Here is a 226872-nt window from a genome sequence, read left to right as displayed (position 1 = left end):
GACGTGCTGGCGCTGTCCACCACCGAGGTGGACATCTCGAAGATCGAGCCGGGGCAGGCGATCGTCGCCAGCTTCCGCAAGCAGCCGCTGTTCGTGCGCAACCTGACGCCCAAGGAAATCGGCGAGGCCGATGCGGTCGCGGTCGGCTCGCTGCGCGATCCGCAGACGCTGGAGCAGCGCACCAAGGCGGGCAAGAAGAACTGGCTGATCACGCTGGGCGTGTGCACCCACCTGGGGTGCGTGCCGCTGGGCGCGCGCGAGGGTGAGAATCGCGGGCCGTTCGGCGGCTATTTCTGCCCGTGCCACGGCTCGGCCTATGACACCGCCGGTCGGATCCGGCAGGGGCCGGCGCCAAAGAATCTTGCCGTGCCCGACTATAATTTCACGTCCGACACCGTCGTGACGGTAGGCTGAGGGAGGATTTAGGACATGAGCTTTCCCTGGGCCAAGCATTACGAACCGAAGCAGCCGCTGATGCGCTGGCTGGACGAGAAGCTGCCGATGCCGCGGCTCGTCTACAATGCGATCGGTGCGGGCTATCCGGTGCCGCGCAACCTCAACTATTTCTGGAACTTCGGCGTCCTGGCGGGTGCCGCGCTGGTGATCCAGATCGTCACCGGTATCGTGCTGGCGATGCATTACGCCGCCAATGCGGGTGTCGCGTTCGGCTCGATCGAAAGCATCATGCGCGACGTCAATGCCGGCTGGTTCCTGCGCTATGCGCACGCCAACGGCGCGTCGATGTTCCTGGCGGTGGTGTACATCCACATCGGTCGCGGCCTGTATTACGGGTCGTACAAGGCCCCGCGCGAGATGGTGTGGCTGCTGGGCGTCGTGATCTTCCTGCTGATGATGGCGACCGCGTTCATGGGCTATGTGCTCCCCTGGGGGCAGATGAGCTTCTGGGGTGCGCAGGTCATCACCGGTTTCTTCTCGGCGATCCCGCTGGTGGGCGAGACGATCCGCGTGTGGCTGCTGGGCGGCTTCGCGCCGGACAACGCCGCGCTCAACCGCTTCTTCTCGCTCCACTATCTGCTGCCGTTCGTGATCGCGGGCGTCATCATCCTGCACATCTGGGCGCTGCATATTCCGGGTTCGAACAACCCGACCGGCGTCGATGTGAAGGGCGAGCAGGACACCGTGCCGTTCCACCCCTATTACACCGCCAAGGACGGCGTGGGCGTGGGCGTGTTCTTCCTGGTGTTCGCGCTGCTGATTTTCTTCTCGCCGAACCTGCTGGGTCACCCGGACAATTACATCGAGGCGAACCCGCTCTCGACCCCGGCGCACATCGTGCCCGAATGGTATTTTCTGCCGTTCTACGCGATCCTCAAGAGCTTCACCGCGGACTTCATCCTGCCGGCGAAGCTGTGGGGCGTGGTGGCGATGTTCGGGTCGATCCTGCTGCTGTTCTTCCTGCCGTGGCTGGACAGCTCGCCGGTGCGCTCGGCCAATTACCGCCCGACCTATCGCTGGTTCCTGCTGGTGCTGCTCATCGACGTGCTGGTGCTCGGCTATGTCGGCGGTGCGGAGGCGACGGCGCGCAACGTGATGATCGGGCAGGTCGCGGCGGCCTATTACTTCGCGCACTTCCTCATCATCCTGCCGCTGGTGTCGGCCGCGGAGAAGCCGCGCCCGCTGCCGAACTCGATCACCGAGGCGGTGCTGGCGAAGCATGGCGGCACGTCGCCCGCGCAGACGGCGATGGCCGGCTGACCGAAACGAGACGATTAGGGGACAGATAAGACAATGGCTCGTCTCATTTCACTGGTGATCGGCGCGGGGTTCGTCTTCGTGCTCGCGCTGGCGCTGTTCTTCACGGCGAAGGACGCGATCCAGAATCCGGCACCGGAATCGGCGGAACACGAATTCCACCTCCATCCCGAGGACATTCACCTGTCCTCGGCGGGCTTCTTCGGGAAGTTCGACCGGCAGCAGCTGCAGCGCGGCTTCCAGGTGTACAAGGAAGTGTGCGCCGCCTGCCACTCGCTGAAATATGTGTCGTTCCGCGACCTCGAGCATATCGGCTATTCCGAGGCCGAGGTGAAGGCGATCGCGAACCAGTGGGTGATCGAACAGCCGACGGTGAACCCGGAAACGGGCGAGGCCGCGACGCGTAAGAACCTGCCGTCCGACCGCTTCCCGCTGCCGTTCGCCAATGACATTGCGGCGCGCGCGGCGAACAACAACGCCATTCCACCCGACCTGTCGCTGATGACGAAGGCGCGGCATGACGGGTCGAACTATGTCCACGCGCTCATCACCGGCTATCGCAACCAGCCGGCCGAGCTGATCGAGAAGTTCCCGGGCGCCAAGACCCCGCCGGGGCTGCACTACAACCCGTATTTCGCGAACCTCAACATCGCGATGCCGCCGCCGCTGACGTCGGACGGGCAGGTGACCTATAGCGACGGGACCAAGGCGACCAAGGACCAGATGGCGCGCGACGTGTCGGCGTTCCTGACCTGGACGGCGGAGCCGAACCTTGAGGCGCGCCACGCGGCCGGGTTCGCGGCGGTGATCTTCCTGCTGATCTTCGTCTATCTGGCGTGGGGCGCGTATCAGAACGTCTGGCGCGACATCAAACATTGATCGGACCGGCCGCCGCCCCGCCGGCGGCGGCACCCGATCGCCTTACGACCCCGGCCATCGTGCCGGGGTTTTTGTTTGCGGGCATCCGAGGAGCACGACATGGCCGGGCCGGAACGTAATGCCGACCTGCGGGCGCTGATCCGCACCATCCCCGACTTTCCGAAGCCGGGCATCGCGTTTCGTGACATCACCACGCTGCTGCTGTCGCCGGCCGGGCTGGCGGCGTGCGTTGAGCGGATGGCCGAGGCGGTCGACGGCCCGCTGGATCTGGTCGCGGGGATCGAGGCGCGCGGGTTCCTGTTCGCCGCCGCGCTCGCCATCCCGCTACGTGCCGGGGTGCTGCTGATCCGCAAGGACGGCAAGCTGCCCGGCGCGACCATCGCGGAGGATTACGCGCTGGAATACGGGCAGGACCGGATCGCGATCCACGCCGACGCGCTGGTACCCGGCGCGCGCGTCCTGCTGGTCGACGACCTGATCGCCACGGGGGGCACCGCGCGCGCGGCGCTGCGGCTGCTGCGCAAGGCGGGCGGCGTTGTCACGCAGGCGCAGTTCGTGGTCGACCTGCCCGATCTGGGCGGCGCCGACCGGCTGCGCGACGAGGGCATCGCGGTCCACGCGCTGGTCGACTTCCCCGGCGACTGAGGGCACGCCGGAACCCGGCGCGCGCGTCGGCGGTTCCCTTCCGGAGTCCGCATCGGCCGGCAGCGTGATCGCCCGCCCGTGCCTGACGGGAGAGTGACGATGTTCCTGACGCGATGGGCCTGTGCGGCGCTGCTGGGGTGCGGAATGCTCGCAACGGCCGGATGCACCGACGGCTACGGCTACAGCGGCGTATCGGTCGGCTATGGTAACGGCGGCTATTACGGCGATCCCTATTACGCTGATGGCGGATGGGGCGGGGGTTTCGCGCCGAGCTATTACGGGTGGTACGGCGACTATTATTATCCGGGTACGGGCGGGTTCGTGTACGACCGCTATCGCCGCCCGGTGCGGTGGAATGCCGACCAGCAACGCTATTGGCAGGGGCGTCGCGGCGCGTGGGGCAATCGCCAGGTACGCAGCAACTGGCAGGATTTCCGTCGCGATGTGCGGCGGGAGCGCCAGGACTATCGCGAGGACGTGCGGTCGGGGCGCGAGGCGTATCGCGCCGGGACGATCGACCGTGGGCAGTTCCGCGACATGCGCCGCGACGCGCGGCGCGAATATCGCCAGGACGTGCGCCGCGACTATCGCGACCTGCGGCGTGACAATCGGGCGCAGGGCTATCGCACGCCGCGACCCGACCGGGCGTTCCGGCCGCGTCGCGACCGCTGACGATCAGCGGGGCCGGGTCTGGATCAGGCCGTTCGAGATCATCGACATCACTGCGACATCGTCCTGGTTGAACACGGTGACGCGGCTCTTGAAGATGCCCATTTCCGGGCGGGACTGCGAAACGCGCTTCTCCAGCACTTCGCTTTCAACCCGCAGCACGTCGCCCGGATAGACGGGGACCAGCCAACGCAATTCGTCCATTCCGGGCGATCCCAGTCCGGCTTGGCGGTGCTCCTTCAGATTCGCGACCAGCATCGCCATGGTCATGGCGCAGGTATGCCAACCGCTGGCCGACAGCCGCCCGAAATGGGTCGCCGCTGCGGCCTCGTCGGAAAGGTGGAAAGGCTGCGGATCATAGCGGCGGGCGAATTCGATCACCTCCTCACGGGTGACCTCGTAGCGGCCGAACCGCGCGACCTTGCCGATCTCCAGATCCTCGAAATATTGCATCCTCTCTCCCTTCCTTATCGTCTTCAGCGGCGCAGCACGCCCCGGAACGGCCGGTCGTCACCATCAAGCCGCTGACCGGGCGGCAGGCCCAACAGGTCTCGGACCAGCGGAGCGATATCGACATTGTCGAACGTCGCGATCCGCCGGCCGGTCGCAAAGGCGGGGCCGTTGGCGATGAACAGCGCGCGCATGTCGGCCGCGTCATTGTCGTAACCGTGCGCGCCCCCGGTGAACGGCCTGGTGGGGGCGGTCTTGCTGATCGTCCAGGCGCCGGCGGGGCCGTCCTCCGCCAGGCAGAGGAACGGCGGAATGCGCGGATTGGTGCCGTAGCGGAAGCGCGCCGGTATCTCCTGTCGCCGCCAGCATTGCATGTGCGGATGGGGGGTGAGGAGCGCGCGCGCCACCGCATCCTCGCGGCCCGGCATCGGGACGAAGGTGGCGAAGGGGCCGGTGTCGATGATGCGCGCGTCGGCTGGCGGGACGATCGTGTCGAGCGCGATCGTGCGGGTCGAGGAGGTCGGCGCCATGCCATGGTCGGCGACGATGACGAGGTTGGCGGGCTGACCCAGCGTGGCGAGACCGGCGACCAGCTCGCCGATCCAGCCGTCGACCTGCGCGACCGCAGCGGTCATTTCGGGTGCAGCGGGGCCGAAGGTGTGGCCGGCGGTGTCGACTGTGTCGAAATAGAGCGTGACGAAGGCGGGGCGAGTGGCGGCGGGGCGGCGGAGCCAGTCGATGACGGCGTCGACGCGCTGGTGGCCGCTGATCTGCTGGTTGAATTCCTGCCAGTCGTGCGGACGGGTGCCGTTGGCGACCGGATGCGGCCATTGCGGGTCGCGGACCCCGCCCCAGGCGACGTTGCTGCCCGGCCAGAACATGGTGGCGGTGCGGATCCCGGCCTTTTCCGCGGTCACCCAAAGCGGTTCGCCGCCGTTCCACCAGAAGGGATCGTCGTTCGCCATCGTGAAGGTTTCGCCGGGGCGGGCGGCGTCCTCGATGGTGTTCGCGACGACGCCGTGATGATCGGGGACCAGCCCGGTGACGAGCGTCCAGTGATTGGGCGCGGTCTTGCTGGGGAAGGAGGGGCGCATCGCGGCGGTGACGCCGCCGGCGGCGAGGCGCGAGAGGTTCGGCGTGACCCCGCGGTCGAGATAATCGGGGCGAAATCCGTCGATCGAGACGAGGATCGTGACGGGAGGGCGCTGTTCGATGGGCGCCGACGCGGCCATTGCGGGCGGTGCGGGCGTGGTGGCGGGCGGCAAGGCGCGCAGTGTGTAAGGGTAGGCGCATCCCGACAACAGGGCGAGCGCGGCGGCGAGCGATGCGAACGGAGCCTTCATGACGCGGCAATACGCCGCGGACGGGGGCGGCGAAAGAGCGCAGATGAAGGGTAAAGGGGGCGGTGCGGAGCGGTTGGCGGGGGGCAACGGGCCAGCTGCGCGCTGTTTTGCGATCAGATCGCGGGGCACCCGTGCGTTACGGTCTGCCGAGCCGGGTTCTCAGCCCCCGAAGCGTTCGCGGCCCGGTGGATGCCGGAACACGTCCGGCATGACGGTGAGCAGGTTGCAAGGCGGCCGAACGACCGGCCGCCCCGGGCATCACACGTTGAAGCGGAACAGCATCACGTCGCCGTCGTGGACGACATATTCCTTGCCCTCCTGACGCAGCTTGCCCGCTTCGCGCGCGCCGGCTTCGCCGTTGCAGGCGACGTAATCGTCGAAGGCGATGGTTTCGGCGCGGATGAAGCCGCGCTCGAAATCGGAGTGGATCGCGCCGGCGGCCTGCGGCGCCTTCGACCCGGCCTCGACCGTCCAGGCGCGCGCTTCCTTCGGCCCGACGGTGAAGAAGGTGAGCAGGTGGAGCAGTTCATACCCCGCACGGATGACGCGGGCGAGGCCGGTTTCCACCAGCCCCAGTTCGGCGAGGAATTCGCCGCGATCCTCATGCGGCATCGTCGCGATCTCCGCCTCGATCGCGGCGGAGACGACGACCGCCTGCGCGCCCTCCGCCTTGGCCTTGTCGAACACCTTCTGCGACAGCGCGTTGCCGTCGGCGGCGTCTTCCTCGTTCACGTTGCACACGTAGAGGACCGGCTTGGCGGTGAGCAGCTGCGCCTGATCGAGCACGCGGCGTTCCTCGACGTCGTTCGCCTCGGTCAGGCGCGCGGGCTTGCCGTCGCGCAGCAGGTCGAGCGCGCGGCCGAGCACGACGGCGGCGAGCTTCGCCTCCTTGTCGCCCTGCTGCCCCTTCTTGGCGAGGTTGGGGACGCGCTTCTCCAGGCTTTCGAGGTCGGACAGCATCAGCTCGGTCTCGACCGTCTCCGCGTCCGCAATGGGATCGACGCGGTTGTCGACATGCTGGATGTCGTCATTCTCGAAACAGCGCAGGACGTGGACGATCGCGTCCACCTCACGGATGTTGCCCAGGAACTGGTTGCCCAGTCCTTCGCCCTTGCTGGCGCCGCGCACCAGCCCGGCGATATCGACGAAGCCGAGCTGGGTTTCGATGATCTTGGCCGACCCCGCGATCGCCGCCAGCTTCGCCAGGCGCGGATCGGGGACGCCGACGTTGCCGACGTTCGGTTCGATCGTGCAGAACGGATAATTGGCCGCCTGCGCCGCGGCCGTTTCGGTCAGCGCGTTGAAGAGGGTGGACTTGCCGACGTTGGGCAGGCCCACGATGCCGCAGCGGAAACCCATGATGATGCCTGTGCGAAAGAAGGAAACAGCGCGCCAGATAGGCGAGCGGGGCGCGGAACGCTAGGCGCGATCGAGGAAGACCACGCCGGGCACCGCCAGCACCTGCCCGGTCGCCGCCAGCCGGCCGTCGGGAAGGATGCGGAACACCGCCACGGTGCCGCTGCGTTCGTTGGCCACCAGGCAGCGCGCCTGATCTTCCAGCAGCAGAAAGAAGCGCGGCCAGTGCCCGCCGCTGGCGATATGCTGGATCAGGCGCGGGGTGCCGTCCGCGGCGAGATCGAACACCGCGACACTGTCATGCCCGCGGTTGGAGGCGTAAAGCCGCCGCCCGCGCGCGTCGATCGCAAGATGCGCGGCGAAGGAGGCGCCGGAAAAGCCCGCCGGCAGCAGCGATTGCGTGCTGCGCGTCGCGAACGTGCCGTCGGTATGCGCGTCCAGCGTCACCAGCGTGTTGCCCAGTTCGGTGACGACATAGGCGATCGGCAGGCGCGGGTGATGCGCCAGATGCCGCGGCCCGGCGCCGGCGGGGGCGCGCCACGCGACGCGCGGTTGGCCGGGCACCGCGCCGGCGATGTCATAGGCGAATATCGCATCCGCCCCCAGGTCGACGGCGTGGAGCCGGCGAGCGTCGCGGGTGAAGCCGACCCAGTGCGCGTGCGGTCCGGCCTGACGATCCGTGTTCGGGCCGGTGCCGTGCTGCTGGCGGACGGTGGGCGCGCCGGGGCGGCCGTCGCGCCCGAGCGGCCAGACCGATACCGTGCCCGACGAATAATTGGCGACCGCCAGCGCGCGCGCATCCGGGCTGACCGCGACATGGCAGGGATCGTCGCCGCCGCTCGCCACGTCGGCCAGCACGCGCGCGCGCCGGTCGGTGACGATCAGCCGGCCCTTCGCCTGTTCCTTCGCCAGATAACGATGCGCGCCGTGCGTAACCCCGAAGGAGATGCCGGTCAGCGGCGCGGCCGGCCCGACGCGCCAGCCGGCGCCCGCGGGGGCGAGCGTGTAGAGGCCCGCGCCCCCTTCGTTGGCATAGGTGCCGGCGATCAGTGCGGGAAGCGCCGCACTGCGCGCGCGGGCGGGGAGGGCGGGCAGCAACGTGGTGGCGGCCAGGCCGCCGAGCAGATCGCGTCGTGTCGTCATCACGCGGTGATGGACGGTGCCCGCGCGCCGCGCAACCGTGCCGCGCGCGCATCCCGCGCATAAGCGAGCGCGACGGTGGCGGCGACCCCGACCAGCGTCAGCGCGTAATAGGCCGGATAGCCGCCACCCACGCGCAGCCACAACGTGCCGAGCGCATAGGTGAGCACCACCCCGCCCGCGAAGCAATCGAGGCTGTGGCGCCCGATCGCCGCCAGCGCGCGCCACGGCTGGCGCGCGAGCCATGGGCGCAGCGCGGTCAGCACGGCGGCGTAGAACAGCAGCATCAGCACCGCGTGCGCGACGCGCAGGGGGTGGAGACCCAGCGGCGCCTCCAGCCACCACGGCCGCGCAAGCCATTGCGCTTCCTGAAGCTGGCGGACGGCCCCGGCGGCGATCACGAGCGCGACGATCGCGATCAGCGCGGGGCGGTGCCCGTCCAGCCAGCCGAACAGCGCGCGATGCGCCGATCGCGCGCCGAGCGCCATGGGGACGAAGAACAGCATCTGCCACGCGGCAAGCGACACGGCCGTGCCCAGGTCGGCGGCTGGGTCGACCGCGATGGCGCGCCACGTGATCGCCTGCGCCGCGATCCAAAGCGCCACCGACAGCGGGATCACCGCGCGCGGGGCGCGGGCATGAAGTGCCATCGCCACGGGCGCGAGCAGCATCAGCGAGATATAGAGTTGTAGGATGTCGAGCAGCCGCGGCGCGGATTGCAGCAGCGCGAAGCGCGCGGTCGCGGTGATGGGGGCGGTTCGGAAGGCGTCGAGCCGCCAGAACGCCAATTCCCCCGCCGTCATCGCCAGGCCGATCGGCAGCACGATCGCCAGCAGCACCATGTCGTACAGCCACAAGGTGCCCGCGCGGCGGACGATCGCGCGCGCGGGATGCGGGCGGCGCAGATAGACCAGCCCGACCATATAGCCCGACATGACGACGAACAGTTCGGCCGCGGTGGAGAAGCCGTAGCGGGTCGGCGTGGGAATCATCCACCCGCGATAGCCGGCGAATTCGACGACCTGCGTCAGGTGGTTGAGGAAGATCGTGACGATGGCGATGCCGCGCACGATGTCGATGCGCGGTTCGCGCTCCATGGCGGGCGCTCCCGTGGCGGTGGATTGGTTCGTGGGCGTAACGCCGGTGCCGGGCGTGGGGTCCCGGGGGGCATGAACCCGTCACTCCGACGTGTTCGAAACCTCTGCGAATATCCCCCCGTCATGCCGGACCCGTTCCGGCATCCATGTTTCCCCACACGCATGACTCGTTGCGTATGCGGCACACCGGACCCCGGCGTTCGCCGGACCCTTGAAGAAGTCGGTACTACCGCCGCTCCCCTCCGTCACCCCGGACTTGTTCCGGGTCCATTGTGCCGCGAAAGCAACGGCTTGTGCGTTCGGGGAGACATGGATGCCGGAACAGGTCCGGCATGACGGTGTGGGTTTCGCTAAGGTTCCGCCTTCGCCGGGGTGACGGGTGGCATGTCACCCTACAGAGCGGCGTCGAAGGGGCCGGCATGACGGAAGGGCGGCGTGGCCGCTCGCTACCGATCCGTCCGCACTGCCCCCGCGCGGCGTACCGCCGCCAGCGTGGGCAGGCCGTTGACCGCCATCAGCAGGTCCGCCTCCGCCAGCAGGCAGCGCAGGACGTGCGCGGCGCCGTCCGCGCCGCCCAGCGCCAGCCCATAGCTGTACGGGCGGCCGACCCCGACCATATCGGCACCGAGCGCGATCGCCTTCACCACGTCGCTGCCCGATCGGATGCCGCTGTCGAACAATACCGGCACGCGCCCGCGCACCGCCTCTGCCACCGCGGGCAGCATGTCGATCGCGGCGATCCCGCCGTTCGCCTGCCGCCCGCCGTGGTTGGACACGTAGATGCCGTCCGCCCCGCAATCGATCGCGCGCGAGGCATCGTCGGGGTGGCAGATGCCCTTCAGCACGATCGGCAGGCGCGTCAGCGATTTCAGCCACCCCATGTCGTCCCAGGTCAGCACCTTGCCGAAGGTCGCGCCCCACGTGCCGACCGCGGCGCGCAGATCGTCCTGCGGCGGCTTGGCGAGCAGTTTCAGGAACGCCGGATCGGTGAAGTAATTGGTGAGGACGTGGCCGCGCAGCTGCGGAAAGTTCGATACGTTGAGGTCGCGCGGGCGCCAGCCGGTGACCCAGGTGTCGAGCGTGACGACGATCGCGTCGTAACCCGCCGCCTCCGCCCGCGACACCAGGCTGGCGGCGACGTCCGGGTCGCGCGGGGTGTAGAGCTGGAACAGCGCGGGGGTGTCCCCGCACGCGCGCTTCACCTCCTCCAGCGGATCGTTGGCGAGCGTGGAGGCGCACAGCGGCACGCCGGTGGCCGCCGACGCCCGCGCCGCGGCGATATCGCCATGCCCGTCCTGCGTGACGATCCCGGTGACGCCGATCGGCGCCATGAACAGCGGGGAGGGCAGGGAGCGCCCGAACAAGGTCGCCGACAGGTCGCGCGTGGTGCAGTCGACCATCATCCGCGGCACCATCCCCCAATGGCGGAACGCGGCGGCGTTCTGGTCCTGCGTCCATTCGTCGCCGCAGCCGCCCTGGACGTAGTTGAGCACCGACGGTGGCATCGCGGCCTCGGCACGCGCTCGCAGCGTCGCGAAATCGACCGGCAGCGTCGGCTGGATGCCCGACAGGCCTGCGGAATAGATGGCGGTCTGCAGATCGCCGTAATGCGGCATGGTTCCTCTCCTCTGGCGCGGGAGAGTGGCGGGTCGCGGGGCGAAAGGGAAGTGGGGGGAGGCGTCACCCCAGCGAAAGCTGGGGTCTTTCGGGGCGGTGTCGCGAACGTCACCGGGAGATCCCGGCCTTCGCCGGGATGACGGGGAGGGGCGCGCGCCGGAGAGCCAGGCGGCGATGACGGACGCGAGGCTTGGGATGACGGGGATACGAAAAAGGGCCGGGGGATGTGTCCCCCCGGCCCCTTTCCCGGTCCGTTATCGTGGGGCTTACGCGCCCGCGACCTCGGCGACGTCGACCTTGATGCCCGCGCCCATGGTGGAGCTGACGGCGATCTTCTTGACGTACTTGCCCTTGGCGCCCGACGGCTTGGCCTTCACCACCGCGTCGACCAGCGCGTCGAAGTTGCGGCGCAGGTCTTCCTGCGCGAACGACGCCTTGCCGATGCCCGAGTGGATGATGCCGGTCTTTTCGACGCGATATTCCACCTGGCCGCCCTTGGCCGCCTTCACCGCCTCGGCGACGTTCATCGTCACGGTGCCCAGCTTCGGGTTCGGCATCAGACCCTTGGGACCCAGTACCTTGCCCAGCCGGCCGACGACGCCCATCATGTCCGGGGTCGCGATGCAGCGGTCGAATTCGATGGTGCCGCCCTGGACGGTTTCCATCAGATCCTCGGCCCCGACGACGTCCGCACCCGCGGCGCGTGCCTCGTCGGCCTTCGCGCCCTTGGCGAACACGCCGACGCGCACGGTCTTGCCGGTGCCGGCCGGCAGCGTGACGACGCCGCGGACCATCTGGTCGGCGTGACGCGGATCGACGCCCAGGTTCATCGCGATCTCGATCGTCTCGTCGAACTTCGACGTCGCGCCCGACTTCGCCAGCGCGATCGCCTCGTCCACGCCGTGCAGCTTCTCACGGTCGACGGTGATGGCCTTCTGCTTCTTGGTCAGCTTCGCCACGGTCTCAGCCCTCCACCACTTCGAGGCCCATCGCGCGGGCCGAACCTTCGATGATGCGGGTCGCCGCCTCGATATCGTTAGCGTTGAGATCCTTCATCTTGGTCTCGGCGATCTCGGCCAGCTGCGACCGCTTGATCTTGCCCGCGGATACCTTGCCCGGCTCCTTCGAGCCCGACTTCAGGTTCGCGGCCTTCTTGATGAGGAAGGTCGCCGGCGGCGTCTTGGTGACGAACGAGAAGCTGCGGTCGGCATAGACGGTGATGACGGTGGGAAGGGGCGCGCCCTTTTCCATGTCGCCGGTCTGCGCGTTGAACGCCTTGCAGAATTCCATGATGTTCACGCCGCGCTGACCCAGCGCCGGGCCGATCGGCGGCGACGGGTTGGCAGCGCCGGCGGGCACCTGCAGCTTGATGTAACCTGTGATCTTCTTTGCCATGTCACTCTCTATTCCGGGCGCCTGCGGACAGGACGCCCCGTTTCAAGTCGAGCGGTCCGAGCGGGCGCGTCACCGCACCCTCCCGCAGAGCTTTCCTCGGCCATGTGCGTTGGAAGCGCGGGCGCCTACAGCAGCCGCCCGCAAAATGCAAGCCGGTCGGCTATTCCTCGGTGCGCAGCAGCACCGCCTCGCCGATCAGCAGGAACAGCAGGAACGGCGCCCAGGCCGCCAGGAACGGCGGATAGGCGCCCAGATTGCCCATCGCCAGCGCGAACCGGTCGGCGACGAAATAGGCGAAGCCCAGCGCCATGCCGATCACCGCGCGGATGAACAGCGCCCCCGACCGCGCGATGCCGAACGCGGCGACCGCGCCCAGCAGCGGCATCAGCATCGACGACAACGGCCCGGATAATTTGTGCCACAGCACGCCTTCCAGGGACTTGGTGGGGCGCCCGGCCTCCGCCAAATCGGCGATCGCGGCGCGCAGGCCGGCGAAGGACAGCGCGTCGCCGTCGACGTTCGACAGCGTGAACTGATCGGGCGTGACGCCGCGCCCGACGATCGTCTGCCCCAGCTGCGTCACCGCGCCCGACGCGACGTCGAAGCGCTTCGCCGGCCAGATCCGCCAGCCGTCGCCGTCGCGCACGCCATGCGGCGCGGCGATCATCCCGCGCAGGCCGCCGCCGGGGTTGCGCTCGTAGACGGTCACGCCGCCCAGCCGCGCGTCGTTGCCGCGCCCGGCGATCCGATCCGCCTGGATCAGATCGTCGCCCGAGCGCACCCAGACGTTCGACCGGTCGCCGCGATCGACCGGCATCGGGCCGTAGTTGACGTCCTGCCACGTCGACAGCTCCGCGGTGGCGCGGCTGACGATGCGGTCGTTAAACGCGAAGGTGAGCAGCGCGACGCCCAGGCTGGCGACCAGCAGCGGCGCCAGCACCTGATGCGCGGACAGCCCGCCGGCCTTCAGCGCCACCACCTCGCTGTTGGCGTTCATGGTGATGAGCGTCAGGATCGTGCCGAGCAGCACCGAAAAGGGCAGGAAGGTCGACACGATCTGCGGCACGCGCAGCGAGACGTAGCGCCAGATTTCCGCATCGCCGTTGCCCGGCGCGGCCAGCACGCGGCCGCTTTCGCTGAGCAGGTCGAGCGTCTGGAGGATCAGCACCAGCCCGAACAGGATGCCGAAGGTGCGGGTCAGGAACAGCCTGCCCATGTAGAGCGCGATGGTGCGCGACGGGAAGAAGGACGACAGCATCAGCCGCGCGCCTCCCGCCGCAGCCGTCCGGGCAAATAGCGCACGATCGTGCTCCAGATCTTGCCGAAGAAGCGTTCCAGCGCGCCGATCGGCTGGCCGCCGGGGACGTTGGCGATCATATGGTACATCCACAGGATGATCGCGCCGAACAGCGCGAACGGCACCCACAGGGCGATCAGCGGATCGACCGTGCCGCGTTCGCCCAGCGAGGCGCCATATTGGTTCACCTTGTGATAGGTGACGACCATCACGATCGCCAGGAAGACGCCGAGCGCCGAACTGGAGCGTTTCGGCGGCACCCCCAGCGCGACGGCGAGCAGCGGCAGCAGGAACATCATCGCCACCTCCACGATGCGGAAGTGGAATTCGGCGCGGCTGGCGTCGCGCAATTCCTCGCTGGCGGAGGGGGAATGTCCCAGCTGGGCCAGCTGCGGCAGCGTATATTCCAGATTCTCGCCCCCGCGCGTGCGGAAGCTTTCGAACTTGGGCAGGTTGATCGGCAGATCGTGGACGGTGAAGCTGAGCACGCGCGGGGTGCGGAAATCCGGGCGGTTGTGGATCAGCGTGCCGTTGGTCAGGCGGAAGACGATGACGTTGGGATCGTCGGTCGCCAGGAACTGCCCGCTTTCGGCCGTGACGCCGACCCAGTCGTTCTGCGGCGTATCGGCATGGACGAAGATGCCCGACAGCTTGCGCCCGCTGTCCTGGCTGCGTTCGATGCGCAGCGTCATGCGATCGCCCAAATGCGTGAACTCGCCCACCTTGATCGACGCACCGAGCGCGCCGGTGCGCAGCTCGAAGCGCAGCTTTTCGTAATTGTAGCGCGCCAGCGGCTGGACATAGCCGACGATCGCGATGTTCAGCGCGGCCAGCACCATCGCATACATGTACGGCACGCGCAGCAGCCGCGGGTAGCTCATCCCCACGCCGCGCATCACGTCCAGCTCGCTGGAGGTGGCCAGCCGGCGGAAGGCGAGCAGGATGCCGAGCAGCAACCCGATCGGGATGCCCAGCCCGAGATATTCGGGCAGCAGGTTGGCGAGCATCCGCCACACGACCGCCACCGGCCCGCCCTGCGTGATGACGAAATCGAACAGCCGCCCGATGCGGTCGAGGATCAGCAGCATCGAGGCGATCAGCAGTGTCGCGAACAGCGGCAGCGCGATCAGCCGGGCCATGTAACGGTCGAGCGAGGTCATGATCGGATGCGGTCGCTCCACGGGCCAGCAACAGGGGTCGCCCGGCTATAGGCAAGCGCGCGGCGCGCGTCAGCAGCGTAATTCGCGATTATTCCGCGGCGATCGGCTCGATCGTCCCGCTGCCCGCGGTGGCGCCGCGTACCGCGCGATCCAGCGCGGCGAGCGTGAACGGCTTGCGCAGCACCGGGCGCCCGCCCAGGTCGATCCCGCCGCCCGCTTCCCCGGCGAACCCCGTGACGAACAGCACCGGCACGCCGGCATAGGCGGCCGGCAGGACGGCGACCATTTCCGGCCCGGTCAGCGACGGCATCAGCACGTCGGACACGATCAGGTCGACGTGCCGCATCGTGGCCAGCATGTCGCCGGCGTGCGCGGCATCGTTGCACTCGACCGGGTGATGCCCCAGTTCGCGCAGCGCCCCCATGGTCGCCGACAGGACGCGCGGATCGTCCTCCACCACCAGGATGGCCAGTTCCGATGGAGCGGGCACGTCGACCATGTCCGGCGCGGCGGGGACGGGGGCGAGCGCGGGCGGCGCGATCGACGGGGCGCTGACGCCCGCGGCGTCGCGCGGCAGCAGCAACGACACGGTCGTGCCCCGACCGGGGCTGGATTCGATCGACACCTCGCCGCCGACCGCCTGGGTGAAGGCGAAGATCTGGCTGAGGCCCAGCCCGGTGCCCTTGCCGACCGCCTTGGTGGTGAAGAACGGTTCGAACACCCGCTCGATCACCTCGGGCGGGATGCCGCAGCCGGTGTCCGCCACCGAGATCGCCAGATAGTCGCCCGGCTGGCGGGGGCCGTGCGCGGCCGCGAAGCTGGCGCAGCGCGCCGCGATCGACAGGGTGCCGCGCCCCTCCATCGCGTCGCGCGCATTCACCGCCAAGTTGACGATGACATTCTCCAGCTGGACGCGATCCGCACGGGTGCACCAGCCCTGGCTGTCGTCGTGGAAGGTCACGGTGATGCCGTCGCCCAGCGTGCGGCTGAGCAGGTCCGACAGGCCCGAGAACAGCGCACCGGCGCAGATCGGCTCCGGATTGATCGCGGTTTCGCGCGCGAAGGCGAGCAGCCGGCTGGTCAGCGCGGCGGCGCGGTGCGCGCCTTCGTGCGCGCTGTCCAGATGCCGTGCGGCCTGCGCCGGATCGCGAAGCAGGTGGCGCTGCGCCAGTTCCAGTCCGCCGAGAACGACCGCCAGCATATTGTTGAAATCGTGCGCGATGCCGCCGGTCAGCTGGCCGACCGCCTCCATCTTCTGCACCTGGCGCAGGCGTGCCTCCTGCGCGCGCAGCTCGGCCGTGGCCTGTTCGACGGCGGCGGCGAGTTCGTCGGCCCGCTCGCGTTCCTCGTCCGCCTCGGCGCGGGCGATCGCGCGATCGGCGAGCGCGCGGACCATGATCCAGCCCATCGCGATCGCGCCCAGCACCAGCAGGACGCCGAACACCGCCAGCACCTTGGCGATGGTGGTGGACCGCCGGACCGAGGCGAGCGCCTGCGACGTGCGCGCCTCCAGCAGCATGCGTTCGTCGGCGATCAGCCCGGTCAGCGCGGCGTTGATCGCCTCCAGCGATTCGGTCTGGCGCAATTGCCAGTAGCGCGACAGCGCCTGGTCGTTGCGCCGGTAGTTCGTTTCCAGCGCGGTCGCGGCCAGTTCGCCGCCGCGCTGCTGGAAGGCGGCGCGCAGGTCGGCGAGGTGCACGCGCTGGGTCGGATTGTCGCCGGCGAGCTTTTCCAGCCGGTTGATCGTCTCGCCCGCGCGGCGCCAGTCCTCGAAATACAGCCGCCCCAGCTGCTGGTCGCCGGACACGACATAGCGGCCCAGCGATGCCTCCGACCGGCCGATCGTCCCCTGCAGCGTGCGCGCCAGAATCATCACGTCATAGCTGTGCCGCTGCGCCGCGAGCGCGCGGTCGCGTTGCCGGTTCGCCTCGCCCAGGGTGATGACGAGCGCGGCAAGGACCACCGCGCCTGCCAAGGCCATCACCGACAGGGTGATGGTCCGCCAGGCCGATACCAGCCCCCCACGGGCCACGGCACTATCGACGTCGTTCACCGGCGCAGCGTATCGTGTTGCCCTGTTGCGGGGAAGAGCCGATCAGCCGATCGCGCCGACGGCTTTACCCGCCGCGGCGAACATGCCGATCACGCGATCGAGCTGTTCGGTGGTGTGTTCGGCGCACAGCGAACAGCGCAGCAGGAACATGCCCGCGGGCGTGGCGGGCGGGCGCGCGACGTTGACGTACAGCCCGGCCTCCAACAGCGCCTGCCACATCAGCACTGCCTGTTCCTGATCGTTGAGGATCACCGCGACGATCGCCGAATCCGGCGCGGTCGTGCCCAGCCGGAAGCCGAGTGCGGTAAGACCGCCGTGCAGCTGGCGGGCGTTGTCCCACAGCCGGCGGCGCTTGTCCGCGGCGGTCATCAGCTTGCGGATCGATGTGGCGGCGGTCGCCACCACCGACGGCGGCAGCGACGCGGTGAAGATGTACGGGCGGCACGAAAAGCGCATCGCCTCGAACTTCGGATGGTTGGAGATGCAGAAGCCGCCGACCGTGCCGACCGACTTGGAGAAGGTGCCGATGACGAAATCGACGTCGGTGCCCAGCTGCAGCCCCTGTTCCTCGTACACGCCGCGGCCATGCTCGCCGAAGAAGCCCATCGAATGCGCTTCGTCCACCAGCACCATCGCGCCGTGCTTCTTCGCGACCGCGACCATCTCCTTCAGCGGGGCGATGTCGCCCAGCATCGAATAGACGCCCTCCAGCACTACCAGCTTGCCCGGTTCGGCGGGCAGGCGGCCGAGTCGCTTGTCGAGATCCTCGACCGAATTGTGGCGGAAGCGCACGACCTCCGCATCGCCCATCTTGCAGCCGTCGTAGATCGAGGCGTGGCTGTCGGCGTCGAGGATGACATATTCGCCGCGCGCCGCCATCGTCGAGATGGTGCCCAGGTTCGCCTGATATCCGGTCGAGAAGACCATCGCGTGATCGGCGCCGTAGAATTCCTTCAGCGCCTCCTCCGCCTCGACATGGTCGCGGAAGGTGCCGTTGAGCATCCGGCTGCCGTTGGTGCCGCTGCCGAACTGGTCGAGCGCGGCCTTGCCCGCGGCGATCACGTCCGCGTCGAAGGTCATGCCCATGTAATTGTAGGTGCCGAGCAGGATCGTCTCGCGCCCCTTGATGACCGCGGTGGTCGGGCCGAGCACGCGCTCCATGACGATGCCGAACGGATCGCGCACGCCCGACGCCATCAGCGCGGCACGTTCCGCGATCAGCGGATCGAACTTGGAGAACAGGTCGCGCTCCGGCGCCACCACGGGCGCTTCGGCGGGGAGCGTGTCGGCGGCAAGGCCCGCTTCGGTCATCCTCTTCAGCCCTTCAGCTTGGCGACCGCATCGGCCAGCTGGCCGACCGTCTCGATCTCTGCCTGCATGTTCATCGTGATGATGATGTCGAATTCGTCCTCGATCGCGGCGACGAAGTCCATGACGGTCAGCGAATCCCATTCCAGGTCGCCCTGGAAGCTGGTCGCCTCGGTCACGGTGATGCCCTTCTTGTTGAAGGGTTCGATCTGCGCCTTGAGCGTGTCGATGATGGCGGTGCGGTCGGTCATGGAGCCTCCGTGGCCGGCAAATGCGGCGGTTCTCGGGCGGCGCTATAGCAAGCCGTGGGCGCGATACCACAATGCCGTGTCGGCCATGCCCTGCGCGGTGGGGATCTGCGCGGTCCATAGGGCGGGGGGCGGGCGGCGCGCGGGGGCGGCGGTCCAGTCGGGATGGAGCATGTAGGCGACGCGATCGGCGGTCAGCCGCGCAGCCCCGCGACGCACCAGCCGGTCGGCGCGCGCGGCGGCGCGCAGCAGCGCGGCGGGCAGCGGCAGCGCGCGCGCCCTGGCGCCGACGCCGGCGGCGATCGCGTGCGCGAAATCGGCATAGGACATCGCGCCGGACGGATCCTCCGGCTCGTAGATCGCATGGTCCCCCGGTGCGGCGGCCAGCGCCAGCAGCAGCCGCGCGAGATCGTCGACGTGCAGGATCGACAGCCGCCCGGCGGCGGGCGGGGTGGGGACGAGCCCGCGCTTGGCCGCGCGGAACAGGTCGCGCTGGTCCATGTCGCCGGGGCCGTAGACGCCGGGCGGGCGCACGATCGTCCAGTCGAGGTCGCTGGCGGTCACGACGTCCTCTGCCCCCGCCTTCGACCAGCCGTAGTTCGACAGCCCCGGTTCGCGCGCGGCGAGCGAGGAGACGTGGACGAAGCGCGCCACCGCCCAGACCCGCGCGGCCTCCACCAGCGCGCGCGTGCCGTCGATATTGGCGGCGGCGAAGGCGGCGCGCGAGGGGGCGTTGACCGCGCCGGCGATGTGGATCACCGCATCGGCGGTCGAGACAAGGGCCGACAGCGCGTCGCGATCCGCCAGCGTGCCGACGATCCACGTCACCCCGTCGCGCGGGGGCTGTTCGCGGCGGGCGAGCGCACGCACCGTATGTCCCGCCGACAGCGCCTGGTCGATCGTCCGCGCACCGACGAAGCCGGTGCCGCCGGTGATCGCCAGGATCACAGCAACGCCATGTGGTTGCGATGGACCAGCGCGCTGCGCGGCGCATAGCCCAGGATCGCGGCATGATCGTCGCTGCGGCGCCCGAGCAGTCGCATGGCATCGTCCGAATCATATTCCGACAACCCGCGCGCCAGGATTCCGTCCGGCCCCTCGATCGTGACCAGATCGCCGCGCACGAAACGCCCGTCGATCCGCGTCGCGCCCGCCGCCAGCAGGCTGCGCCCGTCGACCAGCGCGCGCGCCGCGCCGGCATCGACATGGATCGCGCCCTTCGCGGTCAGCCCGCCGGCCAGCCACGCCTTGCGCGCGGGGGCGGACTGCGCCGCGACGAACAAGGTGTGGCGCGCCGCGGTGGACAGCGGCCGGTCGATCCGCCCCGAAGCGATCGCCAGCCCCGCGCCCGCGGCATTGGCGATCCGCGCGGCGGCGATCTTCGACACCATCCCGCCCGATCCCATGCCGGAGGCGGAGCCGCGATCGGCCATCCCCTCGATCGCACCGTCGATCCGCTCGACGCGCGGGATGTGCACCGCGCCGGGCAGCGCCGGATTGCGATCGTACAGCCCGTCGATGTCGGACAGCAGCACCACGCCCGCCGCGCCCGCCGCCTGCGCGATGCGCGCGGCGAGGCGATCGTTGTCGCCGAAGCGGATCTCCTCGGTCGCGACCGAATCGTTTTCGTTGATGACCGGGACGACGCCTAGTTGCAGCAGCCGGTTCAGCGTGGCGGCGGCGTTGAGGTAGCGGCGCCGCTCCTCCAGGTCGCCCAGCGTCACCAGCATCTGCGCGGCGGTCAGCCCGACGGCGCCCAGCACCTCTGCCCAGACGCCGGCGAGCGCGATCTGCCCGGCGGCGGCGGCGGCCTGCGCATCCTCCAGGCTGGCGCGCCCACCCTTGGGCAGGCCCAGCCGCCGCGCGCCCAGCGCGATCGCCCCCGACGAGACGACCGCCACCTGCTGCCCGGCGGCGACGCGCGCGGCGATATCGGCGGCGATCCCCTCCAGCCATGCCCGCCGCACCCCGCCATCGGGATCGACGAGCAGCGCGGAGCCGATCTTGACGATCAGGCGCGGACAGGCGGCAGGCGGGAACAGCAACATGGCGGCGCCTGCCTAGCGTGGGTGCGCGCGGCGTGCCACGATGAACTTCTGGCCAAGGCGCTGGCGTATTGCCGCGCGCGCAGCCTGTCGGGGGGATACGGGAATGCGGTGGGGGGCAACGGCGGCGATCGGGATGGTCGCCACGATCGCGATGCGGGCGGTGTCGGCGCAAGCGGTTTCGGCGGAAACGGTGCGCGGTACCGCGCAGATCGCCGGCGTCGACAGCGCGGTCGAATTGCAGACCGGGGAGGGCATTGGCGACGTGCGGTACCGGCCGCTGGCCGGGGGAGCGGCGTGGACCAGTGTCCCGCTCGATACGCTGGCGCCGGTCATCGCGATCCTGGCGGACCAGCGGCTGGCCTTCCTGCACGAGGCGATCACCCGCTGGGCCGGGGACGATCTGTCGCTGCTGCGCGATGCGATGATCGCGCGGACGCGTGCCGCGTGGGAGGCGGGCCGCGCCGGGGCGCGGGCGGGGCAGCCGTCGCAGGGCGCGGTCCGGACCCGCACGCGCGCGCTGCTGCAATATGCCACCGCGCTGCGCGATGCCGGACGGTGGCCGGAGGCGATCGCGCTGTTGCGGCAGGAGCGCGACGCCAACCCGTTGAAGGGCGAATGGGACCGTTCCGAATGGTCGAGCGTCTCTCTGGCGATCGCGGGGGCGCAGGCCGAGCAGGGGCGTCTCGACGATGCCGTGGCCACGCTCGACGACGCGGCGGCGCGGCTGGACGCGTCCCCCTATGCGATCAACGCCGATCTCCAGGCCGCGTCGATGCTGGCGATGGCGGGTCGCTATGAGGCGGCATCACGGCATTTCGATCGTGCGGAGCACGCCTTCGCGCCGCTGGCGAAGCGGGCGCAGGTCGTGCCGGGCGCGATGGTGCAGTTCGACACGGTGCGCGCCTGCGTGCTGCACGGACTGGGCAGGACCGCGGAGGCGGCGGCGTTGCTCGCGCGGATCGACCAAGCCGCTGCGCCGGAAAGCCGCCGCTACGCGCCGCCGCCCAATCGCGTCCTGCTTGAACGGGCGGCGATCTGCATGAAGGACGCGACGGCGCTGGCGCACGTGTGGCGGCGCGATCTGGAACGACTGCCGGTCGGATCGGTGATGCTGGTCACCGTTCAGCCGGGTTTCCGGCAACCCTATTACGATGCCGCGACGCTGGAACGCGCGCGGGCGATTCTCGGCGCGCCGCCACCGCTGCGCATCCTGCCGGACCGCTACGCGCCGGCGCTGAACAGCTGGCGGTAAGGGGGCGTCACACCGGCGACCATTGCACCTCGTCTTCCTCGCCATCGTCCTCCACTGGACGCCCGGCTGCGGGAATCGCCTCCAGCAGGCGGTCGAGCACCCAGTCGACGCCGACGCCGCTGACGCCCGACAGCGGGATGACCGGGCCGCCGCTGGCTTCCTCCAACTCCGCCGAGAGCGCGGCGATCAACTCGTCGTCGAGCGTGTCAATCTTGTTGAGCGCGACGACCACCGGCTTTTCGTCCAGTCCGCCGCCATAGGCCGCCAGTTCGTCGCGGACGATGCGATAGCTTTCCGCCACATCCTTGTCGTTGGCGTCGATCAGGTGGAGCAGCACGCGGCACCGCTCGATATGCCCCAGAAAGCGGTCGCCGATCCCCGCGCCGTCGGCCGCACCCTCGATCAGGCCGGGGATGTCGGCGACGACGAACTCGCGCTGGTGGTGGCGCACCACGCCCAGCTGCGGGCGGGTGGTGGTGAAGGCATAGGCGCCGACCTTCGCCTGCGCATTGGTGACCGCGTTGATGAAGGTCGACTTGCCGGCATTGGGCAGCCCGACCAGCCCGGCATCGGCCAGCAGCTTGAGCCGCAGCCACACCCATGCCTCGTCCGAGGGCCAGCCGGTGCCGTGCTGGCGCGGCGCGCGGTTGGTCGACGTCTTGTAGCTGGCATTGCCGCGCCCGCCATCGCCGCCGCGCAGGAACACGATGCGTTCGCCGACGCGCGTCAGATCGGCGAGCAGGGTGCGCTCCTCGTCATCGGCCAGAACCTGCGTGCCGACCGGCACCTTGATGACCATATCGTCGCCGCCCGCGCCGGTGCGGTTGCTGCCCGACCCGCCCTGTCCGCGCGGGGCGCGGAAATGCTGGGTGTAGCGAAAGTCGATCAGCGTGTTCAGCCCGGCGACCGCCTCGAAGATGATGTCGCCGCCCTTGCCGCCGTTGCCGCCGTCCGGCCCGCCATATTCGATATACTTTTCGCGCCGGAAACTGACCGCGCCGGGGCCGCCCGCGCCGGAGCGGACGAAAATCTTTGCCTGATCGAGGAAATGCATGGCGGGCGCCTTACCGCTTCGGCGCGGTTAAAGCGATATCGGAGTGTGGGGGGCGGCGCGGGGTGCAGGGGGGTGGCGACGGGTGGTGCCGTGGCTGGTTTTGGTGGTTAGCTGCCGTTCGGCTTCGACCAACGGCGGAAGAAGGCCTGCCGCGCGGACACTCGCTCTCGATGCTCCGCCGCTGCCCGCTCTTGAAAGTCGGAACGGCTGTAACCGGCCGCCCAGCGGTAGAGGGACACGAGCATGATGGTGAACATCCCCGCGACACCGAGCGCAAGAACGCTAAGAACGACCGGACCGTCGTGCGAAAAGCCCAAACTCTCAAGAGCGCCGATGGCCGCTAGGCTCAAGAAGACTGGTACACCCCACACAAGGCGCTGCGCGAAGGCGAACACCGAATTGTATCTTCGGCTCGCCCAATCCCGATCCATCCATTTGATCAGCGCACGAAACATAATGAGCCGCTCCGTCAGGGCTGTCTTTGGGCGCAAGCGGCCATCGCGCGACCGGCGTCAGGTGGCCGGCGTGGTTCCGTCGATATGGTCCGCCAGCAGCATCTGTCGCGCGATCGCGCGGGCGCGGTCGCGGGGGAGGTCGAGCGCGCGGGCCATCGGGGCGCCCAGCAGCGCGTCGCCCAGCGCCATCAGCACCAGATGCAGCGTTTCGTCGCGGATCGGCACGTTGGGGCGATCCTCGTCCTTCGACAGATCCTCGACCAGGTCGTGGATCGCGGTCAGGATCGGGTCGAGCGCGTCCTGGTTGCCGTTCAGGATCATCCACCCGGCCAGCGCGCCCGCGCCGTTGCAGCCGAACGCGTCGAAGACCAGGTCGACCAGCTCCGCCGGGTCGCGCGCGGCGCGCGAGCGGTGGACGGCGTCGCGGATCGTGCCGACGATGCTGGTCGCCATCCGCTCGATCAGCGCCTTTTGCAGGCCGTCGGCCGAGCCGAAATGATGGAGCAGATTGGCGTGGGTGCGCCCGATCCGCGCCGCCACCGCCTTCAGCGTCACCGCCTGCGGCCCCGATTCGACCAGCAGGGAACGCGCCGCATCCAGCGCCGCGTCGCGCGACGCTTCGGGCGTCAGGCGACGGCGGGGGGTTGAAAGCGCGGTGGCGGTCACGTAACTTACACTCTTGTCAGTTATTGTTCGTTGTCCTTACCCTTACTGGAGGTTTCCGTGGCGAAAGCAACCACGCCCGCCGACCTGACGATCACTCCGCGCGACCGGCGCTTCGCCCGCGACGGGCAGGTGCGGCGCTGGTGGCTGAACGACGATCCCTATGCGACCGCCTTCTACAACGCGCTGTCGGTGACGTTCCCGAAGGGCGAGGGCTTCTTCGTCGACAGCGTGCGCCGGTTCCGCGACGGCACGCCGCCCAAGCTGGAGCGCGAGATCAACGCCTTCATCAAGCAGGAAGTGCTGCACACGCGCGAGCATGTAGCGTTCAACCGCCATGTCGCCGACCAGGGTTATGACACCACGCTGCTCGACCGCGACGTCGATGCCGCGCTGGCGCTGACAAAGGGCAGGCCGCCGATCGGCAGCCTGGCGGCAACCTGCGCGCTGGAGCATTTCACCGCGATGCTGGCGCATGCGCTGATCGCCGACCCGCGCCATCTGGACGGCGCCGACCCGCAGGCGCGCGCGCTGTGGCTGTGGCACGCGGCCGAGGAGATCGAGCACAAGGGTGTCGCGTATGACACCTGGCTGCACGCCACGCGCGACTGGCCGCGCCTTCGGCGCTGGTGGGTCAAGTCGCTGGTGATGTGGCTGACCAGCTGGCAGTTCCTGAAGGGCCGCGCGCGCGGCATGGCCGAGCTGTTGCGGCAGGACGGGCTGACCGGACCGAAGGTGTGGGCGCGAATGGCGTGGTATGCGTTCGGCCGCCCCGGCATGGCGCGCACGATGGCGGGGGTGTGGCTTGCCTATTTCCTGCCTGGCTTCCACCCGTGGAAGCATGACGACCGCGCGCTGATCGGGCTGGCGGAAAGCGACTATGAAGCGGCGGTGATGCCGCAGGCGGCGTAAGCCGGCGCATCCCCCGCGCCGGGTGGGGTGCGGGGGATGCGGGCGGGATCAGGCGGCGATCGGCATGTTCGACGGGTCGTCGGCCGCTTCGCCATCGCCGCGCAGGTCGATCGCGAAGTCGATGCACTCCACCTCGCCACCGCGCGAGAGCGTGGGGAGGCGCGAGCGCGTGCCGGTGGGTGCGAACCCCAGCTTGCGCATGACCCGGCCGGAGGCGGGATTGTCGACGAAGTGCCGCGCGACCACGCGCCGCAGCCCCAGCGCGTGGCGGGCGATATCGAGCACCGCGCGGCCCGCCTCGGTCGCATAGCCGCGGCCCCAGGCGTCGGGCGTCAGCCAATAGCCGAGTTCCCAGTCGCCATGCGCCTCCAGATGGAGGCCGATGCCGCCGATCAGCCGATGATCGCCGAACCGCTCGCAAATCTGGAAGCGCGCCTCATGCGCGCCGCGCGGCAATGCCAGGAACGCCTGCGCATCCGCCACGCCATAGGGCCAGGGCGCGCGCGACAGGTTGCGCACCACCGCCTCGTGGCCGATCGCGCGCGCCAGTGCGGGCGCATCCTCCGGCCAGCCGGGGCGTAACGTCAGTCGGGGCGTCAACGCGAACATGCTCCGTCTCCTCGATCGGGCCGCTGCCACGCGCGGATGACGCGGGCGCGACACAGGGCAGGGGAGGGAGCAAGAAAAAAGGGAGCCGGGACGACCCGTCTCCCTTGTCTGGCGGGGTTCCGTTCCCGGAACCGGCGGGTCGCCCTGGTGGGCAACCCGCATGGTCGCCCGATGTTATTCGGCCGCGGCCTGAATCATGTCCACCGAGCAGAACTTGCGACCAAGCTTGCCGTCGTGGAACACGACGCGACCGTCGACGAGCGCGAACAGGGTATGGTCCTTGCCCATGCCCACGTTGCGGCCCGGATAGAATTTGGTCCCGCGCTGACGCACGAGGATGTTGCCCGCGATCGCTTCCTGACCGCCGAACTTCTTCACGCCAAGACGACGGCCGGCCGAATCACGACCGTTGCGCGACGAACCGCCTGCTTTCTTATGTGCCATTGCGAATACTCCTGCGCTGCTGTGGGCTTAGCCGACCGAGACGATCTTGAGGATCGTGTGGTTCTGGCGGTGGCCGTTGCGGCGGCGATAGTTGTGGCGGCGACGCTTCTTGAAAACGATCACCTTCTCGCCCTTGGCCTGGGCGATGATCTCGGCGGCGACGGTCAGGCCGGCGACGTCCTTCAGCTCCGAGCCTTCGCCCGCAAGCAGCACGTCACCCAGCGTCACCGACGCGCCGGCTTCGCCCTCGATCTTCTCGACGACGATCTTGTCTCCGGCGGCGACGCGATACTGCTTGCCGCCCGTGCGCACGACTGCGAACATGGCTCTTGTCACTTCCCAAATATCATGACCCGCAAAGGGCGCACCTTCACGGGAGAAGCGCGGCTGCTAAGGGATGGGGCGATTCGTGTCAACCGCTATCCCGCCGCCCCGCCGATGCCGGCAGGCCGGTCAGTGGCGGTGCAGCGGCTTAAGCCCGTAGCCGCCGTCGGCACGCCGGTCGAACAGCCCGGCGATCGCGGGATGGTCCACCGGCTCGTCGCTGTCGTCGTGCACCAGGTTCTGCTGGCTAACATAGGCGACGTAGGTCGATTCCATATTCTCGGCGAGCAGATGGTAGAACGGCTGGTCCTTGCGCGGGCGCAGCCCCTCCGGGATCGACTGATACCATTCCTCGCTGTTGGCGAAGACGGGATCGACGTCGAAAACCACGCCGCGGAAGTCGAGCATCCGGTGACGGACGACGTCGCCGATCGAGAAACGGGCATGCGCCACCGCGGGCGCCTCGGGCAGGGCGATGGCAGGGGGCGACAGGTGCGTGCGGATCATGACCCCTATCTAATGCGGAAATCGCATCGCACAACGTCGAGCCGCTTGCGTCCGCCGCCCGACCGCGCTAGGGGCGCCCCTCGATCGCCGCCGGCTGCCGTTTTCACGGCTCCGGCGTCCCTCCGCGGAGAGGTGCCAGAGTGGTCGATTGGGACGGTCTCGAAAACCGTTGTGCCCTCACGGGTACCGTGGGTTCGAATCCCACCCTCTCCGCCACCTGTTCCCATTTTTCAACGCCGTACCGCCCATCGCCCGATGACGGCGCACGCACGCGCGTACGTCGGCGATCGATGCCCGCGCGTGTGACAGGCACGAAAAAAGGGCGGGAGCGGACCAATCGCTCCCGCCCGTTCCTCCCAAAGGATGCGATTACTTCGCCGGCTTGGCCGGAATCTTCGTGAATTCGGCATCCAGGCTGGTCAGCACCTTGCCGTTGATCTGATCCGGCGAATATTGCTGGATGTCCTTGAGCGTCATGCCGCGCGCCATGTCGATCTCGTGGCACACGTCATGAAGATGGTCTTGCGGTTAGAAATCACGACGTCTCGCCCGATCGGTCATTAAAAGTACGGAATCGTGCAATTTGCGGCGGGTGGTGACAAGCGATGCCGCGGGCGCTCGCGGGCAGGGCGCCTGCGCTATCGAAGCGGAAGATTGAATTGCGCGGGGTTCCGGGTCAGATCGGCCCATGCAGAGCAGCGACCCGGCCCTCATCACGCGCCCGACGCGCCGCCTGACCGACAAGGGCGCGGCGACGCGCGAGCGCATTCTGGCGGCGACGGTGGACCGGATCGTCGAATCCGGCTTTGCGGCGATGACGATCGAGAGCGTCATGGCGAGGGCAGGGCTGTCGCGCGGATCGGTGCTGCACCAGTTCCCGACCCGGCTCGACCTTGCGATCGCCACCGCCGAGCGGACGATGCGGGCCGTGATGGATGCGGCGCGGACGCGCGCGCACGCCGTCGACGATCCGTTCGAGCGGCTGGCCGGTTACGCGGACATCGTCTGGGATACGCATTCGACCCCGGAAGGGCTGGCGCTGACCGACATCCTCCACGCGGCACGCTGGGACGGGGAATTGCTCGCCGCGATCCAGCCGGTCGCCGCGCAGGTGGAGGCGGAGATCGCCGGCGAACTTCGCTTGCTGGCGGCCGCGGGCGGACTGGTGGAGCCGGAGGCGATGGTCGCGCGCGGATGGCTGCTCGTCGCCAGTGCGCGCGGCCTCATTATCGAGCATCGGCTGGGCAGCAACCGCCACGTCGTCAACGCCGCGATCGAGGAAATGAAGCTGAGCCATCGCCGCTATTGCGAGACGCATGTCCGAGAATAGTCACGATTGATTGGTCGTTGTTGACTATAAAATGCGTTGATGCTCTACCGGGCGTGAGCCGGAGCGCGATGGCGACCCGAGGAGGTGACCCGGCACCTTCCGCCCGGCCGAAAACCGAGCCGGCGGGAGAGACATGATGCGCTTCGGCGGCAGGGTGGCGATCGTGACCGGCGGGGCATCGGGGATCGGGGCGGCGTTCGCGCGGCGGGTGCATGCCGAGGGCGCGGCGGTGATGATCGCCGATCTGGACGTCGAGCGCGGACAGGCGCTGGCCGCCGAACTGGGGGAGCGCGCCGCCTTCCGCAGCGTGGACGTCGCCGATGCGGCGGCGCTGGAAACGCTGGCGGCGGACACAGCGGCGGCCTTCGGTGGGATCGACATCCTCTACAACAACGCCGGGATCGGCTGCTACGGGCTGACCCCCGATCTGGCGATCGACCAGTGGCGGCGGGTGGTGGCGGTCAATCTGGATGCGGTCTTCTACGGCTGCCGCGCGGTCATCCCGTACCTTAAGGCGCGCGGCGGCGGCGCGATCGTCAACACCGCCTCCGCCAGCGGGCTGCACGCCGACTATGGCTTCACCGCCTACAATGCCGCCAAGGCGGGCGTCATCAACTACACGCGCAGCCTGGCGATCGACCATGCGCGCGACGGCATCCGCGCCAACGCCGTCTGCCCCGGCCCGGTCGACACGCCGATCCTGACCAGCGGAGTCGATGCGATCCCCGGCCTGCGCGCCCAATGGGAGCAGGTCGTCCCGGCCGGTCGGTTCGCGCAGCCCGAGGAGATTGCGGCGGTGGCCGCCTTCCTGGCCAGCGACGACGCCAGCGCGGTCACCGGCGCGGCGATCCCGGTCGACGGCGGGCTGACCGCCCATACCGGCCAGCCCGATCTGCGCGCCCGCATGGAAGCGGCGGCATCCCAGAACGTGTGAAGAGAGCGATCATGACCACCCCGTCCGACGCCGGCGACACCCCCCGTTTCCAGATCTATCGCGCGGCCGATGCGTCCGATTACCGCGAGACGTCGTGCATGGAGGTGACGGGGCTGACCGACGTCATCACCGACGGCATCACCCGCGCGGAGGCGGCCGGCGCGTCGGAGGGCAATGTCGTCAAGCTGCTGTTCGCGATGCCGGGGATGAGCCTGACTTACGCCTGGTTCAAGAGCGGTTTCCCGCTGCCGCTGCACAGCCACAATGCCGATTGCCTTTATTACATCGTCGCCGGAACGCTGCGGCTGGGGACGGAGGAACTGGGCGCGGGCGACGGCTTCTTCGTCGGGCGCGACGTGCCGTACAATTACAAGCCCGGACCGGACGGGGTGGAGGTGCTGGAATTCCGCACCGCCGACACGTTCGACATCCGCTTCCTGGGGAAGACGACCGCCTTCTGGGACAAGACCGTCTCCGCACTGGAGGCGGAGCGTCCGAAATGGGCCGCGCAGCGCCCGCCGCACGAACTGGCCACGGCGCGATGAGCGCGCCGATGCGCGCGCCGGTGCGGCGCGTCCCGTCGCTTCCGGTCGCCGACGTGCCCGATGCCGTACCGGGCGCGGGGCAGGTCGTGGCGCAGGTGCTGGAGGGGTAAGGGCGCCGCAGTGGCAGGACAGTCCGCCGACGGCCGCGTCGTCGTCAATCGGGGGTGATCCCGCCGACAGGCATCGCCGGGCGGTGCGGAACGCCGTAAGAGGCGGGGATGAGCACCGACCGACGTATTTCGCGCATCGTGATTCTGGGCGGGGGAACCGCGGGCTGGATGACCGCGGCGGCCTTGTCGCGCAGCTTCGGGCGCTCGGTGGCGATCACCCTGCTGGAGTCGGACGAAATCGGAACCGTCGGCGTCGGCGAGGCGACGATCCCGACGATCCACTGGTTCAACGACCTGATCGGCCTGGACGAGGCCGAATTCCTGCGCGAGACCAAGGCGACGTTCAAGCTGGGGATCGAATTCGTCGACTGGACCCGGCCCGGCCACCGCTATTTCCACCCGTTCGGCCAATATGGCGCGCCCCTGCCGGGGGTGGCGTTCCACCATCGCTGGCTGAAGGCGCGCGCACAGGGCAGCGACGTGCCGCTGTCGGGGCTGTCGCTGGCGGCACGGCTGGCGGCGGAGGGGCGCTTCGCCAAGCCGGTGGGCGATGCGCGGTCGATCCTGTCGACGCTGGGCTATGCCTATCATTTCGACGCCGGGCTGTACGCCCGCTACCTGCGGCGGCTGGCGGAGGCCGCGGGCGTGGTGCGGGTGGAGGGGCGGCTGCGCGACGTGGTGCGCGATGGCGACGACGGGCAGGTGACCGCGTTGCTCACCGAACGCGGCGAGACGCTGGCCGGCGAATTGTTCGTCGATTGCTCCGGCTTCCGTGCATTGCTGATCGACGGTGCGATGGGGGAGGGGCTGGAGGACTGGTCGCACTGGCTGCCGTGCGATCGTGCGGTGGCGGTACCATGCGCGCGGGTCGCCGCGACGACGCCCTATACCCGATCGACCGCGCGGGCGGCGGGGTGGCAATGGCGCATCCCGCTGCAACACCGCACCGGCAACGGCTACGTCTATGCCAGCGCGCATCTGAGCGAGGACGAGGCGACCGCGACATTGCTCGCGAACCTCGACGGCGAGGCGCTGGCGGAGCCGCGCACGCTGCGCTTCACCGCCGGGACACGGCGACGGCCATGGCGTGGGAACGTGGTCGCGATCGGGCTGTCGTCGGGGTTCTTGGAGCCGCTGGAATCCACCAGCATCCATTTGATCCAGAGCGGGATCGCCAAGCTGCTGACGCTGTTTCCCGACCGCGACATGGACCCCGCGCTCGCGGATCGGTTCAACCAGCTGTTCGGTCGCGACATGGACGGGATCAAGGATTTCCTGATCCTGCATTATCACGCCACCAGCGGACGCGACGAGCCGTTGTGGCGGCATTGCCGCACCATGGCGCTGCCCGACACGCTGTCCGCGCGCGTCGCGCAATATCGCCGATCGGGGCGGCTGATCCTGGACAGTGACGAGCTGTTCCGCGAGGCCAGCTGGCTGGCGGTGCTCGACGGTCAGGGGGTGATCGCCAGCGGCTACAATCCGCTCACCGACGCGATCGACGCCGATACCAATCGCGCGCAGGTGGAACAGATCGCGCAGGTGATCGCGCGCGCCGCGCCGACGCTGCCGATGCACGACGACGCGCTGGCGCAGCTGATCGGCGCGCCGTGACCGCGCCCGATGTCGTGGCCCGGCGGATCGGCGCGGAGGGGCAGCCGATCGCGATCGTCGACGGTTTCCATCCCGATCCGGCGGCGCTGCGCATGGCCGCGCTGTCCGCGCGGTTCGAGCCGGGGCGTCACCATTATCCCGGCATCCGCGCGATGCTGCCGCCCGATTATTTCGTGGCGGTGCGCCCGGCGCTGACCGCGGTGCTGGCGGGCGTGTTCGGGCAGCGCGGCGGCGTGTCGCTGCTCGACGCCAGCTTCTCGATCGTGACGACGCCGCCGGAGCGGTTGAGCGTCATGCAGCGGCTGCCGCATGTCGATGCCACTGATCCGCGCCGCATCGCGCTGGTCCATTATCTGGGGGAGGGGGATGGGACGGCGTTCTTCCGCCACCGCGCGACCGGATATGAAACGATCGATACGGCGCGTGCGGCGGGGTATCTGGCGGCGCTGAACGACGAATTGCGCCGCGATGGTGATCCGCCCGCGGCCTATATTGCGGATACGACGCCGCTGTTCGAGCGGACCGCGATGGTCGCGGCGCGGCCGAACCGCGCGGTCGTCTATCGCAGCGCATTGCTCCACAGCGGTGCGATCGCGCCCGGTGCGGCGCTGAGCGACGATCCGGCGCGCGGGCGGCTGACGGTGACGGCGTTCCTGATGCTGGAATGACGCCGTCCCCGCCGGATCGCGGCGCGCCTATTTCCTGGGCGGCTGCACCGCGAGGTAGACGGTGCTCCACAATTGCGCGGCATTCGATTCGTCGACGTCCTGCTTGCCCGCGCCGAAGGCGACCACCTTGTACCGCCCGCCCTGATAGGCCCAGGACCATAGTTCGGAGCTTTGCGTGGCGCGCGTCGCCTGGATCGCGCGCCACAAGGTGGCCTGCGCGCGCGTCAGGATCGCGCGGGTCGCGGCGGGCAGGTCGCGGCGGGCCAGCTGGCGTTCCAGCCCGGCCGCGAACAGCGCCTGCTGCCACGACCAGACGACCGCACCGTGATAGGCGGCCGGGGTGAAGCGGCCCTGCGCGGTCGCATCCGCCTGCGCCGCATTGGCGACGAGCATCCCGATATCGGTCATCAGCCCGGCCGGGAACGGGCGCATCGCCGCGGTGACATAGGTTTCCAGCTCGGCCGGGGAGGGGTTGGAGAACAGCAGCGCGAACCCTTCGTCGGAATTGACGATCGGCACCGCCTTGCCGCCGTCGTCGAGCGACAGCGCATGGAAGGTGAGCGGCGCGTTGCCGAGCGACTCCAGCGCGGGCTGGGCGGGAATGCCCAGCCCGCGCGCATAGTCGCGCACCCGCGCGCTTGCCTGAGCGGCCGGAATGTCGACGCGGAACAGCGCCGGCGCGTGCCGGTGCCAGACCGCGGCCATCGCCCCGGCCTTGCCCAGCGCGGCACGGTCCTGCGGCGTCAGATAGGCGTCGAGCAGCCCGGCACGCAGCATCCGCGCCGCGGCGTCGAGCGCGGCGGGAACGAACACGGCGTTGACGTCATAGGCGTAGCGCCCCCGGCCCAGCCCTTCCTCGCTGTCGCGCCACTGGCCGGTCAGGCGACCTTTCCGGATCGCGACCAGCCGCTCCACCGCCGGTGCCTGCGCGAAGGGGTTGGCGGTGGCGATCACGAAGCGCAGGTTGCGCACCAGCGCCTTGCCCGCCGGCTCGACCGTGCCGGGTACGCCCTCGCTGGTCATCGCCTGCGCCAGGAAGCGGCGTGCCGCACCGCGGTCGGCGTGATCGAGCAGATAGGTCGCGGCGACCGGCGCGAGCATGTAGTCGTCGTCGACCATCGCATAGTCGAGCACCGCGGCGTCGCCGCTGCCGCCATGCGCGCGGCGGTCGACCACCGCGAATTCGCCGATCCCTTCCTCATGCGCGACGTCGCCGCGCGCATCGAGCCGGGCGAGCACCGACCCCAGCCCGGCCTCCACCGCGGCGGGTTGCAGCACGGGCATCAGCATGCGCACCGACATCAATGTGTCGCGCCCGAAATAGGTCTGGAACCGCCACGACCCGGCCAGGAACTTCTCGCGATAGCTGAGGAAGCGCAGCGCATCGCGCGCCGCCGGATCGTTGGCCGCACGCGCGGTCAGCAGCTCGCCCGCGGTCAGCCCGGTCAGCGGCTTTTCGCCGGTGGCGGCGGTGATGCGCAGGCGGATGCGCCCGTCCGCGCCGGCCATGATCGTGGTGCCGTCGATACGGCCGCCCAGTACCTCCAGCCTCAGGTAATAGCCCGGCGCGCCGTCCAGCCGGCGGCGATAGGCGGTCACCGTGTTGCCGCCGACCGCCGGGGTCGCCTCCACCTCGTTCGGCAGGCGGCCGATCGACTGATAGTCGCGCAGGAAGCGGATCGACGACAGCACCGTCTTGTGCAGTTGCAGCCGCGGCGCGTCGATGCTGGCTACGGTCACCACACCGTGCAGCTGGCGGCCGGCCGCGCCGTCCGGCTCGGCCACGGTCAGCGGGCGGGGGGACTGTTCCAGCCGCCACGTCGCCGGGCGGTCGAGCCGCGCGAACCACTGGCCCGTGCCGCTGTTGCCGGCCGGGAAGGCGACCAGGATGCGCGGGTCGACGCCGTTGCGCAGCAGCAGGTGCGCGGCGACCGGCCCCTCGCGCACAAAGGCGTTGATGTTCTGCCCCTCGGTCAGCTGATAGGCCAGGTCGGGTGCGGGTGCCTCACACTGTGCCGTCGCCATCCCTGCCGCCGTCACCAGTGCTGCGCCCAGCATCATGCGCGCCACGTGCTTCATCGCTCTCTCCCGTCGACAAACGGGGGCGCCGCGACCGTTGCCGGTCACGACGCCCCCCGATTTTCTTCTACCCGCCCGGATCAGAAGCGGAAGGTCAGCGACCCGCCATAGGTCGGGCCGACGATGCCGCGGGCGTAGAAATAGCCGTTGGTGATCGCCTGCGTCTGGCCCTGGCGCGGATTGCCCTCGGTCAGGCCGACGACGTTGAAGATATTCTCCGCGTTGATGCTCAGCTGCAGCTGCGGCGTGAGGTTCAGGTTCACGCCGGCGCTGGTGACGCCGTAGCTGGGCAGCGCCACGCCGTTGCCGGCATCGGCGAAGATCTGGCCGATGAACTTGTACCGGCCATAGATCTCACCCAGCCCGTTGGGGAGCGAGAAGGAGGGCGTGACGGTCCACAGCTGGGCGGGCGTCCGCTCGGGCCGGTTGCCTTCGAAACCGGCCTGGGTGGCGCCGTCGATCTGCAGATTGACCAGCTTGGGATCCTGGAACACGCCCTGGAAATCGACCGAGAAGAACTTCACCGGCCGCACCATCACGTCGATCTCGATACCCTTGGTACGCAGGTCGGCGTTGATGTTCTGCTGCTGCGACGGGTTCGTCGGGTTCGCGAAATTGTAGTTCTGGTCGTCGAAATTGGTGCGGAACACCGTCACCGATCCGCTGAAGATGCGCGCATATTGATAGCGCACGCCCGCTTCGTACAGCTTGATCGTGGTGATCGGGTCGACGTTGTTGGTCTGGAACCCGTCGGCATAGCGGCCGTAAATCGACAGGTTCGGGGTGATCAGATAGTTCGCACCCACCGTCCAGGCGATCTTGTCCTGCTTGCGACGGCGCACGTCATACTGGCCCGCGAAGGTCGAGCCGACCGTGGTCAGCACGCCGCCCTGGCCGACCGGCACCAGCTGTTCGAACCCGCCGTTCGCCGCGACGATGCGACGCGACGCATCGGCGGCGGCGGCGTTGCGGCCGTCCAGCGCGACCGCGCTGTCCTGTTCCCAGCGGATGCCGCCGTCGATGCGCAGGTGGTCACCCAGCGCGATTTCGTCGTTGGCGTACAGCGACACCGCTTCGTCGTTGCGCTCGCGGATGCCGTTGCCCCAGTCGCCGTAGGAGACGAGGCCGCTGTCGGTCAGCGATCCGATGACGCCGTTCGCGCCGTTCAGCGCGACGATGTCGTAGACGTCGGAATTGTTGCGCACATCGTTGACGACGCTGGCGGTCGCCGACTGGTTCTGACGACGCTTGACGTTGTAGTACATGCCGCCGACGGTCAGCGAGTTCTTGATCGAACCCGCTTCGAACGCCCAGGTGGCGCCGGCGTTGATGCCCAGATCGCGCCCGTCGATGCGATCGTGGTTCAGCGTCGTGCGCTGGAGGAAGCCGTTGCCGTTCAGCGCGTTGAGCGCCGCGGTCTGGTTCGATCCGATCACCTCCCCGGTGCGGATGTTGCGGATGCCGAAGCGGGTCGCCGTCGGGAACGCCGCCTGCCCGCGGGTCAGCAGGTCGTTGATCGGCGACGTGGCGCCCGGCGTCAGATAGTTGACCGCGCTGGCAAGGCCGGCGTTGCCGGTGCCCGAACCCGGGAACAGGCCGTTGAAGTCATAGGTATAGTCGATGTAGCGCGCGCGGGCGAACAGGTTCAGCGCGTCCGACACCGGCACGTCGACGTCGAGCCGCGCCTGATTGTAGAGCGAGCGGATGCCGTCGCGATAGCGGAACGGGCGATAGCCGCTGGCATCGACATAGGTCGAGACCGGCACGCGGATCGAGCTGAACGCATCGCCGCCGATGTTATCGCGCTGGATGTCGAAGCCGGGGATGCTGGCCGGCTCGCCGTTTTCGAAGCGGTACGGCGACGAGGCATAATAAGCGGTTTCGATATCGCCGCGGCGGCCCGACAGGCGGATCGATCCGCCGCCCGGCAGGCGATATTCCAGCGCGCCCTTGATGCGATAGCCGGCATAGTCGAACGGGTTGCGGCGCACGCCCGGGCTGCTCTGCACATAGCCGCCGAAGTTGAACGCCAGATTCTCGGCCAGCGGCGCGGAATAATAGAAGTCCGCGCGCTTCAGGCCGTAGTTCATGCCCGTCAGGCGCACCGCGCCTTCGAATTCGTTGAAGTTCGGACGCTTGGAGATGAAGTTGATCGTCGCGCCCGCGCCGTTGACGGTCAGCACGCCCGACGAGCCGCCCTTCACCGCTTCCAGCCGGTCGATCGTCAGATCCTGCTGGAAGAAGAAGTCCGCGCCGCCGCCGCCGTACAGGATCGGCATGCCGTCCTCTTCCAGCTGCACGAACCGCTGCCCGCCGCCCTGGAGGCCGCGCACCGAATAGTTGTTCGACGCTTCACCCGCGGTCGCCTCGACGAAGATGCCGGGCACCAGCTCCAGCATATCCGCGGTCGAGCGCGGCGCGCGGCGATCGATATCCTCGCGCGTGGCGTAGGTGATGTCGGCCGAGGAGGTGATGAGCGGACGGTCGCGGGTCGTCTGACCGGTGACCACGATGTCCTGGAGGTCGTCGGCCTGCGCCGCGGGTGCGGTCTGCCCGGCCTGAGCGTCGCTGGCGGCGGTCTGCGCCATCGCCATCGTGGGGGTCAGCGCCGCCCCGGCCAACAAGAACGCGCGCACACTGAAACCGGTTACAATCGACATAGGCCTCCCCCTCTCTGATTCTCGACACGCCCCATTGGGCCGAACGGCCGCGTTAGACGAAGGTCGAAGTCGACGGCAACAGCGCGATGCATCGGGCGTACGGATAAAGGCGGGGTGTGGCCGCGCCGCTACAGACCAGTCGGCGTCAATCACGCTATTGCGAATCCGTATCAACAGCATTAAGCGCGCCCCGTCATCAACAGGGGGACGCACCATGAAGCCCATCATTCTCGCCGGTACGGCGTTCGTCGCGCTGATCGCAGCGCCTGCCGGCGCGGCGGTACCGGAGGGCGACGGCGTGCGCGCCGCCGACGCCGCGGCGGCCGAGCCGCAGCAGGACATTCTGGTCGAGGGACGGGTGGATCGCACGTCGGCCGGCACCAAGACCGACACGCCGCTGATCGAGGTGCCGCAGCCGCTGACCGTCATCCCCGCCGACGTCTATCTGGCGCAGGGGGCGATCAACATCGCCGACACGGTCCGCTATGCCGCCGGCGTGAACGCCGATGCCTATGGCCGGGACACACGCGTCGATACCTTCACCGTCCGCGGGGTCAACGCGCTGCAGTTCCGCGACGGGATGCGCGACATCTTCAGCTTCTATGCCAGCATCGCGTCGGACCCCTATAATTTCTCGCGCGTAGAGGTGGTGCGTGGCCCGGCCTCCGTGCTGTTCGGGCAGGGGTCGATCGGCGGGATCGTCAACCTGGTGTCGAAGACGCCGCTGTTCACCAACAGCGCCGACGTCGACCTCGTCTATGGCAGCTACGACCGCAAGGAAGTGCTGGCCGACCTGAACGGCAAGCTGAGCGACACGCTGGCCGCCCGGATCGTCGCGCGGGTGCGCGATGCCGACACCTATGTCGACCACGTCCCCGACGATCGCGTGATGATCGCGCCGTCGGTCACCTGGCGGCCGGGTGCGCGCACCGAAGTGACGCTGCTGGGCCTCTATCAGGACGACCGGACCGGATCGACGTCCAACTTCCTGCCGGTCGTCGGCACGCTGCGCCTCAATCGCGACAACCCGCCGCTGCCGCGTTACCTGTTCGTCGGCAAGCCGGGGTACGACCGTTACGACGGGCGGCTGCTGCAAGGGTCGGGGATGCTCACGCACCGCTTCACCGACGATCTGAAGATCAGCCTGAAGGCGCGCTACATCGACAGCGACGTCGACTATTTCACGCACTATACGAACAGCTACGGCAACCCGACCGACCCGTACGTGCCGGGCAGCAACGGGCGGCTGATCCCGCTGATCGCCGGCTCCTCGGTCGCGCGGCTCAACGTCTTTTCGACCGACAACAATGTCCAGTGGCGCTTCAACACCGGTGCGGCGGTGGAGCATGTGCTGCTGGCCGGCGTGGATTACAGCTGGAACCAGGTCCGCAAGAGCGACAATTACGATTTCTCGCAGGTCATCGACCTGTACGACATCGATTATGCGTCGATCGTCGAGCCGCCGCTGGTCGCGCCGTTCAACCGCGACACGCAGAAGCAGCTCGGGGTGTACGTGCAGGACCAGATCCGGCTGTGGGACCGCGTGTCGGTGGTGCTGGGCGCACGGCGCGACCGCGTACGGGGCACCAGCCTGGACCCCAATAGCGGTACGACGACGCGCACCAGCGACAGCGCCACCACCTATCGCGCCGGCATCATCGGCGAGGTGGGGGCGGGCGTGTCGCCGTTCTTCAGCTATACCGAAAGCTTCCAGCCGGTCGCCGGCCGCACCACGGCGGGCGACCCGTTCCGCCCGCAGACCGGCCACCAGTTCGAGGGCGGGGTGAAGTGGCAGCCCGATCGCGCGACGCTGGTCACGGTCACGGGGTTCAGCATCAAGGAGCGCAACCGCCCGGTGCCCGATCCCGCCAACCCGCTGGGGCAGATCCAGGCGGGCGAGCTGACCACCAAGGGGTTCGAGCTGGAGGCGACGCGCACGCTGCCGGGCGACTACGAATTGTCGCTCGCCTACGGGTTCAACGACGTGACCGGGGATACCGGGGAGATCGGCTATCTGTCGCGCCACACCGCATCGGCCTGGGCGACGAAGACGATCCCGGGCGACTGGGCGACGCTGCGGCTGGGGGCGGGGGTCCGCTATCTGGGGCAGCAGGTGTCGGGCAATCCCGCATGGACGCTCGTCACCCCGGCGCGCACCATGGTCGATGCGCTGGTCGAGATGGAGCGCGACAGCTGGCGGCTGCGGCTCAACGCCACCAACCTGCTCGACAATCGCGGCTATGCCACGTGCCTTGCCCGCGGCGACTGTTTCGTGTCGGCGCCGCGCAACGTGATGCTGTCGCTGGGCTATCGCCTGTAACCGGCCGGCCTGCGCTGGACCTTCGCGCGCCGATCGCGTTGTAGCGGTCGGCGAGTGGAGACGTGCGGACGGACATGCGGTGGCGACGGCGTAACCTGGCTTCGATGAGCGCGGACGTGGGCGACGGGCTGGCTCCCGGCGTGGAGGCGATCGCCACCGCGCCGGCCGGGGGCAGCGCGCACGGCTATCGCGTCACGGCGCTGGTCGTCGCGTCGGCGCTGTTCATGCAGCAGCTCGACGGGACGGTGCTGACGGTCGCGCTGCCGACGATGGCGCACGATCTGGGCCGCCCGGCGACCAGCCTCAGCCTGGCGCTGACCAGCTACCTGCTGGCGTTGGCGTTGTTCATCCCGGCGAGCGGGACGCTGGCCGATCGGTTCGGGTCGCGCAGCATCTTCTGCGCGGCGATCGGCATCTTCCTGATCGGCTCGGTCGCGTGCGCGCAGGCGACGTCGCTGCCGATGCTGATCGTCGCGCGCTTCGTGCAGGGGATCGGCGGGGCGATGATGGTGCCGGTCGGGCGCCTCGTCCTGCTGCGCAGCGTCGCGCGGGAGGATATGGTCAGGGCGCTGTCGTGGCTGGTGGTGCCGGCGCTCGCCGGGCCGATCCTCGGCCCCCCGCTGGGCGGGTTCATCGTCACCTGGCTCGACTGGCGCTGGATCTTCTATCTCAACCTGCCGATCGGCATCCTGGGAATGGTGGGGGCGTGGCTGCTGGTGCCGGAGGTTCGCGGCGATGCCCGCGCGCGGTTCGACCTGTCGGGCTTCTTCCTGTCGGGCGCGGCGCTGGGGTGCCTTTTGTTCGGGCTGGAACTGGCGAGCCGGCCGGGCACGGGGCGCGTGGCGATCGCGCTGCTCGCAGTGGGGGCGGTGTTCGCCGTCCTCTATATCCGCCACGCCCGGCGGGTCAGCGACCCGATTCTGGACCCGTCGCTGATGCGCATCCCGACGTTCCGCCTGTCGGTGATCGCCGGTTCGCTGACGCGCATCACGCAGGGCGCGCAGCCGTTCCTGCTGCCGCTGATGTTCCAGATCGGCTTCGGCCTGTCCGCCGCGCGGACCGGGACGATCACGATGGCGGGCGCGGTCGGCGCGCTGGCGATGAAGACGCTGGCACCGCGCGTGCTGCGCCGCTGGGGCTTTCGCCGCAGCCTGATCGTCTCGGGCGTCGCCAGCAGCGTTGGCTATGCCGTGTGCGCGTTCTTCCGCCCCGACTGGCCGAGCGCGGCGATCATCGTGGTGCTGGGCGTCGCGGGGTTCTTCACCTCGTTCCAGTTCACCGGCTACAATGCGATCGCCTATGCCGATATCGACAAGGAACGGATGAGCGCGGCGACCAGCTTCTACGCCACGTTCCAGCAGCTGACACTGTCGCTGGGCATCTGCATCGCGGCGACGGTGCTGGAACTGGGCACGTTGGCAGAGGGGCAGGGCGGGCCGGGGTTGCGCACCTTCTCGCTGGCGTTCCTGACGGTCGCGGCGATTTCGCTGTCGGCGGTGGTGTGGAACCGGCGCTTCGATGCGGCGGCGGGCGCCGAGATGAGCGGGCATCGCCCCTGACGCGCAGGCGCCCCGGTTGCGCGCCGTGCCGATTTCTGGTTCGGCAGGCGTGCCCCACGAAGGAGGAATGTGCGTGAGCGACGTGTTCGAAGCCCCCGCCGCGACCCGCGCCGCCGTCAGCGACGGTCGCCGTTTCCCGGTGCGCCGCGTGTTCTGCATCGGGCGCAACTATGCCGCGCACGCGCGCGAAATGGGCAGCGACCCCGATCGCGACCCGCCGTTCTTCTTCACCAAATGGGCCGAGGCGGTCGTCCCGTCCGGCACGACGATCGCCTATCCCCCGGAAACCGCGGACTTCCATTACGAGGCCGAACTGGTCGTCGCGATCGGCAAGGGCGGCCGCGATATCGCGCCGGACGACGCGGCGGCGCATATCTTCGGCTATGCCGCCGGCCTGGACATGACACGCCGCGATCTTCAGCAGGCCGCGAAGGACAAGGGGCGGCCGTGGGACACCGCCAAGAATGTCGAGCAATCCGCGCCGCTGGGCGTCATCCATCCCGCGAGCGCGGTGATGACCGCCGGCGCGATCGCGCTGACCGTCAACGGGGCGGTCCGGCAGCAGGGCGATATCGCGGACCTGATCTGGCCGATCGGTGACATCATCGCCTATGTCTCGCGCTTCTACCGGCTGGAGCCGGGCGACCTGATCTATACCGGCACGCCGTCGGGCGTCGGCCCGGTGGTGGAGGGGGATGAGATCGTCGTCACGATCGCCGGCCTGTCGCCGTGCACCGTGCGGATCGGCGCGCCGGCGCGGGACTGATCGCGATGCGGCTGCATGGCTATTTCCGCTCGACCGCCTCCTACCGCGTGCGCATCGCGCTCAACCTGAAGGGGCTGGCATACGAACAGGCGTTCGTTCAGCTGCGCGAGGGGGAGCAGCGCGCGCCGGCGTTCCTGGCGCGCAATCCGCAGGGGCTGGTGCCGGCGCTGGAGCTGGACGACGGCGCGGTCCTGACCCAGTCGCTGGCGATCTGCGAGTATCTGGACGACGTGCATCCCGAGCCGCCGCTGCTGCCCCGCGATGCCGCGCAGCGCGCGCGGGTGCGCGCCGTCGCGCAGGTGATCGCATGCGACACCCATCCGGTGCAGAACCTGAAGGTGCTCGACCGGCTGCGCGCGCTTTGCCTGGCCGAGGAACAGGTGACGGCATGGGCGCGCACGACGATCGGGGAGGGGCTGGACGCCTGCGACCGGCTGATCGCGGGCGCCGGCGGCCGCTATTGCTTCGGGGATGAGGTGACGCTGGCGGACATCTGCCTGGTGCCGCAATTGTTCAACGCGCGCCGGTTCGGCGTCGACCTGCGCTGGCCCCGGCTGGTGCAGGTCGAGGCGGCGTGCCTGGCGCTGCCCGCCTTCGCGCAGGCGGTGCCGGAACGACAGCCCGATGCGCCATAGGGGCAGGCGATGACCGGAACCCCACGCGATGGGATGCGCCGGATCGAGGGCGGCACGTTCCGCATGGGATCGGCGCGCTTCTATCCCGAGGAAGCGCCGGTGCGCCGGGTGCGCGTCGCCTCCTTCCGGATCGACGAGACGCCGGTGACCAACGCGCAGTTCGCCGCCTTCGTCGCGGCGACCGGTTATCGCACGCGCGCGGAGATCGCCCCCGATCCCGCCGACTATCCCGGCCTCGATCCCGCATCGGCCGTCGCGGGTTCGCTGGTGTTCCGGAAGGCGGCCGGGCCGGTCGATCTGGGAGACCCTGCGCAATGGTGGCAGTGGCGCCCCGGCGCCGACTGGCGGCATCCGCTGGGACCGGACAGCAGCACGGACGGGCTGGAGGATCACCCCGTCGTGCATGTCGCATATGAGGATGCGGACGCCTATGCGCGCTGGGCGGGCAAGTCGCTGCCGACCGAGGCGGAATGGGAATATGCCGCGCGCGGCGGCACGGACAGCGAATTCGCGTGGGGCGACCAGTTGGCGCCCGGCGGGGCGATGATGGCCAATTACTGGCAGGGGCTGTTCCCGTTCGCCAACACGCTGCTCGACGGGTTCGAGCGGACGTCGCCGGTGCGGCATTTTCCGGCCAACGGCTATGGCCTGTACGACATGATCGGCAATGTCTGGGAATGGACGGCGGACTGGTATGCGCAGCCCGGCGCCGGCGACCGCAAGCCGGCCGGTAAGAAGCCGCCCGGCGCCTGTTGCGCGATCCCCGATCCGCGCGGCGGGCGTGAGCGCGACAGTTACGATCCGTCGTCCCCGCAGGTGCGCATCCCGCGCAAGGTGCTGAAGGGCGGGTCGCATCTGTGCGCGGAAAACTATTGTCAGCGCTATCGCCCGGCGGCGCGCCACGCGCAGCCGGTGGACAGCGCCACCACGCATATCGGCTTTCGCTGCGTCGTGCGCGACTAGGGTCAGGTCAGGACGGCGGCGCCACCGCGCGCAGCCGGTCGATGAACCGGTCCGTACCGGCACGGCGGCGTCCGGGGTTGGCCATCGCCACCAATCGCGTGTGCACCGTCCATCCCTCCACCGCGCGGCGCACGGTGGTGGCGCAGGGCGGGTCGAACCATCCCAGGTCGACCGCGGCGATGCCCAGCCGGGCGCTTTGCCGCAGCACCGCCTTGCCGTCGCCTTCCGGCAGGGAGCGGGGCTGGGCGCCGGCATCGACGATCGCCTTCCCGACGCTCTCGGCGATCGCGACGCCATGCGACCGGTCGATCATCGCGATCGCACGCCCGCGCAGCGCCGCGGCCGGGATCGCCTCCGCTCCGTGGGCCAGCTCGTCGCCATGCGGCAGTTGCAGGGTCAGGGCGCGTTCGGCGACCACCCAACTGGGCGCCGCGTCCGCGCGCGTGGGCGTGTCGTCGGGCGGGACTAGTTGCAGCGTGATCGCGATGTCGATGTCGCCGCGATCGAGGTCGTCGCGCAGCTGCTCGGCGCTGCGGCGCATGACGCGCAGCGGCACGTCCGGCTGCCCAGCGACGAAATCGTCGATGATGCGGTTCCGCTCCGCAATCTCGGCGGTGTAATGCGCCGTGCCGACGCGCAGCTGGTTGTTGCGGATGTCGCGCGCGGCATTGTTCGCCCATTCGGTTTCCCTGACCAGCCGGCGCGACCGGTCAAGAAACAGCCGGCCCTCGATCGTCAGCGATACCTTGCGACTGGTACGGTCGAGCAGGCGGAAGCCCAGCCGCCGCTCGAATTCCTTGATCTGCGCCGACAGCGCGGGCTGGCTGATGTGCAGCATCGCGGCGGCGCGGCTGAACGAGCCGGTTTCGGCGATCGCGATGAAGGCGCGGTGCGGCCTGGCGTCTAAATCCATGCTGCGATCCATAAGAATATCCGATCGTCGTTCAAGGAATTCGATATTGGACACGCCCGGTCCGATCACCGATCCTCCGCCGCCACGGGAGAGGTGGCGCGATGATCGCACTGGATTTCACGGGCCGGCGCGTGCTGGTGGTCGGCGGGTCGAGCGGGATCGGCAACGGTATCGCGCAGGGCTTTCGCGCCGCCGGTGCCGAGGTTCACGTATGGGGAACGCGCGCCGCCGCATCGGATTACGACGGGGAGGACGGCTGCGACCTGACCGGGCTGAACTATTCCTGCGTCGACGTCGGCGATCGCGATGCCGTCGATGCCTGGGCCGCGCCGTTCGACACGCTGGACGTGCTGGTCCAGTCGCAGGGCACGGTCGTCTATAAGCGCGGCGAATTCGAACGTGACGGCTGGGACCGGGTGATGGCGGTCAACCTCGACAGCCTGATGGCGATCGCGGGCAGGTTCCGCGCGATGCTGTCCGCCGGGGGCGGGGGCGCGATGATCGTGGTCAGCTCGATCTCCGGCTTTCAGGCGAATATCGGCAACCCGGCCTATAGCGCGTCGAAGGCCGGCGCGATCAGCCTGACGAAGGTGCTGGGCAAGGCGTGGGCGCGCGAGGGCATCCGCGTCAACGGCATCGCGCCCGGACTGGTCGCGACCAAGCTGACCGCGGTCACCACCGGCGATCCGCAGCGAAAGGCCGCGGCGCTGGCCGCCATTCCCGACGGACGGGAGGGGACACCGCAGGACATGGCGAACGCCGCGCTGTTCCTCGCCTCGCCGCTGGCCGGCTATGTCACCGGCCACACCCTGGTGGTCGACGGGGGGCTGAGCCTGACGTGAGCGGGACGCTGAGCCATGATCGCGAGGCGTGGGCCGAGGTGATCGACCTTGCCGCGCTGGCGCGCTGGATGGACGGACGTGCGCTGGGCGCCGGCGTGCCGATCGAGCGGGTCGAGACGCTGGGCGGGGGGACGCAGAACATCCTGCTACGCTTCGCACGCGCGGGCCGCGACTATGTCCTGCGCCGCCCGCCGCGCCGCCCGCGCGCGGAAAGCGACGCCGTGATGCGGCGCGAGATGACGGTGCTGTCCGCGCTGGCGGGCACCGACGTGCCGCATCCCGGCTTCATCGCGGGGGAGCCGGATCCGGCTGTGCTGGGCACGGCCTTCTACCTGATGGAGCCGGTCGAGGGGTTCAACGCGACGGTCGTGCTGCCGCCGCTGCATGCCGGCAGCGCGGCGATCCGCCGCGGCATGGGGGAGGCGATCGTCGACGGCGCGGTGGCGCTGTCGCGGATCGACCCCGCAGCGGCGGGGCTTGACGGACTGGGCAAGCTGGCCGGATGGATCGAGCGGCAGGCATCGCGCTGGCGTGCGCAGCTGGACAGCTACACGCAGTTCGACGGCTGGCCGGGGCTGGCCGCGCTGCCGCAGGTGGAACCGATCTGCCGCTGGCTCGACGCGCACCGGCCGGCGGCGATGCGGCCAGGGCTGATCCACGGCGACTATCACCTGGCCAATGTGATGTACCGCCCCGACGGGCCGCAACTGGCGGCGATCGTCGACTGGGAACTGGCGAGCCGCGGCGACCCTTTGCTCGACCTGGGGTGGCTGACCGCGACCTGGCATGACCCGGATGAGGACACGCACCGCGTGGCGGTGACGCCGTGGGACGGCTTTCCCACGCTGGGCGAGGTGGTCGACCGCTACCTTTCCGCCACGGGGCGCAGCGCGCAGGACGCGCGCTGGTATGCCGTGCTGGCCCCGTTCAAGCTGGGCGCGATCCTGGAGGGCAGCCATGCCCGCGCGATCGCCGGGCTGACGCCGCAGGCGATCGGCGACCAGCTCCACGCCCATGCCGTCGCGCTGTTCGAGCGTGCGCTGCGCCGCATCGACCGGCCGATCGTCTGACACCGACCGTCTGACAGGAACCGACCATGATCTTCGACTATACCGACAAGACCCGCGAACTCATTGCCCGGCTGGAAGCCTTCATGGCCGAGCATGTCTATCCCGTCGAGCGCGAGCGCCACGCCTTCGTCATCGACCAGAACAACCTGTGGCGGGAATGGCCGGGGCTGGAGCCGTTGAAGGCACGCGCGAAGGCGGAGGGGCTGTGGAACCTGTTCCTGCCGCACGAATATGGCCATTGGTCGCCGGGGCTGACGAACCTGGAATATGCCCCGCTGGCGGAGATCATGGGCCGCGTGCCGTGGTCGAGCGAGGTGTTCAACTGTTCCGCTCCCGATACCGGCAACATGGAGGTGCTGGCCCGGTACGGTAGCCCTGATCAGCAGCAGGCCTGGCTGAAGCCGTTGCTGGCCGGCGAGATCCGCTCCGCCTATGTGATGACCGAGCCGCAGGTCGCCTCGTCCGATGCCACCAACCTCGAAATGTCGATCACGCCGGATGGCGACGATTACGTCATCAACGGGCGTAAATGGTGGATTTCCAATTATATGCACCCGCAATGCGCGGTGATGCTGGTAATGGGGAAGACCGATTTCGACGCCCCCCGCCACCTGCAGCATTCGACCATCATCGTGCCGAAGGGCACGCCCGGCGTGACGGTGGTGCGCCACCAGCGCGTGTTCGGCAGTCTGAATTCGCCGGGTGGCGAGTGCGAATTGCGCTTCGACGACGTGCGCGTCCCGCGCGAGAACCTGATCCTGGGCGAGGGGCGGGGGTTCGAGATCGCGCAGGGGCGGCTGGGGCCGGGGCGCATCCACCATTGCATGCGCTCGATCGGGCAGGCGCAGCGCGCGCTGGAGATCATGGCGCGCCGCGTCGAGAATCGCGTCGCCTTCGGGCGCAAGCTGTCGGACCAATCCTCGATCCGCCAGGATGTCGCGCGCAGTTTCTGCGAGGTGGAGATGGCGCGGCTGCTGACGCTGAAGGCGGCCGACCGGATGGACCGGTTCGGCAACAAGGACGCCAAGGACCTGATCGCCGCGATCAAGGTGATCGCGCCGCAGATGGCGCAGACGGTCGCCGACCGCGCGATCCAGAGCCACGGCGGCATGGGCGTCAGCGACGATACGCCGGTTGCGGAGTTCTTCACGCTCAACCGCTTCCTGCGGCTGGCCGATGGGCCGGACGAGGTGCACATGAGCCAGCTCGGCAAGCAGAAGATCACCGAATATAACGCCATGAACGCCTGTTGAGCGCGGCGCTGCTGCGGTCGTCGCACCACCCCCGGGCCTTTCCGGCGTGTTCCGGCGTTGGGCCGACGGAGGTGCCGATGACCGAGGAAGACGAACGCTGGATGCGCCGCGCGATCGCGATCGCCAAATCGAAGGGATCCGACCCGTCGACGTCGCCGCTGGGATCGGTGATCGTACTGGGTGGGCGCGAGATATCGGGCGAGCGTAACCAGACCGAGGAACTGCCCGACGCCACTGCCCATGCCGAGATGATGGCGATCCGCCGCGCGTGCGAGGGGATCGGCGAGTTGGAGCTGCGGGGCGCGACGCTGTATTCGACGCTCCAGCCGTGCGGGATGTGCACGATGGCGTCGATCTGGTCGAAGGTCGGGCGCGTCGTCTACGGCGCGGGGCGCGACGATGTGCACGAAATGTACTTCGAGGCGCGGCACGTCGACACGCTGTCGTTCATCGCCGATGCGTATCGCAACGATATCGTGATCGAGGGCGGGTGCCTGCGCGAGGAGTGCGCGCGCCTCTATTATCCGCCCGACGCCGACCTGCCGTTCGAAGAGCAGGCGAATATGTAGCGCAACCCGTCACCCCGGAGGTAATCCGGGGTGACGGGACTTGCGCCGCCGGTCAGCGCAGCTTCAGCGCGCGCAGCACCCTGGCCCAGCTGACATATTTGAAGTTCTGCGTGGCGGGCGCATTGTCGCCGTCCTGCGCCACGAACAGCCCGGCGGGATAGTCGGGGCCGAAATCGCCGAGCGCCAGTTCGATACCGTCGGTGTCGCTGGTCCCGTCGATCGCGCCGCCGCCGATGCGGAAGCGCCCTGCGTAGGTGACGCCGGGCAGGCGATACAGGGTATAGGCGTTGTCGCCCTGGCTCGACACGACCAGATAGCCGCCGGTGCGGCCGCGCGGGGCGAGCGCCAGCCCCTCCGCGTCGGCGACCAGCGTGCGCCCGTCGACCTGCGCGATCGCGGTCGCGGTGGTCGGCGCGGCCGGATCGGCTGCGAAGCGCCACAGCCCGACGTCTTCCTCCGCGACGTAGAGCAGGCCGGTGCGGTCATCGACCACGCAGCCCTCGGCCTGCGTCCCCAGCTTCATCGAGCGGACGGTGGTGACCTTCGGCGCCGGCGCGGCCAGGTCGATCGCGACCTGGTCGATCCGCCCGTCCTTCATCACCACGAAGCCGAACAGCGCGCCGTCCTTCGCGCGGCGCCACAGGCACATGCCATAGGCTTCACCCGCGCCGGAGGGATAGCGGCCCATCGGCACCAGCCGCGCGGCGGCGGTGTCGAGCGTGAACAGCGCAACATGCCCCTGCGTCACGTCGGCACGGTCGCTGGCCGCGACGATCACGCGCCCGCCCAGGTCGCGCAGGTCGACGTTGTTGAGCCGCGCGGCTGCGGTGAACGACACGCGCTTGCCGGCCAGGTCGTAGACGTGGATGCCGGCTTTTTTGTCGGTGCCGATCACCAGGCTTTTCGCGGGGTCACGCGGGTTGCGCCAGATCGCGGGATCGTCCGCCGCATCCGCCGCGGTGTCGACCGGATCGGTTTCCGCGCTGGCGGCGACGGTCGGCGCGACGTCCACCGTCGGCGTGGCGGCGGGGGGAACCGTCGCGCACGCCGCCAGCGCGACGGTCGCGCAGGCGAGGGGAGCGAACCTCACAGCTTCACCCGCACGCCGCCGAAGATCGTGTAGCCGAACTTCTCATATTCGTAGACGCGCTGCCGCTCGCCGAAATAGCGCACGCCCGCGGTGTTGGTCAGGTTCTTGCCCTCGACGAACAGGTTCAGCGCCTTGGTCAGTTGGAAGCTGCCGGCCGCGTCGAGCTGCCCGCGGCCTTCCCAATACAGGTCGAGCCGGGCGTCGTCGGCGTTGATCTCGTCCAGATAATCGCTGCGCTTGGTATAGGCGACGCGCAGGTTCACCGGGCCGCGTTCGTAGAACAGCGAGGCGTTCCACATATGCTTCGACTGGCCGGGCAGGCGGAAGCGGGTGCGCCCGCCGAACGGCGCGTCGAAACGCGCGTCGCCATCGGTATAGGTGTAATTGGCGAAGACGCCGAACCCGCCCAGCATGCCGGGCAGGAACGCCAGCTGCTGCTGCCAGTTCACCTCGACACCGTACAGCTTGCCGGTGCGCGCATTCACCGGGCGGCTGAGGAACGCGCCGGCGACCCCGTTATAGGTGCCGGTGCTGTTCACGTTGTAGCGATAGTCGGTCAGATCCTTGTAGAAGCCGTTGACCGCGATGATGCCGAGCGGGTGGATGTAATATTCCAGCCCGGCATCGACATTGTTCGACAGCGTCGGGCGCAGATCGGGGTTACCGAATTCGACGCGGATCGTGCTGCCCTCGGTCGTTTCCAGCACGCGCGGCGCGATCTGCGGGAAATTGGGGCGGTTGATCGCGCGGGTCAGCGCCGCGCGTCCGATCAGATTGGGCGTGAACGCCTGACGCAGCGTCAGGTTGGGGAAGAAGTCGGTGTAGTTGTTGTCGCCGCGCGCGGTGGTGATCGCGCCGTTGCGCGCCACGCTGGGCGCCTCGCTGCGGAAATCGGTGACCTCGACGCGCAGGCCGGCGATCAGCGTGGTGTCGCCGAACTGGAACTTGCCCATGCCGAACATGCCCAGGATCTTCTCGGTCGCGCGATAGTCCGCGGTGACCGATTGCGGCAGGCGACGCTGCGCGGCGGCCTTGGTCGCGTCGAAATAGGCATCCGCCAGCCCGGTGTTGAACCGCTTGCCCAGATCATAGTCGAAGTTGCGCGAATCCTCGTCGGACAGCAGCCCGGCGAGCGTCTGCGTCGGCGCGGCGGAGGCGCGCTGATCGCGCAGCCGCTCTTCATCGGCGGTGATGTTGCGCGCGCGGTATTTGCCGCCCGCCGACAGCGTGGCGGTGCCGCTGCCCAGCGGCTGCGGAATGTCCATACGGATCTGCGCGGTGAATTCGTCGTTCTTCGTCGTGTTCGACCGATAGGCATTCTCGCGGAAGCCGAACGTGCCGGTCTGCAGATGCTCCTTGCTGGTGAACAGCGAGTAGCTGGGCAGATCGCTGTCGCGGCCGAAGTCGTACGATAGCGTCGGGCGCAGCGTGGAGCGGAACAGCAGTTCGTCGCGGCGCGGGTAGGTCTGCGACGTTTCGCTGTACGCCGCGTCGGCGCGCACCTGGCCTTCGCCCAGCTGCTGTTCGATGCCGCCGGTGATGGTCTTGATCTCGTTCACCTGAACGCGGTGGCGCACCTGCTTTTCGATGCGGGTGTTCGCCCAGGTCGCGGCGGTATCGGTCGAACCGGCGACCGGCGCGGCGTTGCCGGCGTTCCAGGTGATGCCGATGCGGTCGCGGAACTCGTTATCCTCGAACCGGGCATAGGTGCCCCGCACCCAGGTGCGCGTCGCATCGGTCGGGCGCCATTCGAACGCCGCGGTGCCGGCGATCCGTTCCCGCTTGGTGTCGTAATCCTTGAACAGCGTTTCGGTGACGCGCGGGCCGGCACCCAGGATCGACCAGCTGTTCTCGACATTGTCGGGGCGGCGATGGGTGCGCGAATAGCTGCCCGACAGCAGCAGGCCGAACTGCCGGTCCGCGCCGAACCGGTCGCTGATCGCGCCCGATGCGCGATAGTCGCTGCCCTTGCCGAACTGGTTGTAGCTGGCGCCGGCCATGCCGGTCAGCGCGAAGCCCTTGCGATCGAAGGGCGAGCGCGTGCTGATGTTGACCGCGCCCGCGATCGAATCGGCATCCTGGCTGGGGACCAGCGACTTGGTGACTTCCAGGTTGGCGACGATATCCGAGGGCAGCGTGTCGAGATCGACCGCGCGCGTCGTGGGATCGACCGACGGGATCTGGATGCCGTCGACCGAGATCGCCGACCATTCGGACGGCGCACCGCGCACGTTGATGTAGCGGCCCTCGCCCTGGTCGCGTTCGATCCCGACGCCGGGCGCGCGCTGCAGCGCCTCGGCGATGTTGGGATCGGGGAAGCGGCCGATCGCATCGGCGGAGATGATCGTGACGGTATTGTCGGCCTGCCGCTGCTGGTTGAGCGCGCGGGCGGTATTGTCGAGCAGCGAGGCGCCGACGACGACGATGTCGCCCGCATTGTTGCTGGCGCCGGGCATCGTCACCTCGACGTCGCGCGCACGCTCGGCGGGCGTGACGGTGATCGAGAAGGGCGGGCGGCCGAGATAGTCGACCAGCAGCGTCACCGCGCTGCTGGCATCGGGGGTGGCGATGGTGAAGCTGCCCTGCAGGTCGGTGGTCGCCTGCGCGCCCGTGCCCTCCACGATGATGCGCGCACCTGGCAGCGCGACGCCCGTCACGTCATAGACATGGCCCGACACGCTGGGGCCGGCGACCGCCTCGACCGTGGCCGAAGGGGCCGCATCGGTGCTCGCGTGCGCGGGCAGCGCGGCGACGGCAAGGGCGATGAGCGAGACACCCGCGATCGCGCGGGCGCCGTGACGGGCGTGGTGCATGTTGTTCCCCCAAAGAACGCGATCGGGGCGCCCGATGGCGCTGCCCGTTGCGCGCCGCATGGCGCCTTTTCATGACGCGACGGGGGAAGTTTGGTGACGGTTGCGTTACAATCCCGGCTGTGGCTTTCCGGCGACACGAGGGTGCCGCTGCGCGGTTTCGGGCATCGTGAACAGGTACAGCGCCAGCCCCGCGCCCGCGATCGCCGCCAGCACCAGAAAGGCCAGGTCGTACCCGCCCGCGACGATCAGCCTGCCGGCCAGCGACGCACTGATCGCGCCGCCCAGTCCCTGCACCGTCGCCACCGCGCCCTGCGCGACGTTGAACCGCCCGCTGCCGCGCGTCAGCGATGCGATCACCACCGGAAAGAGCGCGCCGAAGATGCCGGCGCCGACCCCGTCGAGCAATTGCACCGCCAGCAGCCACGGCGCCGCATCGGACACGGTATAGAGCAGCCCGCGCGCGGCGAGGATTGCGAAGCCGGCGAGGAAGATCGGCTTGTGCCCCCAGCGATCGGCATGGCGCCCGACGACGATCGCGACCGGGACCATCACCAATTGCGCGCCGACGATGCATGCCGACATCAGCGACGTGGCGGTGCCCGCGCCGACGCGATGCGCCAGCAGCTGGCCGACCGAGGGCAGCATCGCGGCATTGGCGAGGTGGAAGGTGAAGGCCGCGGCGGCGAACACCGCCAGCCCGCGCGTGTGGCGCAGCACATGCCACATCGACTGCGGCGGGGCGTCGCACGGCGCGGCGTCATCGTCGTCGTCGGCGCACAGGCCGCGCGCGACGTCATGGTCGATCCGGTCGCCGGGAATGGCGAGCGTCGCGCCGATCGACGCGACGGCGAGCAGCGCCATCAGCCAGAACACCACCTGCGGCCCGAACTTCCATGCCAGCAGCCCGGCGAGCGCAGCCGATACCGCGTTGCCGCCGTGATTGAACGCCTCGTTCCGGCCGACCCGTGCGGTGAAGGCACGCGCGCCGACCAGCCCCAGCGTGATGCCGGTGATCGCCGGCGCGAAGGCGGCGCCGGCGACCGCGGCCAGCGCCTGCGTGGCAGCGACCGCGGTGAAGCCGGTGACGAACGGCAGCGCCAGCGACGCGGCGGTGACGAGGATCGCGGCGACCACCAGCAACGCCCGCTTGGCCCGCAGCCGGTCGACCAGCGCCCCCGCCGGCGCGGTGGCGAGTAGCCCGGCCAGCCCGGCGATGGTCATCACCATGCCGGTCGTCGCCTCGTCCCAAACGTGCGTCGGTCCGCGCACCGACGTCAGGTAGATCGCCAGATACGGCCCCAGCCCGTCGCGCACGTCCGCCAGAAAGAAATTGACCCAGTCGAGCGCGCGGTCGCCGGGGGTTCGGGCAGGCGGGGTCAAGGCAGGTCTCCGAACGATGCGCCGGCCGCGTTAACGTCGGTTAGCGGCAAAGGTGTCCCGACGACCGGTTACGCGCGCCACGTGCGCACCCCACGCACGAATCGTGCGATTTTGCGGGTTCGCGTCGCGCCGCAACTGGGTTAACGCGGGCCATCATGTCGAACGCACCGCGCACGTTGTACGAGAAGGTCTGGGACGCCCATGTGGTGGAGCGTCGCGACGACGGTTCCTGCCTGATCTATATCGACCGTCACCTGGTCCACGAAGTCACCAGCCCGCAGGCGTTCGAGGGGCTGCGGAGTGCCGGCCGTCGCGTACGGCGCCCCGACCTGACGCTGGCGGTGCCGGACCACAACCTGCCGACGACCGCGCGCGTCGATGCCGATGGGCGCGAGCTGCCGATCGCCGACCGCGAAAGCGCCGAGCAGCTGGGCGCGCTGCGCGCCAATGTCGCGGAATTCGGCGTCCCCTATATCGACGCGCTGTCGGCGAAGCAGGGGATCGTCCATGTCGTGGGGCCGGAACAGGGCTTCACCCTGCCGGGCACGACGATGGTGTGCGGCGACAGCCATACCTCGGCGCACGGCGCGCTCGGCGCGCTGGCGTTCGGGATCGGCACCAGCGAGGTGGAGCATGTGCTCGCCACGCAGACGCTGATCCTGTCCCCGTCGAAGACGATGGAGGTGCGCGTCGACGGCACGCTGGGCTTCGGTGTCAGCGCGAAGGACGTGGTGCTGGCGATCATCGGGAAGATCGGCGCGGCGGGCGGCACCGGCCATGTCATCGAGTTTACTGGCGAGGTGATCCGCAACCTGTCGATCGAGGGGCGGCTGACGATCGCCAACATGTCGATCGAGGGCGGCGCGCGCGCCGGCATGATCGCCCCGGACGAGACGACCTTCGCCTATCTGAAGGGGCGGCCGATGGCGCCGACCGGCGCGGACTGGGACCGTGCGGTCGCATGGTGGCGCACGCTGCCCAGCGACGCGGGCGCGCGCTATGACAAGACGGTCGTGCTGAACGCCGCGGATATCGCGCCGGTGCTGACCTGGGGCACCAGCCCCGAGGACGTCGTGCCGATCACCGGCGTCGTGCCCGCGCCGGACAGCTTCGCCGATCCGTCGAAGCAGGAGGCGGCGCGCAAGTCGCTGGATTACATGGGGCTGGCGCCCGGAATGCGGATGCAGGACGTGCCGGTCCAGCACGTCTTCATCGGCAGCTGCACCAACAGCCGGATCGAGGATCTGCGCGCCGCTGCCAGCGTGGCCGACGGGCGCCGCGTCGCCGACGGTGTGCGCGCGATGGTGGTGCCGGGATCGGGGCTGGTGAAGCGGCAGGCGGAGGCCGAGGGGCTGGACCGCATCTTCACCGCCGCGGGCTTCGAATGGCGCGAGCCGGGCTGTTCGATGTGCCTGGCGATGAATCCGGACAAGGTGCCCGCGGGCGAGCGGTGCGCATCGACCAGCAACCGCAATTTCGTCGGCCGGCAGGGGCCGGGCGCGCGCACCCACCTGCTGTCGCCGGCGATGGCGGCGGCGGCCGCGGTGACCGGGCGGCTGGCCGACGTGCGCGAGCTGATGGATCGTTGAGCGACACGACAGAACAGAGGGAGACGTCGCGATGAAGAAGGTGCTGGTATTCCTGATCGCCGGTTCGGTGCTGAGCGGCGTGGCGGCCTATGCCGCGATCGCCAAGCCGACCTTCCCGGCCACGCGCCCGACGCGCTGACGCCGATGCAGCCGGTCAGCGAGGTTTCGGGCACGGCCTATCCGTGGGGTGCGAAGAACGTCGATACCGACGTCATCATCCCCGCGCACTGGCTGAAGACGATCAAGCGTTCGGGGCTGGGCCGCGGCGCGTTCGAGACGGTGCGCGCGCAGCCGGGCAACATCTTCGACGACCCCGCCTATGCGGGTGCGCCGATCCTGATCGCGGGCGACAATTTCGGCTGCGGGTCGAGCCGCGAGCATGCCGCCTGGGCGTTGGCCGACATGGGCATTCGCGCGGTGATCGCGCCCAGCTTCTCCGACATCTTTTCCGGCAATGCGTTCAAGAACGGCATCGTACCCGTCGTGCTGCCGCAGGAAGCGGTCGACCGGTTGCTGGAGGTGGCGAAGGACCAGCCCGTCACCGTCGACCTGGAGACGATGACCGTAACCACCCCGTTTCAGGACCGCTTCGCCTTCGAACTCGATCCGTTTCGCCGCCGCTGCCTGATGGAAGGGCTGGACGAAGTCGGCCTGACGCTGGCAAAGGATACCGTGATTTCGAAATTCGAGGAGCTGCTCGATCACGAGCGGCCCTGGATCAAGGGAGAGAGCGGATATGCGGGCGTTGCTGTCAAGGGCACCGGGCGGACCTGAAACTCTGGAGATCGGCGACCTGCCCGATCCCGTCGCGGGGGCGGGCGAGGTGCTGGTGTCGGTCAGGGCGTGCGCGATCAACTATCCCGACGTGCTGGTGATCGAGGACAAATATCAGTTCAAGCCGCCGCGCCCGTTTGCGCCGGGCGGCGAGTTTTCCGGCGTGGTCGAGGCCGTGGGCGAGGGCGTGACCGCGTTCAAGCCCGGCGACCGCGTGATGGGCAACACCGGCATGGGCGGGCTGGTCGAACGGCTGGTCGCCAAGGCGGACAACATCTACCCGATCCCCGACGAACGATCGTTCGAGGAGGGCGCGTCGATGCTGCTGACCTATGGCACGACGATCCACGCGCTGGTCGATCGCGGGCATATCAAGGCCGGCGACAACCTGCTGGTGCTGGGCGCGGCGGGCGGCGTCGGGCTGGCCGCGGTCGAGCTGGGCAAGGCGTTCGGCGCGCGGGTGGTCGGCGCGGTATCGAGCGAGGAAAAGGCGCAGGCGGTGCGCGACGCGGGCGCCGACGACGTCATCATCTATGGCCGCGCGCCATTTTCGAAGGACGAATCGAAGGCGCTGGCCGAACAGTTCAAGGAAAAGGGCGGTCGCGAGGGCTTCCAGCTGGTCTACGACGCGGTCGGCGGCGATTATGCCGAACCGGCGCTGCGCTCGATCGGGTGGGAGGGTCGCTATCTGGTGATCGGCTTCCCCGCCGGTATCCCGAAGCTGCCGCTGAACCTGACGCTGTTGAAGAGCTGCGACGTGTGCGGCGTCTTCTGGGGCGCGTTCGCCGCGCGCGAGCCGGAGCGCAACCGCGGCAACATCCGCCAGCTGTTCGACCTGTGGCAGCAGGGCAAGATCGCCCCGCGCGTGACCGAGGTGTTTCCGTTCGAACGCGGCGGCGAGGCGATCGCCAAGATGGCCGCGCGCGGCGCGATCGGCAAACTGGTGGTGCGCGTCGCGGAGTGACGGCCGGTCGGTGGGCGGCGTGGGGCGTTGCGTGTTGCGCCGCGCCGCCCTAAGTCGCGGCGAACAGCACGACGGGAGCCGACATGACCACCTTCGACGATCGCGAGCGGGCCTTTGAAGCGAAGTTCGCGCGCGACGAGGAAACCGCGTTCCGCATCACCGCGCGCCGCAACCGGCTGGCCGCGCAATGGGCCGCCGACCTGCTGAAGCTGACCCCGGCCGAGGCGGACGCCTATGCCAAGGCGGTGGTGCAGGCCGATTTCGAGGAAGCCGGCGACGAGGATGTCGTGCGCAAGCTGTTCGGCGACCTGACCGCCGCTGGCCTCGACGTCGACGAGGCGACCGTCCGCCGCGTGCTGGACGAGAAGCTCGTCGAGGCGCGCCGCCAGCTGATGCAGCCGGAGTAACGCCGATGCCGATGGCAGGCGAGGAGATCGCGGCGCTCATCAAGGCGGGCATTCCCGATGCCGAGGTCGAGATGACCGATCTGGCCGGCGACAACGATCATTGGGCCGCGCGGGTGACCGCGGCGTCCTTTGCCGGGATGCCGCGCGTGAAGCAGCATCAGGCGGTCTATGCCGCGCTGGGCGGCCGGATGGGCGGCGTGCTCCATGCCTTGCAGTTGACCACCGCCGTTCCGAAGTAAGCGGCGGGTTCCGACAGAAAGTGACGATGACGATGACCGACGACGCCCAGGCCCGCATCGACGCGGTGGTGAAGAACAACGCGGTGGTGCTGTTCATGAAGGGGACGCCGCTGTTCCCGCAATGCGGCTTTTCCAGCCGCGCGGTCGCGATCCTGGAGCGGCTGGGCGTCGATTTCGAAAGCGTCGACGTGCTACAGGACCAGGCGGTGCGGCAGGGGATCAAGGCCTATTCGGACTGGCCCACCATCCCGCAACTGTATGTCGGCGGCGAATTCGTCGGCGGATCGGACATCATGATGGAGATGTACGAGGCCGGCGAGCTGGCCGAATTGTTCCAGAATGCGGGCGCCGCCGCGGCCAAGTAGGCGCGCGCCGTTCCTGATCCATGAAGGCCCATGCCCGCCGGTCGGGTGTGGGCCTTTTTCGTTGCGTCGGCTGTGCGGGGCGGGGGAGGCACCGGGTACGGGCGGGGGTCGCGAGATCGACGTAGCGACGCCCCGCCCGGCTGAAGCGTGTCCACGCTCGGTGCGTGTCATACCCTGCATCGCGCGTGCCAACTTCCCGGATCGGCGGTTTCGCGCGGTTGCGCTGGTTAACGCCCGTCAACGGCGTGTTGAAATTGTAAAAAGAACCGACAGGGGCTTTGCGGGACTATTGACTACGGCTGTAATCAATAAGATTACATACGTAGTCGATGGGAGGGCGAGTCGTGGCCGAACGTATCAGCGAAGCCGAACATGCGGTGATGGAGGTCCTGTGGGACGATAGTCCGCTGACCGCGCAGGATGTGGCCGAACGGGTCGATCCGTCGCGCGGGTGGAGCGCGGCGACCGTCAAGACCCTGCTCGGCCGGCTGCTGGCCAAGGAAGCGGTGGCGCATGACGTCGACGGGCGGCGGTACCTGTATCGGCCGGCGGTGGCGCGCGAGGATTATGTCGCTGGCGAATCGCGCCGGCTGATCGACCGGCTGTTCGGCGGCAAGCTGACCCCGCTGGTCGCGCATCTGGCGGAACGCGACGCGATTTCGGACCAGGACATTGCCGAGATCGAGGCGCTGCTGAAGGCGTTGAAACAATGATCGGCTGGGCGATCGAGGCGCTGCTGGCATCGGCATTGCTGATGGTGGTGGTGCTGGCGGCGCGCGGGCCGGTGCGCGCATTTTTCGGGCCGCACGTCGCTTATGCGCTGTGGGCGATCCCGGTGCTGCGGCTGCTGCTGCCGCCGTTGCCGGCGGGCTGGCGCGGCGGGATGTTGCCGCAATTGCCCGCGCCGTGGCGGGGCGGGGCGCTGCCCGATCTGCCGGCGGGTGAGACGCTGACGGTTCTTATCGGCGCGCCGGCCGGGGCGCTGCCCGCGGCGGCGCCGGTGGCGGGCGGGATCGGCTGGGCCGAGGGTGCGCTGCTGCTGTGGGGCGCGGGCGCGGCGGCGCTGCTGGCGTGGCAGGTGCTGCATTATGCGCGCTTCCGCCATCGCGTGCTGCACCATGGTATGGCGGTCGACCGCGTGCGGTCGGTCACGGTGGTGCGCAGCGCGGCGGCGACGGGACCGCTGGCGTTCGGGGTGTTCGACCGGGTGGTCGCCTTCCCCCGCGATTTCGCGGCGCGCTTCGACGTGGAGGAACAGGCGCTCGCGCTGGAACATGAGCTGGGTCATCACGCGCGCGGCGACCTGATCGCCAATTGGGTCGCGCTGGCGGTGCTGGCGGTCCATTGGTTCAACCCGGTCGCCTGGATCGCCTTCCGCGCTTTCCGCGCCGATCAGGAAATGGCCACCGACGCCCATGTCCTGGCCAGATGCGGCGAAGCGGCGCGCCATGCCTATGGCTGCGCGATCGTCAAGGCGGCGCACGGGCGCGCCGTATCGCCGGCCTGCCACCTCAACACCGTCAAGGATCTGAAGGGGAGATTGCGTATGCTGGGGCGGGAGAACGTGTCGCGCGGTCGCGTGGCGATGGGGGCGGGGGCTGCCGGTGCGCTGGCGCTGGGCACACTGGCGATGACCGCATCGGGAACGCAGGCGGCCGAGCGGATGCGGATCAAGGTGGAAACCGCCACCGGCGTCGAGATCGCCGGGCTGCAGCCGGTCGCCGCGCTCCACGCGGCGGTGGCGCCGATCGCCCCGGTCGTGCCGGACCTGCCCTCGGGCGAGGCGGCGCCGGTGGTACCGGACGTGCCCGCCGTGCCGCCCGTCCCGGCCACGCCGACCGCGCCGACGCCGCCGGAGACTGGCCAGCACGACAGCAATCGCGTCGTCGTGGTCGAGAACGGCAAGCGGACCGTCTATTACGGTGCGGAGGCCGACGCCTGGCGTGCCGCCCACCCGCTGCCCGCGCCGCCGATGCCGCCCGTCCCCCCGTCGCCCGCGACGAAACCGGTGATGGTCATCCGTACCGGCGACGTGCCGCAGGTCGTCGAGCGTAACTGCGCACCGGGGGAGGGTGGAACGGACTCGCGGATGATCCTCATGGTGCCGCGCGATGGCGACAAGCGCGTGATGACCGTCTGCACCAACCGTATCGACGAAATGGCGCGCCGCGTGTCCGCGCGGGCCACCGCCGACGCCGAACGGATCGCGGGCGATAGCAAGCATATCGAACGCGACGCGAAGCGCACCGCGATCGCCAGCCTGTACCAGGCGCGCGCCGGGCTGTACGCCAATCGCGCGCTGAGCGCCGAGCAGCGCCGGCTGGCGGTGTCGGGCATCGACGAGGCGATCGCAGAGTTGAGGGCCGAGGTCGCCGCGCGCGACTGAGGTCTTCCGCCGGCCGTGCCTGACCCTCGTACGGCCGGCGATAGTTGCCCGCCCCCCACGCCCTTGCGCGCGGGGGGCGGGTTCGCCATGTCGGACGCGATGGCAAAGGATTCCCCCGCCGGCGTGCCGATGACGCTGGAGCCGCTGGTGACGCGGGTGCTGGCGCCCAATGCGTCGCCCTATACCTATACCGGCACGCAGACGCATATCGTCGGGATCGACGACGTCGCGATCATCGACCCCGGCCCCGCCGACGCGGCGCACCATGAGGCATTGATGACGGTGATCGCGGCGCGGCCGGTGGTGGCGATCGTCATCACCCACCATCACCGCGATCATTCCCCCGGCGCGCGCGCGCTGAAGGAGGCGACCGGCGCGCCGATCGTCGGCGCCGCGCCCTTCGCGCTCAGCGACGACGGCCCGCGCGCCGACGACGCGTTCGATCCCGATTACGCGCCCGACCGGGTGATGGCGGAAGGGGACAGCGTATCGGGGACGGGATGGACGCTGACCGCGATCGCGACGCCCGGGCATACGAAAAACCACCTTGCCTTCGCGCTGCCCGAAACGCGCGCGCTGTTTTCGGGCGATCATGTGATGGGCTGGTCGACCAGCGTGGTGTCGCCCCCCGACGGCGACATGACCGATTATATGGCCAGCCTGGAAAAGCTGATCGGGCGCGACGATCGTGTCTATTATCCCGGCCACGGGCCGGAGATCGACCGGCCCGAGCGGCTGGTGCGCGGGATGCTGGGGCATCGCAAGCAGCGCGAGGGGCAGATCCTGCGCCTGCTGGGCGAGGCGCCACGCGCGATCCCGGCGATGGTCGAGCGGATGTACGCGGGGCTGGACCCGCGGCTGTTCGGCGCGGCGGAGCGATCGGTGCTGGCGCATCTGATCGACCTGGAACGCCGCGGGCTGGTCGCCGCGGATGGCGAGGCGTGGCGCGCGGTGGCGGCGTGAGCACGCACCTGACCGGGCTGGGGCGGCTGCTGATCGGCGCCGCGGTGGCGGTGGCGATCGTGCTGGGATCGCTGGCGGCGTATCGGCGCTTCACCCGCGACTATACCGTTACGACCGACGACAATGGCGTCGCGGTGGCGCGGGTCGTCGCGGGGCGGCTGTACGGCAGCAGCGAATTGCGGGTCAGCCGCCTGTCGGGAACGGTACAGGCGACCGGTTCGACCAGCCGGCTGTGGGGCTGGCTGCCGTCGAGCCGGGTGGTGAAGGCGCCGTTCGAGGTCGATTATTTCGTCGACCTGCGAACGCTCGATCCGTCCGATTTTCGCTATGATGCCAAGGCGAAGACGCTGCTGGTGGAGGTGCCCGACATCACCGTCGGCCACCCGAACGTGGACGAGGCGAATGTGACGATCGACCAGACCAGCGGCTTGTTCGTGTCGCGCGCCGCGATGACCGAATTGCAGCGGCGTGCCTCCCTGTCCGCGGCGCGCAGCGTCGAGGCATCGGCTCAGTCGCCCGAGAACATGCGCAAGGCGCGCGAGAACGGCCGTGCCGCGCTGGCGCAGCTGTTCGGCGGCACGTTGCGCGCGGCGGGACTGCCGGTGACGGTGACGGTTCGTTTCGCCGGGGAGCCGCGCGGGGCCGACGATACGCGCTGGGACCTGACGCGATCGCTGGAGGAGGTGCTGGGCAACGCCGGCTGATCCCCCGATTGAGGGGCGCGCATGACGCGTGTATAAGGCTGCCAGCGGCGACGGCTGGGGGGCTTGTCCGATGGCGACCGATATATCCGATGTGCGTGGTGCGGGGCCGGCAATGCGGCGGCCGGCACGCGATCATCGTTTCTTCCTGACGATCGCGATCGTGGTCGCGGTGGTGAATATCGCCGCCTTTTCGATACAGGCGGCGTTGGGGCGGTCGACGTTCGCCGCGCCATGGCATGTCCACCTGCACGCGATCGTCTTCTTCGGCTGGGTGATGCTGTACCTGTGCCAGAACATCCTGGTCGCCGCGGGGGCATTGCGCGGGCACCGGACGCTAGGCTGGGTGGCGGTCGGCTGGATGGTGGGGATGGCGGTGGTCGGCCCGATGACTGTCGCGATGCTGGTCCGCGCGGGGCGGGTGCCGTTCTTCTTTACGCCGGCCTATTTCGTGGCGATGGACGTGCTGGCGCTGGTCGCGTTCCTGGCGCTGGCCGGGGCGGCGGTACGGATGCGGCGGCGCACCGAATGGCACCGCCGGCTGATGGCGAGCGCGATGTCGGCGATCATGGGGCCGGCGTTCGGGCGGCTGTTGCCGCTGCCGTTGCTGATCCCCTATGCCGGGCTGGCGGTGTTTCCCACGCTGCTGGCGATCCCGGTCGCGGGCGCGCTGTACGACCGGCGGACGCGCGGCGCGGTGCATCCGGCATGGTGGTGGGGGATGGGCGCGATCACGCTGACGCACGTCCTGATCGAGCTGAGCGGACGCGGGGTGCCGGGGGTGGCGGCGGCCATGGCGATCGCCGCCGGAACGCCGGGCGCGGCGGTCGATCCGCTGGCCTATCCGCCGTTCCCGCCGCTGCCGTGACGCACATTGCCTTGATCGCGTCACCAAAGGTGTCCATCTGACGCGCATGGAACAGCCGACCAGCCTCAAGGGCCTCGACCTGCGTGCCGAGATCGACCGCCTCCGCAAGGAGCGCAACGCGGTGATCCTGGCGCATTATTATCAGAAGCCCGAGATCCAGGATCTGGCCGATTTCGTCGGCGACAGCCTGGACCTCAGTCGCAAGGCGCAGGCGACGGACGCGGACGTCATCGCCTTTTGCGGGGTGCGGTTCATGGCGGAGACGGCCAAGATCCTGTCGCCGCAGAAAATCGTCGTGCTGCCCGACATGGACGCCGGCTGTTCGCTGGAGGACAGCTGCCCGCCCGAACAATTCGCCGCATTCCGCGCGCAGCATCCCGATGCGATCGCGCTGACGTACATCAACTGCTCCGCGGCGGTGAAGGCGCTGTCGGACGTGATCGTCACGTCGTCCTCGGCGGAGAAGATCCTGAGCCAGATCCCGGCGGACAAGCCGATCATCTTCGGCCCCGACCGCAATCTGGGCGGCTATCTGGCGCGCAAGACCGGGCGCGACCTGATCCTGTGGCCGGGCGTGTGCATCGTGCACGAGGCGTTCAGCGAAACCGAACTGCTCAAGCTGCGCGCCCAGCACCCCGACGCGCCGATCGCGGCGCACCCGGAATGTCCGGCGGTGATCCTGGACCATGCCGATTATGTCGGATCGACACGCGGCATCCTGGAATATGCCTATGCGATGACCGGCGATACGTTGATCGTCGCGACCGAGCCGCACATCATCCACCAGATGGAAAAGGCGCTGCCGAACAAGACGTTCATCGGCGCGCCGGGCGCGGACGGCAATTGCAACTGCAACATCTGCCCGTACATGGCGCTGAACACGCTGGAGAAGCTCTACGTCGCGCTGCGCGACCTGACGCCGCGAATCGAGATCGAGGAAGACCTGCGGCTGCGTGCGAAGAACAGCCTCGACGCGATGCTGGCGATGGCCGGGGGCACGGTGGGGCAGGGCGATCTCGGTCCCGCGAAGGTAACGGGCGACTGACCCGCAAACGGGTCATTTTATGATATGACCCGAATGTGGTTGAATTGCTAGCGCGGTCAGGTAGATTGGCCGGGTGGAATCACGCACCTATGCCGTCGTCATGGGCGATCTGGTCGCCAGCGAAGCCGCGACGTCGCGGCGTGCGCTGCATCGCGTGTTCAACGCCGCCATCGACGACGTGAACGCGGCACAGCGCGCGACGCTCGTCTCCCCGCTGACGATCACGTTGGGTGACGAGTTCCAGGGACTGGCCGAAACGCTGGCCGACGCGATCCGCATCGCCCGTCGCGTCCGCTTCGCGTTGATGGCGCAGGACGTGGCGTGCCGCGTGCTGGTGGGTGAAGTGGCCATCGACACCCCGGTCAACCCCGACCGCGCGTGGAACATGATGGGCGACGGGCTGGCTCGGGCGCGGTCGATGCTGGATCGCAAGCGCGATACCAGCCTGTACCTGTTCGCGCTGAACCGCCGGCCCAAGGACGAGCTGAACCTGCTGGCGATGGGTGCGGGGCTGACCGCAATCGAGCGGCGCTGGACCGCGCGACAGCGCGAGGACATCCTGGCCACGCTGGACGGCAGCAGCGTGGAGGAGATCGCGGCGCGGCGCGGGGTATCGACGCACAGCGTCTACAAGGTGCGCACCGCCGGGCAGAACGATGCGTACCAGTTGCTGTGGGAAGCGGTCGGCAACACTCTGTCGTCGATCGATTTCGGATGGGATGACCGGCCATGACCGGGGCGGTGATCCATGCGCTCGCCTATAGCGGGGTGGCGCTGCTGCTGCTGACGATGACCGGCAACTGGGCGTGCCGCCTGATGGTCAACCTGATCGGACTGCGTGATGCGATGGCGGGGGTGGCGCAATCGACCGCCGCGGCGGGGCGCTATATCGGAGCGCTGGAGCGGTTGGTAATCGCGATCGGGCTGGTCGTGCACAGCTGGGAAGCAGTGGCGGCGGTGATTGCGCTGAAGACAATCGCGCGCTTCAAGGAACTGGATAAGCAGCTGCCCGCGGAATATTTCCTGGTCGGGTCGCTGTTCAGCCTGTTGTGGGCGATCGCGGTGACCACCGCCTGGCTTGCCTATGACCGCCACGTCGGCGCGAATATCGCCGGTGCGATCGTCCCGCTGGTCGGCAAGCCGGGCGGTTGAGCGCGCGTCACCGCGCCAGCCGGTCCTGCGCTGTGTCGGGATCGTAGGGGAACAGGATCTCGGGATCGGGCAGGTCAATCTCGCCCGCCACCTCCGCCGGGGCCAGCGTGTGGAGCAGGTGGCGGATGATCGCGGCGCGGGCCGGTTTCTTGTGGTCGGCATGCACGCAGGTCCACGGCGCGATCGGATTGTGCGTGCGGTCCAGCATCGTGTCGCGCGCCGCCGAATATTCGCGCCACTTCTTCTGCGCGACCGCATCGAGATCGGACAGTTTCAGCGCCTTGAGCGGATCGGTGCGGCGCTTGTCGAGGCGCTTCTTCTGCTCCTTTCGGCCGATATCAAGCCACAGCTTGACCAGCCGGATGCCGCTTTCCACCAGCATCCGTTCGAAATCGGGCGCGTCGCGCAGGAATTGCGCCTGTTCCTCCGGCGTGGAGAAGCCGTTGACCACCTCCACCCCGGCGCGATTGTACCAGCTGCGGTTGAAGATCACGAGCTCGCCCGCCGAGGGCAGATGCGCGGCGTACCGCTGGAAGAACCATTGCGTCCGCTCGCGGTCATTGGGCTTGGGCAGCGCGACGACGCGCGTGTTGCGCACCGACAGGTGGCGGGTGACGGCGCGGATCGTTCCGTCCTTGCCCGCCGCGTCGCGCCCTTCCAGCACCACCACCGCGCGGCTGCCGTCAGCGGCCATCGCCTGCTGCATCCGCACCAGCCCCAGCTGGAGCGCGTCGTCATCTTCGGGGTGCTGCGCCAATCGGGTGCCTTTCGATCAACTTGTGAGTGGTCGTTGCCGAAGCTACGCATAAGGACATGAAACGTTTCCTTGCCGCAACCATGTTGCCGCTCGCCCCCCTGATGACCATCGCCGCCGCCCCCGCCGCGGACCCTTATGCCTGGCTGGAGGATATCGAGGGCGCGCGGGCGCTGGGGCAGGTGAAGGCGTGGAATGCCGAGACCGAGGCGGTGCTGACCCGGGACCCGCGCTACGCCGGCGACGTCCAGCGTGCGCGCGCGATCCTGGACGACGAGGCGCAGATCGCGATGCCCGACGAGGTGCTGGGCGACCGCGTCGTCAACCTGTGGCGCGATGCGAAGAACCCGCGCGGGCTGTGGCGGATCGCCGACCTGCCCGGCTATCTGGCGGGCAAGCCGCAGTGGCGGACGGTGATCGACGTCGATGCGCTGGGCCGCAAGGAAGGGCAGAGCTGGGTGTGGCATGGCGCCAGCTGCCTGGCGCCGGACTATGCGCGTTGCCTTGTGCGGCTCAGCCCCGGCGGGACCGATGCGCAGGTGATCCGCGAATTCGACCTGGCAAGCGGGCGGTTCGTCGACGGCGGGTTCACGCTGCCGGAGGCGAAGAGCCGCGCGACCTGGATGGATCGCGACACGTTGCTGGTCGCGACCGACTGGGGTGCGGGATCGCTGACCACGTCGGGCTATCCGCGGATCGTGAAGACGTGGCGGCGCGGCACGCCGCTGGCGCAGGCGACGACGGTGTTCGAGGCGCCGGCGAGCATCGTGGAGGCCGATGTCTGGGGCTATGCCGACGGCGCGCGGCGCTGGTCGCTGGTCGACGTCGGCCGCACGTTCTTCGAGCATGAATATCGTCTGCTGCTGCCGGGCGGCGGGCTGGCGAAGTTGCCGGCGCCGGCGGGAAGCGACCTGCAGGATGTGATCGACGGTCGGGCGATCGTGAAGCTGAACCGCGCATCGGGACGTATCCCGGCGGGGGCGCTGGTCGGTTATTCGCTGGTCGACCTGGCGCAGGGACGCACGCCCGCGCCCGAACTGGTGCTGGCGCCGAACGCGCGGCAGGCGATCGAGGAGGTCGCCGCCAGCGACGGCGTGCTGTGGGTGAAGCTGCTGGACGACGTGCAGGGGCGGCTGGTGGCGCTGACACGCGGGGACGACGGGCGCTGGGCACAGGCGCCGGTGGCGCTGCCCGCGAACAGCACGGTGCATCTGGCGGCGACCGCGGGGCGGCAGGACATGGCGTTCGCGACGGTGGAGGGGATGCTGACCCCGCCGACGCTGTACGCGGTGGAACGCGGCGCCGCGCCGCGCGCGGTGCAGGCGTTGCCGGCACGGTTCGATGCGGCGCAGTTCGACGTCGTGCAGCGGTTCGCGACGTCGCGCGACGGGACGCGCGTGCCCTATTTCCTGGTGACGAAGAAGGGCGCGGCGCGGCCGGCCCCGGCGCTGATCCACGCTTATGGCGGGTTCAAGAACGCGCAGACGCCGACCTATCTGACCGACCAGCCGTATCGCGCGGGGCCGCTGGCGCTGTTCTGGGTCGAGCAGGGCGGCGCCTATGTCCTCGCCAATCTGCGCGGCGGGGGCGAATATGGCCCGCGCTGGCACCAGGCGGGGCTGCGCGAGAAGCGGCAGAACGTGTTCGACGACCTGCATGCCGTGGCCGAGGATCTGGTGAAGACGGGGGTGTCGGCGAAGGGGAAGATCGGCATTTCCGGGCGGTCGAACGGCGGCTTGCTGGTAGGTGTGGCGATGCAGCAGCGCCCCGATCTGTACGGCGCGGTGATCGCCGGATCGCCGCTGGAGGACATGAAGAAATACACGCATCTGTCCGCCGGCGCGTCGTGGATCGACGAATATGGCGATCCGGACAAGCCCGCGGACTGGGCGTTCATCCGCAGATATTCCCCCTATCAGAACGTGAAGGCGGGGGTGCGGTATCCGCCGGTGCTGTTCTACCTGTCGACCAAGGACGACCGGGTGCATCCGGGGCACGCGCGCAAGCTGGCGGCGCTGCTGAAGGCGAACGGAAACCGCGTCTATTTCCACGAATATCTGGAGGGCGGGCACTCGGTCGGCGCCGATCATGCCGAGGATGCGCGGCGTGCGGCGCTGCTGGATGCGTTCCTGCGCCGCGAACTGATGGGCAAATAAGGGGGCGTCAGCCCCCGTTGACCAGCCCCGACCACGGTAGATCGGGACCGATCGGCACGATGCCGTGCGGGTTCAGATCGCGGTGGCTGGCGTAATAATGCGTCTTGATATGGTCGAGATGCACGGTGGCGGCGACGTCGGGGATCGCCAGCATCGCTTCCAGATGGCGTTCGAGCGCGGGATAGTCCTGAATCCGGCGCCGATTGCACTTGAAATGCCCGTGATAGACCGCGTCGAAGCGCACCAACGTGGTGAAAAGCCGGATATCCGCCTCGGTCATCACGCCGCCGACGAGCCAATCCGTGTCGGTGAGGCGCGAGTCGAGCGCGTCCAGACGCGCGAATAGCGGCGTTGCGGCGGCCTTATAGGCGTCCTGCGTCGTCGCGAAGCCGGCCTTGTAGACGCCGTTGTTGACCTCATCGTAGACGGGCGCGTTGATCGCGTCGATGTCGGCGCGCAGCGCGGCGGGATAGAAGTCTCCCGGCGCCGCGCCGAGATGGTCGAAGGCGGTGTTCATCATGCGGATGATCTCCGCCGATTCGTTGCTGACGATCGTGTCGGTTGCCCGGTCCCACAGGACGGGCACGGTGACCTTGCCGGTATAGCCGGGGCGCGCGCGGGCGTAGAGTTGCCACAGGAAATCGGCGCCGTGCAGCGGATCGCCGGTGCCGCCGCGTGTCGTGGCGAAGGTCCAGCCATCGTCGAGCATCACGGGATCGACCACCGACACGTCGATCAGCGGCTCCAGCCGCTTCAGGGCGCGAACCACCAGGGCGCGATGCGCCCAGGGGCAGGCATAGCTGACATAGAGGTGATAGCGCCCCGCCGCCGCGGGGCGCCCGGCCTGACCGTCCGGCCCCGGCCCGCCATCCGCGGTGATCCAATCGCGGAACCCGGCATCCTGCCGCTGGAAGCTGCCGTCCTTGCTGTCGGCGGTTACCTTGCCGGCGTGCCAGACGCCGTCGATCATCTTGCCCATCATGCGCTCCCGTCGATGAGGGGCATACGATCGAGCGGCCCCGAGGTATCCCGCGGTATCGGTGCCCCTGCGAACGTCTTCCCCGTCATGCCGGACCCGTTCCGGCATCCACCGTTCGGCGCACCCATCGGGCGCTGATGCTGCGGAACGGTGGACCCCGGAACAAGTCCGGGGTGACGGCCGTCGCGTGGCTCGCGCCGCATGTTGCCGCGGTGCCGTAACGACGGGCAGGGGGCGCGACGTTGCGCCCCTTGCAAGGATCAGTCGACCAGTTCGACCGCCAGCGCGGTGGCTTCGCCGCCGCCGATGCACAGCGAGGCGACGCCGCGCTTCTTGCCGTGATGCTTGAGCGCGGCGATCAGCGTGGTGACGATGCGTGCGCCCGACGCGCCGATCGGGTGGCCCAGCGCGGTGGCGCCGCCATGGACGTTGATCCTGTCGTGCGGGATGCCCAGGTCGCGCATCGCGAACATCGCGACGCAGGCGAACGCCTCGTTGATCTCGAACAGGTCGACGTCGTCGATCGACCAGCCGGCCTTTTTCAGCAGCGACTGGATCGCGCCGACGGGGGCGGTCGTGAAGGCGGCGGGTTCCTGCGCATGGGCGGCGTGCGCGATGATCCGCGCGACCGGCTTCTGCCCCTTCGCCGCGGCGACGCTTTCGCGTGCGAGCACCAGCGCGGCGGCGCCGTCGGAGATCGACGAGCTGGTCGCGGCGGTGATCGTCCCGTCCTTGGCGAAGGCGGGCTTCAGCGTCGGGATCTTGTCGGGCAGGCCCTTGCCGGGCTGTTCGTCGGTATCCACCGTCACCTCGCCCTTGCGGGTCGCGACCGTGACGGGGACGATTTCGTCCGCGAACGCGCCCGTCGCGATCGCGTCCTTGGCGCGGCGCAGCGATTCGAGCGCGTAATCGTCCTGCGCCTGGCGGGTCAGCTGATATTCGTTGGCGGTGTCCTGCGCGAAGGTGCCCATCGCGCGCCCGGCCTCATAGGCATCCTCCAGCCCGTCGAGGAACATATGGTCATAGGCGGTGTCATGGCCGATGCGCGCGCCCGAGCGGTGCTTCTTGAGGATGTACGGCGCGTTGGTCATGCTTTCCATGCCGCCCGCGACGATCACGTCGGCCGAACCGGCGGCGATCGCCTCCGCGCCCATGATGACGGTCTGCATCCCCGATCCGCACACCTTGTTGACGGTGGTCGCCTGCACCGACTTGGGCAGGCCGGCCTTGATCGCGGCCTGACGCGCGGGCGCCTGGCCAAGACCGGCAGGCAGCACGCAGCCCATGTAGATGCGCTCGACATCGGCGCCGTCGATCCCGGCGCGCTCGACCGCGGCCTTCACCGCCGTGGCGCCCAGATCGGTCGCGGCCACATCGGCCAGCGCGCCCTGCATCCCGCCCATCGGGGTGCGCGCATAGGACAGGATGACGACGGGATCGGTGGCCATGATGCTTCCTCTCTCTGAATGTTGCGCTGCACATAAGACGTCGCGCGCTGCATGACAAATCCCCGCGCGCCGCCGCTTGATCGGCGTCATAGGCCGCGCCGGCGGGGTCGCGTAGCGGTGATGGGTGGAAAGTCTGCTGCTGACGCTCAAATGGTATGCCGCGATCAGCGGCACGATCGCGGCCTTCATGGTCTCGCTCGATTCGGGGCGGCGCGTGACGGGGTGGGGGATGGCGCTGTTCGTCACCTCCTCGATCGCGTGGATCAGCGGGGCGGTGCTGTCGGGCGATCATCCGCTGGGGGCGCAAAATGCCGTGCTGCTGGGGGTCAACAGCTTCGGCGTGTATCGCTATCTTATCCGGCGACGTGACTGATGCGATCATCTGGGCCGTGGGGCTGGGGCTGTTGGGGGCGATCGCCGGGAGCTTCCTGGCGACGATCGCGGTGCGCTGGCCGGCGGAGCGCAGCGTGGCGCGCGGGCGGTCCGCGTGCGACGGGTGCGGGCGGGCGCTGACCGCGCGCGATCTGGTCCCATTGCTGAGCTGGGTGGCGACGCGCGGGCGCTGCGGCGCGTGCGGCGCGCGGATCGACTCGCGCCACCCGCTGATCGAGGCGGGATGCGCGCTGGCGGGGATTGCGGCGGGCTATGCCGCGCCGGGCGTCGCTGGCGCGGCGGGGGCGCTGTTCGGCTGGCTGCTGCTGACGCTGGCGGTGATGGACGCGCATGATTTCTGGCTGCCCGATGAACTGACCGGCGCGCTTGCGATCGGCGGGGTGGCCAGCGCGTGGTGGGTCGCGCCCGACTGGCCCGAACGGCTGATCGGCGGCGTGGGGAGCTTCGCGCTGCTGTGGCTGGTCGCGGCGGGATACCGGCGCTGGCGCGGACGCGAGGGGATGGGCGGGGGCGACCCCAAGTTGTTCGGCGCGATCGGCCTGTGGCTGGGCTGGCGGTTGCTGCCGGCGGTGCTGGTGATCGCGGGCCTGGTCGGGCTGGGGTGGATCGCGTTCCAGTATCTGCGCGGGCGGGCGATGGCGGCGGACGATGCGTTGCCGCTGGGCACGTTGATGGCGGTGGCGGCTTACCCGGCGTGGATCGTCATGATAGGATCGGCGGGATGACGATGTGGTGGGCCGTGATGGTGCTGGCGGGGATGCAGGCGAACGCGCCGGCGTCCGCCCCGGCGGTGTCGATCGACGGCCTGCCGCTGGGCGTGCTGCCGGCGCAGGACCTGCCGGCGAAGGGATGTGCCGCCTATCTGTTTTCCACCGGGCAGACGCGCGCGCTGGCGACGATGGCGACTGCCGAGCCGGGATCGCTGCGGCTGATGCTGGACGGGCGCGTCACCGACCTGCCGCGCACGGGCGCGGAGGGCAATGCGACGCTGGGGCTGGCGCCGACCACCACCTATGCCGCGGGCGGGGTGACCGCGACGCTGACGCTGACGATCGAGCAGCGCGCGACGTTGACCGCCGGCGCGGCGGTGCCGATTGCGACGCTGCGGCTGGACCGCGCCGGGCAGGATTCGATCGCGATGCCGCTGGCGGGGCTGCTGGGGTGTCGCACATAGATTCACAGATTCGAGGACAAGGGGAGGAGCGGGGCATGAGGGACATTCTGGAGACGCAGCGCGCGGCGTTCATGGCGGCGCTGCCCGAGCCATTGTCGGTGCGCAAGGATCGGCTGCGCCGTGCGGCGACGATGATCGCGGACCATGCCGCGCGCTTTTGCGACGCGCTGAGCGAGGATTTCGGGCATCGCAGCCGCGAACAGTCGATGGTCACCGATATCGGCGGGTCGATCGCGCCGATCCGCCACGCGCTGAAGCACCTCGATCGCTGGGCGAAGACCGAACGGCGCAAGGTGGAATTTCCGCTGGGCCTGCTGGGCGCGAAGGCGCGGGTCGAATATCAGCCCAAGGGCGTGGTGGGCGTGATCGCGCCGTGGAATTTCCCGGTCAATCTGGTGATGTCGCCGCTGGCGGGCATCTTCGCCGCGGGCAATCGCGCGATGGTGAAGACCAGCGAGTTCACGCCGGTGACCAGCGCGCTGTTCGAGGAGATCGCGCCGAAATATTTCGCCGCCGACGAACTGGCGTTCGTGTCGGGCGGGCCGGACGTGGGCAAGGCGTTCGCCGAACTGCCGTTCGACCACCTGATCTTCACCGGTGCGACGGGGATTGCCAAGCACATCCTGCACGCCGCCGCCGACCATCTGGTGCCGGTGACGCTGGAATTGGGCGGCAAATCCCCGGTGATCGTCGGGCAGAGTGCCGATATCGCGCGCACGACCACGCGCGTGGCGACCGGTAAGATGCTGAACGCGGGTCAGATCTGCCTCGCGCCCGATTACATGCTGGTGCCCGAGGCGCAGGAAGGCGCGGTGGTCGAGGGGCTGAAGCAGGCGGCGACCGCTATGTACCCGACATTGTTGTCGAACCCGGACTATACCTCGGTCATCAACGACCGGCATCACCAGCGGCTGACCGACTGGATCGAGGATGCGCGCGCGAAGGGCGCGACGATCGACGTCGTGAACCCCGCGAACGAGGATTTCGGCGCGTCGAACAGCCGCAAGATGCCGCTGACGATCGTCACCGACGTGACCGACGACATGACGCTGATGCAGGAGGAGATTTTCGGCCCGGTGCTGCCGATCCGGCGCTATTCGGGCGGGGTCGACAGCGCGATCGCGCAGGTCAACGCGCGCGACCGGCCGCTTGCCGTCTATTATTTCGGCGAGGACAAGGACGAGGAGCGCCGCGTGCTGGACCGCACCATTTCCGGCGGCGCGACGGTCAACGACGTGATCTTCCACGTGTCGATGGAAGACCTGCCGTTCGGCGGGATCGGGCCGTCGGGGATGGGCAGCTATCACGGGCTGGACGGGTTCCGTACCTTCAGCCACGCCAAGTCGGTCTATCGCCAGCCGAAGATCGACGTGATGAAGCTGGCCGGGCTAAAGCCGCCCTATGGCAAGGCGACCCAGGCGTCGATCGCCAAGCAGATGAAGTTCTGACGACGGAGCGGATCGCGGCGGTGCTGGCGGACGACGCCTGGCGCCGCCGCGCGATGATCGCGGTGCGCGATGCCGGGCCGCCGGGCGCGTGGATCGGCGCTGGATTGGTGCGCGATGCGGTGTGGGACCGGCTGCATGGCCGCGCGCCCGCCCCGCCCGCGGGCGATGTCGACGTGCTGTGGTATGCACCGGGCGAGGGCGCGGGGCGCGATGCCACCGCCGAGGCGGCGCTGAGCGCGGCGTGTCCGGGCGTCGACTGGTCGGTGAAGAACCAGGCGCGGATGCACCAGCGCAACGGCGACGCGCCGTACCGCGACGTCGCCGACGCGATGCGCCACTGGCCGGAAACCGCGACCGCGGTGGCGGTACGGCTGACTGCGGCGGGGATGGTGGAGGTCGCCGCGCCTTATGGGCTGGACGATCTGTTCGCCGGGGTGGTGCGGCCGACGGCGAGGTTCGCGGCGGACAGGCGCGCGATCTTCGACGCGCGGGTGGCGGGGAAGGGGTGGCTGGCGCGCTACCCGCTGCTGCGGATCGTCGCGGCATGAAAAAAGGCCCGGCGGTTCGCCCGCCGGACCCCTGGCATCGCCCGCGTCAGTGCGCGGAGGCGATTTCCTCCTTGAGTCTCAGTTTCTGCTTCTTCAGTTCCGCGATCGCCACCGTATCGGGCATGGGGCGCTGCGACTCGGCGACGATCCGCTGGTCGAGCGACGCATGCTTGGCCTCAAGGGCCGTGATGTGCGCGGTCTGCATGGCAGTTACCTCCTTCATGGTTGAACCAAGGGTCGATCAGTGAACCACGAACGCGCCGGATTGTCGCGTGTCATTTCCTTGCCCGCGACGGCCCGCGCCGATGCTGCGACGAGCCACCGTCCCTTGCGCGGCGCGTAAAAGGGATGGCAGCGGCCACGGCCGTTGCGCTAAGGGCGGGGCCGCTGCCCGTGCCCTGTACGGGCAGGGCGCTGGGGGGTGGCTGACGTGGACGTGATCGAGGGCGGGACGGACATTCTGGCGCGGCTGAACCTGCTGCGGCTGGAGCATCGCGACCTCGATTCGGCGATCGTCGCGCTGGGCGCGTCGGGCGCGCCCGACCAGTTGCAGCTGATGCGGCTGAAGAAGCGCAAGCTGAAGCTGCGCGACGAAATCCAGCAGATCGAGGACCAGCTGATCCCCGATATCATCGCGTGATCGTCACGCCGTGGCACGCATTCGCGGTTAACACCCGCGCGCGGCTCTGGCAGCGGCGCGCGACGCGTGGCACAGCGGCCGCATGGCCGACCTGCTGACCGATCCCCGCCTTCATATCCGCCTGATCGACGCCTTCTACGTCGAGGCGATGGTGCTGGCCGACGAGGCGCGCAGTTATTTCGACGAGGGCGGCCGCGCGGAGCGCGAGGCGCTGTCGCCGATGGACCGGGTGGCGTTCAGCTGCGAATCGCTGAAGGTGACGACGCGGCTGATGCACGTCATCGCCTGGCTGCTGACGCAGCGCGCGGTGATCGCGGGCGAACTCACACCTGCGCAGGCGCAGGACAGCGCGCGACGGCTGGGAACGGCGCCGGTCAGCGAGGAGGCGATCGTATCGACCCTGCCCGAACAGGCGCGCGCGATGGTGGCGGGCAGCATCGACCTGCACCGTCGCGTCGAGCGACTGGACGCCGCGCAGGTGGCGGACGAACCGATGGAAAGCCCGGCGCGCTCGATGCTGGACCGGCTGGCGACGTCGTTCTGAGCGCGGGCCGTCCGCCCGCGCGGCGGACGGCGGCGCAGTGCGGCCGGCACGCCGATCAGGACCAGCCTTGGCGAGTCTCTTCGTCATCCCGGACTTGTTCCGGCATCCACCGCGCGGCGCCCTCGCGAGGTGTTCATTTTGCGGCACGGTGGACTCCGGAACAGGTCCGGGGTGACGGAGGGGAGCGTCTTCACGCGGGGGCGCGGAGGCGTTTCGTGATACGCCGCGTCACCCTGTGCTTCCACTTTCGGTCGATGAAGGCCGCTGTGCGCGGCGGGTGATATCCTTATGCGCTTCCGCGGGTCAGGCGCCGATGCGGGTGCGGGCAGCGCGGTATTGCGCTTCCATGCGGTCGACGCGCGCGGCGACGGGTTCGATCGCCTCCACCGCGCCGATGCCCTGGCCCGATCCCCAGATGTCGCGCCACGCCTTCGCCTTCGTGCCGCCGTTGTCGCCGGTGCCGAAGTCCATCGTCTTGTAATCGCCCTTGGGCAGGTTGTCCGGATCCAGCCCGGCCGCGACGATCGAGCTGCGCAGGTAATTGCCGTGCACCCCGGTGAAGAGGTCGGAATAGACGATATCGGCGGCGCGCCCGTCGACGATCCCCTGCTTGTAGCGGGCATCGGCATTGGCTTCCTCGGTCGCGATGAAGGCGCTGCCGATATAGGCGAAATCGGCGCCCATCGCCTGCGCCGCCAGCACCGCGTCGCCGGTCGCGATCGAGCCGGACAGCGCCAGCGGGCCGTCGAACCACTGGCGGATTTCCTGGATCAGCGCGAACGGCGACTGGCGCCCGGCATGGCCGCCCGCACCCGCGGCGACCGCGATCAGCCCGTCGGCGCCCTTTTCGATCGCCTTGCGCGCGAAACGATCGTCGATGATGTCGTGCAGGACGATCCCGCCCCATTCGTGCGCCGCGCGGTTCACCTCCTCGCGCGCGCCCAGCGAGGTGATGGTGATCGGCACCTGCCATTTGGCGCAGGTGGCCAGATCCTGTTCCAGCCGGTCGTTCGACTTGTGCACGATCTGGTTCACCGCGAAGGGTGCGGCCGGTCGATCGGGGTTGGCGCGATTGTGTGCGGCCAGTTCCTCCGTGATGCGGTGCAGCCATTCGTCGAGCAGCGTCTGCGGCCGCGCGTTGAGCGCGGGGAACGACCCGACGATCCCCGCCTTGCATTGCGCGATCACCAGTTCCGGGCCGGAGATGATGAACAGCGGCGAGCCGATGACCGGCAGGCGCAGGCGGGACAGGATCGGAGGAATCGACATAACGCGGGTTATGTGGAAGGCGCCGCCGCCTTGCAAGAGGGCTGGCTGTAGCGGCCGTACCCGTTATTCGATCCGTTCCAGCCCCGCTGCCGCCTTGCGGCCGTTCTCGACGTAATGCGCCGCCGACATCTTGAGCGCGGCGACCGCGGCGTCGTCCAGTTCGCGCACCGCGCGCGCCGGGCTGCCGACGATCAGGCTGCGTGGGGGAAAGGTCTTGCCCTCGGTCACCAGCGCGCCGGCGCCGACGATGCAATCGTCGGAGATCACCGCGCGGTTGAGGACGATCGCGCCCATGCCGATCAGCACGCGGTCGCCGATCGTGCAGCCGTGCAGGATCGCGTGGTGCCCGATCGTACAGTCTTCCCCGACCGTCAGCGGCGCGCCCGGATCGGAATGGAGCATCGCGCCCTCTTGCACGTTGCTGCGCGCGCCGATCGGGATCGGCGTGTTGTCGCCGCGGATCACCGCGCCGAACCACACGCTCACCCCCTCCGCCAGCCGCACGTCGCCGATCACGTCGGCGCTGGGGGCGACCCAGGCATCGGGGTGGCGGGTGGGGCGACGATCCTTGAAGGCGTAAAGCGGCATGGCGTGTTCCTCCCCTGAAACTTTCCGGTCGCGTCCCTGACGTCCCGGCGCGGGACGGACATACCGTCAACAAACCGATACCCGAAATGGTTATCGGCGCGTTAACACCTCGCCATGACGCGACGCCTTGTCCTCACCAACGAAGCCGCCCGCCACCCGTTTCGCCGGTCGCTGCCGCCGATGCCGGTATCGACGGACGAAGCCGCCGCGATCGCACGGGCGAAGCGCGGGGAGGACGACTGGAAGCTGTTCTTCCTGAGCTTCGCGGCGTTCTTCATCTGCTTCTACACGATGATCGCCTAGCGCCGCGATCAGTCGCAGGCGCGGTGTAGCCGCTGCGCGATCAGCGCCGACACGCCGCACATCGCCACCACCAGCAGCAGCATTTCCCCCGGCGTCACCCCCGCCGCGGTGACCGCCGCGACCGCGACCGACCCGAACGTCATCGCCCCGGCGTTGACGACGTTGTTCGCCGCGACTGTGCGCGCGGTCTGGTCCTTGGTCACGGTGGTGGTCAGGAAGGCGTAGAGCGGCACGACGAACATGCCGCCGAACACCGCCACCCCCAGCAGCGCGGCGAGCACCAGCCAGGCATGGGGCTGGGCCATGAACTGCGCCATGTCGTACAACTGGCCGTCGGTGGCGGGTGTCCACAGCCCGACGGTCCAGCGGAATCCCAGCACCGCCGCGCCCATCGCGATCACCGATCCGGGGGCGAAGCGCGCGGAAATCTGCCCCTTCAGCATCAGGTTGATGACGACCGATCCGATCGCGACGCCGATCGAGAATACCGCCAGCACCAGGCTGGCGACGCTGGCGTCGGCGGTCAGCACGTTCTTCACCAGCGGCGGGAAGATGATGATGAGGACCGACCCGATCGTCCAGAAGAAGCTGATCGCGCAGATCGCCAGGAACAGCCGCGGGATGTGCATCGTGCCCGCCACCAGCCGCCACGACGCACGCACCGGGTTCCAGTCCAGTTCCAGCTTCGGCCCCAGCCGCGGGGCGGGGGGGACGGCGCGCGCGGTCAACCAACCGGCCACCGCCACCGCGAAGGTGAGCGCGGCGACCAGCGTGGTCGAATGATAGATGAAGCCCGCGACGATCGTGCCCAGCAGGATCGACAGATACGTTCCCGCCTCCACCAGGCCGGTGCCGCCCAGCACGTCGTCCTCCTCCAGATGCTGGGGCAGGATCGCGTATTTGATCGGGCCGAAGAAGGTCGAATGCACCCCCAGGCCGACGACGGCGACCAGCATCAGTACCAGCGGCGCGGTGACCGCGCCGGTGCGCGCCAGCATCAGCCCGCCCGCGCCGACCGCCATGATCGCGATCTCCGCGGTCTTCACGATGCGGATGATGCGCGCCTTGTCCATGCTGTCCGCCAGCTGCCCCGCCAGCGCGGAGAGCAGGAAGAACGGCACGATGAACAGCGCCGCGGCGAGCGCGTTGAAGAAGCTTTCCTGCGTTTCGTCGGCGAAGATCTCGTAGGTGGCGAACAGCACCATCGAGGTCTTGAACAGATTGTCGTTGAAGGCGCCGAGGAACTGCGTGGAGAACAGCGGCAGGAACCGGCGCCGCTTGAGAAGCCCGAGGGCATTGATCATGACGTGGGACGTCGCCCCCGATTGTTTGCAGGCGAGCGGGGCATAGCCGGTGCCGCCCGATCATCCAAACCCGTTTTTCACCGGTCGGCCCGCCGCTTGCCGCTTGCGCCGCCCGCGCGGGCGGTCCACTTGACCGCTATCATGTTGTCGCTGCCCAATCTGCTGACGCTGTCGCGCATCGTCGCCGTGCCGCTGCTGGTCGCTTTCCTGTGGTGGCCCAGCTGGCAGGCGGGGTTCGGCATCGCCTTCGCGCTCTACTGCCTGATGGGCATCACCGATTATTTCGACGGATATCTGGCGCGCGCGCAGGGGGCTGTATCGAAGCTGGGCGTGTTCCTGGATCCGATCGCGGACAAGATCATGGTCGCGGCGGTGATCCTGATGCTGGTGGGCACGCGCCATAACGACGTCGCGGCGATCACCGGCATCCACATCATCGCCGCGCTGGTCATCCTGCTGCGCGAGATCGCGGTCAGCGGGCTGCGCGAGTTCCTGGCCGGGTTGCAGGTATCGCTGCCGGTGTCGAAACTGGCCAAGTGGAAGACCACGCTGCAGATGGTCGCGCTGGGCGGGCTGATCCTGTCGGGTGCGCTGCCGGGCGAGGCGTGGATCAGGATCGCGAGCCTGGCCAGCCTGTGGGGGGCGGCGGCGCTGACGGTGGTGACGGGCTGGGATTACCTGCGCGTCGGCCTGAAGCATATGGACTGATCGCCGTGAAGATAGTGTATTTCGCCTGGGTGCGCGAGCGGGTAGGCCTCGCCGAGGAAGAGGTGACGCCGCCCGCCGGGGTGGCCGATGTCGCCGCGCTGGTCGAATGGCTGGCGACGCGCAGCGACGGGCATCGCGCCGCCTTCGCCGATCCGGCGCGGCTGCGCGCGGCGGTCGACCAGGCGTTCGTGCCGCTCGACGCGCCGATCGCCGGCGCGCGCGAGGTGGCGATCTTCCCCCCGGTGACCGGCGGATGATCCGCATCATCGTTTCCGCCGACCCGATCGACGTCGCCGCCGAGCTGGCGCGGCTGGAGGTGCCGGAGGCGGGCGCGGTGGCGACCTTCACCGGGCGGGTGCGCGGCGACGACGGGGTCGAGACGCTGGAGCTGGAACATTATCCCGGCGCCACCGAGCGCGCGCTGGAGCAACTGGCGCAGGATGCCTGCGCGCGCTGGCCGCTGGCGGCGGCGACGATCGTCCACCGCGTCGGCGCGATGACGCCGGGCGAGCGGATCGTGTTCGTCGGCACCGCCAGCGCCCACCGTGCCGCCGCGCTGGAGGCGTGCGCCTTCCTGATCGACCGGCTGAAGACCGACGCGCCGTTCTGGAAGCGCGAGACGGTCGCGGGCGCCGCCCGCTGGGTGGAGGCGCGCGCGGGCGATACGGCCGCCGCGACGCGCTGGGCATCGTAACGCGGGTGTAATCACCTGGCGTAAAGGTGATTTTTACCAAGCGGCTTTACGCCATCGGAAACGACAGTCCCTGTTTCCAGGTGGTGCGCGCGATGAAGAACTGGTCCTTTTCGACGAAGCTGGTGGCGGCGTTCGGCGCCTGTATCGCGCTCATGCTGATGTTGAGCGGCGTGGCGCTGCTGAAACTGGGGGTGATGAACGCCTCTGTCGCGAAGTTCGCCGACAATCGCCTGCCCAAGGCGGTGGAACTGGGCGAGCTCAAGGGCGCGTTTACCGGCTATCGCCTGAGCCTGTATCGCCATATCGCCAGCGGCCCGGCGGATGGACAGCGCGACCGCGCGGTGGCCGAGGCGCGCGCGGCGGTGGACAAGAGCGTCGCGACGCTGGCCCCGATGCTGAGCGCGCCGGAAGCCAAGGCGGCGCTGCGCCGAATCGGCGAACGGCTGCCCACGGTATATCGCAACGACGAGCGCGCCGTGGCGCTGTCCAGTGCCGGCCAAGACGATGCCGCGACCGCGACGTTGCTCCAGTCGCGTGCGCAGACCAAGGCGATCGACACCGATCTTCGCGCGTTGCGCACGATCTTCGACGCGCAGGAGGACAAGGCGAAGGCCGAAGCCGCCGCCGACTATTCGTCCGCACGCTGGATGATCGCGCTGGCGGTGCTGGCCGCACTGGGCCTGGTGGCGGCGACGCTGACGGTGATGGTGCGGCTGGTGTCGCGGCCGCTGGGGGCGTTGGCGGTTACGATCGACCGGATGGCCGCCGGGCAGCTGGACGTGACGCTGAGCCGCGAGGAACGTAGCGACGAGATCGGCGGGCTGACCCGGTCGGTCGGGGCGCTGCGCGACCAGCTGTTCGCCGCGGAAGCCGCCAAGGACGCGCAGGCGACGCTGATCGTCAACAGCATCGGGTCCGGGCTGGAATCGCTGGCGCAAGGTGACCTGACTGCGCGCGTCGATGCCGAGCTGACCGGGCCGTTCGCCAAGCTGAAGGCGGATTTCAACCGCGCGATGGACGCGGTGGGGCAGACGATGGTGTCGGTCGTCGCCAGCGCGGACAACATCGCCAATGGCGCGGGCGACATCCGCCAGGCGTCCGACGACCTGTCGCAGCGTACCGAGCAGCAGGCCGCCAGCCTGGAGGAGACCGCCGCGGCGATGCACGAGATCACCGAGACGGTGCGCGAAACCGCGCAGGGCGCCGCGCGCGCCAACGGCGTGGTCAGCGCCACGCGCGAGGATGCCGAGGCATCGGGATCGGTGGTGAAGCGCGCAGTCGATGCGATGCACGGGATCGAGGCGTCGTCGGCGGAGATCAGCGAGATCATCGCGGTGATCGACGGCATCGCGTTCCAGACCAACCTGCTGGCGCTGAACGCCGGCGTCGAGGCGGCACGCGCGGGCGACGCGGGCAAGGGCTTCGCCGTCGTCGCATCGGAAGTGCGCGCGCTGGCGCAGCGGTCGGCGGATGCGGCCAAGGACGTCAAGTCACGCATTACCGCATCGGGCGAACAGGTGGAACTGGGCGCGGCGCTGGTGGCGCAGACGGGTGAGGCGCTGACCCGGATCATCGGGCGCATCGCGGAGATCAGCGCGCTGATGTCCGACATCGCGGCATCGGCGGAACAGCAGTCGACCGGGCTTCAGCAGGTGAATACCGCGGTGGCCGAGATGGACGGCGTGACGCAGCAGAACGCCGCGATGGTCGAGGAAGCGACCGCCGCCGCGCGCAGCCTGGCGGAGGAGGCGGACACGCTGAAGCGCGAGATCCGCCGCTTCCGGCTGGCGCCGGGGCAGGCGGAAGGCGGATCGCCGGTCCACCGGCTGCAGGCGCGGGTCGCGGGCGCGGGCTGGTAAGGCGGGGCTATCCCCCGGCGTAATGGCGGTCGATCGCGGCGATCGCCAGCCGCGTCGCGCGATGCACATCCGGCAGCGGCAGGTCGCGCGTTTCTGCCAGCGCGCGCCAGCATCGGCCGGCATCGTCGAACCCCAGGATACCGCATATCCCCGCCAGCCGGTGCGCGGTTTCCGCCAGTGCGGCGCGATCGTCGCTTGCGCGCAGCATCGCCACCGCGGCGACCAGCCGTTCGCGCAGGCCCAGCGACAGCTGCGCCACCTCCGCCACGCCGAACACCCCCTCCAGCCGGGCGAGGCTGCACGCGGGCGGGCGCCAGCGCGCCGCGACGGCGGCCAGATCGTCGCGCGTCGCCGCGTCGTCCCAGCCGCGCCGGATCCACGTCCAAGTATCGATGGCGCCGTCTGGCGGCAGCACCACGATGGCCGGCGCGGCCTGCGCCGCGTTGCCTTGCCGGCGCGCCAGCCACGCGTCCGCCGCGTCGGGGGGAAGCACGACCAGCAACAGCGCGTGTGCATCTGCCGATGATGTCGGCGTCGTGTCTACGGGAATGTGCGTAACGCGCCAGCCATCGCGCGCCAGTAGCTCCGTCAGGGCGGCGGCCGTTTCGCGGTCGGCGATGATGCCAATGTCACCAATGTGCGATTTATCCAATTCGGACATGTCACCATCACTTGACGACGGAACGGAAACGCGGAAGTGGTATTAACAGATTTCGATGTAAAACAATAAGTTCTTGGCTGTGGCATGGGTGCGGCTTGAACGGGGACAGGTTATTGATCGCCGACGATCATCCGCTGACGCGGGAAGGATTGTCGCTGGCCGCGCGGGCGGCCTTGCCGGGGGCACAGGCCATCGGTGTCGGTACGGTCGGCGAAGCGGTGGCGGCGCTGCAATCCCGCCGGACCATCCGGTTGATCCTGCTGGATTATGCCCTACCCGATTCGGAGGGTTTTCGTGGCCTGATGCGCGTGCTCCACGTCGCCGACGGGGTGCCGGTGGTGATCGTCACCGCATCGGATCGCCCCGGGCTGGCCGAAGGGGCGATGGCGCTGGGCGCGGCGGGTTTCCTGCCCAAGACGCTGCCGCTGGACGAGATTTCGACGGTCCTGCGCGAGGTGCTGGCCGGGCAGCGACATTTCCCTGCTTCGGCCGCCCCCGCAGCGCCGCTCGCCGCCGCACGGCAGCGCATTTCCGGCCTGTCGCGCGCGCAATATGCGGTGCTGCTGGCGCTGGCGGACGGACGATCGAACAAGCAGATCGCCTATGACCTGTCGGTGACGGAGGCGACCGTGAAGGCGCATCTGACCGCGGTGTTCCGCAAGCTGAAGGTGACGAACCGCACGCAGGCGCTGTTGGCGATCCGCCCGCTGCTGGAAGACCCGGCGTCGGGGCAGGGGGGGTGAAACACGCCCGCGCCGCGGTGCGCCGGCCCAGCGCCCGCGCCTTCATCGTGGTGGCGGTGGCGATCCCGCTGGTGTTCGGGGTGCTGACGCTGGGCTTGTGGCACGAATTCCAGCGATCGGAATCGCTTCGCCGCGCGGCGGCGGAATCGTTCGATCGCCGGATCGCGGCGGTCGCGCTGCTGTCGGAACTGAAGGATGCCGAAACCGCGCAGCGCGGTTTCATCCTGACCGGCGACGCGACGTTCCTCGAACCGTATGAGCCGTCGCGGCGCGAGATCATCACCTACCTGCACCGGATGGATGTGCCGGAGCAGCGCGGCGCGGACCCTTGGCTGCATACGATACACATTCTGGTCGAAAGGAAGTTCGAGGAACTGGACCGCACGATCGCGCTGGTTCGCGCCGGCCGCGAGGATCAGGCGCGCGCGATCATCCGGGAGGGCGCGGGGAAACGCGTGATGGACCGGTTGCGCAACGTCGTCGCCGAAATGGTGCGCGACGACCGCGCCGCCGCCGACGCCGCATTGCGACGCTTTCTGGGCCAGCGTCAGTGGCTTGCGCGGACCATCCTGGGCAGCGTCGCGGCGTTGACGCTGCTGGCGCTGGCGGTGCTGGCGCTGATCTGGCGCGCGCGCGTGCAGCGGCACGCCGCGCTGCTCCGCGCGGTCGACGCGGCCGAGCGCAACGCCACCATCTTCGATGCGACGATCGACGCGCTGCTGATCCTGAACCCCAGCGGCACCGTGGAGATGATGAACCCGGCCGCGACGCGGATGCTGGGATACGAACCGGGCGAGCTGGAACGACGCGATATCGCCACGGTGATCGACATCGCGCCCGGAAGCGGCAGCTTCCACAAGCGGCTGGGCCTGATCGACGGCACGTTGCGCCGCCCGTTCCTGACCGACCGGACCGCGCGCCACCGCGACGGCCGCGGCATCGCCGTCGACGTCGCGCTGGGCGTGATGGACCTGCCGCGCGGCCAGCACGTGATCGTGTCGTTGCGCGACGTGTCGGAGCGCAAGCGGCTGGAGCAGGTGAAGGACGACCTGATCTCCACCGTCAGCCACGAATTGCGCACGCCGCTGACCTCCGTGATCGGATCGCTGGGGCTGTTGCGTGCGGGGACGACGGGCGTGCTGCCGCCACAGGCCCAGCGACTGGTCGACATCGCGGAGAACAATTCGCGCCGGCTGATCCGCCTCATCAACGACATGCTGGACATCGACCGGATCGAAACCGAGCGGTTGCGGCTGACGAGCGAGCGCATCGACCTTCGCGAGGTGATGCAGCGCGCGTGCATCGGTAGCGAGGGGCTGGCGCGCGCGCGTCAGATCCGGCTGAGCTGCGCCGACGTGCCGACACCGGTGCCGGTGATCGGCGATGCCGACCGGCTGTTGCAGGTGGTGACGAACCTGTTGTCGAACGCCACGCGCGTGTCGCCGGAAGGCGCCGCGGTCGACATCGCGGTCGCGCTGACGACGGACGGCGCCGGCGCCGCGCGCGCGATCCTGACGGTCGAGGATCGCGGGCCGGGGATCGCACCGGCATTCCGCGAGCGCATCTTCGGCCGGTTCGAACGTGCCGATGCGCGCGATACCGCGACCGGCGCGGGTCTGGGACTGGCGATCTCGCGAGAGATCGTGCGGCGGCACGGCGGCGAGATCCGGTTCGAGGATCGCGACGGGGGCGGCACGCGGTTCGTGGTCGAATTGCCGGCCGCGCCGGCGGATGACGTCCCGGCCGATCAGGACGCGCCGCGCATCCTGCTGTGCGAGGCGGACGATGCGGCCGCGGCGGCACTGGCGCAGGTGATCGCGGCGGAGGATTGCGCGCACGACCGCGCCGCCACGCTGGGCGATGCGCTCGCGGCGATCCGCCGGCGCCGCTACGACGCGGCGCTGGTTTCGCTGGCGCTGCCGGGCGGGGGGGGCATCGAACTGGTGCGGCAGGCGCGCGCCGACGCGACGCTGGCCGCACCGTCCGCGATCCTGGTCGCACCGTCCGCGATCCTGGTCGCGCCCGAGGCACGCGGGGACGAGCCGCTGCCGGCGTCGCTCGACGTCGTCGACTGGATCGATCGGCCGGGCGCGAACCGGCGGCTGACCGTGGCGCTGCGAACCGCGATCGCGCGGGCGGCGCGGCCGGTCCCGGTGATCCTGTGCCTGGACGACGATGCGGACATGCTGCAGGTCATGGCGGACACGCTGGAACCGGAGGTGCGCATCTGCCGCGCCGCCACGATCGAGCAGGCGCGTGCGATCCTGGCGAGCGATCCGCCCGACGTGGCGGTGCTGGATCTGCACCTGCAGGGGGCATCGGGGCTGGACCTGCTGCCCTATCTGGTCGATGCGCGCGGCATCGCGATCCCCGTGATCGTCCATTCGGCCCAGGACATCACCGACGATGCGGCCGCGCTGGTCGATGCGGTACTGGTCAAGTCGGGGGAATCGCTGACCGATCTGAAAGCGACGATCCGGCGCCTGGTGCGGGCGCGCGCGGCGGCGCGGGGTGGCGGCATGGAGCGAGGAGCGGGGGAGCAGGTGGGATGACGCCGACCAGGATATTGTACGTCGACGACGATCCCGACATCCGCCACATCGTCGAACTGTCGCTGTCGCTCGACCCGTCGTTGCAGATCCGCGCCGCGGCATCGGGGGAGGAGGCGCTGGCCGCGATCGACGACGGCTGCCCGCCGCCGCAGGTTGTGCTGGTCGACATGATGATGCCGGGGATGGACGGGCTGGCGCTACTGGCGCAGCTGCGCGAACGGCCCGCGACCGCGGCGGTGCCGGTGGTGTTCATGACCGCGCGCGGGCGCCAGGCCGACCCCGCGGTCTAGGCGGCTCGCATCGCCGCACGTAGTTCATGACCGCGCGCGGGCGCCAGGCCGACCTGGACCGCTATCACGCGGCGGGGGCGGCGGGGGTGATCGTCAAGCCGTTCGACCCGCTGACGCTGGCCGACCGCATCCGCGAGGTGACGGGGGCTAGCGGATCCTGACGCGATAGCGCAGCTGGAACGACGTGTTGGTGGCGAACGTGCCCGACAGCGTCAGCCGGATCGCGCGCACCCGCGCGTCGTAGCCGTTCGCATCGGGCGCCGGCTGATAGGCCCAGCTGGCCCCGTCGGAGAATTCGACCCCGTCGCCGGCGGGCGCGGCGGCGGAATAGGACAGCGACAGGCCGCTCGACGCCAGTCCGGTCCCCAGCAGGCTGCCGTCGGCGAACTCGACCGGTCCCTTGCCCGCACCCGCCAAGTCGCGGACGTAGAGGATGACGTTCGCGGGCAGCGGTTCGACCAGCACGACGCTGCGCACGGGCCGCGCCAGATTGGCGAGCGGATTGTTGACGAGCGTGCGATAGTCGGTGACCGAGCCGGGCAGCGCGCGCGGCACGGTGTTGCCCAGCGGATCGGACACGGTCGTCACGCTTTTCGTCAGGACCAGCGGATCGGCGGCGGCGGGCGCGGTGGCCAGCACCGCCGCCAGCGCGGCAGGAAGCGTCCGGGCGCCGATCATCGCCCGATCCCCAGCATCCGCCCGGCGCCCGCCAGCGTATCGGGATCGAATTTCATCCGCAGCGTCACGAACGCCCCCTTTCGCGTGTAGCGATCCTGCGTGAAATCGCGGTCGCGATAGCCGGCGATGTTGTAGCCGGCGGTGATCCATACGTCGCGCGCCGGCGACAGGCCCAGCGTCGGCCCCGCGCTGAACGCGACGGTCCGGCTGGTCCAGCCGTGCTGCACCGACGCCTGCACCCCGATGTCGACGCGCCGCCCCAGGTCGCGGCGCACGTCGATGCCGATCGCATCGGTCAGCCCGGTGCAATCGTCCGCGTCGAAGCGGCCGCGCACCCATTTCAGCCCGTGGTACAGCGTCGCGTCCCAGCCGTGACCCTCACCCTCCGGCCCGGAACGATAGTGCAGCGCCAGATTGTTGATCGCGCGCAGCGTCGCCTGATCGCCGCCGGCGAAGGCGGGCACGCCCAGCACGTTGCGATCGGTGAAGCCCCGGTCGGCGCGTTCGTGGCGCAATTGCAGCCGTTCCAGCACGGACCAGTCGCTGTCGAGCGGACGCCACGCCAGCGCGACGTCGGCACTGAGCGACAGGGCGAGCGCGCCGTCGCGATCGCGCACCGCATAGCCGCGCAGCGCGGACGCCAGCGTGCGCCCTTCGCCCAGCGCGCGCAGGACGTTGGTGGTCAGGCCATAGCGGGTGTTACTGTCGCTGGTGCGATATTCGGCGCGCCCGTTCCACGACCAGCGATCCGCGCGATAGGCCGCGCCCAGCGTCACCGCCGCATAATCGTCGTTCGCGCCGTCCTGCGCCAGCGAGCCGCCCGCCGCGATCGGGTGGAAGGCGTTGATCGCCGCCCCGACCGGCAACTGCCCGCGCAGCGTGCTGCTGGCGTCGAGCGTCGCGTCGACGGTCCAGCGGGGGCCGATCGGCAGCGACTGGTTCAGGCCGTATTGCGCATAGGTGCGCTGGCCGTTTTCCCCGCCGACCGGCCGCATCGCCGCCTGGCGGTTCAGCGTGCTGGTCCATTTCGCCCCCGCCCAGGGCGCGACGTCGAAGCCGACCTGCGCGGTCTGCGCGGTGAAGCCGCGACCTTCCGCGATCTCATAGCCGCCGATCAGCCGGATGCCCGGGCGCACGCGCCAGCCCGCCGTCAGTTGATGGCGGATCGGGAAATCCACACTCGCCTTTGCGCCGTCCGGTGCGACCTGCGTCTGCGCCTCCAGCGTGATGCGGTCGCCGGCCAGCGCCTGCGTCCCGCCCAGCGTGAGCAGGCGCGAGGCGCGATCCTGCCCCCCCGCCAGTCCGCGATCCTGCGCCACCTGCGCGCCCGCGAACAGCGTGCCGTGCGCACGCCGCCATTCGAGGCGCGCATCGCCCGCGACGCGCGACGCGCCGTCCAGCAATTGTTGCTGGTGCCAGGCGGTGCCGGTCAGCGACAGCCGGTCGGTGAGCGCCAGCCGTCCGTCCAGCCCGATCTTGCGCGTGCCGCGTTCGACCGCATTCTGCTGGCCCAGCCCGAACCCGGCGTCCTGCTGGCGCGCATAGGCCGTGAGGTCGAGCGCGGGGCCGTGATGCTCCACCTCCGCCAGCCAGGCGGCGCCGCCGCGCAGCCCCTGCGCGCCGCCGGTCGCGGCCTCCGCGCGGACCTGCGTATCGGCCGACAGGCGCGCGCGGGCGTCGACCGCCAGCAGCGCCGCATCGCCGACCGTCCGGTCGCGCAGCGCGGTGGCGCCCAGTTCGACCGCGCCCCGTGCGACCCGCACCGCTGCGCGCGCGCCGCCCACCGATTTGCGGCCGCTGCCCCAGGTTTCGTAATCGACCACGATGAAGATCGGATTGCGCGCCGCATCGCGGCCCAGCACCGGCTGGCGGAAGCGGATCGTCCCGGCGAGCGGATCGATGTCATAGTCGATATGCCGCGTCATCGGCGTGGACGAGACGATCAGTTCGGGACGCAGCCGGTCGCGCACCTCGATCCGCAGCCGGTCGGTGTTGGGCACGATGTCGCGCGCCGACAGGCGATACGGGCCGGACAGGCCGTTGCCCTGGATTTCGTCGCGGCCGTACAGTTCGTCGGTATGCGCGGCGAAGGCGGTGACGGTGACGCGGTCGCCTTCATAGGCGATCTTCGCGCCGGTCAGCGTGCGGCTGTAGCGGCCCAGCTGCGTGTCGCGCAGCCCGGTTTCGTAATCGCCCAGCAGCGCCACGACCTCGCGCCGTTCCAGCCGCAGGTACAGCTTGCCCGCGGTCGCGGCGTGATAGCCCTGGCGCGTGGCATCGCCGTAGACGGTGTAATAGCGATCCGGGTCGATGGTGCCGAGCAGCCCGCGCGTGCGATCGCGCGTCCGCTTGCTGTCATAGGCGATGGTGGCGAGCCACGACCCCTTGATCCGCCCCTTGGCATAGAGCGCCAGCTGGCCGTCCAGGATCGTCCCGGCGCGATCGGCGGGCAGCGCGGAGCCGCGCCGCGACAGGATGTCATGCCCGATCGTGCCCGCGCCGAACCCAACGACCGTCCAGCCCGCCGTGCCGGGCGCCAGCCATGCGCGAACCGGTTCGTCATGCGTGGTCTGCGCATCCGCCAGCGTGACGGTGGCGCGCACCGCGCCCGCCTGCGTCGTGGGTTGCAGTTCGATGAAGGCGATGCCGTCGTCGCCGACGACGCGGGCGATCGGGGCGGCGGCGGCGGGCGATGCCGGCGTCGCGGCGGTCGCGCGGCGGCGCTGGTCGAGCGCGACGTCGAGCGCGGGGGCGTAGGGCGCCTCCACCCGCACGGGGACGCTGGTGCCCGCACGTACCGGACGGCCGGCACGGTCGGTCAGCCGCACCGCCACCAGCGGGCGGGTGATGCCGTCCGCGACGAGGCGGCTGGCCTGCGGCAGCGCGACGGCATGGGCCGGCGTGCCCGACGAATGGACGATGCGCGTGATGACGGTGACGACCGCGCCGTCGGGGGCGAGCACCCGCGCCTCGATCCGGTTGTCGCCGTCGACCAGCGCGATGCCGCTCCAGCGCGAGATGGCGACGCCGGTAGCGCGCGCTTCCGTCCCGTCGAACGCGAGCGGATCGCTCTGCACGCCGTTCACGATCAGCGCGACGCGCTGTTCGGGCAGATGCTTGACGACGACGCGCACCGCGGGCGCGCGGGGATTGTGATCGGCCAGCGGGAACAGCATCGCGACGCCCGGCGCCTGGCCGTCGAACCAGTCGCGATTGCCCGCGGCGATCGCATCGGGCGCGACGGCGATCGGCAGCGCGGCGGCGGCATCCGGGGTGCGGCCGGTCGGCGCCAACTGGAAATCGACGCGCTTCAGCAGCCCGCCGTCGCTGTCCACGAAGCGCGACAGCGCATCGCCCGCCGCGCGGGTATCGGCGTCGCACGCGACCGCGCGATGCGTCCCCGGAATGCTGTGGCGGTCGAGCTGGACGACGTGGCGGCCGGGGCGGATCCCCTCCAGATGGTACAGGCCGTCGCGGTCGGTGACGACGAAGGTGCCGTCCTCCAGCAGGATGCGGACGCCCGCCACGCCCGTGCGGCGGCGCGCGGGATTGCCGCACGCGCCCTCGGTCACGCGGCCGATCACGGTGAAGCCGTCGCTGAACAGCAGCGGGCGCAGCCGGACGGAGGCGGCCGCCTCGTTACCCGTCGCGCCGGCGCTGCCCGATGCCAGCACGCGGTTGACCGCTTCGCCCGGCGGCGCACCGGGGGTGACGGTGACGACGTAGCGCAGGTCGATGGTGGCGCGGGCGCGCAGCAGCGGGATTGCGAACGACAGCGTGCGCCCGTCGGCGGCGACGCGCGGTTCGTCCGCCCCGCGCGTCGAGCCGGGCTGATAGCGCAGGCCGGGGGGCAGGAGATCGGTGACGCGCACGTCGCGCGCGTCGGTCACGGTGCGATTGGCCAGCGTGACGCGATATCGCACGATGTCGCCGGGCGATGCCTCGCGCACCGACGCGGTCTTGGTGAGCAGCAGCGCGGTCGGGCCGGCGCGGTCGACCGGCACGTCGGCGTAGAAGGGATCCGGCTTCGACAGCGTGAAATCGGCACCGAAGGAGGCATCGTTGAGGATGAACGGCCGCCCCGCGGGGTCGCGCAGTTGCGCCAGGTCGTCGCGGGACCGGGTGGACGGCGCGGTATAGCCGGCGGGCGGCTCGACGCGCAGATGGTAGCGCCCCGGCGCCACCAGCGGGAAGCGATAGCGGCCGGGGGGCAGGATGTAGGTACGGCCCGAGGCGTCGCGCACCGTGCCGCCGCTGGTGACGGTCGCGGGGTAACGACTGATACCGTCGTCGCCGAAGACGGTAGCGGGGCGATCGGCGTCGTCCAGCAGCGTCACCGTCGAGCCTTCGACCGGCGTACCCGTAGCCGAATCGAATATCACGCCCGCCGGGTCGATCAGCAGTTCGGCGACCGAGCCGAAGCTGTACTGATCTTCGGTGAAGGACAGGCGCATCCGCCCGCCGCGTTCGAGGGACACGTCGCACGCCACGGCCGCGGGATCGCCGCCGCCCAGCGATATCCCGCCGGCGAACACGCCGGTATCGGGACCGGTTTCGAGCAGCGTCGCCGGGCCGTCATAGCCATCGGTGGTGATGTGGATCGTCGCGCTTTCGCGCACCGCGGGGTCGCGGTTGCCGCCGGCGTTGTCGAGCACCACGATCACCGGCGTGCGCCCGTCGAGCGTCGCGACCGGGGCGGCGCGCGACAACGTATCGGCGTCGATCGGCGCGGGTGTGTAGCGCAGCGCAGGCGCCGTGTCGCAGCGTTCGCCCGACAAGGCGTAGCCGGGCGGCAGCAGCCGGAAGCCGAGCGTCGTCGGGCGCTTCGTCCGGTCGACGTCGAGCGCGACCGCATTCGAGCGCACCTGCACGCGCGCGTCGGGCGCGCCGAGTGACAGCGTGGCGATGTTGGTGACGCGCGCGACATCGTCCGCGCGGGCGGGGGCGACGACCAGCATCGCGGATGCGGCGGCAAGCGCCAGCGGAAGGTGGCGGGCGATGGGCATGACGGGTCGATCCCCGGCGCGCGGGCGAACCCGCGCGCCGGAGGGGCGTTGCTCCCGGGTGTAGTGGGTGGGACTAGTCGATCTTCACCTTGAACGAGACCGCGGTGGTCCCGCCGCCGGACACGCGATCGAGCCGCGCGGTGAGCGTCTTCGTTCCGGCATTGTAGTTGGCGGTGGCACCGTCGGTTTCACCGCTGTCGTCGGCGTCGTCATCCTCGGCCGAGCCGCTGGCGACGCAGGCGACGCCCAGCACGCCCGGCGCGCCGATCGAGATCGAACCGGGGACGTAGGTGGTGTGCGTCGGCACGATATCGGTCAGCGTGACCGCATCGGCCGGGGTGGTCAGCGTGGCATTGGCGATGCGCAGGCAATATTCCAGCGTCGCGCCGGGTATCGCCTTCGGATTGAGCGTGTTCACCCCGTCTTCCAGGACGCGCACCGACTTCATCACGCTGAGCGCGACATTGGTGGTCGCGACCTGATAGCCGGCATAGGCGCGGCCCTGGCCGTTGCGCGCGATATCGCCCAGGTACAGCAGTCCGTCGCTGTCATCGTCGGCGAAGACGATGTCGACCGTATTGTCGGCATTGGCGAGGTTGAGGTCGGTAGGCATCAGCGCGGTGCCCTTCACCCCCGTCGAACCGCCGGCGGCGGCGATGACGTGGAGGGAATCGAACGCCAGCTGCGCCCCCGCCTGGTTGGGGACGTTGCCGACGATGAAGACCGTCACGCTGGCATCGGGGGCCAGTTCGTCGATCCAGGTCGCGGTATCGACGCCCGGATCGTAGATGCCGTTGTTGTTCGAATCGACGAACGCGCGCAGGTTCGTCAGGTCGAAATTGTCGGTCCCCGGCAGGATCCCGACCGAGATGTTCTGCTGATCGGGATCGAGCAGGAAATCCTGTACCCCGTTGGTCAGGTTGGTGACGCGGAACGTGGTGACCGCGTCCTGCTGTCCCAGGTTGACCTGCGTGAAGCCGGTCTGCGTGGTGACGACGGTGAAGTTCACTTTCCGGTCGACCACGAACGTCGCGGTGGTCGACGTCGCGGTCTGCGGCGTGCCGTTGACGGTGTAGGTCGCCGATGCGGTGTTGCTGATCGACGTGCCGGCGGTGGTTTCGGACGCGGCGCTTTGTGCCTGCGCGCCCGTGGCGAGCGCGAGCGTACCGGTGCCCGCCAGCATGACGGCGAGCGCCCTTTTTACGAACATGACGTAAGTATCCTTCCTGTTGCGATACGTGACGAAGTCGAGGGGATCAGTGGAGGACGGCCTGGAACGCGAACTCGCCCCCACCGCCGGCCGTCAACGGGCGGTCGAGGCGCCACCGTACGTGGGTGACATCATCGGGAAGGGCGGCGCGTGTGCCGCCGCCGGGCAGCGCGACGCGCAGCTGGTCGAGCGCGGCATAGCGACGCCCGTCGAGCGACACCGCCGGGGCGGCCGATCCGGGTGCGGGCGCGTGATAGGTCAGCCCGCGCGGAAGCGGATTGTCGAGCGTGACGCCCGCCAGCGGCTGCGTGCCGGTGTTGCGATACGCCAGCACGACGGTGATGCGGTCGCCCGGCACCACGCGGCGGGCCGGCGCCAGCGCGACACGGGTGGTGCCGTCGGCGGCGCGCGCCCTGGTTTCGACCATTACGCGCGAACTGATCTGGAGCGGGCCGGGCGCCGCGGCGACGGCAGCGGGCAGCGCGATCGCGGCAAGCGCGACCGCAGCGAGCGGAACGGGGGAACGGGACATGACGCAACTCCTCACTGGATGATGACCTGAAACTGGATGGTGCGGGTGGCGGCGGCGGGCACGTCGCCCAGCGCGACGCGGATCGCCGCGCCGTCGAACCCGCCGGCATCGTCGTCGTCCGCGTCGGAGATCGCGCGGGCATCGACGCTGAGGCTGCCGGCGACGTAGCGCGTGCCGGTGGGCACCGCGTCCTCCACCAGCGCGGCGACCGCCGGCGCGGTGAAGCGGGCGACCAGGCGATAGGTGACGACCGCGCCGGACACCGCGCGGGTCGACCCGTCGGGCGCGCGCACCGACTGCGATTTTTCCAGCATCGCGGCGTCGCTGCCGGCGGCGGCATCGAAGGTCAGCAGCGTCACCGCCTCCGCGCGCGCCCCGCCGCTGCCGACGATCAGATCGGCGCCGTTCGGCCCGGCCCCCGGCGTCACCGTGCCGGGCGTGCCGCTGGCGCTTTGTGCGATGGCGGCAAGCCGCACCGGCAACGGATCGCCCGCCGCGACCGGGCCGAGCAGGACGTGCACCCGCCGCCGCTCACCCGCGCGCAGCCGCACGACCGGGGTGGCGAGCGGGGCGCCGTCCGCGCCGCCGACGGAGATGCCGCGATAGGTGGCGCGCGCGCCATCGACCTCGACCGACAGGGCGAAATCGTCGTCGGCATTGCCGGTGTTGGTGACGTCGAAGGCGACCGCGGTCGCGCTGTCGGCGACGACCGGTTGCGTCGCCAGCGCGGCGGTGACGGCGACGTCGACCAGCTGCGCCAGCGTCAGCGACACGCGGTTGCTGTCGATGGCGGGCGCCGTGCTGCCGTCCGGCGCGGCGACGTTCAGCCGCGCGACATTGGTGATGACGGTGCCCGCGGGCGTGGCGGTTTGCGCACGCACCGCGGGCGACACGACAAGCGCGCCGGAGAGCGCCAGGGTAAGGGGGGAATAGAACCGCAAGGCATTCGTCCGGACGACGGGATTGTCGTGCACGAGCGAGAAAGCCGCGGCGCGGTTAACGCGATCTAGCCATCGGTCTTACGCCGCGGTACGATTAGACCAACGTGCAACCCACGGAAAACAAACAAAAAGTTGTTCCGTAAGCGAAATACTCAGGTTAACCGCAAATCAGTCTTTTTCCGTCGGCAGGCTGATGTAGCTGGCCTGCGCGCCGGCGATGGTGATCGACTGATTCGCCGCTCGATAGTCGCCGGGGCGCGCGAAGAAGATGTTCGGCACGAACGTCTGCGGGTTGCGGTCGTAGAGCGGGAACCAGCTGGACTGGACCTGCACCATGATGCGGTGACCGGGCAGGAAGACGTGGTTCGCGGTGGGCAATGCGAAGGTATAGGGCAACGCGCGGCCCGGCGTGATCGCGCGCGCCTGTGCCAGCGATTCGCGATAGCGGCCGCGGAAGATGTCCATCGCCACCGCCAGCTGATAGCCGCCCATGGCGGGCGTTTCGGGCACTTCGTCGGGATAGACGTCGATCAGCTTGACCACCCAGTCGCTGTCGGTGCCGGTGGTCGCGGCGGTGAGGTGGACGACCGGCTCCCCCGCGATCGCCAGCGGCTTCGTCAGGACCGGGCCGGTGAAGGTGAGGACGTCGGGGCGCCCCGACACCGCGCGCTGGTCGCCGGTCAGCCACGTCGGCCACGGATTGTTGTCGCCATAGCCGAGCGCGGGGACGGGGCGCGGCTGGTAGGTGACCGGCACCGCGGGATCGGAGACGTAATCGGCCACGTCTTTCCCGGGCGCGGCATCGAAGCCCAGCGTCATGCCGGGGCGCAGGTACAGCCGCGTGCGTCCTTCGCCGGACGGCCAGCTGCCCAGCCGCTGCCAGCGGTTGGTGCCGCTTTGAAAGGCGGTGACGGGCGCCACGTCCATCGCCGCATCCTTCAGATAATGCGCCAGGAACGGGGCCAGCACGTCGCGGCGCCATTGCTTCGCGGTGTCCGCGTCCCAGTCGATCGCGCCCAGCCGGTTGCCGTTGCCGATCCCCTGCCCGTGGAACCACGGGCCGATCGACAGGAACAGCTTGCCGCGCATCGCCGGTTTCGCGCGCAGTGCGCGATAGACGGCCATCGCGCCGTAGATATCCTCCTGATCCCACAGGCTGTGAACCAGCATGGTCGGCACGTCCGACCCGCGCCGCGCGAGCACCCGGTCCATCGCCTGATCCTGCCAATAGGCGTCATAGGCCGGGTGGTCGGCGACCTTCCGCCAGATGCCGACCTGATCCAGCCCGTGCGCCTGTGCCAGCGCGCCGGCCGATCCGGCGCGCATCTGCACGTCGTAATCGTCATAGGTGGAGGATTGCCATTTCGCGCTGCCGTCCCGCGATGCCTCCTGGTTGAAGAAATAGGGCAGGCTGTTGAGGCGGAAGGCACCGTTGTGGAACCAGTCGTCGCCGCGCCAGCCGTCGACCATCGGGTTCATCGGCACCGCGACCTTCAGCGCGGGATGCGCGCCGACCAGCCCCATCAGCGTCGTGAACCCGTCGTAGCTGATGCCGATCATTCCGACGCGCCCGTTCGACTGCGGCAGGTTCTTCACCAGCCAGTCGATCGTGTCCCAGGTGTCGGTGGCGTGATCGACCGCCGTGGAATTGGCATCCGTCCCGGCGAGCGCCCGGTTCATCATATATGTGCCGCCCGAGCCGTATTTGCCCCGCACGTCCTGCACCACGCGGATATAGCCGCCCGCCGCGATCACGTCGGCGGCATTGTCATAGCCCTGCAGCACGCTGGCCATCCGCCCGCTGTCGGCGTGGCGGGTTAGCCCCTCCGCATCATAGGGCGTGCGGGTGAGGAGGATGCCGGCGTCCTTCGCGCCGTTGGGGATGAGGATGACGGTATGGAGCGTCACGCCGTCGCGCATCGGAATCTCGACGGTGCGGCGCGTGAAGTCGGCGTCCGGGGCGGGCACCGGGCGCAGCTGGGCCGGGCGTTCGTCCTCCGCCTGATGTGCGGGGGCGGCCGTCGCGGGGACGAGGCAGGTCGCGCACAGCGCGGTGAGCAGGAAGCGGCTGATGGTCATGTGGTCCCCCCGGACGCACCATCCTGTCGGTGCGGCGGGCCGATCATGGCGCGCCGCGCGGCGATGCCGCAAGGGGGATCAGGCGTCCGTCAGGCGACGGCGCAGCGCGCGTTCCAGCCGCTCGACGCTTTGCGCGCCGGGAATGGCGTAGCGACCGTCGAGGACCAGCGTCGGCACCGACAGCACGCCTTCGCCGCGCCAATAGTTTTCGGCCGCGCGCACGTCCCCGGCGAAGCGCCCCTCCGCCAGCACCGCGTGCGCTTCGTCAGTGTCGAGGCCCGCATCGGCGGCGGCACCGACCAGCACATCGGGGTCGGAGACATTCTGCCCCTTCGCGAAATAGCGCGCGAGCAGCGCCTTTTTGAGCGGCAGCTGGGCGCCGATCGTCCCCGCCCAGTGGAGCAGGCGGTGCGCGTCGAACGTATCGTACAGCCGGTCCGACCGGCCGCGCATGTCGACGCCCAGTTCGGCGGCGGCGGCGCGGATGCGGTCGCCGGCGGCGCGCGCCTGATCGGGGCCGGCGCCGTATTTGCGCGCGAGATTGTCGGCGATCTTCTCCCCCTCCGGCGGCAGGCCGGGGTTGAGCTCCAGCGGGTGGAAGGCGAGCGTTACCTCGGCCGCGCCGTCCAGCCGCGCGACCGCCTGTTCCACCGCCGCCAGCCCGATCGCACACCACGGGCAGACGATGTCGGAGACGATATCGAGCCGGATTGCCGGCGCGGTCACGCCGCCCGCGCGACCGGGGCGGACGGCGCGGTGCGTGCGTGGGTGTCGATCGCGTCGACGATCGGTGCGATCAGCGGCGGGGGCAGGGTGTGGCCCATGCCGTCGATCTCCATCAGCCGCGCGCCGGGGATTGCCTGCGCCGTCTGGCGGCCGCCGGTGCAGGGGACCAATGGATCGTCGGTGCCGTGGATCACCAGCGTCGGCGTGGTGATGGTGCGCAGGCGGGCGGTGCGGTCGCCGTCGGCGACGATCGCCGCCATCTGGCGCACGAAGCCGCCGGCACAGCGGTTGCGCAGCGTTTCGCTGCGGATCCGTTCCGCCATCAGCCCTTCCTCTATCGGGAAGCGCCCGCCGACCGCGCGGCCGGCCAGCGTGCCGTGCGCGACGATCGCCTCCAGATCGTCGCCGCGCGGGTGACGCAGCAGCAGCGCGGTGGTGCGCATCGTCGGGCGCGAGCAGGTGGGGTGGCCGGTGGTCGACATGATCGAGGTGAGCGTATCGACGCGGTCGCGCCAGCCGGCGGCGACCAACTGCGCGATCATCCCGCCCATCGACGCGCCGACGACATGTGCCCGCGGGATCGACAGCGCGTCCATCAGCCCGACCGTGTCGGCGGCCATGTCCGTCAGAGTGTAGGGGACGGCCGGCACACGCCCGAACTGGCGCTGCACCGCAGTCCACATGACGTTGGGGACGCCCGCCTCGTCCAGCTTGGTCGACAGGCCGACGTCGCGATTGTCGAAGCGGATGACGCGGTAGCCGCGTTCGGCCAGCGCCTCCACCATCGACAGCGGCCACCGCACGAGCTGCGCGCCCAGACCCATGATGAGCAACATAGCCGGCCCGTCCTTCGGCCCGGTTTCCTCATACTCGATCTCAATCCCGTTTGCGTGAACCCGCGCCATCGCCTCCTCCGTCCGGTCAGCCGCGCATTATCTGGCCGATGTCATCTTAATGCAACATTGCGGGGGCGGTTCCGCTGCGTGGCTACTCGTGATAGCGGTTCGCTCCCCATGGCCGATCGCCTGCATCTCGACCGTTTCCTGCCGTACCTGCTGTCGGTCACGTCGAACCGCGTCAGCGACCGGATAGCGCGTGCCTATGACGCGCTGTTCGGGCTGACGATCCCGGAATGGCGGCTGATCGCGCTGATCGCCGAACATGCGCCGATCACCCAGGCGCAGTTGGGCGAGCGCAGCCGGATGGACAAGGTGACGGTCAGCCGCGCCGCGATCGCGCTGACCGCGCGCGGGCTGCTGGAGCGCAGCCCCAATCATGCCGACCGGCGATCGCACCATCTTATGCTGAGCGAGGCGGGGCAGGCGCTGTACGCGCAGATCGCGCCCAAGGCGATCGAGTTGGAGCGCCGCATCTTCGGCCGGTTCGATGCCGCCGAGCTGGAACAGTTCACGCAGATGCTGCGGCGGATCGACGCCGCCGCGCAGGAGGAAGACTGAGTGTCCGTAACGACGACGACGACCACGGGGGAGGCGCCGCTGATCGCCGGGGTGGAACTGGGCGGGACCAAGTGTATCGCGATCCTGTCCAGCGGGCCGGATCGCATTTTGGAGGAGGTCCGCGTTCCGACCACCCACCCTGACGAGACGCTGCCCGCGCTGGAAGCGGCGCTGGACGCATGGCGCGGGTTCGCCGCGATCGGCATCGCCAGTTTCGGCCCGGTGTCGATCGATCCCGAATCGGGCGATTACGGCAAGATTACCTCCACGCCGAAGCCGGGCTGGGCGCATACCGACGTCGCCCGCCGCCTGGGCGCGCGCTACGGCGTGCCGGTGGGGTTCCACAGCGACGTCGTCGGTGCGGCGATGGCGGAGGCGCGCTGGGGCGCGGGCCACGGGCTGGGCGAGCTGGCCTATGTCACGGTCGGTACGGGCGTCGGCGCGGGGATGATCGCGCACGGCCGCCCGGTGGACGGGCTGACCCATTCCGAATTCGGGCATATCCGCCCGCCGCGCCTGCCCGGTGACGACTGGCCGGGCGCCTGCCCCTATCACGGCGCTTGTGTCGAGGGGCTGGCGGCCGGTCCGGCGATCGCGGCGCGCACCGGGATCAAGGGTGAGGACCTGCCCCAGGATCATCCCGCCTGGGACACGGTGGTGCATGCGCTGGCGACGCTGTTCGCGACGCTGACGCTGACCGGCGTGCCGCGCCGGATCGTGCTGGGCGGCGGGGTGATGGTCGGTAATCCGCACCTGCTGCCGCGACTGCGCGCGGCGACGGCGGCGTCGCTCAACGGCTATGTCGCGCTGCCGGAGGTCGCCGACATGGACACGTTCATCGTGCCCGCCGCGCTCGGCGGCAACGCCGGGCCGCTGGGCGCGGTGGTGCTGGGACAGATGGCGCTGGCGGATCGGCGCTCCCCCGCGGCGATCGCCGCGGGCTGACCGGACGATCAGCGGGCGGGGTGGGCCGCCGCCCGCGCGCGGGCGCGGTCCTGCTCCAGCATTTCCGCCACGCGCGCGGCATAGCCCGACAGGCGCAGCGCCTCCAGCGAGGTCAGCCCGTCGCGCGGCGTGCTGTCGAACACGCACACCGTGCCGATTCGCGCACGGTTGAGCGTCTTGATCGGTGCGGCGGCGTAGAAGCGCACGCCCTCGCCGTCGGTGACGAAGGGATTGTCGCGGAACCGCGGATCGAGCCGCGCATCGGGCACCACCGTCACCGCGTCGGTGCCGATGCTGTGGGTGCAGAAGGATATGGCGCGGGGCACATGGTCGACCGCCACGCCGACGCGCGCCTTGTACCACTGGCGCCCTTCATCGATGAACGAGATCACCGCCTTGCGCACGCGGAAGGTGGCGGCGATGTCGTGCACCAGCCGCTCCATGGCGGGATCGGGCGGCGTGTCGAGCACGGCGTAACTCCTCAGTGTTGCGATCCGACTGTCTTCGTCCTGCTGCGGCATGATCACCTCTCGCGACGACAATGGGTCAACAACCGTTACCATTCGCTTTCGACTTTGGTCTATTTTTGCTTTTTTTCAGCGCGATGCGCGGCGTTCGGGTCCGTTTCGGAGCGGATCGTTTCGCTAACGTCCGTTTAACCCTCCTCGCTTACCCCCTGGTCATCCGGCCGCGCGGGGGGCGCATGGCCGTGCAAGCGAGGGCCGGCGGGACACATGCGCATCTTGATCGTGGACGACGAGCCGCTGGTCCATGAAAGCTACCGGTTGAGCTTCGCCCCGCCCGCCGCCGCGCAGGGCGCGTTGTCGGCGATGGCCGCCGATCTGTTCGCGGACGCCGCCGCGCGCGACGCGGAGGCCGCGCCCCCTGCGTTCGACGTGACCTATCACGTGCAGGGACTGGACGCGGTGGCGGCGGTCGAGCAGGCGATCGCGGCGGGCGCGCCGTTCCAGGTGGCGTTCATCGACGTGCGGATGCCGCCGGGCATCGACGGGCGCGAAACCGCGCGGCGCATCCGTGCGCTCGATCCCGAGATCAACCTGGTGATCGTCACCGGCTATTCCGATTTCTCGCCGGTGGAGATCAGCCGCGTGGCCGGGCCGGCGGACAAGATCTTCTACATCGCCAAGCCGTTCGAGGTCGCCGAGGTGGTGCAGACCGCGACCGCGCTGGTCCAGCGGTGGGAAAACGACCGCGCGCTGGCCGCGACGCGCGCGGCGCTGGCGCATCACGTGCTGATGCTGGAACAGCAGACGATTGAACTGGCCGCCAAGGAAAGCCGCGCGCTGCACATCGCCAGCCACGATACGCTGACCGGCGCGCCCAACCGCTTCGCGTTCCAGCGCGCGCTGGCCGACCGGGTGCGCGTGGGCGGCGCGGGCTTCGCGGTGGCGATGATGGACCTGGATCGGTTCAAGTCGGTCAACGACACGCTGGGCCATATGGCGGGCGACGCGCTGCTGCGCGCGATCTGCGCGATCCTGAACGACGGGATACCCACGGGCGGGACGGTCGCGCGGCTGGGCGGCGACGAATTCGGGCTGCTGTTCGAGGCGGAGGACCAGGCCGCGGCGCTGGGCGTGGCGCAGCGGCTGGTGGCGGCCTGTGCCACCCCGCAGACCATCTATGGCCATTGCGTCGAGGGGGCCGCGTCGATCGGGCTGGTGATGGCCGACGGGCGCGGCGATCCCGGCGACCTGCTGCGCCGCGCGGACCTGGCGCTGTACGAGGCCAAGCGGCAGGGGCGGGGCCGCGCCTGCGCGTTCGATGCGCGGCTGGACGAGGATGTGCGCCTGCGCCGCCGGATCGAGACCGGGCTGTCGCAGGCGATCGCGCGCGACGAACTGTCGATGGTCTATCAGCCGATCGTCACCGGCGCGCGGCACGAAATCGTCGGGTTCGAGGCGCTGCTGCGCTGGCAGACCGAGGACCACGGCCCGATCAGCCCGGCGGTGTTCGTCCCGATCGCCGAGGAGAGCAACCTGATCCACGAACTGGGCGACTGGGTGCTGGATCGCAGCCTGGCGGCGCTGGCGACGTGGCCGGGGCAATATGTGTCGATCAACTTCAGCCCGCGCCAGTTCCGCCGCCCGCACTTCGTCGACGATATCGCGCAGAAGGTCGCTGCCGCCGGGATCGCGCCCGAACGCGTGCAGATCGAGATCACGGAAACCGCGATCTTCGACGATGCCGATCGCGCGGCGGAGACGCTGAACCGGTTGCGCGCGCTGGGGTTCCGGATCGCGCTGGACGATTTCGGCACCGGCTATTCTTCGCTCTACAACATCCGCACCTTCGCGCTGGACGTACTGAAGATCGACCGCAGCTTCATCGACGGGATGCCGCGCGAGCGCGAGTCGATGGCGATCGTGCGGTCGATCATCCATCTGGCGCAGTCACTGGGGCTGGGGGTGATCGCCGAGGGGGTCGAGACGCGCGCGCAGGTCGACCTGCTGCGCGCCGCGGGCGCCAGCCATCTGCAGGGCTATCATTTCTCCCGCCCGGTCGCGCCGGCGGCGGCGCTGGACCTGGCGCATCGCCGCTGGCTGTCGCCGGTGCGCGCGGTGGCGACGGGAACGCACGGCTGATGGCGAGCGCGGCGCTGCGCGCGTGGCGCACGCCCGCGTCGCTGGGCGCCAAGCTGGTGCTAATGCTGACCGCGGTCGGCGTCGCTGGCGCGCTGGGCGCCGCGCTGCTGCTGGCGAGCGTGCTGGTGCCCAGCTTCGGCACGCTGGAGCGGCAGGCGACGCAGACGCAGGCCGCGCATGTCCGCGCCGCGCTGGACGATCTGGCGCGGCAGATGGCGCATGGCGCGAAGGATCGCGGCCGTTCCGACACCTTGTATCACGCGCTGGCGCCCGGTGCGGCACCCGGCGCGCTGGCCACGGCGGCGGCGACGGATATGGATGTCGACGCGGTGGCGGTGATCGTGGACGGGCGCGTCCGGTTGCTGCGCGCGCAGGGGCCAAAGGCGTGGGGGCGGGCGCTGGCCGGCGTGACGCCGCGCGCGGCGCCGCAGGGCTTCTACCTGCGGATCGGTGACACGGTGGCGGCGGTGGGCGTTGCGCCGGTGCGGCGGGCCGACGGGAGCGGTGCGCCGCGCGGGCAGGTGGTGATCGCGCGGCGGCTGACCGCGGCGCGGCTGTCGGCACGGCTGGGCGCGGCGATGACCATCGACACGGGAGGGGCAGCGCCCGCCGCGCCGAGCGCGGCGGTGGCGGTGGCGGGGCCGGACGGGCGCGCGGTGGCGCAGGTGCGCTTCGGCGTGGCGCGCGACATCACCACGCTGGGCCGCCGGCTCTTGTTGCTGGCGATCGGGGGATCGGTGCTGCTGCTGCTGCTGGTGCTGACGATGCTGCGCCGGATGATCGGCGAGCAGGTGCTGGCGCCGCTGGCGCTGGTCGAGCGGCATATGGAGCGGGTGCGCGTCAGCGGATCGCTGGCGCCGCTGCGCGACGACGGGCGCCGCGACGAAATCGGCGCGCTGGGGCGCAGCTTCAACGCGATGCTGCGCCAGCTGCACGACCTGCGCGAGCAGAACGAGGTGCAGAGCTTCGCGCTCGGTCGGTCGGAAAGCGCGGTGGCGGTGATGCACAATGTCCGCAACGCGCTGTCCCCGGTCAGCACGGTGCTGAGCCATGACGAGGCGCGCGGCGCCCCGGTCGATCCGGCGATGGTGCTGCGTGCGGTCGGCGAACTTGCCGGGAAGCAGGTGCCGGAGGAACGACGCGCGCGGCTGGCGGCGTTCGTCGCGCAGGCGGTGACGGCGCTGGACGAGGCGCGCGCGGCGCAGGCGGAGCGGACGGCGATCGGCCGCAGCGCGCTGCGTCATGTCCTGGACATCATCGGCGCGCAGCAGGCGGCGGCGCATGAGCGACCGCATCTGGCGCCATGCGACCTGACCGCGATCGTCGCGCAGAATGCCGCGATCGCGCGCTACGCGGGCAGCGGCGACATTGCGTTCAGCTATCCGGCGACGCCGTGCGCGGTGCGCGCCAATCGCGTGATCCTGAGCCAGGTGATCGGCAATCTGTTCGCCAATGCCGCGGAGGCGATCGCCGCATCGGGGCGCGTGCCGGGAACGATCGCGGTGTCGCTGACCGAGCGCGGCGACACGGTGGAACTGCGCATCGCCGACGATGGCGAGGGCTTCGACCCGGCGATCGGCGCGACGCTGTTCCAGCGCGGCTTTTCGACGCGCGCCCACAAATCCGGCGGGCTGGGGCTGCACTGGTGTGCCAATTCGATGGCGGCGATGGACGGATCGCTGCGGCTGGACAGCGCCGGGCCGGGGCAGGGCGCGACCGCGACGCTGACGCTGGCCGCCGCGCCCGAGGAACGCGCGCTGGCGGCGTGACGCCTCAGCCGGCCAGCGCGAACGCCTCCGCCGCGGCGACCTGTTCGTCGCCGGGCGTGACGCCGGTGTAGAGCACGAACTGTTCCAGCGCCTGCAGCTTGGCGATGGCGGCGCCGGTCACGACCGTCCGCCCCGCATCGCGCGCGGCGCGCAGCAGCGGCGTTTCGACCGGCTTGGCGACCACATCCACGACGACCGACGCCGCCGCGATCTGATCCGGGGTGAAGGCGAGCGCGTCGGCGTCCGCGCCGGTCATCCCCAGCGGGGTGACGTTGACCAGCATCGCCGCCTCCAGCCCGGCCGGGTCGGCGACGTGCGTTAAGCCCAGCCGGTCGGCCAGCGCCGCGCCCTTCGCCCGGTTGCGCGCCGCGATCGTGCCGTTGGTGAAGCCGGCGTCGACCAGCGCGGTCGCCACCGCCTTCGCCATGCCGCCGCTGCCGCGCAGCAGGAAGGGCGCGGTGCGATCCGCGTCGAGCGCCTCCACCAGCGTGCGGACCGCGCTATAATCGGTATTGTGGCCCAGCAGGGTGCCGTCGTCGTTGACGATCGTGTTGACGCTGTCGATCGCCGCCGCGGACGCCTCGAGGCCGTCGAGCAGCGGGATCACGTCCTCCTTGAACGGCATCGACACCGCACAGCCGCGGATGCCCAGCGCGCGGATGCCGGTGATCGCGCCGGGCAGGTCGGTGGTCGTGAACGCCTTGTAGACGTAATCCAGCCCCAGCGCGGCATAGAGGTGGTTGTGGAAGCGCGAGCCGAAGGTGCCGGGGCGTGCGGCAAGCGACATGCACAGGCGGGTGGCGGGGCCGATCGGGGGTTTCATGCGCGTCGTCCTTTCGATGTGGCGGCTCGGCGTCAACCCAGCGGCAGCGTCGGCTGCACCTCCTCGCCGTCCGCGACGATCCCCGACAGCGTCAGGCCCAGCAGCCGGATACCCCCCATCACCGGCAGCAGCGGGGCGAGCAGTGCGCGCCCGATGTCGAGGAACTGCGCCTGATCGGCGATCGGCGCGGCGAGCGAGCGGGCGCGGGTGATCGTCTGGAAATCCGCGCGGCGCAGCTTCAGCGTGACGGTGCGGCCGCGCGTCGCGTGCCGGTCGATCCGTACCCATGCAGCCTCCGCCACGCGCGCCAGCCCGGCGTCGATCGCGGCCGGATCGGTCAGGTTGGTGTCGAAGGTGCGTTCCGCCCCCACCGACTTGCTGGCGCGATCGGCGCGCACCGGGCGGTCGTCGATGCCGCGCGCGGCGCGGTGGAGATAGTCGGCGTAGCTGCCGAAATGCGCGCGCAGGAACGCGATCGGCCGGTCGCGCAGGTCCGCGCCGGTTTCGATCCCCAGCCGCGCCATCTTTGCCGCGGTGACCGGGCCGACGCCGTGGAACCGCTTGACCGGCAGCATCGCGACGAACGCCGCGCCCTTGCCCGGGGGGATCACGCACAGGCCGTCGGGCTTGTTCTGATCCGACGCCAGCTTGGCGATGAACTTGTTGTAGCTGACCCCGGCCGAGGCGGTGAGTTGCGTCTCGGCCTTGATCCGCGCGCGGATGTCCTGCGCGATCGCCTTGGCCGATCCCAGCCCGCGGCGATCGTGGGTGACGTCCAGATACGCCTCGTCCAGCGACAGCGGCTCGATCGCGTCGGTGTAATCGGCGAAGATCGCGTGGATCTGCCGGCTGACCGCGCGATAGACCTCGAACCGGGGCGAGACGAACACCAGGTCGGGGCAGCGCCGCGCCGCGGTGACCGAGGGCATGGCGCTGCGCACCCCGAAGGCGCGCGCCTCGTAACTGGCCGCCGCCACGACGCCGCGCGCGCGCGACCCGCCGACCGCCACCGGGCGGCCGCGCAGTTCCGGCGCGTCGCGCTGTTCGACCGACGCGTAGAAGGCGTCCATGTCGACGTGTATGATCTTGCGGACGGTATCGTGCACGTTTTTCCGGCGGCGGTGACTTTCGGGAGCGGTCCCGTTATATCGGCGCGATGACCGACGACTTCCAGCGACCCGTGCTCACGCCCCCCGACGGGCAGAAGAAAGTGCTGCTCCATTCGTGCTGCGCGCCCTGTTCGGGCGAGGTGATGGAGGCGATGACCGCGAGCGGGATCGACTATACGATCTTCTTCTACAACCCGAACATCCACCCCAAGGAGGAATATCTGCTCCGCAAGGAGGAGAATATCCGCTTCGCCGAAAAGCACGACGTGCCGTTCGTCGATGCCGATTACGACACGACCAACTGGTTCAAGCGCGCAAAAGGCATGGAGTGGGAGCCGGAGCGCGGCGCGCGCTGCACGATGTGTTTCGACATGCGGTTCGAACGCACCGCGCTGTACGCGCATGAAAACGGCTTCCCGGTCATCACCTCGTCGCTGGGGATCTCGCGCTGGAAGAACATGACGCAGATCAACGATTGCGGCGAGCGTGCGGCGGCGCATTACCCGGGCCTCGCCTATTGGACGTTCAACTGGCGCAAGGGCGGCGGCGCGGCGCGGATGATCGACATTTCCAAGCGCGAGCATTTCTACCAGCAGGAATATTGCGGCTGCGTCTATTCGCTGCGCGACACCAACGCGCATCGCGTGTCGCAGGGGCGCGAGGAAATCCGCATTGGCGAACTGTATTACGGGGACGCGCAATAGGGTGGATGCCCCGCCCGAACAGCTGACGCTGGACCTGGACGGGTGGGAAGGGCCGCTCGACCTGCTGCTGTCGCTGGCGCGGGCGCAGAAGGTGGACCTGCGCGAGATTTCGATCCTGGCGCTGGTCGAGCAATATCTGCGCTATGTCGAGCGCGCGCGGGTGCTCCAGCTGGAGCTGGCGGCCGATTACCTGGTAATGGCGGCGTGGCTCGCGTACCTCAAATCCGCGCTGCTGCTGCCGCGCGATCCGCAGGTGGAGCCGGACCCCGAGGAACTGGCGCTGCGGCTGCAATTGCGGCTGGAGCGGCTGGACGCGATGCGCGAGGCGGGCGCGCGGCTGATGGCGCGCGACCGGCTGGGCCGCGACGTGTTCGCGCGCGGCGCGCCGGAAGGGCTGCGAACCGTGCGCACCGGGCCGTATGAGGCGAACCTCTACGACCTGATCGCCGCCTACGGCCGCATTAGCGCGCGCTCGCGCCCGGTGATGCATGTGGTGCAGGACCGCGAGGTGATGACGCTGGAGGCGGCGATCGCGCGGGTTTCCGCGCTGGTGGGCAGCGCGATCGACTGGCGCGCGATTGAGACGTTCCTGCCCGACATGGCGAGCGCGGGGCTGCGGCGGTCGGCGCTGGCGTCCAGTTTCCTGGCGGCGCTGGAACTGGCGCGGCAGGGGCGGGTGGAATTGTGGCAGGAAGAAGCGTTCGCGCCATTGTACCTCAGGGCGCCGGCGGCATGACCGATCCGCAGACGCTGCGCGCGGTGGAGGCGGTGCTGTTCGCCGCGGCCGAGCCGCTGACCCCCGATTCGATTCGCGCGCATGTCGGCGAACTGGATGTGCGCGGCGCGCTGGCGGCGCTGGTCGGCCATTACGAGGGGCGCGGCATCCGGCTGGTCGAGCGCGGCGGGCGGTGGCATTTCGAGACCGCGCCGGACCTGGCCCACCTGCTCCGCCGCGACCGCGAGGAAGTGCGCCGGCTGAGCCGTGCGGGCATCGAGACGCTGGCGATCATCGCCTATCACGAGCCGGTGACACGCGCCGAGATCGAGGCGATCCGCGGGGTGCAGACCGCCAAGGGGACGCTGGACGTGCTGATGGAGGCGGGCTGGGTCCGCCCCGCGGGGCGCCGCGAAGTGCCCGGCCGCCCGCTGATGTTTGCGACCACCCCCGAATTTCTGTCACATTTCGCGCTCAAGAGCCGACGCGACCTGCCGGGAATCGAGGATCTGCGTGCCGCAGGGCTTCTCGACCCCGTCGATCTGGCGTTCGAGCAACTCGCGGTGGAAAAGACCGACGAGGACGACTAGATACGCTGCACCTCAGGAGTTTTCGTGTCATGGGCAGCTTCAGCCTTCCGCATATCCTCATCCTCGCGATCGTCGCGATCCTCCTGCTGGGCGGCGGGCGCTTTTCCAGCATGATGGGCGACGTCGCCAAGGGCGTGAAGAATTTCAAGAAGGGCATGTCGGAGGATGACGGCGACGACGACCTCGTCCGTCGCCCCAAGCCGCGCATCGAGGCGCAGTCCGCCGCCGAGCCGGCGTTCGACCGCGACGCCGACCGCACCCGCGAGGATTGCCGCTGATCCCCGCCTGATCTACTGGCGCGCGCCGAATGTTCGATATCGCTCCGTCCGAATTCCTGCTGGTCGCCTTCGTCGCGCTGGTGGTGATCGGCCCGAAGGACCTGCCCAAGGCGATGCGCGTCCTGGGTTACTGGGTTGGACGTGCGCGCGCGGTGGGGCGGCAGTTCCGCTCCGGCTTCGACGAGATGGTGCGCGAGGCCGAGCTGGAGGAAATGGAAAAGAAGTGGAAGGCGGAGAACGAGCGGATCATGCGCGAGCATCCGTTCATCCCGTCGCCGCCGCCCGCTTCCGCCGCTGATGCGCCCGCGGCGGCGCTGGTGGACCATCGCGACGGTCCGGATACGTCGGGCGACATGCCAGCGCCGGTGATGGTCGAAAAGCCGCACGTGATTGCCGCCGATCCCGTGCCCGACGCGCCGCCGGCCCCCGATGCGCCGGCCCAGCCGGCCGTCTCGCCCGGTACCGACAGGAGCGCATCGTGAGCGCGACCGCCGACGAACTGGACGACAGCCGCGCACCGCTGCTCGACCATCTGCTCGAACTGCGGCGGCGGCTGCTGTATTGCATCCTGGCGATCGGCCTGGCCTTTGCGGTCTGCTGGTATTTCGCGGAGGATATCTTCGCCTTCCTCGCGCATCCGCTGATCCAGGCTGGGCAGAGGAAGCTGATCTACACCCAGCTGTTCGAGGCGTTCTTCGTCCAGATCAAGGTCGCGTTCTTCTCCGCGATGATGGTCTCGTTCCCGGTGATCGCCAACCAGCTGTGGCAGTTCGTCGCGCCGGGGCTGTACCGCAAGGAAAAGCGCGCGCTGCTCCCGTTTCTGCTCGCGACGCCGGTGCTGTTCCTGACCGGGGCGGCGATGGCCTATTACGTCGCGATCCCGATGGCGCTGCATTTCCTGCTGAGCTTTTCGGGCACCGTCGGCGGGGTTGAACAGGAGGCGTTGCCCGCGATCGGCAACTATCTGTCGTTCGTGATGCAGTTCCTGTTCGGGTTCGGCGCGGCCTTCCTGCTGCCGGTGTTGCTGATGCTGCTGGAGCGTGCGGGGATCGTCACGCGCAAGCAGCTGATCGGCGCACGCCGCTACGCGATCGTGGGTGCCTTCGCGATCGCGGCCGTGCTGACCCCGCCTGACGTCGGTTCGCAGCTGCTGCTAGCGATCCCGCTGACGATCCTGTACGAAATGGCGATCATCGGCATCTGGTTCACCGAGCGCCGCCGCGCGCGAGAGGCGACGCCGGAAAGCTGATACGAAAACGGCCCGCGAAACGCGGGCCGTCCACCGTCATCGCGGATGTGCGACGGATCAGTTCTTCACGTCGTTCGCGGTCTTCGTCACGGCCTGGCCGGCGGACGACACGTCCTTGCCCGCGCCCGCAACGGTATTGCATGCGGACACCAGCACCGCACCGGCCAGCGCCGCCATCGTCACGATCTTACGCATCGAAACCTACTCCTTCGCCAATAGCGCGAAGTTAATCCCCGGCCGCGCGAAACGTTCCGCGGCTGCAATCATCTGGTGATGGGGGGTTCGGAAAAAAGGTAAGGCCCGGAAGCGTCACCGGGGGGGGGGGAGGTGGACGCTTCCGGGCCTATGTCGTGGATAGCGAGAGCGGGGGGGGCATAAGGTCGCTATCCGAGGGGGAAAACGATGCGGGGCGACAGCGGTTCCGCCGATGCGACGATTTTTTACAGGCAGTCGCAACGCCATCCGCCCCGGCGCCGCCGTCACTCGCGACCGGTCACCGCCACTGTGATTTCATAGGCGCCGGCCAGCGGATCGTGCTGCAGCGGCGCGCGCAGCTGGCGCGACAGCCCCTCGATCACCCGGCCGTAGCGATCGCGAAGCTCGCCACGCAGATGATCGGTGTCGATCAGCGCGCGCGAGGACAGCCGCAGGATCGCCTTGGCGGGATCTGCTGCCGGCTTGAGCGACAGGCGCAACTGCGTTTCGGGCGCGCAGGTCATCGCCAGCTCGACCAGTTCGGTCACCAGGAACGACACCGCGACCGCGACGTCCTGCGTTACGTAGAAGGGGTCGACGTCCAGCACGATGCTGATGCGGCTGCCCTCCGGCGCGGTGGCGCGGATCGACGAGGCCAGTTCGCCGAGGACCGAGCGAAGGCCGACGCCGCGATTTTCCTCCATCTCGGCGTAATGGTAGCGATGGACGACCGCGAGCGCGTCGACGCGCCGCTGGATCGAGGCATAGGCGCGCGCCGCCTCAGGGCTTTTCGCGCCGCGCGCGTGGAAATTGATGAGGCTGGAGATGACCTGCAGGTTGTTCTTGACGCGGTGGTGCACCTCGCGCGTCAGCTTGGTCTGGCGGACCAGCCCCTCGGCCAGCCCCGCCTCGTGGATCGCGACCGTTCGGCTGAGGGCGCGGAAGGTGTCGCCCAGCTCGCGAATCTCCTGCGCGGGCAGCGCGCTGAGCATCGCGGGATCGGGCTGGTCGCCGGGGGAATAGGCGGCGATCGAGCCGCGCAGCGCGCGCAGCGGCGCGATCAGCAGGCGATCGACCACGAACCAGCTGATCGCCGCCGCCGCCGCCCACATCAGCACCGGCAGCACCATTGCGATCAGCAACGGCGAGCCGATCGGCGCGCTGCGGACCTGCATTTCGAGCACCAGCCCGCCGATGCCCAGGTCGTTGCGGATGCTCTCGCGTCGTTCCAGCGCGGTCTGGCGATCGAGCGTGACGAGATCGAGACGCCCGTCGTCCAGCGTCAGCGCGGCGCCGTAATCGGGCGCGAACCCGCTGGGGCGGCTGATCTGCGCCAGGAAGGGGGCGGGGAAATAGGCCGCGGCGGTCAGCCCGTTGCCGCGGCCCGCGAGCCGCAGCATCAGCCCGCGATTGTCGACGATCCGCGCGCTGACCACCGACGAGTCGCTTTGGCGCGCGAAGGCGGCGGCGCCGGGGAACGGCTCCCCGCACACCGGGCGTCCGCGCCGGTCGAGGATGACGAAGCCGGTGCCTTCTGCCGACTGTTGCGCAAACACGCCCTGTGCGCGGGCGCAGCTGGGCGCGTCACCGGAATCGGCGCGCAGCGCATCGACCGCGACGCGCAGCGCGGTCATGTCGCCGACCAGCTCGATCGCGATCGCGCGCGTCGATTCGGCGGCAGCGACACGCAGGTGCGAGCGTAATTCGGTATCGGCGATCTGCGTGACGCGCAGCGTGGCGAACGTGGCGATCAGCGCCAGCGGCAGCAGCGCGATGCTGAGGATGAGGAACAGCTTTGCCCCGGTGGGCCAGCGCGCGAACAGCTCCGCTCGGCCGTTCGGCCGCCGGTCCTGTTCGATGTCGGAGGGGGTGACGGCCATCGGCCGTCAGTCAAGCTTACCGAGCAGCGAAAGAAGGTCCTCAGGCACCGATTCCTCCACCGTCTTCTGGTAGACGGAGCGGAGCGCCGATCCCATGTCCCTGTTCTTCGATTGCGCGGCAGTGCCTTTTTTGGGCTTCTCCTGCGCCTTGTTGTCCGACGTCAACGCTTACCCCCCAAAACGACGCTGCCGCGGCAAAGGCGGGCAGGTCGAGCGGAACAGATGGTACCTCTTTCCTGTAACGCAGATGCGTACTCGGGCGATGAAACCAAACAGCCACTCGTTGGTTTCCACCCCGTGCGACGAAAATCGCCGACCGGGGGGTTCAATATGCCGCGGCCGCGTTCTGGTCCACATTCTGTATGATGTCGCAGCGGCGCCCTGTAGCGCGTCCGCTGCATGGGAGGGCTTACTGCACATGTCGCTCGGACAACAACTCGCGCCGCATCTTCCGTTCCTGCGCCGGTATGGCCGCGCGCTGACGGGCAGCCAGGCGCAGGGCGACCGGTACGTCCGTGCCACGCTGGAAGCGATCGTGGCGGCGCCGGACCAGTTCCCGCGCGACGTCGATCCGCGGCTGGGCCTGTACCGCACGTTCCAGGCGATCTGGAACTCGACCAATTTCGACGAGGTCGCGGCCGACGACGTCGCCGAGGAGCAGGAAGTGGTGGCGCGCGCGCGGCTGTCGCGGATGACGCCGCTGTCGCGGCAGGCGCTGCTGCTGACCGCGATGGAGGGCTTCACCCCCGAGGACGCGGCCTATCTGATCGAGGTGGACGCGGCCGAGGTCGATGCGCTGGTCGCCGAGGCGCTGGCCGAGATCGAGAAGCAGACGCGCGCGCGCGTTCTGGTGATCGAGGACGAGCCGATCATCGCGATGGATATCGAATCGATCGTCCGCGACCTGGGGCATGAAGTCACCGGCGTGGCGGTCACCCGCGACGAGGCGGTGGCGCTGGCGATGGAGGATCGCCCGGGTCTGGTGCTGGCCGACATCCAACTGGCCGACGACAGCTCAGGCATCGACGCGGTCAAGGACATCCTGGCCGAATTCAACGTGCCGGTGATCTTCATCACCGCCTTCCCGGAGCGCCTGCTGACCGGCGAGCGGCCGGAGCCGACGTTCCTCATCACCAAGCCGTTCCAGCGGTCGACGGTCAAGGCCGCGATCAGCCAGGCGCTGTTCTTCGACGAAAGCACGGTTCCGGCCTGACATTCGTTCAACGATGTGGCGGGTCCGTGCGATCGATACGGACCCAAAACATTGGTCGCGGGTTATACACGCATGGCAGACGACAACGACCGCATCCATGTGGATGCCACCGACGCGCGGGCCGGGGCGACCCCGGGCATGACGCGCTACATCCTGGCCGCCTCGCTGGTGCTGGTGGTCGTGATCTTCGCCGCCATCCTGTTGTCCTGACACGCGATGTTGACCCGCGGACTGGCCAAGCGGCCGGGCAGCCCCTATCTTGGGCCATCGGACGCTGCCGCCACTGACGGCGCGGCGCCAGAGCGACGGAGCGGCATGACTGAACATACACCCGGCGCGGACGATGCGCCGGCCGACGCGCCGGTCGAGCACGTCTCGCTTTCCGATCCAGAGTTCAAGAAGCAGCTTGCTCTCGTCATCCCGCACCTGCGCGCGTTCGGCCGATCCCTGTCGGGCAACCGCGATCTGGCGGATGACTTGGTGCAGGAGACGCTGCTGAAGGCATGGGCGGCGCGCAAGCGCTTCCAGGCGGGTACAAACATGCGTGCCTGGACCTTCATCATCCTGCGCAACCTGTTCCTCAGCCAGATGCGCCGGGCACGCTTCAAGGGCGAGTGGGACGATCTGGTCGCCGATCGCGTGCTGGCGGCCCCGGCCAGCCAGGACAAGCATGTCGAACTGGCGGACATGCAGCGCGCGCTGCTGCACCTGCCGCAGCCGCAGCGCGAGGCGCTGATCCTGGTCGGCGCAGGCGGCTTCGCTTATGAGGAAGCGGCCGAGATTTGCGGCGTGGCGGTCGGCACGATCAAGAGCCGCGTTGCGCGTGGCTGGGTCGCGTTGGAAGCGTTGATGAGCGGCAGCGACCTGTCATCGCGGCGTGAGCATGAAACCGACGGGACGCGATCGACGCTCGATTCGATCATGAACGAAGTGGATGAGCTGAGCCGCGACCGCTGACAACCGGTTGATGGAAAAAAAGGAGCGCCGGTGGATATGTCCACCGGCGCTCCTTTTTTGTCAGTTGAGCTGGGAAAGCCTGGCGAGCAATTGCGCCATGTCCGGCGGAAGATCCGTCGGCGCGGTAACATCCTGCCCGAAAGCCTTGCGCAGCGGGGCCGACAGATCGTCGGTCGCGCGCGGCTGTCCCACGGTGTACGACCCACCGCGAGACGATCCGGACGAGGCATGATGCGTGACCATGGCGTTGTAACGTCGATGAAAAGATTAGGTTTCGTTCAATGAGCCCGATCGAAGAGGCGCGCGCGCGGGCCGACCGCTGGTCGCCGTTCCTGTCCGGGCTGATCGCGCGCGACGCGGCGATGGCGCGGGCACTGGGGGACGATGCCGACATGCCATTGATGCGGCGGCTGCGGCTGGAGCGGCGGCGGCTGGCGCTGGAGGTGGCCTTGGGCGACCTTTCGGGCGAACTGGACCTGACGGCGGTAACGGGGCGGCTGTCCGATTTCGCCGACGGTGCGCTGGACCGTGCGATCGCCGCCGCCATCGCGGAGCGCACGCCCTGCGAGGCGCCGCGCGGCTTCGCGGCGATCGCGCTGGGCAAGCAGGGCAGCCACGAGCTGAATTATTCGTCGGATATCGACCCGATCCTGATCTACGATCCCACCACGCTGCCGCATCGCCCGCGCGAGGATGTGGCGGACGCGGCGGTGCGGATCGCGCGGCGCGTGCTGGAACTGCTGCAGGGGCGCGATGCCGACGGCTATGTGCTGCGCGTCGATCTGCGGCTGCGCCCGTCGCCGGAGGTGACGCCGATCGCGATCCCGATCGACGCGGCGATCTCCTATTACGAATCGCAGGCGCTGGCATGGGAGCGGGCGGCGTTCATCCGCGCGCGGGCGGCGGCGGGCGACATAGCGCTGGGCCAAAGGTTCCTGGACGCGATCCGCCCGTTCGTCTGGCGCCGCAGCCTGGATTTCGGTGCGGTGGGCGAGATCCTGGATATCACGCGCCGCATCCGCGACCATCATGCGCAGGGGCAGGCGTTCGGCCCCGGATTCGACCTGAAGCGCGGGCGCGGCGGCATCCGCGAGGTGGAATTCTTCGCGCAGATCCACCAGCTGATCCACGGTGGCCGCGAACCGGCGCTGCGCACCCCGGCGACCCGCGATGCGCTGGCGGCACTGGCCGCAGCGGGACGGATCGATACCGGTGAGGCGGCGGCGCTGGCGGAGGCGTACACGCTGCTGCGCACGATCGAGCATCGCGTGCAGATGATCGACGACCGGCAGACGCACGCGCTGCCCGCCGCCGGCGAGCCGCTGGACCGGGTGGCGCGGCTGCACGGGCTGGCGGACGGTGCCGCGCTGCTCGACCTGCTGGCGCCGCATGTCGAGCGGGTGGCGGCGATCTTCGACCGGCTGGCGCCGCATGGGCCGGGCGCCTTGCCGCACGACACCGACCGGCTGGCGGAGCGGCTGGGGGAGGCGGGGTTCGCGGAGACGGAGGAGCCGGTACGCCGGATCGCGGTGTGGCGGGAGGGGCGCTACCCCGCGCTGCGCAGCCCGGCGGCGCAGGCGGCGCTGGAGGCGGTGCTGCCCGGACTGGTCGACGCGCTGGCGCAGGCGCCGGTGCCGCCGCTGGCGCTCAACCGGCTCGACCGGCTGCTGGAACGCCTGCCCAGCGCGATCAACATCTTCCGCCTGCTGGAGGCGCGCCCGGCGCTGGCCGCGCTGCTCGCCGAGGTGTTGAGCCATGCGCCGACACTGGCCGACGAACTGGCGCGGCGCCCCGACCTGTTGGACGGGTTGATCGACGCCAGCGCACTGGCGCCGGTCGGCACGGTCGCGGACCTAGTCGCGGAGATGCGCGCGGCGGAGGCGGGGGCGGATTACCAGGCGCTGCTGGACCATGTCCGCCGCGTCGTCGGCGACAAGAGATTCGCGCTGGGGGTGCAGATCGTCGCGGGCGCGGCCGATCCGCTGGACGTCGCGGGCGGCTATGCGCGCGTCGCGCAGGCGGCGATCGAAACGCTGGCGGGCGCCGCAACCGAGGAATTCGCGCGCGTCCACGGCCGGGTGCCGGGCGGCGAACTGGTGATCCTGGCACTGGGGCGGATGGGCGGTGCGGCGCTGACCCATGCGTCGGACCTCGACCTCATCTATCTGTTCACCGGCGATTTCACCGCCGAATCCGATGGCGCCAAGCCGCTGGGCGCGACACTGTATTTCAGCCGCCTGGCGCAGCGGGTGACGGCGGCGCTGTCGGTGCCGACCGCCGCCGGGCCGCTCTATTCGGTCGACACGCGGCTGCGGCCGTCGGGGGCGCAGGGGCCGCTGGTCGTCACGCTCGACAGTTTCGCGCGCTACCAGCGCGAGGATGCGTGGACGTGGGAGCATATGGCGCTGACCCGCGCGCGGCCGGTGTTCGGATCGCCCGCGGCGCGGGAGGCGCTGGACGCGATCGTCGCCGCGGTGCTGCGCGGCGAGCGGCCCGATCGCGATATCGCGGCCGATGCGCATGCGATGCGCGCCGAGATGGCGCGGCACAAGCCGCCGCACGGGCCACTGGATGCCAAGCTGCTGCCCGGCGGGCTGGTCGACCTGGAATTCGCGGTGCACGTGACGCAGCTGACGCGGCGGACCGGGTTCGACCCGCATCTGGCGCGGGCGATCGACGCGCTGGTCGCCGGCGGCGCGGCGCCCGCGACGATGCGCGCGGCGCACGACCTGCTGAGCCGGTTGCTGGTGACGGTGCGGCTGGTCGCCCCCGATGCGCAGGAACCCGCGGCCGCGGCGACGCGCGCGCTGATCGCCCGCGCGCTGATGCTGCCCGACTGGGACACGGTGCTTGCCACGCTGACGCAGGTGCGCGAGAGCGTCGCCGCGCAATGGCAGGAGAGCGTGGAATGGACATCCTCCCCGACGTGACCGTCACCGATGCGGGCGGGCAGCCGCTGCGGCTGGCCGATTTGCCGCGCCCGCTGGTGGTGTATTTCTATCCCAAGGACGACACCCCCGGCTGCACGCGCGAGGCGCAGGACTTCTCCGCGCTGGCGGATCGCTTCGCAGCGGCGGGCGTGAGCGTTATCGGCATTTCGCGCGATACGGTGGAAAAGCACGCGCGCTTCACCGCCAAGCATGGGCTGACGGTGGCGTTGGGCGCCGACCTGGACGGCAGCGTCACCGAGGCCTTCGGCGTGTGGGGCGAAAAGCAGCTGTACGGCAAGACGTACATGGGGATCGAGCGCGCGACCTTCCTGTTCGGCAAGGACGGGGCGCTGGTGCGCGAATGGCGCAAGGTGAAGGTGCCCGGCCATGCCGAGGCGGTGCTGACGGCGGCCGGCGACCTGGCCTGACTTCCGCGCGGATTGCGATCGTTTGCTCCGGAAAGGCTGCGTTCAGCTTCGCAATTCAACGGCTCGCCGCGCGGTCACGGCGGTTGGCCGCGCGGCGGGTGCCATCCTATTGCTCCGTTAACCCTTTCCCGGCCAGACAGTCGCCATCCGAAGAGCGGGGGACGTTCTTCCGGACACGGACGACAAAAGGGGAAGCCGGCGGGCAGTGGCTCCGACGGCATCATGATCTTCGCTGGGGTTCGATGACCGCTTTTTCACGCCTGACCGTACGACTGGGTAGCCTGGCCGCCGTTGCCGCCGCCGCAATCGCCATCCTGCCGGCGCAGGCCGAACCGACCGGCGAGGCGCCCGCCGCGGTCGGCGGGCCGCTGGTCGAAACCGGCAGCCTCGAGGCGCGCCGCGACCTGGCCGCGGACCAGCAGTTCCGTTCGCTGTTCATGAGCTGGAAGAAGCTCGACGGCGGAATGCAGCAGGGCGGGATCGCGATCCCCTCGGTCCAGCCGGTCCAGAAGCTGCAGTTCACCAGCAATTTCGGCATCCGTTCGGATCCGTTCCGCGGCACCGCGGCGATGCACGCGGGCGTCGACATCCCCGGCCCGGTCGGCACGCCGATCTACGCCACCGCCGACGGCGTCATCTCGCACGCCGGGCGCCAAGGCGGTTATGGCAACATGATCGAGGTGAACCACGGGCGCGGCATCGCCACCCGTTACGGACACCTGTCGAAGATCCTGGTTGCCGACAACACCCGCGTGACGCGCGGGCAGCTGATCGGCCTGATGGGCTCGACCGGCCGCTCGACCGGATCGCACCTCCATTACGAAGTGCGGATCGACGGCCATGCGGTGAACCCGGTGCCGTTCCTGACCACCGCCGACTATCTGCTGGCGGCGCAGGATCGCGCGGTCGGGCAGATTCCGGTGTCCACCACCGGCCCTGCACCGCAGGACTGACACGTTTACCCGGTTCTACGGGGAAGGGCCGGCGGCACCCTGACGGGTCCGTCGGCCCTTTCCGTTTGGCACGCGTGCGCCTATCTTTCGCGCATGGCCACGCTTGCTCCCGCTTCCGATATCGCCCTGACCCCCGCCGCTGCGGCGCGCGTCGCCGCCATCGCCGCGCGGCAGAACAAGCCCGCGATCCTGCGCCTGTCGGTGGAGGGCGGGGGCTGTTCGGGCTTCCAGTATAAGTTCGGTTTCGCCGACGCGCCCGAGGCCGCGGACGTGGTAGTGGAAACCGATGGCGTGCGGCTGGTTGTGGACGACATCAGCCTGGATCTCGTCCGCGGGGCGAGCGTCGATTACATCGAGTCGCTGGGCGGCGCGTCGTTCAAGGTCGACAATCCCAATGCCGCCAGCGGGTGCGGCTGCGGCACCAGCTTCTCGGTATGATGTGAGGCTCGACACCGCCGTCCGGCTTGGTAGGACAGGTGGGTGAAGATCGTCAGCTACAACGTCAACGGGATCAAGGCGCGCCTGCCGCGGCTTGTCGAATATCTCCAGGAAGAACAGCCCGATGTGGTGTGTCTTCAGGAGCTGAAATCCAGCGACGATACGTTCCCGGAGGGCGATATCCGCGCCGCCGGCTATGGCGCGGTCTGGCATGGGCAAAAGGGGTTCAACGGCGTCGCGGTGCTGGCGCGTGGCGTCGACCCGGTCGAGCGGCAGCGCGGGCTGGAGGGCGAGCCGGAGGACGAACACAGTCGCTATCTGGAATGCGAGGTGTTCGGGCTGGTGATCGCGTCGATCTATCTGCCCAACGGCAATCCGCAACCGGGGCCGAAATTCGACTATAAGCTGCGATGGATCGAGCGGCTGACGCAGCGTGCGGCGGTGCTGCTGGCGGAGGAGCGGCCGACGATCCTGGCGGGCGATTACAACGTCATCCCCAATGACGACGACGTCTTTTCGGTGAAGGCGATGGCGAGCGACGCGCTGATGCAGCCCGAAAGCCGCGCGGGATACCGCCGGCTGGTTGCGCAGGGATGGACCGACGCGCTGCGCGCGCGTCACCCGAACGGCGGCGTGTGGACGTTCTGGGACTATCAGGCGGGTGCTTGGCAGCGTGACGCGGGCTTCCGCATCGACCATCTGCTGCTCAGCCCCGCGGTCGCCGACCGGCTGGCGGAAGCGGGCGTCGACAAGGCGTATCGCGGGCGCGAGAAGGCGAGCGATCATGCCCCCACCTGGGTGCGGCTGCGGTGAGGGGGCTGGCGATGCTGGCGCCGCTGGCGCTGCTGGCGGCGCTGCCCGCGGCGGCGCAGGGCGGCGGCGGCGATAATGGCGACGTGCGCTTCTGCCCCAACCGCCCCTCGCTGGGCGCAAGCGGCTGCACCACCCTGCCGGGGCAGGTGCAGGTGGAGATGTCCGGCGTCGACTGGACGCGCGACCGGCAGGACGGCGAGCAAACCGACACGTTGCTGTACGGCGACGTGGTGGCGCGGATCGGCGTCAGCCGGAATGCGGAGGTGCAGGTCGGCTGGACCCCCTATGGCAGCGTGCGGACGCGCGATCTGGCGGGCGCGGCGGTGTCGCGGATCGCCGGTCCCGGCGACGTGACGCTCGGCTTTCGCCGCGCGCTGAGCCACCCGGACGGCAAGGCGCTGTCCGCCGCGGTGCAGCCCTATGTCACGCTGCCGGTCGGCGGACAGGCAATCGGCGCGGGGGACTGGTCGGCGGGGATGGTGGTGCCGGTCTATTACCAGATCGACGATCGCTGGAGCATCGACTTTACCGGGCAGGCGGCGGCGCAGGCCGATCAGGATCGCCATGGGCGGCACCTGGATGTCAGTGGCGTGGTGGGCCTGGGCTATGCGCTCAGCGACGCGGTGACCGCGGTGGCGGAACTGTCCGCCGAGCGCGACGACGATCCGATGGGCGCGACGACGCAGACGCTGGCGGCGGTGTCGCTGGCGTGGCAGCCGACGAAGCGGACGCAGATCGACCTGTTGCTGGTCGGCGGGCTGAACGATGTCGCACCGGACGCGCGCGTCGTGGTGGGCGGGGCGGTGGCGTTCTGACCAACCATCGGCGGATCGCGCCGATAGTTGGTGGCCTAAAGCGGTAACACACCTGCCATATTCACCGCAAGTCACTGCAATATCGAGGTAATTGTAATTGGCACGCGGCGTGCAATGCCTCCCATGTCCCGCCGATGGGATAAGGGAGACACGCCATGAAGACCATGTTCACCGCCGCCATCCTCGCCTCGCTGGTCGCGATCGCGCCGGCCGCGCACGCCGAACCGGGCGTCGCCAAGCCTGCCGCCGATGCCGCCGTCACGACCCCGGCCAGCAGCGACAGCGCGCCGGTCGCCGATGCCGCGCCGAAGAAGCGCGCGAAGAACACGCTCTATTGCTACGACATGGAATCGACCGGCAGCCGGATCGCGACGCGCAGCTGCCGCACCCGCGCCGACTGGAAGTTGGCGGGCGTCAATGTCCCGGCTAACCTGTAACGCGATGGAAAGAGGGTCACATCGTGACGCCGGCCGCGCTGCCGGTCGGCGTCACCCGGTGATCGGTATCGCGCTGGCGATGCTGTTCCCGGTCCGGGCGGCGAGGCTCGCCGCCGTGCCGCTTACAGATCGCATTCGTAGATCTGATAGACCTTGTTGACGTGACTTTCGATCGCGGTGGCGATCGAATTCATCCCCTGATTGTCGTCCAGGATCCAGCCGATCTCGCCGCGTGACGCGCCGTAATGGTCGACCGACGCCTTGCGGATCGCCTCGATCATCATGAAGGCCAGCTGGCTGGCGAGCCGCGACGACTGCAATTCCTTGCGCACCCCCATCAGCGGCACGCGCATCGTGCGCACGCGCGGCTTGCGCAGCCACAACAGCAGCTTGGCCCAGCCGAACGGGAGGAGATTGCCGTTCAGCGGCGCGATCGCCTCGTTGAGGTCGGGCAGGGTGATCATGAACGCGACCGGCTTGCTCTCGATCTCCGCGATTCGGATCAGGTCGTTGAAGACGATCGGCTTCAGCTTGACGCCGACGTCCTTGATCTCCGGCGGGGTGAGCGGGATGAAGCCCCAATTGTCCGACCAGGCATCGTTGAGGATGTCGAGGATGATCGCGGCTTCCTCCTCGAACCGCCGCTTGTCAACCTGGCGCACGACGATCTTCGGGTTGTTCTCGCCCGAACGGATGATCCGCTTCACGATCGGCGGGAATTCCTGCGTGATATCGAGTTCGTAGGTCTTGAGCTGCTTGACCGGGCGATGGCCGGCACGCTCGATCCAGTCGCGATATTCCGGCTTGGCATGGCCCATCATCACCGTGGGGGCGTGGTCGTAGCCCTCGATGAGCAGCCCGGGTTCTTCCCAGATCGACTGCGAGATCGGGCCGAGCGCCCGCACCATCCCCTTGCCGCGCAGCCAGTCGGCCGCCGCCGCCATCAGCGCTGCGAAGACGGTTTCGTCCTCCGCCTCCATCAGCCCCCATTGGCCGACGCCGGGGCCGAAGCCCTGCGCCGGGTCCATCGTCACCGCCAGCGTGTCGATATGCGCGGAAATGCGCCCGACCACCGCGCCGTCCCGATGCGCCAGGAACAGCTGCGCCTCGGCATGGCTGTACCAGCCGTTCTTCTCCGGCGTGATCAGCCCCAGCGACTCGCCCTTGAGCGGGGGAACCCAGTTGGGATCGTCGCGGTACAGCCGAAAAGGCAGGTCGACGAAGGTCTTGCGCTGCGCCTTGGTGGTGACGGGGGTGATGGTCGGCTGGCTCATGGCGCCGCTGAATAAACGCCTGCGTCGATCATGGCGAGCGAGCATTTGCACAACCACGCCCCGCCGCCCCCCTGTGATGGCCACCGTGTCGCCACTATGTTCAGGCAATGGACAATGTCATGACGACTTCGCTTACCATGGATCGCACGTCGGCCGCGGCATCGCCCGCGCGCGTCGCGATCGCCGACGACCGGGCGATGCTGAAGGCCGCCGCCGATCTGACCCGCGATCTGGTTCGTCCCGATCCGCGCATCTACTGGGCCGACCTGATCGTGTCGGCGCTGGTCGGCTATGGCGCGCTGGCGGCGGCGGTGGTGACGCCGTCCGCCGGCTGGGCGATCCTGGCCGGGCTGGTGTCGATGCTGGCGCTGTATCGCGGCATGAGCATGATCCACGAGCTGACGCATGTGAAGCACAGCGCGCTGCCGGGGTTCCGCACCGGCTGGAACCTGTTGATCGGCGTGCCGATGATGATCCCGTCGTTCATGTACGAGGGGGTTCACAACCTGCACCACGCGCGCACGCGCTACGGCACCGCGGAGGATCCGGAATATCTGCCGCTGGCGCTGATGAAGCCGTGGACGCTGCCGGTGTTCGTGATCGTGTCGCTGCTGGCGCCGATCGGCCTGCTGATCCGCTTTGCGATCCTGGCGCCGCTGTCGGCGGTGGCCCCGCCGCTGCGCACGGCGGTGGTCGCGCGCTATTCGGCGCTGTCGATCAACCCGTCGTTCCGGCGCCGGATGCCGACCGGCGAGGAGCGTACGCGCTGGACCTTGTGGGAGGCGGCGACGAGCGTGTGGGCGATCGCGCTGATCGCGGCGACCGTGACGGGCGTGCTGCCGCTGAAGGCGTTCGTGGCGTTCGTGCTGGTCGGGTCGGGCGTCGCGCTCATCAATCAGGTGCGCACGCTGGTGGCGCATCTGTGGGAGAATGAGGGCGAGGTGATGACGGTGACCGCGCAGTATCTGGATTCGGTCAACGTACCCCCGCCGGCGCTGCTGCCTGCATTGTGGGCGCCGATCGGGCTGCGCTACCACGCGCTGCATCACCTGTTGCCGGGTGTGCCGTACCATGCGCTGGGCGAGGCGCACCGCCGGCTGAGCGCGGTGCTGGAGCCGGGATCGCCCTATTACAAGGCGAACTACGCCGGGCTGCCGGGGCTGGTGGGCAAGTTGACGATCGCGACGCTGCGGCCGCGCTGATCGTCCGTCGCCGCCGACAAAAAGGCCCGCGGATCATGACGATCCGCGGGCCTTTTGCTGTCACGCACCGTCCGGGAACGGTGGTGGTTACTTGCTGCGTTCGACCTGTTCGAAGTCCAGCTCGACCGGGGTGGCGCGGCCGAAGATGCTGACCGACACCTTGACCTTGCTCTTGTCGAAATCGAGTTCCTCGACCGTGCCGTTGAAGCTGGCGAAGGGGCCTTCCAGCACCTTGACCGCGTCGCCAATCTCGTAATCGACCTTGACCTTGGTCTTCGGCGCGGCGGCGGTTTCCTCCTTCGACTGGAGCATCCGCGCGGCTTCCGCCTCGGAAATCGCCTGAGGCTTGCCCGACGAACCCAGGAAGCCGGTCACCTTCGGCGTGTTCTTGACGAGGTGATAGACGTCGTCGTTCATGTTCAGCTTGGCCAGCACGTAGCCGGGCATGAACTTGCGCTCGACCGACACCTTCTTGCCGCGGCGGGCCTCGGTCACGGTCTCGGTCGGAACCTCGATCTGCTCGACCAGCTGTTCCAGCCCCATGCGGGCGGCCTCGGACATGATCGAGTCGCGGACCTTGCCCTCGAACCCGGAATAGGCGTGGATGATGTACCAGCGCGCCATCGTACTGAAATTCCCGTCCTTACTGCGCCAGGCTGAGCAGCAGCTTGACCACCGCGTTGAACATCGAATCGACGCCCAGGAAGAAGAGCGCCAGGATCGTCGTCATGATGACGACCATCACGCCCGTCATCACCGTTTCGCGACCGGTCGGCCACACGACCTTCGCGGTTTCGGCGCGAACCTGATTGATGAATTCCAGCGGTGAAGTCTTCGCCACGTGGTGGAGCCTTGCAATGGTGACCCGGCATAGGTCCGCCACCTTGTCCCCGGAAGGGAAAAGGTGATGAACCGTCCGCGCTGTCGGATGTGTCGGCGGACATAGGATCGTCGCGGGGAAAAGGCAAGCGTGGCCCGTGGTGCCCCACGCAGCGCCTCCGCCGCAACGACAAAGGGCCGGGCGTCGCCGCCCGGCCCCATACCGTCAACGCGCGAATGCGCGCCGCGTCCGATCAGTTACTGTCGGAATTGTCGTCGTTGACGATCGCGATGACGCCGATCGCGGCGATGCCCGCCAGGATGATCGCGCCGAAGATGCCCGCGCCGCCCAGCTCGCTCTGCTTCGCCGACGGGGTCGCGGCACGCGACTTCGCGACCGACAGGCTCGCGGCCGGGTTCGAAGCGGCGGGGGCCGCCGACGCCATCGTCGGGGCGGCGATCAGGCTGAGCGCGGCGACGCCGGCCAGGATGTTACGCATAAAAGTGGCTCCCTAAAAGTCAGCGCCCCCAACACGCGGCAACGCCTTCCGCCAACATCGGCTAGAGCAAAAGGTTCCAGAGTGACGGGTATTTTTTGTGCAGCGCGACAACGGCGCCATCGGCGGCCGGCGCACAGGCGCTACCGCGATATCGGATCACTATCGGGAAAAATGGCAGGAGTGGAGGGACTCGAACCCACGGCCCTCGGTTTTGGAGACCGATGCTCTACCAACTGAGCTACACTCCTGTGTCGGCGGGCACATGGCTGGCCGCCGTTCGCGAGTCAAGCGCGGTGTCGTGAACCGCGGCCGACCTGCGGTGCGATCAGGCGACCGCGCTGGTCGCGGCCTGGCCGTTGCGCAATGCCAGCGCGCGTGCGTCGGCCACCGCCAGCGGGCGCCCGAAATAGAAACCCTGGATGCAGGTGCAGCCCAGTTGCTGCACCATCTGGAGTTCGCGTGCCGTCTCCACCCCCTCCGCGGTGGTCGCCATCCCCAGGCTGTCGGCCATCGCCACCACGGCGCGGATGATCGCGACCGCCTCGGGCGTGCCGCTCGCGGCGTTGCGAACGAAGCTGCGGTCTATCTTGATCGAGGTGAAGCGCGTGCGGCCGAGATAGCCGAGCGAGGAATAGCCGGTACCGAAATCATCGAGGCTGAGGCCGACGCCCAGCGCCTGGATCTTCTCCAGCACCTTGGTCGCGCCCAGCCCCTCGCGCAGGAAAACGCTTTCGGTCACCTCCAGCTCCAGTCGCGACGGGTCGAGGCCGCTGTCGCCCAGCGCATCGGCGACGATGTTGAGGAACTGCGGCTGGTGCAGCTGTTCTGGCGACACGTTGACCGCGATGCGCATCGGCGCTGGCCAGCGCGCCGCCTCCATGCAGGCGGTACGGACCACCCAGGCGCCGATCGCGCCGATCAGCCGCGTCTCCTCCGCGATGCCGATGAAACGATTGGGCGGGATCAGCCCCAGTTCCGGATGCTGCCAGCGCAGCAGCGCCTCGAACCCGCGCAGGTCGCCGGTACGCGCGTCGACGACCGGCTGGTAGTTGAGGTGGAATTCGTCCCGCTCCAACGCCTTGCGCAGCGCCAGTTCGAGAAGGCGTCGCTCCTCCGCCTCTGCATGCAACTGCGGTTCGTAGGCGTGGAAGACGCCGCCGCCGCGGTCCTTCGACCGGTACAGCGCCAGATCGGCGGAACGGATCAGCGTTTCGGCGGCGCGCCCGTCGCGCGGGTGCGTGGCGACCCCCACCGACGCGCCGATGAACAGCGTGTGCTGATCGACCTCATAGGGGCGCGACAGCGTGTCGATGATCGCATGGGCCAGCTGCTCGACGCGCTGCGGATCGCTGGCATCGCGCACCACGACGGCGAATTCGTCGCCGCCCAGCCGCCCGATGAACTCGTTCTCGCTCATCAGCCCGGTCAGCCGGCGCGACACGCGTTCCAGCAGGCGATCGCCGACGGGATGGCCCAGCGTGTCGTTGACCGCCTTGAACCGGTCGAGGTCGATCATCATGAACGCGCAGCGGATGCCGCGCCGTTCCGCATCGACCAGCGCGTGACCGAGCGATTCGTTGACGAACAGGCGGTTGGGCAGCCCGGTCAGCGTGTCGAACCGCGCCATGCGGTGGATCTTCTCGGTCGACACATGCTGTTCGGTGATGTCGGACGCGACGCCGCGAAAGCCCGCGAAATGCCCGCCGGCGTCGTGACGCGGGGTGGCCGCGATCGTCCACCAGCGCTGCTGGTCGCCGGCCAGCACCGGGACGATGACGCCGTGAAAGCTGTCGCGGTTCTTCAGCCGGTCGGCCAGCTGGCGCAGCCCGGGGTGGAAGGCGCCGCTGTCCCATGACGGACCGGCGAGCAGCTGGAGCAGCGGGACGCCCTCGATCTCCGCGGGATCGCGGGCGCAGACTTCCGCGAAGCGCGCGCCGACCCGGACGATGCGGCGCGCCGCGTCGGTTTCCCACAACCAGTCGGCGTGGTCGGGATCGAATTCGTGCAGCGCCAGCCGGACGGTGGCCTCGCTTTCCACCAGTCGCTGGGCGGCGCGTTCGGCCGCCAGCAGCGCCTGCGCCCGCGCGACGGCGATCGCGGCGGCGAGCAGCGGGATCGACAGCGCAGGGATGGCCGCGACCGGCCCGGTCGCGACCCATAGCGGCACCGCCGCACCCGCCACCGCAGCCACCACGAAGCCGAGCGACAGCGCCATCAGCCGCACCGTCGCCATGGCGAGCGCCAGCGCGCAGATCAGCATCCACAGGACAATGGTCTGTGCGCCGCCGCCCGCCGCAACGGCCAGCCAGGTCGTGCCGGCCCACAGCGCGCCCAGCGCGATGCCGTCGATCCCGGCGCCGCGGATCGCCGCGACATCGTCGCTGCGCAGGTCGCGGCGTCGGCGGGCGCAGACGATCGCCGCGGCCAGCGCGGTCGCGGCGGCCCAGCCGGGCCACACCGGCTGCGTGAAGGGGGAGGGCAGGCATGCTAGAACGCCCAGGATCGCCGCGATCTGCGCCGCCAGCAGCAGCGGCGCGCGCCGTGCGGCCGCGCGCAGCTGGACGCGGCGCGCCATCCGTTCGGCATCCGCATCCCCGCGCAAGCCAAGCGCAGCGAGCCAGGCATCAGGCCCGAAGGGGAGCGGGGGAGCGGTCACCTCATCCTGCTATCATCGCGCAGGTTGACGAACCGTTGACCCGCCGCCGCGCCGGACGCGTCGAATGCACCGCAATGGCGGGAAAAACCCGCCGCGCCGGGATCGTCCCCGGCGCGGCGTGGCCGGGTCAGGCGGCCAGGTCGTAGGGCTTGATCTCGCCCGCCAGATACAGGTTGCGCGCCTTCGCCCGGCTCAGCTTGCCCGAGCTGGTGCGCGGCAGCGTACGCGGCGGGATCAGTTCGACGACGCAATTCATGCCCGTCACCGAACGCACGCGGTCGCGGATGTCATCGCGAAGCCGGCGACGCTCGGCCTCGTCCGAGCTGCGGCACTGGACCAGCACGGCGGGGGTTTCCTCGCCGCCCGGCGTCGTGATCGCGAAGGCGGCGATGTCGCCCGCCTTGAACCCCGGCAGCTGTTCGACCGCCCATTCGATATCCTGCGGCCAGTGGTTGCGGCCATTGATGATGATCATGTCCTTGGCGCGGCCGACGATGAAGATGTAGCCGTCCGACATGTAGCCCATGTCGCCGGTGTCCAGCCAGTCGCCGTCCATGCACGCCGCGGTCGCTTCGGGATCGCGGAAATAGCCGACCATCACCGACGGGCCGCGGCACCACACCTTGCCGATCGCGCCGTCGGGCAGCGGCGTGCCGTCTTCCTCGCGGACCTGAATTTCCATGTCGCGCACCGGCTTCCCGCAGTTCACGATTGCGCGATAGCGTTGCGGGCGATCCGCGCCGCCGCGTTGCCCGCCGGACAGCTCGGTTTCCTCGACCAGCTCGACGCGGATGCCTTCGCCCACCGGCATCAGCGACACCGCCAGCGTCGCCTCCGCCAGGCCGTAGGAGGGCAGGAAGGCGGTGGCCTGGAACCCGGCATCGGCGAAGGCGTCGACGAACGCCTGCATCACGTCGGGCCGGATCATGTCCGCGCCATTGCCCGCGACACGCCAGCGCGACAGGTCGAAGCGGTCCGACGCCTTGGTCTGGCTGGAAATGCGGCGCGCGCAGATGTCATAGCCGAAGGTCGGCGAATAGCTGAGCGAGGTGCCCTCGTTGCGGCTGATGAGGTCGAGCCACGACAGCGGACGGCGGGCGAAATCCTCGGTCTTGAGGTAATCGGTCGATACCTGGTTGGCGACCGGCGACAGGAAGCAGCCGACCAGCCCCATGTCGTGGTACCACGGCAGCCACGAGATGCAGCGATCCGTCGCGGCGATCTGCATCCCGTGCGCATGCGCGGCCAGGTTGCTGAGCAATGCGCGATGCGTGACCGCCACGCCGTGCGGGAAGCGCGTCGAGCCGCTGGAATATTGCAGGTAGCAGACGTCGTCGCTGGCCAGCGCCGGCAGATCGGCGGCCGGCGCGGGGCGGGTGGAGAAGGCGGTCCAGTCGACGCCCTCGACGCCCGATGCCTCGGCGGCGGCGCCGGCCATCTGCGTCAGCTCCGCCGGGTAGATCAGCATCTTCGGATCGCAGCTCGCCAGCTGGACGCGCAGCTGGTCGATATAGGAATCGCGCCCGCCGAACGATGTCGGCAGCGGCAGCGGCACCGGCCAGGCGCCCGCCAGCACGGTGCCGAAGAACAGCGCCGCGAATTCCGCGCTGGTTTCCGCGACCAGCGCGACCCGGTCGCCCGGTGCGATCCCGGCGGCGATCAGGCGAAGCGCGCTGACGCGGGCGTCGTCGCGCAGCTCAGAAAACCGGTAGGCCCGCTGCAGCGTGCCGCGCGCATCGTGAAAATTCAGGCCACGCGCGGTTTGCCCGGCATAGTCCAGCGCCTCGGCCAGCGTCGCGAAATCGGCGAAGCGGCGCGGCAGCGGATCGGCGGTGGGCGTGGGCAGCGGCCCTTCGATCGTGGTGGCAGTCTCAGTCGTCGTCATCGTCTGTCCCTGTCGCAACGATGGCCGTCGCGCAATCTCGATCGGTAAAGAATGCATTACCGAGACGTTCAAAATCGGTGACCAGTGTGGCACAAACATGGCGTGCCGCCCCGATCGCGTTCCTCCCGCCCGCCGCCGCCGCTGGATGCCCCCGCCCTGGAGCGGCTGGCGCTGCGCTATGTCGAGCGGTTCGCGACGACGCGCGGCAAGCTGGCGCAATATCTGTTGCGCAAGATCCGCGAGCGCGGCTGGGACGGGGAGCCGGCCGATATCGCCGCGCTGACGCAGCGGTTCGCGGAGCGCGGCTATGTCGACGATCGCGGCTTCGCGACCATGAAGGGCGCGGCGCTGACCCGCGCGGGCTATGGCGTGCGGCGCGTCGCCGACACGCTGCGCGCGGCGGGCGTGGCTGAGCCGGATGCCGCCGTCGCGCTGGCGGAGGCGCGTGCCGCGGCGTGGGACAGCGCGCTGAAACTGGCGCGCCGCCGCCGCATCGGCCCGTTCGCCGAGGTTCCTGCCGATCCGCGCACCCGCGAGCGACAGGTGGCCGCATTGCTGCGGGCCGGGCACGGCATGGATATCGCCCGCCGCATCCTGGCCAGCCCCCCGGGACACATTCCCGAACCCGAATGACGCATCGGCGCTTGCGCTGGCGCCTTGTGCGGTGCAACCGTTGGCATTCCTCCCAACAGGGGACCGACGTAAGTGGGAGAACAGGTACACGCACCCGCCGGGGGCGGCGGGGTCGAACAGGATGACGCGCCAGCGGCACCGGCCGCCGTGGCGGTGTCCGGCGTGCTCAAATGGTTCGACGCGACGCGCGGCTTCGGCTTCCTGGTCGCCGACGATGCGCAGATCGGCGACGTGCTGATCCATTTCAGCGTCCTGCAGGCGTTCGGCCGCCGCACCCTGCCCGAAGGTGCGCGGGTCGACGGCTGGGCGATCCGCAGCGTGAAGGGCTGGCAGGCGACCGAGATCACCGCGATCGACACCAGCGTCGCGGTGGAGGCGCTGCGCGAGCGTGACCGCGAACGAATCGACCCCGCGACGCTCGTCGATCAGGCGGGCGAATGGGAAGACGTGACGGTGAAATGGTTCAACCGGCTGAAAGGCTATGGCTTCCTGACCGCCGACGTGCGTCCGGGCGATGTGTTCGTCCATATGGAGACCCTGCGCCGCGCCGGCATCGCGGAGGTCGACCCCGACCAGCGGCTGCGCGCGCGGATCGTCGAGGGGCGCAAGGGGCCGCTGGCGATCGGCGTGGCGCTCCACGAATGATCGCGCGCGCGACGATGATCCGCCCATTCGCCATTGAGATGATGATCCGCCCATTCGCCATTGAAGCGCCGCGCCGGCGCGGGTAAGCGGCGTTTCACGATGGGCATCAATCTCAATCCGTTCACCTGGTGGACCGGCGCGTCCTGGGGCACCATCCTGTACGGCCTGCGCGGCATGAAGCAGGTCGGCGAGGATTCGCTGGGCAACACCTATTGGCAGGGCGGCCGCGATACCGCGGGCGAGCCGCGCCGCTGGGTGATCTATGCCGGCGCCAACGACGTCAGCCGCATTCCGCCGGAATGGTTCAGCTGGCTGCACCGGCAGGTGGACGGCGTTCCCGGTGAGGTGCTGCCCCCGCCGCGCGCGTGGCAGAAGCCGGCGGTGCCCAACATGACCGGCACGGCGCTCGCCTATCGTCCGATGGGCGCGCTGGAGAAGGGCGGCACCCGCGCCGCCGCGACCGGCGATTATGAGGCGTGGAACCCCGACGCATGATCCGCCGGCTCGCGATCGGCGGGCTGGTCGTGGTGGCGGTGGCGGGCGCGGCCTGGACCGGCGTGAACGTGCTGGGGGATCGGCGGCGCGACGCGCCGCAAGTCAGCAAGGCGGTGCCCGATGCGGTCCCCGCGACCGCGGGCGCCGATGCGCCCGGCGCGGGCGACACCGTGCAGCTGGATGCGCAGGACGCCACCGTCGACTACGGCAAGACGCCGATGGCGGAGCGGGTGGCGGTGCTCGGCCTGCTCAACAAGCGCAACGGCGTCAGCCGCGACGTGACGATGCGCCCGGGCCAGGCGCTGCGCGTCGGTGACGTGGTGATCCGGCTGCGCGCATGCGAAAGGACCGCACCGTGGGAGACCGAGCAGCTGACCGGCGCGTTCGTCCAGCTGGCGGTACGCAACATCGACGGGCAGTGGCGGCGGGTCTTTTCGGGCTGGCTGTACAAGGAACGCCCGCAGCTGAACGTCGTGCTGCACCCGGTCTATGACGTGTGGGCCAAGAGCTGCACCGTCAGCTTCCCGGAAGGCGCGGCGTCGGAACTGGCCAGCCGGTCGAGCGCGAAGAAATCGCCCGCCCCCTCGGACGCCGCCGATGCGGCATCGACCGAGGCGGAGGACGCCGCCCCGGCGGACGAGCCGGTCGCCGAAAGCGCATCGCCCAGCAACGCCATGTAGCGGCTGCGGTCGATCTCCACCGCCCCCAGCGAGGCGAGATGATCGGTCATGAACTGGCAGTCGAGCAGCGTGAACCCGCCCGCCGTCAGCCGCGCCACCAGCGTGGCGATCGCGACTTTCGACGCATTGGGTGCGCGGCTGACCATGCTTTCGCCGAAGAAGGCCCGCCCCATCGCCAGGCCGTAGAGGCCGCCGACCAGCGTGGCGCCGTCCCAGCATTCGACCGAATGGGCCAGGCCCAGCGCGTGCAGCCGGACGAAGGCCTGTTCGATCGCGCCGTTGATCCACGTTTCCGGCCGGTCGTCGGCCGCCTGCGCGCACAGCGCGATGATCCGTTCGAAGGCCTGGTCGGCGGTGACGCGGAAACGATCCGCGGCGATCACCTTGCGCAGCGAGCGGGAGAGGTGGAAGCCGTCCAGCGGCAGGATCGCGCGGCGGCGCGGTTCGACCCAATAGACGTCGGCGGCATCGCGGCTGTCCGCCATCGGGAACACGCCGACCGAATAGGCGCCGAGCAGCAGCGACGGGTCGAGCGGGGCGGGGGCCGGATCCGTCATCAGGCGGGTCGTCGTTCGATCCTCCGCCACAGATGGGTGAAGGCGGCGGCGACCGGGCTGCGCGGTGCGGCGACGCCGACCGGCAGCCGGCGCGCAGTGGCGTTTTCCACCGCGCTGGCCATCGGGATCGCGGGCCAGTCGGGATGCCGCTGCATCGCCTCGACATGCAGCGCGCGGCGGCGATCGACCATCACATGCACCGGCAGCATCGGCACCTGTCCGCCGAACTGCGCCTCCACCGTGGCGAAGGCGCGCTGCGACAGCGGGGAGGGGATGACCGGCACCACGATCAGGTCGGCGGCGCGCGCGACCTGATCGGCGGTTTCGGTCAGGCCCGGCGGGCAATCGAGGATCACCACGTCATGGTCGCCCAGGTCGGCGATCAGCTTTCGCAGCCGCCGCTTCTTGTCGAGTTCGCGGAACAGGTGGTTGAGATCGCGCAGCGAATGGTCGGCGGGCAACAGCTCCAGCCGGTCGAACCGGGTGCGCTCGATCATCTTGGCGGGCGCGACATCGCGGGAGAACAGCGCCTGCGCGCGGTCGTGCTGCCCGCCGTCGCCCAGGATCCAGCTGGACGCGGCCTGCGGATCGAGGTCCCACAACAAGGTCCGCCGCGCCGACAGGGCGGAGGCGCACCACGCCAGGTTTACCGCGAGGGTCGATTTCCCGACGCCGCCCTTCAGGCTGTAGATCGCGATCGTGATCATGTTGACGGATGTTAGGGGCGCCGCGCCGGCCCGGCAAGGCGCGGTACGATGCCCAAGAAAAAGCCCTCCCCGCGATGGCGCGGGAAGGGCGTTGAACGATGGAATGCGCGATCAGGAGTGGCAGGCGATCGCCGACTTGCCCGGGCGCGTCAGCGTGACGTCGGTGGTCGAACCGGTCAGCGACCAGCCGCCCTCCGCGGTCAGCGGCTTGCCCGCTTCCGCGCCCTTCAGGGTGGTGGGGGTGCCGCCCTTTTCGGTGCGCACGACCACCTGCTTGTCGCCCTGGAAGAAGGTGACGTAGACGAGGCTGCCGTCCTTGCAGCGCATCGTCTTGTCCGCCTTGATCGCGGGCGGCAGCTCGACCGGCGCGGCATTGGCGAGCGTCGAGGCCATCGGATCCGGGTTGGAGTCCAGCACCTGCGGCTTGGACGGTTCGGAGTTACATGCTGCGAGCGCGAAGATCGCGGCGGCGAGGGGAAGAAGGGGGAGCGTCTTCATAGCCCTTGCCGCTTCGCTTATGCGGAAAAATACGTCAAGGGCGCGATGCAAACGACCGATTTTTCCGCGCGCGCGAATGGCCGCTATGCCGGCGCCTCAAAGGCGGTCCATCGGCGACGAAAGTTTTTCGATCGCTTGCGCCGCGCGGGCCGCGCAAGCATCTAGGCGCCATGCATACGACCCCCGATACGCTGGCCCTGATCGGCAACACCCCGCTCGTCCGACTGAAGGGGCCGAGCGAGGCGACCGGGTGCGACATCTTCGGCAAGTGCGAGTTCGCGAATCCCGGCGCCAGCGTGAAGGACCGCGCCGCGCTGTCGATCGTCGAGGACGCCGAGGAGCGCGGGCTGCTGTCGCCCGGCGGGACGATCGTGGAGGGGACGGCCGGCAATACCGGCATCGGGCTGGCGCTGGTCGCCAATGCCAAGGGATACCGGACGATCATCGTCATGCCCGACACCCAGTCCAAGGAAAAGATGGACACGCTGCGCGCGCTGGGGGCGGAGCTGGTGACGGTGCCCGCCGCGCCCTATTCCTCGCCGTGCCATTTCGTGCACACTTCGCGCCGGATCGCGGAGGAGACGCCGGGGGCGATCTGGGCCAACCAGTTCGACAATATCGCCAACCGCCGTGCGCATATCACCGGCACCGCCGAGGAGATCTGGGCGCAGATGGACGGGCGGATCGACGGCTTCACCTGCGCGGTCGGTACCGGCGGCACCTTCGCGGGTGTCGGCCTGGGGCTGAAGGCGAAGGATGAGGGCGTGTGCATCGCGCTGAGCGATCCGCACGGCGCGGCGCTGTACGATTATTATGCGCATGGCGAGCTGCGGTCCGAAGGGTCGTCGGTCGCCGAAGGGATCGGGCAGGGGCGGATCACCGCCAATCTGGAAGGCGCGCCGGTCGACACGCAATTCCGCATCGCCGACCAGGAGGCGCTCGACTGGGTCGACCTGCTGCTGCGCGAGGAAGGGCTGTGCCTGGGGCTGTCGTCGGGCATCAACGTGGCGGGCGCGGTGCGACTGGCGCGGGAGCTGGGGCCGGGCAAGCGCATCGCGACGATCCTGTGCGATACCGGCTTCCGCTATCTGTCGACGCTCTACGATCCGGTGTGGCTGACCGCCAAGGGGCTGGTGCGGCGTACCGCGTGAGCGCGGGAATCGACACGCACGCGGCGATCGGATACGATCGCGGGACGAAATGAAGGTTCCGCATCGCGACAAGGACAGCGCCGAGCGCGCACAGGCCGATCAGGTGCGCCAGCGCGTGCGCGTGGGGATGAGCGGGCTGGCGGCGATCGTCCTGCTGATCGGGCTGGCCAGCGCGGTCTTCTCCAGTGTCGATCACGATGCCTCGACGAAGGCCGCCGCCGGCGCGGCAGACCCCGCGGGGGTCGTCACCAACCAGGTCGCGCCCGCCCCGGCGCCATCGGCCAGCAACGAGCCGCTTGCCGAACTGGGCGTCACTCCGGCGGCGGCGAACACCCCTGCGCCCGCTGCTTCCCCCTCTGCCGCGCACTGAGCGCGGCGATCCGGCCATGATGATCGCCCGTTTTCCGCGCGCCGGCACGGAGTCGCACGTCGTGGCGACGCGTCCTGCCGTTTCGCGTCGGGGAGAACCGGGGACGGGGCGGGGAAGGGCGGGGAATCGTGCCCCAGAACCGCCCATCGCGCGCGATCTTAATCAGCCGATCGCCCGGTCGCCGCTTCCGTTCCCGGCGGATCCGCCGGATGGCAAAGGATTTTGCGGCTGATCCCCGATCTTCCCCGAAAATCCCTTCTCATCCCCGATTAACCCTGATACATCCTCCAACACGACATTGGGGGCAGAACCACTGTTGGTGACCGACGCAGATCGTCGGCGGGCGGCGATGGCCGTTCGCCGGGCAGCTCGGTTTTGCGCCCCGCGTGCGAGGTGGGCGTGGCAGAAAGGGTGGACTATCAGGGAAAGGGACTGGGCCTTGTCGACGACAAGGGCCGGGTAGCCATTCCCAACACCCTGCGCGCGATGCTGGCGAAGAACGCCCCGCGCGAGGATGGCAAGGACGGCGGCACCGTCATCATCGCGCCGCACCCCGAACACCGCTGCCTGATCGCCTACGACCCCGGCTTCGTGCCCTATTGGAAGGCGAAGCTGGAGGCGCTGGACGCCGCGCAGTTCGAGAAGAGCGGGCGTGTCGACTATAACATCCTGGACCGCGCGGGCGGGGCCGAGCCACTGCCGTTCGACGGATCGGGCCGCTTCATCATGCCGACGTTCGAGCGCCGCTATGCGCGGATCGGCGCGGCCGCGGTGTTCCTGGGGTCGTTCAACTGGATCACCATCTGGGCGCCGCAGATCCTGATCGAGACGCCGGGCATCGACCCGTTCCTGAAGGAATTCGTGGAATTCACCTGCGAGGACAAGGGGATTTCCCTGTCATGAGCGGTGACGCCACCATGCCGCACATCCCGGTCCTGCTGGACGAGGTGATCGACGCGCTTGCCCCTGCCCCCGGCGAGCGCCACGTCGATGCCACCTTCGGTGCCGGCGGCTATACCCGCGGCATCCTGGCACGCGGTGCGCAGGTGATCGCGTTCGATCGCGATCCCGATGCGATCGACGCCGGCGGCGCGCTAGTGGAGGAGGCGGCCGGCGCGCTGGTGCTGGTCCCTGCGACCTTCTCGGCGATGGCCGAGGAACTGGCGGCACGCGACTTGTCGCCCGTCGATGGCGTGACGATGGACATCGGCGTGTCGTCGATGCAGCTTGACCAGTCGGCGCGCGGTTTCTCGTTCCAGGCGGACGGCCCGCTCGACATGCGGATGAGTCAGGCGGGCATGTCCGCGGCCGATTTCCTGAACGGGGCGGATGAGGAGGCGATCGCCGACGTCCTTTACCGTTATGGCGAGGAGCCGAAGTCGCGGCGGATCGCGCGCGCGGTCGTGGCGGCGCGCCCGCTGGCCACCACGGCGCAATTCGCCGCGGTGGTGCGCAAGGCGCTGGGCCACCGCCCGCACGACAAGAAGGACCCGGCGACCCGCGCGTTCCAGGCGGTCCGCATCCACGTCAACGGCGAGCTGGACCAGCTGGAGCGCGGGCTGGAGGCGGCCGAGCGCGCGCTGAAGCCCGGCGGGCGGCTGGCGGTGGTGACGTTCCATTCGCTGGAGGATCGCATCGTCAAGCGGTTCCTGCGCGACCGGTCGGGCGGCGCGCCCGGCGGATCGCGCCACATGCCGGTTGCCGCGCCGACGCGCGCGCCGACGTTCGAGATCACGTCCCGCGCGGTGCGCGCGGGCGAGCAGGAGCTGGCCGCGAACCCGCGCGCCCGCTCCGCCACACTTCGTACCGCCCGGCGTACCGGGGCGGCTTCTTGGGTTCTGGAGGCGTAACGATGGCGGCGATGTATCGGTTGAAGGGGCTGGGCTGGCTGGCCAGCTGCGCGATGGTGGCGATCGGCTTCTACCTCGTGTCCTCGCAGGTGGCGGCGGAGCGCAAGAAGCTGGAGCAGATCGACCGCAAGATCGTGTCGGCGCAGCGCGATATCCGTGCGCTGGAAACCGAATTCGACGTGCGCGCGAACCTGGCGCAGCTGGAACGCTGGAACGGCGACACGCTGGCGCTGACCGTGCCGACCGCGCAGCAATTCGTCGCGGACGAAGCCGCGCTGGCGTCGCTGTCGCCCGATCACGGCCTGACGCTGCCGGGCGGCGACGGCGCGGTGCGCACGGCGCAACTGATCGTTCCTGCCACCCCCGCCGCCGCCAATGCCCCCGCGATCCAGAACGCCGCCACCCCGATCGCCCCGTCGCCCGCACCGGTGGTGCGCACCGCCGCGCTCGACACCGCGCGCCGCGCCCCGATCGCGGTCGGCGGGATGGTGAAGGTGGTTGCCCCCGCCACGTCGGCCCGCGCGACGCGGCTGACCCCGGCAGTGGCGACCGCCGCGGCGACGCAGCCGGCCCGCGCGATGAAGGCGGTGGCGATGCTCGACAAGTCGCTGCTGAGCGATTCGACGATCGGCGACCTGCTGAGCGGCGCGCGGACGGAGCGGAGCCGCCTGCGTTGACCGCGCTGGTGGCCCGGCCGATCCGCCACGCCCGCACCGGGGAACAGCGCCAGCAGGTGCTGGCGACGCAGCATCTGCGCCTGATGGTGCTGATGCTGCTGTTCGCGGGCGCGATCCTGATCGTGGTCGGGCGGCTGGCGATCCTGGGCGTGATGGAGGGCGGCGATCGCGGCGGCGCGGCGGCGGCGATGGCGCCGCGCGGCGACATCGTCGATCGCAACGGCGCCCCGCTGGCGCGCACCATCGACGCCTGGACGATCGGCGTCCACCCCAAGAAGCTGATCGGCGACCCCGCCGATATCGCGCAGAAGCTGGCCGACCTGATGCCCGACAAGGGCGACCAGTCGTGGTTCTACGCCCAGATCACGCGGCCCGTCGCCTTCACCTATCTGAACCGCCGCGCCAGCCCCGCGCTGGTCGAGGCGGTGAACGCGATCGGCGAGCCGGGGATCGTGTTCGAGCGCGAGACCCAGCGGCTGTACCCGCAAAGCACGCTGGCCGCGCACGCGCTGGGGTTCATCAGCGGCGGACGCGGGATGAGCGGGATCGAGCGCGCGCTGGACGAGCGGCTGACCAACCCGTCGCTGTCGGGTGCGCCCGTCGCGCTGTCGATCGACAGCCGCGTGCAGGCGGCGATGGAAAGCGAGCTGGGCCGCGCGGTCGGCGCCTATCAGGCAAAGGGCGGGGCGGGAATCGTCCTGGACGTCGACACCGGCGAGATCGTGTCGATGGTGTCGATGCCGCTGTTCAACCCCAATCGCGTCGGCATGGCCGGCACCGAGGAGCTGCGCAACAACACCATCCAGTCGGTCTACGAACTGGGCAGCGCGTTCAAACCGATCACCATGGCGGTCGCGATCGATTCGGGGATCGTCACCAGCATGTCGCGCCGCTTCGACGCGACCCAGCCGCTGCAGGTCGGCCGGTTCAAGATCAAGGACGATCACGCGCAGAACCGCTGGCTCAACATTCCCGAGACGCTGGTCCATTCCAGCAACATCGCCACCGCGCGCATCGCCGACGAGATCGGCGCGGCGCGGATGCAGCAGATGTTCCGCAAGCTGGGTTTCGATACCAAGCCGGATATCGAACTGCGCGAGAAGGGCCGCCCGCTGTGGCCGGTCTATTGGGCGCGCACCACGACGATGACCACCGCCTACGGTCATGGCATCGCGGTGACGCCGCTGCATCTGGCCAGCGCCTATGCCGCGCTGGTCAACGGCGGCATCTGGCGCCCGGCGACGCTGCTGAAGGTGCAGCCGGGCCATGCGGCACAGGGCCGGCGCGTCATCAAGCCGGAAACCAGCTATCGCATCCGCCAGCTGCTGCGGCTGATCGTGGAGGACGGCACCGGGCGCAAGGCCGAGGCGCCGGGCTATCGCGTCGGCGGCAAGACCGGCACCGCCGAGGTGCCGCGCGCCGGCGGCTATGCCAAGAATGCGAACGTCTCGACCTTCGCGGCGGCTTTCCCGATGGACGCACCGCGCTATGTTGTCATCGCGATGCTCGATTCCCCCAAGCGCGTGGCGGAAAACTCCTTCCAGACCACTGCCGCCTATACCGCGGCCCCCGTCGTCAGCCGGGTCATCAGCCGTACCGGCGCGATGCTGGGCGTGATCCCCGACGACCGGCGCGACATCGACGTGTCCGAACTGTCCGGGCTGCTGTGGCATGCCCCGGGCGAGAATGCGGCGGACCCGGAATGAAGCTGGCGCAACTGGTGCCCGGCGCGGGCGGTGATGACGCGGCGACCGTCACCGGCTTCGCGATCGACCATCGCAAGGTCGCGCCGGGCACGGTGTTCGGCGCGTTCGAGGGCGCGCGCGTCAATGGCGAGGATTTCATCCCCGCCGCGATCGAGGCCGGCGCGATCGCGATCGTCGCGCGGCCCGAAGCGCGGGTCGAGGGCGCGCTGCACATCGCCGATGCCAATCCGCGCGAATGTTTCGCGCGGCTGGCGGCGCGCTTCTTCGCGCCGTTCCCCGGCACCGCGGTCGCCGTCACCGGCACCAACGGCAAGACGTCCAGCGTAGAGATGACGCGGCAATTGTGGCGGCTGGCGGGCCACCATGCCGCGTCGATCGGGACGCTGGGCGTCACCACCGCCGACGACCGCGTCACCACCGGGCTGACCACGCCCGACGTCGTCACCTTCCTGTCGAACGTCGCCGGGCTGGCGCGCGAGGGGGTGACGCATGTCGCGTTCGAGGCATCGAGTCACGGGCTGAGCCAGTATCGGACCGAGGGGTTGCCGGTGCGCGCGGCGGCGTTCACCAACCTCAGCCGCGATCACCTGGACTATCACGGCGACATGGCGGCCTATTTCACCGCCAAGCTGCGGCTGTTCGCTCAGGTGCTGTCGGACGACGGCGCGGCGGTGGTATGGGCCGACGATCAGCAGTCGGAAAGGGTGATCGATATCGCGCGCGAACGCGGCAATCGCGTCTTCACCGTGGGGGAGCATGGCGACGACCTGCGGCTGATCGCGCGCGAGCCGACGCTGCTGGGGCAGGGGCTGACGATCCGCGCCGACGGGGCGGACCATCGCGTCACGCTGCCGCTGATCGGCGCCTATCAGGCCGCCAACGCGCTGATCGCGGCGGGGCTGGTGATCGTGACCGGCGGCGATGCCGCCGCGACGATCGCGGCGCTGGCGCGGTTGCAGCCGGTGCGCGGGCGGCTGGAACGCGCGGCGATCAGCGCGCGCGGCGCGCCCGTCTATGTCGATTACGCGCATACGGCCGATGCGCTGGAGGCGGCGTGCGCGGCGCTGCGCCCGCATGTCGCCGGGCGGCTGATCCTGGTGTTCGGCGCCGGCGGCGACCGCGACACCGGCAAGCGCGCGCTGATGGGCGCGGCGGCCGCGGCGCATGCCGATGTCGTGATCGTGACCGACGACAATCCGCGGTCCGAGGATCCTGCGGCGATCCGTGCGATGGTTCTGGAGGGCGTGCCGCACGCGCGCGAGATCGGCGACCGGCGCAGCGCGATCGCGGCGGCGGTGGGCGAGGCGCAGGCGGGGGATATCGTGCTGATCGCGGGCAAGGGACATGAACAGGGCCAGATCGTCGGCGATCTGGTGCTGCCGTTTGACGATGTCGCGGTCGCGCGCGAGGTGGCGGCATGACGCTGTGGACCGCCGGGGCGATCGCCGCGGCCACCGGCGGCACCGCGTCGCGGGACTTCGCCGTCACCGGCGTCGCGTTCGATTCGCGTGAGGTCGGGCCGGGCGACCTGTTCGTCGCGCTGACCGGCGAGACGACCGACGGGCATCGCTTCCTGGACCAGGCGTTCGCGCAGGGCGCGGCGGGGGCGATCGTGTCGCGGGACACGGCCCATCCGCACGTGCGCGTCGCCGATACCTTCGCCGCGCTGGAGGATCTGGCGCGCGCCGCGCGGGCACGGGTGGCGGGCCGGGTGATCGGCGTGACCGGATCGGTCGGCAAGACATCGACGAAGGAGGCGCTGTTCGCCGCGCTGGACCGATCGCCCGCGAAACGCGCGCACCGGTCGGTGAAGAGCTACAACAACCATACCGGCGTCCCGCTCAGCCTGTCGCGGATGCCCGCGGACAGCGATTATGCGGTGCTGGAGATGGGGATGAACCATGCCGGCGAACTGGCGCATCTGACCACGCTGGTCCGCCCGCATGTCGCGCTCATCACCGCGATCGCGCCGGCGCATACCGAATTCTTTCGCGACGAAAGCGCGATCGCCGACGCCAAAGGCGAGATTTTCCAGGGTTTGGAGCCGGGCGGGGTCGCGATCGTGCCCTTCGACAGCCCGCATCGCGACCGGTTGATCGCGGCGGCGCGGCCCCATGCCGCGCGGATCGTGACGTTCGGCATCGGGAAAGGGGCTGACGTCCACCCGATCGAGATGGCCGGTGCGCCGTCCGGCGGCACCTTCGTCACCGCGCGCGTCGGCGCGCGAGAGGTGAGCGTGACGGTGGCGCAGCCGGGCGCCCACTGGGTCTCCAATGCGCTGGCCGTGCTGGCCGTCGCCGATGCGGTCGACGCGGATCTGGCGCTGGCGGGGCTGGCGCTGGCGGAGCTGGGCGGCCTGCCGGGACGCGGCGCGCAGATCGCGATCACGCCGGCGGGCGGCGGCGGCACCGCGACGCTGATCGACGAAAGCTACAACGCCAATCCCGCATCGATGCGCGCGACGCTGGCCGTGCTGGCGCAGATGCCCGGCCGGCACGTCGCGATCCTGGGCGAGATGCGCGAACTGGGTGATGCCGGCCCCGCCTATCACGCCGACCTGGCCGCGCCGGTGATCGACGCGCGCGTCGAAACGGCCGTGCTGGTCGGCGAAGCGATGCGCGATCTTGCACGGGCGCTTGAGGGGCGGATCGAATTCGTCCATGTGCCCGACGCTGCCGCGGCGCTGGACAAGGCGCGTGCCCTGATCCGCCCCGGCGACGCGGTACTCGTCAAGGGTTCCAACGGGGTAGGGCTGGCGCGGCTGGTGGCCGGACTGGCGGGCGGGAAGACATAAGTGCTGTATTGGATCGCTGAACAGCTCGGTTTCCCGGGCGCGCTGAACCTCATCCGCTACCTGTCGTTCCGCGCGGGCGCGTCGGTGGCGACCGCGCTGTTCATCGGCCTGATCATCGGGCCGCGCTTCATCGGCTGGCTGCGGGTGCGGCAGGGCAAGGGGCAGCCGATCCGCGCCGACGGGCCGCAGACCCATCTGGCCAAGCGCGGCACGCCGACGATGGGCGGGCTGATGATCCTGACCAGCCTGTCGCTGTCGATCCTGATCTGGATGGACCTTCGCAACCCGTTCGTCTGGGCGTGCATGTTCGTGACGCTGGGGTTCGGCGCGATCGGGTTCCTCGACGATTACGACAAGGTGCGCAAGGCGAGCACCGCGGGCGTTTCCGGCAAGGTGCGGCTGCTGCTGGAATTCGCGATCGCCGGGGTCGCGGCGTGGATCATCATGCAGGAGAACGGCTCGGGCGTGTTCTTCCCGTTCACCAATCGCTATTTCATCGACCTGGGCTATGCCTATCCGCTGTTCGCGGCGTTCACAATCGTCGCGTTCGGCAATGCGGTGAACCTGACCGACGGGCTGGACGGGCTGGCGACGATGCCGGTCATCATCGCCTCGGTCGCGTTCATGGTGATCGTGTATCTGGCGGGCAACGTGAAGTTCGCCGATTACCTGGGCATCCCGCACGTGCCCCGCGCGGGCGACCTCACGATCTTCTGCGGCGCGGTGATCGGCGCGGGCCTCGCGTTCCTGTGGTACAATGCGCCCCCGGCGGCGGTGTTCATGGGCGATACCGGCAGCCTTGCGCTGGGCGGCGCGCTGGGCACGATCGCGGTCGTCGCGCATCACGAGATCGTGCTGGGGATCATCGGCGGGCTGTTCGTCGTCGAGGCGATGAGCGTCATCATCCAGGTGTTCTGGTACAAGCGCACCGGCAAGCGCATCTTCCGCATGGCGCCGATCCACCACCATTTCGAGCAACTGGGGTGGAGCGAGCCGACGGTGGTGATCCGCTTCTGGATCATCAGCCTGGTGCTGGCGCTGGCCGGGCTATCGACGCTGAAGCTGCGATGATCGTCGCGCGCGCCTTCGCCGGGAAACATTATGCGGTGCTGGGGCTGGCGCGCTCCGGCGCCGCGGCCGTTCGGGCGCTGCTGGCGGGCGGCGCGCGCGTGACTGCCTGGGACAATGACGTGGTCAAGTGCGAGGCGCTGCTGGACGAGGTGGGGTGCGAGGCGCTGGCGATCGCCGATCTGGAGGCGATCGACCTTGGCGACGTCAATGCGCTGGTCGTCTCCCCCGGCGTGCCGCTCAACCGCCATCCGCTGGCGGCGAAGGCGCGGGCGGCGGGCGTGCCGATCATCGGTGATATCGAATTGTTCGCGGAAGGACGCGCCGACTTGCCCGCGCACAAGGTTGTCGGGATCACCGGCACCAACGGCAAGTCGACGACCACCGCGCTGGTCCACCATATCCTCGACACCGCCGGCATCCCCGCGCGGATGGGCGGCAACATCGGCCTGCCGATCCTGGCGCAGGAGCCGCTGCCGGAGGGCGGTGTCTATGTTCTCGAGCTGTCGAGCTACCAGATCGACCTGACGCAGACGCTCGATTGCGACGTGGCGGTGCTGCTGAACGTCACCCCCGACCATCTCGACCGCTACGACGGGTTCGAAGGCTATGCCGCCAGCAAGGCGCGGTTGTTCGCGATGCAATCGCCCGCGCATCTGGCGGTGGTCGATTACGAGGCGGAGGCGGAACTGGGCGTGCTGGACGGCGCGCCGGCCGGGCTGAACGTCCGCTTCATCGACGGCGTGCCGCTGCCCGGCGATCAGGCGCGCTGGCCGTCGTTGCAGGGGCCGCACAACGAACAGAATGCCAAGGCCGCGGTCGCGGTGGCCGAGGCGCTGGGCGTGCCCGCCGAGACGATCGAGCGCGCGCTGGAAAGCTTCACCGGCCTGCCGCACCGCATGGAGCGGATCGCGACGCTGAACGGCGTGGCGTGGATCAACGACAGCAAGGCGACCAATCCCGAAAGCGCGGCGCCCGCCCTGGCGGCCTTCCCGCGCATCCACTGGATCGTCGGCGGCAAGGCGAAGGGGGACGACCTGGACGCCTGCGCGCCCTATTTCGACCATGTCGTGCGCGCCTATACGATCGGCGATTCCGGCGCGCGCTTCGCCGCGGTGCTGCGCGGGCACATGCCGGTCGCGGAGGTGGAAACGCTGGACCGCGCGGTGAAGCTGGCCGCGCAGGAGGCGGAGCGCGGCGACGTGGTGCTGCTGTCCCCGGCCGCTGCGTCGTTCGACCAGTTCACCGATTTCGAACATCGCGGGCAGGTGTTTCGCGCGCTGGTGGAGCAGATGGCATGACCGAGGGCAAGCCGGCGGGCGGCGCGATCGACCGCGGGCGTTTGAAGGGCCGCGGAGGGCGCGGCGATCCGTCGCCGCTGGGCACCTGGTTCTGGGATATCGACCGCGTGCTGCTGCTGCTGGCGCTGTTCCTGATCGCGATCGGACTGCTGGCGGTCGCCGCCGGTTCGCCTGCCAGCGCGATGCGCTATTCGGGCGAGCATCTGAAGTTCGAGCCGCTGCACTATTTCTGGCGCCAGACGATCTGGGTGGCGGTGTCGTTGCCGGTGCTGTTCGGCGTGTCGATGCTGCCGGTGCAACTGGCGCGGCGGATGGCGCTGGTGGGCGCGGCGGTGTGCATCGCGTGCCTGGTGCTGATGCCGTTCATCGGCATGACGGTGAACGGCGCGAAGCGCTGGATCGGCTTCGGCTTCGCGCAGTTCCAGCCGTCCGAATTCCTGAAGCCGTTCTTCGTGGTGACGGTGGCGTGGCTGCTGTCGCTGAAGTCGCGTGACCAGGAACTGCCGGTGACGATCATCACCGCGGGGCTGACCGGGGTGATCGCGCTGCTGCTGATGCTGCAACCCGATTTCGGGCAGACGGTGATCTTCTGCCTGATCTGGCTGGCGCTGGTGACGATCGCGGGGACGCCGACCAAGACGATCATGGGGTTCGTCGCGCTGGTGCCCGCCGGGCTGGTGGCGGCCTATCTGTTCTACGGCACCGCGCGCTCGCGGATCGACGCCTTCCTGTTCCCGGGTGTCGAGGGGGAGGGCGCGGCCGACCATTTCCAGACCAACGCCGCGCACGCCACGCTGACCGCGGGCGGCTGGTTCGGGACCGGGCCGGGCGGCGGCACCGTCAAGTTCGGCCTGCCGGAGGCGCACACCGACTACATCTATTCAGTGATCGGCGAGGAATTCGGCCTGCTGGCGTGCATGATCGTCGCGCTGGTGTTCCTGGCGCTGGTGGTGCGCGTGTTCGTCAAGCTGCTGGACGAACAGGACCCGTTCAAGCTGCTGGCGGCATCGGGGCTGGCGGTACAGTTCGGGGCGCAGGCGCTGGTGTCGATGGCGGTCAACACCGGACTTGCCCCGTCGAAGGGCATGACCCTGCCGTTCATCAGCTATGGCGGGTCGTCGATGGTCGCGCTGTCAATCGGGATGGGGTTGCTACTGGCGTTCACCCGGCGCAACCCGTTCCTGATGCGCAGTCCCTATATCACCCGCTGGAACACCGAATGACCCGTACGCGCCATTTCGTCCTCGCCGCCGGCGGAACCGGCGGCCATATGGTCCCCGCCGCTGCGCTGGCGGAGGAACTGACCCGTCGCGGACACCGGGTCGCGCTGGTCAGCGACGCGCGCGGGGTGCGCTTCCCGGGCCTGTTCGAGGGCGTCCAGACGCACGTCATCCCCGCCGGGCGCTTCGCCGGCGGGCCGGTCGGCTGGGCGAAGGCGGCGCGCGAGATGTGGCAGGGCCGCGCGATGGCGGCCGAACTGTACCGCACGTTCAAGCCCGCGGCGGTGGTGGGCTTCGGCGGCTATCCCGCGTTCCCCGCGCTGTCGGCGGCGTTCGCGGCGGGCATCCGCACCGCCGTCCACGAACAGAATGCCGTGCTGGGCCGCGTCAACCGGCTGGTCGCGGGCAAGGTGGACGCGATCGCCACCAGCTATCAGGAAACCGAGCGGGTCAAGCCGCGGCTGCGCGACAAGGTGCACCTGATCGGCAATCCGGTGCGCGACAGCGTGCTGGCGCTGCGTGCCAAGCCCTATCCGCTGCTGGACGAGGAAGGCATCTTCCGCGTGCTGGTGACCGGCGGCAGCCAGGGCGCGTCGATCCTGAGCCAGGTGGTGCCCGACGGTCTGGCGATGCTGCCGGTGGCGTTCCGCCGCCGCCTGCAGGTGACGCATCAGGCGCGGATCGAGGATATCGATGCGGCGCGCGAGAAATACGCTAGCCTGGATATCGCCGCCGATCTGGCCACCTATTTGCCCGACCTGCCGGAGCATCTGGGCTGGGCGCATCTGGTGATCGCGCGCGCGGGTGCCTCCACCATCGCGGAGCTGACCGCAGCAGGGCGCCCGGCGATCCTGGTGCCGCTGCCCAGTGCGACCGACGATCACCAGACCGCCAATGCGCGCGAGATCACGCGCGCGGGCGGCGCGCGTACCATTCCGCAATCCGCCTTCACGCCATCGGAACTCGCCAAGCAGATGCAGAAACTGGGCCTCGACCCCGAAGCACTCCAGAACGCCGCTGCGCGCGCCCGCGCCTGCGGCACGCCGGAGGCCGCCAGCGATCTGGCCGATCTGGTCGAAAGCCTCGACGCGCCGCGCATCGCGCTGCCGGTCGGTTCGGGCAAGCCGCGCGAGGTGTTCGCATGAAGGGCGTCGCCACCGATATCGGCACGATCCATTTCGTCGGCATCGGCGGGATCGGCATGTCCGGCATCGCCGAGGTGATGCACAACCTGGGCTACAAGGTGCAGGGTTCGGACGTCGCGGAAGGCTATGTGGTCGAGGGGCTGCGCACGCGCGGCATTCCGGTGACCATCGGGCATGACGCCGCGAACGTCGAGGGCGTGGCGGTGGTGGTCACCTCCACCGCGGTCAAGCGCGGCAACCCGGAGGTCGAGGCCGCGCTGAAGAACCGCATCCCCGTGGTGCGGCGTGCGGAGATGCTGGCCGAGCTGATGCGGCTGAAATCCACCGTCGCGGTAGCCGGCACACACGGCAAGACGACGACCACGTCGATGGTCGCCGCGCTGCTGGATGCCGGCGGGGTGGACCCGACGGTCATCAACGGCGGGATCATCAACAGTTACGGCAGCAACGCGCGGCTGGGCGCGAGCGACTGGATGGTGGTGGAGGCCGACGAAAGCGACGGCAGCTTCCTGCGGCTGGACGGGACCATCGCGGTCGTCACCAACATCGACCCCGAACACCTCGACCATTACGGCGATTTCGATGCGGCCAAGCGCGCCTATGTCGAGTTCGTGGAGAACGTGCCCTTCTACGGCGCGGCGCTGCTGTGCCTGGATCACCCGGAGGTGCAGGCGCTGATCCCGCGCGTGCGCGACCGGCGGATCGTCACTTATGGCTTTGCCGCGTCGGCCGACGTGCGCGGGGTCAACGTCACCCCCTATCCCGGCGGCAACCGGTTCGAGGCGCTGATCCGCCATCGCGACGGCAGCGTGCGCTCGATCGAGGGGATCGACCTGCCGATGCCCGGGCGCCACAACGTCCAGAACGCGCTGGCCGCGATCGGTGTCGCGCTGGAACTGGGGATCGACGATGCGACGATCCAGCGCGGGTTCGAGCGGTTCAGCGGGGTCAAGCGCCGCTTCACCAAGGTGGGCGAGGTGGCGTTCGCGGACGGCGGCGTCGCGACGGTGATCGACGATTACGGGCACCACCCGGTGGAGATCCGAGCGGTGCTGGCGGCGGCGCGCGAGAGCGCGACAGGCAGGGTCATCGCGGTGGTGCAGCCGCACCGCTATTCGCGGCTCGGCAACCTGATGGAGGATTTCCGCGGCGCGTTCAACGACGCTGACCTCGTCTATGTCGCACCCGTCTATGCCGCCGGTGAGGCGCCGGTGCCGGGCGTCGATGCCGAGGCCCTGGTCGCGGGCCTGCGCGATCGCGGGCACCGCCAGGCGGATACGATCGCCGATGCCGAGGCGCTGGCCGACGCGCTGGCGGATGAGGTGCGCAGCGGCGACCAGGTGATCTGTCTGGGCGCGGGCGACATCACCAAATGGGCCGCCGGGCTGGCCGGTGCGATCGAGGCGCGGCGGTGATGCCCGGCTGGTTCGACGCGGTATCGCAATGGCAGCAGCAGGTGATCGACGCGCAGCGCCGGATGCTCGACGCCGGCCGGCACGCCAAGGATGCCGGCGCCGCGATGCTCGACGCGCAGGAGGCGACGAAGCGCGCCGCCGAGGCCAATCTGGCCGCATGGCAGGCGTGGACGCGGCTGTGGGGCGCGGGGCCGTGGTGACGGCGGCGACGCTGCCCGTGGTGCGCGGACGCCTGACCGCGCACGCGCCGCTGGCGCCGCTGGTGTGGTTCAAGTCGGGCGGCGCGGCGCAATGGCTGTTCGAGCCGGCGGACGCGGACGATCTGGCGGCGTTCCTGCGCGATCTGGATCCGGCGGTGCCGGTGATGGCGCTGGGGCTGGGGTCGAATCTGATCGTCCGCGACGGCGGGGTGCCGGGCGTCGTCGTGCGGCTGGGCAAGCCGTTCGCGACCGCGGCGGCGCTGGATGCGACCACGCTGCGCTGCGGCGGCGGGGCGAGCGGTATCCTGGTGTCCTCCACCGCGCGTGACGCGGGGGTGGCGGGGCTGGAATTCCTGCGCTCGATTCCCGGCACGGTCGGCGGGTTCGTGCGGATGAACGGCGGCGCCTATGGCCGCGAGACCGCCGACGTGCTGGTCGAGGCGGAGGTGGTGATGCGCGACGGCGTGCGGCGGACGCTGGCGGTGCGCGAGCTGGGCTACAGCTATCGTCATTCGGCGTTGCCCGATGGCGTGGTGGTGATCGGCGCGACGTTCCGCGGCATGCCCGGCGCGCCGGACGCGATCCAGGCGGAGATGGACCGCATCGCCGCCGCGCGCGAGGCATCGCAGCCGCTGCGGTCGAAGACCGGCGGCTCCACGTTCAAGAACCCCGACGGGCACAAGGCGTGGCAGCTGGTCGATGCCGCCGGATGTCGCGGCCTGACGCTGGGCGGCGCGCAGGTGAGCGAAAAGCACACCAACTTCCTGCTCAACACCGGCACCGCGACCAGCGGCGAGATCGAGGCACTGGGCGAACGGGTAAGGGAACGGGTGAAGGCGGCGAGCGGGATCGAACTGGAATGGGAAATTCAGCGCGTGGGAGTGCCGGCATGACCGGCTCCCTCCACATCGCCGTGCTGATGGGCGGATGGTCGGCGGAGCGCGAGGTATCGCTGATGTCGGGCGCGGGCGTGGCCGAGGCGCTGGAATCGCTCGGCCACCGCGTCACGCGCATCGACATGGCGCGCGACGTCGCCGCGCGGCTGGCGGCGGCGGCGCCCGATCTGGTCTTCAACGCGCTGCACGGTACCCCGGGCGAGGACGGCAGCGTGCAGGGGCTGCTGGACCTGATGGGGCTGCGCTATACCCATTCGGGGCTGGCGACGTCGGTGATCGCGATCGACAAGGTGCTGACCAAGCAGGTGCTGGTCCCGGCGGGCATCCCGATGCCGGGCGGGCGGATCGTCATCAGCGAGGAGGTGTTCGCCGCCGATCCGCTGCCGCGCCCCTATGTGCTCAAGCCCGTCAACGAAGGCTCGTCGGTCGGCGTCGCGATCGTCACCGCGGACGGCAATTACGGCCAGCCGATTGGGCGCGACGTGCGCGGGCCGTGGCAGGAATTCGACACGCTGCTGGCCGAACCCTATGTCCGCGGGCGTGAACTGACCACGGCGGTACTGGGCGACCGCGCGCTGGGCGTCACCGAATTGCGGCCCAAGTCGGGCTGGTACGATTACGACGCCAAATATACCGACGGGATGACCGACCACATCTTCCCCGCGCCGATCCCCGACGACATCGCGCAGGCATGCCTGTCGCTGGCGGTGCAGGCGCATCGCGTGTTGGGGTGCCGGGGATGCAGCCGGTCGGATTTCCGCTGGGACGACGAACGCGGCGTCGACGGGCTGTTCCTGCTGGAGGTCAATACCCAGCCGGGCATGACTCCGCTAAGCCTGGTGCCCGAACAGGCGCGGCATACCGGCATGAGCTATGCCGAGCTGGTCCAGGGGATCGTCGACGAGGCGATGCGGGAGCCGCCGCGGTGAGCCGCACGATCCGCCGCGGGGGACCGCCGCAGCGCCGCGCGCCGGTCGCCAACCGCCGCCGCGTCGCCAGACAGTCGTTCGGCGACCGCATCATCGCCAAGCTGCCGCTGACCGAGGACGGGCTGCGCCGCGTGGTGACGTGGACGGTGCTGGCGGGCGTCGGCGGTACGGCGCTGTTCGTCGCGTCGCTGCTGGGGGTGCCGCAGGCGATCGGCGTCGGCATCGCGGAGGCGGGGGCGCGCGCCGGCCTGCGGGTCGAGCAGGTCGATATCACCGGGCTGAAGCGGATGGACCGCGAGACGGTCTATGCCATCGCGCTGGAGGACCAGCCGAGCCGCGCGATGCTGCGCGTCGATCTGGCCCGGGTGCGCGAACGGCTGCTGGCTTATGGCTGGATCGCCGACGCCTATGTCGCGCGGCGGCTGCCCGACCGGCTGCTGATCCATATCACCGAGCGTGATCCGGCGGCGGTGTGGCAGGACAACGGCCAGCTGACGCTGATCGACGCGGAGGGGCGGTTGCTGGCGCCGGTGGATGCCGCGCACATGCCCGACCTGCCGCTGGTGATCGGCCCCGGCGCCGACCGGCAGGAGGCCGGCTATCAGGCGCTGCTGGCCGCGGCTCCGGCGCTGAAGCCGCGCATCCGCGCCGCAACATGGATCGGTAACCGCCGCTGGGACCTGACTTTCGACAGCGGCGAGACGCTGGCGCTGCCGCAGGACAATGCGGCGCAGGCGCTGGTGAAATTCGCGCAGCTGGACGGCGCGCGATCGCTGCTGGGCAAGGGGTGGCTGCGCTTCGACATGCGCGATCCGGCCAAGCTGGTCGCGCGGCGTCCGGGGCAGGACCGCGCCAGCGCGCTCGCCGACGACGGCCGCGCTGATGAAGGCACGGCGGGCGGCATGGCAGGCGGCGCGGGGACGACCGGCGACGACGGCACGGGCAACAAGACCTCCGAAGCACGCGCAGGGGACGCGGCGCGCGGACAAGAGGCATAACAGGGGCGAGAAGCACATGGCGAAGGCGGCACCCGACGGGCTTATTACCGCGCTGGACATCGGATCGTCCAAGATATCGGCGATGATCGCGCAGAAGGGCGACGGCGGCGAACTGGTGGTGCTGGGCACCGGCCAGCGCGAAAGCCGCGGCGTCAAGCGCGGCTATATCGCCGACATGGACGCCACCGAAGTGGCGGTGCGCGAGGCGGTGGAACAGGCCGAGCGGATCGCCGGGCTGAACATCGAGAACGTCTGGGCGGGCTTTTCGGCGGGCGGGCTGGTCAGCGACGAAGCCTTCATCGAGGCCGAACTGGGCGGTATGCGCATCGAACAGGCGGATATCGACGCGCTGCTCCACGAAGGGCGGCAAGCGATCGACCCGCAGGGGCGGATGGTGTTGCACGCGCAGCCCGCGCTGTACACGCTGGACGGGCTGACCGGCGTCAAGAAGCCGCTGGGTCTCCATGCCGACCGGCTGGGCGTGCACATCCATGTGATCGCGGCGGACGGATCGCCGGTGCGCAACCTGGACCTGTGCGTGCGCTCGGCGCATCTGGAGGTGAAGTCGATCATCGCCAGCCCGGTCGCGACGGGGCTTGCCTGCCTGACCGAGGAGGAGCGCGACCTGGGCGTCGCGCTGGTGGAGGTGGGCGCGGGGATCACGAACGTGTCGCTGTTCGCGGGCGCGATGCTGGTCGGGCTGAAATCCATCCCGTTCGGCGCCGCCGACATCACCGACGACATCGCCTCCGCGTTCGGCACCACGCGGTTGCAGGCGGAGCGGATCAAATGCTTCCACGGCAGCGCCAATGCGTCCCCTCGCGACAACCATGAGATGGTGACGATCCGCGAGCGGACCGACGACGAGGATTCGGAGGCGTTGCAGATCACCAAGGCCGCGCTGATCCACGTCATCCGCCAGCGGCTGGAACATCTGATGGGCGAGGTGCAGGCCGCACTGAAGGAATTGCGCTTCGAAGGGCCGGTCGGGCGGCAGGTGGTGCTGACCGGCGGCGGTGCGGAGCTGAAGGGGATCGCCGATTATGCGCAGCAGGCGCTGGGCCGGTCGGTGCGGATCGGGCGCCCGCGCGGGCTGACCGGCCTGCCGGAGGCGCATTCCGGCCCCGGTTTCGCGACGCTGGCGGGGCTGGCATTCTTTGCCGCGAGCGATCCGATCGACCTGCGCGGGCTGACCCCGACTCCGCAGATGGTGCATCGCCAGCGCGGCTTACGCGGCTTCTGGAAGCTGGTTCAGGCGGCCAAGGCCAATTATTGACGCGACAATCGGGCGCTTCGCGGTAATTTCTCTTTCACCACGCGCCCCATTGTTGCACATCGGTGTGAATGGCCCGCGACAGGCGACATATTCGCGGGCGGACGGAGTAACTTGTCGATGAGCATCGAATTCATCACGCCCGATCTGGACGATCTGACCCCCCGCATCACCGTGGTGGGTGTCGGCGGCGCCGGTGGCAACGCGATCGCCAACATGATGCGCGCCGACGTGCAGGGCGTGAACTTCCTGGTGGCGAACACCGATGCGCAGGCGCTGAAGCAGTCCGACGCGGAACAGAAGATCCAGCTGGGTGCGAAGATCACCCAGGGGCTGGGCGCGGGCAGCCGGCCGGAAATCGGCCGCGCCGCTGCCGAGGAGACGATCGAGGAACTGTCGCGCCTGCTGGAGGGAAGCCACATGTGCTTCATCGCCGCCGGCATGGGCGGCGGCACCGGCACCGGCGCCGCGCCGGTGATCGCCAAGGCCGCGCGCGACATGGGCATCCTGACCGTCGGCGTCGTGACCAAGCCGTTCAGCTTCGAGGGCAATCGCCGGTCGAAGTCGGCCGAGGCGGGCATCGAGGAACTGCAGAAGTTCGTCGACACGCTGATCGTCATCCCGAACCAGAACCTGTTCCTGGTCGCCAATGCGAACACCACGTTCAAGCAGGCGTTCGAAATGGCGGACGAGGTGCTGCAGCAGGGCGTGCGCGGCATCACCGACCTGATGGTCATGCCGGGCCTCATCAACCTGGACTTCGCCGACGTGCGGTCGGTGATGCAGGAAATGGGCAAGGCGATGATGGGCACCGGCGAGGCCGAGGGCGACGACCGCGCGCTGGTCGCCGCGCAGAAGGCGATCGCCAACCCGCTGCTCGACGGCGTGTCGATGCAGGGCGCCAAGGGCGTGATCGTGTCGATCACCGGCGGCGACGACATGCGCCTGCTGGAAGTGGACGAGGCCGCGAACCACATCCGTGAGCTGGTCGATCCCGATGCCAACATCATCTGGGGTTCGGCCTTCAACCCGGAGCTGGAGGGCAAGATTCGCGTGTCGGTGGTCGCCACCGGCATCGAGAGCCAGGCGCAGACCGCCGCGCCGGTCGCCAGCGCACCGGCCGAGCCGCCGCGCACGTTCAGCTTCAACGCGCCGCGCCGCGCCGCCGAGGCGCCCGCCGCCGCACCGCAGGCGGCTGCGCCCGCCCCCGCGCCGACCGCCTATCAGCCGGCACCCGAGGCGTCCGTGCCGCCGCAGCAGCCCAGCGGCGCCGCGGCGCAGGCGATGGAAGCGGGCGTGCCCGCCGCCGGCCACGTGCCGTCGCCGCAGGCGATTTCCCCCGCCAGCGAGGCGGTGGAGGACGAACTGCTGCTGGGCGCCGACGCGATGATGCCGGCCCCCGCGCCGGCCGCGCCGCTCGATCAGGGCGACGCCGGCCGCCGCCGCTTCCTGTCGCCGGGTGCAGAGGCGGACGACGCTCCGCCGCAGCCGCGCGTGAAGCTGGGCGGCACCTTGTTCGAGCGGATGCAGAACGCCACCCGCAACGCCGGTCGCGGCGACGAGGAACCGCGCGATCCGTCCGACCTGCCGCGGTTCCTGCACCGGCAGAACAACCAGTAAGCGACACGCCGCCGGTGCCCGGTCGCGCGCCGCCGCCGTCTTGGCGCCAGTGTGCGCCGGGATGGCGGTGGCGCCCGGGACTGGCGCGGCACACAGCGCGCGGTTGGGCGTGTGCGCCGGTATCGGCGGGCGCCGCGCACGTTCGTCGCCCCGCCGGGTCGGTTCGCCGCACTGAATCGCGATCGTCATTGGCGGTTCATGGCGATCGGCGTCTAGGCTGGCGCGTGACCGCCCCTTCCTATGCCGCCCGGCCCGCCGCGCACGCGCCGGCCGCGCGGGGAGCTTGATACGCATGTCCGACGTCCCTCCGCCCCGCGCGGGACGCATCGCCGCCCGTTCCGTGGTCAGCGTCCGCATCGCCGCGTTGCTGCTGGCGGCCTGTCCCGCCGCGGTCGCGGCGCAGCAGTTGCAGATGGTGCAGACGCTGAACCCCGATGCGGACCGGCTGGCCGAAACCGTGCGCCGGCTGGGTGCCAGCCCGCGTGACCTGTCCGCGTTGATCGAGGCGGGCGACCTGTCGTTCCGGCTGGGCGATGCCACCGCGGCCGCCGCCTTCTACAAGCGTGCCGAGGCGATCGACCCCAACAACGGCCGGGTGAAGGCGGGGATCGGCCGCATCCTGGTCAACGGCGAGCGGCCGGGCGAGGCGCTGCGCTATTTCGAACTGGCGCAGCGTTACGGTGCGCCGATGGCCGACTATGCCGGCGATCGCGGCCTTGCCTACGACCTGGTCGGCGAACAGGAGCGGGCGCAGCGCGACTATCGCGCGGCGCTGGCGCGCGGCGGGGCGGACGCCGATCTGGACGAGGTGCGCCGCCGCTACGCGCTGTCGCTCGGCATTTCGGGGCGGCAGGAGGAAGCGCTGGCGCAGATCGACACGCTGCTGCGCCGGTCCGATCGCGGCGCGTGGCGCGCGCGCGCCTTCGTCCTGGCGATGAACGGCGACGTGGCGGGCGCCAACCGCATCGCATCGGGCATGATGCCGGCGGGCATGGCGCAGGGGCTGGCGGCATTCTTCCGGCGGCTGCCGACGCTGAGCGCGACCGATCGTGCGTTTGCGGTCCATTTCGGTGAGGTCGCCGCGACGCCCGCGCGACTGGCCGACGCTCGCCTGACCCCGACGCTGCCGCCGCTGGGGATCGACCCGACCGCGCCGCGCCAGCAGGTCGCGGCGGTGGCGGTGGCGGCGCCGGCGGCACGCCCGCTGTCGCGCGCCGAACAGCGGCAGCAGCAGCGCGCGGCACAACTGGCGGCGCGCCAGTCGCCGCGCGGCACCGCGGCACCCGCGTCTGCGCCACCGGTCACTTATGCCGCCCGTCCCGCGGAGACAGCCTCCCTAACGCCTGCTGCCCCGGCGTCGGCACAGCGGACGCCCGCTCCGACGACCAGCACGTCGCCCGCACCCGCGACGCAGGTCGCGTCGATCGCGGGGGCGCAGCGCGCGCCCACCGCGATTCCGCCGGCCGGATCGACCATCGCCGCCACGCGGGTCGCGGCGGGTACGACGGGCTTCACCTCTACCGCACCGGCAAGCACCGTGCCCGCGACCAGCGCGGTACAGACCGCGACCGCGACGGCCCCCGCCGCGGCTGTGCCGACGTCGACTGCGTCAGCCACCCCGGGCATGGCGATGCCGTCGCCGGCGATCGCGCCGCGTCCCGAGCAGGCGGCCAATGCCGCGATGGCGGCGGCGACTGCGACGCCGGGCTTCTCGACTCCGGTCGCGGCAGCGCCGACGCCGGCGCCCGCGCCGGCCCCGGTCGCCAGCACCGCCCCGACGCGGCCGACCGCGATCGGGCGCGGCGAGGATTCGATCCTGGCGCGGATCGTCGCGGGCATCACCATCCCGGCGTCCGAACTCGACGTGCCGCCGATGCCGGGCGCGGTCCCGGTGGTGGCGCCGCCGCCCGCGCCCGGTTCCGCCGCGTCGCTGGAGGAGGCCGCGCGCGTCGCCGAGCGCAATGCCGCAGCGGACGAGGAGAAGCGCGAACGCCTGCTCGCCAAGCGGCAGGCCGACCGTGCCGCCGCCGCCGCGAAGGCCGCCGCGGAAAAAAAGGCCAAGGAACTGGCCGCCAAGAAGGATGCGGCCGAGAAACTGGCCGCGGAGAAGAAGGCCGCGCGTGCCGAGCCGGAGCGCATCTGGGTACAGGTGGCCGGCGGCGCGAACGAGGGCGACCTGCCCAAGGCATGGAAGGCGGTGCAGGCCAAGGCCCCGGCGCTGGCGGGGCGACGCGGCTATGCCACGCCGCTGCGCGCCACCAACCGCGTCGTCACCGGCCCGTTCAAGACCGAGGCGGAGGCCCGCGCCTTCGTCAACACACTGGCCAGGCAGGGCGTGTCGGCGTTCAGCTTCACCAGCGCGCCCGGGCAGAAGATGACGCGGCTGGACGCGAAATAGCATCATGGCCGATCTTGCCCCCTGGGCGTCCCATCCCGCGCGCAGCCGCGGGCGCTGCCATGCGGAGGAAGCGGGCGATCGCGGTCCGCGCGACGCATTCCAGCGCGACCGCGACCGCATCATCCATTCGATCAGCTTCCGCCGGCTGCGCCACAAGACGCAGGTGTTCCTGGCCCCCGACGGCGACCATTTCCGCGTCCGGCTGACCCACAGCTTGGAAGTGGCGCAGATCGGCCGCACGATCGCGCGCACGCTGGGGCTGAACGAGGATCTGACCGAGGCGCTATGCCTGGCGCATGACATCGGCCACCCGCCGTTCGGCCATGCGGGGGAGAATGCGCTGCAGAAGGCGATGCTGGCGGCGGGCGGGTTCGACCACAACGGCCATACGCTGCGCACGCTGATGCGGATCGAGCGGCCCTATCCGCGCTGGCGCGGGCTGAACCTGACGTGGGAGACGCTGGAGGGGCTGGCGAAGCACAACGGCCCGATCTACGCGCCGAGCTGGGCGCTGGCGGAGGCCGATGCGCGGGCGGCGCTGGAGCTGACCAGCCATGCCTCGCTGGAGGCGCAGGTCGCCGCGCTGGCCGACGATATCGCCTATGACAATCACGACATCGACGACGGCCTGCGCGCCGGGCTGCTGACGCTGGAGCAGATCGAGGCGGTGCCGCTGGTCGCGGAGGGCTGGGCTCGGCTCGACGCGACCTTCCCGGACCTGCCGCGCGAGCGATTGGCGGGGGAGCTGATCCGCAGCCAGATCGGCGCGATGGTCAACGACCTGATCGCCGAATCGCAGCGCCGCATCGCGGCGGCGGGGGTGGGAAGCGTGGAGGAGGTGCGCGCCGCCGGCCGCCCGCTGATCGCCTTTTCCCCGGCGATGACCGCGGCGGAGCGCGAGCTGAAGCGGTTCATGTACGCCAATCTGTACCACCACCCGCGCCAGCTGGAGGCGGCGGACGCGGCGCATCATGTCGTTGCGGGGCTGTTCGCCGCCTACCGTGGCGATCCGGCGCTGCTGCCGGAGGAATGGCGCGCGCGACTGCCGGAGGGGGAGCCGGGCATCAGCCGGCACATCGCGGATTTCATTGCGGGGATGACCGATCGCTACGCCGTCGCGCGCTATCGCGAGGTCGTGGGGGCGATCGACCTGCCCGAGGGGTTCTGACCAACGAAAAACGGGGCGCGCCCGTCGGCACGCCCCGTTCCTGTCATCCCGAGGGATCGGCGGATCAGTTGGCCGACGCGACCGCGGTCAGCGGGGTCTGCGTGCGGAAGGACACCGGATAGCCATTGGCGTGGCCGGTGACGCGGTTGCCGTCGACCAGCAGGCGGAAGCGGCTGGCCGAGCCGACTTCGCGACCCTCGATCAGGGTGCGGCCGCCGTCACGCGCGGTGGTGCTGTACACATAGGTGTGGCCGTTGCGGGTGAAGCTCTGCTGCGCCGGCTCTGCGGCCATGCCCATCGTGGAGATCAGCGCGGCGGCGGCAGCGGTGAGGATCGAAACGGTGCGCATCGGATAACCCCCTGAGGTCACGTTAAATGATGCGTTGCAGCATAAATGCTGCGTTGCGGCACGCAATTGAATCGATCGCGATCTGAGTTGCAGTTTTTGCAATCGGACGGCGGCGCCACCGGCATAGTTCTGCGACAGACGTGGCGTATCGGTGCACTCCGCTGAGGGACTGGAAGGTGCCATGACGCCGCAGACGATCGCGCTTCACCGTTTCGGACTGGGGGCGACCCCGGAGGACCGGGCGCCCGACGACCCGCGTGGCTGGGTAACCGCGCAGTTCGCGCGGTTCGATCCGCGCCCCGCGCCGATCGCGGCGACCCGCACCGCATTGCAGGCGGCCGCCGATCTCGTCGCCTTTCAGCAGCAGCGGCGCGAGGTGCGCACGGCGACGTCCGCCGGCGCCACGCCCATGGCGCCACCCCCGAAGCCGGCGGACGACCCGGAGCTGAAGGCGCAGCGCCGCGCGTTGCGGCAGGATCATTACGCCGCCACCGCCGACGCCCGGCTGGCCGCGGCGCTGGCCAGCGACACGCCGTTCGTCGAGCGGATGGTGTTCTTCTGGGCCAATCATTTCGCGGTGTCGGCCGACAAGCAGACCGTCACCCCGCTGGCCGGCGCGTTCGAGTTCGAGGCGATCCGCCCGCATGTGCTGGGGCGGTTCGGCGACATGCTGTCCGCGGTGGCGCGGCATCCGGCGATGCTGCTGTACCTCGACCAGGCGGTATCGGTCGGCCCCGACAGTTTGCGCGCGCAACGCGCCGCGATGCAGGGGCGCCGACGCGGCCTGAACGAGAATCTCGCGCGCGAAATACTGGAACTTCACACGCTGGGGGTGGGCAGCGGCTATACGCAAGGCGATGTCACCGAATTCGCGCGCGCGCTGACCGGGTGGACGGTCGCGGGGCTGGGCGGGGGCGGGAATGCCGATCTGCCGCCGGGCACGTTTCTATTCGTCCCCGGCCTGCACGAGCCGGGCGCGCGCGCGCTGCTGGGGCGGCGCTATGCCGACGACGGTCTGGCGCAGGGACAGGCGATCCTGAACGATCTGGCGGTGCATCGCGCGACCGCACGGCACATCGCGACCAAGCTGACGCGCCATCTGGCCGGCGACCAGCCGCCCGCGGCGATGGTCGATCGCGTCGCGGCGGCGTTCCTGTCGTCGGGTGGCGATCTGCCGACCGTCTATCGCGCGCTGGTCGCCTCGCCGGAGGCCTGGGCGCCGGGGCCGGTGAAGTTCCTGACACCCTGGGAATGGACCGTCGCCGCCGGCCGCGCGACCGGCCAGCGGCGCGTGCCGCCGGGCAGCACGCTGGGGCTGCTCGACCAGTTGGGCCAGCCGATGTGGCGGCCGGGCCAGCCCAACGGCTTCGACGATCTGGCGGCGACCTGGGCCGGCCCCGATGCGGTGATGCGCCGTGTGGAGGCGGCGCAGCGGATCGCCGCGCGCACCCCGCCGGTCGATGCGCGCGCGCTGGCGGAGCAGTTGCACCCCGGTGCGCTGTCCGCCGCGACCGCGCAGGCGATCGCGCGCGCCGACAGCCCGGCACAGGCACTGGCGCTCTTGCTGGTCGCCCCCGAAACCTTGCGGAGATAATGTGATGCCGCCCTTGTTCGTCGACCGGCGCGGATTGCTGATGGGGGCGAGCGCGCTGGCGTTCGCGCCGCGCATCGCCTTTGCCGCCGCCGCCACCGACCGCCGCTTCGTCTTCGTGATCCAGCGCGGCGCGGCCGACGGGTTGCAGATGCTGATGCCGGTCGGCGATCCCGCCTTCGCCGCGGCGCGCGGCGCGCTGGCGCAGGATGCCGCGACCGCGACGAAGCTGGACGCGATGTTCGCGCTCCATGCCGCGATGCCGGAGGTGGCGCGGCTCTATGCCGGGGGTCAGGCGCTGTTCGCGCACGCCATCGCCTCGCCCTATCGCGACCGCTCGCATTTCGACGGGCAGAACGTGCTGGAGACCGGCGGGACCGCCGCCTACCAGCAGCGCAGCGGGTGGATGAACCGGCTGCTCGCGTTGCTGCCCGCGCAGGAGGCGCAGGCGATCGCGGTGTCCGCGACGATCCCGATGGCATTGCGCGGCGATCGCGAGGTGGCGTCCTACGCCCCGTCGTCGCTACCGGATGCGTCGGACGACCTGCTGCGCCGCGTGACGGCGTTGTACGAGGGCGACCGGCAATTGCACGCGATCTGGTCGGAAGCGATGCAGACGCGGATGCTGGCGGGCGACCTGTCCGGCGGCGGCGGGCGCGCGGGCGCGGATACCGGGGCGCTGGCGGCGAAGTTGCTGGCCCCCGCCGACGGCGCACGGATCGCGATGATCGAAACCGGCGGGTGGGACACGCATACCGGCCAGCGGCAGCGCTCGGCAGCGCAGCTGAAGGGGCTGGACGCGCTGATCGCGTCGCTGCGCACCGGCCTGGGGCCACTGTGGGACCGGACGGTCGTGCTGGTGGCGACGGAGTTCGGGCGGACCGTGGCGGTCAACGGTACCGGCGGCACCGATCACGGGCAGGCGAGCGCCGCGCTGCTGCTGGGCGGCGGGGTGAAGGGCGGGCGGATCCTGGCCGACTGGCCGGGGCTGGCGCTCGCCGCGCTGTACGAGGGGCGCGACCTGAAGCCGACCGCGGCGCTGGACGCCTTCATCGCCGGCGCGCTGGCCGAACAGTTCGCGCTCGATCCCGCGCGGGTCGGCGCGACGCTGTTTCCGAAGGCGCTGTCGGGGCCGGCGATGAGTGGACTGGTGCGCGCCTGACGGATTTTGCACCTGCGCCGTGCATCGGCTAAGGCGCCGCCGCTATGACGCTCTTCACCCGCTATACCGCTCATGTCGATGCCGCGCTCGACGCGCTGACCGCCGCCGGAACCCTGCCTGCCGGGCTGGACCGCCGCAACGTGACGGTCGAGCCGCCGCGCGACGCCACGCATGGCGATCTGGCGACCAATGCCGCGATGGTGCTGGCCAAGCCCGCCGGCACCAACCCGCGCCAGCTGGCCGAGGCGCTGGCGACCGAGTTGCGCGCGCTGGACGAGGTGGCGGCGGTGACCGTCGCCGGGCCGGGCTTCATCAACATGACGCTGCACGACGACGTGTGGCGGCGCGAGATCGACGCGATCCACGCCGCGGGGGCCGATTACGGCCGGTCGGACGGCGGCACGGGCGTGCGCGTGAACATCGAATATGTCTCCGCCAACCCCACCGGGCCGATGCACATGGGGCATTGCCGCGGCGCGGTGGTGGGCGACGCGCTGGCCAGCCTGCTGGAATTTGCGGGCAATACCGTGATCCGCGAATATTACGTCAACGACGCCGGCGGGCAGGTCGACGTGCTCGCGCGGTCGGCGCACCTTCGCTATCGCGAGGCACTGGGCCAGGACGTCGGCGCGATCCCCGAGGGGCTGTATCCCGGTGATTACCTGGTCCCCGTCGGGCAGGCGCTGGCGCAGGAATTCGGCGATCGTTACGCCGCCGCGCCCGAGGAGGAATGGCTGGCGCTGTTCCGTACCCGCGCGGTGGCGGCGATGCTGACGCTCATCAAGGACGATCTGGCGCTGCTCGGCATCCACCACGACGTCTTCTCCTCCGAGGCGGAATTGCAGGCCGCGAAGAAGCCCGAGGCGGCCGAAGCGGTGCTGCGCGCGCGCGACCTGATCTATGACGGCGTGCTGGAAGCGCCCAAGGGCGAGACGCCCGAGGATTGGGAGCCGGTCGAGCTGCCGCTGTTCCGCTCGACGAAGTTCGGCGACGATCAGGATCGCCCGATCCGCAAGTCGAACGGCAGCTGGACCTATTTCGGTGCCGACATGGCCTATCACTATCAGAAGGCCGCGGGCGCCGATCAGCTGATCGACATCTGGGGCGCCGACCATGCCGGCACGGTCAAGCGCATCCAGGCCGCAGTCGCCGCGCTGACCGAGGGCAAGACGCGCTTCGACGTGAAGCTGGTGCAGATGGTGCGGCTGCTGCGCGGCGGCGAGCCGGTGAAGATGTCGAAGCGCGCGGGCAATTTCGTGACGCTGGCCGATGTCGTGCGCGAGGTCGGCAAGGACGTCGTGCGCTTCACGATGCTGACGCGGCGGTCGGACGCGCAGATGGACTTCGACTTCGCCAAGGTGGTGGAGGCGTCGAAGGAGAACCCGGTCTTCTACGTCCAGTACGCGCACGCACGGGTCCATTCGCTGCACCGCCGCGCGGCGGAGGCGGGGATTTCGGCCGATGGCGCCAATCTGTCCCGGCTTGATACGCAGGAACTGGCGCTGGTGAAGCTGGCGGCGCAATTCCCGCGCGTCGTGGAAACCGCCGCTGCGGCGCGCGAGCCGCATCGGATCGCCTTTTATCTCTATGACTTGGCAGCGGAATTTCACGCGCAGTGGAATGTCGGTAATGACAAGCCGGAGCGTCGCTTCCTGGTGCCCGACGATCATGGCGTCACCGCCGCGCGCTTGTCCTTGGCGGCGGCGATCGGGCGGATTATCCGGAACGGGCTCTCCATCATGGGCGTGGAGGCGGTCACGGAGATGCACTGATGACACCGACCGAACCGATCGGCGCGCCGCGCGATGAAGATCGCCTGCCGTGGCTGGATACGGTCGTGGCGGACGAGCCGGAGGGTGCGCCCGTCGCGCGCGTGATGGTGATGGTGCTGCTGGGGCTGGTCGTGCTGGGCGCGATCCTGTTCGGTCTGTACAAGATGCAGGGCGCGCGCGGCGTCAACGGCGAAGGCGCGCTGATCGCGGCGCAGGAGGGCGACTACAAGGTACGCCCCGACGATCCCGGCGGCTTGAAGGTAAAGGGCGAGGGCGATTCGGCGATCGCCGCGAGCGCCGGCAGCAACATGAACGGTGCGATCGATCTGCGCGCGGTGCCCGAAGCGCCGATCACCCGCGGCGCGCCCGCACCCGCGCCGACCGCGCGCGTCGCCACCGGCGGCGGCCCGGTGGCGACCGCCAAGGTTCCCGACGCCAGCGCCCCGCTGCGCGCGCAGCGCCCCGTGACGGCGCCGAGCGCGCCGGTGCCCGGCGCAGCATCGGGCGGTGCGCTGATCCAGCTGGGCGCCTTCCCCAGCGAGGCCGCGGCCAATGCGGCGTGGAGCGCCTTGGCCAAGCGGTTCGGCTATGTCGCGACGCTGGGCAAGGTGGTGCAGACGGCGACCGTCAACGGGCGCACCGTCTATCGCCTGCGCGTCAACGCGGGCAGCGCCAATGCCGCGTCGGACATCTGCGGCCGGCTGAAGGTGGCGGGCGAGGGGTGTTTCGTCACCAGCTGAGCGGGTGCGCTCAGCGCCCGATCGTGAAGGTATAGCCCAGCGCGAGGCCGGCCGACACCTGGTTGCGCGAATCGGCGCGCCCGATGATCGGCGAGGCACCGGCATCGCCGATCAGCCGATCCCACCGCCCGACCGCCTGCACCGACCACCGCCGGTCCAGCGCGACGATCGCGCGCCCGGTCGCGCCGACCGCATGCGCCCCGCCGGACGGGTCGAACCGCGCCAGCCCGGTGCGCGCCGCGGTATCGGCATCCACCCCGAACCACGCGCGCTGGTAGCGGCGATCCGACAGCTGCACCCGCGGCCCCAGCGATACCAGCCAGCGGTCGCCATCGCGCGCGACGTAATCCGCCGCCAGCTGGCTGATCAGGCCGTTGTGCCCGGTGACGCCGTGCCGCACGTCGGCGCGCAGCCGAATGGCATCGACCGGCCACACCTGCGCGAAGACGCCGGGTTCCAGCGAGCGCGACACGCGCGGCAGCCCGCCGCCCAGATCGTCGGCATCGCGCTTCCCGGTCAGCTGGAACATCGGCCCCGCCTCGAACCGGCCGGCGTGGATCAGCGTCAGCGCATTGCCGTCGCCCGGCGCGCCGAACGGGAAGGGATCGTTGCCGCGCGCCTTGGCGATGCTGACGATCGGCGACAGGCGCATCCGGTCGTCGCCAGGGAAGGCGGGGTTGAACTGCGGCCCCAGCATCACGCGGATGCGGCGCGGGCGCGTGTCGCGGTCCCCCACCACATCCAGCCCGCCGCGCGGCGTCTTCACCTTTGCGCGCGGGGGCCGGGCGTCATCACGTGGCCGCGCCGCGACGGGCGTGGCCAGCACCGCGATTGCGAGCGTCGCGGCGATCGTCGGGCGGGCAGGGATGTGGGACAAGCGGCGATCCTTTCTGGAACCGGTCCCGGACAATCGTTCTGCCAGCGTACTGGTTCCGCGCGGTTATGCCCCCGCGCCGGTGCGGCATTCGCGTTGCGCGCGGAACGGCCGTAAAGACGTGGCATGAAGCCCGTCATCTTCGGCCTGTCCGGCCCGTCGCTCACCGATGCCGAACGCGCGTTCTTCCGCGCGGCGCGCCCGGCCGGCTATATATTGTTCGGACGCAACGTGGAGGGGCGCGCGCAGCTGCGTGCGTTGACCGATTCGCTGCGGGAACTGGAGGGGCGCGACGACGTCGCGATCCTGATCGACCAGGAAGGCGGGCCGGTCGCGCGGCTGGCGCCCCCAGAATGGCCGGCCTTTCCCGCCGGCCCCGCCTTCGAACGGCTGTACGAGATCGCGCCGATGTCCGCGATCGAGGCGGCGCGCGCCAACGGCCACGCACTGGGGCTGATGCTGGCGGAGGCCGGCGTCACCGTCGATTGCCACCCGATCCTGGATGTCGCGCGCGAAGGGACGACCGAGGCGATCGCGATCCGCGCGTTCGGGCATGAGCCGATGCGCGTCGCCGCGATTGGCCGCGCGACGATGGAGGGGCTGATCGCCGGCGGCGTCGTGCCGGTCGTCAAGCATATGCCGGGGCATGGCCGCGCGCTGCTCGATTCGCACGTCGCGCTGCCGACCGTGACGGCTGATGCCGCCGCGCTGGAGGAGGATCTGGCGCCGTTCCGCGCACTGGCGCACGCGCCGATGGGGATGACGACGCATATCGTGTTCGAGGCGTGGGACCGCGAGCGCCCCGCCACGCTGTCGCCGGTGGTGATCGAAGAGGTGATCCGCGGGCGGATCGGCTTCGACGGCCTGTTGATGAGCGACGATCTGGACATGAAGGCGCTGTCGGGCACGCCGGCGGAGAAGGCCGCGGCGGCGATCGCGGCGGGGTGCGACGTCGTGCTGGAATGCCATGCACCGATCGCGGAGATGGAAGCGATCGTCGCGCGGCTGGACGATATGGCGGCGCCGTCCCGCGCACGGCTGGACCGCGCGATGGCCGGGCGGACGGCGGCAGCGGGGGACATGGCGGCGTTGATCGACAAGCGCGACCGGCTGCTGGCGCTCGCGCAGTAGCGGATTCCGGGCGCGATGCCGCGATGCGAAATCGGCGCTTGAAGTCCCGCGAACCGCTGATATAAGCCGCGGCCTGTCGTCGGCCTCCGGGCCGCGCGGCACCCTGGTCGGGGAATAGCTCAGCCTGGTAGAGCACTGTGTTCGGGACGCAGGGGCCGGAGGTTCGAATCCTCTTTCCCCGACCAATTACTTCCTTCCATCGTCGGATTGATCCCCAGCGGGGGCCGCATCGCGCGTGTCGGCCACCGAAGTGGCTCGACAGCATTGGATGGGAACGTTAACAATCCTCCTGTCAGGTGGCGCGCCGCAGCCGCAGCCACGCGAGCGACGACGGGAGAGGGTGATGAAAAGGCGGGATTTCATGCGCGGCGGGGCGACCGTCGCGGGGGCCGGGGTGCTGGCGCCGGGCTGGTCGACGCTGGCGCAGGCCGCGCCGGTCGATCTGTCCTTCCCCAAGGATTTCGTGTTCGGCTGCGCGACGGCGGCCTATCAGATCGAGGGCGCGGTCGCGATCGACGGGCGCGGGCGCAGCAACTGGGACGTGTTCGCACACACGCCGGGAAAGATCGCCAATGGCGACACCGGCGATATCGCCTGCGACAGCTACCATCGCTACCCGCAGGATATCGCGTTGCTGCGCGACCTGGGCGTCGGCGCCTATCGCTTCTCGATCGCGTGGCCGCGCATCTTTCCGGACGGGCGCGGCAAGCCCAATGCGAAGGGCGTCGCCTATTACGACCGGCTGGTCGATGCGCTGCTGGCGGCGGGGATCACGCCGCACGCCACGATGTTCCACTGGGACTATCCCGCCGCGCTGCCGGGCGGGTGGCAGAACCGCGACACCGCCTACGCGCTCGCCGATTATGCCGGATACATGGCGGGCAAGCTGTCCGACCGCGTTAAGCATATCATGACGGTCAACGAACTGCGCTGCTTCACCGACCTGTCGCACAAGGAAGGGCTGCACGCGCCGGGGCTGAAGCTGCCGCCCGCCGGGGTCAATCAGGTGCGCCACCATGGCGTGCTGGCGCACGGGCTGGCGGTGCAGGCGATCCGCGCGCAGGCGAAGCCGGGCACGCAGGTCGGCATTGCCGACAACATGATCGCCTTCACCCCGGTGATGGAGACGCCCGAGCATATCGCCGCCGCGCAGAAGGCGACGCGGATCGAGAATGCGATGTTCCTGACCGCGGTGATGGAGGGGCGCTACCTCGACGAATATCTGGCGCAGGAAGGCGCCGCAGCGCCGAAGGTGAAGGACGGGGACATGGCGATCATCGCCAGTCCGCTCGATTTCGTATCGCTCAACGTCTACACCCCCGAATGGGTACGCGCCGACGACGGGCCGAAGGGCTACAAGGTCGTGCCGCATGTCGCATCCTCGCCGCGGATGGCCTCGCCATGGCTCGTGGTCGGGCCGGAAGCGGCGTACTGGACGGTGCGCAACGTCAGCGAGATGTGGAAGCCCAAGGCGCTGTACATCTCCGAAAACGGCGCCTCGGCGGACGATACGCTGGCGGGCGACCGCGTCGATGACGCCGACCGCGTGATGTACCTGCGCGGATACCTGTCGCAGTTCCGGCGCGCCGCGGTGGAGGGCTATCCGCTCAAGGGCTATTTCCTGTGGAGCCTGATGGACAATTTCGAATGGGCCGACGGCTATTCGAAGCGGTTCGGCATCCATTACGTCGACTTCGCATCGCAGCGCCGCGTGCCCAAGCTGAGCGCGCGCTGGTATCGCGAGGTGATCCGCCGCAACCGTATCGTCTGACGACGCACAACAGGGGAGAGGGAAGGATGGGCAGGATGCATATGCGCGCCGCGATCGTGTCGGCGCTGGCATTGGCGATGGCGGCGCCGTCCGTCGCGCAGCAGGGGACGGATATCCTGTCCTATGCCGTGAACGACGTGGCGGCGGGCTGGGTGCCCTATGGGGGGAACCACAAGGCGCGCGGGATCGAGGATGCCGGCGTGCAGGGCGGCCGCGCGATCCGCATCGAGGTGAAGGCGCCCGGCGCGCATCCGTGGGACGATGGCGCCAACGTGCCGATCACCCGCGCGGTGGCGAAGGGCGATCCGCTGGTCTTCGCCTTCTGGGCGCGCGCGCCCAAGGCGGCGGCGGGCGAGCGCGTGACGCTGCCGTTCGCGGGGATCACGCAATCGCACGCGCCCTATGACCAGGTGCTGAAGGGCGCACCGACGATCGGGAGCGACTGGGCGATGGTGGAGCTGCGCGGCGTCGCCGATCGCGATTACCCGGCGGGCGAATTGCAGGCGTCCCTGCAACTGTCGGTCGCCAACCTGACGGTCGATCTGGGGCCGGCCTTCGTGCTGGACCTGAAGCGCAAGGCGGGTGCCGCACCCGCCGCCGCCAACACTGCGCCGCTGCCTTCGACCGCGCACGCGATGGGCGCGACCAACCAGGAGGCGCATCGCCCGATGGCGGTGCCCGCCGGTCGCCCGACCTGGGCGGACGAATTCGACGGGACTGCGATCGACCGCGCCAACTGGCGGTTCGACACTGCGCGCAACGCCGCCGGCTGGTACAATAACGAGCGCCAATATTATGCCGACGGCCGCCCGGAAAACGCGCGGATCGAGAAGGGCGCGCTGGTGATCGAGGCGCGGCGCGAAACGCTGCCCAAGGCGCGCTTCGCCGACTGGGGCGGGGAGGATTACACCTCCGCGCGGATGGTGACGCGCCGGACGCTCGGCTACGGCTTTTACGAGGTGCGCGCGACGCTGCCGTGCGGGCGTGGCAGCTGGCCGGCGATCTGGCTGCTGCCCCCCGATGGCGCATGGCCGGACGCGGGCGAGATCGACATCATGGAGATGGTCGGATCGGAGCCGGAAATGTCCCACGCGACCGTGCACAGCGCCGCGTACAACCACGCCAGCAACAGCCAGCGCGGCGCCCAGACGCGCGTGGCGGGCGCCTGCACCGCGGCCCACGACTATCAGCTCGACTGGCAACCCGATGCGATCACCATCGGCGTCGACGGCCGGTCGTACATGCGGGTGGAGCGCAAGCCCGGCGACGGGATGCGCGAATGGCCGTTCAATCGCCCCTACAATCTGATCCTGAACGTCGCGGTCGGCGGCGACTGGGCGGGGGCGAAGGGGATCGACGATGCCGCCTTTCCGCAGCGGATGACCGTCGAGCATGTCCGCTTCTGGGCCGCGCCGGCGGCGAAATAGCCGCTACCGGGCGGCGCAGTGGCGCGCGATGAAGTCCGCATGGGACGGCATCGCGCGCGTCTGCGCCAGGATCGCGTGGCGCAGGCGCTCCAGCGTCCCGGCCAGCCGATCCTCGTCCAGCACGTCGACGACCGGGTCGTAGGCGGCGGGGACGATCCCCTGACCCAGTAGCACCGCGGTCCAGCTGGCGAGCGAGAACAGTTCGTCGTCGTAGCGGAAGAAGCGGCCGTGGACGCGGAACAGCTCGATCTTGCGGCGCAGGCTGTCGGGCACCTCCATCGTGCGCACGTGTCGCCAGAACGGCGTGTCGTCGCGCTGCGTCGCGTGATAGTGCAGGATGATGAAATCGCGCACGCCGTCATAGGCGCCGCGCATCAGCCGGTCATATTCCTCCGCCTCCACCGGTGAGAAGCCGGCGTCCGGGAACAGCGCCAGCAATTTGGCGATGCCCGTCTGTATGAGGTGGATCGAGGTCGATTCCAGCGGCTCCAGGAACCCGCCCGCCAGCCCCAGCGCGACGACGTTGCGGTTCCAGAACCGCCGCCGTCGCCCGGTGACGAACGACAGCCGGCGCGGCTCGGCCAGCACCTCACCCTCCACCGCGTCCAGCAGCGCGGCCTGCGCGGCATCGTCGTCGACATGCGCGCTGGAATAGACATAGCCGTTGCCGGTGCGGTGTTGCAGCGGGATGCGCCATTGCCAGCCCGCACCCTGCGCGATCGCGCGGGTATAGGGGACCGGCGCGCCGTCGCGCGCGGTCGGGACGGCGACGGCGCGGTCGCACGGCAGCCAGTGGCGCCAGTCCTCATAGCCGCTGGCCAGCGCGCCTTCGATCAACAGCCCGCGAAAGCCCGAGCAATCGACGAACAATTCGCCATCGACGCGCCGCCCGTCCGCCAGCCGCACCGCCTGGACGAAGCCGGTATCGGCATGCTGCGCGACATCGGCGACCCGCCCCTCGATCCGCTCCACCCCGCGCGCCTCTGCATAATCGCGCAGGAAGCGCGCATAGCGCCCGGCGTCGAAGTGGAAGGCGTAGGGGAGCGGGAAGGGTGCCTCGCCCTCCGCGACGCGCGCGAACCGCCCCGCCGACGCCGCCACCGCGCAGGGGGCGTAATGCCAAAGGTCGGCGCAGCGCCGCTGCCCGGCCAGCTTCAGGAACAACTGGTGGAAGCTCAGCCCGTCGATATCCTGGCCGAACTGGCCGAACGGGTGGAAATAGCGGTCGCCGACCGCGCGCCAGTGTTCGAACTGGATGCCGAGCTTGAACGTGCCGCCGGTGGCGGCGACGAACGCATCCTCATCGATGCCCAGCATCCGGTTGAACGTCTGGATCGTCGGGATCGTCGCCTCGCCGACCCCGACGGTGCCGATTTCCTCGCTTTCGACCAGGCGGATGCGCGTGCGCGCGCGCGGCAGGAAGCGCGACAGCGCGGCGGCGGCCATCCAGCCGGCGGTGCCCCCGCCGACGATCACCACCTCGCGGACGGGAAGCGCGGTCATCGGATCAGTCCTTCCAGAAACATGCGGTGATCGGGCGCGGCGGCGACCGCGGCGGTCAGGCGGCGGTCGATCGCGTCCAGCAGATGCCGCTCCTGTTCGGCATCGCCCCCCTGCGGCAGGCGCGCGGGGCGGATGCCGCGCCCGAACAGGATCTGCGCCCAATCGTCACGCGCAAAGCCCTCGCCATCGCGTTGCCGCCAGCGCAGCCGCCGCGCGAAGTCGGTGACGGTATCGCGCAGCGTATCGGGCGCGTCATCCGTCAGCGGCAGATGCGCGAGCAGCAGGTCGCGCAGCCGGTCCGCTTCCTCATTGGCGGTGCGGTTGTAGTGGTCGACCTCCACCGCGGCGAGGTCAGCCCCCGGCAGCAGCGCGACGATCCGGTCGATCCCGGTATGCAGCCAGTGGAACGGCAGGCCCTGCACCGGCGGCAGGACGACGTGTGCCTCTCCGACGGCAACGACATTGCCGGTCCAGCCGCGCTGCCCGCGACCGGGGACAAGCGTATCCGCATCCGCCGCCCCCGCGCGGGCGAGGCGCAGGTGGATCGTGCGGTCCGGCAGATGGGTCGCGACCGTGATCGCGTCATCCGCGATCGTCATCCGGTCGAGCGAGGGGAGCGCCGGGTCCGCCGGTGCCGAGGTGATCGTCAGCGCGGTGTAGGGGAACCATCCGCTCCAGTCGTCCCACGCCGCCTCCTCGCCGGGCGGGGCGAGCCGCCGCTCGCGTCCAGTCGCATCGACGTAAAGGTCCGCGGTCAGGTGCGTGCCGTCCGCCAGATGCAGCGCGGTCACGCCGCGGTCTCCGTGCGCCACGTCCGCCAGCGGGGCGGCGGGCACCATCACGCCGCGATGCCGGGCGTAGCCCTCCACCGCGCGCGCGTAGCGATCGGGGTCGAGCACCAGCCCGAAGATCGCCTCCGCCAGCGCGGGATCGCGCGAGGGCGCCTTGCCCGCCAGCCCCAGCCGCGCCCCCGGTGCGTAATCATGGAACGGCCGGGTGCCGTGCGCCGCCCAGACGGCGGGAAAGGGGCGGGCGCCGATGGCGTGGCCGACCGCGCCATAGGCATGGAGGTAATCGTCGCGTCCCGACACCTGCGTCCCCAGCCGGATCGCGCCGCCCGCACGCGCCAGCGCATCGCGCCAGTCCCAGCCGATGTCGGCGTGGAACGGCAGCGCGGCGGGCGTGGTGGCGCCGACCACGTCCACCATCGCGCGGTGGCGGGCGGCGTGCGGGACCATCGCGACGCGCACGCCGGGCAGCCGCACCGCCAGCGCGGCGGCGGCGGTCCAGGCGGCAATCCCGTCGCCGACCACCGCGATGGTACGGATCGGCGCGCTCATGCCGCGGCGCCGATCGACGCGATATAGTCGCGGTGGTCGGGCATCGCGCGCGCGGCGGCGGCGGTGGCGGCGTGCAGCCGCTCGATCGCGCGCGCCAGTTGCGTTTCGTCGGGCGCGTCGGCGCGCTGGTCATACCCCGTCGGCACGACCCTCTGCCCCAGGTAGACCGCGATCCAGCTCGGTTCCAGGAACACCCCCTCGCGATAGGTTTCGACGCGCCCGCGCGCGCGGAACAGCGCCATCTTGCGCGCCAACGTGTCGGGCACCGCCATGGTGCGCATCTGCGTCCAGAACGTCGAATCGTCGCGCTCGGTGGCATGATAGTGGAGGATCAGGAAGTCGCGGATGCGGTCATATTCGATCGCCAGCACGCGGTTGAACTCGTCGCGGTCGGCGGGGTCGATCGTGCCGTCCGGGAACAGCTCGACCAGCGCGGTGATCGCGATCTGGATCAGATAGATGCTGGTCGACTCCAGCGGCTCCAGGAACCCGCCCGCCAGCCCGATCGCGACGACATTGTCGACCCAGCCGCGCGGGCGCCGCCCGGCGCGGAAGCGCAGTATCCGCGGCTCGGCCAGCGCCGGTCCCTCGATCGCGGCGAGCAGCGCGTCGCGTGCGGCATCGTCATCCAGATGCGCGCTGGAATAGACATAGCCGTTGCCGACGCGGTGCTGCAGCGGGATTCGCCAGCGCCACCCGGCGGGCATCGCCACCGCGCTGGTATAGGGAAGCAGCGGGCCTTCGGACGCGCACGGCACCGCGACCGCGCGGTCGCACGGCAGCCAGCGCGACCAGTCCTCGAACGGCTCGCCCAGCGTGTCGCCGATCAGCAGCGCGCGGAACCCCGAACAGTCGACGAACAGGTCGCCCGCCACCGCGCGCCCGTCCGCCAGCCGCACTGCGGTGACGCGGCCGTCGCCGGCATCGTGCTCCACCGCCACCACGCGCCCCTCGATCCGCTGCGCCCCGTCCGCCTCCGCCCGCGCGCGCAGATAGGGCGCGTAGCGGGTGGCATCGAACTGATAGGCATAGCCATAGGTCGACAGCAGCGATTCGGGGTCGTCGGCGGGCGGGGCGAAGCGCGCGGCGCGCGCCGCGACGACCGGCAGCGAGAAGTCCTGCAACCGCCCGATCTGCCCGGCGCGCGCCAGATAATGGTGAAAGCCGACCCCGTCGGTATCGCGCCCGAACACCCCGAACGGGTGGATGTAGCTGTCACCGATGCGCGCCCAGTCGCGAAACTCGATCCCCAGCTTGAACGTCGCGCCGGTCGCGCGCATGAAATCGGCCTCGTCGATGCCGATCCGGGTGTTGAAGGCGCGGATGTGCGGCAGCGTCGCCTCGCCCACGCCGACGATGCCGATCTCCTCCGACTCGATCAGCACGATCTCGGCCTGCGCGGCGGGGACCAGCCGGGCGAGCGCTGCGGCGGTCATCCATCCGGCCGTGCCGCCGCCGACAATCACCACCCGCATCGCCTGTCGCCCCCTCCGCGAACCCCTTGCTGTGGTAACGTTACCACAGTCCCGCGCCCGCTTTGGGACGCTCTAGAAACTTTTGTGTTTTTGTCTATTGTGAACGTTCTCTTTGCGCGTATGGCGCATCGGGAGCGGCCGGAACCGGCCGACGAGAAACGTACCGCTTCGGGGGGGATATCGAATGAGCCATCGGATCGATTCGCGCATCGCGCGTCGCGGCATCGCGCAGTTGCTGGGCACCGGCGCATCCGTCTGGGCGCTGGCCGTCGCCGCGCCCGCCATCGCACAGGTCGCGCCCGCGACGCCGCCGCAGGGCGACGCCGCCGCCACCGCGCCCGACGCCCCCGCTGAGGCGGGCAACGAGATCGTTATCACCGGCATCCGCGCCAGCCTCGCCAATGCGCAGGACCTGAAGCGCAACGCCGATACCGTCGTCGACGCGATCACCGCGCAGGATATCGGCGCGCTGCCCGACCGTTCGGTGACCGAGGCGTTGCAGCGCGTGCCGGGCGTGTCGATCACCCGCTTCGCCGCGGGCAGCGACCCGGACCATTTTTCGGTCGAGGGATCGGGCGTGGTCATCCGCGGGCTGAACTACGTCCGGTCGGAGTTCAACGGCCGCGACACCTTCTCCGCCAACGGCGGGCGCGCGCTCAACTTCCAGGACGTCTCCCCCGAGCTGCTCGGGTCGGTCGAGGTCTACAAGAACATGACCGCCGACCAGATCGAGGGCGGGATCGCCGGATCGGTCAACCTCAACACCCGCAAGCCGTTCGATAGCCGCGAGTCGGTCGCCTATCTGTCCGCCGACATGAACTACGGCGATTTCGCGGAGAAGGGCGGGCCGGCGGTGTCGGGGCTCATCACGCACAATTTCGATACGTCGATCGGCCGGTTCGGGGTGATGGCGGGCGCGTCCTATTCGCAGCTGTTCAGCCGCGCCGACGGGCTTCAGGTCACCAATTACCAGGCGCGCTTCAACGGTTCGCGCGACATCAACGGCGATGGCGTGAACGAGACGGACACGATGCCGGGGCTGGCCGCCGGGCAGCTGGTCTATGCCCCGGTCGGCGCCGGCGCCCGCACGCAGCAGTTCAACCGCGAGCGGTTCGGCGCGGCGGCGGCGCTGCAGTTCGAATCGAACGACAAGTCGCTGCTGGCGACGCTGCAGTTCGTGCGCAGCGACGCCAAGCAGACCTGGGGCGAGCATACGGTGGAAACCGCGCCCGATTCGATCGACCGGCTGACCTTCCCGGCGGCGGGCACCAGCTACACCTATGGCGACGACGGGCTGTTCCGCACCGGCGTGATCTCGATCGATCGCGGCTACACCCCCGCCGGCGGGCAGCAGCGCGGCATGATCACCCAGCTGTCGAACCGCGGGGTGCAGGGACGCGCGATCACCAACGACTTCGGCGGCAACGTGAAGTGGCAGGCGACCGACCGGCTGTCGTTCAACTTCGACGGCCAGTATGTCGAATCGACCACGAAGCAGACCGACCTCTCGGTCTATGGCGCGACCTTCGCCGATGTGGCGCTGGACGTTACCGGCGACACCCCCGACATCCGGTTCGTGGCGCCCAACGGGCAGGACAGCGGCGCATATTTCGCCGATCCGCGCAACAGCTACTATCGCGCGGCGATGGACCATTTCGAGGACAACAAGGGCCACGAATGGGCATTCCGCGGCGATGCCACCTATGATTTCGACGATGCCGGCTTCCTGAAGCGTGCCAAGGTCGGCGCGCGCTACGCCGATCGCGACCAGACGGTGCGCTACACGCTCTACAACTGGGGCGTGCTGAGCGAGACGTGGTCGGGCAGCGGCCCGGTGACCTTCGCGGATACGCAGCCGGGCACCTATGGCTTCGACAGCTTCGACAACCAGTATCGTGGCAACGGTCCGGCGGGGCTGGGTTCGTTCTACATCAACGGCAACCCGGCCGCCGATTACGCGCGGGTCGCCGCGCAGGCGCAGGCGATCAACGCGATCTGGCAGACGCAGAAGGGCGCCAATGCCGGCGGCTGGGTGCCGACCGGCCAGCGCGCGGGCGTGCTGACGGGCACGCCGTTCCTGCCGAACGAGGTCTATACCAACTCTGAGGAGACCAAGGCGGCCTATGCGCGGCTCGACTTCGGGACGCAGGGCACCGACCTGCTGGGCGGGGTGAAGCTGTCGGGCAATATCGGCCTGCGCTACGTCCAGACGACCGACGACGCGAACGGCTTCTTCACCTTCCCGACGCAGGCGCAGATCATCGGCAGCGGCGGCAGCGTCGGCGCCTTCTGTTCGCAGCCGGCGCAGACCAGCCCCTTCTGTCAGCTGACCGCGGCGCAGCAGCAGTCGATCCTCGCCTTCTCGAACGGCGCGGCGGTCAACCAGGTGACGCGCAACCGCTTCGACCACTGGCTGCCCAGCTTCAACCTGAAGGTCGGGCTGACGCCGAACCTGATCACGCGCTTCGCCTATTCCAAGGCGATCTCGCGCCCGGGCTTCGACCAGTTGCAGAGCACGATCCAGATCGCGCCGGCGACCGGCATCTCGGTCTTCCGGCTGGACGGGACGACGCGCAATTCGAACGCGCTGCTGCGCCCGGTCGAAGCGAACCAGTTCGATCTGACCGCCGAATGGTATTTCGCGCGCGTCGGCACGCTGACCGCGGCGCTGTTCTACAAGGACCTGAGCAACGTCATCGTCTCGAACGTGGCGCAGACGCGGTCGTACACCAACAACGGCGTGACGCAGGACGTGCTGTTCGTCGGCCCGCAGAACGCCGAGGGTCACAGCAATGTGAAGGGGTTCGAGGTCTCCTACCAGCAGACCTACGATTTCCTGCCCGGCTTCCTGTCGGGGCTGGGGGTGCAGGCCAACTACACCTACGTCGATCCGTCGAACATCCCGCAGGGCCGCGCGGCGCAGGCGACGTCGCCGACCACCACGATCGACGTATCGCGCCTGCCGCTGGAAGGCCTGTCGAAGCATACGGTGAACGCCACCGTCTTCTACGAAAAGGGGCCGTTGTCGCTGCGCGCGGCGTACAATTGGCGGTCGAAGTACGTGCTGACGGTGCGTGACGAGATCGCGCCGTTCCTGCCGATCTATTCGGGCAACTTCGGCCAGCTGGACGGGACGATCCTGTATACGGTCAGCAAGCAGTTCAAGATCGGCGTGCAGGCGGTCAACCTGCTGGACAGCGTGACGAAGACCTATTCGGTCATCAACGCCGAAGGCCAGCTGGCGCCGCGCAGCTACTTCAAGAACGACCGGCGCTTCGCGCTGACCACGCGCATCCAGTTCTGAGGATGCGCCACCTGCTCGCGGCGGCGGCGGCGCTGTCGGCGACGGCTGCCGTCGCCGAGCCGCCGGTGTCGGCGGTGCGGGTCAGCCAGCTGGGGCTGGAGCCGGCCGCCGGGCAGCGCGTCGTGATCGTCACGCGCGCCGCCGGGCCGGTGGCGTGGCGGGTGCGCGACGCCGGCGGGCGGGTCGTCCTGCGCGGCGTAGCGCCGCCCGCGCGCCATGCCGCCGATGCGGGCGAGACGGTGACCGCGATCGACCTGCCGCAGGGGTTGGCCCCGGGTAGCTACCGGATCGAGGCGGGCGGCGCGGTCAGCCGGCCGATCACGGTCGCCGCGCGTCCGTTCGCGCCGCTGCTGCGCGACGCCATGTCGTTCTTCTATCAACAGCGCGCGGGCGTGCCGATCCTGGCGCGCTACGTCCAGCGACCCGATCTGGCGCGGCCGGCCGGGCATGTCGGAGAAACCGCCAGCTGCTTTGCCGGCGTGGACGAACGCGGCGTGCGCTGGCCGGGCTGTGCCGGGCGCTATGACGTGGGGGGCGGCTGGTACGACGCCGGCGACCGCGGGAAATATGTCGTCAACGCCGGCATATCGGTGTGGATGATGCTCGACTCTTACGAGCGTGCGCCTGCATCGGACGCGCTGCGCGACGGTGCGCTGGCACTGCCGGAGGCGGGCAACGGCGTACCCGATGTGCTGGACGAGGCGCGCTACGAAATCGAATGGATGCTGCGGATGCAGTTGCCCGGCGGCGCGCGCGCCGTCGTCGCCACGCCTGACGGGCGTGCGACGCGCACGATCGCGGCGGGCGGCATGGCGTGGCACAAATTGGGCGACACCGTCTGGGCGCCGGTGCCGATCCGCGTCGAGGACGATCACGGCACGCGCGCCCTCTATCCGCCGTCGACCGCGGCGACGCTGAACCTGGCGGCGGTGGCGGCGCAGGCGGCCCGCATCTGGCGCGACATCGACCCGGCGTTCGCGGCGCGGTGCCGCGCGGCGGCGTTCGCCGCCTTCGCCGCGGCGCGGCGCGAACCGGCGGTATATGCCGAGCCGCGCTTCACCGGCAGCGGCGCCTATGAGGATGCCGCGCTGGACGACGAATTCTTCTGGGCCGCGGCAGAGATCGTCGCCACGACCGGCGATCCCGGCGCGCTGCGGCTGGTCGAACGATCGCCGCTGGCGCGCGCCGCGTCGGCCGCGACGCCGGGCTGGGCGACCACGGGCGCGGCCGGGACGATCGCGATCCTGCGTCACCCCGCCGCCTTTCCGCCGGTGCTGGTCGCGGCGCAGCGACGCGCCTTGCTGGCCAGCGCCGATGCGTATCTCGCCGACGATGCGCGCCAGCCGTATCGCTACCCGGCGGCGTCCGGCGCGACGCAATGGGGGTCGAACGGCGACCTGTTGTCGCGCGCGGTCGTGCTGGGCACCGCCTGGGACCTGACCGGGCGCGCGGCCTATCGCGCGGCGGCGCGCGATGCGCTGGACTATGTGCTGGGACGCAACCCGCTCGACCGTTCCTATGTCTCCGGCATCGGCGCGCGCCCGATGCGCTTTCCGCACCACCGCTTCTGGGGCGCCGGGATCGACCCGCGCTTCCCTTCGCCGCCTCCCGGCGCGCTCTCGGGCGGGCCGAACGATACGGCGATGAGCGATCCCGTCGCGAAGACGATGGCCGGGAAATGCCGCCCGCAGACGTGCTGGCGCGACGATGCGCGCGCCTATTCGCAGAACGAGGTCGCGATCAACTGGAACGCCGCGCTGATATGGGTCGCGGCGTTCCTGGACGACACGCGCGGGCGGTGACGATGCGCGGGCCGATGCTTGACAGTCGCGGGCGTGCGAAACAATCCGCCCATCATGCCCACGGGTGCCGAGCGGGTCGGTGCCACGCGACATTGACGGAGTAATCTTATGGCCCGCCGGCGACAGGCCGTCACGATCCGCCATGTCGCGGCCGATGCGGGCGTCTCGCTCCAGACCGTCAGCCGCGTCATCAACAACGAACCCAATGTCCGCCCGGAAATGGCAGAGCGGGTGCAGGCGTCGATCGCGCGGCTGGGCTATGTCCCGTCGATCGCGGCGCAGCGGATGAGCGGGTCGCGATCCTATCTGATCGTCGCGCTCAACGACCGCGAACGCACGCTGGCCGACTGGCGCAGCCGGCAGGGCAGCGACTGGGTCAACCAGATGCTGCTGGGCGGGATGCTCACCTGCGCCGCGCACGGCTATCGCATGATCGTGGAGTTGGTCGACACGCACAGCGCGCATATCGAGCGCGAGCTGTCGGGCGCGATCGCGGCGCTGCAACCCGATGGCGTGATCCTGACCCCGCCGCATTCGGCCAACCCGCTGATCCTCGATTTCCTGGAAAAGCGGCAGATCGTGTTCGCGCGGATCGGATCGTCCGCGCCCGGCCCGGGCTTCGCGCTCAGCACCGATGACGAAGGCGCGGCGCGCGATGCGACCCGCCACCTGATCGACCTGGGGCATCGCCGCATCGGCCTGATCGCCGGGTCGGACGAATACGAACAGAGCGCGTGGCGCGTCGCCGGCTGGCGCGCGGCGATGGCCGCCGCCGGTCTGGAATCCGCCGATCTGCTGGCGCCGGGCGACTTCAGCTTCGCGTCGGGCACGCGCGCGGCGCACGCGCTGCTCGACCTGGCCTCGCCGCCGACCGCGATCATCGCCAGCAACGACCAGATGGCGCTGGCCACGCTGGACGTCGCGCGGGAACGGGGGCTGGCGGTGCCCGATGCGCTGTCGCTGGTCAGTTTCGACGATACGCCGATCGTCCGCTACACCCATCCGCCGCTGGCCGCGGTGTCGCAACCGATCGCCGATGTGTCGGCGCGCGCGGCGCAACTCATCATCGACCGCACGATGGGGCGCGCGGTGGACGGCGACCCGCTGGTGATCCCGTCCACCTTCGTGCCGCGCGGGTCGATCGCGCCGCCACCGCCGCGCTGAACGGGCGCCCCTTGGCGCGGGCGGCCCGCCATGGTTAGGGAGGCGGCATGACGGGGATGGAATGGACCGCGACGCTGCTGGGCATCGCCTGCGTAGCGCTGGCGGGGCGGCGCAGCGTGTGGACCTTCCCGACCGGGATCGCCTCGGTCGTGCTGCTGGGCATCGTCGTCTTCCGCGAGCGACTGTATTCCGACGCGCTGCTGCAGGTCTTCTTCGTGGCGGCGAACCTCTATGGCTGGCTCCACTGGTCGCGTGCCTCCGCCGCGACGGGCACGGTGGCGGTCGAGCGGCTGGATTGGCGCGCGCGGCTGGCCTGGGGCGGGGGCATCACGGTGTCGGCGCTGCTGTGGGGCATGGCGATGCACCACTGGACCGATGCGTCCTATCCATGGTGGGACGCCGGGATCGCCGCCGCCAGCGTCGCGGCGCAGCTGCTAATGGCGCGCCGCAAGCTGGAAAATTGGGCGCTGTGGATCGCGGTCGATATCGCGTCGGTGCCGCTGTACCTGGCCAAGGGGCTGTTCCTGTTCGCCGCGCTGTACCTCGTCTATCTGCTGCTGGCGGTGATCGGGCTGGTGGCGTGGTGGCGCACCGCCGCGGTGGCGGGCGACGGCGCCGATCGTGGCGGGGCGGCGGTGGCGGCGGCATGACGCGGCTGCGCACCATCTGCCTGCACGGCCCGGAAAGCACCGGAAAGTCGTCGATGGGGCCGCGGCTGGCGGCGCAGTTCGATTCGGCCTACGTCCCCGAATTCGGCCGCACCTATTGCGAGCAATATGGCACCGACCTGACCATGGCCGATCTGGTGACGATCGCGCGGACGCAGGATGGCCGGGGGCGCGCCGCGGTCGCCGCCGGCGCCACGCCCGTCATCCTCGATACCGATCCGCTGATGACCGCGGTGTGGGCCGACATGATGTTCGGTCGCCGCGATCCGTGGTTCGCCGCCTGGAACAACCCGGCCGACCTGTACCTGCTGTTCGATATCGACCTGCCGTGGCAGGCGGACAGCGTGCGCATCTATGGCGGCACGGCCGAACGCGCGCGCTTCATGGACCTGTCGCGGCGCGAGCTGGAGCGGCGCGGCGTGCGCTGGGCGCTGGTGCAGGGGGAGGGGAGCCGGCGCTACCTCAAAGCGCTTGACGCGATCCGCGCCGCCGGCTGAGCGGCGACCGCGCGTGCGCGCGCGGCCGCCGTCATTGACGGATCAGTGGATGTCGGGCGCGTTCGCGGCCTGCTGCGTCGGCGCCAGCTTGGTGTTCAGCACCCAGCCGACATTGTCGTTTTCGTCCGCGACCTCCCACCACAGGCCGTTCTTGTTGCCGGTGGGATAGACGATGCTACCCGCCGGGATCGTGCGGATCACCTTGGCCGATGCGACCGCGGAGGCGCGCAGCGCGACCGGCGCCTGCGCGGTAAAGGTCTTGGCCGGGGCGGCCTGCGCCGTGCCCGCCGCGCCGGGAGTGATGAGGCCCAGCGAGCCGACCATCTTCGAATAGGCCTGGATGAACGACAGCGTCACGATCCGGCCGATGTCGGTATTGTCGTATCCGCCGCCCACCGCGCCGCCGATCGCGTAGAAGCCGCCGCCGCCGATCGACAGGTTGTTCTTCGCGGCATAGCCTTCCTCGGTGGCGATCGTCTCGGTCGTGCGCACGTTGGTGAGCGACAGGACGGTGTTCGCCTCCATCTTCTTGCTCTTGATGCCGCCCAGCAGGCCGCCGACGCGCCCGCCCAGCAACCCGCCGATCCCGCCGGCGACGCCGCTGCCGCTGGCATCGCTGTTGGCGCCCTGCACCTCGGCGACCAGCACGTAGTCGGCGGCCTTCACCTGGCCTTGTCCGACGTTCGAGCCGCGCTGCAGGCCCAGGTTGCCACCGATCGCGCGCTCACGCTCCGCCGCGTTCAGCCCGCTGCCGCGATCGACCAGGTTGAAGCAGCCCGACCGCGCCACCAGCACCTTCAGCAGCTTCGACGGCGGGGCCAGCGACCAGGCGGTCCAATAGGAGGTGTTGTCGCCGTCGACGATCGACAGCGTGCCCAGCTTGCGCGTGCAATGGGGAACGTCCGCCGCGGTCTTTTCCTGAAGCTTCTGGCCGGACGACGCGCCTGCCAGCCGCTGCGCCGATGCCGGTGCGGCCATCGCCAGAACGGCGCACACGGCCGCTCCCGTCAGCATGGTGGCGAACGAACGGTTCCTCATCGCAATCCCCTTTGCATCATGCCGCTCCCCCGCACCGCACGATCCGTCAGGGCAGGCGAGCGGCCACCCAATGACGCGCCTGCCCCTAGCACCGCGACCGTTGCTGCGCTAGGCGCGCGAGGATCATGGCCACACCGCTCGACAAGATCCGCAATTTCTCGATCATCGCCCATATCGACCACGGCAAGTCCACGCTCGCCGACCGGCTGATCCAGCGCACCGGCGGCCTGTCGGAACGCGAAATGAGCGCGCAGGTGCTCGACAACATGGAGATCGAGAAGGAGCGCGGCATCACCATCAAGGCGCAGACCGTGCGCCTGGAATGGAAGGGCCATGTCCTGAACCTGATGGACACGCCGGGCCACGTCGACTTCGCCTATGAGGTATCGCGCAGCCTGGCGGCGTGCGAGGGCGCGTTGCTGGTGGTCGATGCCGCGCAGGGGGTCGAAGCGCAGACGCTGGCCAACGTCTATCAGTCAATCGAACACGACCATGAAATCGTGCCCGTCATCAACAAGATCGACCTGCCCGCCGCGGAGCCTGAGAAGGTGCGGCAGGAGATCGAGGACGTCATCGGCCTGGACGCCAGCCATGCCGTTCTGGCCAGCGCCAAGTCGGGCATCGGGATCGAGGAGATCCTGGACGCGGTGGTCGAGCGGATCCCCGCGCCCAAGGGCGATCCGGCCGCGCCGTTGAAGGCGATGCTGGTCGACAGCTGGTACGACCCATATCTGGGCGTCATGATCCTGGTGCGCGTGATCGACGGCACGCTGAAGAAGGGCCAGCAGGTCACCTTCATGCAGGCCGGGACGCAGCATCTGATCGACCGCGTCGGCTGTTTCCGGCCGAAGATCGAACAGCTCGCCGAACTGGGGCCGGGCGAGATCGGCTTCATCACCGCGCAGATCAAGGACGTGGCGCAGGCGCGCGTCGGCGACACGCTAACCGATGCGAAGAAGCCCGCGGCGCAGGCGCTGCCGGGGTTCAAGGAAGTGCAGCCGGTGGTGTTCTGCGGGCTGTTCCCCGTCGATGCCAACGACTTCGAGAAGCTTCGTGAGAGCATCTCGAAGCTGCGCCTGAACGATGCCTCGTTCAGTTTCGAGATGGAGACGTCGGCGGCGCTGGGCTTCGGCTTCCGCTGCGGCTTCCTGGGGCTGCTCCACTTGGAGATCATCCAGGAGCGGCTGACGCGCGAATACGACCTCGACCTCATCACCACCGCGCCCAGCGTGGTCTATCAGATCGAACTGACCCACAATGGCGGGCACATCGACCTGCACAATCCCGCCGACATGCCCGATCCCAACAAGATCGCGTCGATCGCGGAACCGTGGATCGAGGCGGTGATCTACGTCCCCGACGAATATCTCGGCTCGATCCTGAAGCTGTGCCAGGACCGCCGCGGGATCCAGAAGAACCTGACCTATGTCGGCGGGCGCGCGCAGGCGACCTACGAACTGCCGCTCAACGAAGTGGTGTTCGACTTCTACGACCGGCTGAAGTCGCTGTCGAAGGGCTATGCCAGCTTCGACTATCACCAGATCGGCCACCGCGAAGGCGACCTGGTCAAGATGAGCATCCTCGTCAACGAGGAGCCGGTCGATGCGCTGTCGATGATCGTCCATCGCGGCACCGCCGAAACGCGCGGGCGGGGCATGTGCGAGCGGCTGAAGGAACTGATCCCGCGGCACCTGTTCAAGATCCCGATCCAGGCCGCGATCGGCGGCAAGGTGATCGCGCGCGAGACGATCAGTGCGATGCGAAAGGACGTGACCGCGAAATGTTACGGCGGCGACATCACGCGCAAGCGCAAGCTTCTGGAAAAGCAGAAGAAGGGCAAGCTGAAGATGCGCGAATACGGCTCCGTGCAGATCCCGCAGGAAGCCTTTATCGCGGCACTGCGGATGGGCGACGAGAACTGATCCCTGCCGATCGGTTGTATCCGGCCGGATACGGTGCGATGGTGATGCCATGCGCCGCCTGATCGCCCTGCTGTCCGTCCTGCTCGCCCTGCTGACGCTGCCGGTGGCCGCGCAGACACGCGCGCCACTGGTGCTGGCGGCGGCGAGCATGCAGGAGGCGCTGACCGATGCCGCCGGCGCCTGGGCGGCGCGCGGGCATCCGCGCCCGGTGCTGTCGTTCGCGGCGTCGTCGGCGCTGGCGCGGCAGATCACCGCGGGCGGGCGCGCCGACCTGTTCGTGTCCGCCGATACCGACTGGATGGACGTGGTGGCGAAGGCCGGGCTGGTCGTGCCGGGCACGCGCGCGACGCTGGTGCGCAACCGGCTGGTCGTGGTCGGCCCGGCGAACGGGCGATCGGTGGTGGCGACACGCGGCGCGGCGCTGGCGAAGGTGCTGGCGGCGGGGCCGCTGGCGATGGCCGATCCCGCCGCCGTGCCGGCCGGCAAATATGGCGAGGCGGCGCTGCGCCGGCTGGGCGCGTGGGACGCGGTGGCACCGCGCGTGGTGCGGGCGGAAAACGTCCGTGCCGCGCTGGCGCTGGTCGAGCGTGGTGCGGCCCCCTATGGCATCGTCTACGCCACCGACGCACTGGCGGCGCGCGGCGTGCGGATTGCGGGCGTGTTCCCGGCGCGCAGCCATGCGCCGATCGTCTATCCGGTCGCGCGGCTGACCGGCGGCGAGGCGGGCGGCGAGGCGGAGGGCTTCCGCCGCTTCCTGCTGTCGCGCGCGGGGCAGGCGATCCTGACGAAGCGCGGGTTCGTGCGGCCTTGAGCGCCGAACTGGCGGGGATCGTCCGGCTGACCCTGTTGATCGGCGGCATCGCGACGCTGGCGGCGCTGCCGCCCGCCTTCGCCGTCGCCTGGGTGCTGGCGCGGTGGCGCTTTCCCGGAAAGGTGCTGCTCGACGGACTGGTCCATCTGCCGCTGGTGGTGCCGCCGGTGGTCACCGGCTGGGTGCTGCTGATCGCCTTCGCCCCCGCCGGGCCGGTGGGCGCGGTGCTGGAACGCTGGCTGGGGATATCGGTGCTGTTCCGCTGGACCGGCTCGGCGATCGCGGCGGCGGTGATGGCCTTTCCGCTGATGGTCCGCGCGATGCGGCTGTCGATCGAGGCGGTCGACCGCCGGCTGGAACAGGCCGCGCGCACGCTGGGGGCGGGGCGATGGCGGACCTATGCCACGATCACGCTGCCGCTGTCGGCGCCGGGCGTCGCGGCCGCGGCGGTGCTGGGCTTCGCGCGGTCGATCGGGGAGTTCGGCGCGACCATCACCTTCGTCTCGAACGTGCCCGGCGAGACGCAGACGCTGCCGCTCGCCATCTATGCCGCGCTTCAGCGGCCCGGCGGCGAGGGGGAGGTGTGGCGGCTTGCGGCGGTGTCGGTCGCGCTGTCGCTGGCGGCGCTGGTCGTGTCGGAACTGCTGGTACGCCGCGCGGGGGAGGGCGTGCGTGTCCTTTGACGTCGACGTCACCGCACGGCGCGGCGCGGGGGAGGTCGGCGCGTGCTTCACCACCGGCGACGGGCTGACCGTGCTGGTCGGCGCATCGGGCGCGGGCAAGACCAGCCTGCTGGACATGATCGCCGGGCTGCTGCGTCCGGCGCGCGGGCATATCCGCGTCGGCGGCCGCGCGCTGTTCGATGCGGATGCCGGCATCGACCTGCCGCCGGAGCGCAGGAACGTCGGCTATGTCTTTCAGGACGCGCGACTGTTTCCGCACCGCCGCGTGCGCGCGAACCTGTTGTACGGGGCGAGCGACGATCGCCGGCTCGATGATGTCGCGCGCGTGCTGGACATCGCGGCGCTGCTCGATCGCTGGCCGCGTTCGCTGTCGGGCGGGGAGGCGCGGCGCGTCGCGATCGGTCGCGCGCTGCTCAGCGACCCGGCGTTGCTGCTGCTCGACGAGCCGCTGTCCTCGCTCGATCCCGCGCGGCGCGAGGAGGCGATGCGCGCCATCGCGCGCGTGCGCGATGCGCGCGCGGTGCCGATCCTGATGGTCACGCACGACCGCGCCGAGGCGGAGCGGCTGGGCGACCGGATCATCCCGATCGGCGGATGACGCCGGTCAGGCGGCGTCCGCGGTACCGTCCAGCGCGCCGCGCAGCCGCACCGCCATATCCTCCAGCGTGACGCGCCCGGCATTGGCGGTGATCTCGTCCGGCGCGCGCAGCAGGTCGGCGATCGCCAGCTGCATCTGGGTCACGTGGTCGATCGCCTGGAGGCTGGCCATATGCCGGCGCAGCGTGTCGCCATCGCTGCCCAGGTCATAGGCCAGGTCGCCCAGGATATTCGACGCACGCACCAGTTCCTCGGCCAGCGCCTGCACCAGCGTGCGGGGCATCGCGGCGTCCTTGGGGTGAAAGGCGCTGCCCATGGCGGTTACTTGCTGCACATCTTCAGGACGCCGGCGGCTAGACCATCGGTCGCCACCGGCTGCGACACCAGCCCGCGCGTCAGGTTGAAGCCGCCGCCTTCGGCCGGGGCGAAGGCATAGCCGCCCGCCGCCGACAGCGCCTTCAGCCCGCCGGCGCCATCCTCGTTGGCATCCAGCAGCAGCACGCCGACGGCGTTGCTGGTCGCGGCCTTGGCGGCGGAGGCGAACAGCAGCGAGATCGACGGCCGTTCGCCGGCCACCGGATCGCGCGCCAGCAGCCGCAGCGATCCCGACGGCCACTGATCGATCACCAGATGCGCGTCGGCGGCGGGCGCCAGGTAGATCGTGCCCTGTTCCAGCGCCATGCCCTCGGCAGCGATCACCACCTTGGGCGCGACCTGCTCGGCCAGCTTCTCGGCCATGCTCTCGACCAGCCCCGGGCCCAGATGCTGGACGACCACGGTCGGCGGGCAATTGGCGGGAAAGGCGCTGAACAGGTCGAACAGCCCCTTGGTGCTCGACGCATCGCCGCCGACCAGCAGCAGGCGGCCGTTCCAGTCGATCGGCGCGATCCGCGGTGCCGGCTTCGCGGCCTTGGGCTTCAGATCGGCCTTCTTGGCCGCCTTCAGCCGCTTGGCCAGCTTGGCGATGATCGCGTCCAGTTCCGCCGGCGCGGCGACGCGCGGCTTGGGGAAGCAATCCAGCGCGCCCAGCCGCAGCGCCTCGATCGATTCGGCGGCGCCTTCCTGCGTCCGCGTGGAGAACATGATGACGGGCATGGGCTTCGTCTCCATGATCTCCGCCAGGTAATCGAGGCCGCTCATCCCCGGCATCTCGACGTCCAGCGTCATCACGTCGGGATGCGCCGATTCCACCAGCGACCGCGCTTCGGCGGCGCCGTCGGCCATGCCGACCACCTCCACGCCGGGGATCCGCTCCAGCGCGCCGGAGATGAGCGCGCGCATCGTCAGCGAATCATCGACGACCAACACCCTAGTTCCGGCCATGGCTCAACCTGCTCCTGAATTTACGCTGATACTGTTGATAACAAAGGATGTGATGATCGTCTTACGCGGCATCCGCCAGCGTCACCCGCTCCACCAGGCGCTCCAGCGCGAGGATCAGGATCAGCCGCTCGTCGATCGTCGCCAGCCCGTCCAGGAACTGCGCCGCCGCGGTATCGCCCATGTCGGGCAGCGGCTGCATGTCGTCCGCCGACACCGACACGATGTCGTTGACCGCATCGACGATGATGCCCTGCAACTGGTCGCCGATCCGCACGACGATGATGACGTGGCGCGCGCTCGGCTCGGTCATGCCCCAGCCCAGGCGATAGCGCAGGTCCAGCACCGGCAGCACCACGCCGCGCAGGTTCACGACGCCGCGGACATATTCCGGCACGTTGGGCAGCGGCGTCGCCGGCGACCACGCGCGGATTTCGCGGATCGCCATGATATCGACGCCCAGATACTGGTCGCCCAGCTGGAAGGTGATGAGCTGTCGCGAGGCGGTGTTGGTTTCCACGGTCATGGTGCGGTTCCTCAGTGCAGCACGCGCCGGATCGCGGCGGCAAGCTTTTCGGGGTGGAAGGGTTTGACGATCCAGCCGGTGGCGCCGGCCCGGCGCGCGCGCTGCTTCTTTTCGTCCGAGCTCTCGGTGGTCAGCACCAGGATCGGCAGCGTGCGATTGCCTTCGTCGCGCAGGTGCTCGATCAGGCCGAAGCCGTCCATGCGGGGCATGTTGATGTCGGTGATGAGCAGGTCCGGCTCTTCGCCCGGCTGAAAATCCGCCAGGGTTTCGAGCGCATGGACGCCGTCTTCGGCCTCGATCACATGGTACCCCAAATCGGTCAGCGCGGCGCGCAGCAGCATTCTCATGCTCGGCGAATCGTCCACGGTCATGATCGTCTTGGTCACGGTATGCGGCTCCCTGGCAGGGTGAGGGGTGGTCATCAGAAAAACTCGACGTCGCCGAGCGCGGCCGGCGGCGGCGCGACGGGCACGGGGCGAATGACGGCGGGCGGCGGTGCGTCGTTGACGACGCGGCACCGGGCCAGGCCCAGCGCGGCACGGAATTCGACCCGGCGCGCACCGGTCCCGCCGACATCCTCGCCGACCAGCGGGATCCGCTCGTCCGCCAGGAAACGGCGCGCGAAGGCAATGTTCGCCCCGCCGATGTCCTTGAAACCGCGATGCATCGTCGCACCTCCGAAAATCCGTGCCTTCATGCGGTGTCGTACCGCACCCATCGACAACATTTCGTTGATGAGCACTTCCATCGCATAAACACCGTATCGCTGCATCGAGGCGGCGTCGGTCGCCTGCCCTTCCGCCAGCAGATAATGGTTGATGCCGCCGATCTTCGCGACGGGATCGTAGAAACACGCCGCGACGCAGCTGCCCAGCACGGTGGTGAGCACCACGTCGGGATCGCGGCTGACGCGGGTCTCGCCCTGCGCCACGGTAAGACGGCGGAAGCCGTCCTGGCGGGTCAGCGCGTTCATGCGCGACATTCCTGAAGCAGGCGCGCCGCGATCCGGCGCAGCGGCAGCTGCTGCGTCACCGCGCCGATACGGTGCGCGACGGCGGGCATGCCGTAGACGACGCTGGTGGCCTCGTCCTGGCCGATGGTGATCGACCCGCGATCGCGCATCGCCTTCATCCCCTCGGCGCCGTCGCCGCCCATCCCAGTCAGGATCGCACCGACCGCATCCGCGCCGGCGACGCGCGCCACCGAATGGAACAGCTGGTCGACCGACGGCTGGTGCCCGCTGACGCGCGGTCCGGGGACCAGCCGGCAGTGGCGCTTCACGCCGCCGGCGATCTCCAGATGCTTGTCGCCGCCGGGCGCAAGGTAGATCTTGCCGGGGATCAGCGGCGCCCCCGCGCGCGCTTCCTCCACCGACGGCCGGCACAGCCGGTCGAGCCGCGCGGCGAAGCTGGCGGTGAAGCTGGGGGGCATGTGCTGGACGATGACGGTCGGCGGGCAGTTGGCCGGGAAACCGGTCAGCAGTTCGATCAGTGCCTCGACCCCGCCGGTCGACGCGCCGACCGCGATCATCGCGCCCTCGCGCGGGCGATATTCGGCGGCCTCGGCCGGTGCGGACGGGGCGCTGGCCGGCGCGGCCACCGGCATCGGGCGGACCATGCGGTTCTTGGTCGCGGATGCGGCGCGTACCAGCCCGGGCAGGCGGATCGCATCCGCCTGGTTGCGCAGCGTCAGCTTGTCGAAACAGTCGAACGCACCCAGTTCCAGCGCGGCGATGCTCGCTTCGGCCCCCTCGGATGTCAGCGTGGACAGCATCACGACCGGGGTCGGGCGCAGCCGCATCAGCCGCTCCAGGAACTCCAGCCCGCTCAGCCCCGGCATCTCGATGTCGAGGGTCAGGACGTCGGGGTCCAGCTCCTTGATCTTGGCGCGCGCCTCGTCGGCGCTGGCGGCGGTGCCGACCACCTCGATCGCGGGATCGGCCGACAGCGTGCGGCAGATCAGCGCCTGCATGGTGATGGAGTCGTCGACGACCAGGGCACGAACGCTCATGCGGAGACTTTCAGGTAAGCGGTGCGGCCGACGCATTCGAAGCGCCGGGCGACCTCGGGAGCGAGGCGTTCGGAATGGCCGATGTACAGCATCCCCCCGACCTCCAGCTTGTCCGCAAGCCGCGACTGGAGCCGCGCCTTCGTCGGATCGTCGAAATAGATCATCACATTGCGGCAGAAGATCGTGTCGAACCGCGTCTTGATCGGCCAGTCGCCAAGCAGGTTGAGCGGCAGGAACGAAATCGCCTCGGTCAGCAGCGGATCGACCGACAGCGCGTCGCCGGTGCCGCGCACCCATGCGGAGCGCAGCGCCGCGGGCACCGTGCGCAGCGTCGCTGCCGGATAGCGGCCGGCGCGCGCGGTTTCGAGGACGCTGGGCGACACGTCGGTGGCCAGCAGCTTGAAATCGCGCTTCAGCAGCCGCTGCGCCGCCGCCTTGTCGGTGCCCAGCGCGGCCATCAGCCACGTATAGGGCTCTTCCCCGCTGGAGCAGGCCGCCGACCACAGCCGCACGCGGCCGCCGCTGTTCAGCCGCTCGACCAGTCCGGGCCACATCCGCTCGACGAAATCGTCGAAATGGTGGTTCTCGCGGAAGAAGCTGGTGTGGTTGGTGGTGAGGGCGTCCAGCGCCCGCCCGCGTTCCGCCTCGTCCCGCTCGATCAGCTTCACATATTCGCCGACCGACGTGAGGCCGCAGGCGCGCACCCGCGGGGCGAGCCGGCCGTAGACCAGCTGCGCCTTGCCTTCCGGCAGCAGGATGCCCAGCTCGTCATAGACCAGGGTCGCGATCGCGCGATGGTCCTGCGGCTCGAACCCGAACTCCCGCACGGGCGGCGGCGGGGTCGCCGGAAGGGCGGCGGCGCGGCTCATGCGGCGTGCGCCAGGGCCGGGCGCGGGGCGCGGACGCGGCGCGCGGTCAGCGCATCGACGTCGATGATGAGCGCGACGCGGCCGTCACCCAGGATGGTGGCGCCGGCCAGCCCGTCGATCGCCTGGTAATTGGCTTCCAGGCTCTTGACGACGACCTGCCGCTGATCCTGGATCGTGTCGACCAGCAGTGCGGCCTGGCCCTGCGCGCCTTCGACCACGATGAGGACCGCCTTGCCCGGGTCGCGCTCGCCCTGGTTGATGCCCAGCTGCTCGCCGACCGGGTAGATCGGCACGTACGATCCGCGCACGTCCAGCACGGCGCCGTCCGGGCCGATCGCGGTGACCGCCCGGTCGCTGGGGCGCAGGCTTTCGACGATATGGCTGAGCGGGATGACATAGGTCTGGTCGCCGACCGTCACGATCATCCCGTCGACCACCGCCAGCGTCAGCGGCAGGCTGAGCGAGAAGCTGGACCCCTGGCCCAGCTTGGAATGGATGCCGATGCGCCCGCCCAGTGCCTGGACGTTCTTGCGCACCACGTCCATGCCCACGCCGCGGCCGGAGATGTTCGAGACGGTGGACGCGGTGGAGAAGCCCGGCGCGAAGATCAGGTTGTCGATCTCCTCATCGCTCAGCGCTGCGTCGGGGGCGATGATGCCGCGTTCGATCGCCTTGGCGCGCACGCGGGTACGGTCGATGCCGCGGCCGTCGTCGGCGACGGTGATGACGATCCGGCCGGACTGGTGCGCGGCCGACAGCCGCACGACGCCCTCCGACGGCTTGCCCGCGACGGCGCGCTCCTCGGTCGTCTCCAGCCCGTGGTCCACGGCGTTGCGGATCAGATGGGTCAGCGGTTCGCCGATGCGCTCGACCACGGTCTTGTCGACCTCGGTCATCTCGCCCTCGATCTCCAGCCGCACGCGCTTGCCGGTTTCGCCTTCCAGCTCGCGGATGATGCGCGGCACGCGGCTGAACACGGTCTTCATCGGCTGCGCGCGGATCGCCATGGTCGATTCCTGCAGCTCGCGCGTCAGGTGATCGAGGTCGGTCAGCTCGGGTACGCCGCCCATGTCGTTGCACGACAATCGCTGCGCCAGCATCGCCTGGGTGATGACCAGTTCGCCGACCAGGTTGACCAGCCGGTCCAGCTTGTCGAGGTCGACGCGGATCGTCTGCGCGACCACCGGCGCCGCCGGAGCGGTGGCCGGGGCCGGCACCGGGGCGGCGACGGGCTTGGGCGCGGGGGCCGCCACCACGACGGGAGCGGGGGCAGGGGTGGGAGCGGGGGCCGGTGCGGCAACCGCCGCCGGTGCCGCCGCTACCGGGGCGACCGCGACCGGTTCCGGTGCGACCTCGACCACCGGCGCGGCCGCGACCGGCACGGCGGCGACGGCCGGCTCCTCGGCGGTGTTGATCGTGACGGTGCCGCCTTCGCTGAATTCGAAGACCGCCTTGATGTCCTCGGCATCGACACTGGCCGGGATCGCGACTTCCCAGGCCAGGTACGAGGATTCCGGATCCATCGCGGTCAGCGACGGCAGCGTGCTGGTATCGCACGCGATCACCCGCCCGCCCATGCGCACCAGTTCGCGCACCAGCAGCAGCGGCTCGGCACCATTGTCGAAGGCGTTGGGATTGGGCCGGAAATGGACGCGCCATTCCGCCGCGGCGGGTGCGGCGGCCTCGTCGGCATCCTCCTGCGCGCCGCCGGTGGGGCCGCCGACGTCGTCCAGCATCGCCATCAGATCGTCGAAATCGTCGGAGACCCCCACGGCCGCTTCGACCGGGGCATCGACGACGATGTCGGCGACGGCGGCGACCGGCGCGGCGGGTTCGGCGGCATCGACGTCGCCGTTGGCCGCGGCAATCAGGCGTGCCAGCATCGCGGCATCGTCCGGCGCGGTGCCGCCGTCGCGCGCGGCGGCGACGTGATCGGCCAGCATGTCGAACGCGGCGACGATCAGGTCGACCAGCGGCGGCGTCAGCGTCAGCGCGTTGCTGCGCAGCAGGTCGAGCAGCGTTTCGTACTGGTGGGTATAGGCCTGCAGTCGCTCGTGCCCGAACGCGCCGGCCCCGCCCTTGATCGAGTGGACGGCGCGGAAGATGCCGTTGATCGTTTCGGCGTCATATTGATCGGCGCGGATGGCGGCGAAGCTGCCTTCCATGCCCGCCAGGCCTTCCTCACATTCCTGGAAGAAGATCTGCTGGATGGCGTCGAGATCCATGGGTGCGATCCTTCTTCGGTCAGGCGGGGTCGAACACGGCGAGCGCGGCGAGCGACGCGGCCTCGACCAGCGGTTCGCTGGGGTTGGTCAACTGGTAGGACAGGCCCTGTTCGGCGGCGCTGGCCCGCGCGGCGTACAGCACCTGCAGACAGGCCTGGCCGATCTGCTCGACGGCGCTGCCGTCGATCGCGAGCGGCGCGCGCTCCTCGACCAGCTTCTTCAGCGATTGCCGCAGCGGGCCGGCGGCGCCGGTGTCGAGTCGGGAAGAGAGAGCGAGCGTCATGGTCATCCTGCCACGAGGGTCGAAAGGCGGACGGTGTATCCGGTGAAGGCCGACTGCCCGGCAGGAGGTCGGTGCGCACAGCGCTTGCGATCCCCCCCGAAACCGCCGGTCACCATCCAGCGACCGTCCTGATCCTCAACATGAACGCGCATCACTAAGATGACGTTAAATTAACGTCGGCTAGTGATGCGCACGCGAAATCAGAACGACGACCAGTCGTCGTTCTTGAGCGCGGCATTGCCGACGGTCGCGTGGCGCTGCTGCTGGCGCGGTGCCGGGGCGGCGGGCCTGGGCGCCGGGGCGCTGGCGACGATGCGCGGTGCTGCCGGGGCAGCGTCCTGCGATCCGCGGTCCAGCCGGAACATCGCGATCCGGCGTGCCAGGTCCTCGGCCTCGTCGGCCAGGCTGCGCGCGGCGGCGGTCGCTTCCTCGACCATCGCGGCGTTCTGCTGCGTCACGCCGTCCATCTCGGCCACCGCGGTGTTGACCTGCCGCAGGCTGGTCGCCTGCTGATCGGCGGAGGTGGCGATCCCCGACACCAGCGCGCTGACCTCGCTGATCCGCGACACGATCTGGCCCAGTGCCTCGCCGGTACGGGTGACCAGCCGCACGCCTTCCTCGACCTGTTCGGAACTGGCGGTGATGCGCGACTTGACGTCCTTGGCCGCATCCGCCGACCGCTGCGCCAGCGCGCGAACCTCGCTGGCGACGACGGCGAAGCCCTTGCCCGCGTCGCCGGCACGCGCCGCCTCGACGCCCGCGTTCAGCGCCAGCAGGTTGGTCTGGAACGCGATCCCGTCGATCACCGCGATGATCTCGCTGATCTCGCCCGACGAGCTTTCGATCCGGCGCATGGCGTCGATCGCCTCGCCCACCAGCGCGCCCGATGCGTCGATGTCGGTGCGCATCGACGCGACCGCGCCGTTCGCCCGTGCGGAGGAGGTGGCGGTTTCGCCGACCGTGACGGTGATCTGCTCCATCGCCGCGGCGGTTTCCTCCAGCGTCGCGGCCTGTTGCTCGGTACGGTGCGACAGGTCGCCCGACGCCTGGTTGATCTCGCTCGACGATGCCGTGATGCGGTTGGTCGCATCGGTGACCTGCGCCAGCGTGGCGCACACGTTGCGGCGCATTTCCTCGAAATCGGCGGCGATGCGCGCGTAATCGCTGGGCAGCTCCTCCAGCGGCGTGCTGAAGTCGCCGCGGGCCAGCGCGGTCAGCGCCCGGCTCAGCCGGTCGGTGACGTCGCGGCGCTTGGCCTCCTCGGCGGTGAAATAGGCCGACAGCGCGATTTCCATGTCGAGCAGCGCGGTGCGCACCAGCAGCGTGGCGGCGTCGTTGCGACGCGCCAGCGGGCGCAGCGGCGACCAGCGCAGCATCTTGGGCAGGATGTCGGACAGGATGCGGGCGTAGCTGCTGATGTACCAGCTGGGCGCCAGGCCGATGCGCGCATGGACGTTGCCGATCTGGATCGCGCGCGCTTCATAGGATTCGTCGGGGCGGCCAGAGAACAGCTTGCGCCAATGGTCCTGCTGCTTGTCGCGCGCATGGTCCATCGCGGCGCTGGAGCCGAAGAAGGCGCTCGCCTCCGGATTGGCGCGGATATGGTCGTAGAGGCGACGCAGGGCCTGCGGGCCGAAGCGTTCGATCGCGGCGCTGATGGTCGGAAACAGCCGGTAGTGGCGATCCGTGAAGCCGAAATGGTCCAGCTTCTGCGCAAGCTGCGAAGAACGGTCTGCCATATAGATAGTCCCCCCCCTTGGAGTGTCGGGGGCAACTATCCGTCACAATCCTGCAAGAACGGGTTAATGGGGTGAAAGGCTCGACCAAAGTCTAGTGAAAACAATACGACCGCCGGATTGACCGGCGGCCGTTTCGTTAGCGGTCGGGGCGGTTCGTCAGAACTCCGACCAGTCGCTTTCTTCCACGACGCGCGCCGCCGCGGCGCCGCCGCCCGATGCTGCGACCACGCGGCGCGCGATGGCACGGCCGCCCTGCGCGGCGCGGGCCTGAAGCGCGTGGACGGGCGAGGCGGGCGCGGCGCCAGCGGTGTGCCCGGTCTGGCCGGCGACCCGGAACTTGCCGACTTCCGCCACCAGCCGGTCGGCCTCCTCGGCCAGGCTGCGCGCGGCGGCGGTCGCTTCCTCGACCATCGCGGCATTCTGCTGCGTCACGCCGTCCATTTCCGACACGGCGGTGTTGACCTGCTGCAGCCCCGTCGCCTGCTGATCGGCGGACGCGGTGATCGTGCCGACCAGCTCGCTGATCTCGCCGATCCGCCCGATGATCCGTTGCAGCGCCCTGCCGGTTTCGCTGACCAGCTGGACCCCCGACTGGACCTGTTCCGACGACGCCATGATCTTGGTCTTGACGTCCTTGGCCGCATCGGCGGACCGCTGCGCCAGCGCACGCACCTCGCTGGCGACCACCGCGAAGCCCTTGCCCGCGTCGCCGGCGCGCGCCGCCTCGACACCGGCGTTCAGCGCCAGCAGGTTGGTCTGGAACGCGATGCCGTCGATCACGCTGATGATTTCGGAAATCTCGCTCGAAGCGCGTTCGATACCGCCCATCGCGTCCATCGCCCGCTGGACGATCGTGCCCGACTGCTCGGCCTCGCCGCGCGCTTCGCCGACGACCGCATTGGCGCGCTGCGCGCCGGCGGCGGTTTCGCGCACGGTCGTGGTGATCTCGTCCATCGCGGCGGCGGTTTCCTCCAGGCTGGCGGCCTGCTGCTCGGTACGCTGCGACAGGTCGTCGGACGCCTGGCGGATGTCGGCCGCGCCGCCATTGATGCCATGGCTTGCTTCGGCCACCGCGCTCATCGCGCGGCTCACCGCGTCCATCGCGCGATTATAGTCGGCGCGCAGTTTCTCGTAATCGGCCGGGAAGGTCGTTTCGATACGATAGGTCAGGTCATTCTCGGCCACCCGGCCCAGCCCGTTGCCCAGCGCGCCGACGACGACCTTCTGCGCTTCGGCGGCGGCGTTGACCGCTTCGGCATTGCGGCGGAACACGTCCATCGCCTTCGTCATGCGACCCACGCAGTCGGTGAAGTCGGTGAAGTCGATCGGCGTGCTCAGGTCGCCCGCTGCCAATCCCTCCATGCGCACCACCGTCCCGACATACGGATCGCAGATCAGCTTTTTGGAGCCGAACGCGATCACGAGGGTTGCGAGGAACGCCATCGCGGCGATGGTCAGGGCTGCGGAGGAACCGATCGTACCCGCGGCGAGCAGCGCGGTGGCTACCACCATGCTCGCTCCCAGGGCGGCATAAAGACCGAACAAGACATCGAACTTGCGCCGTATCGGCGCCTTTGCCTTGAACCAGTAAAGCATTTCAACTCTCCGAAGCCGAGTGGCCGTGTCGTTTGACCCACGCTGACGCGACGGCCCATTTATGTGCGCAAACGATAAACAAGGATTAAGTTTAGGCGCCCACGGCGTTCGGATCCGTGCGCTTTCGCGTCCGGATCGCTGGTTTTTGTTCCGTGCCGGTGAAGACTTTAATCCTATCGCATCGAATATGGTTGCGATCGCCTACACCAACCTGGATCAGCCTCAAGGCAACGGATCACCCACCGGCTGCCCACCGACGAACAGCTGGCGCCGCTGGACCGTGCGGATCTCCGCCTCGCCGCGTTTCAGCGCGTCGCGCTGCCGCTCGTCGATGACGCGGGGTGGCGGGGGCACCGCGCGCCAGCGGGTGCCGTCGTCGCGCCATGCCGCGACATGCGCGTCGTTGACGATCACCACCTCGCGCGGGTCGGGCTGGATCAGGACGACGCATTGATCGAACGGGCCGCATGCCTCGACGTCATCCAGCCGCTCGTACAGTCGCGGGGGCAGCGCCGCACCGCGCGGCAGGACGGTCATCCGGTCCTTTGGCGGCTTGGTCAGCTGGCTGAGGTCGTAGCGCGTCGTCCGTGCCAGCGTGCGCGTGGCCGTGGTGCGGATATCTGCCGTCGTGCCGCGCGTCGCCAGCCGGCGCAGCACCGCGATGCCGGCGGGGCCATAGTCGAACCGCATCGCGGTCCAGTCGAACGCCGCCGCCGTCAAGCGCCCGCTTTCCAGCCGCGCCAGCTGGTCGTGCGCCGACAACCGGTCGAACGCCGCCAGCGGCGTCGCCAGGAACAGCGCGCCCGCCGCGATCGTCAGCGCCAGTCGCAGGTTCGCGACGCGCAGGTCGCCCGCCAGCCGCTGCCGCCGCCGCACCAGCGCGACGGCATAGGCCAGGCCATAGGCGCAGGCGATCGCGGTGAACACCAGCGCCCACAGCCGGTCCGGGGTCAGCCCGTGCTGCGCGATCCGCGCGCCGGTCGATATCGCCGCCACCACCGCCAGCGGCAGGATCGCGCCGCTCAGCACCATGACGGCGATGAGCGGAACCGGTGCGCGCGGATCCTCTTCCGGCGTGTCGCCGATCGTCGCGTTGATGAGGATCAGTGCCCCCGCGACGCAGCACAGCAGGATCGGCGTCGTCGCGCTGGTCGCGCGCCACAGCGGCGCCAGCCCGGTGAACGGCAGCGCCGCCAGGAACAGCAGCAATCCCGCCGCCAGCACCGGTGCCAGCACCGACAGGATGGTCGTGACGACACGCTGCATCGCCGCCAGCATCGCCGCCCGATCGCGCAGCAGCCCCATTGCGGCGCCCAGCGCGGCCCCCGACAGCGGCCAGCCGAACCAGCCATGCCGCAACAGCCGCTCAATCGCGTTCAGCCCGATCAGCGCGAACAACTGCGCCAGCAGAAACGTCAGCAGCCACGTGATCGCCAGGAACGCGACCGCGCCGATCGCCAGGATCAGGTCGGTCCACGCATGGCGATGGATCGCCGCATAGGGCAGCCGTACCGCATTGCCGCTTGCGTGTGCGCCGCGCCATCCCTGGTACAGCGGCACCGCGATCCCGCCCGCCAGCACCGCGCAGACGATCCGCCAGATGTCGGGCGAACTGCCGGGCGTCAGCGGCAGGTTCCACCACGTCACCAGCGCGACGACCGCGCCGGTCGCGGCGGCGAACGACAGGTCGCGCACCGGCCGCGCCCGTTCGATCACGAGCCCTGCGGCGACGCCGGTCACCACCAGGAACGTCGCCAGCGCATAGAGCGCGTCGCGCGCCCCGCCCGCACCGTCGGTGAGCGCGTGTGCGGCGCTGCCGATGACCGCGCCCGCCGCCGCCAGCCACCAGCCGCGGGCGGGCCATTCCTCCGTCGCGGCGTGCTGCCATTGCGCCTGTTCCATGTCGTCGTCGTTCCGCCTCGCCCGTCGCGCAACGTCCTATCATGCACGCTGCGACCGTCCACCGGCTGCACGCGGGGCAGGGCGCCTCTGGCGCGATCGGGTACGGGCTGCTATCGGGGGCACGTTCAGCGGTTTAGACGGGGGGCGAGCATGTTCGATCATATCACGCATATCGCCGGCCTGCGCATCGGCGGCCCGCGCCGCCACTGACGCGGGCGAGGCGCCCCGCGCGCCGATCGCCCTTGCTTCCCTACCGCTGATACGAAGGCGCGCGCCCAACGGCGCTGCGACATGTCCCCATGACCGACGACGACGACGACAACGATCTGTTTCCGCGCGCCTCCGTGCTGCGCAAGGTGCTGGCCTTCACATTCGCCTTGTGGCGTCGGCGCCCTGCGCTGGCGGCGGCGTGCGTCGGCGCGATGCTGCTGTCGACGCTGACCGAGGTGTTCGGCCCGCCCTATGCCGGCGCGCTGATCGACGCGGTCGGGCGCGGCGATCCGGCGGCGGCGTGGCATGCCTTCACGATGATCGCCGCGCTCAGCGGCGCGATGGTGGTGTTCCGTCACCTGGGCTGGTGGGCGATCACGCCGTTCACGCTGGGGATGATGCGCGACGTCACGCAGGAGGCGTTCGCGCGCGTTCAGCGGCTGTCGAGCGACTGGCACAGCAATGCCTTTTCCGGCTCGACCGTGCGGCGGATCACCCGCGGCATGTGGGCGCTCGATCTGCTCAACGACGTGCTGCTGCTGTCGCTGCTGCCGTCGCTGACGGTGCTGGCGGGGACGGTGGTGCTGCTGGCGCTCCACTGGCCGCTGCTGGGCGCGGTGATGGGGGTGGGGGCGCTTGCCTATATCGTGCTGACGGTCGGGCTGGCGACGCGCGTGCTGGCGCCGATCGCGCGGCTGTCGAACCAGTGGGACACGCGCATCGGCGGCGTGCTGGCCGATGCGGTCGGCACGAACGCGGTGGTCAAGGCGTTCGGCGGCGAGGCGGCGGAGGAGGCGCGGCTGGCGCGCGTCCTCGCCAAATGGCGGCGGCGCACCTTGCGCACGTGGATGGCGTTCACCTGGGCGGGATCGGGGCAGCTGATGCTGCTGTGGCTGATCCGGCTGGCGGTGACGGGCACCGCCTTGTGGCTGTGGAGGAACGGCCGGGCGAGCGCGGGCGACATGGCCTATGTCGTCACCAGCTACCTCGTGCTCAACGGCTATCTGCGCGACATCGGCCAGTATGTGCATCAGCTCCAGCGTTCCGTGAACGAGATGGAGGAACTGGTCGCGCTGCATGACGAGCCGCTCGGCGTCGCCGATCGCGCCGATGCGCGGCCGACCCGCGTGACGGACGGGGCGATCCGCTTCGCCGACGTCACCTTCCGCTACGCCGGGCAGGACCGCCCGCTGTACGATCATCTGTCGGTGGAAATCCCGGCCGGACAGCGTGTCGGGCTGGTCGGCCCGTCCGGATCGGGCAAGACCAGCTTCGTCAAGCTGATCCAGCGCCTGTACGACGTCGATGCCGGCGCGATCACGATCGACGGGCAGGACGTCGCGCACGCCACGCAGGGGTCGCTGCGGCAACAGGTGGCGATCGTGCCGCAGGAACCGGTGCTGTTCCATCGCACGCTGGCGGAAAACATCGGCTACGGCCGCCCCGGTGCGACCGCCGCGCAGATCGAGGAGGCGGCGCGGCTCGCCAATGCGCATGACTTCATCGCGCGGCTGCCGCGCGGCTATCGCACCCTGGTGGGCGAGCGCGGGGTCAAGCTGTCGGGTGGCGAGCGCCAGCGGGTCGCGATCGCGCGCGCGTTCCTGGCGGATGCGCCGATCCTGATCCTGGACGAGGCGACATCCAGCCTCGATTCCGAAAGCGAGGCGGCGATCCAGCAGGCGATGGAGCGGCTGATGATCGGGCGCACCGCGATCGTCATCGCGCACCGGCTGTCGACGGTGCGCGCGCTCGACCGGATCCTGGTGTTCGCGAACGGCCGGATCGTGGAGGACGGCACCCACGATACGCTGCTGACGCTCGATGGCGGTCAGTACCGGCGGCTGTTCGAACATCAGGCCGGCACCGCGCCGCCGCAAATCGTCTGACGCGCGCGTCATCGCCGCCAGATTGCGCATGATTTCGCGCGCGAACGGCGGCACAAGGGGCGGATGGCCGACACCATCTCCATCCGCCCCGCCGGCACCGCCGACGACTGGACCATCCCCCAGGGCTGGGACCGCTACACGCCCGAGGAACATGCCACCTGGGACACGCTGTTCGCGCGCCAGCTGCGGCAGCTGCCCGGGCGCGTCGCGCCCGAATTCCTTGAGGGGCTGGACGTCCTGCGGCTGTCGCGCCCCGGCATCCCCGATTTCGCCGAGCTGTCCGACCGGCTGATGGCCGCCACCGGGTGGCAGGTGGTGGCGGTGCCGGGGCTGGTCCCCGACGACGTGTTCTTCGATCACCTCGCCAACCGGCGCTTCGTGGCGGGCAATTTCATCCGCCGCCCGGACCAGCTCGACTATCTTCAGGAGCCGGACGTCTTCCACGACGTGTTCGGGCACGTGCCGCTGCTCGCCAATCCGGTGTTCGCCGATTACATGCAGGCTTACGGTCGCGGCGGGCAGCGCGCCGCGGCGATGGGCGCGATCGACCGGCTGGCGCGGCTCTATTGGTATACGGTCGAATTCGGGCTGATCCGCACCGACGACGGGCTGAAGCTGTACGGCGCGGGGATCGTGTCCTCCCATGCCGAATCGATCTTCGCCCTCGACGATCCGTCGCCGCACCGGCTGGGCTTCGACCTGAAGCGGCTGCTGCGCACCAAGTACCGGATCGACGATTTCCAGCAGAATTACTTCGTGATCGACAGTTTCGCCGATCTGCTCGACGTCACGCTCAACACCGATTTCGGCCCGGTGTACCAGGAACTGGCCGGCCAGCCGGATATCGAGGTGGACACGATTATGCCGGAGGACCGCGTCTACACCCGCGGCACGCAGGACTATGCGCGGCGGAAGGCGACGGCGACGGTCGGCTAGGCCAACCGCGCGCCCGTCACTCCCCCGTCCGTCATTCCCCCGCCAGCCGGCGCCCCAGCGTCCGGCGGATCGCGCGCTGCTCCAGGATGCGCCCCACCAGATACAGGAACGCGAAGATCCCCGCGAAGACATAGGCGGACGTGGCGGACGCCTTCTTGCCCTCGGACTTCTTGTCCTTCTTCGGCGCTTCGGGGGCGGGTGCACCCAGCATCTTGTCGATCGGGTTCAGCGTCCGCACGACCGGGGGCTTCTCAGGCTTCTTCGGCGCGCCCTGTTCCTTGGCCGCCTCGTACTTGCCCAGCCATATCGTCGCCTGCCCGAACGCCACGAACAGCAGCGGCGCCAGGAAGCAGAACAGCAGCATCCGGCTGACCATGTGGTAATGCAGCGCGCGGCCCGTGCCGTCGTCGCGGATCTGCAATTCGCCATGGTCGAACACGGCCATCTTGTCCTGCGCCGCCGGGTCCTTCTTGGTGAAGCGCAGCGTGTCGTCGGCGAATTCGTGGCTGGTCCCGGTTTCGCGGAACAGCGGCGCCAGCCGGGTGAACGCTTCCTCGCGCGACTGGTCGGGGGGCAGCGGCACGCTGCCGCGGATGTGCCAGATCGATTCGAGGAAGCGTCGGTTCATGACACCCTGCGCCGTCAGGCTCGCCGCGTTCATTCCGCGGGCACCGCGTCGGCGACCGGCACCGCACCGGCACGGCGCGACAGCTTCTCCTTCGTCGTCTTCCACGCCTCGGTGAAGGGATAGGTCATCTGCTCGCGGATCGACATGCGGCGGCCGCCTTCCATGCCCAGCAGTTCCGCCTCGCCATCGACGCAGGTGCCGAAGATGCGGTCGATGAAGACATAGGTGTTCGAATAATTGCTGCGGCTGCCCTCGAAATCCAGCGAATGGTGGACGCTGTGATGTTCGGTGGTGTTGAACAGGAAACGCCACCAGCCCGGCGTGTTGAAGCGCACGTTGATGTGCTGGTACGTGCTGACCGACATGCCGATCGCCCCGGCCAGCAACGCGGCACGCGGCAGGAAATCGAACATGCCGCCGATGCCCAGGCCGATCAGGAACAGCTCGGTCGGGTTGCCCACCGCGCCCTTGTTGATGTTCAGCTGGGTGATGTAATGGTGGACCGAGTGGGACAGCCACAGCGGGTACCAATTGTGCATCCCGCGGTGCATCCAATATTGCCCGAAATCGAAGATGAACGAAATCAGGAACGCCTGCAGCAGCAGCGGCAGGCCGGTGAACCACGCCAGCTTTTCCATGTCGAAATGCTCGCGGATCGCGGAAAGGATGGCGTCGCTGCCGATCTGGCTCTCGATCATCCTGAGCGCGGTATAGCCCAGCCCGACGTAGAACAGGTCGGTGGTCAGTTCCTTCCACGTCAGCTTCCAGCTTTCGTGGCGCGGGGTCAGCCATTCCAGGAACAGCAGGAACGCCTTGAACGCGATGCCGATGCCGATCGCGGTCGATGCCTTGGCGATCGAATTGGGCGCATAATACCAGAAGGCAATCATGCCGAAGAGCACCGCCGGCTGGAACCAGGTGAAGAACAGCACCTTGGCCCGCGACCCCTCAACGCGGGGGACGTTTTCCCACCCGACCGTCACGGGGGATTGCGCCCCGATGATCCTCTTGCCGACCCGCGTTCCCTGTAAGGTCTGCTGTGCATTCGCCTGCATCGTCATGCCCCTCGTGATCGTACCGCGCAGAATCCGCGACGTGGCGCCATGCCGGCCGGGGCGGATGGGCCCCGCCGGACGGTCGCCCCCGCCCCCGCGCGTGGCTTCACCGTGCTGTCGCGGCGCAGCATCCTGACAACGCCATCATCGCGCCAGACACGATCAAAATATGGAAGCCATAGATGCCGCCTATGCCCGCGCGTCATCGCAGCACCGAGGCGTGGCGCAGGACGTGCCCCGCCTCGCGTGCCAGCCACTCGCTCGCGGCGGGCGTACAGGGCGTCGACGTACCGAACGCCATGTCGGGGACGTGGCAATCGACCGCGAACAGCAGCCGGCATCCGGGCCAGCGCGGCGATCCGTGCAGGACGACGCCGCCGTCCTCGCGCTCGATCGCTCCGTCCCAAAGCGGCATGCCGCGTCGCGCGGGACAGGTGGTGTGCACGATCGTCGCGTCATGCGTCGCCACCGACACCTCGTATCGCTCCACCGCGGCGGGCGGGGCGCCGTCCAGCGATCCGGCGGCGCGCACCGCCGCCTCATCCTCCGGCGGGCGCGACAGGGCGATGGCGGCATGGTCTCCGGCGACGATCAGCGCGCCGTCCATGTCCAGCCGCGCGCCGCTGCGTTCGTCGATCGCCGCGACCAGCCGCAGCCCCAGCAGCGGTCCGCGCGTCGCCTGCTGGCGCCAGTCCTCGACATAGGCACCCGACGGCGCGACCTCGATCACCGCATTGCCGATCGCGATCAGCCGCGCGGGTTCGGGCCATTGATCGTGCAGCTGGTAACTGGTGCGGATGTCCCATGACATCTGCCCGGTGCCCGCGTCCCAGCGCGTGTCGCCGATCCAGCCCTGTCGCAGCGTCGGCGGGGTCGCGGCGCCGTCGGGCAGGCGGATGTCGATCGTGATGCCACGCGACTGGAACCAGTAGACGATCGTCGTCTCGTCGGTAACGCCGCTACACAGCGTGATGCTGCGCCGCCGGAACGCGCCCAGCAGGTGCGGCGGGAAGGCGGGCGGTTCGAACGGCGGGGCCGGGGCGGCCGCCAGCAGCGCCGCGATCGTCACGCCGCCGCCGCCTCGCGCCGCCCGAACGATCCGGGCGGCGGCATCGCATCGTCCAGCACCAGTTCGCCGCGCGCGCGCCGTTCCTTCAGATAGGCGAAGGTCTGCGCGGTCTGGTGGAACAGATGCGCGCCGCTCGCCACCGGCGGATAGACGCGCGTGCCGTCCCCGGGGATCAGCGGCGCGACGACATAATCATAGTCCAGCGTGAAGAACAGCGGGAAGGAATAGCGTTCGTCGGGCACCTTGCGCACCCGGTGCGTCGTCGCGGTGTAGCGGCCGTTCGACAGCGTCTCCATCATGTCGCCGATGTTCATCACCATCGCGTCGGGGCGCTGCGGCACGTCGATCCAGCGGCCGTCCGGTGCGATCACCTGCAGCCCCGGGCCGGTCGCGAACAGCAGCGTGAAGCATTCGTAATCGGTGTGCGCGCCGATCCCGGGCCGGTCGTCCGCCTCGGGCGCGTGCGGGTAATGGATCAGCCGCAGCTGGTTGGGCGGGTGGCGCAGGTGCGGCGCGAAGTGATCCTCCGCCAGCCCCAGCGCGGTGGCGAAGGCGCCGAACAGCTGCGCGCCGATCGCGCTCAGGTGCCGGTAATAGGGCAGCACCCCGTCGCGGAACCCCGGCATCGCCGGCCACAGGTTGGGGCCGAGCAGCGGGCGGCGCCCGTCGTCGTGCGGATAGTCGTTGTTGACGTCGAACGCCTCTTTCAGATCGACCGGGCTACCCGCGAACCGCTCCTCGCCGACCGGGACATAGCCGCTGTGGTTCGCCGACCGGCCGATGTAGCTGGCCATCTTGGCGGCGCTGTCCTGCGCGAAATACGCGCGCGCGGTCGCCAGCAGCCGGTTGAACAGCGCGCGGTCGAACTGCGCACCGGTGACGTAGAGGAAGCCCGACCGCACGCACGCCCGGTCCAGCGCGGCGGCCACCGCACGCCGTTCGGCGGCGTCGGCGCTCGCCAGGCCGGAGATGTCGACGACGGGCAGGGTGGCGGCATCGGTCATGCCGACAGAGAAACCCGCGGCGGGGCATAGCGGAAGATGGCGATTGTTGATGAATCGCATCAATTCTGTCTATGGCGTGTCGGTCGGCGGGTAGGCGCCGTGACGTTGGGGGACGTTGTCGTGGACGAACGGGTCGTCAGCACAGATCGCAAATTCGCCAGCCGGGTCGACTGGAACCTGATGCGCACGTTCGTCGACATCGTCCGCGCCGGCGGCATCGGCGCGGCCGCCCGCCAGCTCAACAAGCAGCAGCCGAGCATCAGCGCCGCGCTGAAGCGGCTGGAGGATCATGTCGGTGCCACGCTGCTGCTGCGCACCGCGACCGGGGTGGAGATGACCGCCGCGGGCAAGGCGATGATGGCGCTGTGCGAGGAGATGCTGGAATCGGCGCGGATGATGCCGCACCAGGTCGCGCAGGCGACGCGCCGGGTCGAGGGGATCGTGCGCATCCAGATGGTGTCCGCGATCGTCTCCCCCGAACTGGACGAGGCGCTGGCCAGCTTCCACCGCCGCAACCCCGCGATCCATATCGAGATTCGCGTCTCGCCGTGGCGGCAGGTGCTCGACGCGCTGGAACGCGGCGAGGTGGAGATCGGCATCGGCTATGACGGGGGCGATCGCGGCGAACTGGTGTACGAGCCGCTGTTCGTCGAACGCCAGCAGCTGTATTGCGGGCGCAGCCACCCGCTGTTCGGCTATCGCGTCGGTCGCCTGAACGAGTTGAAGGACGAAGGCTTCGTCCTGACCGGCGACGACGAGATCGAGGCGATCACCCGGCTGCGACGCCGCTACCGCCTGGGGACGCGCGTCAACGGGCTGGCGGAGGACGTCAACGAGGCGCGGCGGCTGATCGTCACCGGCATCGGCATCGGGTTCCTGCCGGTGCTGGCGGCGGAGGATGCGGTGAAGGCGGGCAGGTTGTGGCCGATCCTGCTGTCCGAGTTCGAACCGGCCTACGACATCTTCCTGCTCGCCCGCGCGCAGCCGTCGCGCGACACCGCGACGCAATTGTTCATCGACGAAGTGTATCGCCGCATCAGGGCGCAACGCCGCTCCTGATGGTATCGGCCATGGCGAGGGCATAGGACGAATCTATGCCCTGCATAGAGGAATCACCTCTCCCGCCTGTCCCCATCGCTCGCGCAATCTGTCCGCATGACGGTTGCAAGGCATGATGGCGCGGTGATGGACGACGATCGGTCGATCGCTGACGGGATGCGGCGGTGGGCGGGCGGCGCGGTACGCGTCGTGATGACCGCGCTGGCTGCGCGGGCGCGGGCTGTCGGGGGGCTGCCCGCGCCCCAAGCGCGGACGGGAGCGTCGGCATGACCGGCGCGCGTGACATCCGCCAGACGGTGATCGATCTGCTGCCGCCCGCCACGGTAGCGGCGGTGGTCGCCTTCTGGGGCCTGGCGCCCACGCGCTGGACCGAACATCCGCTGTCGATCATCCTCATGGTCGCAGCGGTGACGATCTTCGTCCAGGCGCTGGAATGGGTTGCCGAGCGTCACGAAGGCTGGCGGATGAACCGGCGCGAATTCGCGACCGACCTCGCCTATGTCGTGTTCAACGCCACCGTCATATCGTGGCTGTCGACGCATCTGGCGGAGGATCCGCTGCGCGCATTCAAGGCGTGGGCCGGCATCACCACGCAATGGGCGATGCACATGCCGTTCCTGGCGCAGGTCGCACTGGTCATCGTGGTGATCGAATTCGGCCAGTATTGGATGCATCGCGCGATGCACAATACGTTCCTGTGGTACACCCACGCGCCGCATCATCACCTGACGCAGCTCAACGCGATGAAGGGCGCGGTCGGCAACCCGCTGGAACTTTTGCTCATCAGCCTCAGCGTCGTCGCGCTGTTTGACCTGCCGCTGCCGGCGCTGTTCTGCGGGCTGAGCGTGCTGACGGTCGTGTCGACCTTCGCCCACGCCAATGTCCGCGCGAACCCGCCGGCCTTCTATTCCTTCTTCTTCACCACCATCCGCCATCACAGCCTGCATCATTCGACGGGCTATGACGAAACGCGCACCAACTACGGCAACTCGCTGATCCTGCTAGACCGGCTGTTCGGCACCTATCGTGAGGGCGAGGGCGTCTTGGTGGGGCAGGACGATCGGCGTCGCCTGTCGATCCTGGAACAGACGATGTTCCCGCTGCGCCCTGCGATGGAGAAGATCGCGGCGCGCCGTGGGACCGCGCCCGAGGGCGGCGAAGCGGTGGCGCGCTGAGCGGTGCCGGCGGTGGTCGCCCTGGAACGTGATGCCGCCACCCGCGCCGCGATCGTCGCGGCGGCGCGTGCGGCCTTGTCCCGTGGTGACTGGCCCGCCACCCGCCACCACGCCGCCGCGCTGCTCGCCGCCGATACGGACGATGCCGAGGGGCATTTCCTGACCGCGCTGGCGGATGCCGCGGCGGGCCGGATCGCGGCCGCAATCGCCGGGATCGAGCGCGCCGTGGCGATCGACCCGCGCGGCGAATATCGCGCGCAGCTCGCACGGCTCTATGTCGCGGTTCGCCGCGATGGCGATGCCGCCGCCACGTTGCACGCCGCGGAGGCTGCGCCGCCGACCGATGCGCTCAATCGCGACACGATCGGCTGCGTCTACGCGCGGCTGGGCGATCATGCCGCGTCGCTGCCGCATTTCGACGCGGCGGTCGCGCTGGCGCCGGACAACCTGTCCTATCGCTACAATCAGGCCGCGGCGCTCGGCTTCCTGGGGCGCACGGACGCGGCGGAGCAGGCGCTGGAGGCGCTGATCGCGCGCGCGCCCGACGATGCGCGCGCGCACCATCTGCTCGCCGGCCTACGCAAGCAGACGCCCGAGCGGCATCACGTCGACCGGTTGGCGGCGGCGCGCGACCGCGCGCACGACGGTCGCGCGCGGCTGCTGCTCGGCTATGCACTGTCGAAGGAACTGGACGATATCGGCGCGGCGGATCGCGCGCTGGCGACCTTGTGCGCGACCAACGCCGAACACCGCCGCACCTTGCCCTATTCCTTCGCACAGGATGCCGCGGTTTTCGACGCGATCGAGCGCGCCTGGCCGGTCGCCGCGGCGGCGCGCGCGGTCGATCCGGCCGATGACGCGCCGATCTTCGTCGTGGGGATGCCGCGCACCGGCACCACGCTGGTCGATCGCATCCTGTCCTCGCACCCGGATGTCGAAAGCGCCGGGGAGCTTCAGGCAATGCCGCTGGCGGTGAAGGCCGCGGCGGGAACGCGCACGCCGACCGTGCTCGACGCCGAGACGATCCTGCGCGCGGCCGGGGCCGATCCCGCCGCGATCGGGCGCGACTATCTGCGCCGCGCGCGGCACCACCGCCGCGATCCGTCGCGCCGCTTCGTCGACAAGTTTCCCGGCAATTTCCACTATGTCGGCACGATCGCACGGACGCTGCCGAATGCGCGGATCGTCTGCCTGCGCCGCCATCCGCTGGACACGGTCCTGGGCAATTTCCGCAACCTGTTCGCGATCGGCTCGCGTTATTACGATTATAGCTACGACCTTCGCGACATCGCCGCTTATTACGTGCGGTTCGACCGGCTGATGGCGCTGTGGCGCGATGCGCTGCCCGGCCGCGTGCTCGAACTGCCGTACGAAGGCCTTGTCGCCGATCAGGCCGCGCAGACGCGGCGGTTGCTCGATCATTGCGGCCTGTCCTGGTCGGACGCGTGCCTCGATTTCCATGCCAACGACGCCCCGGTGTCGACGCCCAGCGCGGCGCAGGTGCGCCGGCCGATCTATCGCGACGCGGTCGCGCGCTGGCGGCGTCATGCCGAGGTGCTGGAACCGGCGCGGCGGATACTGGAGGAGGCGGGCATTGCGGTGGAATAGGGGCCTGCTGCTGGTCGCGGGTGCGGCGATGCTGACGGCTGGCGGGGCGGCCGCGGAGGCACCGCGCGCGCGGCTCGTCGCCTGTCCGGTGGCCGATTGTCTGCTGGTGTCGGGGCGGCGCGCCACCCCCGATGCGCCGGTGCTGATCAACAATCACCCGGTCGCGGTGGAGGGCGGGCGTCGCTGGCGCGTTCGGTTGTCGCTCGACACGCTGCGCGCCTGGTCGCCGTCACGCGCGCGCACGATCAGCATCGCCACCGCCGATCGCGCGGCGGGCGGAGCTATCACGACGCAGCAGGCCGATTTGCCGATCGGGCTGCTCGGTCACCGCATCGACCTGGCGATGCTGACGGTTCGGGTACATTGATGCAGATTTAATCGCCGCCCCCTTCTTGCCGCATTTGTCGCGCGCTCCTATGTCGCGAGCGCCGTCGCCCTTTCGCGCGAACGGCCGCTGACAAGGCGGAAGGAGAGAGTGATGAAGGTGGGATTGATCGCCGCGGCCGCGCTCGGCCTGGCATTCACCGGCACCGCGCAGGCGGGCGGTAGCGAAAATCCGCTGGCGAAGGACGCCGCGGTCCTCCAGCTCAAGGGCATCGACCTGACCACCGCCGATGGTCAGCAGCGTCTCGCGATCCGCATGGACGCCGCCGCGAACGCGGTGTGCGGCGACGATCGCCTTGCCGGTGTCCACCTCGCGCTGGCCGACAAGGCTCGCGAATGCCGTGCGCAGGTGATCGCCGACATCCGCAACCAGATCGAATCGCGCCAGGCCGCACTCGCCGCCCCGCGCGCAACGCAGTTCGCCTCGCTGCGCTGATTAGACCGGATCGTTGAAAACGCCCGTCGCGGCCCGGTATCGCAAGATGCCGGGCGGCGCGGGCGTTTTCGCGTTCGGGATCGTCCTGGTCCGACTGGGCAGGATCACTCGTCGGCGCGGCCGATCGCGCGCCATTATGTCGTCAGAGAAGAAGTGAATTCGCGCAGAGACGCAAAGGCGCAGAGAGAGCGGAGCGACGCGAAGCGTCACTCTCCGCTCCAGCGGTGGATGAAGGCCACATACTGACAGCACGCGGCCAGAACGTCGCGTCTTCGCGTGAACTATCTTCCTTTCATCGCCTAGGGGGCAATCTTCCGGCCAACCGTCATCGTGGGCAGATCGGCCGGAAAAAGGACGCACGCTCCCTGCGCCTCTGCGTCTCCGCGCGAACCGTTCTTCCCTTCAGCGCCCGCGCCGATATCGCAACCTATTTGGCGGTACCCCCGGGCACTACCGGCGCGGGCCACCACGACAGCGTGTGGTTGTCATGCGCGCTGGTCCACACCCCGGCGTCGGTATAGCGCAGCGCGCCGCTGCCCACCGGCTTGCCGAGGCGCGCGTCGATCGCCAGCGTCCTGGCGTCGATGACCGCGAACGTCTGATCCTCGGTGGTGCGCAGCCACACCTTGCCGCCGCCGGTGTCGATGTCGCCATAGGCCAGCTTCGCGCCCACCTTCACGCGGGCCGTGACCTTGGCGGTCGCCGGGTCGATCCGCGCGAGCGTGCCGTCGCCCTGTTCCTGCACCCACACCGCGCCTTCGCCCGCCGCCAGGAAGCCGGGCTGCGCGCCCAGCGGCACGGTGGCGGTGACGGTGTTAGTGGCCGGATCGATGCGTTGCAGCAAGCGGCCGTTCGCGCTGACCGCCCAGACCGCATCGAAGCCGAACGCCAGATACCAGGTGCCCGGCGCGACCGCGATCGTCCGGACGACCGTGTTGGTGGCGGGGTCGATCCGCGACACCACGCCCTTGTCGTCGCTCGCGATCCAGATCGATCCCGCGCCGGCGACGACGTTCAGTTCGCCCGCCGGGTTGGCGATGCCGGTCGGGATCGACGCGACGACCGCCGCGGTGCGCGCGTCGATGCGGGTCAGCGCGCGCTTCTCGCAATCGGCGACCCACAGCGTGTCCGCGACGAACGCCATCGCGCCGCACGGCCGCCCCATCGGCACTTCCGCACGCTTGCCCTCCAGCGACCATTGCTCCACGCGGCCGCGGTTGGTGGCCCATACGGTCGCACCGTCCACCGCCAGGAAGTCGGCGAAACCGGGTACGGAAATGACCTGTTCCTTCTGCGCCACCGCCGCCGGTGCGATGCCGCACGTCAGCGCCACCGCGGCGAATGCTGCCCCCCAACGCATCATATCCGTGCTCCTCCTTACGCGCGCTGCGCGATATAGGCGCGCCAGCCGCCCAGATCGGTGATGTCCTCCGCGCCCGTCAGCGCGCGCGGCTCGGCGACGAAGCCCTTCACGCTGCTGCCGTCCGCCAGCGTGACCGTGCCGATCGCCAGCGGGGCCGGCACCTCGACCACGAAGCTGCCGAACGCGGCGACGTCCAGTTCGTACACTTCCACCGCGATTCCCGCGCCGCTGTCGTCGTACACCAGCGCCGGCTTGGGCGGCACGCTGTCCGCCATCGCATACAGGCGGTATGTCGGCGCGGTCTGGAACGCCCCCACGAACACCGCCTCGCGCGACGTCAGTTGCCAGTGCAGCGGCATGTCCTTCAGATGCGCACCGACGACCGCAAGCTTCACCTTGTCCATTCTGTCCCCCGTATCCAGCGGTGGCGGCGGCGGCAGGTCGGCCGCCGCCAGATAGCTATCGGCCACGTCCAGCAGCGCCCGGTCGCTGTCCGCCGGCCCGATCAGCGTGATCCCGAACCCGGTCGCGTTGTCGCGCACCCCCGCAGGCACCGCGACCGCCGCCATGTCCAGCAGGTTCACGAAATTGGTATAGAAGCCCAGATGGCTGTTGAGCGCGACCGGCGCGGCCAGCAGCTCGGCGACGCGATAGGTCGTCCCCGTGGTCGGAAAGGCCAGCAGATCAACGTCCTGGAGCAGCAGGTCCGCATGGCGCTTCAACTCCGCCAGCCGGTACATCCCGCGCCACAGCGTCACCGCATCGATGTCCGCGCCCGGCGCCACCACCGCGCGCACCGTCGGGTCGATCGCCTCGGGCGCGCGGGTCAGGAGGTCGCCGATCGCCGCCGTCCGCTCCGCTACCCACGGACCGCCGTACAGCAGTTGCGCCGCCTCCAGCAGCGGGGCGATGTCGATCTCGACTATCTCCGTCCCCGCGGCCAGCGTCGCCAGCGCGCGGTCGTAGAGATATTCCGACTGCGCATCCCCGAACCACATCCGCTGCGCGCGGCGCGGCACGCCGATCCGGCGCGGGGCGAGGGCGCGCTCCGCCAGCGGCTTGGAATAGGGATCGTCCGCGTCGAACCCGGCCAGCACGCCGTCGACCAGCCGCGCATCGGCGGTGTCGTCGGTGAAGACGGTGATGCAGTCGAGCGTGCGGCATGCCGGCACCAGTCCCCGCGTGCTCCAGCGCCCCTTGCTCGGCTTGAACCCGATCAGATGGTTGAACGCGGCGGGCACGCGGCCCGACCCGGCGGTGTCGGTGCCCAGCGCGAAGGCCGCCAGCCCCGCCGCGACCGCCACTGCCGACCCCGAACTGGATCCGCCGCTGACATAGGTCAAGTTGCTGGCGTTGCGCGGGATGCCATAGGGGCTGCGCGTGCCGACCAGCCCGGTCGCGAACTGATCGAGATTGGTCTTGCCCAGCAGCAGCGCGCCCGCCGCGAGCAGCCGCTCCACCACCGTCGCGGACCGTTCCGCGACGTAAGCGAAGGCGGGGCAGGCGGCGGTCGTTTCCATCCCGGCGACGTCGATATTGTCCTTCACCGCGAATGGCACGCCCGCCAGTGGCAGCACCTCGCCAGCGGCGACGCGCGCGTCGATCGCACGTGCCGCCGCGATCAGCGCGTCGGGGGCCACGCGCGAAATCCACACCTGCGGCTGGATCGCGTCATAGGCCGCCATCCGGTCGAGCGCGGCCTGCGCCACCGCCACCGCACTGGTGCGGCTCGCGCCGACGTCCGCCGCGATGGCCGATGCGCTCAGCCGCGCGGTCATGCGTGGACCTTCAGCGCCAGCATCGGCGATCCGGGCTGGAGCGGCTGGCGTTCCTCGATGTAGAGCGCCGCGATCGTGCCCGCCGCGGGGCTTTCGACCGGGCATTCCATCTTCATCGCCTCGATCACCGCGATCGTGTCGCCGGCCTCGACCGCGTCGCCCGCCGCGACCAGCAGCTTCCACACGCTGCCGCCGAACGGCGCCTCGATCACGTCGGCGCCCGCGGGCACCTCGATCGCGGCGGCGGGGGGCCTGTCCTCCTCGGTCAGCGTCGCCACCCGGTCGAACTCGCCGCGGCGTTGCCAATCGGCACGCTCGGCATCGAACGCCGCCTGGCGGCGCGCCTCGAACGTGGCGATATCCTCGGCATTGTCGGCCAGGAAGGCGCGATAGTCCGCCAGCCGGAATTCCGACGGCTCGATGCGCAGCGCGCGCCGCCCGCTGGGGAAGTCGCGCCGCCACTCCACCAGTTCCTCGGCGCTGACCGGGTAGAAGCGGATCTGGTCGAAGAAGCGCAGCAGCCACGGCTTGCCGTCGACGAACGAGTCGGTCTGGCGATAGGTGTTCCACACCTGCAGCGTGCGCCCGAACAGCTGGTAGCCGCCCGGCCCCTCCATGCCGTAGATGCACATATACGCGCCGCCGATCCCGACGACGTTGGGCGGCGTCCAGGTGCGTGCCGGATTGTACTTGGTCGTCACCAGCCGGTGGCGCGGGTCGATCGGGGTGGCGACCGGCGCACCGAGATAGACGTCGCCCAGCCCCATGACGAGGTAATTGGCCTCGAAGATCAGGTTCTCGACCGCGGCGGTATCGGGCAGGCCGTTGATGCGGCGGATGAACTCGATGTTGTCGGGGCACCACGGCGCATCGTCGCGCACCGCGCCGATATATTTCTCGATCGTCTCGATCGTCGCCGGGTCGCGCCAGCTGAGCGGCAGGTGCACGATCCGCGACGGGATGGTAACATCCTCCAGATCGCCCAGCCGGTCCTCCGCGGCGATCAGCAGCGCCAGCGCGGCCCGCTGGTCGAGTTGCCGCCCGTCGCAATGCAGCTGGAGCGAGCGGATGCCCGGCACGATATCGACGATGCCCGGCACCGCTATCCGCTCCAGCTCGGTCATCAGCGCGTGGACGCGGATGCGCAGTTCCAGGTCGAGGACGATCGGGCCGTATTCGACCAGGATGTTGCGATCACCCTGCTGGCGATAGACGGTGCGCGGGCGTCCCTTGCCGGCGGGCAGGTCCGCCAGCACCGGGGACAGCGTGGCGATCGGGCGCGCCGGGCCGGCATCGGCGGGCTTGCCCTGTTCGACCAGCCGGCGTTGCAGCGTGTCGGCCATCGTCGCATCGTCGATGTTGACCGGCACGAAGCGTACACGGTCGCCGGGGACCAGCTGCCCGATCTTCCACCGGTCCGCCGCGATGATGACGAACGGGCAGACGAACCCGCCCAGCGACGGGCCGTCGGGGCCGAGGATGATCGGCATGTCGCCGGTGAAATCCACTGCGCCGATCGCATACGGATTGTCGTGGATGTTTGACGGGTGCAGCCCCGCCTCGCCGCCGTCGGGGCGCGCCCAGTGCGGCTTTGGTCCGATCAGGCGAACGCCGGTGCGGTTGCTGTTGTAGTGCACCTGCCATTCGGCATCGACGATCGTCGCGATATCGTCATCGGTGAAGAAATCGGGCGCGCCATGCGGCCCGTACAGGACGCGCACGGTCCATTCGTTCGACAGCACCGGCAGCGCCACCGCCGGCAGCGGCGCCTCGACGGGCGCGTCGCCCAGGTGGAGCGTATCCCCGGCGAGCAGCCGGCGCGCGGCATGGCCGCCGAACTGCCCCAGCTCGAACGTCGCGCAGCTGCCCAGATAGGGGGCGATGTCGAACCCGCCGGCGACCAGGATATAGCCGCGCATCCCGCCGCCGCGCGCGCGGCCCAGCGCCAGCGTCTGCCCGGCGGCGACGTCAACCGCCGTGCCCAGCGGCACCGCCATCCCGTCCAGCGTCGCGCCGAAATCTGCCCCGGTCAGGCAGATGCGCGCGGGCGCGGCGAAGGCCAGCGTCGGCCCGGTCATCGTCACTTCCAGCCCGGCGGTCCCCTCCGCATTGCCGAGCAGGCGGTTGCCGAGCCGGAACGACTGGTCGTCCATCGGCCCCGACGGCGGCACGCCGACCGCCCACATCGCCTGCCGCCCCGGCCAGTCCTGGATCGTCGTCGCGGTGCCGCCGCTGACGACGCGGATCGCGCGCGGGCGATAGTCGATCGTGTCGAGCGCGCGGGTCGATACCTCGCCGCTGGTGAAGGCGTCGGCACGCACGACCTCGCGCAGCCAGCGCAGGTTCGTCTCGATGCCGTCGATGCGCGTTTCGGCCAGCGCCGCCTGCATCGCCGCGACCGCCGCATCGCGATCGTCGGCATGGACGATCAGCTTGGCCAGCATCGGATCGTACCATGCGCTGACGGTGCTGCCCGCCATGCACCAGGTTTCGACCCGCGCATCGCCGGGGAAGGTGACGTGCGTCAGCGTGCCCGAGGTCGGCCGGTAGTCCAGCGCGGGATCCTCGGCATACAGGCGCACCTGTACCGAATGGCCGCGCGGCGCACCCAGCGGCGTGTCGAGGAACGCGAAGTCGCCCGCGCCGCCGCGGATCATCCATTCGACGAGATCGACGTCCATCACCTCCTCGGTGACGCCATGTTCGACCTGAAGTCGGGTGTTCATCTCGAGGAAGAAGAACTCCTCGCGCTCGGCATCGTACAGGAACTCGACGGTGCCGGCGGAGCGATAATTCGCCGCCTGTGCCAGCCGCACCGCCGCCTCGATCAGCGCGCCGCGCACCGCGGCGGGAAGCAGCGGGGCGGGGGCTTCCTCCACCACCTTCTGGTTGCGGCGCTGAAGCGAGCAGTCGCGCTCGCCCAGTGCGACAACGCGGCCCGCGCCATCGCCGAACACCTGCACCTCGATATGCCGCGCGCGGCGGATGTAGCGTTCCAGGAAGACGCCCGCATCGCCGAAGCTGCCCAGCCCCTGCCGCGCCACCGCGGCGAAGCCGTCGCGCACCGCGGCCTCGTCCTCGCACACGCGCATCCCGATGCCGCCGCCGCCCGCGGTCGCCTTCAGCATCACCGGGAAGCCGATGTCGCGCGCCGCGGCGGCGGCGTCCTCCTCGTCGGTCAGCAGATCGGTGCCCGGCGCCAGCGGTACGCCGTGTGCGGCCGCCAGCGCCCGCGCGCTGTGCTTCAGTCCGAAGGTGCGGATGTTGTCCGGGGTGGGGCCGATGAACACGATCCCCGCCGCCGCGCACGCCTCGGCGAAATCGACGTTCTCGGCCAGGAAGCCGTAGCCGGGGTGGATCGCATCCGCGCCGGTACGCCGCGCCGCGTCCAGGATCGCGGCGACGTTCAGATAGCTGTCCGTCGCACGCGCGGCGCCTATGCACACCGCCTCGTCCGCCTCGGCGACGTGGAGCGAACCCTCGTCCGCCTCGGAATAGACCGCGACCGAGCGCAGCCCCATGCGACGCAGCGTGCGGATGATGCGGGTGGCGATCGCGCCGCGATTGGCGATCAGGACGGTCGTCACGCTCATGCCGCGGCCGCCACGATCATCCGCACCGGGGTGGGGTTGAAGGCGTTGCACGGGTTGTTGATCTGCGGACAGTTGGACACGACGACGATCACGCCCATGTCGGCGCGCAGGTCCACCGTCAGCCCGGGCGCGGAGATGCCGTCGACGATCCCCAGCGCGCCGTCGGCCTCGACCGGCACGTTCATGAAGAAGTTGATGTTCGACACGATGTCGCGCTTTCCACGGCCCTCGATCAGGTTCGCCTCCAGGAAATTCTCGACGCAGGCGTGCTGCGCCTTGGTGTGATGACCGTAGCGCAGCGTATTGGATTCACACGAACAGGCGCCGCCGATCGTATCGTGATAGTCGACCGCGCTGGCGGCGATCGTCATCATCGCGCGGCCTTCGTTCGACCGCAGCACCGTGCCTTCGCGCAGGAACAGATTGCCCTGCGCCGCGATCGTGTCCTGCGCGCTGTAGCGTTCGGCGTCGTCGGCCGCGGCATACAGCAGGAAGTCGACCGCCTGGTTGCCCTCCAGGTCGACGATGCGCAGCGTCTGGCCGGCGGCGACATGGTGCAGCCACGGCGCGCGGGCGGGAACGACGACGTCATGGACGACGGGGCCGGGCAGGCCCGACAGATACGGATCGGCGCTCATGCGACCAGCTTTCCCTTTCACCGGCGGAAATAGTCTTCGACGTTGCGGAAGGCGCGCAGGCCCTCCGGCGTCGCGTTGCGGATGGCATCGTCCTCGGGCGTCACCGGCCCGCGCCATGCGGTCGCGCGCAGCGGCGTGACCGTCCACGCCGGCCGCGGATCAAGGACATGCGGGCAATTGGCGACGACCAGGATCACGTCCATCTCGGCGCGCAGCACCACGCTGCGTCCGGGCGCGAACGGGCCGATCACCGGCGTCACCGTGCCGTCCGTTTCGATCCGCGTACCCTTGAACAGCGTCACGCTCGGATGGACGTCGCGCCGCCCCAGTCCGTGCTTGGCCGCGCCCAGCAGGAAGCGGTCGCGCGCATTGGGGTGCGGGCCGCTGTTGGCGCCGCTGCCGTAGCGCGCCGCGTTGCTGGTCGCGGTGGACGGCCCGCAAAAGGTGTCGTGCGTGCCGGCGTCGTCCGCCTCGATGCTCATCAGCACGCGGCCCATGTCGGACAGCAGCAGCTTGCCGTGTCCCAGATAGGCGTTCCACTGCACCTTCACCGTATCGGCGACGTTCAGCCGCTCGCTGGGCATGTCGGCGTTGAACAGCTGCAACGATGCGCAGGCGTCGCCGCGCAGGTCGATCAGCCGAACCCGCGACCCGCGCGAGAGGCGGCGCGTGGCATAGCCACCCGCGGCGATCGTCTCTTCCCAGACCAGATCGGCGGCCTCGACGCCGGCCGGCAGGTCGTCGGCGGCCGGCGGCAGCATCGGCATCGCCTCCACGACGGTACCGGCCATCGAGCGCGCATGATCGCGCGCGGCGTTCGGATCGGCAAGCGGGGCGGTCATGCGGCGGCTCCCTTCAGCGGCTCGGCGGCGGTGCCATCCTGTTCGTGGAGCGGGGGCAGCAGCGAGGTGGTGGTAACGAGCTGGAGTTGCTGGACGCCGCGCACGCGGCGCAGCGCGTCGCACAGCGACTTCAGCCGCACCGCCGGCCCCTGCACCAGCAGCACCTCCAGCGACTGGTCGTCCTCCAGGAAGACGTGCTGCGAGGAGATCACTTCCTTGAGGTAGTCGGCCTGCATCTGCGCCAGCTGGTGGCGCACGCGGCCGCGGTCGCCGCGGTACACCAGCGTGACGGTGCCTGCGAGCATCTTGTCGGGGCGGGTGAACGCCTCATGCTCGGCGAGCGCGTGGCGGATCAGTTCGGCGATCAGCCCCGAGCGCGACGGCAGCCCGCGTTCCTCAACCATCGTGTCGAGCTGGCGGAACAGGTCGGCCGGAAGGCTCATGCTGAGGCGGGCGAGACTGGTGGATTCGATGGTCATGATTGACCCTCTCAATTATTACAAAAAACGTCAATCGTAATATCACGCAGCCGCAGCATCCCCCGGTTCCGGCGGCGTGCGCGGGCGCAGCGGCAGATCGTAGACCGCGGTCGCGCCGAAGCGGTGCGGCGCGTGCGGATCGTGGCGGCGCTTGTCGAGCGCCAGCACGCGCGTCCCCAGCGAGAACGCCTCGCGGATGTCGTGCGTGACCATCACGATCGTCAGCGCGTAATCGCGCCACAGCCGGGTGATGAGCGCGTGCATGTCGGAACGGATGCCCGGATCGAGCGCGCCGAACGGCTCGTCCAGCAGCAGGATGCGCGGCCGCTTCAGCAGCGCCTGCGCGATCGCCAGCCGCTGCTGCATCCCGCCGGACATCTGCGCGGGATAGAGGTGCAGGCTGTCGGCCAGCCCGACCGCGCGCAGCATCTCGGTTGCTTCCTCCTCGGCGGCACGTCGTCGCTGTCCGAGCAGCCGCGCGGTCAGCGGCGCCTGCGCGCATTCCAGCCCGAACATCGTGTTGCGCAGCACCGACAGGTGCGGGAACACCGAATATCGCTGGAACACCACGCCGCGATCCGGCCCGCATTCGGGCGTCAGCGGCAGGTCGTCGAGCAGGATGCGTCCGCGCGTCGGCGCCTCCTGTCCCAGGATCAGCCGCAGCAGGCTGCTCTTGCCGGCGCCCGACGGGCCGATGATCGACACGAACGATCCGGCGGCGACGTCCAAGTTGACGCGCTCCAGCACGATCTTGTCGCCATATTCGACCCAGATGTCGCGCAGGCTCAGGATCGTGGTCAATGCCCGCCTCCATGCGCCCAGGGGAACAGCCGCTTGCTGAGAAAGACGAACGCCGCATCCATCGCGATCGCCAGCAGCGCGATCCACGCGACATACGGGATGATGACGTCCATCGCGAGATAGCGGCGGACGAGGAAGATGCGGTAGCCCAGTCCGATGTCCGATGCGATCGCTTCGGCCGAAATCAGGAACACCCACGCCGGGCCGAGCGCGAGGCACATCGCCTGCAACAGCCGCGGCATCGCCTGCGGCAGCGCGACGCGGATCATGATCTGCCAGCTCGACGCGCCCAGTGTCTGCGCCTTGATGATCTGTTCGCGGGGTAGAGCGGCGACGTGCGCGGCGATGTCGCGGACCATCACCGGCGCGATGCCGATGACGATCAGTGCCACCTTGGCGGTTTCCCCCAGCCCCAGCGCGATGAACAGCATCGGCAGCAGCGCGATCGGAGGGATCACCGCGATGCCGGTCACCAGCGGGCCGAACGTCGCGCGCACCGGCGGCAGGACGCCCAGCACCAGCCCGACCAGCAGCGCCGCGGCGGTGGCGATGCCCAGGCCCAGCCCCAGCCGTTGCAGGCTGGCGAGTGTGTCGCCCCAGAACAGCAGCTGCCCCGACAGCGGATCGGGCTGCGTCACCAATGCGGTCATCGCGCGGACCATTGCATCGGGCAGCGGCAGGATCTTGTCGGTGGGGTCCGCCGCGTGGCGGCGCACCGCCGCGATCAGATAGACCAGCGCCAGCAGGGCGACCGGCACGGACCCCAGCACGATCCGGTCGTTGCGGCGCATGTGCCGGTTCACCCAGCGCATCGGGTCGGCCTCTCGATCGTCGCGGCGAAAGGGGCGGGGGAGGGCGTCACAGCTTCCCGTCGGCGGCCAGCGCCATATAGCGATCGTCGAAGCGCAGCGTCACATGTTGCGCATCGCCCAGCGTGCGCTTGCCCGGAAAGGCGATGCCGACCGCGTCCGCACTCGCCGCGCCCTTGAACAGCCCGCGCTGGAAGCTGAAGTCGCGCACCCGCGTCATCGTCGTCACCAGCGCCGGCGCCGTCGTCGCCGCGACCGCCGCCTTGGGCGTGTCGTACAGATGGGTGGTGGCCAGCTGGCGTTCGAACGTGGCGGTATCCGTGCCGGCCAGCTTCGCCATCGCGGCGCGCGCTGCCTGTCCCTGCGCGTCCTGCCGCTTCAGCAGCGCGACGGTTTCGTACCAGATGCCTGCCAGCGCCTTGCCCAGATCGGGGTTGGCGTTCAGCGTCTTGGTGTCGACGACCATCAGGTCGAGGATTTCGCCCGGAATGTCGGCGGAGCTGAACACCTGGTGCGTGTTCGGCAACGCCTTCATCACCGACAGCTGCGGGTTCCAGGCGACCGCCGCGGTGACGTCGGGGCTGCCGAACGCGCCGACGATATCGGCGTCGGAGGTGTTGACGGTGCGCACGTCGCTGGGCTTCATCCCCACCGTGTCGAGCGCGCGCGCCAGCAGATAGTGCGACACCGACAGCTCGACCAGATAGACCTGCCGGCCCTTGATCGCCGCCAGCTTGTCCGCGCCCTTCAACAGGACGCCGTCGTTACCGTCCGAATAATCGCCGACGATGATCGCGCTGGTATCCTTGCCCCCGGCGGCGGGGATGGTGAGCGCGTCCATGTTGGTGACGGCAACGCCGTCGAACTTGCCGGCGTTGTACTGATTGACCGATTCGACATAGTCGTTGACCTGCACGACATCGATCTTGATGCCGTATTTGTCGGCCCATTTCTTCACGATGCCGGCCTGCTGCGCATAGGGCCATGGCATCCATCCGGCGTAGATCGACCAGCCGATCGTGAAATCGTGGCGCTTGGCTGGTGGCGTGTTCGAGCCGGACGAACAGGATGCCAGGAACAACGCCGTCGCCAGTGCCGCAACATGGCCCGCCTTGCCGATCATCTTCCGCATGATTCGGTCCCCTTTCGCAATGCAGCATCGCGCCGATCGCCAAGGCTGTCCACTGGAAAATTATTACCAGCGGGCGAAAGGGTAATAATCGTGGCGACGGCCACGCGCACGCGTGGGAAGGGGTACAGGCGATCCGGTTCGGAAGAACGATCGGCCGCCGCGTATTACTTTTTGCGGCTGACATGCGGGTGAAATATTACGCTTGACCACATGTGTAATATCCATACCGTGTCGCGATCGGCATCGCGACGATGGTGCCGGAAATGACAGGACGACCGGCGTGTTCGCCGGTTTCGACACGGGCTGCTCGGCGCGCGATCATATCGGTCCGATGGGGATCGGTCATCCGCCCGGCGATCATGTCGAACCCGCCGAAGGCGCAGGCAACGACCGACAAGGATCGCGACGCAGCGACGTCAGCGACGATCAGGCGACGGCGACAACGCCGCGCTGCAGGGAACGGGAAGGCGCCGGCCCTTATCGGCGCCGATCAGGAGAGTGATGCCGGCTGACACGGGCTGATGAGCAAGGGGGTCATCGTGGCTGTAACATCGTTTCGTAAGACATTGCTGGGTGCGACCATCCTGTTCGGGCTGGGCACCGTTCCCGCCTTTGCGCAGACCGCGCCATCGGGCGGCGCGGCGGAAGGTACCGGCGACGAGATCGTCGTGACCGCGACGCGGCGCCAGACGACGCTGCAGGATGCGCCGATCAACATCAGCGCGATCAGCCCGGAAACGCTCTCGCGCCAGCGTATCGACGACGTGCGCGGGCTGGCGGCGTTCACGCCGGGGCTGACGATCGCCGATACCGGCCCGGCGTCCACCGGCAACGTCATCCTGCGCGGCATTTCCTCCGCCGATACGGCGGGCGGCACGAACGCGCAGAGCGCGCTGGGCATCTATCTGGGCGAGGTGCCGCTGTACCTCGACTTCAAGCTGATCGACTTGGCGCGTGTCGAGGTGCTGCAGGGGCCGCAGGGCACGCTCTACGGGCTGGGTACGCTGTCGGGCGCGATCCGCTACATGCCCAACCGGCCGAACACCGACCGCATCTCGCTGGAATATCACGGCCGGTACTTCGGGGTCGCGCACGGCAGCAATCCGGGCGTGAACGGCGATGCCACCTTCAACCTGCCGATCGTGGCGGATCACATCGCGTTCCGCACCGCCACCGGCTATTACGACAACCCCGGCTTCATCGACTATCCGTACCTGCTGAAGCAGCCGGGCGTGTCGAACCCGCAGCCGGTGCGCGGCGCCACCGCGGCGCAGGGGTCGTTCGGGACGCCGGCGGACTATGCCGCCAATTTCTACCGCCGCAAGGATCTGAACTACGAGCGGACGTTCACGACGCGCAACCAGCTGCTGTTGCAGGCCAGCCCGGACGCGAAGCTGTTCCTGACCTATGCGCACCAGACCACCGATACCGGCGGGCAGCAGTCGAACGGCGCGGGCGTGCTGGGCACCGGCCGCTACGAAGCGCCGTGGCGCTATGCCGAGCCGCGCAGCCGCAAGGCGGACCTCTACGCCGCGGAGCTGAACCTGGGACTGGGCGGCATCGCCGACCTGGTCGCCACCGCCGCGCTGACCAACCAGCGCAACCGTGCGCAGTCGGACAATACCGACCTGCTGCTCGACCTCGATTACGGGTACGAGGCGTTCCCGGCCTTCTCCTCGTACAACACCAACGAGACGATCTATCGCCAGTTCAACGGCGAGGTCCGGCTGGTGTCGACCCATGGCGGGCCGTTCAGCTGGGTGATCGGCGGCTTCTACAACAACCAGCGCCAGCGTTCGCAGTATCGCGAATATGTCCCCGGCTATCCCGAGTTCGCGGGCATCAATCGTCCCGATGCCCTGGAATATATGTCGTTCATCAACACTCGAACGAAGGAAAAGGCCGTCTATGGCGAGGGCACGCTCCACATCACCGACGCATGGCAGGTGACCGGGGGGCTGCGCTATTACAAGTACGACGCCTTCGCGCAGGGCGGCACCGACACCCCGCTGTTCAGCAAGAACACGCCCTATCCGCTGGTCGTCTTCGCGCCCAGCCGGATCAAGTCGGGCGATACCTCGGCCGACGGCTTCGTGTGGAAGGCGAACACGTCATACAAGTTCAGCGACGCGTTGCTGGCCTATGCCACGTACAGCACCGGCTATCGCCCCGGTAACGTCAACCGTGTTGCGCCGTGCATCCTGCCGCTGCCGGCCGGTCAGAACGTCTGTGCGCTGCCCAACGAACTGTCGTACCAGCCGGACAAGACGCGCAATGCCGAAATCGGCGTGCGCAGCGCGCTGTTCGACAAAAGGTTGCAGCTGACCGCGTCGATCTATCGCATCGACTGGAAGGGGATCCAGATCCCCAGCCAGACCGTCAACGGCGCGGTCGGCATCATCGTCAACGGCAGCGAGGCCCGGTCGCAGGGCTTCGACGTGTCCGCGGTGCTGCGCCCCGTACCCAGGCTGACGCTGCAGGGCACCTATGCCTATGTCGATGCCAAGCTGACGAAGGACGCGCCGGGCGTCCTGGTCAGCCAGGGCCAGACGTTCGGTGCCTTTGCCGGTGATCGCCTGCCCGGTTCGGCGAAGCACACCGCCAGCGGTCAGGCGACCTATACCCAGCCGCTGGACAATGGTGCCGATATCGAGGCGACCTGGGCGACCGCCTATATCGGCGATATCTATTCGCGCACCGGCCTGCGCGCCAATGGCGAGGCGATCCCCGGCTATGTCACGCACCGCGCGTCGATCACCTATCGCACCGATCGCTTCGACATCGGCGTGTTCGGTGACAATCTGTTCGACAAATATGCGGTCACGTCGGTGTCGAACGATCGCAGTTCGTTCAATCAGGTGCGTACCGGCGTGGTCGAGCGTTATTATTCGTACAACGTCCTGACCCCGCGGCGCCTGGGCGTCGACTTCCGCGTCCGTTACTGATCGTGAGGGGCGGGGCGTCTCGTGGCGCCCCGTCCCCCGCGATAGGCGCGCAAGCCGTATCTTTTTGACGGCATCCGCGACATGGTGCCGGCCATGACTCGCCGTCGTCGTTTTTCTTCGCCATTGCGCGCCGATCCATCCGGCCGCGCTAGCGAGGAGACGGAACGGCTCGACCCCTGCAGAACCCCGAGCGGCATCGGTGGCCGGGCGGCGCGGCTCGGCTGGCTGGCGATGGGCTGGATCTGCGTCGCGCTGGGCGTCATCGGCGCGATGCTCCCGCTGATGCCGACCACCATTTTCCTCATCCTCGCGGTGGGCTGTTTCGCCCGGTCGTCGCCGCGTCTGGAGGCGTGGCTGCTCGACCATCCGCGCGTGGGGCCGACCTTGCGCGCATGGCGACGCGACGGCGCGATCGGCCGCCGGGCAAAGGCACTGGCGTGCGGCGGGACCGCCGCCGGCTACGGCATCTTCCTGCTGGCCGCGCGCCCCGGCCTGCCGCTGGCGATGCTGGTCGCAGCGGCGATGGCAGGGTGCGCGCTCTATATCCTGACCCGCCCGACAGCGCCGGCCTAGGGCCGGACCACCGTGGTATTTCTCCCGGTGGGTGGCAGGGTGCAACTCCCGCCGAGCCGATCGACGAATCGCCGGCGGGCGCGATCGGCACAAAAGAAATGGCGCACCCGACAGGATTCGAACCTGTGGCCTCTGCCTTCGGAGGGCAGCGCTCTATCCAGCTGAGCTACGGGTGCGTGGAAGGTTCGCCTAGCAGGGGTTTCGGCGGCGCGCTACCCGCTTTTCGCCGGGTCAGCGTTTGGGGGAGCGAGCGTCACCGGCTGGAACGGGGCGAGGCCGCAGCTGGCGCCCCGCATCGGCGGGCTTTGCGAAAAGACCGTGATGATGTCCTGAGAGCACAGCTGGCTGAGCGAGGTGGCGTAGGAGAAGCGCCGTTCGAAGCCCAGACCGGGGCAGCCCTGCGGCAGCGTCACGCGATAGACGCGGCTGCCGTTGGTGCGGAAGTCGATCACCGAGTCGCTGCGCACCAGGCTTTCGCGGATCGACTGGATCGGGATGCAGCTCTGCGGTTTGCCCGCCGGTGTGGCGGCGGGGACGGTATTGCGCGAAGGCGCGCGGGCGTCGCCCGACGCGCCCAGCATGATGAGCGGTGCCGAGATGATGGCAAGGACGATCGGACGCATGTCACGCTCCTTGTTGTGCGCGCGTCGGCTTGGGCGCGGGCGTCTTGGGCTTGAACGCGCACAGGTCGATCTCGATGCATCGCCAGCATTCGGGGCGCCGCGCCTTGCACACGTAGCGGCCGTGCAGGATCAGCCAGTGGTGGGCGTGGACGCGGAACGGGGCGGGGGTCGCCTTGTCGAGCGCCTTTTCGACGGCGAGCACGGTCTTGCCGCGCGCCAGCCCGGTGCGGTTGCCGACGCGGAAGATATGGGTGTCGACCGCGAACGTCTCGGCACCGAACGCGACGTTCATCACGACATTGGCGGTCTTGCGCCCGACGCCGGGCAGCTTTTCCAGCGCGTCGCGGTTCGCCGGCACCTGACCCCCATGGTCGGCGATCAACGCCTCGCTCAGTGCGATGACGTTCTTAGCCTTGGTGTTGAACAGGCCGATCGTGCGGATGTGCCGCTTCAGCCCGTCGAGGCCCAACGCCACCATCTTTTCCGGCGTGTCCACCGTGGCGAACAGCGCGCGGGTCGCCTTGTTGACCCCCGCATCGGTCGCCTGTGCGGACAGGACGACGGCAACCAGCAACGTGTAGGTGTTGACCGATTCCAGCTCGGTTTCGGGATGCGGGTTCGCCTCGGCCAGGCGGCGGTAGAATTCGACGACATCGGCCTTCTTCACCGCGGGGTTCCTTACAAGCCCAGGACCTCGGCCATGGCGTAGCGGCCCGGCGCGCGGCCGGCGAGCCACAGCGCGGCCTTGAGCGCGCCGCGTGCGAAGATGGTGCGATCCTCGCCGCGATGCCCGATCTCGATCCGCTCGCCCTCGCCGGCGAAGATCACCTGATGATCGCCCACCACCGATCCGCCGCGCAGCGAGGCGAAGCCGATCGTCCCTTCGCTGCGTGCGCCGACCAGCCCGGCACGGCTGTCGACGCGCACCTCCGCCAGCCGGGTGCCGCGCCCCGCGGCGGCGGCTTCGCCCAGCAGCAGTGCGGTGCCCGACGGGGCATCCACCTTGTGCCGGTGGTGCATCTCGGCGATCTCGATATCCCAGTCGGGGCCGAGCCGTGCCGCCGCCTCGCGCACCAGGATGTTCAGGAGCGTGACGCCCAGCGAGGTGTTGCCGGTCTGCAGCACCGCGATCTCGTCCGCTGCCTGCTCGATCAGGGCGTGGTGCGTGGGCATCAGCCCGGTCGTGCCGATGACGATCGGCGTACGCGCGGCGACCGCGGCGGCGAGATGCGATTCCAGCGCGGCGGGGGTGGAGAAATCGACCAGCACGTCGGCTGTCTGCGCCAGCGGAAAGGGATCGCCGCCCGCGTCCACGCCGCCCGCCACGGTGGCGCCTTCGCCCTCCGCGATGGTGGCGATCGCGCGCCCCATCCGCCCGTTGCTGCCGTAGATACCGATGCTGGTCATGCGATCATCCTGGCCGAGAACACAATCAGTGCCGCCGCCCCTTGCACACAAAAGCGGGCAAAGGACAGGGGCGATCCGCGCGCGAACCGCCCCGTCCGTCGAAAACCGTCAGGTCACAATGCCAGATCGGGCTGGCGATCCGGCTTTACCCGCGTCGCCGCCGGCACGGTGGGGGAAGGCGCGCGCTCGGCCTGCGGCTGCGGCGGCGCAATGGCCAGTTGCAGCGTCTGTGCGGTGGCGTTCCACTGATGGCCCAGCAGCGCGGGATCGTCGTTCAGCGCCACGCCGTAGGTCGGCACGATCTCGCGCACGGCGGCCTGCCAGCGCGGCGTCGCCAGCCGGTCGGGGAAGGCGCGCTTGATGAGGTCGAGCATGATCGACGGCGCGGTCGAGGCGCCGGGCGACGCGCCCAGCAACGCCGCCATCGAGCCATCGCGCGACGTCACGATCTCCGTCCCCAGCTTCAGGATGCCGCCCTTCTTCGGATCGCGCTTGATGATCTGGACGCGTTGCCCGGCCTGCCACAGCCGCCAGTCGCCGTCCTGCGCGCGCGGCAGATATTCGCGCAGCGCGTTCATCCGGTCGGTCTGGCTCATGATGAGCTGCCCGGCGAGATATTCGACCAGGTCGAACTCGTTCCAGCCGACCGACAGCATCGGGCGGAAATTGTCGAGCGTCACCGACTTGGGAAGGTCGAAATACGATCCTTCCTTCAGGAACTTGGTGGAGAAGGTGGCAAAGGGGCCGAACAGCAGCACCTGCTTCCCGTTGAGGTAGCGGGTGTCGAGGTGCGGCACCGACATCGGCGGCGAGCCGGTCGCCGCCTTGCCGTAGACCTTGGCCAGGTGGCGCTTGGCGATCGCCTGGTTCTCGGTGACCAGAAACGATCCTCCGACCGGAAAGCCGGCATAAGCGTCCGCTTCGGGAATGCCCGATTTCTGCAGGATCGGCAGCGCGCCGCCGCCCGCCCCGGCGAAGACGAAGCGCGCATTGACGACCTGCCGGTCGCCGCTCTTCATGTCGTGGATGCTGACGCGCCAGCCGCCGCGGGCGTTGCGCTCCAGCGAGCGGACCTCATGGCCGGTCGTGACCGTGAAGCCCGGAGATGCGCGCAGCGACGCGACATATTGGCGCGTCACCTCGCCCCATTCGCAATCGGTGCCCAGCACCGAGCGGGTAGCGGCCAGCGGCGTGCCGGCCGTGCGGCCCTCCATCATGATCGGCACCCAGCGTGCGATCTCCGCCGGGTCGCTGGTGAATTCCATGCCCGAAAACAGCGGGCTGGCGCCCAGCGCGGCGTGACGCTTTTGCAGGAAGGCGACATTCTCGTCGCCCCACACCAGGTTCATGTGCGGGGTGGAGTTGATGAAGCTGCGCGGGTTGCGCAGCACGCCGCGTTCGACCTGATGGCTCAGGAACTGGCGGGTGACCTGAAACTGTTCGTTGATCTCGATCGCCTTGGCGATCTCTACACGGCCGTCGGCCTTGTTCACCGGCGTATAGTTCAGCTCGCACAGCGCGGAATGGCCGGTGCCGGCGTTGTTCCAGCCGTTGGAGCTTTCCTCCGCCACCTTGTCCAGCCGCTCGACCAGTTCCATCGACCAGCCCGGCTCCAGCTGGCGCAGCAGCACGCCCAGCGTCGCGCTCATGATCCCGCCGCCGATCAGCAGGACATCGACGGTGCGTTCCGCGGTCGGCGCGCGTTCGCCGCATCCGGCCAGCATCGCGGTCACCCCGGCGGCCGCACCGCCGCGCAGCAGGTGCCGGCGGGTCACGCCGCCGTCAGCGGTCGGATCGGCGGGCGAGGGGATCGGTTCGTTCGGCGACGACGGCAGAGGCACAGCGGGCAGCCCTTTCGTGTGGCGATCCCGGCGGCGCGCGTG

The 226872-nt window shown here is 69.6% G+C and carries 219 protein-coding genes, 4 tRNA genes and 1 pseudogene (1 of these 224 cut by a window edge); 125 read left to right on the top strand and 99 right to left on the bottom strand.

Translation table 11 applies throughout. The features are described 5' to 3' along the window. The 5 genes from petA to COA07_RS05800 all read left to right on the top strand — a co-directional run. On the top strand, window positions 1-414 hold the 3' portion of the coding sequence (gene petA, locus COA07_RS05820; RefSeq protein ID WP_083956764.1) for a ubiquinol-cytochrome c reductase iron-sulfur subunit. It extends 171 nt beyond the left edge of the window; only the last 414 of its 585 coding nucleotides appear in the window; the start codon falls outside the window, past its left edge; it ends in the stop codon at window positions 412-414. Window positions 415-429: 15 nt separating this feature from the next. After that, complete coding sequence (locus tag COA07_RS05815; protein ID WP_066708550.1) at window positions 430-1716, top strand: cytochrome b; 1287 nt, start codon at window positions 430-432, stop codon at window positions 1714-1716. Window positions 1717-1749: 33 nt separating this feature from the next. After that, window positions 1750-2592 carry a cytochrome c1 gene (locus tag COA07_RS05810; protein WP_066708547.1) on the top strand — a complete coding sequence of 281 codons (843 nt, stop codon included), beginning with the start codon at window positions 1750-1752 and terminating at the stop codon, window positions 2590-2592. A gap of 99 nt (window positions 2593-2691) precedes the next feature. Beyond that, window positions 2692-3237 carry an adenine phosphoribosyltransferase gene (locus COA07_RS05805; RefSeq protein WP_066708543.1) on the top strand — a complete coding sequence of 182 codons (546 nt, stop codon included), beginning with the start codon at window positions 2692-2694 and terminating at the stop codon, window positions 3235-3237. Between the two features lie 99 nt (window positions 3238-3336). After that, window positions 3337-3909: a hypothetical protein gene (locus tag COA07_RS05800; RefSeq protein WP_066708540.1), complete on the top strand. Its 573-nt coding sequence runs from the start codon at window positions 3337-3339 to the stop codon at window positions 3907-3909. 3 nt (window positions 3910-3912) lie between these two features. On the opposite strand, the gene COA07_RS05795 is transcribed toward COA07_RS05800, so the two are convergent. The 15 genes from COA07_RS05795 to proB all read right to left on the bottom strand — a co-directional run bounded on the left by COA07_RS05795 (window position 3913) and on the right by proB (window position 20418). Then, on the bottom strand, window positions 3913-4359 hold the full coding sequence (locus tag COA07_RS05795) for a MaoC family dehydratase (RefSeq protein ID WP_066708534.1): 447 nt from the start codon (window positions 4357-4359) through the stop codon (window positions 3913-3915). Between the two features lie 23 nt (window positions 4360-4382). Next, window positions 4383-5699 carry an alkaline phosphatase family protein gene (locus COA07_RS05790; protein WP_066708532.1) on the bottom strand — a complete coding sequence of 439 codons (1317 nt, stop codon included), beginning with the start codon at window positions 5697-5699 and terminating at the stop codon, window positions 4383-4385. 258 nt (window positions 5700-5957) lie between these two features. Beyond that, window positions 5958-7058, bottom strand: coding sequence for a redox-regulated ATPase YchF (gene ychF, locus COA07_RS05785; RefSeq protein WP_066708529.1), 1101 nt, complete (start codon window positions 7056-7058; stop codon window positions 5958-5960). Window positions 7059-7118: 60 nt separating this feature from the next. Continuing rightward, window positions 7119-8198, bottom strand: a complete 1080-nt coding sequence (locus tag COA07_RS05780; protein WP_066708526.1) for a lactonase family protein — start codon at window positions 8196-8198, stop codon at window positions 7119-7121. Beyond that, entirely contained in the window at window positions 8198-9292 is a 1095-nt protein-coding gene (gene opgC / locus COA07_RS05775; RefSeq protein WP_066708520.1) for an OpgC domain-containing protein, read from the bottom strand. Before opgC ends, COA07_RS05780 begins: the two co-directional genes overlap by 1 nt. 446 nt (window positions 9293-9738) lie before the next feature. After that, complete coding sequence (locus tag COA07_RS05770; protein ID WP_066708517.1) at window positions 9739-10908, bottom strand: alpha-hydroxy-acid oxidizing protein; 1170 nt, start codon at window positions 10906-10908, stop codon at window positions 9739-9741. A gap of 267 nt (window positions 10909-11175) precedes the next feature. Then, the gene (rplA, locus tag COA07_RS05765) at window positions 11176-11868 is read right to left on the bottom strand and encodes a 50S ribosomal protein L1 (protein ID WP_066708513.1); all 693 of its coding nucleotides are present in this window, start codon (window positions 11866-11868) and stop codon (window positions 11176-11178) included. Window positions 11869-11872: 4 nt separating this feature from the next. Beyond that, window positions 11873-12304 (bottom strand): 50S ribosomal protein L11, encoded by a 432-nt coding sequence (gene rplK, locus COA07_RS05760; protein WP_066708510.1) that lies wholly within the window; start codon window positions 12302-12304, stop codon window positions 11873-11875. Between the two features lie 160 nt (window positions 12305-12464). After that, window positions 12465-13562 (bottom strand): LPS export ABC transporter permease LptG, encoded by a 1098-nt coding sequence (lptG, locus tag COA07_RS05755; protein ID WP_066708507.1) that lies wholly within the window; start codon window positions 13560-13562, stop codon window positions 12465-12467. Continuing rightward, window positions 13562-14761: an LPS export ABC transporter permease LptF gene (lptF, locus tag COA07_RS05750; RefSeq protein ID WP_174525804.1), complete on the bottom strand. Its 1200-nt coding sequence runs from the start codon at window positions 14759-14761 to the stop codon at window positions 13562-13564. The genes lptG and lptF overlap by 1 nt, the downstream gene beginning before the upstream one ends. Before the next feature lie 88 nt (window positions 14762-14849). Then, on the bottom strand, window positions 14850-16742 hold the full coding sequence (locus COA07_RS05745; protein WP_096640709.1) for an ATP-binding protein: 1893 nt from the start codon (window positions 16740-16742) through the stop codon (window positions 14850-14852). 114 nt (window positions 16743-16856) lie between these two features. After that, window positions 16857-18125 carry a serine palmitoyltransferase gene (gene spt / locus COA07_RS05740; RefSeq protein ID WP_066708503.1) on the bottom strand — a complete coding sequence of 423 codons (1269 nt, stop codon included), beginning with the start codon at window positions 18123-18125 and terminating at the stop codon, window positions 16857-16859. Window positions 18126-18130: 5 nt separating this feature from the next. After that, window positions 18131-18373, bottom strand: a complete 243-nt coding sequence (locus COA07_RS05735; protein ID WP_066708500.1) for an acyl carrier protein — start codon at window positions 18371-18373, stop codon at window positions 18131-18133. 42 nt (window positions 18374-18415) lie between these two features. Then, complete coding sequence (locus COA07_RS05730) at window positions 18416-19318, bottom strand: NAD-dependent epimerase/dehydratase family protein (protein WP_096640600.1); 903 nt, start codon at window positions 19316-19318, stop codon at window positions 18416-18418. Further along, window positions 19315-20418 carry a glutamate 5-kinase gene (gene proB, locus COA07_RS05725; protein WP_066713583.1) on the bottom strand — a complete coding sequence of 368 codons (1104 nt, stop codon included), beginning with the start codon at window positions 20416-20418 and terminating at the stop codon, window positions 19315-19317. The genes COA07_RS05730 and proB overlap by 4 nt, the downstream gene beginning before the upstream one ends. A 103-nt stretch (window positions 20419-20521) precedes the next feature. Between proB and COA07_RS05720 the strand changes: the two genes are divergently transcribed. Beyond that, a complete protein-coding gene (locus COA07_RS05720; RefSeq protein WP_141396479.1) occupies window positions 20522-21670 on the top strand; it encodes a tetratricopeptide repeat protein in 1149 nt (382 codons plus the stop codon). 7 nt (window positions 21671-21677) lie between these two features. Here COA07_RS05720 and obgE read toward each other — a convergent pair whose 3' ends face one another. The 3 genes from obgE to COA07_RS05705 all read right to left on the bottom strand — a co-directional run bounded on the left by obgE (window position 21678) and on the right by COA07_RS05705 (window position 23845). After that, window positions 21678-22724, bottom strand: coding sequence for a GTPase ObgE (gene obgE, locus COA07_RS05715; protein ID WP_066706627.1), 1047 nt, complete (start codon window positions 22722-22724; stop codon window positions 21678-21680). A gap of 107 nt (window positions 22725-22831) precedes the next feature. Continuing rightward, window positions 22832-23179, bottom strand: coding sequence for a hypothetical protein (locus COA07_RS05710; RefSeq protein WP_141396478.1), 348 nt, complete (start codon window positions 23177-23179; stop codon window positions 22832-22834). A 57-nt stretch (window positions 23180-23236) separates the two neighbouring features. Continuing rightward, window positions 23237-23845, bottom strand: a complete 609-nt coding sequence (locus tag COA07_RS05705; protein WP_066706621.1) for a TetR/AcrR family transcriptional regulator — start codon at window positions 23843-23845, stop codon at window positions 23237-23239. 57 nt (window positions 23846-23902) lie between these two features. Between COA07_RS05705 and COA07_RS05700 the strand changes: the two genes are divergently transcribed. Continuing rightward, window positions 23903-24754, top strand: coding sequence for a metal-dependent hydrolase (locus COA07_RS05700; RefSeq protein WP_083956667.1), 852 nt, complete (start codon window positions 23903-23905; stop codon window positions 24752-24754). A gap of 48 nt (window positions 24755-24802) precedes the next feature. Here COA07_RS05700 and COA07_RS05695 read toward each other — a convergent pair whose 3' ends face one another. From COA07_RS05695 to hspQ, 4 genes are all read right to left on the bottom strand, one after another. Further along, window positions 24803-25363, bottom strand: a complete 561-nt coding sequence (locus COA07_RS05695) for a GNAT family N-acetyltransferase (protein WP_066706616.1) — start codon at window positions 25361-25363, stop codon at window positions 24803-24805. Between the two features lie 174 nt (window positions 25364-25537). Then, window positions 25538-25807 carry a 50S ribosomal protein L27 gene (gene rpmA / locus COA07_RS05690; protein WP_066491693.1) on the bottom strand — a complete coding sequence of 90 codons (270 nt, stop codon included), beginning with the start codon at window positions 25805-25807 and terminating at the stop codon, window positions 25538-25540. A 27-nt stretch (window positions 25808-25834) separates the two neighbouring features. Continuing rightward, window positions 25835-26131 (bottom strand): 50S ribosomal protein L21, encoded by a 297-nt coding sequence (rplU, locus tag COA07_RS05685; RefSeq protein ID WP_066491690.1) that lies wholly within the window; start codon window positions 26129-26131, stop codon window positions 25835-25837. Window positions 26132-26260: 129 nt separating this feature from the next. Further along, window positions 26261-26638 (bottom strand): heat shock protein HspQ, encoded by a 378-nt coding sequence (gene hspQ, locus COA07_RS05680; RefSeq protein ID WP_066491688.1) that lies wholly within the window; start codon window positions 26636-26638, stop codon window positions 26261-26263. A gap of 126 nt (window positions 26639-26764) precedes the next feature. Here hspQ and COA07_RS05675 point away from each other — a divergent pair. Further along, a tRNA-Ser gene (locus tag COA07_RS05675) sits at window positions 26765-26854 on the top strand. Between the two features lie 153 nt (window positions 26855-27007). On the opposite strand, the gene COA07_RS18210 is transcribed toward COA07_RS05675, so the two are convergent. Next, window positions 27008-27145 carry a hypothetical protein gene (locus COA07_RS18210; protein WP_157085158.1) on the bottom strand — a complete coding sequence of 46 codons (138 nt, stop codon included), beginning with the start codon at window positions 27143-27145 and terminating at the stop codon, window positions 27008-27010. Between the two features lie 181 nt (window positions 27146-27326). Between COA07_RS18210 and COA07_RS05670 the strand changes: the two genes are divergently transcribed. The 5 genes from COA07_RS05670 (at window position 27327) to COA07_RS05650 (ending at window position 31839) form a co-directional block, all read left to right on the top strand. Continuing rightward, a complete protein-coding gene (locus COA07_RS05670; RefSeq protein WP_066706613.1) occupies window positions 27327-27968 on the top strand; it encodes a TetR/AcrR family transcriptional regulator in 642 nt (213 codons plus the stop codon). Window positions 27969-28101: 133 nt separating this feature from the next. Further along, the gene (budC, locus tag COA07_RS05665) at window positions 28102-28902 is read left to right on the top strand and encodes a meso-2,3-butanediol dehydrogenase (RefSeq protein WP_211280945.1); all 801 of its coding nucleotides are present in this window, start codon (window positions 28102-28104) and stop codon (window positions 28900-28902) included. Window positions 28903-28913: 11 nt separating this feature from the next. Next, the gene (locus tag COA07_RS05660) at window positions 28914-29447 is read left to right on the top strand and encodes a cupin domain-containing protein (protein WP_066706612.1); all 534 of its coding nucleotides are present in this window, start codon (window positions 28914-28916) and stop codon (window positions 29445-29447) included. A 218-nt stretch (window positions 29448-29665) separates the two neighbouring features. Further along, entirely contained in the window at window positions 29666-31171 is a 1506-nt protein-coding gene (locus COA07_RS05655; protein WP_066706611.1) for a tryptophan halogenase family protein, read from the top strand. Then, window positions 31168-31839, top strand: coding sequence for a DUF6445 family protein (locus COA07_RS05650; protein WP_066706609.1), 672 nt, complete (start codon window positions 31168-31170; stop codon window positions 31837-31839). The genes COA07_RS05655 and COA07_RS05650 overlap by 4 nt, the downstream gene beginning before the upstream one ends. 27 nt (window positions 31840-31866) lie before the next feature. Here the strand turns inward: COA07_RS05650 and COA07_RS05645 are convergent, their stop codons facing one another. Together COA07_RS05645 and COA07_RS05640 are read right to left on the bottom strand one after the other, a co-directional pair. Then, a complete protein-coding gene (locus COA07_RS05645; RefSeq protein ID WP_066706605.1) occupies window positions 31867-33918 on the bottom strand; it encodes a hypothetical protein in 2052 nt (683 codons plus the stop codon). Window positions 33919-33998: 80 nt separating this feature from the next. Then, window positions 33999-36554 (bottom strand): TonB-dependent siderophore receptor, encoded by a 2556-nt coding sequence (locus COA07_RS05640; protein ID WP_245842033.1) that lies wholly within the window; start codon window positions 36552-36554, stop codon window positions 33999-34001. A gap of 238 nt (window positions 36555-36792) precedes the next feature. On the opposite strand from COA07_RS05640, the gene COA07_RS05635 reads away from it, so the two are divergent. The 5 genes from COA07_RS05635 to COA07_RS05615 all read left to right on the top strand — a co-directional run bounded on the left by COA07_RS05635 (window position 36793) and on the right by COA07_RS05615 (window position 42821). Beyond that, window positions 36793-38898, top strand: coding sequence for a TonB-dependent siderophore receptor (locus tag COA07_RS05635; RefSeq protein WP_066706604.1), 2106 nt, complete (start codon window positions 36793-36795; stop codon window positions 38896-38898). 74 nt (window positions 38899-38972) lie between these two features. Further along, window positions 38973-40457, top strand: a complete 1485-nt coding sequence (locus tag COA07_RS05630; RefSeq protein ID WP_141396477.1) for a DHA2 family efflux MFS transporter permease subunit — start codon at window positions 38973-38975, stop codon at window positions 40455-40457. Window positions 40458-40524: 67 nt separating this feature from the next. Continuing rightward, window positions 40525-41223 (top strand): fumarylacetoacetate hydrolase family protein, encoded by a 699-nt coding sequence (locus COA07_RS05625; RefSeq protein ID WP_066706599.1) that lies wholly within the window; start codon window positions 40525-40527, stop codon window positions 41221-41223. 5 nt (window positions 41224-41228) lie between these two features. Continuing rightward, entirely contained in the window at window positions 41229-41858 is a 630-nt protein-coding gene (gene maiA, locus COA07_RS05620; RefSeq protein ID WP_066706641.1) for a maleylacetoacetate isomerase, read from the top strand. A gap of 33 nt (window positions 41859-41891) precedes the next feature. Beyond that, complete coding sequence (locus tag COA07_RS05615; RefSeq protein ID WP_066706597.1) at window positions 41892-42821, top strand: formylglycine-generating enzyme family protein; 930 nt, start codon at window positions 41892-41894, stop codon at window positions 42819-42821. A 7-nt stretch (window positions 42822-42828) separates the two neighbouring features. On the opposite strand, the gene COA07_RS05610 is transcribed toward COA07_RS05615, so the two are convergent. Continuing rightward, the gene (locus COA07_RS05610; RefSeq protein WP_169803484.1) at window positions 42829-43734 is read right to left on the bottom strand and encodes a LysR family transcriptional regulator; all 906 of its coding nucleotides are present in this window, start codon (window positions 43732-43734) and stop codon (window positions 42829-42831) included. A gap of 101 nt (window positions 43735-43835) precedes the next feature. Between COA07_RS05610 and COA07_RS05605 the strand changes: the two genes are divergently transcribed. The 4 genes from COA07_RS05605 to COA07_RS05590 all read left to right on the top strand — a co-directional run bounded on the left by COA07_RS05605 (window position 43836) and on the right by COA07_RS05590 (window position 47468). Next, window positions 43836-44576, top strand: coding sequence for an SDR family NAD(P)-dependent oxidoreductase (locus COA07_RS05605; RefSeq protein WP_066706585.1), 741 nt, complete (start codon window positions 43836-43838; stop codon window positions 44574-44576). Beyond that, a complete protein-coding gene (locus tag COA07_RS05600) occupies window positions 44573-45646 on the top strand; it encodes a phosphotransferase family protein (RefSeq protein WP_245842031.1) in 1074 nt (357 codons plus the stop codon). The genes COA07_RS05605 and COA07_RS05600 overlap by 4 nt, the downstream gene beginning before the upstream one ends. A 26-nt stretch (window positions 45647-45672) precedes the next feature. Next, window positions 45673-46899 (top strand): acyl-CoA dehydrogenase family protein, encoded by a 1227-nt coding sequence (locus tag COA07_RS05595; RefSeq protein WP_066706582.1) that lies wholly within the window; start codon window positions 45673-45675, stop codon window positions 46897-46899. Between the two features lie 77 nt (window positions 46900-46976). Then, on the top strand, window positions 46977-47468 hold the full coding sequence (locus COA07_RS05590) for a nucleoside deaminase (protein WP_066706580.1): 492 nt from the start codon (window positions 46977-46979) through the stop codon (window positions 47466-47468). Window positions 47469-47520: 52 nt separating this feature from the next. Here COA07_RS05590 and COA07_RS05585 read toward each other — a convergent pair whose 3' ends face one another. The 3 genes from COA07_RS05585 to COA07_RS05575 all read right to left on the bottom strand — a co-directional run bounded on the left by COA07_RS05585 (window position 47521) and on the right by COA07_RS05575 (window position 52751). Beyond that, window positions 47521-48558 (bottom strand): phytase, encoded by a 1038-nt coding sequence (locus COA07_RS05585; protein WP_066706577.1) that lies wholly within the window; start codon window positions 48556-48558, stop codon window positions 47521-47523. Further along, window positions 48555-51371, bottom strand: a complete 2817-nt coding sequence (locus COA07_RS05580) for a TonB-dependent receptor (protein ID WP_083956665.1) — start codon at window positions 51369-51371, stop codon at window positions 48555-48557. Before COA07_RS05580 ends, COA07_RS05585 begins: the two co-directional genes overlap by 4 nt. Window positions 51372-51476: 105 nt before the next feature. Then, a complete protein-coding gene (locus COA07_RS05575) occupies window positions 51477-52751 on the bottom strand; it encodes an MFS transporter (RefSeq protein ID WP_066706574.1) in 1275 nt (424 codons plus the stop codon). Window positions 52752-52906: 155 nt separating this feature from the next. On the opposite strand from COA07_RS05575, the gene leuC reads away from it, so the two are divergent. The 14 genes from leuC to COA07_RS05505 all read left to right on the top strand — a co-directional run bounded on the left by leuC (window position 52907) and on the right by COA07_RS05505 (window position 64204). Next, complete coding sequence (gene leuC, locus COA07_RS05570; RefSeq protein WP_066706568.1) at window positions 52907-54340, top strand: 3-isopropylmalate dehydratase large subunit; 1434 nt, start codon at window positions 52907-52909, stop codon at window positions 54338-54340. Window positions 54341-54484: 144 nt separating this feature from the next. Beyond that, window positions 54485-55114 carry a 3-isopropylmalate dehydratase small subunit gene (gene leuD / locus COA07_RS05565; RefSeq protein ID WP_066706566.1) on the top strand — a complete coding sequence of 210 codons (630 nt, stop codon included), beginning with the start codon at window positions 54485-54487 and terminating at the stop codon, window positions 55112-55114. After that, window positions 55077-56078 carry an NADPH:quinone oxidoreductase family protein gene (locus COA07_RS05560; protein ID WP_096640596.1) on the top strand — a complete coding sequence of 334 codons (1002 nt, stop codon included), beginning with the start codon at window positions 55077-55079 and terminating at the stop codon, window positions 56076-56078. The genes leuD and COA07_RS05560 overlap by 38 nt, the downstream gene beginning before the upstream one ends. 83 nt (window positions 56079-56161) lie before the next feature. After that, window positions 56162-56485, top strand: coding sequence for a DUF1476 domain-containing protein (locus COA07_RS05555; RefSeq protein ID WP_066706565.1), 324 nt, complete (start codon window positions 56162-56164; stop codon window positions 56483-56485). A gap of 5 nt (window positions 56486-56490) precedes the next feature. After that, window positions 56491-56724: a BolA/IbaG family iron-sulfur metabolism protein gene (locus COA07_RS05550; RefSeq protein WP_066490504.1), complete on the top strand. Its 234-nt coding sequence runs from the start codon at window positions 56491-56493 to the stop codon at window positions 56722-56724. Between the two features lie 32 nt (window positions 56725-56756). Further along, complete coding sequence (grxD, locus tag COA07_RS05545; protein WP_066706630.1) at window positions 56757-57089, top strand: Grx4 family monothiol glutaredoxin; 333 nt, start codon at window positions 56757-56759, stop codon at window positions 57087-57089. Window positions 57090-57433: 344 nt separating this feature from the next. Next, window positions 57434-57802: a BlaI/MecI/CopY family transcriptional regulator gene (locus tag COA07_RS05540; protein WP_066706562.1), complete on the top strand. Its 369-nt coding sequence runs from the start codon at window positions 57434-57436 to the stop codon at window positions 57800-57802. Further along, entirely contained in the window at window positions 57799-59475 is a 1677-nt protein-coding gene (locus COA07_RS05535) for a M56 family metallopeptidase (RefSeq protein ID WP_096640594.1), read from the top strand. Before COA07_RS05540 ends, COA07_RS05535 begins: the two co-directional genes overlap by 4 nt. 99 nt (window positions 59476-59574) lie before the next feature. Continuing rightward, the gene (locus COA07_RS05530; protein WP_066710747.1) at window positions 59575-60438 is read left to right on the top strand and encodes an MBL fold metallo-hydrolase; all 864 of its coding nucleotides are present in this window, start codon (window positions 59575-59577) and stop codon (window positions 60436-60438) included. Continuing rightward, window positions 60435-61142 (top strand): DUF4230 domain-containing protein, encoded by a 708-nt coding sequence (locus COA07_RS05525; RefSeq protein ID WP_169803519.1) that lies wholly within the window; start codon window positions 60435-60437, stop codon window positions 61140-61142. Before COA07_RS05530 ends, COA07_RS05525 begins: the two co-directional genes overlap by 4 nt. Window positions 61143-61212: 70 nt before the next feature. Then, window positions 61213-62007 (top strand): hypothetical protein, encoded by a 795-nt coding sequence (locus COA07_RS05520; protein WP_141396476.1) that lies wholly within the window; start codon window positions 61213-61215, stop codon window positions 62005-62007. 46 nt (window positions 62008-62053) lie between these two features. Then, window positions 62054-63052 carry a quinolinate synthase NadA gene (nadA, locus tag COA07_RS05515; protein ID WP_066710728.1) on the top strand — a complete coding sequence of 333 codons (999 nt, stop codon included), beginning with the start codon at window positions 62054-62056 and terminating at the stop codon, window positions 63050-63052. Between the two features lie 73 nt (window positions 63053-63125). Further along, window positions 63126-63785 (top strand): SatD family protein, encoded by a 660-nt coding sequence (locus COA07_RS05510; protein ID WP_245842030.1) that lies wholly within the window; start codon window positions 63126-63128, stop codon window positions 63783-63785. Continuing rightward, on the top strand, window positions 63782-64204 hold the full coding sequence (locus COA07_RS05505) for a hypothetical protein (protein ID WP_066710731.1): 423 nt from the start codon (window positions 63782-63784) through the stop codon (window positions 64202-64204). The genes COA07_RS05510 and COA07_RS05505 overlap by 4 nt, the downstream gene beginning before the upstream one ends. Before the next feature lie 7 nt (window positions 64205-64211). Here COA07_RS05505 and ppk2 read toward each other — a convergent pair whose 3' ends face one another. Next, the gene (gene ppk2 / locus COA07_RS05500; protein WP_066710732.1) at window positions 64212-64961 is read right to left on the bottom strand and encodes a polyphosphate kinase 2; all 750 of its coding nucleotides are present in this window, start codon (window positions 64959-64961) and stop codon (window positions 64212-64214) included. A 56-nt stretch (window positions 64962-65017) separates the two neighbouring features. On the opposite strand from ppk2, the gene COA07_RS05495 reads away from it, so the two are divergent. Next, window positions 65018-67114 carry a prolyl oligopeptidase family serine peptidase gene (locus COA07_RS05495; RefSeq protein ID WP_066710733.1) on the top strand — a complete coding sequence of 699 codons (2097 nt, stop codon included), beginning with the start codon at window positions 65018-65020 and terminating at the stop codon, window positions 67112-67114. 7 nt (window positions 67115-67121) lie between these two features. On the opposite strand, the gene COA07_RS05490 is transcribed toward COA07_RS05495, so the two are convergent. Next, entirely contained in the window at window positions 67122-68093 is a 972-nt protein-coding gene (locus COA07_RS05490) for a glutathione S-transferase family protein (protein ID WP_066710758.1), read from the bottom strand. Between the two features lie 260 nt (window positions 68094-68353). Beyond that, complete coding sequence (locus COA07_RS05485; RefSeq protein WP_066710735.1) at window positions 68354-69541, bottom strand: thiolase family protein; 1188 nt, start codon at window positions 69539-69541, stop codon at window positions 68354-68356. 124 nt (window positions 69542-69665) lie between these two features. Between COA07_RS05485 and COA07_RS05480 the strand changes: the two genes are divergently transcribed. From COA07_RS05480 to COA07_RS05460, 5 genes are read left to right on the top strand one after another with little or no spacing between them, the layout of a single operon-like run. Next, a complete protein-coding gene (locus COA07_RS05480; protein WP_066710744.1) occupies window positions 69666-69914 on the top strand; it encodes a hypothetical protein in 249 nt (82 codons plus the stop codon). Then, the gene (locus COA07_RS05475; RefSeq protein ID WP_245842029.1) at window positions 69907-70659 is read left to right on the top strand and encodes a prepilin peptidase; all 753 of its coding nucleotides are present in this window, start codon (window positions 69907-69909) and stop codon (window positions 70657-70659) included. Before COA07_RS05480 ends, COA07_RS05475 begins: the two co-directional genes overlap by 8 nt. Continuing rightward, window positions 70656-71108 carry a hypothetical protein gene (locus COA07_RS05470; protein ID WP_083956898.1) on the top strand — a complete coding sequence of 151 codons (453 nt, stop codon included), beginning with the start codon at window positions 70656-70658 and terminating at the stop codon, window positions 71106-71108. The genes COA07_RS05475 and COA07_RS05470 overlap by 4 nt, the downstream gene beginning before the upstream one ends. Before the next feature lie 35 nt (window positions 71109-71143). Further along, complete coding sequence (locus COA07_RS05465; protein ID WP_066711479.1) at window positions 71144-72556, top strand: coniferyl aldehyde dehydrogenase; 1413 nt, start codon at window positions 71144-71146, stop codon at window positions 72554-72556. 20 nt (window positions 72557-72576) lie between these two features. After that, the gene (locus tag COA07_RS05460; RefSeq protein ID WP_245842028.1) at window positions 72577-73104 is read left to right on the top strand and encodes a nucleotidyltransferase family protein; all 528 of its coding nucleotides are present in this window, start codon (window positions 72577-72579) and stop codon (window positions 73102-73104) included. A 46-nt stretch (window positions 73105-73150) separates the two neighbouring features. Here the strand turns inward: COA07_RS05460 and COA07_RS05455 are convergent, their stop codons facing one another. Further along, entirely contained in the window at window positions 73151-73309 is a 159-nt protein-coding gene (locus COA07_RS05455) for a YdcH family protein (RefSeq protein WP_082740988.1), read from the bottom strand. 216 nt (window positions 73310-73525) lie between these two features. Here COA07_RS05455 and COA07_RS05450 point away from each other — a divergent pair, with 216 nt between their 5' ends. Both COA07_RS05450 and COA07_RS05445 read left to right on the top strand, forming a co-directional pair. Next, complete coding sequence (locus COA07_RS05450) at window positions 73526-73744, top strand: YdcH family protein (protein WP_245842027.1); 219 nt, start codon at window positions 73526-73528, stop codon at window positions 73742-73744. Window positions 73745-73826: 82 nt separating this feature from the next. Next, window positions 73827-74288 (top strand): DUF1465 family protein, encoded by a 462-nt coding sequence (locus tag COA07_RS05445; protein WP_066711478.1) that lies wholly within the window; start codon window positions 73827-73829, stop codon window positions 74286-74288. Window positions 74289-74591: 303 nt separating this feature from the next. On the opposite strand, the gene COA07_RS05440 is transcribed toward COA07_RS05445, so the two are convergent. Both COA07_RS05440 and COA07_RS05435 read right to left on the bottom strand, forming a co-directional pair. After that, window positions 74592-75557 (bottom strand): NAD(P)H-dependent flavin oxidoreductase, encoded by a 966-nt coding sequence (locus tag COA07_RS05440; RefSeq protein WP_066711477.1) that lies wholly within the window; start codon window positions 75555-75557, stop codon window positions 74592-74594. A gap of 63 nt (window positions 75558-75620) precedes the next feature. Next, window positions 75621-76145, bottom strand: a complete 525-nt coding sequence (locus COA07_RS05435) for a gamma carbonic anhydrase family protein (protein WP_066711476.1) — start codon at window positions 76143-76145, stop codon at window positions 75621-75623. A 114-nt stretch (window positions 76146-76259) separates the two neighbouring features. Between COA07_RS05435 and COA07_RS05430 the strand changes: the two genes are divergently transcribed. Further along, complete coding sequence (locus tag COA07_RS05430; protein WP_066711475.1) at window positions 76260-76448, top strand: hypothetical protein; 189 nt, start codon at window positions 76260-76262, stop codon at window positions 76446-76448. Window positions 76449-76456: 8 nt separating this feature from the next. Here the strand turns inward: COA07_RS05430 and COA07_RS05425 are convergent, their stop codons facing one another. Then, a complete protein-coding gene (locus COA07_RS05425) occupies window positions 76457-77752 on the bottom strand; it encodes an MFS transporter (RefSeq protein ID WP_066711474.1) in 1296 nt (431 codons plus the stop codon). A 141-nt stretch (window positions 77753-77893) separates the two neighbouring features. Here COA07_RS05425 and pgsA point away from each other — a divergent pair, with 141 nt between their 5' ends. The 4 genes from pgsA to COA07_RS05405 all read left to right on the top strand — a co-directional run bounded on the left by pgsA (window position 77894) and on the right by COA07_RS05405 (window position 81013). Next, on the top strand, window positions 77894-78460 hold the full coding sequence (gene pgsA, locus COA07_RS05420; protein WP_066711481.1) for a CDP-diacylglycerol--glycerol-3-phosphate 3-phosphatidyltransferase: 567 nt from the start codon (window positions 77894-77896) through the stop codon (window positions 78458-78460). After that, window positions 78460-78717 (top strand): molybdopterin converting factor subunit 1, encoded by a 258-nt coding sequence (gene moaD, locus COA07_RS05415; RefSeq protein WP_066711482.1) that lies wholly within the window; start codon window positions 78460-78462, stop codon window positions 78715-78717. The genes pgsA and moaD overlap by 1 nt, the downstream gene beginning before the upstream one ends. Beyond that, window positions 78714-79154, top strand: coding sequence for a molybdenum cofactor biosynthesis protein MoaE (locus tag COA07_RS05410; protein WP_096640590.1), 441 nt, complete (start codon window positions 78714-78716; stop codon window positions 79152-79154). The genes moaD and COA07_RS05410 overlap by 4 nt, the downstream gene beginning before the upstream one ends. Before the next feature lie 152 nt (window positions 79155-79306). Beyond that, window positions 79307-81013 carry a methyl-accepting chemotaxis protein gene (locus COA07_RS05405; RefSeq protein ID WP_066712369.1) on the top strand — a complete coding sequence of 569 codons (1707 nt, stop codon included), beginning with the start codon at window positions 79307-79309 and terminating at the stop codon, window positions 81011-81013. 7 nt (window positions 81014-81020) lie between these two features. Here COA07_RS05405 and COA07_RS05400 read toward each other — a convergent pair whose 3' ends face one another. Beyond that, window positions 81021-81674 (bottom strand): Hpt domain-containing protein, encoded by a 654-nt coding sequence (locus COA07_RS05400; RefSeq protein ID WP_066712367.1) that lies wholly within the window; start codon window positions 81672-81674, stop codon window positions 81021-81023. A 113-nt stretch (window positions 81675-81787) separates the two neighbouring features. Here COA07_RS05400 and COA07_RS05395 point away from each other — a divergent pair, with 113 nt between their 5' ends. Genes COA07_RS05395 through COA07_RS18690 form a run of 4 tightly spaced genes read left to right on the top strand, consistent with a single transcriptional unit; the run spans window position 81788 to window position 85420 of the window. Further along, the gene (locus COA07_RS05395) at window positions 81788-82417 is read left to right on the top strand and encodes a response regulator transcription factor (RefSeq protein ID WP_245842026.1); all 630 of its coding nucleotides are present in this window, start codon (window positions 81788-81790) and stop codon (window positions 82415-82417) included. Next, window positions 82414-84969 (top strand): ATP-binding protein, encoded by a 2556-nt coding sequence (locus COA07_RS05390; protein WP_096640588.1) that lies wholly within the window; start codon window positions 82414-82416, stop codon window positions 84967-84969. The genes COA07_RS05395 and COA07_RS05390 overlap by 4 nt, the downstream gene beginning before the upstream one ends. Beyond that, the gene (locus COA07_RS18555; protein ID WP_245842025.1) at window positions 84966-85259 is read left to right on the top strand and encodes a response regulator; all 294 of its coding nucleotides are present in this window, start codon (window positions 84966-84968) and stop codon (window positions 85257-85259) included. Before COA07_RS05390 ends, COA07_RS18555 begins: the two co-directional genes overlap by 4 nt. A 26-nt stretch (window positions 85260-85285) precedes the next feature. Beyond that, on the top strand, window positions 85286-85420 hold the full coding sequence (locus COA07_RS18690) for a response regulator (protein ID WP_255266837.1): 135 nt from the start codon (window positions 85286-85288) through the stop codon (window positions 85418-85420). On the opposite strand, the gene COA07_RS05380 is transcribed toward COA07_RS18690, so the two are convergent. The 8 genes from COA07_RS05380 to COA07_RS05345 form a co-directional block, all read right to left on the bottom strand. Beyond that, on the bottom strand, window positions 85407-85937 hold the full coding sequence (locus COA07_RS05380) for a hypothetical protein (protein WP_066713210.1): 531 nt from the start codon (window positions 85935-85937) through the stop codon (window positions 85407-85409). The two genes, COA07_RS18690 and COA07_RS05380, sit on opposite strands and share 14 nt — an antisense overlap. Next, complete coding sequence (locus COA07_RS05375; RefSeq protein WP_096640586.1) at window positions 85934-90943, bottom strand: DUF11 domain-containing protein; 5010 nt, start codon at window positions 90941-90943, stop codon at window positions 85934-85936. Before COA07_RS05375 ends, COA07_RS05380 begins: the two co-directional genes overlap by 4 nt. 73 nt (window positions 90944-91016) lie before the next feature. After that, window positions 91017-92153, bottom strand: coding sequence for a hypothetical protein (locus COA07_RS05370; RefSeq protein ID WP_245842024.1), 1137 nt, complete (start codon window positions 92151-92153; stop codon window positions 91017-91019). 46 nt (window positions 92154-92199) lie between these two features. Then, window positions 92200-92685 carry a DUF11 domain-containing protein gene (locus tag COA07_RS05365; RefSeq protein WP_066712685.1) on the bottom strand — a complete coding sequence of 162 codons (486 nt, stop codon included), beginning with the start codon at window positions 92683-92685 and terminating at the stop codon, window positions 92200-92202. 11 nt (window positions 92686-92696) lie between these two features. After that, on the bottom strand, window positions 92697-93626 hold the full coding sequence (locus COA07_RS05360; protein ID WP_141396475.1) for a hypothetical protein: 930 nt from the start codon (window positions 93624-93626) through the stop codon (window positions 92697-92699). Window positions 93627-93794: 168 nt separating this feature from the next. Then, window positions 93795-95705, bottom strand: a complete 1911-nt coding sequence (locus tag COA07_RS05355) for a CocE/NonD family hydrolase (RefSeq protein ID WP_066711530.1) — start codon at window positions 95703-95705, stop codon at window positions 93795-93797. Window positions 95706-95783: 78 nt separating this feature from the next. Beyond that, a complete protein-coding gene (locus tag COA07_RS05350; protein ID WP_066711529.1) occupies window positions 95784-96431 on the bottom strand; it encodes a DsbA family oxidoreductase in 648 nt (215 codons plus the stop codon). Then, window positions 96428-97336 carry an alpha/beta fold hydrolase gene (locus tag COA07_RS05345; RefSeq protein ID WP_066711528.1) on the bottom strand — a complete coding sequence of 303 codons (909 nt, stop codon included), beginning with the start codon at window positions 97334-97336 and terminating at the stop codon, window positions 96428-96430. The genes COA07_RS05350 and COA07_RS05345 overlap by 4 nt, the downstream gene beginning before the upstream one ends. 108 nt (window positions 97337-97444) lie before the next feature. On the opposite strand from COA07_RS05345, the gene COA07_RS05340 reads away from it, so the two are divergent. After that, a complete protein-coding gene (locus COA07_RS05340; RefSeq protein ID WP_066711527.1) occupies window positions 97445-97888 on the top strand; it encodes a MarR family winged helix-turn-helix transcriptional regulator in 444 nt (147 codons plus the stop codon). Then, the gene (locus tag COA07_RS05335; protein ID WP_245842023.1) at window positions 97889-98833 is read left to right on the top strand and encodes an ROK family protein; all 945 of its coding nucleotides are present in this window, start codon (window positions 97889-97891) and stop codon (window positions 98831-98833) included. A gap of 8 nt (window positions 98834-98841) precedes the next feature. Here COA07_RS05335 and COA07_RS05330 read toward each other — a convergent pair whose 3' ends face one another. After that, window positions 98842-99303 (bottom strand): GAF domain-containing protein, encoded by a 462-nt coding sequence (locus COA07_RS05330; RefSeq protein WP_066711526.1) that lies wholly within the window; start codon window positions 99301-99303, stop codon window positions 98842-98844. A gap of 264 nt (window positions 99304-99567) precedes the next feature. On the opposite strand from COA07_RS05330, the gene COA07_RS05325 reads away from it, so the two are divergent. Both COA07_RS05325 and COA07_RS05320 read left to right on the top strand, forming a co-directional pair. Next, on the top strand, window positions 99568-101439 hold the full coding sequence (locus COA07_RS05325; RefSeq protein ID WP_066711525.1) for a putative bifunctional diguanylate cyclase/phosphodiesterase: 1872 nt from the start codon (window positions 99568-99570) through the stop codon (window positions 101437-101439). Next, entirely contained in the window at window positions 101439-103208 is a 1770-nt protein-coding gene (locus COA07_RS05320; protein WP_096640582.1) for an ATP-binding protein, read from the top strand. Before COA07_RS05325 ends, COA07_RS05320 begins: the two co-directional genes overlap by 1 nt. 4 nt (window positions 103209-103212) lie before the next feature. Here COA07_RS05320 and COA07_RS05315 read toward each other — a convergent pair whose 3' ends face one another. Both COA07_RS05315 and dinB read right to left on the bottom strand, forming a co-directional pair. Then, window positions 103213-104031 (bottom strand): shikimate 5-dehydrogenase, encoded by an 819-nt coding sequence (locus COA07_RS05315; RefSeq protein WP_066713749.1) that lies wholly within the window; start codon window positions 104029-104031, stop codon window positions 103213-103215. A 32-nt stretch (window positions 104032-104063) separates the two neighbouring features. After that, window positions 104064-105101: a DNA polymerase IV gene (gene dinB, locus COA07_RS05310; RefSeq protein WP_096640580.1), complete on the bottom strand. Its 1038-nt coding sequence runs from the start codon at window positions 105099-105101 to the stop codon at window positions 104064-104066. A gap of 86 nt (window positions 105102-105187) precedes the next feature. On the opposite strand from dinB, the gene COA07_RS05305 reads away from it, so the two are divergent. Genes COA07_RS05305 through tatC form a run of 6 tightly spaced genes read left to right on the top strand, consistent with a single transcriptional unit; the run spans window position 105188 to window position 108676 of the window. After that, window positions 105188-105844 carry an epoxyqueuosine reductase QueH gene (locus COA07_RS05305; RefSeq protein ID WP_066712890.1) on the top strand — a complete coding sequence of 219 codons (657 nt, stop codon included), beginning with the start codon at window positions 105188-105190 and terminating at the stop codon, window positions 105842-105844. 1 nt (window position 105845) lies between these two features. Further along, window positions 105846-106580: a segregation and condensation protein A gene (locus COA07_RS05300; RefSeq protein WP_066712888.1), complete on the top strand. Its 735-nt coding sequence runs from the start codon at window positions 105846-105848 to the stop codon at window positions 106578-106580. After that, window positions 106577-107149 carry an SMC-Scp complex subunit ScpB gene (scpB, locus tag COA07_RS05295; protein ID WP_066712885.1) on the top strand — a complete coding sequence of 191 codons (573 nt, stop codon included), beginning with the start codon at window positions 106577-106579 and terminating at the stop codon, window positions 107147-107149. The genes COA07_RS05300 and scpB overlap by 4 nt, the downstream gene beginning before the upstream one ends. 29 nt (window positions 107150-107178) lie before the next feature. Further along, a complete protein-coding gene (locus COA07_RS05290) occupies window positions 107179-107427 on the top strand; it encodes a twin-arginine translocase TatA/TatE family subunit (protein ID WP_066712883.1) in 249 nt (82 codons plus the stop codon). Between the two features lie 29 nt (window positions 107428-107456). Further along, window positions 107457-107909: a Sec-independent protein translocase protein TatB gene (gene tatB / locus COA07_RS05285; protein ID WP_066712880.1), complete on the top strand. Its 453-nt coding sequence runs from the start codon at window positions 107457-107459 to the stop codon at window positions 107907-107909. Next, on the top strand, window positions 107906-108676 hold the full coding sequence (gene tatC / locus COA07_RS05280) for a twin-arginine translocase subunit TatC (protein WP_066712878.1): 771 nt from the start codon (window positions 107906-107908) through the stop codon (window positions 108674-108676). The genes tatB and tatC overlap by 4 nt, the downstream gene beginning before the upstream one ends. A gap of 57 nt (window positions 108677-108733) precedes the next feature. Here tatC and COA07_RS05275 read toward each other — a convergent pair whose 3' ends face one another. The 3 genes from COA07_RS05275 to COA07_RS18550 all read right to left on the bottom strand — a co-directional run bounded on the left by COA07_RS05275 (window position 108734) and on the right by COA07_RS18550 (window position 110916). Next, window positions 108734-108871, bottom strand: coding sequence for an entericidin A/B family lipoprotein (locus COA07_RS05275; RefSeq protein WP_066491030.1), 138 nt, complete (start codon window positions 108869-108871; stop codon window positions 108734-108736). 284 nt (window positions 108872-109155) lie between these two features. Beyond that, window positions 109156-110751 (bottom strand): sensor histidine kinase, encoded by a 1596-nt coding sequence (locus tag COA07_RS05270; protein ID WP_083956913.1) that lies wholly within the window; start codon window positions 110749-110751, stop codon window positions 109156-109158. 6 nt (window positions 110752-110757) lie between these two features. After that, the gene (locus COA07_RS18550; RefSeq protein ID WP_245842022.1) at window positions 110758-110916 is read right to left on the bottom strand and encodes a NepR family anti-sigma factor; all 159 of its coding nucleotides are present in this window, start codon (window positions 110914-110916) and stop codon (window positions 110758-110760) included. Window positions 110917-111169: 253 nt separating this feature from the next. Here COA07_RS18550 and COA07_RS05265 point away from each other — a divergent pair, with 253 nt between their 5' ends. The 3 genes from COA07_RS05265 to COA07_RS05260 all read left to right on the top strand — a co-directional run bounded on the left by COA07_RS05265 (window position 111170) and on the right by COA07_RS05260 (window position 112921). Further along, window positions 111170-111964, top strand: coding sequence for a response regulator (locus COA07_RS05265; RefSeq protein ID WP_066711640.1), 795 nt, complete (start codon window positions 111170-111172; stop codon window positions 111962-111964). A 72-nt stretch (window positions 111965-112036) separates the two neighbouring features. Then, the gene (locus COA07_RS18200) at window positions 112037-112174 is read left to right on the top strand and encodes a hypothetical protein (RefSeq protein ID WP_169803549.1); all 138 of its coding nucleotides are present in this window, start codon (window positions 112037-112039) and stop codon (window positions 112172-112174) included. A 105-nt stretch (window positions 112175-112279) separates the two neighbouring features. Next, complete coding sequence (locus tag COA07_RS05260) at window positions 112280-112921, top strand: sigma-70 family RNA polymerase sigma factor (RefSeq protein ID WP_096640578.1); 642 nt, start codon at window positions 112280-112282, stop codon at window positions 112919-112921. A gap of 60 nt (window positions 112922-112981) precedes the next feature. On the opposite strand, the gene COA07_RS18685 is transcribed toward COA07_RS05260, so the two are convergent. Then, window positions 112982-113113 (bottom strand): hypothetical protein, encoded by a 132-nt coding sequence (locus COA07_RS18685; protein ID WP_255266792.1) that lies wholly within the window; start codon window positions 113111-113113, stop codon window positions 112982-112984. Window positions 113114-113202: 89 nt separating this feature from the next. Here COA07_RS18685 and COA07_RS05255 point away from each other — a divergent pair, with 89 nt between their 5' ends. The 7 genes from COA07_RS05255 (at window position 113203) to COA07_RS05225 (ending at window position 119735) form a co-directional block, all read left to right on the top strand. Next, window positions 113203-115851: a bifunctional [glutamine synthetase] adenylyltransferase/[glutamine synthetase]-adenylyl-L-tyrosine phosphorylase gene (locus tag COA07_RS05255; protein ID WP_066711638.1), complete on the top strand. Its 2649-nt coding sequence runs from the start codon at window positions 113203-113205 to the stop codon at window positions 115849-115851. Next, on the top strand, window positions 115830-116279 hold the full coding sequence (locus COA07_RS05250) for a peroxiredoxin (RefSeq protein WP_066711637.1): 450 nt from the start codon (window positions 115830-115832) through the stop codon (window positions 116277-116279). The genes COA07_RS05255 and COA07_RS05250 overlap by 22 nt, the downstream gene beginning before the upstream one ends. 242 nt (window positions 116280-116521) lie before the next feature. Beyond that, window positions 116522-117232 carry a M23 family metallopeptidase gene (locus COA07_RS05245; RefSeq protein WP_096640576.1) on the top strand — a complete coding sequence of 237 codons (711 nt, stop codon included), beginning with the start codon at window positions 116522-116524 and terminating at the stop codon, window positions 117230-117232. A gap of 93 nt (window positions 117233-117325) precedes the next feature. Next, complete coding sequence (erpA, locus tag COA07_RS05240; protein ID WP_066484340.1) at window positions 117326-117670, top strand: iron-sulfur cluster insertion protein ErpA; 345 nt, start codon at window positions 117326-117328, stop codon at window positions 117668-117670. Window positions 117671-117712: 42 nt separating this feature from the next. Then, entirely contained in the window at window positions 117713-118483 is a 771-nt protein-coding gene (gene xth / locus COA07_RS05235; protein WP_066711419.1) for an exodeoxyribonuclease III, read from the top strand. After that, a complete protein-coding gene (locus COA07_RS05230) occupies window positions 118480-119298 on the top strand; it encodes a transporter (RefSeq protein ID WP_066711418.1) in 819 nt (272 codons plus the stop codon). Before xth ends, COA07_RS05230 begins: the two co-directional genes overlap by 4 nt. 155 nt (window positions 119299-119453) lie before the next feature. Continuing rightward, a complete protein-coding gene (locus COA07_RS05225; RefSeq protein WP_066711417.1) occupies window positions 119454-119735 on the top strand; it encodes a hypothetical protein in 282 nt (93 codons plus the stop codon). A gap of 122 nt (window positions 119736-119857) precedes the next feature. Here the strand turns inward: COA07_RS05225 and COA07_RS05220 are convergent, their stop codons facing one another. Next, window positions 119858-121009, bottom strand: coding sequence for a hypothetical protein (locus tag COA07_RS05220; RefSeq protein WP_066711416.1), 1152 nt, complete (start codon window positions 121007-121009; stop codon window positions 119858-119860). A gap of 119 nt (window positions 121010-121128) precedes the next feature. On the opposite strand from COA07_RS05220, the gene COA07_RS05215 reads away from it, so the two are divergent. After that, window positions 121129-122211: a fatty acid desaturase family protein gene (locus COA07_RS05215; protein WP_066711421.1), complete on the top strand. Its 1083-nt coding sequence runs from the start codon at window positions 121129-121131 to the stop codon at window positions 122209-122211. Between the two features lie 87 nt (window positions 122212-122298). Here COA07_RS05215 and nusG read toward each other — a convergent pair whose 3' ends face one another. The 6 genes from nusG to COA07_RS05185 all read right to left on the bottom strand — a co-directional run bounded on the left by nusG (window position 122299) and on the right by COA07_RS05185 (window position 128071). Further along, window positions 122299-122835, bottom strand: coding sequence for a transcription termination/antitermination protein NusG (gene nusG / locus COA07_RS05210; RefSeq protein WP_066484352.1), 537 nt, complete (start codon window positions 122833-122835; stop codon window positions 122299-122301). 19 nt (window positions 122836-122854) lie between these two features. Next, window positions 122855-123052: a preprotein translocase subunit SecE gene (gene secE / locus COA07_RS05205; RefSeq protein WP_066484356.1), complete on the bottom strand. Its 198-nt coding sequence runs from the start codon at window positions 123050-123052 to the stop codon at window positions 122855-122857. Window positions 123053-123284: 232 nt separating this feature from the next. Continuing rightward, a complete protein-coding gene (locus COA07_RS05200; protein WP_066711415.1) occupies window positions 123285-123530 on the bottom strand; it encodes a hypothetical protein in 246 nt (81 codons plus the stop codon). A gap of 172 nt (window positions 123531-123702) precedes the next feature. Beyond that, a tRNA-Trp gene (locus COA07_RS05195) sits at window positions 123703-123778 on the bottom strand. Window positions 123779-123855: 77 nt separating this feature from the next. Further along, a complete protein-coding gene (locus COA07_RS05190; RefSeq protein ID WP_096640705.1) occupies window positions 123856-126105 on the bottom strand; it encodes a putative bifunctional diguanylate cyclase/phosphodiesterase in 2250 nt (749 codons plus the stop codon). A gap of 208 nt (window positions 126106-126313) precedes the next feature. Further along, on the bottom strand, window positions 126314-128071 hold the full coding sequence (locus COA07_RS05185) for a fatty acyl-AMP ligase (RefSeq protein ID WP_066713440.1): 1758 nt from the start codon (window positions 128069-128071) through the stop codon (window positions 126314-126316). A 102-nt stretch (window positions 128072-128173) separates the two neighbouring features. Between COA07_RS05185 and COA07_RS05180 the strand changes: the two genes are divergently transcribed. The 4 genes and pseudogenes from COA07_RS05180 to COA07_RS18755 all read left to right on the top strand — a co-directional run. Then, a complete protein-coding gene (locus COA07_RS05180; RefSeq protein ID WP_245842021.1) occupies window positions 128174-128704 on the top strand; it encodes a regulatory protein RecX in 531 nt (176 codons plus the stop codon). 72 nt (window positions 128705-128776) lie between these two features. Continuing rightward, complete coding sequence (locus COA07_RS05175; protein ID WP_245842020.1) at window positions 128777-129349, top strand: cold-shock protein; 573 nt, start codon at window positions 128777-128779, stop codon at window positions 129347-129349. 99 nt (window positions 129350-129448) lie between these two features. Further along, window positions 129449-129844 carry an NADH:ubiquinone oxidoreductase subunit NDUFA12 gene (locus COA07_RS05170; RefSeq protein WP_066711132.1) on the top strand — a complete coding sequence of 132 codons (396 nt, stop codon included), beginning with the start codon at window positions 129449-129451 and terminating at the stop codon, window positions 129842-129844. Continuing rightward, a pseudogene (locus COA07_RS18755) lies at window positions 129841-130296 on the top strand (DUF2155 domain-containing protein); the annotation flags it as partial. The gene COA07_RS05170 and the pseudogene COA07_RS18755, both read left to right, overlap by 4 nt. Window positions 130297-130331: 35 nt before the next feature. On the opposite strand, the gene aat reads toward COA07_RS18755, so the two are convergent. The 3 genes from aat to COA07_RS05150 all read right to left on the bottom strand — a co-directional run bounded on the left by aat (window position 130332) and on the right by COA07_RS05150 (window position 132286). Further along, window positions 130332-131081 carry a leucyl/phenylalanyl-tRNA--protein transferase gene (gene aat / locus COA07_RS05160; protein ID WP_066711128.1) on the bottom strand — a complete coding sequence of 250 codons (750 nt, stop codon included), beginning with the start codon at window positions 131079-131081 and terminating at the stop codon, window positions 130332-130334. Beyond that, a complete protein-coding gene (locus COA07_RS05155; protein WP_066711126.1) occupies window positions 131081-131788 on the bottom strand; it encodes a ParA family protein in 708 nt (235 codons plus the stop codon). Before COA07_RS05155 ends, aat begins: the two co-directional genes overlap by 1 nt. A 111-nt stretch (window positions 131789-131899) precedes the next feature. Then, window positions 131900-132286 carry a hypothetical protein gene (locus COA07_RS05150; RefSeq protein ID WP_066711124.1) on the bottom strand — a complete coding sequence of 129 codons (387 nt, stop codon included), beginning with the start codon at window positions 132284-132286 and terminating at the stop codon, window positions 131900-131902. Between the two features lie 170 nt (window positions 132287-132456). On the opposite strand from COA07_RS05150, the gene COA07_RS05145 reads away from it, so the two are divergent. The 21 genes from COA07_RS05145 to COA07_RS05045 all read left to right on the top strand — a co-directional run bounded on the left by COA07_RS05145 (window position 132457) and on the right by COA07_RS05045 (window position 156465). Beyond that, entirely contained in the window at window positions 132457-133437 is a 981-nt protein-coding gene (locus COA07_RS05145; protein ID WP_066711122.1) for a cysteine synthase A, read from the top strand. 49 nt (window positions 133438-133486) lie between these two features. Further along, complete coding sequence (locus tag COA07_RS05140; protein ID WP_066711120.1) at window positions 133487-133807, top strand: hypothetical protein; 321 nt, start codon at window positions 133487-133489, stop codon at window positions 133805-133807. A gap of 399 nt (window positions 133808-134206) precedes the next feature. Next, window positions 134207-134710: a division/cell wall cluster transcriptional repressor MraZ gene (locus COA07_RS05135; RefSeq protein WP_066490392.1), complete on the top strand. Its 504-nt coding sequence runs from the start codon at window positions 134207-134209 to the stop codon at window positions 134708-134710. After that, window positions 134707-135657: a 16S rRNA (cytosine(1402)-N(4))-methyltransferase RsmH gene (rsmH, locus tag COA07_RS05130; RefSeq protein WP_066711119.1), complete on the top strand. Its 951-nt coding sequence runs from the start codon at window positions 134707-134709 to the stop codon at window positions 135655-135657. The genes COA07_RS05135 and rsmH overlap by 4 nt, the downstream gene beginning before the upstream one ends. Before the next feature lie 2 nt (window positions 135658-135659). Next, window positions 135660-136334 carry a hypothetical protein gene (locus tag COA07_RS05125; protein ID WP_066711117.1) on the top strand — a complete coding sequence of 225 codons (675 nt, stop codon included), beginning with the start codon at window positions 135660-135662 and terminating at the stop codon, window positions 136332-136334. After that, complete coding sequence (locus COA07_RS05120) at window positions 136331-138040, top strand: peptidoglycan D,D-transpeptidase FtsI family protein (protein ID WP_066711115.1); 1710 nt, start codon at window positions 136331-136333, stop codon at window positions 138038-138040. Before COA07_RS05125 ends, COA07_RS05120 begins: the two co-directional genes overlap by 4 nt. Further along, a complete protein-coding gene (locus COA07_RS05115) occupies window positions 138037-139461 on the top strand; it encodes a UDP-N-acetylmuramoyl-L-alanyl-D-glutamate--2,6-diaminopimelate ligase (RefSeq protein WP_096640572.1) in 1425 nt (474 codons plus the stop codon). The genes COA07_RS05120 and COA07_RS05115 overlap by 4 nt, the downstream gene beginning before the upstream one ends. Beyond that, window positions 139458-140834, top strand: a complete 1377-nt coding sequence (locus tag COA07_RS05110; RefSeq protein WP_066710129.1) for a UDP-N-acetylmuramoyl-tripeptide--D-alanyl-D-alanine ligase — start codon at window positions 139458-139460, stop codon at window positions 140832-140834. Before COA07_RS05115 ends, COA07_RS05110 begins: the two co-directional genes overlap by 4 nt. Then, on the top strand, window positions 140835-141905 hold the full coding sequence (mraY, locus tag COA07_RS05105; protein ID WP_066710124.1) for a phospho-N-acetylmuramoyl-pentapeptide-transferase: 1071 nt from the start codon (window positions 140835-140837) through the stop codon (window positions 141903-141905). Next, window positions 141902-143203 (top strand): UDP-N-acetylmuramoyl-L-alanine--D-glutamate ligase, encoded by a 1302-nt coding sequence (gene murD, locus COA07_RS05100; RefSeq protein WP_066710122.1) that lies wholly within the window; start codon window positions 141902-141904, stop codon window positions 143201-143203. Before mraY ends, murD begins: the two co-directional genes overlap by 4 nt. Beyond that, window positions 143200-144426 (top strand): FtsW/RodA/SpoVE family cell cycle protein, encoded by a 1227-nt coding sequence (locus COA07_RS05095; protein WP_066710119.1) that lies wholly within the window; start codon window positions 143200-143202, stop codon window positions 144424-144426. Before murD ends, COA07_RS05095 begins: the two co-directional genes overlap by 4 nt. Next, window positions 144423-145568: an undecaprenyldiphospho-muramoylpentapeptide beta-N-acetylglucosaminyltransferase gene (murG, locus tag COA07_RS05090; RefSeq protein WP_066710116.1), complete on the top strand. Its 1146-nt coding sequence runs from the start codon at window positions 144423-144425 to the stop codon at window positions 145566-145568. Before COA07_RS05095 ends, murG begins: the two co-directional genes overlap by 4 nt. Then, window positions 145565-146983, top strand: coding sequence for a UDP-N-acetylmuramate--L-alanine ligase (murC, locus tag COA07_RS05085; RefSeq protein ID WP_066710114.1), 1419 nt, complete (start codon window positions 145565-145567; stop codon window positions 146981-146983). Before murG ends, murC begins: the two co-directional genes overlap by 4 nt. Beyond that, window positions 146983-147183 (top strand): hypothetical protein, encoded by a 201-nt coding sequence (locus tag COA07_RS05080; RefSeq protein ID WP_066710111.1) that lies wholly within the window; start codon window positions 146983-146985, stop codon window positions 147181-147183. Before murC ends, COA07_RS05080 begins: the two co-directional genes overlap by 1 nt. Next, entirely contained in the window at window positions 147177-148076 is a 900-nt protein-coding gene (gene murB / locus COA07_RS05075) for a UDP-N-acetylmuramate dehydrogenase (protein WP_245842057.1), read from the top strand. The genes COA07_RS05080 and murB overlap by 7 nt, the downstream gene beginning before the upstream one ends. Further along, the gene (locus tag COA07_RS05070) at window positions 148073-149008 is read left to right on the top strand and encodes a D-alanine--D-alanine ligase (protein WP_066710108.1); all 936 of its coding nucleotides are present in this window, start codon (window positions 148073-148075) and stop codon (window positions 149006-149008) included. The genes murB and COA07_RS05070 overlap by 4 nt, the downstream gene beginning before the upstream one ends. Continuing rightward, window positions 149005-150006 (top strand): cell division protein FtsQ/DivIB, encoded by a 1002-nt coding sequence (locus COA07_RS05065; RefSeq protein WP_066710103.1) that lies wholly within the window; start codon window positions 149005-149007, stop codon window positions 150004-150006. The genes COA07_RS05070 and COA07_RS05065 overlap by 4 nt, the downstream gene beginning before the upstream one ends. A gap of 16 nt (window positions 150007-150022) precedes the next feature. Further along, window positions 150023-151282 (top strand): cell division protein FtsA, encoded by a 1260-nt coding sequence (ftsA, locus tag COA07_RS05060; RefSeq protein WP_066710098.1) that lies wholly within the window; start codon window positions 150023-150025, stop codon window positions 151280-151282. Window positions 151283-151399: 117 nt separating this feature from the next. Next, entirely contained in the window at window positions 151400-152899 is a 1500-nt protein-coding gene (gene ftsZ / locus COA07_RS05055; protein WP_096640570.1) for a cell division protein FtsZ, read from the top strand. A 292-nt stretch (window positions 152900-153191) separates the two neighbouring features. Beyond that, complete coding sequence (locus tag COA07_RS05050; protein ID WP_096640568.1) at window positions 153192-155297, top strand: SPOR domain-containing protein; 2106 nt, start codon at window positions 153192-153194, stop codon at window positions 155295-155297. Window positions 155298-155301: 4 nt separating this feature from the next. Next, window positions 155302-156465, top strand: coding sequence for a deoxyguanosinetriphosphate triphosphohydrolase (locus tag COA07_RS05045; protein ID WP_066711753.1), 1164 nt, complete (start codon window positions 155302-155304; stop codon window positions 156463-156465). A gap of 64 nt (window positions 156466-156529) precedes the next feature. Here COA07_RS05045 and COA07_RS05040 read toward each other — a convergent pair whose 3' ends face one another. Then, window positions 156530-156814 (bottom strand): hypothetical protein, encoded by a 285-nt coding sequence (locus COA07_RS05040; protein WP_066711752.1) that lies wholly within the window; start codon window positions 156812-156814, stop codon window positions 156530-156532. Window positions 156815-156995: 181 nt separating this feature from the next. Here COA07_RS05040 and COA07_RS05035 point away from each other — a divergent pair, with 181 nt between their 5' ends. The 4 genes from COA07_RS05035 to COA07_RS05020 are packed head-to-tail and all read left to right on the top strand — an operon-like array spanning window position 156996 to window position 162079. Further along, window positions 156996-158408 carry a DUF1800 domain-containing protein gene (locus COA07_RS05035; protein ID WP_066711751.1) on the top strand — a complete coding sequence of 471 codons (1413 nt, stop codon included), beginning with the start codon at window positions 156996-156998 and terminating at the stop codon, window positions 158406-158408. Between the two features lie 4 nt (window positions 158409-158412). Beyond that, entirely contained in the window at window positions 158413-159567 is a 1155-nt protein-coding gene (locus tag COA07_RS05030; protein WP_066711754.1) for a DUF1501 domain-containing protein, read from the top strand. Window positions 159568-159611: 44 nt separating this feature from the next. Continuing rightward, window positions 159612-161339, top strand: a complete 1728-nt coding sequence (gene argS, locus COA07_RS05025) for an arginine--tRNA ligase (protein WP_066711750.1) — start codon at window positions 159612-159614, stop codon at window positions 161337-161339. Continuing rightward, window positions 161339-162079 carry an SPOR domain-containing protein gene (locus COA07_RS05020; protein WP_096640566.1) on the top strand — a complete coding sequence of 247 codons (741 nt, stop codon included), beginning with the start codon at window positions 161339-161341 and terminating at the stop codon, window positions 162077-162079. The genes argS and COA07_RS05020 overlap by 1 nt, the downstream gene beginning before the upstream one ends. Window positions 162080-162089: 10 nt before the next feature. On the opposite strand, the gene COA07_RS05015 is transcribed toward COA07_RS05020, so the two are convergent. Further along, entirely contained in the window at window positions 162090-162956 is an 867-nt protein-coding gene (locus COA07_RS05015; RefSeq protein ID WP_066711565.1) for a MipA/OmpV family protein, read from the bottom strand. A gap of 123 nt (window positions 162957-163079) precedes the next feature. Here COA07_RS05015 and nagZ point away from each other — a divergent pair, with 123 nt between their 5' ends. From nagZ to COA07_RS18540, 4 genes are all read left to right on the top strand, one after another. Beyond that, a complete protein-coding gene (gene nagZ, locus COA07_RS05010; protein ID WP_066711566.1) occupies window positions 163080-164084 on the top strand; it encodes a beta-N-acetylhexosaminidase in 1005 nt (334 codons plus the stop codon). Window positions 164085-164192: 108 nt separating this feature from the next. Then, a tRNA-Pro gene (locus COA07_RS05005) sits at window positions 164193-164269 on the top strand. Window positions 164270-164427: 158 nt separating this feature from the next. Continuing rightward, a complete protein-coding gene (locus tag COA07_RS05000) occupies window positions 164428-165855 on the top strand; it encodes a GH1 family beta-glucosidase (RefSeq protein ID WP_066711567.1) in 1428 nt (475 codons plus the stop codon). A 35-nt stretch (window positions 165856-165890) separates the two neighbouring features. Continuing rightward, the gene (locus COA07_RS18540; protein ID WP_245842019.1) at window positions 165891-167282 is read left to right on the top strand and encodes a family 16 glycosylhydrolase; all 1392 of its coding nucleotides are present in this window, start codon (window positions 165891-165893) and stop codon (window positions 167280-167282) included. A gap of 3 nt (window positions 167283-167285) precedes the next feature. On the opposite strand, the gene COA07_RS04990 is transcribed toward COA07_RS18540, so the two are convergent. The 3 genes from COA07_RS04990 to COA07_RS04980 are packed head-to-tail and all read right to left on the bottom strand — an operon-like array spanning window position 167286 to window position 171600. Beyond that, window positions 167286-168785: a tryptophan halogenase family protein gene (locus COA07_RS04990; RefSeq protein ID WP_066711568.1), complete on the bottom strand. Its 1500-nt coding sequence runs from the start codon at window positions 168783-168785 to the stop codon at window positions 167286-167288. Beyond that, window positions 168782-170125: a tryptophan 7-halogenase gene (locus tag COA07_RS04985; RefSeq protein ID WP_096640564.1), complete on the bottom strand. Its 1344-nt coding sequence runs from the start codon at window positions 170123-170125 to the stop codon at window positions 168782-168784. Before COA07_RS04985 ends, COA07_RS04990 begins: the two co-directional genes overlap by 4 nt. Then, entirely contained in the window at window positions 170122-171600 is a 1479-nt protein-coding gene (locus COA07_RS04980; protein WP_083957057.1) for a tryptophan halogenase family protein, read from the bottom strand. The genes COA07_RS04985 and COA07_RS04980 overlap by 4 nt, the downstream gene beginning before the upstream one ends. Before the next feature lie 184 nt (window positions 171601-171784). On the opposite strand from COA07_RS04980, the gene COA07_RS04975 reads away from it, so the two are divergent. The 5 genes from COA07_RS04975 (at window position 171785) to COA07_RS04955 (ending at window position 179035) form a co-directional block, all read left to right on the top strand. Next, complete coding sequence (locus COA07_RS04975) at window positions 171785-174904, top strand: TonB-dependent receptor (RefSeq protein WP_096640562.1); 3120 nt, start codon at window positions 171785-171787, stop codon at window positions 174902-174904. Between the two features lie 2 nt (window positions 174905-174906). Then, window positions 174907-176706, top strand: a complete 1800-nt coding sequence (locus COA07_RS04970; protein WP_096640560.1) for a glycoside hydrolase family 9 protein — start codon at window positions 174907-174909, stop codon at window positions 176704-176706. A 108-nt stretch (window positions 176707-176814) separates the two neighbouring features. After that, window positions 176815-177870, top strand: coding sequence for a LacI family DNA-binding transcriptional regulator (locus tag COA07_RS04965; RefSeq protein WP_066711911.1), 1056 nt, complete (start codon window positions 176815-176817; stop codon window positions 177868-177870). Between the two features lie 47 nt (window positions 177871-177917). Further along, on the top strand, window positions 177918-178520 hold the full coding sequence (pnuC, locus tag COA07_RS04960; protein WP_066711913.1) for a nicotinamide riboside transporter PnuC: 603 nt from the start codon (window positions 177918-177920) through the stop codon (window positions 178518-178520). Further along, entirely contained in the window at window positions 178517-179035 is a 519-nt protein-coding gene (locus tag COA07_RS04955) for an AAA family ATPase (protein ID WP_066711915.1), read from the top strand. The genes pnuC and COA07_RS04955 overlap by 4 nt, the downstream gene beginning before the upstream one ends. A gap of 42 nt (window positions 179036-179077) precedes the next feature. Here COA07_RS04955 and COA07_RS04950 read toward each other — a convergent pair whose 3' ends face one another. Continuing rightward, on the bottom strand, window positions 179078-180073 hold the full coding sequence (locus COA07_RS04950) for an SH3 domain-containing protein (protein ID WP_373853918.1): 996 nt from the start codon (window positions 180071-180073) through the stop codon (window positions 179078-179080). Between the two features lie 125 nt (window positions 180074-180198). On the opposite strand from COA07_RS04950, the gene lepA reads away from it, so the two are divergent. Genes lepA through COA07_RS04930 form a run of 4 tightly spaced genes read left to right on the top strand, consistent with a single transcriptional unit; the run spans window position 180199 to window position 184087 of the window. Continuing rightward, window positions 180199-181995, top strand: coding sequence for a translation elongation factor 4 (lepA, locus tag COA07_RS04945; RefSeq protein WP_066711917.1), 1797 nt, complete (start codon window positions 180199-180201; stop codon window positions 181993-181995). A gap of 49 nt (window positions 181996-182044) precedes the next feature. Next, complete coding sequence (gene modA, locus COA07_RS04940) at window positions 182045-182806, top strand: molybdate ABC transporter substrate-binding protein (protein WP_096640558.1); 762 nt, start codon at window positions 182045-182047, stop codon at window positions 182804-182806. After that, window positions 182803-183489 carry a molybdate ABC transporter permease subunit gene (gene modB, locus COA07_RS04935; RefSeq protein ID WP_066711646.1) on the top strand — a complete coding sequence of 229 codons (687 nt, stop codon included), beginning with the start codon at window positions 182803-182805 and terminating at the stop codon, window positions 183487-183489. The genes modA and modB overlap by 4 nt, the downstream gene beginning before the upstream one ends. Beyond that, the gene (locus COA07_RS04930) at window positions 183479-184087 is read left to right on the top strand and encodes an ATP-binding cassette domain-containing protein (protein ID WP_066711647.1); all 609 of its coding nucleotides are present in this window, start codon (window positions 183479-183481) and stop codon (window positions 184085-184087) included. The genes modB and COA07_RS04930 overlap by 11 nt, the downstream gene beginning before the upstream one ends. A 6-nt stretch (window positions 184088-184093) precedes the next feature. Here COA07_RS04930 and COA07_RS04925 read toward each other — a convergent pair whose 3' ends face one another. The 12 genes from COA07_RS04925 to COA07_RS04870 form a co-directional block, all read right to left on the bottom strand. Beyond that, window positions 184094-184369: a hypothetical protein gene (locus COA07_RS04925; RefSeq protein ID WP_245842018.1), complete on the bottom strand. Its 276-nt coding sequence runs from the start codon at window positions 184367-184369 to the stop codon at window positions 184094-184096. Window positions 184370-184407: 38 nt separating this feature from the next. Then, window positions 184408-185394: a chemotaxis protein CheB gene (locus COA07_RS04920; protein WP_245842017.1), complete on the bottom strand. Its 987-nt coding sequence runs from the start codon at window positions 185392-185394 to the stop codon at window positions 184408-184410. A gap of 76 nt (window positions 185395-185470) precedes the next feature. Beyond that, window positions 185471-185932: a chemotaxis protein CheW gene (locus tag COA07_RS04915; RefSeq protein ID WP_066711650.1), complete on the bottom strand. Its 462-nt coding sequence runs from the start codon at window positions 185930-185932 to the stop codon at window positions 185471-185473. 11 nt (window positions 185933-185943) lie between these two features. Next, window positions 185944-186318 carry a response regulator gene (locus tag COA07_RS04910; protein ID WP_066489543.1) on the bottom strand — a complete coding sequence of 125 codons (375 nt, stop codon included), beginning with the start codon at window positions 186316-186318 and terminating at the stop codon, window positions 185944-185946. Window positions 186319-186353: 35 nt separating this feature from the next. Next, window positions 186354-186905 (bottom strand): chemotaxis protein CheD, encoded by a 552-nt coding sequence (locus tag COA07_RS04905; RefSeq protein WP_425442583.1) that lies wholly within the window; start codon window positions 186903-186905, stop codon window positions 186354-186356. Further along, on the bottom strand, window positions 186902-187942 hold the full coding sequence (locus COA07_RS04900; RefSeq protein WP_066711652.1) for a protein-glutamate methylesterase/protein-glutamine glutaminase: 1041 nt from the start codon (window positions 187940-187942) through the stop codon (window positions 186902-186904). Before COA07_RS04900 ends, COA07_RS04905 begins: the two co-directional genes overlap by 4 nt. After that, complete coding sequence (locus COA07_RS04895; RefSeq protein ID WP_066711653.1) at window positions 187939-188811, bottom strand: CheR family methyltransferase; 873 nt, start codon at window positions 188809-188811, stop codon at window positions 187939-187941. The genes COA07_RS04900 and COA07_RS04895 overlap by 4 nt, the downstream gene beginning before the upstream one ends. After that, entirely contained in the window at window positions 188808-191036 is a 2229-nt protein-coding gene (locus COA07_RS04890; protein WP_096640556.1) for a chemotaxis protein CheA, read from the bottom strand. Before COA07_RS04890 ends, COA07_RS04895 begins: the two co-directional genes overlap by 4 nt. 19 nt (window positions 191037-191055) lie before the next feature. After that, complete coding sequence (locus COA07_RS04885) at window positions 191056-191325, bottom strand: STAS domain-containing protein (RefSeq protein WP_066713788.1); 270 nt, start codon at window positions 191323-191325, stop codon at window positions 191056-191058. A 194-nt stretch (window positions 191326-191519) separates the two neighbouring features. After that, entirely contained in the window at window positions 191520-193058 is a 1539-nt protein-coding gene (locus COA07_RS04880) for a globin-coupled sensor protein (protein WP_096640554.1), read from the bottom strand. A gap of 156 nt (window positions 193059-193214) precedes the next feature. After that, on the bottom strand, window positions 193215-194654 hold the full coding sequence (locus tag COA07_RS04875) for a methyl-accepting chemotaxis protein (protein ID WP_096640552.1): 1440 nt from the start codon (window positions 194652-194654) through the stop codon (window positions 193215-193217). Window positions 194655-194876: 222 nt separating this feature from the next. Then, window positions 194877-196556 (bottom strand): DUF4153 domain-containing protein, encoded by a 1680-nt coding sequence (locus COA07_RS04870; RefSeq protein WP_066711612.1) that lies wholly within the window; start codon window positions 196554-196556, stop codon window positions 194877-194879. 299 nt (window positions 196557-196855) lie between these two features. Between COA07_RS04870 and COA07_RS04865 the strand changes: the two genes are divergently transcribed. Both COA07_RS04865 and phhA read left to right on the top strand, forming a co-directional pair. Then, complete coding sequence (locus COA07_RS04865) at window positions 196856-198652, top strand: ABC transporter ATP-binding protein (RefSeq protein WP_066711611.1); 1797 nt, start codon at window positions 196856-196858, stop codon at window positions 198650-198652. Window positions 198653-198715: 63 nt separating this feature from the next. Next, on the top strand, window positions 198716-199588 hold the full coding sequence (phhA, locus tag COA07_RS04860) for a phenylalanine 4-monooxygenase (RefSeq protein ID WP_066711610.1): 873 nt from the start codon (window positions 198716-198718) through the stop codon (window positions 199586-199588). A gap of 31 nt (window positions 199589-199619) precedes the next feature. On the opposite strand, the gene COA07_RS04855 is transcribed toward phhA, so the two are convergent. The 4 genes from COA07_RS04855 to COA07_RS04840 all read right to left on the bottom strand — a co-directional run bounded on the left by COA07_RS04855 (window position 199620) and on the right by COA07_RS04840 (window position 203344). Further along, window positions 199620-200216 (bottom strand): hypothetical protein, encoded by a 597-nt coding sequence (locus tag COA07_RS04855; protein ID WP_066711615.1) that lies wholly within the window; start codon window positions 200214-200216, stop codon window positions 199620-199622. Between the two features lie 29 nt (window positions 200217-200245). Then, on the bottom strand, window positions 200246-201277 hold the full coding sequence (locus COA07_RS04850) for a sterol desaturase family protein (RefSeq protein WP_245842016.1): 1032 nt from the start codon (window positions 201275-201277) through the stop codon (window positions 200246-200248). Window positions 201278-201473: 196 nt separating this feature from the next. After that, window positions 201474-202340, bottom strand: coding sequence for a hypothetical protein (locus COA07_RS04845; protein WP_096640550.1), 867 nt, complete (start codon window positions 202338-202340; stop codon window positions 201474-201476). Beyond that, the gene (locus COA07_RS04840) at window positions 202337-203344 is read right to left on the bottom strand and encodes an isopenicillin N synthase family dioxygenase (RefSeq protein WP_066706484.1); all 1008 of its coding nucleotides are present in this window, start codon (window positions 203342-203344) and stop codon (window positions 202337-202339) included. The genes COA07_RS04845 and COA07_RS04840 overlap by 4 nt, the downstream gene beginning before the upstream one ends. A gap of 180 nt (window positions 203345-203524) precedes the next feature. On the opposite strand from COA07_RS04840, the gene COA07_RS04835 reads away from it, so the two are divergent. From COA07_RS04835 to COA07_RS04815, 5 genes are all read left to right on the top strand, one after another. Continuing rightward, window positions 203525-204403 carry a LysR family transcriptional regulator gene (locus tag COA07_RS04835; RefSeq protein ID WP_066706547.1) on the top strand — a complete coding sequence of 293 codons (879 nt, stop codon included), beginning with the start codon at window positions 203525-203527 and terminating at the stop codon, window positions 204401-204403. A 266-nt stretch (window positions 204404-204669) separates the two neighbouring features. Beyond that, a complete protein-coding gene (locus COA07_RS04830; protein ID WP_066706485.1) occupies window positions 204670-205578 on the top strand; it encodes a sterol desaturase family protein in 909 nt (302 codons plus the stop codon). A 12-nt stretch (window positions 205579-205590) separates the two neighbouring features. Further along, a complete protein-coding gene (locus COA07_RS04825; protein WP_245842015.1) occupies window positions 205591-207186 on the top strand; it encodes a tetratricopeptide repeat-containing sulfotransferase family protein in 1596 nt (531 codons plus the stop codon). Beyond that, on the top strand, window positions 207173-207553 hold the full coding sequence (locus COA07_RS04820) for a hypothetical protein (RefSeq protein WP_245842014.1): 381 nt from the start codon (window positions 207173-207175) through the stop codon (window positions 207551-207553). The genes COA07_RS04825 and COA07_RS04820 overlap by 14 nt, the downstream gene beginning before the upstream one ends. A gap of 111 nt (window positions 207554-207664) precedes the next feature. Then, a complete protein-coding gene (locus COA07_RS04815) occupies window positions 207665-208006 on the top strand; it encodes a UrcA family protein (RefSeq protein WP_066706488.1) in 342 nt (113 codons plus the stop codon). Window positions 208007-208433: 427 nt separating this feature from the next. On the opposite strand, the gene COA07_RS04810 is transcribed toward COA07_RS04815, so the two are convergent. The 10 genes from COA07_RS04810 to COA07_RS18195 all read right to left on the bottom strand — a co-directional run bounded on the left by COA07_RS04810 (window position 208434) and on the right by COA07_RS18195 (window position 219787). Continuing rightward, window positions 208434-209366 carry a Vgb family protein gene (locus tag COA07_RS04810; RefSeq protein WP_096640701.1) on the bottom strand — a complete coding sequence of 311 codons (933 nt, stop codon included), beginning with the start codon at window positions 209364-209366 and terminating at the stop codon, window positions 208434-208436. Window positions 209367-209383: 17 nt separating this feature from the next. Then, window positions 209384-211147 carry an allophanate hydrolase gene (atzF, locus tag COA07_RS04805; protein ID WP_066706493.1) on the bottom strand — a complete coding sequence of 588 codons (1764 nt, stop codon included), beginning with the start codon at window positions 211145-211147 and terminating at the stop codon, window positions 209384-209386. Continuing rightward, a complete protein-coding gene (uca, locus tag COA07_RS04800; protein ID WP_066706496.1) occupies window positions 211144-214740 on the bottom strand; it encodes an urea carboxylase in 3597 nt (1198 codons plus the stop codon). The genes atzF and uca overlap by 4 nt, the downstream gene beginning before the upstream one ends. Continuing rightward, entirely contained in the window at window positions 214737-215378 is a 642-nt protein-coding gene (locus COA07_RS04795; RefSeq protein ID WP_066706498.1) for an urea amidolyase associated protein UAAP2, read from the bottom strand. The genes uca and COA07_RS04795 overlap by 4 nt, the downstream gene beginning before the upstream one ends. 17 nt (window positions 215379-215395) lie before the next feature. Continuing rightward, on the bottom strand, window positions 215396-216220 hold the full coding sequence (locus COA07_RS04790; RefSeq protein WP_066706500.1) for an urea amidolyase associated protein UAAP1: 825 nt from the start codon (window positions 216218-216220) through the stop codon (window positions 215396-215398). Further along, a complete protein-coding gene (locus COA07_RS04785) occupies window positions 216217-216699 on the bottom strand; it encodes a CopG family ribbon-helix-helix protein (RefSeq protein WP_066706503.1) in 483 nt (160 codons plus the stop codon). The genes COA07_RS04790 and COA07_RS04785 overlap by 4 nt, the downstream gene beginning before the upstream one ends. 42 nt (window positions 216700-216741) lie before the next feature. Next, window positions 216742-217500, bottom strand: coding sequence for an ABC transporter ATP-binding protein (locus tag COA07_RS04780; RefSeq protein WP_066706505.1), 759 nt, complete (start codon window positions 217498-217500; stop codon window positions 216742-216744). Next, window positions 217497-218312, bottom strand: a complete 816-nt coding sequence (locus COA07_RS04775; protein WP_066706508.1) for an ABC transporter permease — start codon at window positions 218310-218312, stop codon at window positions 217497-217499. Before COA07_RS04775 ends, COA07_RS04780 begins: the two co-directional genes overlap by 4 nt. A gap of 46 nt (window positions 218313-218358) precedes the next feature. Then, window positions 218359-219441 (bottom strand): putative urea ABC transporter substrate-binding protein, encoded by a 1083-nt coding sequence (locus COA07_RS04770; protein WP_066706511.1) that lies wholly within the window; start codon window positions 219439-219441, stop codon window positions 218359-218361. 196 nt (window positions 219442-219637) lie between these two features. Continuing rightward, on the bottom strand, window positions 219638-219787 hold the full coding sequence (locus COA07_RS18195; RefSeq protein WP_169924221.1) for a hypothetical protein: 150 nt from the start codon (window positions 219785-219787) through the stop codon (window positions 219638-219640). A gap of 193 nt (window positions 219788-219980) precedes the next feature. Between COA07_RS18195 and COA07_RS04760 the strand changes: the two genes are divergently transcribed. Both COA07_RS04760 and COA07_RS04755 read left to right on the top strand, forming a co-directional pair. Further along, complete coding sequence (locus tag COA07_RS04760) at window positions 219981-222386, top strand: TonB-dependent receptor (RefSeq protein ID WP_245842013.1); 2406 nt, start codon at window positions 219981-219983, stop codon at window positions 222384-222386. A gap of 81 nt (window positions 222387-222467) precedes the next feature. After that, window positions 222468-222959, top strand: coding sequence for a YbaN family protein (locus tag COA07_RS04755; protein ID WP_375182393.1), 492 nt, complete (start codon window positions 222468-222470; stop codon window positions 222957-222959). 99 nt (window positions 222960-223058) lie between these two features. Here the strand turns inward: COA07_RS04755 and COA07_RS04750 are convergent. The 5 genes from COA07_RS04750 to mqo all read right to left on the bottom strand — a co-directional run bounded on the left by COA07_RS04750 (window position 223059) and on the right by mqo (window position 226830). Beyond that, a tRNA-Arg gene (locus COA07_RS04750) sits at window positions 223059-223135 on the bottom strand. 36 nt (window positions 223136-223171) lie between these two features. After that, a complete protein-coding gene (locus tag COA07_RS04745) occupies window positions 223172-223582 on the bottom strand; it encodes a hypothetical protein (RefSeq protein WP_066706519.1) in 411 nt (136 codons plus the stop codon). A gap of 1 nt (window position 223583) precedes the next feature. After that, on the bottom strand, window positions 223584-224249 hold the full coding sequence (gene nth, locus COA07_RS04740; RefSeq protein WP_066706521.1) for an endonuclease III: 666 nt from the start codon (window positions 224247-224249) through the stop codon (window positions 223584-223586). An 11-nt stretch (window positions 224250-224260) separates the two neighbouring features. Continuing rightward, on the bottom strand, window positions 224261-224989 hold the full coding sequence (gene dapB / locus COA07_RS04735) for a 4-hydroxy-tetrahydrodipicolinate reductase (protein ID WP_066706523.1): 729 nt from the start codon (window positions 224987-224989) through the stop codon (window positions 224261-224263). Between the two features lie 113 nt (window positions 224990-225102). Continuing rightward, entirely contained in the window at window positions 225103-226830 is a 1728-nt protein-coding gene (gene mqo, locus COA07_RS04730; RefSeq protein WP_245842012.1) for a malate dehydrogenase (quinone), read from the bottom strand. Window positions 226831-226872: the final 42 nt, after the last annotated feature.

The organism is Sphingomonas adhaesiva, from assembly GCF_002374855.1.
Classification (GTDB): domain Bacteria; phylum Pseudomonadota; class Alphaproteobacteria; order Sphingomonadales; family Sphingomonadaceae; genus Sphingomonas; species Sphingomonas adhaesiva.
Note: the sequence above shows the minus strand (reverse complement) of the source record. Positions and strands in the feature narration are given on the sequence as shown.

Excerpts from the sequence above, each read along its gene's own strand:
- COA07_RS05815 (WP_066708550.1), top strand. The coding sequence starts at position 430 with ATGAGCTTTCCCTGGGCCAAGCATTACGAACCGAAGCAGCCGCTGATG.
- COA07_RS05810 (WP_066708547.1), top strand. The coding sequence starts at position 1,750 with ATGGCTCGTCTCATTTCACTGGTGATCGGCGCGGGGTTCGTCTTCGTG.
- COA07_RS05805 (WP_066708543.1), top strand. The coding sequence starts at position 2,692 with ATGGCCGGGCCGGAACGTAATGCCGACCTGCGGGCGCTGATCCGCACC.
- COA07_RS05800 (WP_066708540.1), top strand. The coding sequence starts at position 3,337 with ATGTTCCTGACGCGATGGGCCTGTGCGGCGCTGCTGGGGTGCGGAATG.
- COA07_RS05795 (WP_066708534.1), bottom strand. The coding sequence starts at position 4,359 with ATGCAATATTTCGAGGATCTGGAGATCGGCAAGGTCGCGCGGTTCGGC.
- COA07_RS05790 (WP_066708532.1), bottom strand. The coding sequence starts at position 5,699 with ATGAAGGCTCCGTTCGCATCGCTCGCCGCCGCGCTCGCCCTGTTGTCG.
- ychF (WP_066708529.1), bottom strand. The coding sequence starts at position 7,058 with ATGGGTTTCCGCTGCGGCATCGTGGGCCTGCCCAACGTCGGCAAGTCC.
- COA07_RS05780 (WP_066708526.1), bottom strand. The coding sequence starts at position 8,198 with ATGACGACACGACGCGATCTGCTCGGCGGCCTGGCCGCCACCACGTTG.
- opgC (WP_066708520.1), bottom strand. The coding sequence starts at position 9,292 with ATGGAGCGCGAACCGCGCATCGACATCGTGCGCGGCATCGCCATCGTC.
- COA07_RS05770 (WP_066708517.1), bottom strand. The coding sequence starts at position 10,908 with ATGCCGCATTACGGCGATCTGCAGACCGCCATCTATTCCGCAGGCCTG.
- rplK (WP_066708510.1), bottom strand. The coding sequence starts at position 12,304 with ATGGCAAAGAAGATCACAGGTTACATCAAGCTGCAGGTGCCCGCCGGC.
- lptG (WP_066708507.1), bottom strand. The coding sequence starts at position 13,562 with ATGCTGTCGTCCTTCTTCCCGTCGCGCACCATCGCGCTCTACATGGGC.
- lptF (WP_174525804.1), bottom strand. The coding sequence starts at position 14,761 with ATGACCTCGCTCGACCGTTACATGGCCCGGCTGATCGCGCTGCCGCTG.
- COA07_RS05745 (WP_096640709.1), bottom strand. The coding sequence starts at position 16,742 with ATGGCCTTGGCAGGCGCGGTGGTCCTTGCCGCGCTCGTCATCACCCTG.
- spt (WP_066708503.1), bottom strand. The coding sequence starts at position 18,125 with ATGACCGAAGCGGGCCTTGCCGCCGACACGCTCCCCGCCGAAGCGCCC.
- COA07_RS05735 (WP_066708500.1), bottom strand. The coding sequence starts at position 18,373 with ATGACCGACCGCACCGCCATCATCGACACGCTCAAGGCGCAGATCGAA.
- proB (WP_066713583.1), bottom strand. The coding sequence starts at position 20,418 with ATGTTGCTGTTCCCGCCTGCCGCCTGTCCGCGCCTGATCGTCAAGATC.
- COA07_RS05720 (WP_141396479.1), top strand. The coding sequence starts at position 20,522 with ATGCGGTGGGGGGCAACGGCGGCGATCGGGATGGTCGCCACGATCGCG.
- obgE (WP_066706627.1), bottom strand. The coding sequence starts at position 22,724 with ATGCATTTCCTCGATCAGGCAAAGATTTTCGTCCGCTCCGGCGCGGGC.
- COA07_RS05710 (WP_141396478.1), bottom strand. The coding sequence starts at position 23,179 with ATGTTTCGTGCGCTGATCAAATGGATGGATCGGGATTGGGCGAGCCGA.
- COA07_RS05695 (WP_066706616.1), bottom strand. The coding sequence starts at position 25,363 with ATGTTCGCGTTGACGCCCCGACTGACGTTACGCCCCGGCTGGCCGGAG.
- rpmA (WP_066491693.1), bottom strand. The coding sequence starts at position 25,807 with ATGGCACATAAGAAAGCAGGCGGTTCGTCGCGCAACGGTCGTGATTCG.
- rplU (WP_066491690.1), bottom strand. The coding sequence starts at position 26,131 with ATGTTCGCAGTCGTGCGCACGGGCGGCAAGCAGTATCGCGTCGCCGCC.
- hspQ (WP_066491688.1), bottom strand. The coding sequence starts at position 26,638 with ATGATCCGCACGCACCTGTCGCCCCCTGCCATCGCCCTGCCCGAGGCG.
- COA07_RS05670 (WP_066706613.1), top strand. The coding sequence starts at position 27,327 with ATGCAGAGCAGCGACCCGGCCCTCATCACGCGCCCGACGCGCCGCCTG.
- budC (WP_211280945.1), top strand. The coding sequence starts at position 28,102 with ATGATGCGCTTCGGCGGCAGGGTGGCGATCGTGACCGGCGGGGCATCG.
- COA07_RS05660 (WP_066706612.1), top strand. The coding sequence starts at position 28,914 with ATGACCACCCCGTCCGACGCCGGCGACACCCCCCGTTTCCAGATCTAT.
- COA07_RS05655 (WP_066706611.1), top strand. The coding sequence starts at position 29,666 with ATGAGCACCGACCGACGTATTTCGCGCATCGTGATTCTGGGCGGGGGA.
- COA07_RS05645 (WP_066706605.1), bottom strand. The coding sequence starts at position 33,918 with ATGAAGCACGTGGCGCGCATGATGCTGGGCGCAGCACTGGTGACGGCG.
- COA07_RS05635 (WP_066706604.1), top strand. The coding sequence starts at position 36,793 with ATGAAGCCCATCATTCTCGCCGGTACGGCGTTCGTCGCGCTGATCGCA.
- COA07_RS05630 (WP_141396477.1), top strand. The coding sequence starts at position 38,973 with ATGCGGTGGCGACGGCGTAACCTGGCTTCGATGAGCGCGGACGTGGGC.
- COA07_RS05625 (WP_066706599.1), top strand. The coding sequence starts at position 40,525 with ATGTGCGTGAGCGACGTGTTCGAAGCCCCCGCCGCGACCCGCGCCGCC.
- maiA (WP_066706641.1), top strand. The coding sequence starts at position 41,229 with ATGCGGCTGCATGGCTATTTCCGCTCGACCGCCTCCTACCGCGTGCGC.
- COA07_RS05615 (WP_066706597.1), top strand. The coding sequence starts at position 41,892 with ATGCGCCGGATCGAGGGCGGCACGTTCCGCATGGGATCGGCGCGCTTC.
- COA07_RS05610 (WP_169803484.1), bottom strand. The coding sequence starts at position 43,734 with ATGGATTTAGACGCCAGGCCGCACCGCGCCTTCATCGCGATCGCCGAA.
- COA07_RS05605 (WP_066706585.1), top strand. The coding sequence starts at position 43,836 with ATGATCGCACTGGATTTCACGGGCCGGCGCGTGCTGGTGGTCGGCGGG.
- COA07_RS05595 (WP_066706582.1), top strand. The coding sequence starts at position 45,673 with ATGATCTTCGACTATACCGACAAGACCCGCGAACTCATTGCCCGGCTG.
- COA07_RS05590 (WP_066706580.1), top strand. The coding sequence starts at position 46,977 with ATGACCGAGGAAGACGAACGCTGGATGCGCCGCGCGATCGCGATCGCC.
- COA07_RS05580 (WP_083956665.1), bottom strand. The coding sequence starts at position 51,371 with ATGCACCACGCCCGTCACGGCGCCCGCGCGATCGCGGGTGTCTCGCTC.
- leuC (WP_066706568.1), top strand. The coding sequence starts at position 52,907 with ATGTCGAACGCACCGCGCACGTTGTACGAGAAGGTCTGGGACGCCCAT.
- leuD (WP_066706566.1), top strand. The coding sequence starts at position 54,485 with ATGCAGCCGGTCAGCGAGGTTTCGGGCACGGCCTATCCGTGGGGTGCG.
- COA07_RS05560 (WP_096640596.1), top strand. The coding sequence starts at position 55,077 with ATGCGGGCGTTGCTGTCAAGGGCACCGGGCGGACCTGAAACTCTGGAG.
- COA07_RS05555 (WP_066706565.1), top strand. The coding sequence starts at position 56,162 with ATGACCACCTTCGACGATCGCGAGCGGGCCTTTGAAGCGAAGTTCGCG.
- COA07_RS05550 (WP_066490504.1), top strand. The coding sequence starts at position 56,491 with ATGCCGATGGCAGGCGAGGAGATCGCGGCGCTCATCAAGGCGGGCATT.
- grxD (WP_066706630.1), top strand. The coding sequence starts at position 56,757 with ATGACCGACGACGCCCAGGCCCGCATCGACGCGGTGGTGAAGAACAAC.
- COA07_RS05535 (WP_096640594.1), top strand. The coding sequence starts at position 57,799 with ATGATCGGCTGGGCGATCGAGGCGCTGCTGGCATCGGCATTGCTGATG.
- COA07_RS05530 (WP_066710747.1), top strand. The coding sequence starts at position 59,575 with ATGGCAAAGGATTCCCCCGCCGGCGTGCCGATGACGCTGGAGCCGCTG.
- COA07_RS05520 (WP_141396476.1), top strand. The coding sequence starts at position 61,213 with ATGGCGACCGATATATCCGATGTGCGTGGTGCGGGGCCGGCAATGCGG.
- nadA (WP_066710728.1), top strand. The coding sequence starts at position 62,054 with ATGGAACAGCCGACCAGCCTCAAGGGCCTCGACCTGCGTGCCGAGATC.
- COA07_RS05505 (WP_066710731.1), top strand. The coding sequence starts at position 63,782 with ATGACCGGGGCGGTGATCCATGCGCTCGCCTATAGCGGGGTGGCGCTG.
- COA07_RS05495 (WP_066710733.1), top strand. The coding sequence starts at position 65,018 with ATGAAACGTTTCCTTGCCGCAACCATGTTGCCGCTCGCCCCCCTGATG.
- COA07_RS05490 (WP_066710758.1), bottom strand. The coding sequence starts at position 68,093 with ATGGGCAAGATGATCGACGGCGTCTGGCACGCCGGCAAGGTAACCGCC.
- COA07_RS05485 (WP_066710735.1), bottom strand. The coding sequence starts at position 69,541 with ATGGCCACCGATCCCGTCGTCATCCTGTCCTATGCGCGCACCCCGATG.
- COA07_RS05470 (WP_083956898.1), top strand. The coding sequence starts at position 70,656 with ATGACGATGTGGTGGGCCGTGATGGTGCTGGCGGGGATGCAGGCGAAC.
- COA07_RS05465 (WP_066711479.1), top strand. The coding sequence starts at position 71,144 with ATGAGGGACATTCTGGAGACGCAGCGCGCGGCGTTCATGGCGGCGCTG.
- COA07_RS05455 (WP_082740988.1), bottom strand. The coding sequence starts at position 73,309 with ATGCAGACCGCGCACATCACGGCCCTTGAGGCCAAGCATGCGTCGCTC.
- COA07_RS05445 (WP_066711478.1), top strand. The coding sequence starts at position 73,827 with ATGGCCGACCTGCTGACCGATCCCCGCCTTCATATCCGCCTGATCGAC.
- COA07_RS05440 (WP_066711477.1), bottom strand. The coding sequence starts at position 75,557 with ATGTCGATTCCTCCGATCCTGTCCCGCCTGCGCCTGCCGGTCATCGGC.
- COA07_RS05435 (WP_066711476.1), bottom strand. The coding sequence starts at position 76,145 with ATGCCGCTTTACGCCTTCAAGGATCGTCGCCCCACCCGCCACCCCGAT.
- COA07_RS05430 (WP_066711475.1), top strand. The coding sequence starts at position 76,260 with ATGACGCGACGCCTTGTCCTCACCAACGAAGCCGCCCGCCACCCGTTT.
- COA07_RS05425 (WP_066711474.1), bottom strand. The coding sequence starts at position 77,752 with ATGATCAATGCCCTCGGGCTTCTCAAGCGGCGCCGGTTCCTGCCGCTG.
- pgsA (WP_066711481.1), top strand. The coding sequence starts at position 77,894 with ATGTTGTCGCTGCCCAATCTGCTGACGCTGTCGCGCATCGTCGCCGTG.
- COA07_RS05410 (WP_096640590.1), top strand. The coding sequence starts at position 78,714 with ATGATCCGCATCATCGTTTCCGCCGACCCGATCGACGTCGCCGCCGAG.
- COA07_RS05405 (WP_066712369.1), top strand. The coding sequence starts at position 79,307 with ATGCTGATGTTGAGCGGCGTGGCGCTGCTGAAACTGGGGGTGATGAAC.
- COA07_RS05400 (WP_066712367.1), bottom strand. The coding sequence starts at position 81,674 with ATGTCCGAATTGGATAAATCGCACATTGGTGACATTGGCATCATCGCC.
- COA07_RS18555 (WP_245842025.1), top strand. The coding sequence starts at position 84,966 with ATGACGCCGACCAGGATATTGTACGTCGACGACGATCCCGACATCCGC.
- COA07_RS18690 (WP_255266837.1), top strand. The coding sequence starts at position 85,286 with ATGACCGCGCGCGGGCGCCAGGCCGACCTGGACCGCTATCACGCGGCG.
- COA07_RS05380 (WP_066713210.1), bottom strand. The coding sequence starts at position 85,937 with ATGATCGGCGCCCGGACGCTTCCTGCCGCGCTGGCGGCGGTGCTGGCC.
- COA07_RS05375 (WP_096640586.1), bottom strand. The coding sequence starts at position 90,943 with ATGCCCATCGCCCGCCACCTTCCGCTGGCGCTTGCCGCCGCATCCGCG.
- COA07_RS05370 (WP_245842024.1), bottom strand. The coding sequence starts at position 92,153 with ATGTTCGTAAAAAGGGCGCTCGCCGTCATGCTGGCGGGCACCGGTACG.
- COA07_RS05365 (WP_066712685.1), bottom strand. The coding sequence starts at position 92,685 with ATGTCCCGTTCCCCCGTTCCGCTCGCTGCGGTCGCGCTTGCCGCGATC.
- COA07_RS05355 (WP_066711530.1), bottom strand. The coding sequence starts at position 95,705 with ATGACCATCAGCCGCTTCCTGCTCACCGCGCTGTGCGCGACCTGCCTC.
- COA07_RS05345 (WP_066711528.1), bottom strand. The coding sequence starts at position 97,336 with ATGGCGCGGGTTCACGCAAACGGGATTGAGATCGAGTATGAGGAAACC.
- COA07_RS05340 (WP_066711527.1), top strand. The coding sequence starts at position 97,445 with ATGGCCGATCGCCTGCATCTCGACCGTTTCCTGCCGTACCTGCTGTCG.
- COA07_RS05325 (WP_066711525.1), top strand. The coding sequence starts at position 99,568 with ATGCGCATCTTGATCGTGGACGACGAGCCGCTGGTCCATGAAAGCTAC.
- COA07_RS05320 (WP_096640582.1), top strand. The coding sequence starts at position 101,439 with ATGGCGAGCGCGGCGCTGCGCGCGTGGCGCACGCCCGCGTCGCTGGGC.
- COA07_RS05315 (WP_066713749.1), bottom strand. The coding sequence starts at position 104,031 with ATGAAACCCCCGATCGGCCCCGCCACCCGCCTGTGCATGTCGCTTGCC.
- dinB (WP_096640580.1), bottom strand. The coding sequence starts at position 105,101 with ATGGACGCCTTCTACGCGTCGGTCGAACAGCGCGACGCGCCGGAACTG.
- COA07_RS05305 (WP_066712890.1), top strand. The coding sequence starts at position 105,188 with ATGACCGACGACTTCCAGCGACCCGTGCTCACGCCCCCCGACGGGCAG.
- scpB (WP_066712885.1), top strand. The coding sequence starts at position 106,577 with ATGACCGATCCGCAGACGCTGCGCGCGGTGGAGGCGGTGCTGTTCGCC.
- COA07_RS05290 (WP_066712883.1), top strand. The coding sequence starts at position 107,179 with ATGGGCAGCTTCAGCCTTCCGCATATCCTCATCCTCGCGATCGTCGCG.
- tatB (WP_066712880.1), top strand. The coding sequence starts at position 107,457 with ATGTTCGATATCGCTCCGTCCGAATTCCTGCTGGTCGCCTTCGTCGCG.
- COA07_RS05275 (WP_066491030.1), bottom strand. The coding sequence starts at position 108,871 with ATGCGTAAGATCGTGACGATGGCGGCGCTGGCCGGTGCGGTGCTGGTG.
- COA07_RS05270 (WP_083956913.1), bottom strand. The coding sequence starts at position 110,751 with ATGGCCGTCACCCCCTCCGACATCGAACAGGACCGGCGGCCGAACGGC.
- COA07_RS05265 (WP_066711640.1), top strand. The coding sequence starts at position 111,170 with ATGTCGCTCGGACAACAACTCGCGCCGCATCTTCCGTTCCTGCGCCGG.
- COA07_RS18200 (WP_169803549.1), top strand. The coding sequence starts at position 112,037 with ATGGCAGACGACAACGACCGCATCCATGTGGATGCCACCGACGCGCGG.
- COA07_RS05260 (WP_096640578.1), top strand. The coding sequence starts at position 112,280 with ATGACTGAACATACACCCGGCGCGGACGATGCGCCGGCCGACGCGCCG.
- COA07_RS05255 (WP_066711638.1), top strand. The coding sequence starts at position 113,203 with ATGAGCCCGATCGAAGAGGCGCGCGCGCGGGCCGACCGCTGGTCGCCG.
- COA07_RS05250 (WP_066711637.1), top strand. The coding sequence starts at position 115,830 with ATGGACATCCTCCCCGACGTGACCGTCACCGATGCGGGCGGGCAGCCG.
- COA07_RS05245 (WP_096640576.1), top strand. The coding sequence starts at position 116,522 with ATGACCGCTTTTTCACGCCTGACCGTACGACTGGGTAGCCTGGCCGCC.
- erpA (WP_066484340.1), top strand. The coding sequence starts at position 117,326 with ATGGCCACGCTTGCTCCCGCTTCCGATATCGCCCTGACCCCCGCCGCT.
- COA07_RS05225 (WP_066711417.1), top strand. The coding sequence starts at position 119,454 with ATGAAGACCATGTTCACCGCCGCCATCCTCGCCTCGCTGGTCGCGATC.
- COA07_RS05220 (WP_066711416.1), bottom strand. The coding sequence starts at position 121,009 with ATGAGCCAGCCGACCATCACCCCCGTCACCACCAAGGCGCAGCGCAAG.
- COA07_RS05215 (WP_066711421.1), top strand. The coding sequence starts at position 121,129 with ATGACGACTTCGCTTACCATGGATCGCACGTCGGCCGCGGCATCGCCC.
- nusG (WP_066484352.1), bottom strand. The coding sequence starts at position 122,835 with ATGGCGCGCTGGTACATCATCCACGCCTATTCCGGGTTCGAGGGCAAG.
- COA07_RS05200 (WP_066711415.1), bottom strand. The coding sequence starts at position 123,530 with ATGCGTAACATCCTGGCCGGCGTCGCCGCGCTCAGCCTGATCGCCGCC.
- COA07_RS05190 (WP_096640705.1), bottom strand. The coding sequence starts at position 126,105 with ATGGCGCGCCGCGTCCAGCTGCGCGCGGCCGCACGGCGCGCGCCGCTG.
- COA07_RS05185 (WP_066713440.1), bottom strand. The coding sequence starts at position 128,071 with ATGACGACGACTGAGACTGCCACCACGATCGAAGGGCCGCTGCCCACG.
- COA07_RS05170 (WP_066711132.1), top strand. The coding sequence starts at position 129,449 with ATGGGCATCAATCTCAATCCGTTCACCTGGTGGACCGGCGCGTCCTGG.
- aat (WP_066711128.1), bottom strand. The coding sequence starts at position 131,081 with ATGACGGATCCGGCCCCCGCCCCGCTCGACCCGTCGCTGCTGCTCGGC.
- COA07_RS05155 (WP_066711126.1), bottom strand. The coding sequence starts at position 131,788 with ATGATCACGATCGCGATCTACAGCCTGAAGGGCGGCGTCGGGAAATCG.
- COA07_RS05150 (WP_066711124.1), bottom strand. The coding sequence starts at position 132,286 with ATGAAGACGCTCCCCCTTCTTCCCCTCGCCGCCGCGATCTTCGCGCTC.
- COA07_RS05145 (WP_066711122.1), top strand. The coding sequence starts at position 132,457 with ATGCATACGACCCCCGATACGCTGGCCCTGATCGGCAACACCCCGCTC.
- COA07_RS05140 (WP_066711120.1), top strand. The coding sequence starts at position 133,487 with ATGAAGGTTCCGCATCGCGACAAGGACAGCGCCGAGCGCGCACAGGCC.
- rsmH (WP_066711119.1), top strand. The coding sequence starts at position 134,707 with ATGAGCGGTGACGCCACCATGCCGCACATCCCGGTCCTGCTGGACGAG.
- COA07_RS05125 (WP_066711117.1), top strand. The coding sequence starts at position 135,660 with ATGGCGGCGATGTATCGGTTGAAGGGGCTGGGCTGGCTGGCCAGCTGC.
- COA07_RS05115 (WP_096640572.1), top strand. The coding sequence starts at position 138,037 with ATGAAGCTGGCGCAACTGGTGCCCGGCGCGGGCGGTGATGACGCGGCG.
- COA07_RS05110 (WP_066710129.1), top strand. The coding sequence starts at position 139,458 with ATGACGCTGTGGACCGCCGGGGCGATCGCCGCGGCCACCGGCGGCACC.
- murD (WP_066710122.1), top strand. The coding sequence starts at position 141,902 with ATGATCGTCGCGCGCGCCTTCGCCGGGAAACATTATGCGGTGCTGGGG.
- COA07_RS05095 (WP_066710119.1), top strand. The coding sequence starts at position 143,200 with ATGACCGAGGGCAAGCCGGCGGGCGGCGCGATCGACCGCGGGCGTTTG.
- murG (WP_066710116.1), top strand. The coding sequence starts at position 144,423 with ATGACCCGTACGCGCCATTTCGTCCTCGCCGCCGGCGGAACCGGCGGC.
- murC (WP_066710114.1), top strand. The coding sequence starts at position 145,565 with ATGAAGGGCGTCGCCACCGATATCGGCACGATCCATTTCGTCGGCATC.
- COA07_RS05080 (WP_066710111.1), top strand. The coding sequence starts at position 146,983 with ATGCCCGGCTGGTTCGACGCGGTATCGCAATGGCAGCAGCAGGTGATC.
- COA07_RS05070 (WP_066710108.1), top strand. The coding sequence starts at position 148,073 with ATGACCGGCTCCCTCCACATCGCCGTGCTGATGGGCGGATGGTCGGCG.
- ftsA (WP_066710098.1), top strand. The coding sequence starts at position 150,023 with ATGGCGAAGGCGGCACCCGACGGGCTTATTACCGCGCTGGACATCGGA.
- ftsZ (WP_096640570.1), top strand. The coding sequence starts at position 151,400 with ATGAGCATCGAATTCATCACGCCCGATCTGGACGATCTGACCCCCCGC.
- COA07_RS05050 (WP_096640568.1), top strand. The coding sequence starts at position 153,192 with ATGTCCGACGTCCCTCCGCCCCGCGCGGGACGCATCGCCGCCCGTTCC.
- COA07_RS05045 (WP_066711753.1), top strand. The coding sequence starts at position 155,302 with ATGGCCGATCTTGCCCCCTGGGCGTCCCATCCCGCGCGCAGCCGCGGG.
- COA07_RS05040 (WP_066711752.1), bottom strand. The coding sequence starts at position 156,814 with ATGCGCACCGTTTCGATCCTCACCGCTGCCGCCGCCGCGCTGATCTCC.
- COA07_RS05035 (WP_066711751.1), top strand. The coding sequence starts at position 156,996 with ATGACGCCGCAGACGATCGCGCTTCACCGTTTCGGACTGGGGGCGACC.
- COA07_RS05030 (WP_066711754.1), top strand. The coding sequence starts at position 158,413 with ATGCCGCCCTTGTTCGTCGACCGGCGCGGATTGCTGATGGGGGCGAGC.
- argS (WP_066711750.1), top strand. The coding sequence starts at position 159,612 with ATGACGCTCTTCACCCGCTATACCGCTCATGTCGATGCCGCGCTCGAC.
- COA07_RS05020 (WP_096640566.1), top strand. The coding sequence starts at position 161,339 with ATGACACCGACCGAACCGATCGGCGCGCCGCGCGATGAAGATCGCCTG.
- nagZ (WP_066711566.1), top strand. The coding sequence starts at position 163,080 with ATGAAGCCCGTCATCTTCGGCCTGTCCGGCCCGTCGCTCACCGATGCC.
- COA07_RS05000 (WP_066711567.1), top strand. The coding sequence starts at position 164,428 with ATGAAAAGGCGGGATTTCATGCGCGGCGGGGCGACCGTCGCGGGGGCC.
- COA07_RS18540 (WP_245842019.1), top strand. The coding sequence starts at position 165,891 with ATGCATATGCGCGCCGCGATCGTGTCGGCGCTGGCATTGGCGATGGCG.
- COA07_RS04990 (WP_066711568.1), bottom strand. The coding sequence starts at position 168,785 with ATGACCGCGCTTCCCGTCCGCGAGGTGGTGATCGTCGGCGGGGGCACC.
- COA07_RS04985 (WP_096640564.1), bottom strand. The coding sequence starts at position 170,125 with ATGAGCGCGCCGATCCGTACCATCGCGGTGGTCGGCGACGGGATTGCC.
- COA07_RS04980 (WP_083957057.1), bottom strand. The coding sequence starts at position 171,600 with ATGCGGGTGGTGATTGTCGGCGGCGGCACGGCCGGATGGATGACCGCC.
- COA07_RS04975 (WP_096640562.1), top strand. The coding sequence starts at position 171,785 with ATGAGCCATCGGATCGATTCGCGCATCGCGCGTCGCGGCATCGCGCAG.
- COA07_RS04970 (WP_096640560.1), top strand. The coding sequence starts at position 174,907 with ATGCGCCACCTGCTCGCGGCGGCGGCGGCGCTGTCGGCGACGGCTGCC.
- COA07_RS04965 (WP_066711911.1), top strand. The coding sequence starts at position 176,815 with ATGGCCCGCCGGCGACAGGCCGTCACGATCCGCCATGTCGCGGCCGAT.
- pnuC (WP_066711913.1), top strand. The coding sequence starts at position 177,918 with ATGACGGGGATGGAATGGACCGCGACGCTGCTGGGCATCGCCTGCGTA.
- COA07_RS04955 (WP_066711915.1), top strand. The coding sequence starts at position 178,517 with ATGACGCGGCTGCGCACCATCTGCCTGCACGGCCCGGAAAGCACCGGA.
- COA07_RS04950 (WP_373853918.1), bottom strand. The coding sequence starts at position 180,073 with ATGAGGAACCGTTCGTTCGCCACCATGCTGACGGGAGCGGCCGTGTGC.
- lepA (WP_066711917.1), top strand. The coding sequence starts at position 180,199 with ATGGCCACACCGCTCGACAAGATCCGCAATTTCTCGATCATCGCCCAT.
- modA (WP_096640558.1), top strand. The coding sequence starts at position 182,045 with ATGCGCCGCCTGATCGCCCTGCTGTCCGTCCTGCTCGCCCTGCTGACG.
- COA07_RS04925 (WP_245842018.1), bottom strand. The coding sequence starts at position 184,369 with ATGCCCCGCACGCTGGTGCAGGCGCTGGCCGAGGAACTGGTGCGTGCG.
- COA07_RS04915 (WP_066711650.1), bottom strand. The coding sequence starts at position 185,932 with ATGACCGTGGAAACCAACACCGCCTCGCGACAGCTCATCACCTTCCAG.
- COA07_RS04905 (WP_425442583.1), bottom strand. The coding sequence starts at position 186,905 with ATGAACGCGCTGACCCGCCAGGACGGCTTCCGCCGTCTTACCGTGGCG.
- COA07_RS04900 (WP_066711652.1), bottom strand. The coding sequence starts at position 187,942 with ATGAGCGTTCGTGCCCTGGTCGTCGACGACTCCATCACCATGCAGGCG.
- COA07_RS04895 (WP_066711653.1), bottom strand. The coding sequence starts at position 188,811 with ATGAGCCGCGCCGCCGCCCTTCCGGCGACCCCGCCGCCGCCCGTGCGG.
- COA07_RS04890 (WP_096640556.1), bottom strand. The coding sequence starts at position 191,036 with ATGGATCTCGACGCCATCCAGCAGATCTTCTTCCAGGAATGTGAGGAA.
- COA07_RS04885 (WP_066713788.1), bottom strand. The coding sequence starts at position 191,325 with ATGACCATGACGCTCGCTCTCTCTTCCCGACTCGACACCGGCGCCGCC.
- COA07_RS04880 (WP_096640554.1), bottom strand. The coding sequence starts at position 193,058 with ATGGCAGACCGTTCTTCGCAGCTTGCGCAGAAGCTGGACCATTTCGGC.
- COA07_RS04875 (WP_096640552.1), bottom strand. The coding sequence starts at position 194,654 with ATGCTTTACTGGTTCAAGGCAAAGGCGCCGATACGGCGCAAGTTCGAT.
- COA07_RS04870 (WP_066711612.1), bottom strand. The coding sequence starts at position 196,556 with ATGGAACAGGCGCAATGGCAGCACGCCGCGACGGAGGAATGGCCCGCC.
- COA07_RS04865 (WP_066711611.1), top strand. The coding sequence starts at position 196,856 with ATGACCGACGACGACGACGACAACGATCTGTTTCCGCGCGCCTCCGTG.
- phhA (WP_066711610.1), top strand. The coding sequence starts at position 198,716 with ATGGCCGACACCATCTCCATCCGCCCCGCCGGCACCGCCGACGACTGG.
- COA07_RS04855 (WP_066711615.1), bottom strand. The coding sequence starts at position 200,216 with ATGAACCGACGCTTCCTCGAATCGATCTGGCACATCCGCGGCAGCGTG.
- COA07_RS04850 (WP_245842016.1), bottom strand. The coding sequence starts at position 201,277 with ATGACGATGCAGGCGAATGCACAGCAGACCTTACAGGGAACGCGGGTC.
- COA07_RS04840 (WP_066706484.1), bottom strand. The coding sequence starts at position 203,344 with ATGACCGATGCCGCCACCCTGCCCGTCGTCGACATCTCCGGCCTGGCG.
- COA07_RS04835 (WP_066706547.1), top strand. The coding sequence starts at position 203,525 with ATGCGCACGTTCGTCGACATCGTCCGCGCCGGCGGCATCGGCGCGGCC.
- COA07_RS04830 (WP_066706485.1), top strand. The coding sequence starts at position 204,670 with ATGACCGGCGCGCGTGACATCCGCCAGACGGTGATCGATCTGCTGCCG.
- COA07_RS04815 (WP_066706488.1), top strand. The coding sequence starts at position 207,665 with ATGAAGGTGGGATTGATCGCCGCGGCCGCGCTCGGCCTGGCATTCACC.
- COA07_RS04810 (WP_096640701.1), bottom strand. The coding sequence starts at position 209,366 with ATGCGTTGGGGGGCAGCATTCGCCGCGGTGGCGCTGACGTGCGGCATC.
- atzF (WP_066706493.1), bottom strand. The coding sequence starts at position 211,147 with ATGACCGCGCGGCTGAGCGCATCGGCCATCGCGGCGGACGTCGGCGCG.
- uca (WP_066706496.1), bottom strand. The coding sequence starts at position 214,740 with ATGAGCGTGACGACCGTCCTGATCGCCAATCGCGGCGCGATCGCCACC.
- COA07_RS04795 (WP_066706498.1), bottom strand. The coding sequence starts at position 215,378 with ATGAGCGCCGATCCGTATCTGTCGGGCCTGCCCGGCCCCGTCGTCCAT.
- COA07_RS04790 (WP_066706500.1), bottom strand. The coding sequence starts at position 216,220 with ATGACCGCCCCGCTTGCCGATCCGAACGCCGCGCGCGATCATGCGCGC.
- COA07_RS04785 (WP_066706503.1), bottom strand. The coding sequence starts at position 216,699 with ATGACCATCGAATCCACCAGTCTCGCCCGCCTCAGCATGAGCCTTCCG.
- COA07_RS04775 (WP_066706508.1), bottom strand. The coding sequence starts at position 218,312 with ATGCGCTGGGTGAACCGGCACATGCGCCGCAACGACCGGATCGTGCTG.
- COA07_RS04770 (WP_066706511.1), bottom strand. The coding sequence starts at position 219,441 with ATGCGGAAGATGATCGGCAAGGCGGGCCATGTTGCGGCACTGGCGACG.
- COA07_RS18195 (WP_169924221.1), bottom strand. The coding sequence starts at position 219,787 with ATGACCGATCCCCATCGGACCGATATGATCGCGCGCCGAGCAGCCCGT.
- COA07_RS04755 (WP_375182393.1), top strand. The coding sequence starts at position 222,468 with ATGGTGCCGGCCATGACTCGCCGTCGTCGTTTTTCTTCGCCATTGCGC.
- COA07_RS04745 (WP_066706519.1), bottom strand. The coding sequence starts at position 223,582 with ATGCGTCCGATCGTCCTTGCCATCATCTCGGCACCGCTCATCATGCTG.
- dapB (WP_066706523.1), bottom strand. The coding sequence starts at position 224,989 with ATGACCAGCATCGGTATCTACGGCAGCAACGGGCGGATGGGGCGCGCG.